Raw genomic sequence first — 195,864 nt, 5'->3', positions numbered from 1 at the left:
TACCGAAACAATCGAAACGACCGCAATCGCCGCATAAGATCAACAGACACGGATCAGCGCTGGCCGCCTCTTACACCACGCCAGTGGACGCGACCATGATCAAGGCAGGGACGAGGGGTTCGTCGCGTCGTTGCGAATCGGCCCAGACCGGCGGCGCATCGTGCATGGCCGGCATGGAGCCCGAGCACCGCAGGTCGATCGTCGCGCGGCGGCTGGACCTGGGTGGCCAGGAGACAATCGGCAGGACGGCACAGCCGCACAATCGCAGAGTCCAGCGACGACGCGTATCCGAGATTCATGGTCGCGTAGCTGGAGAGTCCGTCAGCGATCGAGATATCGGGCCACGAAAACCCCGAGGCCTAACTCGACGACAAAAAGAGCGAAAGTCGCGAGACGCAGGAGCCGCCCAGCACGAAGACCACCCAGCACGGCAAGCGCCCCAGCACGGCGAGCGCCCCAGCACGGCGAGCCCCCCAGCACAGCGAGCGCCCCAGCACAGCGAGCGCCCCAGCACAGCGAGCGCCCCAGCACAGCGAGCGCCCCAGCACAGCGAGCGCCCCAGCACAGCGAGCCCTCCAGCACGGCGAGCGTAGGCACGGAGTCGCCCCGGCGAAGGGACGCAAGGCACAAAGCCTCCGGCAACGGAGACCGCCACCCCGACGTGCACCAAATCACCGAGCGCGCAAGCAAACGACATGAGCCCGCACAAGTGACCTCCCGCAGCAGACCAGCCCCGGCGGGACCCCGGCGGCTGCGGGAGCAGCGGCCACGTCAGTCCATCTTGCTCCAGGTGGCCAGGTCTTCAGCCACGGTGCGATCGCCGTCGATGCGGACGTCGGTCAGGGGAATGCGGCGGTACAGCGTCAGGACCAGGTCGCTGGCCGTGGCCTGGACCCTGGTCACCGGGTCGCCGCTGGCCGATGGGTCGGCCTTGGCTCCGGCCGGGGAGAGGTCCAGCGTCCAGGACGGGCCCTCGATCGCCTGGAAGGCGACTCGAGCCGGACGGTGTGGCCATGGGCCGAGGGAGCCCAGCCCGACGGTGAGGAACTCGCTGACCCCGTCGACCGCGACAGCGGCCGGGAGCGGCTCGGGGCGGCCGATGGTCTCCTGGGCGTCGTAGGCGTGCACCGCCGCCTCCTGCACCTGGTGACGGGCGACCGCACCGGCGGTCAGCGGGGCACCGGAGTCGGCCCACCACGTCCAGCAGGGTGCGTCGGGGCCGGCGTCGCGCAGCGCCGCGAGCAGCAGTTCGGTGGAGGTCGCGGACCACTGCACGAGATCGCCGTGTGGCTCCCGATCACCGATCCGGTCGCGGGAGGGCGGGCCCGACTCGTCGCCGGCGGCCACCGCGGCGGCCCAGAAACGGTGGACGCCGCCCAGGTGGGCGACCAGGTCGGTGAGCGACCAGTCGGGGCAGCCGGGGACCGTGGCGGTCAGGTCCGGCGCGACGGCGACGGCGTCGCGCAACGCCGCGGACCGTGCCTCGATCAGCGCGAGGAGCTCGGGAAACGGCGGAGTCGAAGTCATGTCCAGTTTCTACCACCGGCATACGACAAAACGGCGGCACGTGTGATCACGTGCCGCCGTCAGGCGTACCTAAGAAATGGGGGTCAGACGTTTGATCACGTGCCGCCGTCAGGCGTACCTAAGAAATGGGGGTCAGACGTTGAAGCCGAGTGACCGGAGCTGGTCCCGGCCGTCGTCGGTGATCTTGTCGGGGCCCCACGGCGGCAGCCACACCCAGTTGATCCGGAAGTCGTCGACGAGACCGCCGCCGGGGCCGGTCGTCAGGGCCTGCCGGGTCTGGTCCTCGATGACGTCGGTCAGCGGGCAGGCCGCCGAGGTCAGCGTCATGTCGATGGTGACGACGTTCTCGTCGTCGACGTGGGTGCCGTAGACCAGGCCGAGGTCGACCACGTTGATGCCGAGCTCGGGGTCGACGACGTCCTTCATCGCCTCCTCGATGTCCGCGATCGACGCCTTCGGCTTGCCGGAGCCGGCAGATGCCGGAGCGGCGGCAGAAGCCGGAGCGGCGGCAGAAGCCGGAGCGGCGTCGGCGGGACCGTCGCCGGAGATCGAGTCCGAGGCCACCGCGTCGGCCGAGGCCACCGCGTCGGCCGGGGCCACGTCGGCGTCCGGCGTGGCCGACACGCTCACCGACGGCGTCTCGACCGGCTCGCCGGCCTCCGCCGCTGCGGCACGCTCCTCGGCCAGCCAGTCGGGCACCTCTTCGCCCGCGCCGGGAGCGGCGCCGGAAGCCGGGGCCGAGGCAACGGTCCGGGCGGTATCCACTGATTCAGTCATGCCTTCACCTCCGGGCTCACGCCCACGTCCACACCGGCTCGCGCCGCGGCGTCCTTGAATGCCATCCACGGCAGCAGCGCGCACTTGACCCGCGCCGGGAACTTGGCCACCCCGGCGAAGGCGATCCCGTCGCCGAGGACCTCCTCGTCGGGTTCGACCTGGCCGCGGCTCTGCATCAACTCCACGAAGGCGTGGTGGATCGCCGAAGCCGCGGCGGGGGATTTGCCCTGCACCAACTCGTACAACACCGACGCCGACGCCTGGCTGATGGAGCAGCCGAGTCCATCGTACGAAATATCGGTCAGATCGGATTTGACCCGGACGGTGATCTCGTCGCCGCACGTCGGGTTGACGTGATGCGCCTCACCGTCGAAGGGATCCCGCAGGCCACGGCCGTGCGGGTTCTTGTAGTGATCGAGGATGATCTCCTGATAGAGACCGTCGAGCATCATCAGCCGAACACCTTCCGGACCTGATCGAGGCCGCGCGCGAGGGCGTCGATCTCCGCCGTGGTCGTGTAGAGGTAGAACGACGCCCGGGTCATCGCGGGCACACTGAACCGCGAGCACACCGGCCGTGCGCAGTGGTGCCCGACACGCACCTCGACGCCGAGCGCGTCCAGGATCTGTCCCACGTCGTGCGGGTGTACCCCATCGACGCCGAACGACACCGTGCCACCGCGTCCCTCGATCGTGGCGGGGCCGAAGATCCGCACATCGGGGACCGACGAGAGCGCGTCCAGCGCGTATCGCGTGATGGCCTGCTCGTGCTCGTGGATCGCCTCCATGCCGAGCCCGGTGAGGTAGTCGACGGCCGCGCCGAGCCCGATGGCCTCCGTGATCGGCGGGGTGCCTGCCTCGAACCGTGCGGGCGGGGCAGCGAAGGTGGTGCCGCCCATGGTGACCGTCTCGATCATCGAGCCGCCGGCCAGGAACGGCGGCATCTGCGACAGCAGGTCGAACCGGCCCCAGAGGACGCCGATGCCGGTCGGGCCGAGCATCTTGTGCCCGGTGAAGGCGATCAGGTCAGCGCCGAGCGAGCCGACGGAGATGGGCAGGTGCGGCACCGACTGCGAGCAGTCCAGCATCAGCAGGGCACCCACGGCTTTGGAACGCGCGGCGATCCGGGACACGTCGTTGACCGTGCCGAGCACGTTCGACATGTGAACCAGAGAGACGATCTTGGTTCTCTCGGAAACGAGATCATCCAGTGCGGACTCGTCCAGCCGGCCGTCGTCGGTGATGCCGAACCACTTGAGCGTGGCCCCGGTCCGCTCGCACAGGAGCTGCCACGGCACCAGGTTGGAGTGGTGCTCCATCTCGGAGATCACCACCTCGTCGCCGGGCCCGAGGCGCAGCATCTGCCCGAGCGAGTACGCCGCGAGGTTGATCGCCTCGGTGGAGTTCTTGGTGAACACCACCTCGTCCGGGCTCGCCGCTCCGATGAAGGTCGCGATGCGGGCCCGGGCGCCCTCGTAGGCCTCGGTCGACTCGGTGCCGAGCGTGTGCACGGAGCGGGACACGTTGCCGTTGTACCGCTCCTGGTGCGCACGCATGACGTCGAGCACCTGAACCGGCTTCTGCGAGGTGTTGGCGCTGTCCAGGTAGACCAGCGGGTGGCCGTTGACCTCCCGCTCGAAGATCGGGAAGTCCTTACGGATCCGCTCGACGTCGAGGCTCATCAGTGACCCCTCAGGCCTTCACCAGGTACTTCTTGTAACCCTCGGCCTCGAGCTGTTCACCGAGCTCCGAGCCGCCCTCCTCGACGATCCGGCCGCCGACGAACACGTGCACGAAGTCCGGCTTGATGTAGCGCAGGATCCGGGTGTAGTGGGTGATCAGCAGGAAGCCGGTCTCACCGGTCGCACGGACCCGGTTGACGCCCTCGCTGACGACCTGCAGCGCGTCGATGTCGAGGCCGGAGTCGGTCTCGTCGAGGATCGCGATCTTCGGCTTGAGCAGCTCGAGCTGCATGATCTCGTGCCGCTTCTTCTCACCACCGGAGAAGCCCTCGTTGACGTTGCGCTGAGCGAACGCCGGGTCCATCTGCAGCTTCTCCATGGCGCCGCGCAGCTCGCCGGCCCAGGTGCGCAGCTTGGGAGCCTCACCGTCGATCGCGGTCTTCGCGGTACGCAGGAAGTTCGCGACCGACACGCCTGGGACCTCGACTGGGTACTGCATGGCCAGGAAGAGGCCGGCCCGGGCGCGCTCGTCGACGCTGAGCTCCAGGATGTCCTGGCCGTCCAGCGTCACCGAACCGCCGGTGATCTCGTACTTCGGGTGCCCGGCGATGGAGTAGGCCAGCGTCGACTTGCCGGACCCGTTCGGGCCCATGATGGCGTGCGTCTCGCCCGACTTGATGGTGAGGTCGACCCCGGCGAGGATCGGCTTCAGCTCGCCATCCGGCAGCTTCACCGAAACCTGCAGGTCGCGGATCTCCAGGGTGCTCACGGCTCTACTCCATTGCTAGGTGTCGTCGAAACGTAGATGTCGCCGTCGCGGATCTCGACGGGGTAGATCGCCACCGGGCTGAAGGCGGGCGGTCCGGAGGGTTCGCCGGTGCGCAGGTCGAAACGGGAGCCGTGCAGCCAGCATTCCAGCGTGCACCCGTCCACCTCCCCCTCGGAGAGGGCCACGGAGGCGTGGCTGCACTCGTCGCGGACGGCGTAGAACTGATCGTCGTCGGCGTGGACGATCGCGACCTCGACACCGTCGACCTCCACCTGGAGGGCGGTGCCCTTCGCGACGTCCGACGCCGGACCGACGTTCTCGAAAGTCACTACTGACCCGCCTCGGCCAGACGAGCCTCGATGGCGTCGCCGAGCCGCTCGCGCAGGGCCTCGACCGGGATCTTGTTGATCAGCTCGGCGAAGAAGCCGCGGACGACCAGCTTGCGGGCCTCCGGCTCGGGGATGCCGCGAGCCATCAGATAGAACAACTGCTCATCGTCGAAACGCCCGGTTGCGCTCGCATGCCCGGCTCCGGCGATCTCACCGGTCTCAATCTCGAGATTGGGTACGGAGTCCGCGCGCGCCCCATCCGTGAGGAGCAGGTTCCGGTTGATCTCGTACGTGTCGGTGCCGGTCGCCGCGGCCCGGATCAGCACGTCGCCGACCCAGACGGTGTGCGCCGACGAACCCTGCAGCGCGCCGCGGTAACCCACGTAGCTACGGCAGTCGGGCACGCTGTGGTCGACGAGCTGCCGGTGCTCGTGGTGCTGGCCCGAGGTCGCGAAGTAGACGCCCCACAGCTCGGCGTCGCCGCCGCGGCCCGTGTACTCCACCGAGGTGAACTGGCGGACCAGGTCACCGCCGAGGGTGACCTGCACGTGCTGGACGCGGGCGTCCCGGCCGACCCGGAACTTGACGTGCTGCGCCTGCACCGCGTCGTGGTCCCACTCGGCGAGCGTCACGAAGGTCAGCTGCGCGCTGTCGCCGATGACGACCTCGACGTTGTCGGCCAGGGTGACCGAACCGGTCTGCTCCAGCACGATCGTGGCCTTCGCGAATGCGCCCACCTTGACGTAGGTGCGCGCCGCCGCGGCGTCCCCGCCCTTGCCGACCAGCCGGATGACGACCGCCTCGGCGGGCTCGGCCTCGGGCGCCACCTCGATCAGGGTGACGCCGGCCGCCGCGCCGAACGCGAGCGCGCTGACCCGGTCGAACGGGGTCAGCACCGGCTCCACACCGTCGGCCGTCGACACCGTCACGCCGGCGGGCAGGTCGCCGTGTTCCACGGCGGGGGCCGCCCCGCTCAGCGACGTGGCGGTGACCAGGTCACGCAGCCGCTTGAGCGGGGTGAAACGCCACTCCTCCTCCAGGCCGTTCAGGGCCGGGAAGTCGGTGACGTCGAAGGAGCGCAGCACCTGCGACTTGGTGCTCGGCGGGGCGATGGCCTCGGTAGTCATTTCGTCCTTTAATTCCGCGTTTCTCAGGGGGATGGCCGGGCGCGCGGGTGATTAACCCACGGCCCCTTCCATCTGGAGCTCGATGAGGCGGTTCAGCTCCAGCGCGTACTCCATCGGGAGCTCCTTGGCGATCGGCTCGATGAAGCCGCGCACGATCATCGCCATCGCCTCGTCCTCGGTCAGGCCACGGCTCATCAGGTAGAAGAGCTGGTCCTCGCTGACCTTGGAGACGGTCGCCTCGTGTCCCATGTTGACGTCGTCCTCGCGGATGTCGACGTACGGGTACGTGTCGGACCGGGAGATCGTGTCGACCAGCAGCGCGTCGCACTTGACCGTGCTCTTCGAGCTGGACGAGCCCTCCAGGACCTGGACCAGGCCGCGGTACGACGTGCGGCCACCACCGCGGGCGATCGACTTGGAGATGATCGTCGACGAGGTGTGCGGCGCGGCGTGCACCATCTTGGCGCCGGAGTCCTGGTGCTGGCCCTCGCCGGCCATGGCGATCGAGAGCACCTCGCCCTTGGCGTGCGGGCCGGTCATGTAGACCGCGGGGTACTTCATGGTCACCTTGGAGCCGATGTTGCCGTCGATCCACTCCATGGTCGCGCCCTCTTCGCAGGTGGCGCGCTTGGTGACCAGGTTGTACACGTTGTTCGACCAGTTCTGGATGGTCGTGTACCGCACGCGGGCGTTCTTCTTCACGATGATCTCGACGACCGCGGAGTGCAGCGAGTCGGACGAGTAGATCGGCGCCGTGCAGCCCTCGACGTAGTGCACGTACGAGCCCTCGTCGGCGATGATCAGCGTTCGCTCGAACTGGCCCATGTTCTCCGTGTTGATCCGGAAGTAGGCCTGCAGCGGGATGTCGACGTGCACACCCTTCGGCACGTAGATGAAGGAGCCGCCGGACCAGGTCGCCGTGTTCAGCGCGGCGAACTTGTTGTCGCCGACCGGGATCACGGTGCCGAAGTACTCCTGGAAGATCTCCGGGTGCTCCTTGAGAGCCGTGTCGGTGTCGAGGAACAGGACACCCTGCTGCTCGAGGTCCTCACGGATCGCGTGGTAGACGACCTCGGACTCGTACTGCGCGGCCACGCCGGCGACAAGACGCTGCTTCTCCGCCTCGGGGATGCCCAGCTTGTCGTACGTCGCCTTGATGTCCTCGGGCAGGTCCTCCCAGGAAGCGGCCTGCTTCTCGGTGGAGCGCACGAAGTACTTGATGTTCTGGAAGTCGATGCCGGTCAGGTCGGCGCCCCAGTGCGGCATCGGCTTGCGGCCGAACAGCCGCAGGCCCTTGAGCCGGAGGTTGAGCATCCACTCGGGCTCGCTCTTCAGCGCGGAGATGTTGCGCACCACGGCTTCGGACAGGCCACGCTGCGCGGCGGCGCCGGCGACGTCGGCGTCGGCCCAGCCGTACTCGTACTTGCCAAGAGCGGCCAGGTGCTCTTCCTGAGTGACGATCTGGTCAGTCATGTATCTGTCCTAACCGTGTGTTCGGCGTGGTGCGTACCGCGGGTGGGGATGTGCGTGGTGCACACCCCGTCGCCGTGCGCGATGGTGGCGAGGCGCTGCACGTGGGTGCCGATGAGCCGGGAGATGACTTCGGTCTCGGCGTCGCACAGCTGAGGGAACTCGGCAGCCACGTGAGCCACCGGGCAGTGATGCTGGCACAGCTGCCCGCCGGACGCGATCGTCGAGGCGTTGGCAGCGTAGCCCTCGGCGGTCAGCACCTCGGCGAGAGCCTCCGCCCTGGCGATCGGATCAGGGTCGGCCTCGCGCAGCGCCGCCTGACAGCGCTCCTCGAGAGCCTTGACCTGAGCCGTGGCGAAGGCCGAGACGGCCTCCGGCCCGTGCTGCTGGGAGATCCAGCGCAGCGCGGCGGTCGCGATGCCGTCGTAATGATGTGGGTTGAGATCCTCGCGAGCGGCGGCGGTCAGGACGAATGCCTTTGCCGGGCGGCCACGGCCACGGGGCTTGTCACGGCGCAACTCGCGGGTCTCGACGAGACTCTCGGCGAGCATCGCGTCGAGGTGTTTGCGGATGGCGGCTGAACTCAAGCCTAGCGCGGCGCCGAGCTCCGCCGCGGTCGTGGCGCCACGCTTCAGCAGGAGCTGGACGACGCGGTCCCGGGTGCGCCCGTCGGCCGCGGCGGCCGGAGCCGTCACGCCGATCTGGATCAGCACCTCGTTTTTCACTACGCCAACGTTACGTATTTCATGTGAGCCCTGCAAACCCGGCCCCGGTGATCCACCCCACCGGCAGGCGGAGCTGGGAAAATCAAGATCAGATGCGAGCGTACGATGCGCGGGGTGAAGTCCTCCACGGTGCGCCTTGCGTCCGCTTTCCTGGCCCTGCCTCCCGTTCGGTGGTGCGGTGCTTCGCTGCGCGGGCTGGCGCTGGCCTCGGTGATCGCGAACATCGGGATCATCGTCACCGGCGCGGCGGTGCGGCTCACCAAGTCCGGCCTGGGCTGCCCCACCTGGCCGCGGTGCACCGACGACTCGTACGTCTCGACGCCCGAGATGGGGATCAACGGCGCCATCGAATTCGGCAACCGGCTGCTCACCTTCGTCCTCGTGGCGATCGCCGTGGCCTGCTTCCTCGGCGCTCTGGCCCGCCGGCGCCGCTCGCTGACCAGGCTGTCCGTCGCGGTCGCGCTCGGCATCCCCGGTCAGGGCGTCATCGGCGGCATCACGGTGCTCACCAACCTCAACCCGTGGGTGGTCGGCCTGCACTTCATCCTCTCCATCGCGCTGGTCGCCGGGGCGTACGCGTTGTGGCGCCGCGTCGACGAGGGCGACGGTGAGCCCGTCCCGCTCGTCCCCGCCCCGCTGCGCCACCTGGCATGGGTGATCACGGCGGCGAGTTTCGCGGTGATCGCGGCCGGCGTGGTGGTGACCGGCAGCGGCCCGCACTCCGGTGACCAGGGCGCCAAGCGCAACGGCCTGGACCCGGAGCAGATCTCCCAGGTGCACGCCGACCTGGTCTTCCTGCTGATCGGTCTGACCGTTGCACTGTGGTTCGCGCTGCGTGCCGTGAACGCCCCGGCCGCCGCGATCCGCGCCGCGGCCGTGTTGTTCTGGGTCGAGATGGCGCAGGGCCTGATCGGCTTCGTGCAGTACTTCACCCACCTGCCGGTGCTCCTCGTCGCCGCGCACATGCTCGGCTCCGGCCTGGTCTGGGTCGCCACCCTGTCGGTGCTGTGGTCGTTGCGCTCCCGCCCGGCCCTCCCGGCCACGACGGCCGCCACCCCTGCCGCGATCCCCGAGCCGGCCACCACGCACTGAGCCCACCCCGGCCAACCCGCAACCCGCCCCAAACAGCGTGGTGAACTACGGCTCACCCCCGGCCACAGATCACCACACACAAAGGCCGGCCAACGCCGCGTGGTGAACTACGGCTCACCCCGGGCACAGATCACCACACACAGGGTCAACCGGCACTGCGTGGTGACCTGTGGCCCGATACGAGCCGCAGGTCACCACGCAGGGGTCGAACGGTCAGATGCGGGAGAGGATGGCGTCGGCGAGCCGTGAGGCGGCGCCGGGCGCGTGCAGCAGGAAGAGCGACGGCTCGGTGAGCTCCAGCTCGATGAGCATCGGTGCCCCGTCCGGGCCGGGGATGAGGTCGACCCGGGCGTAGAGCAGCCGTTTGGCCCCGCCGGGAACGAACTCGAGCACCCGGGCCGCCAGGTCCAGCTCGGCCTCCGACGGCGTACGCGGGGTGATCTGTTCGTCGTTCATGTCGACCGGCACGTCCCCGCGGGCGGTGAGCATCGGGCCCTTACGGATGCCGTGGCTGAAGGTCAGCTCGCCGTCGGCGTCCGGGGTGCAGAGCACCGCGGTCTCCCCGGCGGTGTCCACGGCGGACAGATAGGGCTGGATCATCGCGGTGCGCCCCGAACCGGTGAGCCGCCGGACGTGAGCCGCCGCGGCCCCGGACTGCTCGGGCATCAGATAGCGGGCGGTGTCCCGGCTGCCGGCACTGACGGTCGGCTTGACCACCCATTCACCGGCGGCCGGCGGCGTCCAAGCTGCCCCAGAGCCAAGGGCACCGGAACCAAGGGCACCAGAGCCAAGGGCACCGGAACCAAGGGCACCAGAGCCAAGGGCACCGGAACCAAGGGCACCAGAGCCAAGGGCACCGGAACCAAGGGCACCAGAGCCAAGGGCACCGGAACCAAGGGCACCAGAGCCAAGGGCACCGGAACCAAGGGCACCAGAGCCAAGGGCACCGGAACCAAGGGCACCGGAACCAGCCGCACCAGAACCGACGGCGGCGGAGTCGCCCGCAATTGAGCCGAGGGAGGCGGGGCCGGCCGCGCGTGAACCCACGGCGTCAGGACCGACGAACTCCGTCGGGATGATCGGGATACCGGCCGCGGCGAGTTCGCTGAGGTAACGCTTGTCGGTGTTCCACTCCACGATGTCGGCGGGGTTGGCCAGTCTCGGAACAGACCGCGCCCACGACAGGAACCGCTCGTGGTGATTCATGTAGTCCCATGGGGACCGGATCACGGTGAGGTCGTAGACGGACCAGTCAGCCGCCGGGTCGTCCCAGCGGACCGCGTCGACGACCACCCCGCGCTCGCGCAACGCGTCGCGCAGGGGGTGGTCGTCCTCCCAGAGGTCGGGAAAACCGGCACAGGTCACCAGCGCGACGCGGGCGCTCGGGCCCATCAGCGAGCCATGCTCCGGCGCGACATCGACCGCCACAGGTCGTTGCTGGGCCGCATCTGCTCGAGGAGCTCCCGCTCCCACTCGTTCTCCACCTTCACTCCAGCGTGGTCGCACGCCTCGCGCGCGACACCGGTGTCCGGGGCGAACTGGTCGGACCACTCGCCGTCCTCTCCGACCAGGACGATGCGGGCGCCGCGCTTACCGACGTACTCGATCACCGCCTTGGCGCCGCCGTGTCCGGCGGCGAAAGACTTGATCTCGGAGGTCAGTGTCGTAACGGAACCTTCTGCCATGCTGCGCAGCCTAAGCAGTCAGCCAGGTCGCTGGGGTCACTCCGATCGGTTTTTGTGACTCCAATTACCTGCAGGTTTCAGAATTCCGCGCAATGTTATGTGCAGGTTACGCCCGAATTGACCGCTGCTATTGAATCAACTGATCGAGTGACGGACAGTGATTGACAGTGGTGACAATCCGGGCATCCTGTGCGACAGGTCAAATCAGAGCGTCAACGGCGACGGCCATGAAGACCACCGTCAGGTACGTGATGGACAGATGGAACAGCCGCATCGGCTTGACGGCCGTCCCACCACCGGCCTGACGCGCGAGCCGGATCGCCTCGAAGAGGAAGACGCCGCCCATCACGATCGCCGTCACTCCGTAGATCGGTCCGAGACCGAGCGGCCACGCGGCGAGCGAGGCGGCCACGGTGAGGACGGTGTAGAGGATGATCTCGAAGTTGACCCGCTTCATGGAGCGCACCACGGGCAGCATCGGCACGCCGGCCCGGGCGTAGTCGTCCTTGTACTTCACGGCGAGCGCATAGAAGTGCGGCATCTGCCAAAAGAAGACAATCGCAAAAAGCGCCCATGCCATCGGCGGAATCGTGTTCGTGACGGCGGCCCAGCCGATCACCACGGGAGCCGCGCCGCACACTCCACCCCAGAACGTGTTGGCCGGGGTGCGCCGCTTCAGCCAGAGCGTGTAGATGACGTCGTAGTAGAAGATGGAGAACGCCGTCAGCGCGGTGGCCAACCAGTTGGTGAGAAGCGCCATCAGCGCGACGGAGATCACAGCCAGTGTCAGACCGAAGATCAGCACGGCACGTGGCGTCATCTGATTCGCCGGCAGCGGGCGCCTCTTGGTACGCCGCATCAGTTCGTCGATGTCGCGGTCGATGTAGCAGTTGAGTGCGCTCGCGGCGCCGCCCGCCAGACCGCCGCCGACCAGCACGGCCGTGAATGTGACCGGGTCAGGCCATCCCTTGGCGGCCAGCATCATGGTCGGCACGGTGGTGACCAGGAGCAGTTCCACGATCTGCGGCTTGGTCAGGGCGAGGTACGCCCGGAACACCGCAACCCAGCTCCGCCGGCCCTCGGCGCTCGCAGGACGAGCGGGGCGCACGGCATCGCCGGGCGTCCGCCGTTGGACGGGACGCTCGGTGATCATGCTCACGGACAGCCACCTTCCGGCATCGGCTTTGCTTCGCGGCCGTAAATCGGGTGACGACCCGGCGGCCAACCCGGACAGCCTACGCGTCGCCGTCTCCGCTGCTCGGGGCACCCGGCACGGGTGCATGCGGTCACACCCGTTGAACTGGCATGTCCGCTCACAGCGTATGTGCCTAGTGCGTTCGCTGCGCATGCGTTTAGCCCGACTGGATAGGGTCAAGCCGAAAAGGGTTCCATAATTTTGCCCGAGGAGCAGAACCGACGTGGCTGCGACAGATCCCGCTCTCAACTGGTCCGACCTCGACCGCAAGGCGGTGGACACCACCCGGGTCTTGGCCATGGACGCCGTGGAGAAGGCCGGTAACGGCCACCCCGGTACGGCCATGAGCCTGGCCCCGGCCGCCTACCTGCTGTTCAACCGTGTGATGCGGCACGACCCCACGGACCCGGAATGGGCGGGCCGCGACCGCTTCGTTCTCTCCTGCGGTCACTCCAGCCTCACCCTTTACGTACAGTTGTTCCTCAATGGCTACAGCCTGTCACTCGATGACCTGAAGGCGCTGCGCCAGTGGGACTCGCTGACCCCGGGTCACCCGGAGTACGGCCACACGCCCGGTGTCGAGATCACCACCGGCCCGCTGGGCCAGGGCATCGGCAACGCGATCGGCATGGCCATGTCGGCCCGCCGTGAGCGCGGCCTGTTCGACCCGGACGCCCCCGCCGGTGAGTCGCCGTTCGACCACTACGTCTACTCGATCGCCTCGGACGGCGACATCGAGGAGGGCGTGAGCCACGAGTCGTCGGCCATCGCGTCGGTGCAGAAGCTCGGCAACCTCGTCGTGATCTACGACGACAACGAGATCTCCATCGAGGACGACACCCGGATCGCCAAGAACGAGGACGTCGGCAAGCGCTACGAGGCGTACGGCTGGCACGTCCAGACGGTCGACTGGCGCGGCTCGGACCCGTACGTCGAGGACGTCGAGGAGCTCTACGCCGCCATCCAGGCCGCCAAGGCGGTGACCGACAAGCCGTCGTTCATCGTGCTGAAGACGGTCATCGGCTGGCCGGCTCCGAAGAAGCAGAACACCGGCAAGATCCACGGCTCCGCGCTGGGCGCCGCCGAGATCACCGCCACCAAGGAGCTGCTCGGCTTCGCCGACGAGCCGTTCGCGATCGACGACGAGGTCGTCAAGCACGCGCAGCAGGTCGTCGAGCGCGGCAAGGAGGCCCGCGCGGCCTGGCAGCAGAAGTTCGACGCCTGGGCCGCCGGCAACGCCGAGGGCAAGGCCCTCTTCGACCGGCTCGCCACCCGCACCCTGCCGGAGGGCTGGCACAAGGCGCTGCCCGAGTTCGCCGCGGACGAGAAGGGCCTGGCCACCCGTGCCGCGTCCGGCAAGATCCTCGAGGCGCTCGCGCCGGTGCTCCCCGAGCTGTGGGGTGGCTCCGCCGACCTGGCGGAGAGCAACAACACCACCATGAAGGGCGAGCCGTCCTTCATCCCGACGGAGTACGCGACCAAGGAGTTCCCCGGTCACGAGTACGGCCGCACGCTGCACTTCGGCATCCGTGAGCACGGCATGGGCTCGATCCTCAACGGCATCGCGGTCCACGGCGGCACCCGGCCGTACGGCGGCACCTTCCTGGTCTTCAGTGACTACATGCGTGGTGCGGTCCGCCTGTCCGCGCTGATGAAGCTGCCGGTCGTCTTCGTGTGGACGCACGACTCGATCGGTCTCGGCGAGGACGGCCCGACGCACCAGCCGATCGAGACGCTGACCGCCCTGCGGGCGATCGTCGGCCTCGACGTGGTCCGCCCGGCCGACGCCAACGAGACCGCGTGGGCCTGGCGTGGCGCCCTGGAGCACACCGACCGCCCGACCGCGCTGGCGCTGTCCCGGCAGAACCTGCCGATCGTCGACCGCTCGAAGTACGCGTCGGCCGAGGGCACCCTCAAGGGCGGCTACATCCTCTCCGAGTCGTCCGGCGGCACCCCGAAGGTCATCCTGATCGCCAGTGGCTCCGAGGTGGCGATCGCGCTCACCGCGCAGGAGCGCCTGGAGGCCGAGGGCACCCCCACCCGGGTGGTGTCGATGCCCTGCCAGGAGTGGTTCTTCCAGCAGGACGTGGCATACCAGCAGCAGGTTCTCCCGCACGGCGTGAAGGCTCGTGTCACCGTTGAGGCGGGGATCCGGATGAGCTGGGACCGCATCCTCGGTGACGCCGGCGAGGCCGTCAGCATCGAGCACTACGGCGCCAGCGCCCCGGCGAAGGTCCTGTTCGAGCAGTTCGGGTTCACCGCTGACAACGTCGTCGCGAAGGCCCACGCGTCCCTGGCCAAGGTCGGCGAGATCACCGGCCACAAGACCGGTAACTGACTTCTAAATACTGCGTCATTCATTCAGGAGTTGAGGGAAATGACCGACAGACTGGCTGAGCTGTCCGCCCAGGGCGTGGCAGTGTGGCTCGACGACCTCTCCCGGGTACGGCTGACCAGCGGCTCGCTCGACAAGCTGCGCACCGACCAGCACGTGGTCGGCGTGACCACGAACCCGAGCATCTTCCAGAAGGCGCTCTCCGACGCCGACGCGTACGACGAGCAGCTGCGCGATCTCGCTCTCCAGGGCGTGACGGTCGAGGAGGCGGTCCGCCTCATGACCGCCAAGGACGTCCGCTGGGCGACCGACATCTTCCGTCCGGCCTACGACGCGTCCAACGGCATCGACGGGCGCGTGTCCATCGAGGTGGACCCGCGCAAGGCGCACGAGACCGAGTCCACCGTCGCCGAGGCGAAGACGCTGTGGTGGCTGGTCGACCGGCCCAACCTGTACATCAAGATCCCGGCGACGCTGGCCGGTCTGCCCGCCATCACCCAGGTGCTGGCCGCGGGCATCAGCGTCAACGTCACGCTGATCTTCTCGGTCGAGCGGTACCAGGCCGTCATGGACGCCTTCCTGGACGGCCTCGAGCAGGCGAAGGCGAACGGCCACGACCTTTCCAAGATCGGTTCGGTCGCCTCGTTCTTCGTCTCGCGCGTGGACAGCGAGGTGGACAAGCGCCTTGACAAGATCGGTTCGGACGAGGCCAAGGCACTCAAGGGCAAGGCGGCCATCGCCAACGCGCGGCTGGCGTACGAGGCGTACGCCGAGGTCTTCGGCGGCGACCGCTGGAAGGCCCTGGCCGGTGCCGGTGCCCACCCGCAGCGTCCGCTCTGGGCGTCGACCGGCACGAAGAACCCGGAGTTCCTCGACACCATCTACGTCGAGGAGCTGATCGCGCCCGGCACGGTGAACACCATGCCGGAGCCGGTGATCTTCGCCTACGAGGACCACGGGACCACCCGCGGTGACACCATCACCGGCAACTTCGCGGACGCCCACCAGGTCTTCACCGACCTCGCGGCCGTCGGCATCGACCTCACCGACGTCTTCAAGGTCCTCGAGGACGAGGGCGTCGAGAAGTTCGAGGCGAGCTGGAACGAGCTACTGGAGGGCGTCACCAAGTCCCTCAAGGCTGCTGCCTCCGGGGCGAAGAACCCCAGCGACGCTGCCTGACGAGCACTATCAGCGGCCTGTCGCGGGAGTCCCGCGACAGGCCGCTCCGTCATCAAAAAACTGGCAGGATGACAACGTGGGTAATCCGCTGCGCACCGCACAGGACCGTCGGCTTCCACGGATTCCGGAGCCCTGCGCTCTGGTGATCTTCGGGGTCACCGGTGACCTGTCCCGAAAGAAGCTCATCCCGGCCGTGTACGACCTGGCCAACCGTGGTCTGCTTCCCCCCGGCTTCGTGGTGGTGGGCTTCGCCCGCGCCGACTGGGGCGACGGCAGCTTCGAATCCCTCGCCTACGCGGCCGCCAAGAAGGGCGCCCGGACACCGTGGCGCGAGGACGTCTGGCAGCGCCTCTCCGAGCGATTCCACTTCATTCCCGGCTCGTTCGACGATGACGACGCCTTCGACAAGCTCGCGACCACGCTGGACGAGCTGAAGGAACGCAACGGCATCGCCGGCAACGCCGCCTTCTACTTCTCCATCCCGCCGGCCGCGTTCCCGCTGGTGCTCAACCAGCTCAACCGCACCGGCATGGCCGACCCCTCGAAGACCGGCGGGTGGCGCCGGGTCGTGGTGGAGAAGCCGTTCGGTCACGACTTCCAGAGCGCCGTGCAGCTCAACGAGCTGGTCGACGACGTGTTCATCCCGGAGGACGTCTTCCGGATCGACCACTACCTCGGCAAAGAGACCGTCCAGAACATCATGGCTCTGCGCTTCGCGAACAGCCTGTTCGAGCCGGTGTGGAACTCGAAGTACGTCGACAGTGTCCAGATCACGATGGCCGAGGACGTCGGCATCGGCAGCCGGGCGGCGTTCTACGACGCCTCCGGTGCGGCCCGCGACGTCCTGCAGAACCACCTTCTGCAGCTGCTCGCCATGATCGCCATGGAAGAGCCGACGAGCTTCGACCCTCAGGAAGTACGCGCGGAGAAGCTGAAAGTCCTCAAGGCGATCAGTCTCCCGCCCGACATCGCGACCGGTTCCGTCCGCGGGCAGTATCTTCCGGGCTGGGTGGCCGGTGAGCGTGCCGTGGGATACCTGGAGGAGCCGAACATCCCGGCGGACTCCACCACGGAGACGTACGCCGCCGTCCGCCTCGGCATCCAGAACCGGCGCTGGGCGGGTGTCCCGTTCTACGTGCGGGTCGGCAAGCGGATGCCCCGGCGGGTCACCGAGATCGCGATCCTCTTCAAGCGGGCGCCGCACCTGCCGTTCGACCCGGCCGACGTGGAGATGCTGGGCCACAACCAGCTGGTCGTACGCGTGCAGCCGGACGAGGGCGTGGTGCTGAAGTTCGGCTCGAAGGTACCGGGCACCTCGATGGAGGTCCGCGACATCGCGATGGACTTCCAGTACGGCGAGGCGTTCACCGAGTCCAGCCCGGAGGCGTACGAACGGCTGGTCCTCGATGTGTTGATCGGCGACCGGACACTCTTCCCGGACGCTGCCGAGATCGAGCAGTCCTGGCGGGTCATCGACCCGTTGGAGGCCGCCTGGGCGGGCAACAAACCGGAACCGTACCGGGCCGGCGAGTGGGGCCCGCGGGCCTCCGACGAGATGCTGGCGCGCGAAGGCCGTACCTGGAGGCGGGCATGATCGGGCTGTGGGACACCACCGGTAACGAGGTAGTGAAGGCCCTGGCCGCCGAGCGGCGCAGCGCCGGCGGTGTGGCCTCCGGCCTGGCCCTCACCCTGATCGCGGTGGTCGAGGAGAAGAAGGTCCGCGAGGCCGAGGCGGCCGCCACCATCGCCGCCGCGGCGCACCCCTGCCGGCTGCTCATCGTGGTGCGCTCCGACATGGAGGGCCGCAGCCGGCTGGACGCCGAGATCGTCGTGGGTGGGCGCCTCGGCCCGGCCGAGGCGGTCGTCATGCGGATGTACGGCCGTCTGGCGCTGCACGCCGAGTCGGTCGTCATGCCGCTGCTCGCCCCGGACGTCCCGGTGGTCACCTGGTGGCACGAGGAGCCTCCGAACATGATCGCCAACGACTTCCTGGGCGTCGTCTCGGAGCGCCGGATCACCGACAGCGCGCAGTCGCCGGACCCGGTGGCCGCGCTCAAGCAGCGGGCCATCGACTACGCGCCCGGCGACACCGACCTGACCTGGACCCGGATCACGCTGTGGCGTTCCCTGGTGGCCGGCGCCTTCGACAGCGCCGACGCCCGCGTCACCGGCGCGACGATCGTGGCGCCGCGGCAGGACCCCACCGCCTGGCTGATGCTGGGCTGGCTCAAGTCCCGTCTGGGCATCGAGCCGGTGCTGGAGCACACCGACCGGGCGCCGCGCCTGCACTCGGTGGAGCTGCAGTGCGAGAACGGCGACTGTGTCCGGGTCACCCGCGAGGAGGGCACGGCGCTGTTCAGCAGGACCGGCCAGGAGGACCGTTACATGCCGCTTCCGAAGCGGCCGGTCGGTGACGAGCTGGCCGAGGAGCTGCGCCGGCTGGACGCCGACCAGATCTACGCGGACGCGCTCGGCGCCATGGCCGGGCTGACCGGCCTGGACCATCGGCCGCCGCACCGGGTGCACGTCTGGAAGGATCCGGCGCTGGCCGCGATCGCCAGTTCCGCCGCCTGACCGGTCAAGTTCACCAGCAGTGTCTCACTGCTGTCTCACGGGCCGTGAGACAGCGGTGAGCCACAGCTGCCAAACAGCAACGGGGCCGTCCGCCGCACCGCGGTGGGCGGCCCCTTCATAAGGGAGAGACCAATTGAGTGAGACCGTGGTCGTGGTGGTTCCGGACGCCGACATCCTGGCGTCCACGGTGGCGGCTCGGCTCGCCATCAAGATCATCGACGCACAGGCGGTGCACGGCTCGGCGAGCGTGGTGCTGACCGGCGGCCGGGTCGCGGCGAAGGTGCTGCGCTCGGTGCGGGAACTGCCCGCCTCCGCGGCCATCGACTGGTCCCGGGTGGACCTCTGGTGGGGCGACGAGCGTTACCTGCCCTCCGGCGACCCGGACCGCAACGAGACCCAGGCACGCGAGGCCCTGCTGGACAAGCTGCCGCTGGATCCGGCCCGGGTGCATGCCATGCCCGCCTCCGACGGGCCGGACGGCGAGGACGCGATCGCGGCGGCCGCACGGTACGCCGGCGAGCTGGCCGCGGCGGCCGGTCCGGGCGCCGGACTGCCGCGCTTCGACGTGCTGATGCTCGGTGTTGGCGAGGACGGGCACGTGGCGTCGCTCTTCCCGGACCACCCGGTGCTGCGGGAGACCGGCGCGACGGCCGCGACGTTCGACAGCCCGAAGCCGCCGCCGACTCGGGTCACCCTCACGCTGTCCACCATTCAGAGCGCGGACGAGGTGTGGCTGATCGCGGCCGGGCCGGACAAGGCCGCCCCGATCGGCACGGTGCTGTCCGGTGGCGACCTGCCGGCGGCGAACGCGTCGGGCGTACAGAAAACTCTCTGGCTCTTGGATCAGGCAGCCGCCGCGAACGTGCCCACCCAGCCGTAACCCCCGCATCGTGGTGATCTGCGCCCACCGGCAAGCCGCAAGTCACCACACAAACCGCCCCCCAAACAAGCGTGGTGACCTGCGCCCACCAGCAAGCCGCAAGTCACCACACAAACCGCAAGCGTGGTGATCTGCGGCCTGGATGCACCGCAGGTCACCACGCGTGGTCAGCCACCCGGGGTCGCCTCGGGCGGCAGATCGGTCGCCTTCGTCTCCGGCCCCGAACCCGGGACCACAGCCGCCGACTTCGGCGGGGCCGACCGGGACGGCGTGTTCGCGGGCGAACCCGGGGAGGTGGCCGCCGGCTGGGGATCGGCGGTCGCGGCAGACGGTGCGGGCGGCGCGGTGGTGGACGCCGACGGCGTGACGATCGCCGGACCGCCCGGCGCCGGACCGGGATCGCGTGGGCCGGGCGACAGCGTGAAGCTCACCGCCACGGCCGCGATCACGACGCCGGCCGGCACCGGCAACCAACGCCACAGCCGCAGCGGCGGGCGAGGAGCGGCGACCGTCGGCGGGACCCCGAGACTCAGCCGCTCCTGCGTGATCTGACCGGCCCGCGCATGCAGAGCGCGCCGCAGCCTCAATTCGACCTGGTCGGTCACCGCTCCCCCAATCTCGCGCGCAGGATGGACAGCGCGCGATGCGCCGTCGACTTGACGGTGCCGCGGGAGACCCGCAGCGTGTCGGCGATCTCCCCCTCGGAGAGCTCCGACCAGTACCGCAACACCAGCACCTGGCGCTGCCGGGCGGTCAGACCACGCAGTTCCCGCAGCATCTCCCGGTCGCCCTCACCGAGCAGCGCCTCGTCCTCGGCCGCCGGAACGGCCTCCTCCGGAGGCGGCAGATAGGCCCGGGCGGTACGACGGCGGCGCAACGCGGAGCGGGCCGCGTTGGTCACCCCGGTGATCAGGTACGCGTTCGGATCCGACACCCCGCGCAGCTCCGGCCCGTGCTTCCGGTAGAGGGCGGTGAACACGTCCTGCACGATGTCCTCCGCGGTGGGCAGGTCGTCGACCATGAGCACCGCGAGCCGGACCAGGCTGAGCCGTCGGCTGTGATAGAGCTCGTTGATCGCGGGCGGCGCCGCCGGGGCACCGCCGCCGGCCCGCACACCGGCGGAGAGCCCGCGCAGCCAGGCGAACAGCGAGGGGAACGGCAGAACAGAGATCACAGGCGAAGCCCCGGGGATCGTGTGGCGGGAACGAACGGTACCTTCCGCGTCAGCGCGAGCGCGACGGCGTGACGGCCGGTTTCGCGGGCGCCTTGGTCACGGCCGGCCCCGAGCCGGGCGTGACGGCCGGCTTGGCGGGCGCCGGCGTCGCGGCGGGGCCCTTGCCCGGCTTGACGGCGGGCTTGCCGGCCGGGGAGGCAGCCGGCTTGTGGCCGGTTTCGACCGACCGGGTGGGGGCCGGGGCCGCGGTCTCCTTGATGGGTGCCCGGGTGGAGGCGGTCGGCGCGGGCCCGGCCGTCGGCTTGTTGCTGCTCGGCGTCGTGGCCGGCGCGGGCCCGGCGGTCGGCTTGTAGCTGCTCGGCGTTGTGGCGGGCGGCACCGGGGCCGGCGTGGCGTCGTCGGCGAACGCGGTCGCCGACAGGCCGCCGACGGCGACCACGGTCGCCGCGCCGAGGGTGAGGGCCAGTCCACGGGTCGAGAAACGCATCGGTACTCCTGCTCGTCGGTTCTGGTGAGCTGTCGCAGGAGTAGACGCCTGACCGGCCGGAAGGTTGGCGGTCCCGAAGTGATGCGCGACACAGCTTTAGACTTCCCGACGTGCAGCCGACGATCCGCGCCTACCGGGCCAGCGACCTCGACGCCATCTACGACATTTGCGTGCGCACCGCCGCCTCCGGTGGTGACGCGCGCGGCCGGCACAGCTCGGATCTGATGCTCGGCGACGTCTGGGCGGCGCCCTACGTGATCCGCGAGCCGGAGCACGCGCACGTGCTCGACGACGGGACGGGCGCGGCGGTCGGATACATCCTGGGCACCGCGGACACACCGGCGTTCGTCGAGTGGTACCGCGAGACGTGGCTGAGGGAGACGGCAGAACGGTTCGCGAGCGAGGACCCTCGGGACGCCGAGCTGATCGCCGTGCACAGCAACCCCGACCGGATGCTCCGGCCCGAGTTCGCCACCTACCCGGCCCACCTGCACATCGACCTGCTGCCGGACTGGCAGGGCAAGGGGCACGGCCGCGGTCTGATGGCGGCGTTCCTGGACGGGCTGCGGGCGGCCGGCGTCACGGGGGTGCATCTGGGCATGGCCGCCGAGAACAACAGCGCCTACGCGTTCTACAGGCGCCTGGGCTTCCACGACATCGACGTGCCCAACCCGGGAGCCCGGTTCGTCGGCCGGGACACCGGCCCGGTGGTCTGATCCGTCGATCGTGCGCTGACCGGCCGCCCCGCCCGGCCGGTCAGCGTCCGGGTCATTCGCCGCGGCGCTGGCGCACCTTGGCGAGCGCTTCGGCGAGGATCGCCGCGGCGTCCTCCTCGGAGCGGCGTTCCTTCACATAAGCGAGATGCGATTTGTACGGCTCGGTGCGCGACTTCCCCGGCGGGTTCGACCGGTCGAGACCGGCCGGCTGCCCGCAACGCGGACAGTCCCAGGTGTCGGGGATCGCAGCCTCGGCCGCGAACCAGATGATGCTGTCGTGATCGGCCGCGCAGAAGTAGGTCACCTGCCTGCGCGGTGCGGGCTCGCTGCGCTCGTCGGGTCGCATCGGGCTGGACCCGATCCGGCTTCCGCGAATAGCGCTGCCACTGGACACGGACGTCACTCCTGTCTCGAGGGGCCTCTCATGGGGCCGTCCGGTCTCGGCTTCGTCACGCGAGGGGCAGCACGAACCGGACAGCAGGAACAAAAAACCGCGCGACCGGAGAAACCGGCCGCGCGGCAGATTGTACGTCTACGGAGCGCCGTCAGGCGATCTGGACTTTCAGCCAGAAGCCGAGCCCGACAATGCAGGCGAACCAGATGATGCCCACGAGGACGGTGTATCGGTCGAGGTTTTTCTCCGCGACCGAGGAACCGGCCAGGCTGGAGGTCACGCCGCCACCGAACATGCTCGACATGCCGCCACCCTTGCCCCGGTGCAGCAGGATCAGCAGAGTCAGCAGGATGCTGGTGATGATCAGCAACACGATCAACGTGTAAGCGAACGCGATCGGCATCGTCGGGTTCATTCCTCTCGAAGGGCAAGCAGCGGTCCCACAATAGCGGGTGCCCGGCCGCATGATACGACCGGGCACGCACCTAATTACTCTCAGCGTCCGACGTGCTCCGGGAAACGCACGATGGCGGCGAAGCCCTCGGCGTCGAGCGCGGCGCCTCCCACCAGCGCACCGTCCACATCCGGCTTGGCCATGATCTGGGCGATGTTGTTCGCCTTGACCGATCCGCCGTACTGGATACGGACCACGTCGGCCACCTCGGCGCCGAACTTCTCCGCGAGGCGGCCACGGATCGCGCCGCAGACCTCCTGGGCGTCCTCCGGCGTCGCGGTCTTGCCGGTGCCGATCGCCCAGACCGGCTCGTACGCGATCACGATCTGCTTGAGCTGCTCGGTCTTGAGCCCCTCGAGACCGGCGTCGACCTGAGCGAGCACGTGCTCGACCTGGTTGCCGGCCTCACGGATCTCGAGACCCTCGCCGACGCAGAAGATCGGGACGAGACCGGCCTCGAAGGCGGCCTTGTTCTTCGCGTTGACGGTCGCGTCGTCCTCGGCGTGGTACTCACGGCGCTCGGAGTGGCCGACCACGACGTAGGTGCAGCCGAGCTTGGCCAGCATGCCGCCGGAGATCTCACCGGTGTAGGCGCCGGACGCGAACTTCGAGATGTCCTGCGCGCCGTACCCGATGGCGAGCTTGTCGTCCTTGATCGCGCCCTCGACGCTGCGCAGGTCGGTGAACGGCGGCAGGACCACCGTCTCGACGGCCGCGAGCTGGTCGGCGGTCAGGTTCGCGGCCAGTTTCCGGACCAGGAGAATCGCCTCGAAGTGGTTGAGGTTCATCTTCCAGTTGCCGGCGATGATCGGCTTGCGGGTCACGTCACCCATCACTTCTCCAGAGCGGCGACGCCCGGCAGCGTCTTGCCTTCGAGGTACTCCAGGGACGCGCCCCCACCGGTGGAGATGTGGCCGAACGCGGACTCGTCGAGCCCGAGGGTACGCACGGCGGCCGCGGAGTCACCGCCGCCGACGACCGAGAAGCCGTCGATCTTGGTGATGGCCTCGGCCACGCCACGGGTGCCCGCGGCGAACGGCGCCAGCTCGAACACGCCCATCGGGCCGTTCCAGAACACGGTCTTCGCACCGGCGATCGCCGACGCGAACAGTTCCGTCGACTTCGGGCCGATGTCGAGACCCAGCCGGTCGGCCGGGATCTCCGAAGCCGCGACGACATCGTGCGTGGCGTCCGCCGAGAACTCGGTGGCCGCGACGACGTCGACCGGCAGCACGATCCGGCCGTCGGCCTGCGCCAGCAGGTCGGCGCACACGGCGACCATCTCGTCTTCCAGCAGCGACTTGCCGACCTCGTGGCCCTGGGCCTTGAGGAAGGTGAAGCACATGCCACCACCGACGAGGAGCTTGTCCACCTTCGGCAGGAGCGCCTGGATGACGGCCAGCTTGTCGGAGACCTTGGAGCCGCCGAGAACGACGACGTAGGGCTGCTCCGGGCTCTCCGACACCTTGCGCAGGACCTCGACCTCCTTGAGGACGAGACCACCCGCGTAGTGCGGCAGGCGGGCCGGCACGTCGTACACCGAAGCGTGCTTGCGGTGCACGGCGCCGAACGCGTCGTCGACGTAGAAGTCGGCGAACGCGGCCAGCTGGTCCGCGAAGGTGCCACGCTCGGCGTCGTCCTTCGAGGTCTCGCCGGCGTTGAAGCGCAGGTTCTCCAGCAGGAGCACCTCGCCGTCGCCGAGCGCCTCGACCTTGGCCTGGGCGTCAGCGCCGACGGTGTCGGACGCGAAGACCACCGACGAGCCGAGCAGCTCACCGAGACGGGTCGCCACCGGGGCAAGGGTGAACTTGGGGTCCGGCGCGCCCTTCGGACGGCCCAGGTGGGACGCCACGATCACGCGGGCGCCCGCGTCACGCAGGGCGATCAGCGTCGGCAGGACCGCGCGGGCGCGGCCGTCGTCGCTGATGGTGCCCGGGTTGCTCTTGTCGAAGGGCACGTTCAGGTCGGCGCGCACGAAGACGCGCCGACCCGAGACACCCTCGGCGAGCAGGTCGTCGAGAGTCTTCAAGATCAGGCCCCGACGAGCTTGACCAGGTCGACGAGGCGGTTCGAGTAGCCCCACTCGTTGTCGTACCAGCCGACGACCTTGACCTGGTTGCCGCCGATGACCTTGGTCAGGCCGGCGTCGAAGATGCAGGAGGCCGGGTCGGTGACGATGTCGGCCGACACGATCGCGTCCTCGGTGTAGACCAGGATGCCCTTGAGCGGGCCCTCGGCGGCGGCCTTGATCGCGGCGTTGACCTCCTCGACCGTGGTGTCACGGGCGGCGGTGAAGGTCAGGTCGGTGGCCGAGCCGGTCGGGATCGGCACACGCAGCGCGAAGCCGTCCAGCTTGCCCTTGAGCTCCGGCAGCACCAGGCTGACGGCCTTGGCGGCACCGGTCGAGGTCGGCACGATGTTCAGCGCGGCGGCACGGGCGCGACGCAGGTCGCTGTGCGGGCCGTCCTGCAGGTTCTGGTCCTGGGTGTACGCGTGGATCGTGGTCATCAGACCCTTTTCGATCCCGATCGTGTCGTTCAGGACCTTCGCCATCGGGGCGAGGCAGTTGGTGGTGCAGGACGCGTTCGAGATGACGGTGTGCTTGGCGGCGTCGTACAGGCCGTCGTTCACACCCATCACGATCGTGATGTCCTCGTTCTTGGCCGGAGCCGAGATGATGACCTTCTTGGCGCCCTTGTCGACGTGCGCCTTGGCCTTGGTGGCGTCGGTGAAGAAGCCGGTCGACTCGATGACCACGTCCGCACCCAGGTCGCCCCAGGGCAGGTTGTTCGGGTCACGCTCGGCGAACGCCTTGAACGACTTGCCACCGACGCTGATCTCGTCGGCGGACGCCTTCACCTCGTGGCCGAGACGGCCCAGGATGCTGTCGTACTTCAGCAGGTGAGCCAGCGTGGCGTTGTCGGTCAGGTCGTTCACGCCGACGATCTCGATGTCGGCGCCGGAGGCAAGAACCGCCCGGAAGAAGTTACGACCGATACGGCCGAAGCCGTTGATGCCAACCCGGATGGTCACAGGTGGTCTCCTCGTTTCGGTCCGCCGGATTCTGCGACCGGCGGAGGGGTCTGCATGCCGACCGTAGGGACGGCCGACACAAGGCGTCCGGCCGCCGCACCCAAGGTGCCGATGACGGGGGGCTCGGCCGGACTGCCGGCACCGTCGCCGTCACCAGTGACACTATCCGAGTCCCCGTGCCGCCGAAGCGGCGGGGCGCGACCTGAACGTTACCTAACCGCATCACGACGGCCGCACCCTCCGACCCTCTGTCATCCCAGCCCACGAGCGGTGACGGAGGTCACGTCAGCAGGCCATCATCTCCGGTGTCACGGCCGCCTCGGTGTCCGGGATGCCGAGGTCGCGGGCCCGCTTGTCGGCCAGGGCCAGCAGCCGCCGGATCCGGCCCGCGATCGCGTCCTTGGTCAGCGGCGGGTCGGCCAGGGCGCCCAGCTCCTCCAGGGAGGCCTGACGGTGCTCCAGACGCAGCTGACCTGCCGAGGTGAGGTGGTTCGGCGCCTCCTCGGACAGGATCTCCAGCGCCCGGGTGACCCGGGCCGCGGCCGCGACCGCCGCACGGGCCGAGCGCCGCAGGTTCGCGTCGTCGAAGTTGGCCAGCCGGTTCGCGGTGGCGCGCACCTCACGGCGTACCCGCCGCTCCTCCCAGGCCAGGACGCTGGAATGCGCGCCGACCCGGGTGAGCAGCGCGGCGATCGCGTCGCCGTCCTTGATCACCACCCGGTCGACGCCACGCACCTCGCGGTCCTTGGCGGTGATGCCGATCCGGCGTGCCGCGCCGCGCAGCGCGAGAGCCGCCTCCGGACCGGGGCAGGTGATCTCCAGAGCGCTGGAGCGGCCCGGCTCGGTGAGCGAGCCGTGCGCCATGAACGCGCCGCGCCACGCCGCCACCGAGCAGCACACGTTGCCGCTCACCACGTGCTGCGGCAGGCCGCGGACCGGACGTCCGCGCACGTCGAGCAGGCCGGTCTGCCGGGCCAGCACCTCGCCGTCCTTGACGATCCGCACGATGTAATGGCTGCCCTTGCGCAGCCCGCCGGACGCCAGCACGTGAACCTCGCTCGGGTACCCGTAGACGTCGGCGATCTCCCGCCGCAACCGCCGGGCCACCGCGCCGGTGTCCAGTTCCGCCTCGACGACCACCCGGCCGGAGACGATGTGCAGCCCACCGGCGAAGCGCAGCAGAGCCGCCATCTCCGCCCGCCGGCAGCAGGGCTTGGGCACGTCGACCCGGCTCAGCTCGTCCTTGACCGCTGCCGTCATCGCCATCGTGATGTCACCTCATGCGCCGGATCTTGAAAACTGAGCCTTATTCACGACGGTGGAGACCGTCGTTTTTAACTTCGGCAACACCGGGGCGCAAGGTGGGTCGTGAACAAGCCTCAGTGTGTGCCGCACTACGTGAGTTATCAACGAGTGGCGCCCAATACTGGCACCAGGGCGGCACCCAATGACTCAGGATCATGCCGTGGGCTGCCGTCCGCAACGGCCACGGGCACCAGAACCAGTTCGGCGCCGAGTGCCTGCGCGGCCGCCCGGACCGGTTCCGGCTCGCCGACCCATTTCGCGTCGGCCAGCACGGTGTCGACCCGGAGATCCGGAAGGTACCAGTGCAGCGCAGCCAGGTGGTCGGCGGTGGAGAGCCCGGCCGTCTCCCGGTCGGGGCTGAGGTTCAGGGTGACCAGCCGGCGGGCGCCGCTCGCCACGATGGCGGCGGCCAGCTCCGGGACCAGCAGGTGCGGCAGGACGCTGGTGTACCAGCTGCCCGGCCCGAAGATCAGCCAATCGGCGTCACGCACCGCGGCGATCGCCTCGGGGCAGGCAGGCGGATTCTCCGGCACGAGGCGCAGCGAGGTGACCCGCCCGTCGGCGACGGCCACCGAGTGCTGGCCGGAGACGATGACCCGGCTGCCGTCCGGCGCCACCATGTCGGCCTCGATACCGACCGCGTGCAGCGCCATCGGCAGCACCCGGCCCCGGGCGCCGACCATCGCGGCGGCGTGGTCCAGGGCGGCGACCGGGTCGCCCAGCATCTCGATCAGCCCGAGCAGCAGCAGGTTGCCGACCGCGTGGCCGGCCAGGCTGTCCTGGCTGCGGTCGGCGCGCCGCTCGACCCGCGGCCCCCGGCCCGAAGCCATGGCCTGCGCCGGAACCGTCATCGACGCGAACCGGTGCTGCATCAGGCTCGCGGTCAGCCGGTGCGCCGGATTGTCGGCGGCCAGCGCGGCGAGGGCCTGCCGCAGGTCACCCGGTGGCAACAGGGCATCCCGCTCGACCCGCAGCCGGCCGCTGGAGCCGCCGTCGTCGCCGACCGTGACGATCGCGGTGATGTCCAGATCGAGTCCCGCGGCGCTGCGCCGCAGTGCCCGCAACGAGGCGCTCAGCCCGTGCCCGCCGCCGAAGGCGACCACCCGGATCGCCGTCACTCGCGCCCCAGGTCGCGGTGCGAGGTGTGTGCGGACAGGCGCATGTTGCTCAGCCGGGAGGTGAGCTCCTCGGCGATGGCGACGCTGCGGTGCTTGCCGCCGGTGCAGCCGATGGCGACGGTGAGATAGCGCTTGCCCTCGCGCTCGAAGCCGGGCGCGGTGGCCGCGATCAGCCCGGCGTACGTGGCGACGAAGTCGGTCGCGCCCTCCTGGCCGAGGACGTAGCTGCTCACCCCCTCCTCCAGGCCGGTGTGCTCGCGCAGCTCCGGCACCCAGAACGGGTTCGGCAGGAAACGGGCGTCCAGCACGTAGTCGGCGTCCGGCGGAAGGCCGTACTTGAAGCCGAAGGAGAGCACGGTGATCCGCAGCCGGCGGGAATCCTCCCCGCCGAACAGCTCCTCCACGCGGCGGCGCAGCTGATTCACGTTCAGGTGACTCGTGTCGATGATCACATCGGACTGCTCACGGGCCTCGGCCAGCAGCTTGCGCTCGGCCGCGATGCCGTCGGCCAGCCGCCCGTCACCCTGCAGCGGGTGCGAACGCCGGACCGACTCGAACCGGCGGATCAGCACCTCGTCGTCGGCGTCCACGAACACCACGCGCGGCGAGAAGCCCCGCTCCTTCAGCGCGCGGACGGCACCCGCCAGGTCGGTGGAGAAGGCCCGGCTGCGGACATCGAGAACCATGGCGGTACGCCGGGCGGCGCCCCCGGCAGCGAAGGCCAGCTCGGCCATCTCCAGCATCAGGGCCTGCGGCAGATTGTCGACCACGTAGAAGCCGACGTTCTCCAGCGCCCGGGCCACCGTGCTGCGCCCGCCGCCGGAGAGCCCGGTCACCACCACCAGGTCGGTCCCGGCCTCATCCGGTTCCACCACCTCGTCGGGTCCGAGGTCCGGCATCGCTTCGGTCACGCACGCCTCCCGCGCAATCACGCCCGCGCCGTTTTCGCGGACACAACATGGTAGGCCGACCGGGGGCTACCGCCCCGCCGTCTTCCCCGTCTCGGGTGAACGCAGCGCGGCGAGCACGGATTCCGCGGTCTTCAGACCGATGCCGGGCACCTCGGCGATCGCCTCCGGGGTGGCCTCGGCCAGGCGCTTCAGCGACCCGAAGTGGCGCAGCAGGGCCTTGCGACGGACCTCGCCCAGGCCGGCGACCTCGTCGAGCGCCGACTCGGTCATCCGCTTGGAGCGGCGCTGCCGGTGGAAGGTGATGGCGAACCGGTGCGCCTCGTCCCGCACGCGTTGCAGCAGGTAGAGCGCCTCCGACGTGCGCGGGAGGATCACCGGGAAGTCGTCGGCCGGCAGCCACACCTCCTCCAGGCGCTTGGCCAGCCCGCACAGCGCGACGTCGGTCACACCCATCTCGGCGAGCACCGAGGCGACGGCGTTGACCTGCGGCTGACCACCATCAACAACGATCAATTGAGGTGGGTACGCAAAACGGCGCGCCTTGCCGGTCAACGGGTCGATGCCCGGCAGTTCACCCTCCTCGGGCTGCTCCATCGCCTTGAAGCGGGCGAACCGGCGCCGCATCACCTCGCTCATCGCCGACAGGTCGTCCATGCCGCTGCCGTCCGGGTTTCCGCGGACGATGAAGCGGCGGTACTCGCTCTTACGCTCCAGCCCGTCCTCGAAGACCACCATCGAGGCGACCACGTCGGTGCCCTGGATCTGCGAGACGTCGAAGCACTCGATGCGCAGCGGCACACCCTCCATGCCCAGCGACTCGGCGATCTCCTCGAGCGCCTTGTTGCGGGTGGTCAGGTCGCCGGCGCGGCGCAGCTTGTGCCGCTGGAGCACCTCTGCGGCGTTGCGCGCCACGGTCTCCATCAGCGACTTCTTGTCGCCACGCTGCGGCACCCGCAGGCTGACCCGGCTGCCGCGGTGCCCGGAGAGCCACTCGCCCAGCGCCTCGGCGTCGTCGGGCAGCGCCGGCACCAGCAGCTCGCGGGGCACGTCGTTCTCGCCGTGCTCCTCGCCGTACATCTGGGTGCAGAAGTGATGGACCAGGTCCCCGGTACTCAGGTCCTCGACCTTCTCCACCACCCAGCCCCGCTGGCCGCGGACCCTGCCGCCACGCACGTGGAAGACCTGGACGGCGGCCTCGAGCGGGTCCTCGGCGAAGGCCACGATGTCGGCGTCGGTGCCGTCGCCGAGCACGACGGTCTGTTTCTCCAGGGCGCGGCGCAGGGCCACCAGGTCGTCACGGAGCCGGGCGGCACGCTCGAACTCCAGCTCCTCGGAGGCCTGCAGCATCTCGCGCTCGACCCGCTTGAGGAACTGGTCGGTGCGGCCGGCCATGAAGTCGCAGAACTCGTCGACGATCGCGCGGTGCTCGTCGGGGCTGACCCGGCCGACGCACGGGGCCGAGCACTTGCCGATGTCACCGAGCAGGCAGGGCCGGCCGATCTGGTGGGCCCGCTTGAAGACGCCGGCCGAGCAGGTGCGCGCCGGGAAGACCCGCAGCAACAGGTCGAGCGTCTCGCGGATGGCCCAGGCATGCGAGTAGGGCCCGAAGTAGCGGACGCCCTTGCGCTTGGCGCCCCGCATCACCTGCAGGCGGGGGAACTCCTCGTCGAGGGTGACGGCGAGGAACGGATACGACTTGTCGTCCCGGTATTTCACGTTGAAGCGCGGGTCGAACTCCTTGATCCAGGAGAACTCGAGCTGCAGCGCCTCGACCTCGGTGCCGACGGTGACCCAGTCCACGCTGCCGGCCGTGGTGACCATCTGCTGGGTGCGGGCGTGCAGCGACCAGACGTCGGCGAAGTAGGAGTTGAGCCGGTTACGCAGGCTTTTCGCCTTGCCGACATAGATCACCCGGCCGGCCGGATCGCGGAAGCGGTAGACGCCCGGGGCATCGGGGATGGTACCGGGAGCCGGACGATAACTGGACGGGTCTGGCACGGACCCAACTTTAGTGCCTGGGACTGACAGAATTGCCCGGCCGGAGGCCCGGTGCCGCCGCCACGGCCCGGGTCTCATGACCGGTGTACGGCCGTCAGGCCGAGGCCACCACGTTGTCGCCGTCCAGCTCGACCGCGGTCGCGGCCAGCGGCTGAGCGGCCGGCCCGGAGATCGGCGAGCCGTCCTCGATGGAGAAGAAGCTGCTGTGGCACCGGCACACGATCTGCTTGTTCTTGATCTCGGTGACCTTGCAGCCCTGATGCGTGCACACGTTGCTGAACGCCTTGAAGGTGCCCTCGGCGGGCTGCGTGACGACCAGCTCGTCGAGGATCACGCCGCCGCCGACCGCGACCTTGGAGGCCGCCACGAGCACCGTGCCGCCGCCACCACCGGTGTTGCCGCCACCGGTGTCACCGCCGTCGCCGGCGGCGGTGCTGCCGGCCGGGACCGGGTTGTTGTTGAAGTCGGTGCCGTTCGGGTTGGTGCCGCTGGAGTCGGTGCCGCAGGCTGCCAGGGCCGCGGCGGCGCCGATGCCCCCGGCCCCCATCAGGACGACGCGTCGTGTCGAGGCGGTGCCAGTACGGTCCTGCTGGATCTCGGCGTCGGTCCTCGGCTGCACGTCAGTCATTTGTCGCCCTCCACTACCTGTCTTCTGCCGCTGATGTCACGCGGAGTCGCCCCGGAATACGGACCTTGACCGCGATCAGTTCAAACGTGCCCAGCGGGAATTCTCCCGCTTCCTCCGTGTTCGCCCGACCCATTTGCCGGGGCGCGGGCTGACAGCGGTGCACCCGGCGACCTTAAAAGACCAACCGGGTGCGGTAGCTGTGAGTCGTCTAAGAAGTTTCTAAATCAGGCGGTGGCCTTCGCCCGGGACCGGGTGGTGGTCCGCGTCGCGTTCGCCTTGGCGGCCCGGCCGACCGCGACCGACGAACCGGCCGGATCGCCGGACAGGCCCAGCATGTGCCGCAGGAACCCGCCGGTGTGGCTCTCCGGCACCTCGGCCAGCTGCTCGGGAGTGCCGGTGGCGAGCACCAGACCACCCTTGCTGCCGCCCTCCGGGCCCATGTCGATCAGCCAGTCCGCGGTCTTGATCACGTCGAGGTTGTGTTCGATCGTGATCACCGTGTTGCCCTTGTCGACCAGACCGTTCAGCACGATCAGGAGCTTGCGGATGTCTTCGAAGTGCAGGCCGGTGGTCGGCTCGTCGAGCACGTAGACAGTCCGCCCGGTGGAGCGTTTCTGCAGCTCCGAGGCGAGTTTCACACGCTGGGCCTCACCGCCGGACAGGGTCGTCGCCGGCTGGCCCAGACGCACGTAACCGAGGCCCACGTCGACCAGGGTGCGCAGGTGCCGGTGGATCGCCGGCAGCGCCGAGAAGAACTCCGCGGCCTCCTCGATCGGCATGTTCAGCACCTCGGAGATGGTCTTGCCCTTGTAGTGCACCTCCAGGGTCTCGCGGTTGTACCGCGCGCCCTTGCACACCTCGCACGGGACGTAGACGTCCGGCAGGAAGTTCATCTCGATCTTGATGGTGCCGTCGCCCGAGCAGTTCTCGCAGCGGCCGCCCTTGACGTTGAAGGAGAACCGGCCCGGGCCGTAGCCCCGGACCTTGGCCTCGGTGGTCTCCGCGAACAGCTTGCGGACGTGATCGAAGACACCGGTGTAGGTGGCGGGGTTGGACCGCGGGGTCCGGCCGATCGGTGACTGGTCGACCCCGACGACCTTGTCCACGTGCTCCAGCCCGGTCACCTTGGTGTGCCGGCCGGGCACCTGCCGGGCGCCGTTGATCTGGTTCGCCATGACGGTGTGCAGGATGTCGTTGACCAGCGTCGACTTGCCCGAGCCACTGACGCCGGTGACCGCGATGAACTGGCCCAGCGGGAACGGCACGGTCAGGTTGCGCAGATTGTGCTCGCGGGCGCCGTGGACGACGACCTCACGGCCGGCCGTCTGCGGACGCCGGGTGGACGGCACCGGGATCGACTTGCGGCCCGACAGGTAGGCGCCGGTCGGCGACTTCTCGTTGGCCAGCAGACCCTCGACCGAACCGCTGTGCACGATGTGACCGCCGTGCTCACCGGCCCCCGGGCCGATGTCGACGATCCAGTCGGCGGTCCGGATGGTGTCCTCGTCGTGCTCCACCACGATCAGGGTGTTGCCCAGGTCGCGCAACCGCACCAGGGTCTCGATCAGCCGCCGGTTGTCGCGCTGGTGCAGGCCGATCGACGGCTCGTCCAGCACGTAGAGCACGCCGACCAGGCCGGAGCCGATCTGGGTCGCGAGGCGGATGCGCTGGGCCTCACCACCGGAGAGGGTGCCGGCGCCCCGGTCCAGTGACAGGTAGTCGAGGCCGACGTCGACCAGGAACCGCAGGCGGGCGTTGATCTCCTTGAGCACCCGCTCGGCGATCATCTTCTGCCGGTCGTCGAGCTCGATGCCGGACAGCAGCTCGGCGCAGTCGCCGACGGACAGATTGCAGACCTCGGCGATGTTCTTGCCGGCCACGGTCACGGCCAGCACCTCGGGCTTGAGCCGGGCGCCGCCGCAGACCGAGCAGGGCACGTCGCGCATGTAGCCCTCATACTTGTCGCGCGACCAGTCACTCTCGGTGTCGTTGTGCCGCCGCTCGATCCACTGCACCACACCCTCGAAGCCGGTGTAGTAGGAGCGCTCGCGGCCGTACTTGTTCCGATACCGCACGTGGACCTGGTCGTCGGCGCCGTACAGCACGATCTTCTGGATCCGGGTCGGCAGCGCCCGCCAGGGCGTGTCCAGCTTGAAGCCCTCGGCGTTGGCCAGCGCCTCGAGCAGCCGGGTGAAGTACTCCTGGGTGGTGCCGCCGGCCCACGGCTGGATCGCGCCCTGGCCGAGGCTCTTCTCCTCGTCCGGGATGATCAGCTCGGGGTCGACCTCCTTCTTCGTCCCGAGGCCGGAGCACTCGGGGCAGGCGCCGTAGGGCGCGTTGAAGGAGAAGACCCGTGGCTCCAGGTCCTCGATGGCGAGCGGGTGGTCGTTGGGGCAGGCCAGGTGCTCGGAGAAGCGGCGCTCGCGCTCCGGGTCGTCCTCCGGCAGATCGACGAAATCGAGCAGGACGATGCCGCCGGCCAGCCCGAGAGCGGCCTCGACCGAGTCGGTGAGGCGCTGCTTGCTGGACGCCTTCACGCTGAGCCGGTCGATCACCACCTCGATGGTGTGCTTCTCCTGCTTCTTCAGCTTCGGCGGCTCGGTGAGCGGGTGCACCACGCCGTTGACCCGGGCCCGGGCATAACCCTTGGCCTGGAGCTCGGCGAACAGATCGACGTACTCCCCCTTGCGGCCGCGGATCACCGGGGCCAGCACCATGAAGCGGGTGCCCTCGGGCATCGCCAGCACCCGGTCGACGATCTGCTGCGGGGTCTGCCGGCTGATCCGCTCCTTGCAGACCGGGCAGTGCGGGATGCCGGTACGCGCGAAGAGCAGTCGCAGGTAGTCGTAGACCTCGGTGATCGTGCCGACGGTGGAGCGCGGGTTGCGGTTCGTCGACTTCTGGTCGATCGACACCGCCGGGGACAGGCCCTCGATGAAGTCGACGTCGGGCTTGTCCATCTGGCCGAGGAACTGCCGCGCGTACGACGACAGCGACTCGACGTAGCGCCGCTGGCCCTCGGCGAAGATCGTGTCGAACGCGAGGCTGGACTTGCCCGAACCGGAGAGCCCGGTGAAGACGATCATGGCGTCGCGGGGCAGGTCGAGGTTGACGTCGCGCAAGTTGTGCTCACGCGCGCCACGGATAGTCAGTCGGTCGGCCACGGCCAGCCTCTCTGCCTTCTGAAGACGAGTCGCCCCGTAAGACGAGTCCGTACAAGTGTTTGAAGTCGAGCAGACACTCTAGCCACGGGGTACGACATTTTTCCGGACCACCCGCTCACTCTTACGAGTTGACTCTCCAGATCTCGACGCCACCGACGAGTTCCGGCGAGCCGAGCGCGTCCACCAGGGTCGCCCGTTGCGCGGCCACGTTGCGGTCGTCCGGAATCAGCACCACGACCGCCGCGCGCCAGTAGGCCAGGTCAGCCTTGATCCGCTCGCGGTCGGTGTCGGTCAACGCCGGACTGTATCCATACTCCCGCACACTCCAGAGCAGCTGCGAGGTGTAACGGTGTGGGGCCCGCCACGAGCCGGTGTCGTCCCAGGGCGGGTCGGCGGGACCCATGAAGTAGCCGCGCGGCGTCGCGTAGTCGAAGTTGTTCAGGGTCGCCCAGCGCTGCCCGGTCCGGCCGGTCGTCACGTCCGGCAGCGGTACCGTGACCAGCGTCCTGCCCTCCGGGACGTACTGCCGCCACAGGCCGGCGGTGATGAACTCGGGCATCGGGACGCCCTCGTTGACCGGCAACGGCTTCGGGATCAGCGGTACGAGAGCGAGCACCATGCCGATCTTGAAGCGCTTCCGGGTAAGCGCCGGGTAGTCCCGGATCCGGTCGATCGCGAACGCCAGCAGCACACCGGCGACCATGGCCGGCACCATCGCGAACCGGGTCACGCTCACCAGGTCGATCACCGGCACGTGGCTGATCAGCGCGAACGGCATCGGGATGCCGGTCTTGAAGCCGACCAGGCGCAGCTCCGGGCCGAGCGACATGACCAGCAGCACGATCCCGGCGATCGCGGTGGCCCGCATCGCCGCCGAGCGCCAGAGGATCACGATCGACACGATGATCATCACGAGGCCGAACGGCCCGAAGAACGTGTTGTCCTCGGTCGCGCTGACGCTCAGCCGCCGGGCGACCGGGCCGATCCCGGCCAGCGACTGCCGCGCGAAGGCGCCCAGCGAGGCCAGGTCGGTGACGTAGACGCTCGGTTCGAACGGCTGCCCGTGGTAGCTGCCCTTACCGAAGAACTGGATGTAGAGCGGGTAGCCGGACAGCGCCCCCGAGGTGAGAGCCGCCACACCGAGCCCGCCGGTGAACCGCTTCCACACCAGCCGGGTCTCGTCCCGCCGCATCAGGGCGTACGAGACCGCGAAGACGCCGAGCGTGAGCGCGAGGAAGAGCAGGGCCTCCTCGTTGATGAAGATCTGCAGCACGATCAGCAGGCCGAGGATCACACCGCCGCGCCACACCCGGCCGGGTTCACGCAGGCGCAGCACCTGCCACACGATGAACGGCAGCACGTAGTTGCTGACGAAGTTCAGGTGCCCGTTCGCGTGCGACACCATGGCCGGGGCGAACCCGCACCAGGCGGCGCCCACGATCGCGGCGAGCGGGGTACGGCCGAGGTGCCGGGAGAAGACCCAGTACCAGGCGAAGGCCGTACCGCCGAGCCCGAGAGTGATCACCAGCGCGGCGGTCACCCCGCCACCGAGGAAATGCGTGACCGGGGCCAGCGGCAGCGCCAGGGCGAGGATGGACGTGTTCGCCATCATGTTCACGCCGTCCGGCACGTTGAGCCGGTCCTCGTAGAACAGTGACGCGCCGTCGAAGACGACCCGCTCGGCGTGCGCGAGCATGAACAGGAAGATCCCGTGGTCGTCCCTGTTCCCGGCGAGCACCCGTCCGTTCGGATCGATCCACAGCTGGATCACCACGAACACGGCCAGGCCCAGGAAGCCCAGCGCCGTCCAGGTGTCGGTCCGGGTCCAGCGCCGCTTCGCGACCGGGCCGGGAACCGCCTCCACCACGTCGTCCGCGGTCTCCGCCGCCTGCCTACCGGTCACCTCATCCGCCGAACGCACCGGGCGAATTCTGCCAGAGCACTTCCCGCGGCCCACATGGCCGCCCGTACCGCTGCCGGCCACGCAGCAGCCCGGCACCCGCCTGGCCGGCGGGAGCGGGCAGCCACCCGCGTCCCGCACAGCCGGGGTACACGTAGCCGTACGACATCAAAAACGATGCGGGCCGGGTGGCGCCGGAGCACGCCGGACCCTCGCCAGCCTCGCGGATCGCCGCCCGCTCTCCACCTCGACCTCGCGGCGGAGTTTGCGCCAGCTGGCCAGCCGCCGGGGTGGGAGCGTCCCGTCGGCGAGGGCTGCCTGGACGGCGCAGCCCGGCTCGGTCTCGTGCCTGCAGTCGTCGAATCGGCACCGCCCGGCCAGGTCGGTGACGTCCGCGAAGGCCTTGTCGAGACCGCCCTCGGTGTCGAGCAGGCCGACGCCACGGATGCCCGGGGTGTCGATGACGGCACCGCCCTCGGGCAAAGTGATCATGTTGCGGTACGCGGTGGTGTGACGTCCCTTACCGTCGGCGTCGCGGATCGCCTGGACCGGCATCACGGTCGTGCCTGCCAGCGCGTTGGCCAGCGTCGACTTGCCGGCACCGGACCGGCCCAGCAGGGCCAGCGTGCGGCCGGGTCCGACGTACGCCCGCAGCTCGTCGAGCCCGGCGCCGCGCTGGACGCTGACCGGCAGCACCGGAACGCCCGGCGCCAGTTCGCCGATCTGACGGGCCACCGCCGCGGGATCGCTGGTGGTGTCGGTCTTGGTGAGCACGAGCAGCGGGTCGGCCCCCGACTCCCAGGCGAGCGCGAGCAGCCGCTCGACCCGGGCGTCGTCGGGCTCGGGATGGATCGGTTCGACGACGGCGACGGTGTCCATGTTGGCGGCGAGAACCTGGCCCGACGAGTCCTTGTCGGAGGTCCGCCGGATGAGCGTGGTCCGCCGGGGCAGGACCATCTCCAGAGTGGTCCGCCGGTCCGGCCAGTGGCGCAGCACCACCCAGTCACCGGAACAGGGCAGCAGGGCGGGGTCGCGGGCGGCGTCGATCATGACGGACCCGCCGAGTGTCGCCCTGGTCACCCCGGTCGCGGTCAGCACGGTGCAGACGCCGCGGTCGGCCCGGAGAACCCGGCCGGGCGCGGTGTCGGAGCGGTCCCAGCGGCTGAACAGGGATGCGAAGTGGTCGTCCCAGCCGAGCTGGGACAGGTGGTACGACATGTGAACCCTTTACGGTCTGTCGGGGACGGCGTGGCCTGCTGATCAGGCGAAGGCCCCCGGGTGAAGGGACGCGGCAAGACTGAACGGCACGGTCCTCACCTCCTCCGCGGGTTGATCGATCGTCGCGTCTGGCAACGACGGTACGACCGTCGTCCGCCCGGGCGAAAGTGAATTCCGCCGGGGGTGCTTGCGGCACCGGATAGTGTCGTTGCGTGACGATCGATCCGCTGGTGTTGATGACCGACGTGGAGGACGCCACCGAGGCGCTCCTGGTGGCCGCAGAGCCGCTGAGCGACGGCGAGATCGGTGCTCCGTCGCTGCTGCCGGGCTGGTCGGTCGGTCATGTGCTGACCCATCTGGCGCGCAACGCGGACGCCCTGACGAACCTGCTGACCTGGGCGCGGACCGGGGTGGAGACCCCGGCGTACGCGTCGCCGGAGGCCCGTGCCGCCGGGATCGAGGCCGGTGCCGGCCGCCCGGTCGCCGAGCAGCTGGCCGACCTGCGCGCGGCGCACGAGCGGTTCGCCGACGCGGCCGCGGCGATGCCGGAGGCGGCCTGGGCGACGCGGCTGCCGCTGGCCCGGTCCGCGGCGGCGGTGCCGTGGTTGCGCCTGTGCGAGATCGAGATCCACCGGGTCGACCTGGGCCGTGGTTACACGCCTGCCGACTGGCCGGACGCGTTCGCGCTGCGCCTGCTACGAGCCACGGTGAAGGACCCGCCGGCCGGTGCGCCCGGCATGGTGCTGCGCCCGTTCGGCCTGGAACACCCGCTGGTGATCGGCTCGGAGGACGGCCCGGTCATCGGCGGCCCGACCCGGTCGCTCGCGGCATGGCTGATCGGCCGGGCCGACGGCTCCGACCTGACCGTCTCCCCGGACGGGGAGCTACCCACTCCCGCGAGATGGAGATGAGCGTGCCCGAGATCCACGACCTGGGCGGCGGCCTGACCATGACGAAGGTCTCGGTCGGCCCGATGGACAACAACGCCTACCTGCTCAGTGCCGGCGGCGAGCAGCTGCTGATCGACGCCGCCAACGACGCCGGGACCCTGCTGGACCTGATCGGCGACACCGGGCTGCGGACGGTCGTGACCACCCACCGGCACGGCGACCACTGGCAGGCGCTGGCCGAGGTGGTGCGGGTCACCGGCGCCGAGTCGCTGGCCCACGCCGACGACGCTGCCGAGATCCCGGTGGTGACGCGCACGCTGCATGACGGCGACACGATCGAGGTGGGCGGGCACAGCCTCGACGTGATCCACGTGGTCGGGCACACACCCGGCTCGATCGTGCTGGCCTACCGGGGCGCCCACCTGTTCACCGGGGACAGTCTGTTCCCGGGCGGGGTCGGCAACACCCGCGGGGTGAAGGAGAACTTCGAGTCGCTCATCGGTGACGTCGAGCGCAAGCTGTTCGGCCGATTCGGCGACGACACGTGGTTCTACCCGGGCCACGGCAAGGACTCGACACTCGGCGCGGAACGCCCGCACCTGGCGGAATGGCGGGAACGCGGCTGGTGACACGAACGTGGGGAGACCGGGGCGCTGACCTCGTCCCGGTCTCCCTGCTCTACGTGCTCTGCCTGCGGGTCAGCCCCGGCCGGGCTTCGCGTTCTTGTTCACCGTGACACCCTCGGCGAACGCCACGATCTGGTCACGGCTCCAGCCCACGCCGTCCCAGACCTGAATCTCCAGGTTCATGCCGGACGGCTGCATGATGAAGAGGCTGATGCCGTCGCCCTCAGAGCCGGGCCGCTTCACGAAGAAGCCCTCCCGGTCGCCGATCATCACCTTCTCCGGCTTGCCGGGCATCTTGCCGTGCTCGTCGACCGACTGCAGCATGACGGCGACCTTGCCGACGAAGCTGTTCGGGTCCTGGTCGGCCATGCCCTCCGGTCCGACGGTCAGGGAGCCCTCGGTGACACCCTGGACCTCGTAACCGGCCGGCACCTGGGCCACCGTGAACGCGTCGGGCTGCTTGCCCTTGTAGGCGATCAGCTGGAAGGCCGGCGCCTTGGCGTCCGCGGTCGTGGTGCTGGTGACCGGCGCCTTGGCCTCGGGCGTGGTGGTGGCGGCCGGAGATCCGGAGGCGAAGGCGAAGGCCGCGGCGACGGCGGCGACCGCGAAGGCCGAGCCGGCGGCGGTCTGCATCGTACGGCGGCGGCGCAGTGCCTTCTGTCCACGGGCCAGGTCCGCGACGACCTGCTCCCGGGTCGGCTCAGCGCCCGGACCGGCGATCCGCGCCAGCCCGTCCTGAAGGTTCATCATTTCAGTTTCTCCTGCTCAGAGAGTTGCCAGGGAGGGATTGTTGCCGAGAACCGCGCGGAGCCGATCGAGCGCCCGGGCAGTCTGGCTCTTCACCGTCCCCTCGGAGCATCCGAGGGCGTCGGCGGTGTCGGCGACATCGAGGTCGTAGAAGTAGCGGAACACCAGCGCGGCCCGCATCTTCGGTGGCAGCTCCTTCAGGGCCACGCGCAGCCCGTCGGAGACATCACCGTTCACGTGTTCCGCTGCGGCCCGGTCGGGGACCTCGGCCATCGGCCGTTCGCTGCGCCGCCACCACCGCCGCCGTTCGTCGGTCAGCGCGTTCACCAGTGTCCGCCGGACGTAACCGTCCGGGTTGTCGGCACGCTGGAACGACGGCCACGCGACGTAAAGCTTCGTCAGCGTCGACTGCACCAGGTCCTCGGCCAGGTGGGCGTCACCCGCCGTGAGCAGAGTCGCGGTCCGCACCAGCGCGGCCCTCCGGCTGACCACGAACTGATGGAATTGCTCATCACGCTCGTTCTTCACACGAGCCCCTCCTTCGCTCTCACGCCTCCCTGACGACTCCCACCTCCATCCGGTTGCATGAAGTCGCTGAGCAATCCGAGATACGGCTTGAACAGGGGCGCAGCGTACTCGTCCCGCTTCGAGGTGCCCAGACCCAGCGTGACCAGGGACTGCACCATCAGTGTCGCGGCGGTCACCCCATCGACGACCGGGACGCCCAACTCGGCGGAGACGTCGTGGCAGAGCCCGGCCATCCCGGCGCAGCCGAGGACGATCACATCCGAGCCGTCCCGTTCCAGGGCCTCGCGGGCCAGGGCTGTCACTCTCGGCAGCACCGACGGGTCGGACTCCAGCTCCAGGACCGGGATCTCACAGGCGTGCACCCCTCGGCAGGCGCCGGCGGGGGCATAACGACTGGCGAGATCAAGAGCTCGTCCGGCCGTACGACCAAGGGTTGTGACCACGCTGAAACCGCGACCGACCAGCATCGCCGCATGCATCGCCGCCTCCGCGATGCCGACCACCGGTCCCGCCGCGACCTCGCGGGCGGCATCGAGCCCCGGATCACCGAAGCAGGCGACGACGTAACCGTCCGCGCCGTCCCGCTCCCCCGCGATGATCTCGGCGAGGAGGCCGGGGACCGCGAGCGCCTCGTCGTAGTGACTCTCGATGGAGGCCGGGCCCATCGCCGGGGTGACCGCCTCGACGACGACGCCCGGACCGGCTACGGCCCGGGCGTTCGCCTCGATCAGCGTGGTCATCGACGCCGTGGTGTTGGGATTGATGACCCGGATGAGCATCAGCTCTTCGCCGGCGCCGGGTGGAGGCTCTTCTTCGCCAGCGCCAGGTAGACCACGAAGCCCAGGCCGCAGCCGATGAACCAGCTGTACTGCGCCACGTCGGTGATCTTGCCGAGCACCGGGATCACGGCGACGGCCGCGCCGACCGCGGTCGCGATGATCGCGGGCGGGTTGTAGCCCTTCTTGTAGAAGTACTTCCCGGCCGGCGACATGGTGAACATCGCGTCCACGTCGACCTGCTGCCTGCGGATCAGGTAGTAGTCGGCGATCAGGACCCCGAACAGCGGCCCGATGAAGGCGCCCAGCGTCTCCAGCGTGTAGTGGATGACCTCCGGGTTGTTGTAGAGGTTCCAGGGGGTGAGCAGCACCGATCCGACCGCCGCGATCATGCCGCCGGCCCGCCACGAGATCTTCTGCGGACTGACGTTGGAGAAGTCGAACGCCGGCGAGATGAAGTTCGCCACGATGTTGATGCCGATCGTGGCGATGGTGAAGGTGAGCGCACCGAGCACGATCGCGAACGTGCTGTCGATCCGCGCGACCGTCGCCACCGGATCGGTGAGCAGCTCGCCGAAGACCGGCACGGTCAACGAAGCGGTGACGACGGTGAGGATGCTGAACATCAGGAAGTTGATCGGCAGGCCGAGGAAGTTGCCGACCTTGACGGCTTTGAACGACCTGCCGTACCGGGAGAAGTCCCCGAAGTTGAGCATCGGGCCGGAGAAGTAGGACACGACCAGGGCGATCGCGCCGAGCATCACCGGGATCGCGTCGACGCCGGTGACCGTGACCTCACCCAGGTTCAGGTCGATCGCACCCCAGCCGGCTTCCGAGATCAGGTATCCGGCCAGCAGGAACATGACCACGTAGACGGCCGGGCCGCAGAAGTCGATGAACTTGCGGATCGTCTCCATACCGGTCCAGAACACCGCCGCCTGCAGGACCCAGAGCAGGGCGTACGTGCACCAGCCGAGCAGCGGCAGGCCGAGGAACCCGTACTGCTCCACATCGGCGTAGGGCATCAGGGACGGCCACAGCTTCAGGATCACGACATCGAGGGCGGCGGAGGCCAGGTACGTCTGGATGCCGTACCACGCCACCGCGATGGCACCCCGGATGATCGCCGGCACGTTCGCCCCGAGCACCCCGAACGCCACCCGGTTGATCACCGGATAGGGCACGCCCGTCACCTGCGACGGCTTGGCGACCAGATTGCAGAAGAAGTAGACGATCGTGATACCCACGACCAGGGAGACCAGCACCTGCCAGCTGGACAGCCCGAGTGCGAACAGGCTGCCGGCCGTGACGTAGCCGCCGACGCTGTGCACGTCGGACATCCAGAACGCGAAGATGTTGTACGAGCCCCACCGCTGCTCCTTGAGCGGGGCCAGGTCCTCGTTGGTGAGCCGGGGATCGTAACTGGACTTCATGACGCCGCTACCGACCGGCATGCCGGCGGCTTCGACCAGGTCCTCGTGGTGTTTGCCGGGGGTGGTGGTCATGCGGTCACGCTAGGGAGCCGCTGTTTCACCCGGATGTGCTGAACCGTATATCTTTCTCCTCCACGAACAGCCCGGTGTGCTGCGGCAACGCCGAGATGAACCGTTGCAGCCGGGCATGGTGGCCGGCGCAGGCCCGGCCCAGCGCATCCGCGTCGCGCCGCAGGAAGGCGGCCAGCATCACGGCGTGATCGGCGTGCAGCAGTTCACGGTCCGAGCCGGTCAGGTGCGTCATCGGCCGCAGGGGTTCGGTCATGTTCCACGCCGACTCGAGCATGTTCAGCAGCCGCCGCATCCGGCACGGGTTGATCAGCGCCAGATGGAACCGCCGGCTCTCCCGGTGATAGGCCGCCCCGTCGTCACCGGTCTCGATCGCCTCGTCGAGCGCCCGCAGCGCAGCCCGGGCCAGCCGGTCGTCCTCGGCGGTCGCCCCGGCCACCGCCACCCGCAGCGCCGCCGATTCCAGGGCCTCGCGGACCAGGTAGATCTCGCCGAACTCCCGGGCCGTCATCATCGCCACCCGGTAGCCGCCGTTCGGCCGGTGATCGACCAGGCCCTCGCCGATCAGCGTCATCAGCGCCTCACGTACCGGGATCCGGCTCACCCCGAACGCGGTCGCCACCCCGTCCAGCGGTATCGCCGAACCGGGCGGGACCTCGCCGTACAGGATGATCGCCCGCAACTCGTCGACGATCGCGCTGCGCACGCTGCCGGCCGGGCGGTCGGCGAGCCGGGCGAGCAGGGCGGAACGGCGCCGCGGTCCGGACATGGCCGGACCCTAGCCCCTCGCGGTTATCGGCGCGTTTCGCGTCGTGCTGGATAGGCTGGCGTCATGCCGTTGTACCCGCACCCACACCATCAGCCGGAGTGGCAGCCACCGCATCTGCCGCCCGGTGGACCCGGCCTGCCGGGCTGGCTGGAGGAACGGCTCTTCGACCAGCGGATCGTGATGCTGCGCGGCCAGCTCACCGCGGAGACCGCCACCGGGATCGCGGCCGCCCTGCTCACCCTGGACTCGGCGGGGCCGGAGGCGATCCACCTGCACGTATCCAGTCCGGGCGGGGACCTGAGCGCCGCGCTGTCGGTGGTGGACGTGATGGACGCGCTGTCCGCGCCGGTGCATGCCCTGGTCACCGCCGAGGCGGGCGGGGCGGCGCTGGCGGTCCTGGCCGCGGCGGATCAGCGCGCGGCGTACCGGCATGCCCGTTTCAGGCTGAACGAACCGCGCGCCGCGGGGGTGACCGGGACCGCCGACGAGGTCGCGGCCGCCGCGGGGCAGCACCTGCGCGAGCTCGAGGAGGTCGTGGTCCGCCTCGCCGAGATCACCGGCAAGCCGCGGAGCCGGATCGAGGACGACCTGTCCGCAGGGCGGCGCCTGACCGCTGCCGAGGCCCTCGAGTACGGCCTGATCGGCGAGGTGGTGGCCCCGAAAAAGAACGGGCCCCGGTGAGAACCGGGGCCCGATCAGTGGTGCTTGGAGCTCAGGACGGAACCTTGACACCCATGGAGCGGGCGGTGCCGGCGACGATCTTGATCGCGGCGTCGAGGTCGTTCGCGTTGAGGTCCGGCAGCTTGCGCTCGGCGATCGCCTTGATCTGGTCGCTGCTCAGCGTGCCGACCGTGGTGGTCAGCGGGTTGGCGGCGCCGGAGTTGATGCCGAGGGTCTTCCGGATGAGGAAGCTGGTCGGCGGCGTCTTGTAGGCCAGCGTGTGGCTGCGGTCCTCGTAGACCGACACGATGACCGGGATGATCTCGCCCCGGTTCTTCGACGTGGCCTCGTCGTACTCCACCTTGACGGCGCGCATGTTGGCACCGGTCGGGCCGAGCATCTTACCGAGGTCGACCATCGCGGCGTTACCCGCCTCAAGCGCGAGGGTTACCTCATGGGTCTTCTTCTTGGGAGGCATTGGGTAAGGCTCCTTAGGGTGAGCTGCGGGCCGAGACAACGCAGCTCGCCAGCATCAACGACACACGACAACCCCGAGACCTTACTACCGCATCAACGAGAGGGTCAAAACGGCTGGTAACGGGGTCTCGGGTCCGCCGACCAGTGTAGCTCGCGACTCCGGCGGCCCTGGGACCGCCCCGGCTCAGAACCGGTCGCAGTCACACTCACGCATGTTCGCCCGGATGAGGTGGACGTACTCCGGGTTGGAGAGCTTCTTGCCGTCGAGGTAAGCCTCCTCGGTCGAGCCGAACCCCATGTTGTACGCGTCGGCCACCAGATTGAGCAGGCAGGGTGACGCGTCCGACTTGCACTTCGACGCGCTCAGGTCGTAGTTCTTCTTGAAGTACTTCTCTCCGAAGTACTTCGTCAGCCAGGCCAGGTAGTTGGCGCCCAGCATCGCGTTCTGCCTGTAGTCCTTGGAGTCGTAACTCTTCTCGAACCGCTGGTTGACGAAGTCCTGGGTGTCCGGCATGACCTGCATGAGACCGTAACCGCCGTCACAGTTGCGGATGTTCGACACCCAGCCGCTCTCGTGCCACGCCACCGCCCGGATCAGATCGGCCGGCACCTTCAGTTTCGGCGCCGAACCCGGCCAGTACACCTTCGTGGCGGCCGCGTTCAGCGCCGTCTTCGCCTTGGCCCGGGACACCGCCTTGCCGACGTACTCGGCACAGTCCGGCAGCTGCATGTTGAAGGGGTCCTCGGTCGGCGACGGTTTCGCCGTGGGCTTCTTGGTGGTGGGCTTCGGCTTCGGCTTCTCCGTCGTCGGCTCCGGGTCCGGCTCCGGCGTCGTCTCCTCGACCGTCGGCGCCACCGACACCGGCGCCTGCGCGGCCACCGTCTCCTTCTCGCCCGCTCCGGCCTGCCCGCACCCCGCCACGACCAGCAACGCTGTGACCGCGGCCACGATCCTGATGCGCCGACTCATCGATGCACACCTCCCCCATGAAGACATCGATGACCGACGCTAGCAGCAGCTAGTTGATCTTCGCTGCCCCTTCACAGGCCCCTCAAAAAGGACAGAAGAGCACAAGATTCGGGTCTTGACCCCGTGTCACGAACGGCAACGTGAGCCGGGGACAATGGACGTCATGCAGACCCGCACCGACCTACGCAACGTCGCCATCATCGCTCACGTCGACCATGGCAAAACCACCCTGGTCGACGCCATGCTGCGCCAGGGCAGCCAGTCCCACGCGCGTGGCGAGATGGCCGACCGCGTCATGGACTCCATGGACCTGGAGCGGGAAAAGGGCATCACCATTCTCGCCAAGAACACGGCGATCAGCTACCAGCCCGCCGAGGGCGAAGCCGTCACCATCAACATCATCGACACCCCCGGTCACGCCGACTTCGGCGGTGAGGTCGAGCGCGGCCTCACCATGGTCGACGGCGTCGCCCTGCTCGTCGACGCCTCCGAAGGCCCGCTGCCGCAGACCCGCTTCGTGCTCCGCAAGGCGCTGCACGCCAAGCTGCCGATCATCCTGATCATCAACAAGGTGGACCGGCCGGACGCCCGCATCAAAGAGGTCGTCGACGAGACGTACGAGCTGTTCCTCGACCTCGACGCCGACGAACACCAGATCGAGTTCCCGATCGTCTACGCCTGCGCCCGCGACGGCATCGCCTCGCTGAACCAGCCGAAGGACGGCACCGTCCCCGAGGACAGCGACTCGCTCGACGTGCTGTTCAGCACCATCCTCGACACCATCCCGGCACCGAAGTTCCACGAGGACGCGCCGCTGCAGGCGCACGTGGTCAACCTCGACGCCTCGCCGTTCCTCGGCCGCCTCGCGCTCTGCCGCGTCCACGAGGGCACCATCCGCAAGGGCCAGACCGTCGCCTGGTGCAAGACCGACGGCACCATCAGCAACGTGCGCATCTCCGAGCTGCTCGTCACCGAGGGCCTCGAGCGCAAGCCCGCCGAGAGCGCCGGCCCCGGCGACATCATCGCCCTCGCCGGAATCCCCGACATCATGATCGGTGAGACCCTCGCCGACGCGGAGAACCCGATCCCGCTCCCCCTGATCACCGTCGACGAGCCGGCCATCTCGATGGTCATCGGCACCAACACCTCGCCGCTGGTCGGCAAGGTCAAGGGCGCCAAGGTCACCGCGCGCATGGTCAAGGACCGCCTCGACAAGGAGCTCGTCGGCAACGTGTCGCTCCGCGTCCTCAACACCGACCGCCCCGACGCCTGGGAGGTCCAGGGCCGTGGTGAGCTTGCTCTCGCCATCCTGGTTGAGCAGATGCGCCGGGAGAACTACGAGCTCACCGTCGGCAAGCCCCAGGTCGTCACCCGGACCATCGACGGCAAGGTCCACGAGCCGGTCGAGCGCCTCACCATCGACGCCCCCGACGAGTACATGGGCGCCATCACCCAGCTGCTGTCCACCCGCAAGGGCCGGATGGAGGAGCTGATCAACCACGGCACCGGCTGGCTCCGCATGGAGTGGCTCGTCCCGGCACGTGGCCTGATCGGTTTCCGCACCGAGTTCCTCACCGAGACCCGCGGCACCGGCATCATGCACCACCTGTTCGAGGCCTACGAGCCGTGGTTCGGCGAGCTGCGTACCCGTCAGAACGGCTCCCTCGTCGCCGACCGGGCAGGCGCGGTCACCGGCTTCGCCATGATCAACCTGCAGGAACGCGGCCAGCTCTTCGTCGAACCGACCACCGAGGTCTACGAAGGCATGATCGTCGGCGAGAACTCCCGCGAGGACGACATGGACGTCAACATCACCAAGGAGAAGAAGCTCACCAACATGCGCGCCGCGAGCGCCGACAACACCGAGCGACTGATCCCGCCGCGCAAGCTCAGCCTCGAGCAGGCCCTCGAGTTCTGCCGCGAGGACGAATGCGTCGAGGTCACCCCGGCCGCGGTCCGCATCCGCAAGGTGGTTCTGGACGCTACGACCCGTGGTCGTGCCGCCGCCCGGCGTAAGCACCAGTAAGTTCCTTCACGTCCGGCCCGCCTCGGGTTTCCTGAGGCGGGCCGCGTTGCGTTCGGGTCGGTTTGGCGGCACCTGGCCCGCTCTGGGCGGTCAGGCTTGATCCCTCCGTGCGCCGTGTGCCGCCCCAACCTTGCGTTCCGGCGTTTTCTCCCGGTTCGCGGTCCGGTTGCGGTTTCGATCAAGACCTTTTCTGCTGTACGTCTGAAGCACGCACCCTGCCATGCCTCTTCCGGCGTGCTGTTCCCCCGTCCGGGACGAGGTACCGCCGGGGCGCACTCACTTGAAGAAGCTCGCGCACCGCCAAGCCGAGAGTGACCCGTCCAGGCCGCCTCAACCTCGCCCCCCCCCTTCTCGCTCGTTGCCGCACGCTTCACTGAGCCCACTCAGGAACGCCTCCGCCGCGTCACCTTCTCGCTCCCTGCGGTCCGCTTCACTGAGCCCGCCCAGGAACGCCTCAACCTCGCCCCCTTCTCGCTCCCTGCGGCGCGCTTCACTGAGTCTCGTCCCGCTCCGCCACGGCATCGTTCGACCCGGCCCTTGTCCGCCGCGTCGCCCCGCACCGGTCCGCGAAGCTCGGATGCGCCGCTCGCCGTGCGGCGGCAGGCGCACACGGACGGGTCCTGTGCGAGGCTGGCGTCGCCCGGGCCACTATCAGCGATCACGTATTGCCTGCGTGCGACCCTGCTGTCGCCGGCGGCCATCCGGGGCGCACGGGAAGCAGGCCGGCGGCCGGCCGGGATGCACGGGAAGCAGCAATGTGTGCGGCTGCCGACTCTCGCAGCCTGCACGGTGAGCTGGCGTGGGCCTGGCGGCAAGGTTCGGCGGAAGCGGAAAAGGCCGGGCCCGGGCGACCACTGTCGCCCGGGCCCGTGCCGGGTGGTTCTTTTGCTGCTGCTACTTGGACAGCAGCTCTCGTTTCTTGTCGCGGGAGGTCTTCGCCAAGCTGGCGACCGTGGCTATGGCCAGAGTGCCGAGGATCACCAGGAGCGATAGCCAGATCGGGATCTCCGGCGCCCAGTGGAAGCCGTGGCCGTCGTTGATGAACGACAGGCTGTTGGTGTGCAGGGCTTCGAGGACGAGCTTGACGCCGATGAAGGCGAGCACCACGGCGAGGCCGATGTTGAGGTAGACGAGGCGTTCCAGCAGGCCACCAAGGAGGAAGAACAGCTGCCGCAGACCCATCAGCGCGAAGACGTTCGCGGTGAAGACCAGGTACGGCTCCTTGGTGATGCCGAAGATCGCCGGGATGGAGTCGAGCGCGAAGATCAGGTCGGTGGTGCCGATAGCGATCATCACGATGAGCATCGGCGTGAAGAGGCGCTTGCCGGTGGCCGAGACCGTGCGGAACTTGCCGTCGCCGAACTCGGAGGAGAGCGGCAGGGCCCGCTTCGCCCAGCGGATGAGGATGTTCTCCTTGAACTCCTCGTCGTCGTCCTCGCCCTTGACCAGGGTGATCGCCGTGTAGACCAGGAACGCGCCGAAGATGTAGAAGACCCACGAGAACTGTGTGATCAGGGCGGCGCCGGCGGCGATGAAGATGCCACGCATGACGAGCGCGAGCACGATGCCGATCAGCAGCACCTTCTGTTGAAGATGCCGTGGCACGGCGAACCGGGCCATGATGATCACGAAGACGAAGAGGTTGTCGACGCTCAGCGAATACTCGGTGAGCCAGCCGGTGTAGAACTCACCGGCCGCCTGCCCACCAGCGGTGATCCAGACGCCGATACCGAAGATCACGGCGAGGCCCACGTAGAACGCGACCCACCCGCCGGCTTCCTTCATGCTGGGCTCGTGTGGCCGACGCCCGATGATGAGCAGATCGACGGCGAGAACCGCGATCAGCGCGACCAGCGTGGCGCCCCAGACCCAGGCGGAAACGTTCAATTAAGGACCTCCGGCAGACACGGGTCGTCGCTGCGCCCACCCGTGATCGGGATGAGAACAGCGACGTGCGACTGTCGGAGGTCTCTTCCGCCACGGATCTGAACCTCCGTGACCACCGGCCCCGGGTTCGCCTTGGAGGCGTTCCGTGTTGACGAGACCGGAGCGGGGGAATACTCCCCTCCCACAGGAGCCATTGTTGCGCATCCTTGGCGCGAACGGCACACCGGGAGCCGGGAAGTGGTACAGCTCGCCGCCGAAACGCCCCATCCGGGCAAACCGACATCCACCACACGTCTCGGCATACCAATTCATCGCCGTTTTCCTCAGCCTACGCCTCGACCAGCGACGATCCGCCCACTTCGGCGTCCTCGCAGCCTCTCAGGCATCCTAGTATGCTGACCATCCGGTGCGTATGGGACGCTTGCGGGCATGGTTCTCGAAGTCACGCTGATCGACGTCCTTCCCGGCCGCGAGGACGACTTCGTCGATGCCTACCAGCTGGCGCGGCCGCTGGTCGCGGGCAGCCCCGGTTGCCGCTCGGTCCGGCTCCGAAGAGGCCTGGGCTCCCCCACCCGCTTCGTGCTCCTCACCGAATGGGACAGCCCCGACGCCCACGAGCAGAACTTCCGCCGCACCGACCGCTTCGCCCAGTGGCGAGCCCTGATCGGCGGCTCGCTGGCCCAGCCCCCGCTGGCCGAATACTTCACCGACCTCCAACCCGACCGCGCCCTCTTCACCACCACCTGACCAGGCCGCACTCCCCAAACCTTCCCATAAGACCCTTCCCGGGTACGGCCAGAGCAGCCCTCAACCGAAGCCGAGCCAGCCCGACGCCCCCGGGTCGAGCAACGCCAGCCAGACGATGCCAGGCGGGGGCCGAAGCCGGCGAGGACGGACGCGAGCCAAGCCGCCCGTCAGAAGAAATCCGCACTCGAACAGCGCACCCCACTGCCAGACGACAACGCGCGTGGTGAACCGTGGTGCGCATGCGGGCACAAATCACCACACAGCCAGCAACGACAACACGCGTGGTGAACCGTGGTGCGCATGCGGGCGCTTCATCGGGCCCCGGCCAGCAATGACCACATGCGTGGTGAACCCTGGTCCGTATACGGGCGCAAATCACCACACAGCCAACAGCCACAACATGCGTGGTGAACCCTGGTCCGTATACGGGCACAAATCACCACACAACCAACAGCCACAACCCACGTGGTAAACCGTGGTGCGCATGCGGGCGCTTCGTCGGGGCCGGGCGGCAGGCTCAGGAGTCGATCGGCCGGTAACGGGCTCGATGCCCGACGCCCTTGAACCCGATACGCCGGTAGAGCGACACGGCCGGATTGTCGACGTTGACGCAGAGCCAGCCCTCGTGAAGGCCCGCGCTCGCCATCCGGCGCAACGCCTCCCGGATCAGTGCGCCGCCGAGGCCCGTCCGCCGAGCCGCCGGTACCACTCCCACCTGCTGGATCCAGTTGTCACCCACCGAGACGAACCCCGCGTCGCCGATCTCCGGAAGGGTTGCCAGGAGCGACCGCTCGGGCTGGAAGTCGTCGTCCTCGGCGGTCTCCTCGATCCACTCCGCGGCGGACGGGTCCGGGAAGCCCGGTCGTTCCCGGAAGGCTGTCGCGTACACCTGGAAGAACCGCTCCGCCGTCTCCCCGTTCCACTCGGCCACCGTGGTCCCGGCAGGCCAGGTCGGCTCGGGCGCGGGCGCGGCCGCCAGATCGATCCGCATGACCTCCTCGGCGAAGAACTGCCGCAGCCCCCGCGATTCGAACAACTTCTCGGCGTCAGCACTGAGCCCTTCGGTCTCCACCGTCACGAACCCGGCGGTGGCGCCCTCAGATTCCGCAGCCACCGCGAGCGCCGCATCGAGCAGCCGTGATCCGACCCCACTCCCCCGAACCGCCGGATCCACCAGCCCGGTGACCACCGACCCCCGCGGCCCAGGACGCACCGCGATCGCAGCCAGCAACACGCTTCCACCCGCGTCCCCCGCAGCCGGCAACGCACCCGCGGCCGCGTCCCCCGAGAAAGCACCCATGGCGGCGTTCTCGAGAGACGAACCACGGCCAGCCGCATCCCCGGAGGAGGCGGTGGACACGGCCGCGTCCCCGGAGGAGGGGCCGCCCGCGGTGGCGTCGCCGGGAGAGGAACCGGGCTCGGCCGCAGCTCCGGGAGCGGGGCCGCGCACGGTGAACGTCTTCGTGCCCGGGCGGGACCAGCGGCTCCGCACGAACCACGGCTCGACCGCCAAGGGCAGGCCGCCGTCAGCTTCCCAGCAGCGGCGCGCCAGCGTTACCAGCTCGCCCTCCTCAAGGGCAGCATCGTCGCTGATGATCTTGTGAGCCGCTGTCATGGCCGCCAGCCTAATGAGGCCGGCGGCCGCGGACGAACGCTTATTTCACCCCTGCCATGTCCATGCCACGCAGCTCCTTCTTCAGCTCGTGGATCTCGTCGCGGATCCGTGCGGCCAGCTCGAACTGCAGCTCGCGGGCCGCGCCGAGCATCTGCTCGTTGAGGTCCTGGATGAGCTGGGTGAGTTCGGCCCGGGCCATGCCGGCGCGGGCCGGTGTGGCCGCTGCCTTGCCCCTGGACCGGGTCTCCGGCACGGGCGCCTTGCCACGGGACATCTGCCGGCCGGCGCCGCCGACCATCGTGCCGCCGACGACCTCGTCGGTGTCCTCGGCCTCCCGGTAGATGTCGTCGAGGATGTCGTGGATCTTCTTGCGCAGCGCCTGCGGCTTGATGCCGTTGGCCTCGTTGTGGGCGATCTGCTTGGCGCGGCGCCGGTCGGTCTCGTCGATGGCGTCCCGCATCGACGGCGTGATCTTGTCGGCGTACATGTGGACCTCGCCGGACACGTTCCGGGCGGCCCGGCCGATGGTCTGGATGAGCGACCGGCCGCTGCGCAGGAAGCCCTCCTTGTCGGCGTCGAGGATGGCGACCAGCGATACCTCGGGCAGGTCGAGGCCCTCCCGGAGCAGGTTGATGCCGACGAGGACGTCGTAGTCGCCCTTCCGCAGCTCCTTGAGCAGCTCGACGCGGCGCAGCGTGTCGACCTCGGAGTGCAGGTAGCGCACCCGGATGCCGTTCTCCAGGAGGTAGTCGGTGAGGTCCTCGGCCATCTTCTTGGTGAGGGTGGTGACCAGGACCCGCTCGTCCTTCTCCGTGCGCACCTGGATCTCGTGCATGAGGTCGTCGATCTGGCCCTTGGTGGGCTTGACCACGACCTGCGGGTCGACCAGGCCGGTGGGGCGGATGACCTGCTCGACGAACTCGCCCTGGGCCTGCTCCATCTCCCAGTTGCCGGGGGTGGCGGAGAGGAACACCATCTGGCCGACGCGCTCCAGGAACTCGTCGAACCGCAGCGGGCGGTTGTCGGCCGCGCTGGGCAGCCGGAAGCCGTGCTCGATCAGGATCCGTTTGCGGGACGCGTCGCCCTCATACATGCCGCCGATCTGCGGGATGGTGACGTGCGACTCGTCGATGACCGTGACGAAGTCATCGGGGAAGTAGTCGAGCAGGGTGTACGCCGGCTCGCCGAAGGTGCGTCCGTCCATGTGCATCGAGTAGTTCTCGATGCCGTTGCAGAAGCCGACCTGCCGCATCATCTCGAGGTCGTAGGTGGTCCGCATCCGCAGGCGCTGGGCCTCCAGGAGCTTGCCCTGCCGCTCGAACTCGGCCAGCCGGTCGGCGAGCTCGGCCTCGATGTCGCGGGTCGCCCGCTCCATCCGCTCCGGCCCGGCGCCGTAGTGCGTGGCCGGGAAGATGATCAGCTCGTCGACCTCGCGGATCACGTCGCCGGTCAGTGGGTGCAGGTAGTAGAGCTTCTCCACCTCGTCGCCGAACATCTCGATCCGGAGGGCCAGTTCCTCATACGCCGGGATGATCTCCAAGGTGTCGCCGCGGACCCGGAACGTGCCTCGCTGGAAGGCCATGTCGTTGCGGGCGTACTGGATGTCGACGAGCTGGCGCAGCAACTTGTCGCGGCTGATCTCGTCGCCGACCTTCACCCGGACCGCCATGGCGACGTACTCCTGCGGGGTGCCGAGGCCGTAGATGGCGCTGACGGTGGCGACCACGATCGTGTCACGCCTGGTCAGCAGGGATCGGGTGGCCGAGTGGCGTAGCCGCTCCACCTCCTCGTTGACCGACGAGTCCTTCTCGATGTAGGTGTCGGTCTGGGCGATGTACGCCTCTGGCTGGTAGTAGTCGTAGTAGCTGACGAAGTATTCGACCGCGTTGTTGGGCAGCAGCTCGCGGAACTCCTTGGCGAGCTGGGCGCAGAGAGTCTTGTTGGGTGCGAGCACCAGGGCGGGCCGCTGCAGCCGCTCGATGAGCCAGGCCGTGGTGGCGCTCTTGCCGGTGCCGGTGGCGCCGAGCAGGACGGTGTGCCGATCGCCGCTGCGGACCCGCCGCTCCAGTTCGTCGATCGCGGCGGGCTGGTCACCCGCGGGCTGGTAGTCGCTGACGACCTCGAACCGGCCGTCGAGTCGTGGGATGTCGAGCGCCATGCCACCACCGTACGTCGGGGGTATGACAAGAAAGTCCGCCGCCCGTGCCGATGGTGCACATTCGGCTCGGGCGACCGGCATTGTCGGGGCTCGACGGCGGCACCTAGGCTGGTCGGGTAGGCCGCTCGCGGCGGCCGCCGGCACGGGCCCACCCGGGTCCTGCCGCACCACGGTCGATGCGCGCCGGACGCCCTGGCGAGCGCACCCGAGGTGGGTCGCCCACGACCCGGTCGCCGCGAGAGCCGTCAATCAAGAAAGACGGGCGAGAACCGCCGACCAAGGAAGACGAAGGAACACAGGCGAGAGCCGTCAATCCGCAGGTTGCCAGCCGGTCGCCTCGGCCCAGTCGTCGGCCGCGCGCGCCTCCGCCTCGAACCACGGGTCCTTCGCGACCGCGTACCCGGCCCGGTCGTCATGCTCCTCCGCCAGCCGCGCCTTCACCGCCGCGTAGGCATCCCGCGCCTCGGGGACCGCCCGCAGGTGGTCGCGCATCAGCAGCGCGAAACGCCAGCCCGGCGAACCGGCGACGCGCAGGTGCAGGTTGACCCGGTACCCCGGATCGGCGCAACCGTGCAGGCGTTTCGGCCAGGTGCCGCCGGGGATGCCGTGCGCGTTGTCCGTCCAGTCACCCGGCCGCACCGGAAAGCCCAGCTCACCGAGGCGTCCCGCGAGGCGGTCGGCCTCGTCCAGAGTCCGCACGCCGATCATCAGATCGATGATGTCCTTGGCGGGGAGACCGGGCACCGCGGTCGATCCGATGTGGTGAACGCCGACGTCCGCGCCGATCCCGTGGCGGATCCGGGCAGTCAGCCGGGCTCCGGCACGCAGCCACTCCGGGTCGGACGGCACGATACGCAATTCCGGGCCTTTCGCCACGGAACGACCCGACCGCAGATTACGTTCGAAGACGGTCAGCCGCTCGCTCCACAGCCGGTCCACCCGCGCGTGCAGGCCCTTCAGGTCGTCCTCGTTCTCCAGGACCACGTCGGCGGCGGCCCGCCGGCTCGCGTCGTCGGTCTGCGCGTCGATCCGCGCGGCGGCCTCCGCCGGCGACATGCCACGCAGGCGGGTGAGACGCTCCAGCCGCACCTCACGGTCGGCCAAGACCACGATCACCATGTGGTACGAGGAAGCGAGCCCCGCCTCGACCAGGAGCGGAACGTCGTTGACCACGATCGTGTCGTAAGCGGCCGAGCGAGTCAGTTCGGCGGTCCTCGTCCGTACCCGGGGATGAATGATCTTCTCGAGGCGCCGCCGTGCCGCCTCGTCGCCGAAGACGCGCGCACCCAGCGCCGGACGGTCGAGCTCGCCGTCCGCGGTCAGCACACCGGCCCCGAAGACCTCGACGATCTCGGCGAGCCCGTCGGTGCCGGGTGCGACCACCTCGCGGGCCAGCACGTCGGCATCGATGATCACGGCGCCGCGCTCGGCCAGGCGACGGGCGACCGCGCTCTTGCCGGCACCGATACCGCCGGTGAGACCCACTCTCAGCATGGACTGCATATTGCCAGTGCCGATCCCTCGGGCGCGCCCGGGACCGGGTGGTTTCGGGAAAGGCGAAAGGCCGCCCCGACCGGAGTCGGGACGGCCTTTCCGGGTATTACCGGCTGGCTGCCTGTCGGCAGGTCAGCTCTTGCCGCCGGCCAGCTTCTCGCGCAGAGCGGCGAGAGCCTCGTCGGTGGCCAGGGTGCCCACGGGCTCCTCGGCGGAGCGCGTCGAGGTCGACGAGCTCGTGGAGGACGAGGACGAGGACGACGAGGAGGTCACGCCACCGGCCGGAGCCGGGTTGAGCGCGGCCTCGGCGTCGGCCTCACGGGACGCCTGCACCTGCTTGGTGTGGGCCTCCCAGCGCTCGCGGGCGTCGGCGTACTGCTTCTCCCACGTCTCGCGCTGCTTGTCGAAGCCCTCGAGCCACTCACCCGTCTCGGGGTCGAAGCCCTCGGGGTAGATGTAGTTGCCCTCGGCGTCGTACGTCGCGGCCATGCCGTACAGCGTCGGGTCGAAGTGCTCCTCGCCCTCGACGAAGTTCTCGTTGGCCTGCTTGAGCGACAGCGAGATCCGGCGACGCTCGAGGTCGATGTCGATGACCTTGACGAGGACGTCCGAACCGACCTGGACGACCTGCTCGGGCAGCTCGACGTGACGCTCGGCCAGCTCGGAGATGTGCACCAGGCCCTCGATGCCGTCGTCCACGCGGACGAAGGCGCCGAACGGAACCAGCTTGGTGACCTTGCCCGGCACGATCTGGTTGATCGCGTGGGTCCGGGCGAACTGACGCCACGGGTCTTCCTGGGTCGCCTTCAGCGACAGCGAGACGCGCTCGCGGTCCAGGTCGACGTCGAGCACCTCGACCTCGACCTCCTGGCCCACCTCGACGACCTCGGACGGGTGGTCGATGTGCTTCCAGGAAAGCTCGGAGACGTGCACGAGGCCGTCAACGCCACCCAGGTCAACGAAGGCACCGAAGTTGACGATGGAGGACACGACGCCCTTGCGGACCTGGCCCTTCTGCAACTTGTTGAGGAACTCGGTGCGAACCTCGGACTGCGTCTGCTCGAGCCAGGCGCGGCGGGACAGAACCACGTTGTTGCGGTTCTTGTCCAGCTCGATGATCTTCGCCTCGAGCTCGCGGCCGACGTACGGCTGCAGGTCGCGGACGCGACGCATCTCGACCAGGGAGGCCGGGAGGAAGCCACGGAGGCCGATGTCGAGGATGAGACCACCCTTGACGACCTCGATGACCGAGCCGCGGACGACGCCGTCGTCTTCCTTGATCTTCTCGATGGTGCCCCAAGCGCGCTCGTACTGCGCACGCTTCTTCGAGAGGATCAGACGACCTTCCTTGTCCTCCTTAGTGAGGACGAGGGCTTCGATGTGGTCACCAACCGACACCACTTCCGCGGGGTCCACGTCATGCTTGATCGACAACTCGCGCGAGGGGATGACACCCTCGGTCTTGTAGCCGATGTCGAGCAGGACCTCGTCCCGATCGACCTTGACGACGGTGCCTTCGACAATGTCGCCGTCGTTGAAGTACTTGATGGTCTCGTCGATGGCCGCGAGGAATGCTTCCTCGGATCCGAGATCGTCGACGGTGACCTTGTTGGCGCTCGAGGTGGCCTCGATGCTGCTCGTCATGTGGACAGTTGCTCCGAACGGAATGGATTGGTGGTGTCTCTGCGCTCCACGGAACTGCCACCGGAAGCGGCACGAGCGAACGAGACGACCAACCCGAGAGCAGTCACATCAACGCAGTCGATCATGCCGAGACCGACGACCACGGAACCTGCTCCCTGCCGAGGCACACGATCCGCGAGCGCATCGACTAGCTTACCGTGCGCATTACCACAGGTTGCAAGCCCTCCTGAGGACCGCGGCACATTGCCGGTCGAGAACCTGCCATCATGCCCCTTATGGTCCGAATAAGGACGGTGGACACGCCTGTCGTACCGTAGTTCGGTGACTTCGTCCCACTCGTTCGAGACCTCCGCCGGCCGTGTGACCGAGTCGGAGGCACGCCGCGGCAACCGCACCTGGTGGGACCTCGACGCCGACGACTACCAGGACGAACACGGCGCCTTCCTGGGTGACGTGGACTTCGTCTGGTGTCCCGAGCGGCTTCGCGAGGCCGATGCGGGGCTGCTTGGACCCGTACAGCAGAAAAAGATTCTGGAATTGGGTGCGGGCGCCGCGGCAGCCAGCCGGTGGCTGCGGCAACAGGGCGCCGAACCGGTGGCCATGGACCTGTCGGCGGGCATGTTGCGGCACGCCCGGGAGGCCGGAGACCGGAGTGGGGTACGGATTCCGCTCGTCCAGGCCGACGCGATGGCCCTCCCCTTCCCCGCCGACACGTTCGACATCGTCTGCACGGCGTTCGGCGCCATCCCGTTCGTGGCGGACTCGGGCGCGGCGATGCGCGAGGTGGCCCGGGTGCTGCGGCCCGGTGGCAGCTGGGTGTTCTCCGTCACGCACCCGATGCGCTGGGTCTTCTGGGACGAGCCGGACGAGAGCGGGCTGCTCGCCCGCAACTCGTACTTCGACCGCACCCCCTACGTCGAACGCGACGATGACGGCACCGTCACCTACCTCGAACAGCACCGGACCCTCGGCGACCGGATCCGCGAGCTGGTGGCCGCCGGTTTCGTGCTGCGTGACCTGGTCGAGCCGGAGTGGCCCGAGGGTCATGAGCAGATCTGGGGCCAGTGGAGCCCGCTGCGGGGCCGGCTCTTCCCGGGCACCGCGATCTTCGTCTGCGACCTGCCCTCGTTTTCTCCGGTGCGTGGCGGGTAACCGCCGATCATGACCAACGCTAAGAAAAGCCTGAAAAAGGGCGACAAGGTGTCCTGGCGGAGCCACGGGGAGAACGTCCACGGAACCGTTCAGCGGAAGATCACGAAGCGGACCGAGACCGCCGGGCGGACCGTGGCCGCTTCGCCGGACGAGCCGCAGTACAAGGTCAAGAGCGACAAGACCGGGCGCGAGGCGGTGCACAAGCCGGAGTCGCTGCGTCATGGCTGACACCGACGTGTTCGCCGAGTTCCGCGACGCCGTCAACATGACCGCGGGTGAGTTGACGAAGTGGCTGGGCACCGACGAGTCGCGCGAGGTGGGCCAGAAGGCCTCGGCGGGCTCCGAGTCGGTCGGCCACGACTCCGGTCGCAAGATCGTCCAGATCCTCGGCAAGAAGAAGGCCGACCTCACCGACGCCGACGAGCGCCACATGCGCAAGGTGGTCGGCTACGTGCACCGGCACACGGCCCAGCGCCCGGACGGTGACGTCAGTGACACCCGGTGGCGGCGGTCGCTGATGAACTGGGGTCATGATCCGCTCAAGCGCTGACCCGGCCACCGGTTGCCGTCATTCATCGTTCGAGCGGCCCGGGGTGCCGGTCCAGCGCGAATGTCAGGCCTTGCCTTGGCGTCAGGTCAGGGTGGATGCCGGCTTAGCACGGGTACCGCGCTCGTTTATGGCGTCAGCTCAGGGTGGATGCCGGCTTAGCACGGGTATCGCGCTCGGCTATGGCGTCGGCTCAGCATGGATGTCGGCTCAGCATGGATGTCGGCTCAGCATGGATGTCGGCTCAGCATGGATGTCGGCTCAGCGCAGGCGTCGGCGCGGCATGCGGGTCTGCCGGCGGGACGGCTGAGACGACGGGGGTCAGGCGTCGGATGCCCGGCGGTCGGCGTCGAGCACACCGGCCAGGCGGGTCAGCTGGCCGGGGACGGCGCGGTAGTACACCCAGGTGCCGCGGCGGACGCCGTGGACCAGCCCGGCCTCGCGCAGGATGCGCAGATGGTGCGAGATCGTCGGCCCGGTGAGCGGAAAGGCCTCGCTGAGGTCACAGACACAGATCTCACCGTCGGCCGCGGAGGCGATCATCGACAGGAGGCGCAGCCGCACCGGATCACCGAGCGCCTTGAACGTGCCGGCGAGATCACCCGCCCGGTCCGAGTCCAGCGGGCCGTGCACCAGAGCCGCCACCGCGGCCGGCCCGGTCAACGTCCCGGGAGGCGCATCGTCCACCGGTTCGGGACGAACCTCAATCGACATCGATCGGCTCGGCATCGGCCCAGGGTGGCAGATCGCCGCAACCAGCGGCACCGATGCCACCCGGACGGGTTCACCAGACACCCCACCATCACCCGACCGGGGGGCCTGCCGCACACCTGCCCGACCCGGCGGGTCGTCGGCCGCGGGTTCGCCGGCCTGCCGATCACCGACTTGCCGGACGACTGACTCGTCGGTCGGTGCAGGTTGATCGAGTTACGCCGCCCTGCGGTTCGCTGTAGCGGGTTTCTCCCCTGGCTGCCCGCTGGCGGGAGGTCTCCTTCTCGGTGACCCACCTGCCGATGTGCCCCCCTCGGCCGCCTGCTCGCTGGTCTCGCGCGGAGATCTTGTCCGGACGTCGTCTCTGAGTAGATCTTGTACGTCGTTCATCGGCCTGGTGGTGGGCGGCGAGATGCGCACAAGGTCGCGGCGGGCGATGACTAATGTCCAAGATCGGCGTGGGTGCCGCCTGATTGCCGCCCTGCCCGCTGGCGTGCCCGTGTTCCCGACCGCTGGCGTGCCCGTGCGCCCGCCCCACTGGCGTGCCCGTCCGCCCGCCCGCCGTCCCGCAAGGACATGCCGACCGACCGTTGACCGGATGGCACAGACAGCGACCGGCAGACGTCGCGTCGCCGAACGGCCGTTGAGTCGACCCCGGCCAGACATCGACCGGCAGGGCGAGACGTTGCCAAGGCGGCTAGCGTGGCTAGCGTGGCTAGCGTGGCTAGCGTGGCTAGCGTGGCTAGCGTGGCTAGCGTGGCTAGCGTGGCTAGCGTGGCTAGAGAGCTTTCGCCATCGGGGTTCCCGGCCCGTCAGCCGCATCCGTCTGAGCCGCGGTGGCGCCCGGTCGGCTGATGGCCTGGCGTTACCGTCGTGAGTTCTGGGGTCGCGGGGTCGGTTACCGCCGCGGCCCGGTGCTGGACGATCAACTACGGCCGTTTTCGGAGTCGGGCTCCGGGATATCGCTGCCTCCGGCCCGGGGAAGGGTTCGCCGGGCACGGCTGGGTGATCAGGCGGTCTGGGGAAGGGTTCGCCGCCCAGGGCTGGGCGATCAACAGCCCGGGGAAGGGTTCACCTGCCACGGCCGGACGATCAACAGCCCGAGGAAGGGTTCGCCTGCCACGGCCGGACGATCAACAGCCCGAGGAAGGGTTCGCCGGGCAGTGGGCGATCAGGCGGTCTGGGGGAAGGGTTCGCCGCCCACGGCCGGGCGATCAAGCGGCCCGGGACAGGACTGTCCCCACCAGCCCCAGCCAGACCCTGACCGCGAAAGGTGTCTAGCGCGGCTGGTGCCGCTGGTGCCGCTGGCACGGCTGATGCCGCTGGTGCCGCTGGCACGGCTGATGCCGCTGGTGCCGCTGGCACGGCTGGTGCCGCTGGTCAGGCAATAACACAGGGACGGCCGCCGGGTGCGGCATGACGGGCTCCCCGCCCGGCGGGGAACGATCACCGGCCCCCGCACCGCCGAACGACCCGGCAAACGGGCGACACAGGGACCAATCACCAGCCACCGCTATCCGGGTGACAGATCGGCCCGCGAGTGACACGAAGCGCGGCTTGGCCGATAGCTCGGCAGGCGACTGGCACGGGAACTGTTGGCGGGTGCGGCGTCCGCGCGGTGACCCGACAGACCGGCGACACGAGGAACAGTCGCCGGGCCCCGCGCTGCCTGGCGACCCGAACAGACGGGTGACACGAGAAGCCGGCCACCACGCTCCCGAGAAACCCGACAGACAAGCGACACAAGAAACCCGGCCACCACGCTCCCGGGGGCGGACAACCCGGCGGACGGGCGACGTGGCGGACGGACAACCCGGCGGACGGCCGACATGGGGCAGCCGACATGGGGAACGGGCAGCGTGGCGTTGGCGGCAGGGGGCCGGACGCCGGCCGGGAAAGGCGGCGTCCGGCCGGGGCTCAGTGGTCGGCGCCGTTCCAGTCGCGGCCGGCTCCGATGGAGACCTCCAAGGGGACCGAGAGTGGGTAGGCGCCGCCCATCTCTCGGCGGACCAACTCCTCGAGGGGCTCGCGTTCGCCGGGGGCCACGTCGAAGACGAGTTCGTCGTGGACCTGCAGGAGCATGCGGGAGGCCAGGCCGGCGTCCTTGAGGGCCTCGTCGACGTGCAGCATCGCGATTTTGATGATGTCGGCGGCGGAGCCCTGGATCGGGGCGTTCAGTGCCATACGCTCGGCCATCTCGCGGCGCTGGCGGTTGTCGCTGCTCAGATCGGGCAGGTAACGCCGGCGGCCCAGGATGGTGGCCGTGTAGCCGTCCTTGCCTGCTCGCTGCACGACGGCCTGCAGGTAGTCGCGGACGCCGCCGAAACGCTCGAAATACTCCGTCATCAGCGTGCGCGCCTCCTCGGTGGAGATGCTCAGCTGGTTGGAGAGACCGAAGGCGCTCAATCCGTACGCCAGGCCGTAGTTCATGGCTTTGATCTTGCGTCGCTGGTCGGGCGTGACCTCGTCGAGGCCGACGTGGAAGACCGACGAGGCGGTGGCGGCGTGGAAGTCGGCGCCCGAGTTGAAGGCGGCGATCAGGGCGTCGTCGCCGGAGAGGTGCGCCATGATCCGCATCTCGATCTGGCTGTAGTCGGCGGTCAGCAGCTGCTCGAAGCCGGAGCCGACGACGAAGGCGCGCCGGATGCGGCGACCCTCCTCGGTGCGGATCGGGATGTTCTGCAGATTGGGGTCGGTCGACGACAGCCGGCCGGTGGCGGCCACGGTCTGGTTGAACGTGGTGTGGATGCGGCCGTCGTCGGAGACCGATTTGAGCAGGCCGTCGACGGTCGACTTCAGCTTGGCCACGTCGCGGTGGCGTAGCAGGTGGGCCAGCAGCGGGTCGCCGGTCTGCTCGAACAGGTTGGTCAGGGCGTCGGCGTCGGTGGTGTACCCGGACTTGATCTTCTTGGTCTTGGGCAGGTTGCGCTCGACGAAGAGGATCTCCTGCAGCTGCTTGGGCGAGCCCAGGTTGAATTCGCGGCCGACCACCTCGTGCGCGGCCTGCTGGGCGGACTTCACCTCGGCGGCGAAGTGCGACTCCAGCTCCGAGAGGTAGTCGGTGTCTGCGGCGATGCCGCGCTGCTCCATCTCGGCGAGGACCACCGAGAGCGGCTGCTCGACGTCGGCGAGCAGGCGCACCGACTCGCCGCCGTCGCGGGAGAGCTCGGCGGTCAGGACGTCGGCCAGGTCGAGGGTGGCCCGGGCGCGGAGCATCACGCCCTGCTCGGCGGTGTTGTCCTCGGCGTCGCCCTCGAAGGTGAAGGCGAGCTGGGCGTCCTGTGACTCCTCGACCTTGAGCTCGCGCTTGAGGTAGCGCAGGGCCAGGTCGGTCAGGTCGTAGGCGCGCTGGTCGGGCTTGGCGAGGTAGGCGGCGAGCGCGGTGTCGGTGGTGACCCCGGCCAGCTGCCAGCCGTGCGCGTGGAAGGCGAGCAGGGCCGGTTTCGCGTCGTGCAGCACCTTGGGCCGGGACGGCTCGGCGAGCCAGGCGGCGACGGCCCGCTCGTCGTCCTCGTCGAGGCCGGTCGGGTCGAACCAGGCGGCCGGGCCCCCGGAGGTCGCGACGGCGACGCCGGTGAGCCGGCCGGTGCCGCGGCCGAAGGCGCCGGTGACGGCCACGCCGACCGGGTCGGTGCCGGCGTGCTCGCGCAGCCAGGCGGCGACCCCTCCGGAGCGCAGGACGTGCCCGTCGAGGTCGAAGCCGGCCTCGGCCTCGGGCTCGACGGCGTCGAGGTACGAATACAGCCGCTCGCGGAGGATGCGGAACTCGAGCGCGTCGAAGAGCCGGTGCACGGCCTCCCGGTCCCAGCCCTGCCAGCGCACATCCTCGGGGCGCAGCGGCAGCTCCAGGTCGCAGACCAGGGCGTTGAGCTCGTAGTTGCGCATAACGTCGGCCAGGTGGGCGCGCAGGCTGTCACCGACCTTGCCCTTGATCTTGTCGACGTTCGCGATGATGCCGTCGAGGCCGCCGTACTCCTTGATCCACTTGGCAGCGGTCTTGTCGCCGACGCCGGGCACGCCGATCAGGTTGTCACTGGTCTCGCCGACCAGGGCGGCCTTGTCGCGGTACTGCTCCGGGCGTACGAAATATTTGGTCTCGATCGCGTCCGGGGTCATCCGCCATACGTCGGAGACGCCCCGCACCGGGTAGATGATCGTGGTGTGCTCACCGGCGAGCTGGAAGGCGTCCCGGTCGCCGGTGGAGATCAGCACCTCCATGCCGCCGGCGCGGGCCTGCGTGGCCAGCGTGGCGATGACGTCGTCGGCCTCGAAACCGGGTTTCTCCAGCACCGGGATGCGCAGCGCCTCCAGGACCTCCTTGATCAGGCTGACCTGGCCCTGGAACGGCTGCGGCGTCTCCGCGCGGCCCGCCTTGTAGTCCGCGTACTTCTCGGTGCGGAAAGAGTGCCGGGAGACGTCGAACGCGACCGCGATGTGCGTGGGCTTCTCGTCGCGCAGCATGTTGATGAGCATCGACGTGAAACCGAAGACGGCGTTGGTCGGCTGGCCGGTGTGTGTGCTGAAGTTCTCCACCGGCAGCGCGAAGTAGGCACGATAGGCCAGGGAGTGGCCGTCGAGCAGCAGCAGGCGGGGGGTCACGGCTTCATCGCTCACATCCCGGAACTCTAGTCGCCGGGTCTGACAATCTTGGGTACGCCGTCCGGGCCGCCGCTTCACCCGCCCAAACGTCAGACGGCTAGCGGAAAGTTACGGATAGGCAACTGTCCTGTTGCAACCGGAGCTTTGAGCTACCGCCGGGGTCTCAAGCTCATTAGGTTGCCACCATCAGCGTCATGGCAGTGGGGGCCACCCATGCACCCACCGCGCTGGACAAAGGAGAATTGATGACCCGCCGCAACTTCGCATGGCGCAGTGTCGCCGTGCTGGGTGCCGCTTGCCTTGCCCTGGGCGCGTGCTCGAACGATGGTGAAGATCCCGCCACCGGTTCCTCCTCGGCCCCCGCGGCCACGGGTGGCGACGGCGTGCTGAAGATCGGCACCCTGCTGCCGCAGACCGGCTCGCTCGCGTTCCTCGGCCCGCCGGAGTTCGCCGGTGTCGACCTGGCCGCGAAGGAGATCAACGCCGCCGGTGGCGTCCTGGGCAAGGACGTCGTGGTGAGCGACACCGACTCCGGTGACACCTCCACCGACATCGCCAGCCAGTCCGTGAACAAGCTGCTCGCGGAGAAGGTCGACGTCATCATCGGCGCCGCCTCCTCGTCGGTCTCCCTCTCCGTGATCGACAAGATCACCGGCGCGGGCGTTGTGCAGATCTCGCCGGCGAACACGTCGGACAAGTTCACCACGTACAACGACAAGGGCCTCTACTACCGGACCGCCCCGCCGGACACCCTGCAGGGCCGCGTCCTCGGTGACCTCGTGGTCGCCGACGGCAACGCCACCGTCGGCCTCCTGGTCCTCCAGGACGCCTACGGCGAGGGTCTGGCCAAGAGCGTGACCGCCGCGGTCGAGAGCGGTGGCGGCCAGGTCGTCGCCCAGGAGGTCTACGACCCGAAGGCGGCCGACTTCTCGGCTGAGATCGGCAAGATCAAGCAGGCCAACCCGGCCGCCATCGTGCTGATCGGCTTCGACGAGACCAAGAAGATCGTCCCCAAGCTGGTCGAGGCGGGCCTGACCGCGAAGACCAAGAAGTGGTACTTCGTCGACGGTAACCTGTCGAACTACGGCAAGGAGTTCCCGAACGGGACCTTCGAGGGCGCCAAGGGCACCCTGCCGGGCGCGAAGACCACCGAGGACTTCCAGAAGAAGCTGCTCGAGGTCGACCCGACCCTGAAGGACTTCTCCTACTCGGCCGAGTCCTACGACGCCACCATCCTGACCGCGCTGGCCGCTGAGGCCGCCAAGAGCGACGCTCCCGGCGACTACAGCAAGCAGCTCTCCGCGGTGACCAAGGGCGGCGAGAAGTGCACCACCTACCAGGCTTGCAAGGACGCCCTGGCGGCCGGCAAGGACATCGACTACGACGGCGTGAGCGGTCCGATCGAGTTCAACGACGCCGGTGACCCGGCCGAGGCCACCATCGGCATCTACCAGTACGGCGCCGACAACACCTACAAGAACATCAGCTACTCCACCGGCAAGATCTGATCTGACCCGGTAAGCGAGGGCCCGGCCGCTTGGCCGGGCCCTCGCCCTTTTCCGGCCACTGATCACCACACGGTGCACCGGGCCCGGCAACCCGAGGTCCACGGCCCGGAACACACCACAGATCACCACGCGGCTGTACGGGAAAGCACGGCACCGCAGCTACCCGGGGCCGGCCGGGTGGACGTGGAACGGCCCCGGAACCTGTACAGGTTCCGGGGCCGTGTCGTGGGGGCTCAGGCCTTGGCCAGCGTCCCCAGGTAGAGCTCGATGACCTTCGGGTCGTGCATCAGGTCACGGCCGGACGCGGTGTACGCGTTGCGGCCCTGGTCCAGCACGTACCCGCGGTCACAGATCTGCAGGCACCGCCGCGCGTTCTGCTCCACCATGATCACGGTGACGCCAGTGTCGTTGATCTGCTTGGTCCGGAAGAACACCTCGTCCTGCATGGCCGGCGAGAGGCCCGCCGACGGCTCGTCGAGCAGCAGGACGCTGGGCTCCATCATCAGGGCACGGCCCATCGCGACCATCTGCCGCTCACCGCCGGAGAGCGCTCCGGCCCGCTGCTTGCGCCGCGTGCCGAGGGTCGGGAACAGGCCGACCACGAAGTCGAACCGCTCCTTGAAGCGCTTCGGCCGCAGGAACGTGCCCATCTCGAGGTTCTCCTCGATGGTGAGCGTGCCGAATACGTTGTTGGTCTGCGGGACGAATCCGATCCCCTTGGCCACGAGCTTGTTGGCCTTCAGGTTGGTGATCTTCTCGCCCCGGAGGGTGACCTCGCCGGACCGGATCGTCACGAGACCGAAGAGGGACTTGAGCAGGGTCGACTTACCGGCACCGTTGGGCCCGATGATGCCGACCAGCTCGCCTTCCTTGGCGTACAGATCGCAGTTGTTGAGGATGTTGACGCCCGGAAGGTAACCGGCGATCAGATCGTCGGCACGGACCAGCGCACCCTCGGCCGCGGCCAGGTGCTCGGAGCGGTCATGGACCTCGTTGTCGGAACGGCTACTCATCAGACTTACCTCCCTCGACCTCGGCGGCCACCTCGGCGGAGTCGTGCGCGGTGCCGTCGTGGTGCGCGCCCAGGTAGGCGTCGATGACCCGCGGGTCGGCCATGACCGTGTCGGGCGTGCCCTCGGCGATCACCTGGCCCTGGCCCATCACGATCACCCAGTCGCTGATGTCACGGACCATGTCCATGTCGTGCTCGACGAAGAGAACGGTCATGCCGTCCTCCCGCAGGCTCTTGACGTGGCCGAGCAGCGACTGCGTCAGGGCCGGGTTAACACCGGCCATCGGCTCGTCGAGCATGACCATGTCGGGCTGCACCATCAGGGCCCGCGCCATCTCCAGGAGCTTGCGCTGGCCACCGGAGAGGCTGCCGGCGAAGTCCCCGCGCTTGGCGTCGAGCTTGAAGCGTACGAGAAGCTCGTCCGCTCTTTTGGTGATCTCCTCCTCCTGGCTCTTCCAGAGAGCCGGGATGAGGCCCTGCCAGAAGGACTCGCCCTTCTGACCGGTGGCGCCGAGCCGCATGTTGTCGATGACCGACAGGCGGGACAGCGCCTTGGTGAGCTGGAAGGTCCGGACCATGCCCTTGCGCGCCACCTTGTAAGGCGGCACGCCGGCCAGCGGGTCGTTGTTGAAGGTCCAGTTGCCCTCGTTCGGCTTGTCGAAGCCGGTGAGGAGGTTGAAGAACGTCGTCTTGCCGGCACCGTTCGGGCCGATCAGCGCGGTGATGGCACCGCGCTGGATCTCGATGTGGTCGACCTGCACCGCGGTGAGGCCGCCGAAGCGCCGCACCACCTTGTCGGCGACCAGGATCGGGTCCTTCTTCTTGGCGCCCGGCTCGTGCGGGACGTCCTTGAGTGCCTCCCGCGCCTTCGCCACGCCGGGCGGGACATTGGTGTCAGCGGCCATCGAGCATGACCTCCTTCTTGTCACCGAACAGGCCCTGCGGACGGAAGATCAGCAGGAGCATCAGCCCGAGGCCGACCAGGATGTACTGGACCGCACCGGCCTGGGTCTCCGTCATCAGCCACGTCGGAATGTAACCCGCGCGGATCGCCTCCGGCAGGGTGGCGTTGACGAAGGCCAGCAGGAACCAGAAGATCATCGATCCGGCCACCGGACCGAAGACGCGGGCGGCACCACCGAGGATGACGATCGCGTAGGCGTAGAACGTGAACTCGGTACCGAACGTGTCCGGCTGGACCGCGGCATTACCGAGCGCGATGACGTAACCGCCGAGGGAGCCCAGAACACCACCGAGAACAAGAGCCTGCATCTTGTACGAGACGACGTTCTTACCGAGGCTGCGGACCGCGTCCTCGTCCTCACGGATCGCCTTGATGACCCGGCCCCAGGGGCTGCGCATCGCGAAGAGCACGATGGTCACGGAGATCGCGATCAGCACCCAGCCGACCGTCATGATCCACAGCTCGCGGGCGCTGAAGCTGATCAGGTTACCGATCTCCAGCGCCGAGCCGTACGGGTTCATGGCGTAGAAGTCGTCGGAGAACGCCTGCAGGCCGTCCGAGCCGCCGGTGTACTCGCTGAAGTAGCGGAACAGCAGCCGGACGATCTCCGCGGCCGCGATGGTCACGATCGCCAGATAGTCGGCGCGCAGCCGCAGGGTCGGGACGCCGAGCAGCAGCGCCAGGACGACCGCGCTGAGCAGGCCGACGATGAGGCCGAGCCAGAAGGGCAGCCCGAAGGTGGCGACCGTCATGGCCAGGCCGTAGGCGGCGACGCCGAGGAACGCCGACTGGCCGAAGTTCAGCAGGCCGGTGTACCCGAAATGCACGTTCAGGCCGATCGCCGCCAGAGCGTACGCGATCATCTGAGCGTTGATCAGCGACTCGAGGGAGACGCCGGCAATGACTTCGAAGTTCATCAGACCTCCCTCAGCCGATCCGCTCGCGGCGGCCCAGGATGCCCTGCGGCCGGACGAGGATGATCACGATCAGCACCGCGAGGGCGCCGACATTCTTGAGCTCGGTCGGGATCCACAGGGTCGACAGCTGTGTGGCGAGACCGACGACGAGACTGCCCAGCAGCGCTCCGAAGGCGGTACCGAGACCACCCAGCGTGACCGCGGCGAAGACCAGAAGGAGCATCTGGAAGCCCATCTGGTAGCCGACGCCCTGGAAGATACCGAGCATCACGCCGCTCAGCGCGGCCAGCGCGCCACCGATGGTCCACACCAGGCGGATGATCGAGTCGACGTTGATGCCGGACGCCGCGGCGAGGGCCGGGTTGGTCGAGACCGCCCGGGTCGCCTTGCCGAGCCGGGTCATGACCAGCGCGAGCGAGACCACGATCAGGACGACGATCGCGATGGCATCCATGATCAAGTTCTTCGGGGCGACCGAGATCAGGCCCAGGTCGATACCGGGCTGGGCCACGTACTGCGAGTACTGCAGCACGGATCCGCCGAAGATGTAGAGATAGATGTAGCGGAGCACCAGCGCGAGACCGATCGAGATGATCATCATGCCGATCAGGCCGGTCCGGCGGTTACGCAGCCAGCCCCAGAAGATGCGGTCCTGGAAGTAACCGAACGCGCCACCGAGCACCACCGCGATGACCGCGGCGACCTCCAGCGGCACACCGTTGTCGACATTGAGGAACAGACAGACCACGGCGCCGAAGGTGATCAGTTCACCGTGCGCGAAGTTCGTCAGGCCCATGGTGCCGAAGATCAGCGACAGGCCCAGAGCGGCCAGCGCGATGATCAGACCGAAATGGATGCCGGTGTATATGAGGTCGAGGACCCGGCTCAACTGTGAGTTGTCGTCCTCGGGTGCCGGTGCGCCCGGGCCCGAGGAAGCGCTCGCGCCGAGCGGGAACAGCACGTTGCGCGCCGCGCCCTCGAAGACCGTCAACGTCAGACTCGTTCGCCCGGTGGTGACGACCACGCCCTGCGGCAGCGTCGCGGGGTCGAGATCGACCTTGTAGGTGCCGGCCGCCTTGAGCGGAACCACCCACTTGCCGTCCGCACCGGACTTCGCCTCACCGGCCGATGTGCCGCCCTGGTCCGACACCTTGATCACAACGCCTGCCACTGGCTGGCTCGCATTGGTCAACGTGCCCTGCAACGCTTCACCCTCGGCCAAGGCGCTCGTGGCACCGAACCCGAGGGAAGTGAAGAGGAAACCGAGAACGGCCGTGAAGATGATCACGGCTCTACGCAACGATGCTCCTTGTGTTTAGCAGCAGAAATCCCCGCTAGACGTATCGCGGAAGGACTGGCGGATCATAGCCTGCCAAGGAGCTGCGCAGCCGGTCGTAACAAAGCCGTTACGGAGGCTCAACCTTTCGTCAAGAGCCAATAAGGAACCGGTGGCACGTGACCCGTACCACCGGCTCGCTGCTCTAGGACCAAACGGACTAAACGGCAGGCGTGCCGCCCGTCGACTCCTGGAGGATGCGGTCCGCGACCTCACGCATAGTCATCCGGTTGTCCATCGCCGCGCGCTGGATCCACTTGAAGGCCTGCGGCTCGGTCATCGAGTACTTCGTCATCAGCTCGCCCTTGGCGCGCTCCACCGACTTGCGCGTCTCGAGACGCTCGGTCAGGCCCGCGACCTCGGACTCCAGCACGGCGATCTCGGAGTACCGGGAGAGGGCGATCTCGATCGCCGGCACCAGGTCGGACTTCTGGAACGGCTTCACCAGGTAGGCCATGGCACCCGCCGCACGGGCGCGTTCGACCAGGTCACGCTGGCTGAACGCGGTCAGGATCACGACCGGCGCGATCCGTCCGCCGGCGATCCGCTCGGCCGCCGCCAGGCCGTCCATGATCGGCATCTTGATGTCCAGGATCACCAGGTCGGGCTTCAGATCCTCGGCCAGCCGGACGGCGGTCTCGCCGTCGCCGGCCTCACCGACGACGTCGTAGCCCTCCTCCACGAGCATCTCGGCCAGGTCCAGCCGGATCAGGGCCTCGTCCTCGGCGATGAGCACCCGCTTGCGCTCGGCGCCACCCTGCGTGTCGGCCACGGAAACCCCTACCCCCAGAACGTCGATGTCGCGACACCCCGGTATGTGGGTGTCGCCGCCCTAAGCCTAGTAGGTAGGCTGTCGGGGTCTCATCCTGGCGTGACCAACTCACGCCGTGCTGAGGCATGCCACCCCACCTTGAGGCAAACCCGCCTTCCGGTGGTGCCGCCCCTGTATTCCAACCGGCAGAGAAGATGGTCTCAAACACCATACAGTGTGGGTTCGAATCCCACCGGGGGCACAAATCTCAACGCGGCGACCTCCTCTGACATCTGTCAATACGGTACGGCGACGCTTCCGGCACGGTGCGGCCATTCCATTCGCCGACATATTTATCGGACAAGCAATCACGCGCCGATGACGGTCGCGTTACCGCGGGAAAAGACCGCGGTAAAGCGACCCTCAATCTGAGCGAACCTCGCGCCCCGGTCTGCCCAGGGTGCTGTCATGACAGGGGACAGCATCGTCGGGAGGCTCCATGTTGTGGTCCGGTTCCGCACCCTCGGCCGTCAAACGCGGCAGCATGTGGGGCTTCCTGATGTTCACGGGAGCCGCCTGGCTGGCGATCGGCTGGACGGTGCTGCGGCTGGAGCCGACGAACGTCGCGGCGGTGGCCGGGCCGGTCGTGCTCTTCGGCGCGATCGGTGAGCTGATCCGTGCTCTGGCGGGCACCCGGACCTGGTGGATCAACGCGTTCCTCACGGTTCTCTTCGCCGTGACCGGTGCCCTGCTGATGACCGACCAGGACTCCACCCTCACCACGCCGGCCGCGCTCATCGGCTGGTACCTGATGGTGCGCGGCGCCGTCGACGTGGCCGTGGGGATCATGACGCGCGGCACCGACCGCACCTGGAACCTGCTCGTCACGATCGGCGTGCTGCAGACCGGGCTCGGATTCTTCTCGGCCAGCCCGTTCGCCCGCGCGACGGACCTGGTGCTCGTGGCCCTCGGCGCGCTGGGGGTGCTGCGGGCGGTCGCCGACCTGGTGACGGCGCTGCGGCTGCGGGAGGTGGCCGGGCCGCGCAAGGACGTGCTCGAACTGCCGCCGGAACGGGCCGCCGGGGTGACCGGCTACGCGGCGGGCCTCACCGACTACGAGGGCGCACCGTCGCGTTCACGGGCCCGGCACCGGGCCCGGCCGGGAGGTTCGACGATCACCGCGGCCGCGCCCGTGGTCGCCGGAGAGAGTTTCCACGAGCGGGTGGTCCGGACCACCGCCGACCTCGACGCGATGCTCGCCCAGGCCGGGGTCACCGGGCCCCGCGCCGGCACCGCCGTCGAGGTTCCGAAGGATCTACCCGCGGTCCCGGACACCCCGGAGGGTGTGGAGGGCGAGGTCGAGCGACGCGGCCGGTGAGAGCTTGTCCCCCGGCCCCGCCGGTGGTGGATCCGTCATCGGCCGGTCGCCAGGCCGAGAATCCCCGGCCGGCGGGGCCTCAACCGGCGCGACTCAGGCCCTGGCCTCCGATGGGCGGAGCAGTCCCTCCTGGACGGCGCTCGCGATGTGCCGGCCGTCCCGAGTGAACATCCGCCCGTTCGCCAGGCCACGGGCGCCGCTGGCGGACGGACTCGCGCTGTCGTAGAGGAACCACTCGTCGGCCCGGAACGGCCGGTGGAACCACAGTGCGTGGTCGAGGCTGGCGCCGATGACACCGCCCGGCCCCCACACCTCGCCGTGCGTGGACAGGACCGAGTCGAGCAACGACATGTCGGAGGCGTACGTCAGCGCGCACGCGTGGATCAGCGGGTCGTCGGGCAGCCGGCCGTCCAGGCGCATCCACACCCGCTGCAGCGGCTCCGCGTCGCGATCGCCGGGCGGGACCCAGCCGGGCACGCCCACGTAGCGCACGTCCACCGACCGGGGTGAGGCCTTGAACATGGCCATCCGCTCCGGATACTTGTCGGCCCAGTCCATGAAGGTGGGCACGTCCTCCGGGGCGGGCACGTCGAGCGGCGCCGGCGTGTGGTGATCCAGCCCCTCCTCGGGAATCTGGAACGACGCCGACATGAAGAAGATGGTCTTGCCGTGCTGCTTGGCGGTCGACCGCCGGACCGAGAAGGATCGCCCGTCCCGGATCTCCTCGACGTGGAAGGTGATCGGCTCGGTCGGGTCGCCCGGGCGTACGAAATAGCCGTGCAGCGAATGCACGTGCCGGCCCGGATCCACCGTGCGGCCCGCGGCGACCAGCGCCTGCCCGGCCACCTGGCCGCCGAACACGCGCTGGGCTCCTGTCTGCGGGCTCTCACCCCGGAAGGTGGCCGCGTCGACCTGCTTCAGATCGAGAAGCTCGAGAAGCTGGTCGACGGCGGCCTGTCCCTGCAGCAACGTCACGCTGCCACCTTACGGTGCGCCGCTGCGGTCCCGCCTGCTACCGCCCGGTGCGGACGGTCACACCGTCGCCGGGTCGACGAGCGTCCCCAGCTGGTGCACGCGCAGGGTGTTGGTGGAGCCGGGCGCGTTCGGCGGGGAGCCGGCCACGACGACCACGTAGTCGCCGGGCTTGGCCAGACCGAGGCCGAGCATCTTGGCGTCGACCTGCCGGAACATGTCGTCGGTGTGCTCGACGAAGTCGGTCAGGAAGGTCTCCACGCCCCAGCTCAGGGCGAGGGTGTTGCGGACCTCGGCGACCGGGGTGAACGCGTAGAGCGGCAGGTCGCAGTGCAGCCGGGAGAGACGCTTGACGGTGTCGCCGGTCTGCGAGAACGCCACCAGCGCCTTGGCACCGATGTTGCGCGCGATCTGCGAGGCCGCGACGGTCAGCGCGCCACCGTGGGTCCGCGGGTCGTGCTGCAGGCGCGGCACGCCCATGCCGCCGGCCTCGGTCGTCGTGACGATCTTGGCCATGGTGCTGACGGTGAGCACCGGGTACTTGCCGACCGAGGTCTCGCCGGACAGCATCACGGCGTCGGTGCCGTCGAGCACGGCGTTCGCCACGTCGGAGGCCTCGGCGCGGGTCGGCCGCGAGTTCTCGATCATCGAGTCGAGCATCTGGGTCGCGACGATGACCGGCTTCGCGTTCTCCCGGCACAGCTGGACGGCACGCTTCTGCACCAGCGGGACCTGGTCGAGCGGCAGCTCGACGCCGAGGTCACCGCGGGCCACCATGACGCCGTCGAAGGCCAGCACGATCGCCTCGAGGTGCTCGACCGCCTCCGGCTTCTCCACCTTGGCGATGACCGGGACCCGGCGGCCCTCCTCGTCCATGATCTTGTGGACGAGGTTGATGTCCTCGGGCGCGCGGACGAACGACAGCGCGATCAGGTCGACGCCGAGGCCGAGGGCGAACCGCAGGTCCTCCTCGTCCTTGTCGCTCAGGGCCGGGACGCTGACCGCCACGTTAGGCAGCGAGACACCCTTGTTGTTGCTGACCGGGCCACCCTCGGTGACCAGGCAGTGGATGTCCTCGCCCTCGACCTCGGTCACCTCGATGGCGACCTTGCCGTCGTCGATCAGGAGGCGGTCACCGACCTTGACCTCGTGCGGGAGCTTCTTGTAGGTGCAGGAGACGCGGTCCTTGGTGCCGAGGATCTCGTCGCTGGTGATGACGACCCGGTCGCCGGTCTCCCAGCGGTGCGGGCCGTCGGCGAACTTGCCGAGGCGGATCTTCGGGCCCTGGAGGTCGGCGAGGATGGCGACCGGGCGATCGGCCTGCTCGGCGGCGGCGCGGACCAGCTCGTACATCTCCCGGTGGTTCTCCCGGGTGTCGTGGCTGAAGTTCATCCGGGCCACGTTCATGCCCGCTTCCACCAGTCCGAGCATGCGCTCGGGTGACTTGGTGGCGGGGCCCATCGTGCAGACGATCTTTGCGCGGCGTGTCACGGCCATCAGGCTAGTCCTTCTCCTGGGGCGGCCCGGCGGCCGACCCCGGTCCTCGGCATGAACTGCGGGTGTCGACGGCGCGGTCAACCCGCGCCGTCGGCGGGGATGCGCTGCGTCGTCCGCGGGCTTCAGCGACCGCCGCTCCAGCCTAGCGGTCCCCTCACGGCGCCCGTCGGCACATGCCCCAACCCCTTCTTCTGGTACGGCTGGCGCGTACCGCCACCTGCGGATCTCCGGCAGACCGTATCCAGGTGGGTCGATGCGGAGTCCCGTTCCGGGACCGTCCGGACACGGCCGCCGGACGCCGCCACCCTCCCACCGTGCCGCACGATCAATGGCGATCGACACCCGACATTGCGTCAACGCCCCGTTCGTCAATTAACGGGCGTTTTGGTGGCACCCCGCGAAAAGCAGTGGGCCCGCCACCGTGAAAGTGACGGGCCCGCATTGCGAATGGGGTCAGACGGACAGCGGCTGCGAGTCCGAACGGACCGGCGCCGGCAGTTCCCCGGCAGCGCCCAGGTACGAGTGGATGGCGGCGGCAGCGGCCCGGCCCTCGGCGATCGCCCACACGATCAGCGACGCGCCCTTGTGCATGTCACCCGCCACGAACACGCCCTCGGCACCGGTCTGCCAGCCCTTGTCCGCGTCCAGCACGTTGCGCCGGTTGCGGGACAGCCCGAACTGGGCGAGCAGCGGCTGGTCCTCCGTACCCTCGAATCCGATCGCGAGAAGGACCAGGTCGGCGGGCAACTCGCGCTCACTGCCGGGAGTGACGCTGACCGTGCGCACGCCGTTGATCCTCTGTACCGAGACGTCGGCGATGCGGATAGCGACCAGGTTGCCGTTCCCGTCGCCGACGAACTCCTGCACGGCCACGCCGAAGACGCGCTCGCCACCCTCCTCGTGCGCGGCGTAGTTGCGCAGGATCAGCGGCCAGGTCGGCCACGGGTCCTTGACGCCGGTACGCAGCTCGGGCGGAAGGGGGTACTGGTCGAGCTGGGTGATCGACGCGGCACCCTGGCGGTGGGCCACACCGAGGCAGTCGGCCCCGGTGTCACCACCGCCGATGATGATGACGTGCTTGCCCTTGGCGTCGATCGGGGTGGTGTCGGCCAGACCCGCGACGATCCGGTTGGCCGGAACCAGGTGTTCCATGGCCAGGTGCACGCCGTTCAGGTCGCGGCCCGGCGTGTCCGGCGTGTCCCGGCCGGCCAGCGCGCCGGCGGCGAGCAGGACCGCGTCGTACCGGTCACGAAGATCGTCGGCGGTGATGTCGACGCCCACCTCGACACCGGTCTGGAACTCGACGCCCTCGGCCGACATCTGCGCGAGCCGCGCGTCGATGACGTGCTTCTCGATCTTGAAGTCGGGGATGCCGTACCGGAGCAGGCCGCCGATCCGGTCGTCGCGCTCGTAGACGGTGACCGCGTGACCGGCCCGCGCCAGCTGCTGCGCGGCGGCCAGCCCGGCCGGGCCGGAGCCGACGATCGCGACCGACTTGCCGGAGGCCGACGGCGCCGGCTGCGGCTTGACGAAGCCGAGGTCGAACGCGTGGTTCGCGATCTCCACCTCGACCTGCTTGATCGTCACCGGGTCGTCGCCGATGCCGAGCACACAGGCCGCCTCGCAGGGCGCCGGGCAGAGCCGCCCGGTGAACTCCGGGAAGTTGTTGGTGGCGTGCAGCGAGTCCGCCGCCGCCTCCCACTGCTGGGTGCGGACCAGGTCGTTCCAGTCCGGGATGCGGTTGCCCAGCGGGCAGCCGTCGTGGCAGAACGGGATGCCGCAGTCCATGCAGCGGGTCGCCTGGTCGCGGATCAGCTCCTCGCCCGCGGGCGGGTAGACCTCCTTGAAGTCCAGGATCCGCACCGGCACGGGCCGGCGCTTCGGCAGCTGCCGCTCGTAGCGGAGGAAACCGTTAGGGTCAGGCACTGGTGACTCCCATGACCGCCTCGTCCACGTTGCGACCGGCGGCTTCGGCGGTCCTGATCAGTTCCATGACGCGCTTGTAGTCGCGCGGCACCACGGCGGTGAACCGCTCGACCGCGGTGCTCCAGTCCTTGAGCAGCCGGCCCGCGACGCCCGAGTCGGTCTCCGCGTGGTGCTTCTCGATCAGCGAGCGCAGCAGGTCGCGCTCGTCGTCGGTGAGCGGGCCCAGGTCGACCAGCTCCGGGTTGACCAGCGACTGGTCCAGGTCCAGCAGGAACGCCTTGCCGCCGCTCATACCGGCCGCGAAGTTGCGCCCGGTCGGGCCGAGGACCACCACGACGCCACCGGTCATGTACTCACAGCCGTGGTCGCCGACGCCCTCGACGACGGCCGAGCCGCCCGAGTTACGGACCGCGAACCGCTCGCCGACCTTGCCGCGCAGGAAGATCTCGCCGCCGGTCGCGCCGTACAGGATGGTGTTGCCGGCGATGGTGTTGTCCTCCGCCGTGAACGGCGCGTCCTCGGCCGGGCGCACGATCAGCCGGCCGCCGGAGAGGCCCTTGCCGACGTAGTCGTTGCTGTCGCCGATCAGCCGCAGGGTGACACCGCGCGGCAGGAAGGCGCCGAACGAGTTGCCACCGGTACCGCGCAGGGTGAAGGAGATGGTGTCGTCGGGCAGGCCGTTGCCGCCGAACCGCCGGCTCACCTCGCCGCCCAGCATGGCGCCGACGCTGCGCTGGTCGTTGGTGGCGACCAGCTCCGCACGGACCGGCAGGCCGTCGGAGAGGGCCGGCTGGGCCAGCTCGATGAGCCGGTTGTCCAGCGCCTTCTCCAGACCGTGGTCCTGGGCCACGACACCGCGGCGGGCCGCACCCTCGGGCAGCTCGGGCACGTAGAGCACCGGCGACAGGTCGAGGCCCTTGGCCTTCCAGTGGTCGACGGCCTCGGTCACGTTGAGGATCTCGGCGTGGCCGATCGCCTCGTCGATGCTGCGGAAGCCCAGCTCGGCGAGGATCTCGCGGACCTCTTCGGCGAGGAACATGAAGAAGTTCTCGACGAATTCCGGCTTGCCGGTGAAGCGCTCGCGCAGCACCGGGTTCTGCGTGGCGATGCCGACCGGACAGGTGTCCAGGTGACAGACACGCATCATGATGCAGCCGGACACGATCAGCGGAGCGGTCGCGAACCCGAACTCCTCGGCGCCCAGCAGGGCGGCCACCACTACGTCGCGGCCGGTCTTGAGCTGGCCGTCGACCTGCACGGTGACCCGGTCACGCAGCTTGTTGAGCAGCAGCGTCTGCTGTGCCTCGGCCAGGCCCAGCTCCCACGGGGTGCCGGCGTGCTTGAGCGAGTTCAGCGGGGAGGCACCGGTGCCGCCGTCGTGGCCGGAGATCAGGATGACGTCGGCCTTGAGCTTGGCGACACCCGCCGCCACGGTGCCCACGCCGATCTCGCTGACCAGCTTGACGTGCACCCGCGACTGCGGGTTGACCATCTTGAGGTCGTGGACCAGCTGGGCCAGGTCCTCGATGGAGTAGATGTCGTGGTGCGGCGGCGGCGAGATGAGGCCGACGCCCGGGGTGGCGTGCCGCGTCTTGGCGATCCACGGCCACACCTTGTTGCCGGGCAGCTGGCCACCCTCGCCGGGCTTCGCGCCCTGCGCCATCTTGATCTGGAGGTCGTCGGCGTTGACCAGGTATTCGCTGGTCACACCGAACCGGCCGGAGGCGATCTGCTTGATCGCGGAACGGCGCTCCGGGTCGTACAGCCGCTCGACGTCCTCGCCGCCCTCGCCGGTGTTCGACTTGGCGCCGAGCCGGTTCATGGCGATCGCCAGGGTCTCGTGCGACTCGGCCGAGATGGAGCCGTAGCTCATCGCGCCGGTCGAGAACCGCTTCACGATCTCGGAGGCCGGCTCGACCTCGGAGATGTCGATCGCGGGGCGGTCCGACTCGAAGCGGAACAGGCCACGCAGGTGACCCGCCTCGGCGGACAACTCGTTGACCTTGCCGGTGTAGCGCTGGAAGACGTCGTACTGCTTGCTACGGGTGGCGTGCTGCAGCAGGAAGACGGTCTCCGGGTTGAACAGGTGCAGCTCACCCTCGCGGCGCCACTGGTACTCACCGCCGACCTCGAGGCGGCGGTGTGCACGCTCGGCCTTGTTCGCCGGGTACGCCTTCTCGTGCCGCGCCTTGACCTCGGCGTGGATCTCCGCGAGACCGACGCCGCCGATCCGCCCGGAGGTGCCCGCGAAGTAGCGCTGGAGCAGCTTGTTGTCCAGGCCGACGGCCTCGAACACCTGGGCGCCGCAGTACGACGAGACGGTCGAGATGCCCATCTTGGACATGATCTTCAGAACGCCCTTGCTGAGCGCCTTGATGTAGTTGCGGACCGCCTTGCGCGGCTCCACACCCACCAGCGCGCCGGTGGCGATCAGGTCCTCGGCGCTCTCGAACGCGAGGTAGGGGTTGATCGCGGCCGCGCCGAAGCCGATCAGCGTGGCGGCGTGGTGCACCTCGCGGCAGTCGCCGGTCTCGACGACCAGAGCCACCTGGGTACGGGTCTGCTCGCGCACGAGGTGCTGGTGCACGGCCGCGGTGAGCAGCAGCGACGGGATCGGCGCCAGGTCCGCGTTGGAGTCGCGGTCGGACAGCACGAGGATGCGTACGCCGTCCTCGATGGCCTCCGACACGTGGCGGCAGATCTGGGTTAGCCGGGCCTTGATGCCGGCCGCGCCGTCGCGCAGCGGGTAGAGCCCGGAGACCCGGACCGCCTTGAAGCCGGGCAGGTCGCCGTCCTCGTCGATGGAGAGGATTTTGGCGAGCTCGTCGTTGTCGATCACCGGGTACGGCATGACGATCTGCCGGCAGCTGGCCGGGCCCGGCTTGAGCAGGTTGCCCTCGGGCCCGATCGTCGCCGCCAGGCTGGTGACCAACTCCTCCCGGATGGCGTCCAGCGGCGGGTTGGTGACCTGCGCGAACAGCTGGTGGAAGTAGTCGAACAGCAGCCGCGGACGGGTGGACAGCGGCGAGATCGGGGTGTCGGTGCCCATCGAGCCGAGCGGCTCGGCACCGAGGCGCGCCATCGGCGCCACCAGGATCTTCAGCTCCTCCTCGGAGTACCCGAACACCTGCTGACGACGGGTCACCGAGTCGTGGGTGTAGATCACGTGCTCACGTGCGGGCAGATCGTTGAGCTCGATCAGGCCGGCGTGCAGCCAGTCGGCGTACGGCTCGGCGGCGGCCAGCTCGGCCTTGATCTCACCGTCGTGGACGATGCGGCCGGCCTCGGTGTCGACCAGGAACATCTTGCCGGGCTGCAGGCGGCCCTTGGCCACCACGTCGGCCGGGTCGGCGTCGATGATGCCGGCCTCGGAACCGAGCGCGACCAGGCCGTCCTTCGTGTGCCACCAGCGGCCGGGACGCAGGCCGTTGCGGTCCAGCACGGCGCCGATGACCGTGCCGTCGGTGAACGCCACGGCGGCCGGGCCGTCCCACGGCTCCATGAGGCTCGCGTGGAACCGGTAGAAGGCGCGGCGGGCCGGCTCCATCTCCGGGTCGTTCTCCCACGCCTCGGGGATCATCATGAGCACCGCGTGCGGCAGGCTGCGGCCACCCAGGTGCAGCAGCTCGAGAACCTCGTCGAAGCTCGCCGAGTCGGACGCCTCCGGCGAGTTGATCGGGAAGAGCCGCTTGATGTTGCCCGGCAGGTTCGGCGTGGCCAGCAGCGCCTCGCGCGCGGCCATCCAGTTCTTGTTGCCGCGGATCGTGTTGATCTCACCGTTGTGGGCGATCAGCCGGTACGGGTGGGCGAGCGGCCACGACGGGAAGGTGTTGGTCGAGAACCGGGAGTGCACGAGGGCGATGGCGCTGGAGACCCGCTCGTCGGACAGCTCCGGGAAGAACGCCGGGAGCTGTTCCGGGGTCAGCATGCCCTTGTAGGTCACGGTCCGCGAGGACAGCGAGGGGAAGTACGCCGCGACGCCGCGCTGCGAGGTCTCGCGCTCGGCCTGCTTGCGGATGCAGAACGCCACCCGGTCCAGCTCGAGGCCGGACAGGGCCTCACCGGCCGGGCCGGCGGGCGCGTCGACGAGCCGGTGCGCGGACAGGAACACCTGGCGGATCGTGGGCCGGGCGTCCTCGGCGGTCGCGCCCAGGTCGGACGGGTCGACCGGCACGTCGCGCCAGCCGAGCACCTCGCCGCCCTCGACGAGCACGTACTTCTCGAAGACCTTGATGGCACGGGCCGCATCGTCGGGGTCCGTGGGGAGGAACACGAGGCCGGTCGCGTATTGACCGGCGGGCGGCAGCTCGAAGCCGGCCTCGGCGCGGTAGTACTCGTCCGGAACCTGGATCATGATGCCGGCGCCGTCACCGGTGTTCTGCTCGGCGCCCCGCGCGCCCCGGTGATCGAGCCGGATCAGCGCGGACAGGCCCTTGGCCACCACATCGTGGGAGCGACGGCCGTGAATGTCGGCAATGAATGCGACACCACAGGCGTCTCGCTCCGTCTGAGGGTCATAAAGCCCCTGGGGGTGCGGATATGCCACCGGGCCTCCTGTCGTCACTGGTGTTTCATTCTGAGGTCGGGACGACGTCGGCCCTGCAAAGTCTCTTGAGTCTACGTTAAGAGCCTCTGATCTCCGCCAGATGCGGATTGATCACACCTCGCACCGTTCACGCATCGGTACGCGGACGAACTGAATAGCACAGCCGGTGCGTCGACCGGTAGTCTCGCGCGATGGCGCCAGCGGATTCCGACCTCTTCGACCGACTCGAGCGGTTCTACGACGCTTTACCCCGACCCTGGACGCGGACCGAGGAGATCGGGTCTCTCGTTCTCTTCATCCGCGAGGGAGACGGCTGGCCCTACTATGCACGGCCGATCGTGGGTTCGCACACCCCCTCAGCGGCCGACATCACAGCGGTCCGCGCCCGGCAACGCGAGCTCGGGCTGCCCGAGAGCTTCGAGTGGGTGCACGAGACCACGCCGGACCTGCTGGCGGTCGCCCGCTCGGCGGGCCTCGACGTGCTGCTCGCCCCGCTGCTCGCGCTGGACCCGGCGGCCCTCGTCCCGGACCTGCCAATGCGCGACGCGGGCGTCCGGTGGCTGGACCCGGCCCACCCGTCGTTCGCCGCGGACCTGCTCGCCGCGCGCAGCGTGGCCCGGCTCGGATTCGCCGCCCCGGCCCACCAGGCGCCGCTCGAAGCGGTCGAGAAAACGCTGGTCATCGACGGTGCCGGCCCCCACGAGCGGGATGCCTCCGAGCCGCTGAGCGCTGGAGCGGTGGAGCAGGCGCGTGACATGTTCGACAGCGGGAACTACCTGACCGCGGTGGCCGAGTCGCCAGTCGACGGCATCGTGGCCACCGCGACCAGCCAGCGGGTCGGCGACGTAGCCGAGATCGTCGGGGTCGCGACCCTGCCGTCGGCGCGTCGTCGCGGCTACGCCTCGCAGCTCACCGCCACGCTGGCCGGGCGGCTGCTGGCCGACGGCGTCAACCTGGTCTTCCTGTCCGCGGGCGACGACGACGTGGCCCGGCTCTACACCCGGGTCGGCTTCCGCCGGGCGGGCACGGCCTGCATCGGCGAGCCGGCGGCCGCGGGCCTCTGACCGCCTTCGGCGAATCCCTCACAGTTCCCACATGATGGTACGCAGTAAGGAGCTCAAGTGGTTTGGGTCCTTACCTGCCGGAGACTCCACGGCCGCCCACCACCGTTTCGAACGAGTGAACCGCAGTGTGAGATCTTCCATCCTCCGGGTCCCGCAGAATGATCATGCAACCCCCGGCCGGGTCCTACTGCTGTCTCAGGCTCGCTGAGACAGCGGCATGACCCAGCCGGGGTTCGACGCGACAGCCGGTGACCCGGCGCCTCAGCCCCGGCGGTCGCGCTGGGGCCGCATGGACCACCCTCGTCGCGCCGCACTGACGGGACGTCAATGGTGCGGTTGTGCGCGCCCACGTGCGTACCGTAAGAATTGCAGCGCCGAAATGACGCATTGCCGGAAGTGAACCGGATGGCCTTTTCCCGAAGTGCTATTCGGGTGGCGTCCAATCCGAGGACGGATCGAGGGAACGGGCCAGCATCCGCGGGCGCATGTGGTTGAGCGCGGCGTCACGGGCGCGCAGCGCGAGCCGGCCGCGGGCCTGGACCACCGCCGACATCCGCCGGTTCTGCCGGACCACGGTGGTGGTGCGCGGCCGGCGCAGGCGGCTGTAGTTCTCGACCGCCGCGTTCAGCGCGGAACCCGGCTCGGCGTCGGCGACCAGCCCGCGCAGGGTCGCCACGTCCTCGAAGGCGAGACAGGCGCCCTGGCCCAGATGGTGCGGCATGGCGTGCGCGGCATCGCCGATCAGGACCACACCGCCCGGTCCGGCCGGAAAACCGTAGGCGCGGGGCAGCGGCCGGAGCTCGCGGACGCCCTGCGGGACCAGATCCTCGGCCCGCGTGGCCTCCAGCAGCGCACCGACCGGCTCGTGCCAGCCCGCGAACCAGCGGCGCAACAGGGAAAGCTGGGTGGCGGCCGACTCCGGGCGGGGCGCGCCTGCGGCCGTGGCCACCCAGTAGACGCCACCGCGACCAGCCGCGTGATCACCGAGCGGGATCGCGACGAACCGGTAACCGGCGCCCAGTGTCTCGCCGCCGACGCAGCGGTCACCGTCGAGTCTCGGCACCCGGAAGCCGGGGATGACCGCCTGCCAGGCGGCGAAGCCGGAGCCGACGGCCACCGACTCGGGCGCGACCGAGGCACGAACACGGCTGTCGATGCCGTCGGCGCCGATCAGCAGGTCGGCCTCGATCGTGGTGCGGCCGTCGCCGACCACCGGCCGGGAGCCCGGCGTGGTCCGGATGACCGACGTGTCGAAGCCGGTACGTATCTCCACGTCACCGAGGCCGGCGACCAGGGCGTCGTAGACGTCCTCCACGTGCGCTGCCGCGGGAGACGGCCCGGCGCCGGAGCGGGCACGGGGCGCGACCAGCCACTGTCCGTCCGGTCGCCGGACGCCGCCGTCCGGCAGCGGCGACGCGATCGCCGGCCAGCCGCCGTCCGGGTCGAGGGACTGCAGGGCACGCAGGCCGTTGGGCCACAGCACGACCGCGGTCGGTGGGGCGGCGACCCGCTCGGCCCGCTCCAGGATGGTGACCCGCCAGCCGGAACGGGACAACGCGCCCGCGGCGGCCAGGCCGGCCATCCCCGCGCCCACCACCACGGCCGTACGCATGGAGGAGATCAGCTCTCGTCTTTGTCGTCGGCGTCGCCGACCGTGGCGGAGACCGACTCGTCCTTCTCCGAGGGCTTCTCCGTGGGTTTCTCGGCGGGCTTGTCCTCTGCCGGCAGGATCCCGGTCTGCTCGTACTCGTGGAACTGGGCCTCGCTCACCACCCGGTACGCGACCGGCACCTTGCGGGCGTCGCCCTTGGCGGCGGTCACGTCCACCTGCGAGACGTCGCTGTCACCCTCGGCGGACGGATCGGGCGCGGTGTCCGGGGCGTCGATCGGGACGACGTAGCCGCGCGGTCCGCGGACGACGGCGAAGTAGATCGCGGCGCCCAGGAAGATGATGATCGAGGTGAAGACGTTGAGGCGGATGCCGAAGAAGGTGTTCGCCTCGTCGACGCGCAGCATCTCGATCCACAGGCGGCCGGCGGTGTAGCCCATCACGTAGAGGGCGAAGGCACGGCCACGGCCGAACTTGAACTTGCGGTCCAGCAGCCAGACCATCGCCGCGACACCGAGATTCCAGATCAGCTCGTACGCGAAAGTCGGGTGATAGAGGTCGGGCCGGGTCACCGGCTCGCCGTCGATCATCACGGCGTGACCGGGGTTGGCCGAGTCCATCTCGTGCACTTCCAGGCCCCACGGCAGCGTGGTGACCTTGCCGTACAGCTCGTTGTTGAACCAGTTGCCCAGCCGGCCGATCGCCTGCGCGACCGGCAGCGCCGGCGCCAGGCTGTCGGCGATGATGCTCAGCGGCAGGCCGATCTGACGGGCCGCGATCAGCGCGCCGACCGCACCACCGGCGACCGCGCCCCAGATGCCGAGGCCGCCCTCCCAGATGTACAGCGCCCGGATCGGCTCACCACCGGTGCCGAAGTAGTCCTGCGGCGAGGTGATCACGTGGTAGATCCGCGCGCCGACGATGCCGAACGGCACCGCCCACACCACGATGTCGAGCGAGGTCCACGGCGCCACCCCGCGATGCCGCAGCCGCTGCTCCAGCAGAAGCGTCGCGGCGACCATGCCGAGGATGATGCAGAGCGCGTAGGCGCGGATCGGGAATCCGAGCACATGCCAGACCGACTCGGTGGGGCTGGGAATGGCGGCAATAATCACGGGTGCACACGCTACCGCTGGGAAGCCACCCTGTGATGCCCAGGGCACCGGCAAATTCGCCGATGCCCTCAGCAGTGTCTCAGCGGCGTGTGCGCACGCCGCCGGCCAGCTCGGCGCTGAGCGAGCGCAGGTTCGCCAGGCCGGTGGCGCGGTCCTCCGCCTCCAGGACACAGCGGATCAGCGCGCTGCCGACGATGACCCCGTCGGCGAACGCCGCGACCTCGGCGGCCTGCTCGCCGTTGCCGACGCCGAGGCCGACACCGACCGGGATGGCGGGGTCGACGGCGCGGATGCGGGCCACCAGGTCGGGGGCCTGCGAGGAGACGCTCTTACGGGCGCCGGTGACACCCATGAGGGCCGTCGCGTAGACGAAGCCCCGGCAGTTCTCCAGGGTCATCGCGATCCGCTCGTCGGTGGAGCTGGGCGCCACCAGGAACGTCCGGTCGATCTTGTGGGCGTCGGAGGCGGCGATCCACTCGGCCGCCTCGTCCGGGATCAGGTCGGGCGTGATCAGGCCGGTGGCCCCGGCCGCGGCCAGGTCACGGGCGAACGCGTCGACGCCGTACTTCTCGATCGGATTCCAGTAGGTCATCAGCACGACCGTGGCGCCGGCCGACGCGACCGCGTCGATGATCTTCAGGGTGTCCCGGGTACGGACGCCGTTCGCCAGGGCGATGTCGCTCGCCTTCTGGATCACCGGGCCGTCCATCACCGGATCCGAGTACGGCAGCTCGACCTCGATCACGTCGCAGCCGGCCTCGTGCATCGCGATCATCTGCTCGATGCTGTGGTCGACCGTCGGGAACCCGGCCGGCATGCAGCCGACCAGCACCGACCGATTCTCCGCCTTCGCCTTGGCGAACGTGGTCGCGATACTCACGTGTTCTCCCCCGGGACGATCGTCTCGGCCTGGTCCAGGATGCCGAAGTACGCGCCCGCCGTGTGCACGTCCTTGTCACCGCGCCCGGACAGGTTCACCACGATCGTCGGCGTCCGGCCCAGCTCCTCGCGCAGGCGCGGGGCGATCTTCGCGGCGCCGGCGAGTGCGTGCGAGCTCTCGATCGCCGGGATGATCCCCTCGGTACGGCAGAGCAGCTGGAAGGCGGCCATCGCCTCGGCGTCGGTGACCGGCTCGTAGACCGCCCGGCCGGTGTCGTGCAGCCAGGAGTGCTCCGGGCCGACACCCGGATAGTCCAGGCCGGCCGAGATCGAGTGCGACTCGATGGTCTGCCCGTCCTCGTCCTGCAGCAGATAGGTGCGGTTGCCGTGCAGCACGCCGACCGAGCCGCCGGTGATCGACGCCGCGTGACGGCCGGTCTCCACGCCGTCGCCGCCGGCCTCGAAGCCGTAGAGACGGACACCCTCGTCGGGCACGAACGCGTGGAAGATGCCGATCGCGTTCGACCCGCCGCCCACACACGCGGCCACCGCGTCGGGCAGCCGGCCGATCTGGTCCAGGCACTGGGCCCGCGCCTCGACGCCGATGCCGCCGACGAAGTCGCGCACCAGCTCCGGGAACGGGTGCGGCCCAGCCGCCGTGCCCAGCAGGTAGTGGGTGGTGTCGACGGTGGTGACCCAGTCGCGGAGCGCCTCGTTGAGGGCGTCCTTGAGGGTCCGGGAACCGTTCGTCACCGGGATCACGGTCGCGCCGAGCATCCGCATCCGGGCGACGTTGAGCGCCTGGCGCTCGGTGTCCATCTCGCCCATGTAGACCACGCACTCGAGGTCGAGCAGCGCGGCCGCCGTGGCGCTCGCGACACCGTGCTGACCGGCGCCGGTCTCGGCGATCACCCGGGGCTTGCCCATCCGCTTGGCGAGCAGCGCCTGACCCAGCACGTTGCGCACCTTGTGGGCGCCGGTGTGGTTCAGATCCTCACGCTTCAGCCAGATGTCGGCGCCGAGCCTCTCGGACAGCCGGGTCGCCCGGTAGAGCAGCGACGGCACACCCGCGTAGTTGAGCAGCAGGTCCTGGAAGCGGGCCTGGAACTCCGGGTCCTGCTTCGCCGACCGGTACGCCGCGTCCAGCTCGTCGAGGGCCTTGATCAGGGCCTCGGGCACGAACCGGCCGCCGAACCGGCCGAAGTGCCCGGCCAGGTCCGGCAGACTCGGCGCGCTCATCGAACGGGCCTCGGCGTGGCCGGGTGGTTACCGGCGTTGACCAGCTCGGCCACCGCGTCGCGCGGCGACTTCTGGGTCACCAGGCCCTCGCCCACCAGCACGGCGTCGGCACCGGCCGACGCGTACCGGATCAGATCGTGCGGGCCGCGGACGCCGGACTCGGCGATCTTCACGACGTTCTGCGGAAGGCCGGGGGCGATCCGCTCGAACACCGACCGGTCCACCTCGAGGGTGCGCAGGTCACGGGCGTTCACGCCGATGACCTTCGCGTTGGCCTCGAGTGCCCGGTCCGCCTCCTCCTCGTTGTGCACCTCGACGAGGGCGGTCATGCCCAGCGACTCGATGCGCTCCAGGAGGCCCACCAGCACGTTCTGCTCGAGCGCCGCCACGATCAGCAGCACCAGGTCGGCGCCGTGGGCGCGTGCCTCGTGCACCTGATAACTGGAGACCACGAAGTCCTTGCGCAGCACCGGGATCTTCACGGCCGCACGGACCGCCGCGAGATCGTCCAGCGAGCCGCCGAACCAGCGGCCCTCGGTCAGCACGCTGATACAGCGTGCGCCGCCGGCCGCGTACTCGCCGGCGAGCTCGGCCGGGTCGGGGATGTCGGCGAGCGTGCCCTTGGACGGGGACGACCGCTTGACCTCGGCGATCACCGCCACCCCGGGCTTGCGCAATGCCGCGTACGCGTCGATCGCGGGCGGGGCCGCCGCCGCGAGCTCACGCACCCGCTCCAGCGGCACCTGTGCCTGACGTGCCGCTACGTCCTCTCGGACGCCGGCGAGGATCTCCTCGAGAACGTTCTGCGAAGCCGCTGCGCGCGCGGATCCGCCACTGCCCGCTTCCGCCTGATCGGATGTCACCGTAATGACTCCCCTCTCCGGGTGTCTTCGGCCTGATGCTAGGAGGTCACGGGGGGTGACGACCTCCTGGGGGTATGGCGCGCCTCACGGAATGGACTGCGGCATAATGCCAGGCTGCTCATCGCCGATGTCTTGTCGCTCACATCGTGCGACCGGCCTCCTCGCCGTTGTGCTGGGCCCCCTCCACCGTTCGGCCGATACCACTTCACGTTGACACGAGCGTCACCGTGCGGAAATACGACTCCACCATCATGTGACTCGGGCAGACTTGTCCCGGCGTCCAGTACGCCGTCAGCCAGCCGGACGATGAGCGGAGTCGACCCCATGGCCACCGAGTCAACCCAGCAGATGAATTTCCTCGCCGTCTCCCGAGCCCTCGTCTCGGTGGCCGCCGAGGTCGCCACCGGGGTGCAGCGCGCCGTCGTCGGCTCCGACAACGTGCGGACGGCCCGGGACAACGCGTGGGACGCCATCCAGGCCGACCGGGCCCGCGCGGCCGCCCGTGCCGAGACGGCCCGCGCGGTCGCCGCGATGATGGCCGCCGAGCCGGCCCGCCGCCGTCGCGCCGGCACACTGACCGGCGCCGCCCGGTAACGCCACCGCCCGGTAACACCACCGCCCGGCAACGCCACCGCTCAGCGGGCTGTCGGGTCGTCCCCACGGTCCAGGGCGTCCCATAGTTCGCGGCCCTCGTCCAGCGACGCCGGGGCCGGGCGACGTTCGTACCGCGAGGACATCGCCGACCAGAGGTGACCGTGACGCGCGGCGAGCACGCCGCCCACCGCCACCGCCGCGCCGCCCAGGACGCACGCCACCGGCCACGCCGAGCCCGCGGGGCCCGCCGCCCCCGGGTCGACGCCGGCCCGGGCGAGCACCGCACCGGCCGCGACACCCGCGCCGGTCAGCGCCAGCAGCACCCCCAGCACCCGGCGGGCCACGCCGCGGGTGGCCAGCAGCGCTCCCGTCCCGGCCAGCGCGACCACGGCCAGGCCGATCAGCCACGGTTGAACGTCCGCCCCGGTCTGCTCGGTGCGCAGATCGGTCAGTCCGGGCCGCTGCTCCACCCGGACCGCCCAGACCCGGGTCGCCGCGAACAGGGCCAGTCCCGCGCCGGCCAGGCACGACGCGACGGCGGTCAGGTGGTCACGTCTCATCGGGCGGCGCGCAGGGTTTCCGCGGAGGCTATCGCGGCGAGGACGGCGGCGGCCTTGTTCCGGGTCTCCTGCTCCTCGGCGGCCGGATCGGAGTCGGCCACGATGCCGGCACCCGCGCCGACGTACGCGACGCCGTCCTTGAGGAGGGCCGTCCGGATGGCGATCGCCATGTCCATGTCGCCGGCGAAGCCGAAGTAGCCCACCGTGCCGCCGTAGAGGCCACGCCGGGTCGGCTCCAGGCTCTCGATGATCTCCATGGCCCGGACCTTGGGCGCGCCGGAGAGGGTGCCGGCCGGGAACGTCGCGGCCAGCGCGTCGAAGGCGGTCCGGTCGTCACGCAGCCGGCCGACCACCGTGGACACGATGTGCATGACGTGGCTGTACCGCTCGATCCGGGCGAATTCCGGCACCTCCACCGAGCCCGGCTCGCAGACCCGGCCCAGGTCGTTACGGCCCAGGTCGACGAGCATGACGTGCTCGGAGCGCTCCTTCGGGTCGGCCAGCAGCTCGGCCGCGAGCGCCGCGTCCTGCTCGGGGGTGGCGCCGCGCCAGCGGGTGCCGGCGATCGGGTGCAGCAGCGCGGTCCGGTTGGCGCTCACCTTGAGGTGTGCCTCCGGCGACGAGCCGACGATGTCGAAGTCGTCGAAGCGCAGCAGGTACATGTACGGGCTCGGGTTGGTGGCCCGCAGCACCCGGTAGACGTCGAGCGGGTTCGCGTCGGTGGGCCGTTCGAACCGCTGCGCCACCACGATCTGGAAGCACTCGCCGGCCCGGATGGCCTCCTTGGCCTCCTCGACCGCCTTCTGATATTCACCCGGAAGGGTTCGGCTGATCGGCTCGTCGGCGGGCCGGCGGTCCACCGTGGAGACCATCGGCGGGGTGGGCCGCGACAGCGCGGTGGTCATCGCGTCGAGCCGGCCGACCGCCTGGTGGTACGCGGCACGGCGGGCCGCGTCGTCGGCGTTCTCGTCCATCACGGCGTTGGCGACCAGCAGTGCCGAGCCCTCGTGGTGGTCGAGCACCACCAGGTCGGTGGCGAGCATCATGCCCAGCTCGGGCAGGTGCAGGTCGTCGGCGGCGGTGGAGGGCAGTTTCTCGAAGCGCCGGACCAGGTCGTAGCCGAGGTAGCCGACCATGCCGCCGGTCAGTGGCGGCAGGGTCTCGTCGAGCGTCCCGGTCAGGGCCTCGACCGTCTCGCGCAGCGCCGTCACCGGGTCGCCGCCGAGCGGCACACCCGACGGCGGCGTGCCCAGCCACGCCGCCTCGCCGTCCCGCTCGACCAGCGTCGCGGCGCTCCGGACACCGATGAAGGAGTAGCGCGACCAGGCCAGACCCTGCTCGGCGGACTCGAGCAGGAAGGTGCCCGGCCCACCGGCCAGTTTGGTGTAGACACCGACCGGGGTCTCGCCGTCGGCCAGCAGCTTGCGGGTGACCGGGACGACCCGCTTGTCGGCCGCGAGGAACCCGGCCTCGTCGGGGAAGGTGGCTCCGCTGGTCACTTCTCCTCCACGGGCAGGTCGTCGGTGAAGCACGTGTGGGTGCCGGTGTGGCAGGCCGCGCCGGTCTGCACGACGGTGACCAGCAGCGCGTCGCCGTCACAGTCCAATGAGACCCGCTTGACGTGCTGGTGGTGGCCGGAGGTGGCGCCCTTCACCCAGTACTCCCCGCGGCTGCGGGACCAGTAGGTGGCCCGGCCGGTGGTCAGCGTGCGCCGCAGCGCCTCGTCGTCCATCCAGGCGAGCATCAGGACGTCGCCGCTGCCGTGCTCCTGCACGATCGCCGCGACGAGGCCGTCGGGCGTGCGCTTGAGGCGGGCGGCGATCGCCGGGTCCAGGGAGGTCTCTACATCGGGTACGGCCACGGACGCGATTCTCCCCCATCGGTCCGGCGGGCCGTAACGACCCGCAGAGGGCCCACGATCCGGTAACCGGGGGTGTGCTCGCGATCCTTCAGCGGTACCGTCGCCCGGGAAGCGCGGTACGTGCCTGACTGCCCGGCGCCCGCCGCCCGGTGTGCGGACTGAGGCATCCCGGCGGGCGCGGCCTTGCAACGGGAGTGGTGAACGCCAGATGGAGCCGACGTCCAGCCCCGACAACACCCGGCCCTCGCACGGCCTCGCCCGCTTCTGGCAGGTGCGCCCGGAGCCCGAGGTCACGAGCACCGGTGAGGAGCCGCCGGCGACTCCGGCCGACCTGCTCAACGGCTCCCCACTGGGTACTTTCCGCAGCCGGCCGATCCCGCCACTGGCGCCGATCGCCTCGGCGGCACGCCATCCGGGCGGCGCGGCCGACCCGTTCGGACTGAACCGGGCGGCGACCCGTGGCGGCCCGCGCAGCCAGCCCGCCGCCGAGCGTCCGGTGTCCGGCCCACCCGAGGCGGAACGGCACGGCGATACTGATCACTCCGTACCTCCGGACGACGGGACGGAACCCGCTCAGGACGTAAAGTCCGAGGACGCCTACGGTGGCTTCGGCCTCGGAGGACGTACCGGGAGGTTCCTCTTCGGCGGACGGGACGGCGACGATTCCGAGGACGCGGAGTCCGAGGACGGCGCTTCCCCGGCCGGTGAGTCTCAGGTCGGTGACGAGCCGACCGACGAGGAGACGGCCGGTGCCACACCGGCGGACGAGCCCGCGGACCAGACTCCGCCGGACGCCGGCCAGGAGGCCGCCGAGGTGGCGGGACCCAGCGACGAGAACGGACGTGAGGACATGAACGGACGGGCAGGCGCGCCCGGTTACGCGCAGACCGGCGAGGCCCACCCGGACGGGACGGGCGAGCCGGTCGAGGAGTCGCCGGGGCAGGTTCCGGCCGACCCGCCGCGCGCGGCCGCCGGCTGGGCGTCCGTGCCCGGCCTCACGCAGCCGGTTCCACCGGTGTCGGCGGGTCCGGTCTCCGGTGCTCCGGTGTCACCGGCGTACCCGCCGAATCCGTACTCGGTCGCGGATTTCACCCCCGACCACCCGGCCGGCAACCTGCAGCCGGTGTCCGGCATGCCGGGCCAGGCGCCCGAGCCGGCCGACCCGGCGACTCCCGCGCCGGTCTCCCCCGCTCAGGGCCCGAGCGCTCCGGTCTCCGCGTCCGCCTCGGTGCAGATCCCGGCGACCCGGACCCCGCCGGATCTGACCATCGACCTCGGCGAGCCGGGCGAGGGCGGCGGTTACGCCGGTCTGCCGGCGGCTGCGGAGGGTGGCTACGGCTTCGCGCCGGCCGGTTACAGCCTGGGCCGCCCGACCGAGGCGTTCGGTGTGGCGTCCGTCACTCCGGCGGCTCCGCCGGCCGGTTCGGTCACGCCGCCCTCGGAGTTCCTCACCTTCCCGCCGGCGCCGCCCGCCCGGCGCGCCCGTGAGGAGATCGCCGAGGAGACGGCCGCTCCGGCGGCACGCCGCTCGGCCAGCCTGGAGGACGCGGAGCCCATCCGCCGGACCGGTCGCCGCGCCGCGGCCGCCGAGGAGACGGGCCCGGCCGACAACGCCGACGAGCCGGTGATCGGCCGCACCGTCTGGGACGAGGACGCGGCCCGGCATTTCCGTGCGGCCTGGCACGAGGTCAAGGCGGAGTTCGTCGACGACCCGGTCACCGCCCTGACCCGGGCTCACGACCTGCTCACCGACGCGGTCAACGAACTGACCGAGGTGCTGCTGGCCGAGCGGGACGAGCTGGACCCGCTGCGCGGCACCGACACCCCGGACACCGAGAGCATGCGGATGGCGATGCGCGGGTACCGGGAGTTCCTGGAGCGGATCCTCTCCCTCTAGGAACGCTCCTGGAGCGCCACAAAAGTTGTGAGCCCTGCCACCCGCGGCACCGGGTGGCAGGGCTCGAAGACGGGCTCCCACGGCCATGACGGCGGCAGAAGGTCGGCCGTGGGGGCCCGCCTCGTCGGTGTGACCTCAGGCGGCGCTGCTGTTGCAGCAGCGGCGGCAGAGGATCGGGTGGAGCAGGTGCGCCAGGTCGTGGCGGTCGGTCACCGGACGGGGGAAGGCCAGGCGGGCACTGCGCCCGCCCATCCGCACGACGAATCCGTAACGGTCCATCCGTACGACCTTGGGCTCGTCTCCCGGCCGCGCCTCTTTGCCGAGCTGGCGGCGCACGTAGTCGCTCATCTCGCTCATGTGGTGGTCGGCCAGGTCGGCGATCAGATCGAACTCGACGGCACGCAGCGGGTCCGGGGTGGCCTCGGCGTAGTCGTCCGGGTCGATCTCCACGAGCTTCTCGTTGCGCTCGTAGCGGACCTCGGCGACCTCCATCCGGTAGAGCGACTGACTCTCACCGATGTCGAGCAGATCGCCGCAGGCGTCGGTGTCGGCGTAGTCCAGCGCGGCGGCCCTGGCGTCGTCGCCCTCGAGTTTCGCGGCCCAGCCGCTGACCCAGATCCGGCCGAGCGACGGCGACGTCGCCATGGGCGGCACGTCTCGGATGTCCAGAACGAGTGCGGTGTCGTCGTTACCGTCCTGTGGGCGCAATGCCCCGGCGAGAGTACCCTCGCGTGGCACGAGCAGCAGTACCCGTCCCTGCGCGTCGGTCACGTGCCGGACCGGAGTCGGTCCCGGACGGCACGCGATGTGGGCGACGGCGGGCAGGTGACCGGCGGCGAGAGTACGCGCGATCTCGGCGGGACTGGGTTGCATGACGAGCACCTCCGGGCACCGGTTAGGCTTACCTAAGTTAGGCAAGGCTAACCGTAACAGGAGATCGCAGTTGAACAACTCCCGACCCAAGGCGAAGCTCTCGCGGGCCCTCGGAATCCCTCTGACGCGTAAGTGCGTCAAGTACTTCGAGCGCCGGCCGTTCCCGCCGGGCGTGCACGGCCGTGGCCGTCGTAAGGCCTCCGACTACCAGGTCCGTCTGCTGGAGAAGCAGCGGCTGCGCCACCAGTACAACATCAGCGAGGTCCAGATGCGGGCCGCGTACGACGCCGCCCACAAGGCCGAGGGCAAGACCGGCGAGACCATGGTCACGCTGCTCGAGCGCCGTCTGGACGCCACGGTGTTCCGCGCCGGTTTCACCCGGACCATCTACCAGGCCCGCCAGCTCGTGGTGCACGGCCACTTCACCGTGGACGGCAAGAAGGTGGACCGTCCCGGCTACAAGCTGAAGCCCGGCCAGGTCATCGAGGTCAAGGAGACCAGCCGGCAGAAGCCGCCGTTCCAGATCGCGGCGACCGGCACGCACATCGACGGCCCGACCGCGCCGTACCTCTCCACCGTCCTGGAGGAGCTGCGGACCACCGTGATCCGGGCCCCGCAGCGGTCCGAGATCCCGGTGCTGTGCGACGAGCAGATGGTCGTCGAGTACTACGCCCGATAGGCAGTTCCGGCTCTTGAATCGCTGAAATGGCGGGCCTCTCGCAGCGGTCGCATCACCGCGGCCGCTGCGAGCGACGCGCTCATCTCACCGGGGACCCCCGGTCAGCGTGTCTGTTCCAACCAGCTGGCGTAGAGCTTGGCGTAGATCGAACCCTCCTCGGCGACGAGGCGGGCATGCGGGCCGCGTTGTACGACGCGGCCCGCATCCACCACGATGACCTCGTCCGCGGACTGGGCCGTGGAGAGCCGGTGCGCGATGGCGACCGTGGTCCGGCCACGGGTCACCAGGTCCAGGGCGTACTGCAGCCGCACCTCGGTGGCCGGGTCGACCGCACTGGTCGCCTCGTCGAGCACCAGCAGATCGGGATCGGCGACGTACGCGCGTACCAGCGCCACCAGCTGCCTCTCGCCCACACTGAGCGACTCGCCACGCTCGCCCACCGCCGTCTCGAGCCCCGCCGGCAGACCGTCGAGCCAGTCCCCGAGCCCCAGCTCGGTGAAGGCCACTCGCAGCTGCTCGTCGGTGAGCGACGGCTCGGCGAAGCGGATGTTCTCGGCGATCGTCGCGTCGAACAGGAACCCGTCCTGCGGCACCATCACCACCCGCGACCGCAGGGACGAGAAACGCACCCCGGTGAGCGGCTCCCCGGACAGCAGCACCGTGCCCTCGGCGGGGTCCATGAGCCGGGTGAGCAGCTTGGCGAACGTCGTCTTGCCGCTGCCGGTCTCCCCCACCACCGCGTACTTCCTGCGGGCCTCGAGCTCCAGGTCCACGTGCGACAGCACGATCGGCCCGCCCGGATAGCGGAACGACACGTCGTCGAAGCGGACCGACAGCGGGCCGGCCGGAAGCTCGACACCCTCGTCGTCGGGGTCGGCCACGTCCGGGTCGACGTCCAGCACGTCGAGGATGCGCCGCCACCCGGCGACCGCGTTCTGCGCCTCGTTGAGCTGCTCGGTGGCGATCTGCACCGGCTGGATGAAGAGCGTCACCAGGAACAGGAACGCGGTCAGCCGGCCCACCGTGAGGTCACCGCCGGCTCCGAGCAGGACACCTGCGACCACCACTCCGGACAGTGCCAGTCCACCGCTCAGCTCACCGCTGGAGAAACTGGCGACGCTGGTGCGCATGGCCCGCTGCTGCGCCTTCCGGAGGTCGTCGATGGAGTGGTCCAGGCGCCGGCCGGTGCGCCCGGAGACCCCGAACGAACGGATCACCGTGGCGCCCACCACACTCTCCGCCACCGTGCCGAGCATCACACCGCTTCGTTCGCGGACCGTGCGATAGGCGGCGGCCAGTCGCTTCTGGAACAGCCGGATCACTCCCACCGCCGGCCCGAAAGCGAGCAGCACCACGATCGTGAGCTGCCACGAGTAGACGAACATGACGACCGTGGAGACGACCAGCTGCCCGAAGGCGAGCAGCAGCTGCACGCCGCCGGTCTGCAGGAACACCGAGATCTGGTCGACGTCACCGGTCACCCGGGACACCATGGAGCCGCGCCGCTCGGACTGCTGGTGCAGCATCGACAAATCGTGGATGTGCCGGAAGGTCCGCGAGCGGATGCCGCCCAGCGCGGTCTCGGTGACCGTGAAGAGCCGCCGGGTCATCAGATACCCGCAGAACGTCGAGACGGCCAGCGCGATCAGAGTCAGCGCCACGATCCCGAGCACCAGCCGGGTGTCCGGGCCGCCGGGCCCGTTGATGCCGTGGTCGATGCCCTGCTGCACGGCGATCGGCACGGCCACCCGGCCGGACATCTGCAGGATCGCCAGGGCGATCGTGCCGGCCAGCCCGGTACGCAGCTCGGGCGACAGGGCCAGCCCGCGCCGGAAGGTGGCAAGGGCTCCGACGTCGCTCGATGAACCTTTTTCAACCTGGCTTCGAGCCTGAAGGCTCGGGTTCGTCGTCCGGCGGCGGGTGGCCCGGGCCTCGCCACGTTGCAAAAGGTTCATTTGTCAGCCTTCTCGTACGCCGTGACCAGATCCCGGTAACCCGGCTGCGTCGCCATCAGCCCGGCGTGCGTGCCGGTGGCCACCACCCGGCCCTGATGCAGGTAGACCACCTCGTCGGCGAGCGCGATGCTGGCCCGCCGGTAGGCGACCACCAGCAGCGACGTGCCCGACTCGCGCAGCGCGCCGAGGATGGCGGCCTCCACCCGCGGGTCGACCGCGCTGGTCGCGTCGTCGAGCACCAGCAGCCGGGGCCGGCCGGCCAGCGCCCGGGCCAGCGTGAGCCGCTGCCGCTGCCCGCCGGACAGCGACGTGCCCCGCTCGCCGACCTCGGTGTCCAGCTGACCGGGCAGCCCGCCGACGAACCCGCCGGCCTGGGCCAGCCGCAGCGCCGCCCAGACCCGGTCGTCGTCGATGCCGGGCCGGTCCAGGGCCACGTTGCCGCGGATCGTGTCGTCGAAGACGAACGGGATCTGCGGGACCAGTGCGGTCGCCCCGGCCAGCTCGGGCGCCGACAGATCGGGCAGTTTCATGCCGTCCAGGGAGACCGCGCCGGACTCCGGGTCGACCAGCCGCATGGCGAGCGCCGCGATCGTGGACTTGCCGGAGCCGGTCGCGCCGACCAGGGCCACCGTCTTGCCGGCCGGGACGGTGAAGGTCACGTCGGTGAGCACGGGCGGGCCGTCGGCGTACCGGTATCCGACCCGGTCGAAGCGCAGTTCGGCGGGACCGGTGCCGGGCAGTTCACCGGAGCCGTACTCCAGGTCGCCCTCCGCGGACAGCACCGACTCGACCCGCTCCCAGCCGGCGACGCTGCGCGGCAGCTCGCCGACCACCCAGCCGATCGCCCGCACCGGGAACGCCAGCACGGTGAACAGGAACGCGACGCTGACCACCTCGGTCACCGTGATCGCGCCGGCCTGCAGCCGCCAGGTGCCGAGCAGCAGCACGGCGAGCGTGCCGACGCTGGGCAGGCTCTCCATGAGCGGGTCGAAGACACCGCGCAGCCGGCCCACCGCGACCAGCGCGTCACGCAGCTCGGAGACGAACACCCCGAACCGGCGGGACTCGTCGGCCTCCCGGCCCATCGTCTTGACCACCAGGGCGCCGTCGAAGCTCTCGTGCGCCACCGCGGCGACCTTCGCCCGCATCCGCTGGGCGTGGATCTGGCGGGGTGACATCCGGCGCGAGTAGAAGAAGTTCAGCGCGAACAGGGCCGGGAACAGCGCGACCCCGACCAGGGCCAGCACCCAGTCGGTGAGGAAGAGCGCGACCACCGCCCCGGCGATCATCACGATCGTGCCGACCGCGAACGGCAGCGGCGCGATCGGCGCGAACGCGGCCTCGACGTCGGAGCCGGCGTTGGAGAGCAGGGATCCGGTGGCGTGCCGCTGGTGCCACTCCGGCGGCAGCGACAGGTAGCGGCGAGTCACGGCGCGCCGGTATCGGGCCTGCAGGCGGAACTGCATGAACCCGGCGCCCAGCCGGCGGGCCCAGATGCTGGCGATCCGCAGCACGCTGAGTCCGAGCAGCGCGGCGACGGCGAGAGCCAGGCCGCCCGAGCCGACACGGTGCTCGGCGAAGGCGGGCACCACGACATCGCCGATGATCGCGCCCACGACGTACGAGTTCGCAATGATCAGGAATCCGAAGAAGCTGCTGCCGATCGCGCTGACGGTGAAGAGCCGTGGCTCCGTCCGGATCGCCCGGCCGAGCACCCGCAGCCCCCGTACCAGCACGTCATTGCCGGTCCTGCTGGTCACATTCCTACCTGACTGGTAAGCATTCGTCGGCACATCCGACCTTACCGGTCCATCCTTGCCCACTGCGCACCCATTTACATTGTGGCCACGATTACATCGTCATGTGTCGCTTACGATCGGCTGCATGACCAACTACGCCCGCGCCGAGCGGGAACTCCTGGCCGACCTGCTGCTGAGCGAGGGCCCGGACGCTCCGACGCTCTGCGAGGGGTGGACCACGCGCGACCTCGCGGCACACATCGTGGTCCGCGAGCGGCGGCCGGACTCGGCTGTCGGCCTCCTGATCAAGCCCCTCGCCGAGCACGGAGAGAAGGTGCGGCTGGCCCGTGCCGCGCTGCCGTACGACCAATTGATCTCTCAGCTCCGCACCCCGCCGGTGTGGAGCCCGGTGAGCAACCCGGTGGTCGACCCCCTCGCCAACACCATGGAGATGTTCATCCACCACGAGGACGTCCGCCGCGGCGGCGGCACGTGGGAGCCGCGGCAGCTCGACAGGGAGCTCGAGACCACCCTCTGGCGCAACCTGAAGCTGATCTCCCGGGCCGCCCTGAGCCGTCTGAAGATCACCGCCTCGATCGAGGCGACCGGCCTGCCCGCGATCCGCAACGGTGCCGAACCCCAGATCCGGATCATCGGCGACGTGGGCGAGATCGCCGTCTTCTTCTTCGGCCGGCAGCGCGCCGCCCGGGTGACCCTGGAGGGCGCTGCCGACGTGGCCGAGCGTCTCCGTACCGCCCGCCTCGGGGTTTGAAGACCGACCTGTCCGTCTCCCAGGGCGCCGCGCTCTCCGTCGGCGCCGTCCTGGGCACCGGGCTGATCTCCCTGCCCGCGCTCGCCGCCGACGCGGCCGGGCCCGCGTCGCTGGTCGCCTGGATCGCCCTGATCGTCCTGTCCGCGCCGCTGGCCTGGACGTTCGCCGCCCTCGGCGCCCGGTATCCGGACGGCGGCGGTGTCTCCACGTACGCCGGCATGGCGTTCGGCCCTCGGGTCTCGGCGGCGGTCGGCTGGTGCTTCTACTTCGCGGTCCCGCTCGGCGCGCCGGTCGCGGTCGGCTTCACCGGCGGGTACGTCTCCGACGTCCTCGGTGGCGGCCGGGCCACCGAGCTCGCCACCTTCGTGGTGATCGTCGGTACGGCGTACACGATGAACTGGTTCGGCCTGAAGGTGTCCGGGCGGGTCCAGGTGGTCCTCTCGGTCTCGCTCGCGGTGCTGCTGGTGGTGACCGTGATCGCCGCCCTGCCGCACGCCCGCTGGTCGAACCTGACCCCGTTCGCCCCGCACGGCTGGACCGGAGTCGGCGCGGCCGCCGCCCTGCTGGTCTGGGGTTTCGCCGGATGGGAGGCGCTGTCCTCACTCTCCGGCGAGTACCGGGACCCGCGCCGCGACGTGCCCCGGGCCACGCTGATCGCGGTCGCCGTGGTCGGTGTCCTCTACCTCGCCGTCGCCACGGTCAGCGTGCTGGCACTCGGTCCAGGGCTGGCCGGCAGCCGGGCACCGCTGGCCGACCTGCTGGCGATCGGGCTCGGCGGCCCGGTCCGGGTCATCACCGCCGTCGTGGCCGTGGTGCTGACCCTCGGCGCGGTCAACGCGTACTTCGCCGGAGCGAGCAGGCTCGGGGTCGCGCTGGCCGCCGAGAGCGCACTGCCGGCCCGGGTGTTCGGTGCGCAGCGCCGCTCGCTGACCTTCATCTTCCTGAGCAGCGTCGCGGCCGTGCTGCTGCCGATCGGCCTGCACACCGCCGCCCTGCTGGTGACCGGCTGCTTCACCCTGGTGTACGTGATCGGCACGGCGGCCGCGTTGCGCCTGCTGCCCGGTGGCGGGTCCCGCGTGGTGGCCGGGACCGCGTTCGCGGCCGTGGTCGCACTGCTCTGGCTGAACGGGCCGACTGCCCTGCTCAGCCTGGTTATCGCGGGTGGCGCTCTGGCGTACCAGGCAGCCCGGCGGCGTCCAGTCCCGCTCGATCGATGAAGGCGCCCGCGCCGACGGGGGCGGTGCAGGCGTACGCCCCGGCGACCACCGCCTGATCGAGGCACTCGTCGTCACCCGAACCGGACAGCCAGGCGCTCAGGAACGCGGCCGCGAACGCGTCCCCGGCCCCGTTGGTGTCGACGATCGGCGCGCCCGGATCGACCGCGTCCCGGTGGGTGACCCCGTCGCGGGTGTGGAGGTCGGCGCCCTCCCCGCCGTTGGTGACGACGACCCTGGTCGCCACGCCGTCGGCGAGGATCCGCCCGGCGGCTCCGGCGGCCAGCTGCACCCCGCTGACGAAGACGACGTCCGCGCCGAGCGCGAAGTCGAGGTGGTGCGGGTTGTCGCCGTCCCAGTCGTGCAGGTCGGTGGAGACGGTGAGACCGGCCGCCCGCAGCTCCGGGATGAGGTGGCGGGCCCAGTCGATGATCGTGACGTGGACGTGCCGGATCCCGTCGGGCAGCGGCCGGTGGTACTTCTCGGGCAGGCGGTATCCCGGAACGTCGCGTCCGTCGTACAGCGACAGCCGCCGGCCGTCCGGGCTCATCAGGTTGACCGCCCGGCGGGTACCCGCCGGGGCCGGCGCTGCCCGCAGGCCGATACCCCATCCCTCGAACGCGGCACGCACCCGGCGACCCGGTTCGTCGTCACCCACCGTGTCGATCACCGTGACCCGCTCACCGAGCGCATGCAACGCGAGCGCCACGCAGGTGCCGGTGTGGGAGACGTGATCCTCGATGGGGCCCTGCGGCCGTGCCGAGTCGGCGGCGAGCACCGGCAGGTCCGCCACGGGCACCACGGTGTCGATACCGGTACCGCCGATCACCAGGAACGTCATGTCCACAACGTAATGCGGCATCAGCACAGGCCTGGACCCGGCACTCCGGCTGGCTAGGATGGAAACGTTCAGCTCTAGCCGTGGTGCCGAACACACATTACCCTTCGGTAACACTCCGGTTACTTACCCCCCGTTGATGGTTTAAGGCGGCGCCCCATATGGCTCTCCAGGTTCCCTACCGGTCGATCCCGGACATGCTCTTCCAACGCGTGGCGAAGACCCCGGACGCCAAGGCGCTCGCCGGGCCGAACGCTGACGACAGCGGACCGGCCTGGCTGACGTGGCGCCAGGTCGGCGAACGCACCCGGGCCATCGGCGCCGGCCTGCGTGAGCTGGGCATCGGCCTGGAGGACCGGGTCGCGATCCTGTCCAACACCCGCCTCGAGTGGATCCTGGTCGACCTGGGAATCAACGTGGCCGGTGCGGCCGCGACCACGGTCTACCCGACCACCGAGCCCGAGGACACGTCGTTCATCGTGTCCGACTCCGGTTCCAAGATCCTGATCGCCGAGAACGCGAAGCAGGCGCTCAAGATCGCCGGCGCCGAGACCGCGGTGACCAAGGTCGTGCTGATCGACGGCCCGGCCGACTCCGGCGCCACGCCGCCGCAGATCACCCTGGCCGAGCTGGAGCAGCTCGGCGCCGCGGCGCTGACCCGCGAGCCCGGCCTGATCGACGACGTGCTGGCCCAGATCGGCCCGGACAACGTCGCCACCCTGATCTACACCTCCGGCACCACCGGCCGCCCCAAGGGCGTCGAGCTGCTGCACAAGGGCTGGACCTGGGAGGGCGTGGCACAGCAGGACCTCGGCCTGTTCTCGCCCGACGACCTGCACTACCTGTGGCTGCCGATGTCGCACGCGTTCGGCAAGACGCTGCTCTGCGGCATCCTGCACGTGGGCGTGCCGACCTACGTCGACGGCCGCGTCGACAAGCTGATCGACCTGCTCGCGGTGATCAAGCCGAGCCTGATGTGCGCCCCGCCCCGCATCTACGAGAAGGTCTACAACAAGACCGTCACGAGCGGCCTCTCCGGCAGCGGCCTCAAGCCCAAGATCTTCAGCTGGGCGGTCGCAACCGGCAAGAAGCGGGTGGCGCTGCAGCAGGCCGGCAAGCCGATCCCGGCCGGCCTCGCGTTCCAGTACTCGATCGCCGAGAAGCTGGTCTTCTCCAAGCTCCAGGCGAAGCTCGGCGGCAACATCAAGGTGCTGGTCAGCGGCTCGGCAGCGCTCAGCCGCGACATCTCCGAGTTCTTCGCCGCCGCGAACCTGCAGATTCTCGAGGGCTACGGCATGACCGAGGCCTGCGCCGCGAACTTCGTCAACCGGCGCGGCAAGCTCAAGATCGGCACGGTCGGCCAGCCGCTCGGCGACCTCGAGGTCCGCATCGACAGCGACGGCGAGGTCCTGATGAAGGGCCCGCCCGTCATGCGGGGCTACCACAACCTGCCCGAGGCCACCGCGGAGGCGTTCACCGAGGACGGCTTCCTGCGCACCGGCGACATCGGTGAGCTTGACGCCGACGGCTACCTGAAGATCACCGACCGGAAGAAGGATCTGGTCAAGACCTCGGGCGGCAAGTTCATCGCCCCGTCGGCGATCGAGGGCTCGTTCAAGGCGGTCTGCCCGTACACCTCGCAGGCGGTCGTCATCGGCCAGAACCGCAACTTCGTCACCATGCTGATCGCCCTCGACGAGGAAGCCATCAAGACGTGGGCGGCGACCGGTCCGCTGGCGGGCAAGAGCTACGACGAGATCGTCGCGGCGCCCGAGACGCACGCGCTGGTCGAGGGCTACATCAAGGAGCTCAACGCCAAGCTGAACCGCTGGGAGACCGTCAAGAAGTTCGCGATCCTCCCCCGCGACCTCAGCATCGAGGCCGGCGAGGTGACCCCCTCGATGAAGATCAAGCGCCGCAGCGTCGAGACCAACTTCGCGTCGCAGATCGACAAGATGTACGAGGGCAGCCTCGCCCAGATCTGACCCATTGCGTGCTCGAGGCCGGCGGACCACTCACGGTCCGCCGGCCTCGTTCTTTCTCCTTCTCCGGTACGGCTACGGGCCCCACAACCGCACCTTTCACGAACCGGGGCCACGGACGCGACGCGGGCGGCCCGGAACGGCCCCAAGGCGCCTCACGGGCGTAGCCTCCCGTCCCCGGCTGCGCCGTACCGCCGCCTCCGTCCCATAGTGCCGTCGTCCAGATCTTGTGAGATTCGGGTCGAGGATGGCGGCCGAACCTCACAAGTTCTGTCGCATTGATGGGCGGCGGCAGAGGTGGGAAACCATTCCCACCCGGGCGGCGATCGCACAAGATCAACCTAAGCGGCAACGCCTGCACAAGATCAGCAAGACCAGGCAGCAGAAGCGGGAACGGACGCGCCTGGAAGGCAGAGCCGTCGACGAGCGACGACCCGGCCAACCCACCACCCGCCCGGCCAGGAGCCCGCCGGACCGTACCCCGGGGCGGGTCGTGAGGCGACTCAGCCACGGCGCGGCCCGCCGGAGACCCTGCTCCCGGAAGCTCTCTAGGCTGGGCCGATGAGTGACGTCGCGCGATCAAGAGAACAGCGCAAGGCCGACACCCTGGCGCGGCTGGCGGCGCCTGTGCTCGACGCCTGGGTCGCCACCGACGGCCCGTACCTGGTCCCGCTGACGCTGGCCTGGTTCGAGGAGCGCCTCATCGCGGCCACCGACGGCGCCTCACCCACCGCGAAGAGCCTGATCAGCACCGGCAGGGCCCGCATCGGCATCGGCCCCACCCGCGACGTGATCATGATCGACGCGGTCCTGGAACGCCGGCTTCCGGTCGGGGAGGCGCACGAGGTCGGGGAGGCCTACGCCGCCCAGAACGACTGGGATCCCCGCACGGCCGGCCCCGACTACGTCTTCCTGGTCCTCCGCCCGACCCGGATCCAGGCCTGGCGTGAGGCGAACGAGATCCCCGGCCGGACCCTGATGCGAGACAGCACCTGGCTTCCTTGACTGCGTGGTGAACCGCGGCTCGCCAGTGGGCACAGATCACCACGCACAAGCGGGACACGACACACGTGGTGAACTACGGCTCACCCGTGGGCGCAGATCACCACGCGGGAGTGGGGGTCAGGTGATGACCACCGGGGTACGCCAGGTGGGGCGGGCCGCGTGGTCCAGGTCGTGACGGACCGAGGCGATACGGCGGACGGCCTCGGCGAGATCGTCGGCGGGCAGCGTGAACGGCAGGCGCAGGAAGCGCTCCAGCGTGCCGTCGAGCCCGAACCGCGGCCCGGGCGCCAGCCGCACCCCCACGTCCTCGGCGGCGCGCGACAGTGCGCTGGAGATCGGCCCGTCGAGTTCGGCCCACAGGGTGACACCCCCGCGCGGCACGACGAGACGCCACTCCGGCAACTGTGAACGCAGGGCGGCGACCAGGGTGTCACGCCGGAACCGCAGCTGGGCACGGCGGGCGGAGACGATCTCGTCGGCGATCCTGAGCAGGTGTACGGCCACCAGCTGCTCCAGCACGGGACTGGCCATGTCGACACCGACCCGGATGGCGGCGAGCCGCTGCACGAGCGGAGCGGACGCGCGCACCCAGCCGATCCGCAGTCCACCCCAGTAAGCCTTGCTCATGCCGCCGATCGACGTGACCCGGGAGTGCCGGTCGAAGACGGCGACGGGTGGCGGCATCGCGGGGTCGTCGAGCGGCAGGTCCACGAAGGACTCGTCGACGATCAGGTCGGTGCCGGCCGAGTGTGCCGTCGCCACGAGCCGTTCGCGCAGCTCGGTGGGCATGAGGTGGCCGGTCGGATTGTGGAACTCGGGAATCACGTACGTCATCCGGGGTTTGGTCTGACGCAGTGCCCCGAGGAGCATCTCGCCGTCCCACCCGGCTTCGATGTCGAGGCCGTGGGTGCTGATCCGGGCGCGGCGGGCGGCGAGCGCGGCGAGCGCGTTGGGATAGGTGGGCGTCTCGACGAGAACCGTCGCGCCGACCGGCACGGACAGGCGTAGCACCAGGTCGAGAGCCTGCTGGGTGCCGCTCGTGATGAGGATCTGCTCGGGTGAGGTCGGCACGCCGCGGGTGGTGTAGGCCTCGGCGACGGCGGCGCGCAGCTCGGGCAGGCCGGTCGGGTGGTAACCGGCGCTGCCGAGGTATCGGGGCAGGTCGTCGGCGGCGGCGCGGGCGGCCGGGACGAGTTCGACCGGCGCGGCCGAGGCCGCACAGCCGAGGTCGATCATGTCGAGGTCGTCGTCGGGCGTCCACAGACCGGAGGACGCGACCCGGTGCCCGTTGGGCAGGGTGGTCCAGCTGCCGGCGCCGCGGCGGCTGGCGAGGTGGCCGGTCTCGCGGAGGGCGCGATAGGCGGCGGACACGGTGGTGCGGCTGATGGCGAGGGCTTCGGCGAGCTCGCGTTCAGCGGGCAGTCGTACGCCGAGGGCGAGCCGCCCGTCGGAGAGCAGACCGCGGACCGCTCCGGCGAGCGCGGCATAGTCGGGGCTGCGCCGCCGGCCCGGCAACGAATGCCACCGACCCAGGAGCCGGGCCAATTGGTCTCCACGAACCGACGTAGTCATAGCCACCTCCACTGAATTGGCACTTTAGCATTGGCGGATTGGCATCAAGAGTGGCTGTTATGAACCTGTACCGTCGCCTCCCCCAGCTCTTCGCGGGGCTTGTGCTCTACGGCGTCAGCACCGCGCTGATGATCGAGTCGGGTCTCGGGCTCAACCCGTGGGACGTCTTCCACCAGGGACTCTCCGAGGTGACCGGGATCCGCTTCGGGTGGATCGTGCTGCTCGTGGGCGTACCCGTCCTTCTGCTCTGGATTCCGTTGCGTCAGCGGCCGGGATTCGGGACGGTGGCCAATCTGGTGGTGGTGGGTTTCGCGGCGGACGTCTCGCTGGCACTGCTGCCGACCGGTGAGGCGGTGCCGGCCCGGGTCGGCCTGCTGGTGTCCGGGATCCTGCTCAACGGCTTCGCGACCGGTCTCTACCTGGGCAGCCGGATGGGTCCAGGACCGCGCGACGGACTGATGACCGGTCTGGCCGCACGGTTCCCGAAGGTGTCGTTGCGGGTGATCCGGACCGGGATCGAACTGACCGTTCTGGGAGCCGGCTTCCTGCTGGGTGGGACGGTCGGTGTCGGCACGATCGCGTACGCGCTGGCGATCGGGCCGCTCGTGCACCTGTTCCTTCCGAAGCTCTTGGTCCCCCAATCGGTCCCCAGTGATCTTCCGATTCCCGGTGACACCACCGAAGCTGTCGGCCCCGCAACCGGCCCCCAGTGATCTTCCGGACACATTCGCTTCCCGGTGACGTCACCGCACGGCATCATTGCGGCATGGGGGCCGGTGGCTGGAACTGGAACGACGCATGGATCTTCGTCTCCGCGGTCATCGCCGAGCGCCTGGAACGCGACCGGGCACTGCACGCCGCGTTGCCGGTGACCGGCGCGGCCCTGGCCGACGTGCTGGCCGCGGCCGATTTCCTGCACCACAGCGTGCCGAGCCGGGAAGAGCTGGAGACCTCGGTGCGCCGTCTCGCCGGTGCCGGGCTGATCATCGCGGAGGACGACCTGATCCGTGTCGCCCCGCCCGGTGAGCAGCTCTGGCGGACGCGGCCGTTCAGCGGCCTGTCATCCGCGGTGATGACGTTGCAGACACAGCTGAACCGGCTGGCCGAGCCGGGCGAGGCGGACTGGTCGCTGGACGATCAGGCCTACAACGCGGCGGTACGCGAATACAGCCTGAGACTGGCCGACGGCCGCTGAGAGCCGTCAGCGAACCGGGTTGCCCGCCGAGCGCAGGCTCTCCTTGACCTCGCCGATGGTGAGGTCGCCGAAGTGGAAGACGCTGGCCGCCAGCACCGCGTCGGCACCGGCCTCGACCGCGGGCGCGAAGTGCTCGACCGCACCGGCGCCGCCGCTGGCGATCACCGGGATGTCGACGACGGCCCGCACCGCCCGGATGAGCGGCAGGTCGAACCCGGCCTTGGTCCCGTCGGCGTCCATCGAGTTGAGCAGGATCTCCCCGGCACCGAGCTCGGCCACCCGCGCCGCCCACTCGACCGCGTCGAGATCCGCGCTGCGCCGCCCGCCGTGCGTGGTGACCTCCCAGCCGCTGGGCTGTTCGGCCGACCGGCGCACGTCCAGCGAGAGGACCAGCACCTGGTTGCCGAACCGCTCGGCGATCTCTCTGATCAGCTCCGGCCGGGCGATGGCCGCGGTGTTCACACCAACCTTGTCGGCACCGGCCCGCAGCAGCACGTCCACATTCTCCGGGGAGCGGACGCCGCCGCCGACGGTGAGCGGGATGAACACCGTCTCGGCGGTCCGGCGCACCACGTCGAGCATGGTGCCGCGGTCGTCGGAGGAGGCGGTCACGTCCAGGAAGGTCAGCTCGTCGGCACCGGCCGCGTCGTACGCGGAGGCCAGCTCCACCGGGTCGCCGGCGTCGCGCAGGTCGACGAAGTTGACGCCCTTCACCACCCGTCCGGCGTCCACGTCCAGGCAGGGAATCACACGAACCGCGACCGTCATGCCCCCACCCTAGCCAGCTCCTTCGTGGCCACCGGGCGGGCCCTGACCAATCCCAGGAGCACGCCGCCGACCACGAGGACACCGCCGGCCACCTCGATCGCTTGCACCGGCTCGCCGAGGAACACAGCGGCCGACGCGATGCCGAAGAACGGGACGAGCATCGAGAAGGGCGCGACGGTCGCCGCACCGTATTTCTTGAGCAGGAAGCCCCAGGCGGCGAACCCGGCGAGCGTGGAGATCAGCGCGATGTAGAGCAGCGACAGCACCGCCCGGGTGTCGATCGCGCGCAGGGCGGCGAGGTCGGCCGCCGGGCCGTCGAAGATCAGGGTGAGCACGACGAGCGGGCCGGTCGCCACGGCGCTGACCCAGACCATGAACCGCAGCGTGTCCGGCGGGGACGCCTTGCGGGTGGCGACGTTGGACAGCCCCCAGGCCGCGGCGGCGCCGACGACCAGCACGAAGGCGGGCAGCGGTGCGGTCGTGCGGGTCGCCACGAGGATCAGGCCGGCAACCGCGACGGCAAGACCGGCCAGCTGTACGGGACGCGGCCGCTCGCGGAGCAGCAGCACCGCGAAGATCATCGTGAAGATCGCCTGACTCTGCAGGACGAGAGAGCTCAGCCCGGCCGGCATGCCCGCCTCCATGCCGATGAAGAGCAGGCTGAACTTGGTGACCGCGAGGACCAGCGCGACCGTGATCACCCAGCGCCACGCCACCTGTGGGCGGCCGACGAGCAGCAGGGCGGGGAACGCGGCAAGCGCGAACCGGAGAGCCGAGAAGAGCAGGGGCGGGAAGGCGTCCAGGCCGACGTGGATGACGACGAAGTTGAAGCCCCAGACGGCCGCCACGGCGACCGCCAGAGCCAGGTCACGAGCTCTCATGGATCCAGCCTCGCGCTGCTGGACCGTTAAGCACCAGCAAAATAACCTACATCGAGGATGTAGCATCGCTACATGATTGACCTGGGCAGGCTGCGTGCGCTGCACGCGGTGGCGAGTTACGGCACGGTCCTGGCCGCGGGCGAGGCCCTGCGCTGCACCCCGTCCGCGGTCTCCCAGCAGCTGACCAAACTGGAGCGGGAGACCGGCAGCACGCTGGTGGAGAAGGACGGCCGGAGGCTACGCCTCACCGAGGCCGGCCGCATCCTCGCCGACCACGCCGAACGGGTGCTGACCAGCCTGCAGGAGGCCGAGACCGCGCTCGCCGCCCACCGCGACACGGTCACCGGGCGGCTCACCGTCTCCACCTTCGCGACCGCGTGCCGGGCCCTGCTGCCGCACGCGCTGCGGAAGCTGACCGACGCCCATCCGGGACTCGGCATCAGCGTGCTCGAGGTCAATCCACACGAGGGCGTGGAGCTGCTCCGCCGGGGGCACGTCGACCTGGCCGTCCTGGACGACTGGCCCGAGGTGGCGCTCCGCTATCCCGAGGGGATAACGAAAGTCACACTCGGCGAGGACCATGCCGACCTCATCGTGCCGGCCGACCACCGTCTTCGTGGCAAGGCGACGCTGGAGGACGCCCGGCACGAGCGCTGGATCGGCGTCCGAGCCGGTGACGTCTGCTACGAGTATCTGATCCGCAGCCTGCCCGGGGTGATCCCGGACTTTCAGGTCGGCGAGTTCGAGACCCAGCTGACCCTGATCGCGGCCGGACTCGGCGTCGGCCTCATTCCCCGGCTGGCCCGTGCGGAGCTGCCGCCGGGCACGCGAGCCGTCCGGGTCGATCCGATCCCCACCCGCCGAGTCGTGCTCGCCTGGCGTGACTCGGCGGCGGCCCGGCCCGCGATCCGGGCCGCCGAACAGGCACTACGTGAGGCCTGGAAGATCAACCGAGAACGGCAAGAGCTTCTCGTACGGTGAACGCGCCCGCATAGAGCGCCTTGCCCGCGATCACGCCCTCGACCCCGACCGGCTCCAGTGTCGCCAGGGCGCGCAGGTCGTCGAGCGTGGAGACGCCACCGCTCGCGATGATCGGCTTGTCGGTGGCGGCGCACACCTCACGCAGCAGGTCCAGGTTCGGGCCGCGCATGGTGCCGTCCTTGGTGATGTCGGTGACGACATAACGGGAGGCGCCCGCCTTGTCGAGCCGGGCCAGCACCTCGTACAGGTCGCCGCCGTCACGGGTCCAGCCCCGCGCGGACAGGGTGCGGCCGCGCACGTCCAGGCCGATCGCGACGCGGTCGCCGTACTCACCGCAGATCCGGTCGCACCACTCCGGGTCCTCCAGGGCGGCGGTGCCGATGTTGACCCGCTGGGCGCCGGTCGACAGCGCCCGGGTCAGCGACTCGTCGTCACGGATGCCACCGGACAGCTCCACCTTCACGTCGAGGCGCCGGACCACGTCGGCGAGCAGCTCCGCGTTCGATCCGCGGCCGAACGCGGCGTCCAGGTCGACCAGGTGGATCCACTCGGCGCCGTCGTTCTGCCAGGCCAGAGCGGCCTCGAGCGGGTCGCCGTACGCGGTCTCGGAACCGGCGGCGCCCTGAACCAGGCGGACGGCCTGGCCGTCGGCGACGTCGACGGCGGGCAGCAGTTGCAGGGTCATGTTTCTCCTGAATCGAAGCTAGGCGCGGCGGCCGAGCACCACGACGACGAGGGCCGGCACGGCGAGAACGAGCATGGCGGTGAGGATGATGCGCAGTGGCAGGTCCGGGATGAGCGTCCAGACCGCGACGACGGCCAGCAGCGTGACGACGACAATGCCGATCCGCTGGCGCCGGGTGCGGTGATAGAGACGGCCGTCCCGCCCGAAACGCGGCTTCAGGCGGCGCAGGAGGGACTCCCGGCGCTCCCGGCGGGCGACCCGCCGGGCCCGCACGGCCTTCTCCTGTTCCAGAACGGCGAGCCGCTCGGCCCGGCGTTTCGCGCGTTCCTTGCTCAAAGCGTCGCGACCCAGTTGCTGAGCAGGGCGAACCCCGCGTCCGCCGACTTCTCCGGGTGGAACTGCGCGGCGCTGAGCGGACCCGCCTCGACCACGGCCGCGAACGGCAGGTCATGGTTCGCGGTGGTCACCAGGGCGTTCTTCAGAAGATCAAGATCTTGGGCGGCGTACGAGTGGACGAAGTAGAACCGGGTGTCCGGAGTGAGTCCACCCAGCAGCCGGGACCCGGACGGCACCTCGACGGTGTTCCAGCCCATGTGCGGGATCCGCTCGGCGGAGAGTTTCGTGACCGAACCCGGCAGCAGGCCGAGCCCCTTGGTCTCCACCCCGTGCTCCACGCCCGACTCGAAGAGGATCTGCATCCCGACACAGATCCCGATGACCGGCCGCCCGGCCGCCACACGCTCGGCGATGACCGGACCGGCGTTCAGCGCCTCGATCCCGGCCATGCACGCCGCGTACGCCCCGACACCCGGCACCACCAGGCCGTCCGCCTCGGCGGCAGCCGCGAGGTCGCTGGTGACGGTCACGTCCGCACCGGTCCTGGCCACCGCCCGCTCCGCCGACCGCAGGTTGCCCGAGCCGTAGTCGAGGATGACGACGTTCATCAGGCCTCCCCCGGCCACCAGGCGAACCCGCCTGCCGCCGCCAGCACCGCGAGCACCGCCGTGATGCCGACGCTGAACTTCGTCGCGTCCGACTTGACCAGCTGGATCACGCCGCCGAGCAGGATGCCGGCCAGCGCGAACAACGCCAGGGAGATCACAGGACCCCCTTGGTGGACGGCAGCGCACCGGCATTGCGCGGGTCGATCTCGACGGCCTCGCGCAGCGCCCGGGAGAACGCCTTGAACTGGGCCTCCACCACGTGGTGCGCGTCCGGGTGCCCGCCGGGACGGCTGGCCCGCAGCACGTCCACGTGCAGGGTCACCTTGGCGGCGTGACCGAACGCCTCGAAGATGTGCCGGGTCATGCTGGTCGCGTAGACGGGACCGATGTACGGCACGAGCAGCGGCTCGTCGTGCACCACGTACGCCCGGCCGGACAGGTCGACGGCCGCGCGGACCAGCACCTCGTCCATCGGGATCGTCGCGGAGCCGTACCGCCGGATGCCCCTCTTGTCCCCGAGGGCCTGCGCGAACGCCTCGCCGAGCGCGATCGCGGTGTCCTCGATGGTGTGGTGCGAGTCGATCTCCAGATCGCCCTCGGTCCGCACGGTGAGGTCGAACCCGCCGTGCTTGGCGAGCTGGTTGAGCATGTGGTCGTAGAAGCCGACCCCGGTGTGCAGGTCACCCTTGCCGGTGCCGTCGAGATCGATCTCGACGAGCACCTTGGTCTCGTTGGTGACGCGGTCAATGCGGCCCACACGGCTCACAGCAAGATCTCCTCGGCGGCGTTCAGGAAAGCGGTGGTCTCGGATTCGGTGCCGGCGGTGACCCGCAGCCAGCCCGCCAGGCCGACGTCGCGGATGAGGACGCCCCGGTCGAGGAACGCCTGCCAGGCGGCCTTCTGGTCGTCGCCGGTGCGGAACAGCACGAAGTTGGCGTCGCTGTCGGCCACCGCGACACCCCGCCCGCGCAGGGTGCCGACGATCCGGTCGCGCTGCACCTTGATCTGCTCGACCGTGGCCAGTAGCGCGGCGCTCTGCGAAACGGCGGCCCGCGCGGCGGCCTGGGTCAGCGCGCTCAGGTGGTACGGCAGGCGGACCAGTTGCACCGCGTCGACCACGGCCGGATCGGCGGCGAAGTAGCCGAGGCGGCCGCCGGCAAAACCGAACGCCTTGCTCATCGTCCGGGTCACCACCAGGCGTGGGTGGCCGGGCAGCAGCTCGATCGCGCTGCGGGTGCCCGTCCGGGCGTACTCGAAATAGGCCTCGTCGACCAGCACCATGCCCCGCGCCGCACCGAGGACCGCGTCGATCACCGCCGGGTCGAGAGCGGTGCCGGTCGGGTTGTTCGGCGAGCAGAGGAAGACCAGGTCGGGATCGTGCCGGTGGATCTCGGCGACCGCCGCGTCGGCCCGCAGCCCGAAGTCGGGGTCACGCAGCGCGCCGATCCAGCGGGTACCGGTGCCGGCCGCGAGCAGCGGGTGCATCGAGTAGGACGGTCCGAAGCCGAGCGCCGTCCGCCCCGGGCCGCCGAACGCCTGGAGCAGTTGCTGCTGCACCTCGTTGGACCCGTTGGCCGCCCACACGCTCTCGAAGCCCAGGCCGTGACCGAGGTAGGAGGCCAGATCGGTCCGCAGGCCGACCGCGTCCCGATCGGGGTAGCGGTTGAGGTCGGCCAGCTCGGCGTCGAGCCGCTTGCGCATCTCCTCGATCACCGGCTGCGGGACCGCGAAGGCGTGCTCGTTGGTGTTCAGCCGGACCGCGACGTCGAGCTGCGGAGCGCCGTACGGCGTCTGGCCCCGCAGATCGTCCCGGATGGGCAGATCGTCGATCGTCGTCATTGGAGTCCCCGTCCAACCGCCCCGCCCGCCGCCCGAAAATCGGACTGAAAGCGAACCTGAACTGCGTCACCGTGCGCGGGCAGGTCCTCGGCGTTCGCCAGCGCCACCACGTGGCCCGCGACGTCGCGCAGCGCGTCCTCGGTGTACTCCACGACGTGGATGCCGCGCAGGAACGACTGCACCGACAACCCGGACGAGTGCCGGGCGCACCCGGCGGTCGGCAGCACGTGGTTGGACCCGGCCGCGTAGTCACCCAGCGACACCGGCGCCCACGCGCCCACGAAGATCGCGCCCGCGTTGCGGACCCGCATGGCCCACTCGCGCGCGTCGCGGGTCTGGATCTCCAGGTGCTCGGCCGCATACTCGTCGACCACGCGGAGGCCCTGCTCCAGGTCGTCGACCAGGACCACACCGGACTGCTCGCCGGTCAGCGACGTGCGTACCCGCTCGGTGTGTTTGGTGGTCCGGACCTGCTTCTCCAGCTCCGCCTCGACCGCGTCGGCGAGCTCGGCCGACGGCGTGACCAGCACGCTCGCGGCCAGCGGGTCGTGCTCGGCCTGGCTGATCAGGTCGGCCGCGACGTGCCGCGGGTCGGCCGTGTCGTCGGCCAGGATGGCGATCTCGGTCGGCCCGGCCTCGGCGTCGATCCCGACACGGCCCTGCAGGAGCCGCTTGGCCGCGGTCACCCAGATGTTGCCGGGTCCCGTGATCACGTCGACCGGCTCACACCGATCGCCCTCGTCCGCCCCGTCGGATCCGTAGCCCAGCATCGCGATCGCCTGCGCGCCACCGACGGCGTAGACCTCGGTGACCCCGAGCAGGGCGCACGCGGCGAGCACCCGCGAGTCGGGCAGGCCGTCGTTGGACGCCTGCGGCGGCGACGCCACCACTAGGCCCTCGACGCCGGCCTCCTGGGCGGGCACCACGTTCATCACCACGGTCGACGGGTAGACCGCCAGACCGCCCGGCACGTAGAGGCCGACCCGGCGAACCGGAACCCAGCGCTCGGTGACCGTGCCGCCGTCGACCACCTGGGTGGTCACGTCGGTGCGGCGCTGGTCCGCGTGCACCTTGCGGGCCCGCTTGATCACCTCGAGCAGCGCGGCGCGCACGTCGTCCTCGAGCGCCGACTCGGCCGCGGCGATGGCCTCGGCAGGCACGCGCAGGCGCTCCAGGGTGACGCCGTCGAACTTCTCGGTCGCCTCCCGGATCGCGCTGAAGCCATGCTCATGGACCGCCTCGACGACCGGGCGAATACTCTCGACGGCCACGGAGACGTCGAGCTGGGCACGGGGCAGCAGTCCGCGAGGGTCCCGGTGGGAGCCGCGCAGGTCGATCCGATTCAGCACCCGACCAGTCTATGCGGCCGCCCAACCGGGTTTCGGAGGTGAGTGGCCGGCCCAGGCGTTGGGATGCGGCGGGTTGACCATGGTCGTGGGCCGACTAGGCTGAGAGCGTGAGCGATCGGCTGCCGGTCTTCCCGCTGAGCACGGTGCTCTTCCCCGGTCTCGTGCTGCCCCTGCACATCTTCGAGGAGCGTTATCGCACCCTCGTGCGTGAGCTGGTGGCCAAGTCGGAGGGGACACCGCACGAGTTCGGCGTGGTCACCTTCAGGCATGGCAGTGAGGTCGCGCCCGAGCCCGGTGAGGACGGCGCCGCCCCCACGCCCCCGGTCGGTGCGGCCGACCTCTACGAGGTGGGCTGCACGGCCGAGCTGAGGCATGTCACCGAGCTGCCCGACGGCCGCTTCGACATCATGACCGTCGGCCGCCGCCGGTTCTCGGTGGTCAGCGTCGAGCAGGGCGCCGAGCCGTACCTCACGGCCGAGGTCCGCTGGCTGCCCGACGACGAGGAACCGAGCGCGGCGTCGCAGCTGCTGGCCCCGCGGGTGCTGACGGCCTTCCGCGCCTACCTCGAACTGCTGCGTCCCAACAGCGAGGTCCTCGAGCAGGTGCCCGACGATCCCACCGTCCTGTCCCACCTGATCGCGGCGACCGCCCAGCTCACCGTCGAGGAACGCCAGATGCTGCTGGCCATGCCGGACACGGCGGCCCGCCTCCGCGCCGAGTTGCGGCTGCTCAACCGTGAGGCCGGGTTGCTGGCCCGGGTCCGTGCCGTCCCGGTCCCGCTCTCCGATCTGGCCCGTCCGGCCAGCCCCAACTGACGCTGCGCCGTTTCCTCCCCGGCCGCGTTCCACAGTCCTGGCCGCCTTCCCCGACGCGGGGAACCTTCGCCACGGCGGGCTGCCTCCCCGCGTCGGGCCACTTTCCCGCGTCGGGCTACCTTCCCGCGTCGGGCCGCCTCCTCGCGTCGGCTGCCTTCTCACCGCCTTCGCCGCGTGGTGACCTACGCCCACATACGCGCCACGAACCACCACACACGCCGCCCGGCTCGGCAACGTGGTGACCTGCGCCCACCCACACCACAGACCACCACACACGCCGCCCAGCTCGGCAACGTGGTGACCTGCGCCCACCCACACCACAGACCACCACACACGCCGCCCGGCTCGGCAACGTGGTGACCTGCGCCCATATGTGCACCGCCGATCACCACGCGAGCGGGAGGGGAGCCTGCGGACGTTCCTCTGGTGCTTGAAATGGCGTGTGAACGCAGCCCCAGCGCGACCGTCGGGGCTGGGTTGTCACTCCCGGGCTACGCGTCCCCGCCGAGCCGGGTTCCTTGACCGGCCGGCCCCTCCCGCGGCGGCGTCTCGAGCACCGCTCCGCCCTCCCCCGCTCCGGCAGGCGGGGTACGGGGTTCGGCACCAGCAGGCGGCTCGTACGAATCGGCACCGACAGGCGGCGAGGACGGGCGAGCACCGGCAGGCGACACATACGAATCGGCACCGGCAGGCGGCACGTACGGCCCGGCACCGGCAGGCGGCACGTACGGGCCAGTGCCTGCAGGTGGTGCGTACCGGTCGGCGCCGGCGGGTGGCGCGTAGTCGGCGGGTGGGTAAGGCACGGCCGGGTCCGTGGTGTACGGCGGGTATCCGTAGTTGGCCCCATAACCCGGATGCGCGCCCGGATGGTCGAGGTCCGGGTCGTTGGACCAGCCGGCGAGCAGGGTCAGCACGATCGCCGCGATGAACGCCGGCACCAGTTTCGGCCCGAGCGACTGCAGCTCCGGCGGCGCCAGATAGGTCGCGCCCTGCGCCGCGGTCTCCCGCCAGTGGTCGTAGGCGTCGCGCCCGAGCCACTCGCCGACCGCCGGGGCGACCCAGCGACCGGCCACGAAGGCGCCGCCCACGACGCCGAACAGCAGGTACGGCCCGCGGTCGCGGCGCAGCACGAGCCATGAACCGACCGTCACGATCAGGCCGAACCCGAGGCCGAGCAGGGTGAACCAGCCGTCGGCGGCGATGTACTGCTCGGGCGAGGGGTCGGTGACCAGCACCCCGGCGTCGCCCCCGTTGATCACTGGCACGGCCGGCGCGAGCCACGCCCAGAGCAGGCCGAGGAGCACGCCTAGCACGATGATCGCCACGGCGGCACCGGCCCCGGCGGCGAGCGAGCGCCGCCACGGGCGGGGCGGGCCCTCCATCCGGAGCCACTGCCGCCAGTCGGTGACCGAGCCGAGCGGGCCCGGCGCGACGGGCACACCCGGTTCGGGTCCCTCCGGAGGCTGGGACGGGCCGGCCGGCTGCTCAGTCGGGTACGCCACCCTTTGATCCTTCCAGATCGGCCGGGACGTCAGGCGACGGCGGAGGGGCCGAGGATCATCTTGAGGTCGGCGCGCAGGGCCGGTGTCGCCGCGACCCGGACTCCGCCGAGCCGCATGACCGTGGTCCGGCTGCCGTTCTGCAGATGGACGTGCACCTCGGTGTCGCCCGGGTGGCTCACCAGGATCTCCTTGAGCTCGTCGACCAGCGGCGGGGTGCACCGGGTGATCGGCATCGTCAGGGTGACCGGCTTGCTGTCCGGGTTGTGGGTGATGTCGGGCATGGACATGTCCATCGCCATGATCCGGGCGGCGCCGTCACGACGCTCGATCCGGCCCTTGACGACCACGATGGCGTCCTCGGCGATGTACTGCCCGACCAGTTCGTACGTGTTGGGGAAGAACAGCGCCTCCACGCCGCCTGCCAGGTCCTCCAGGGTGGCCGAGGCCCACGACCTGCCCTGCTTGGTGATCCGCCGCTGGACGCCGGTGAGGATGCCCGCGAGTGTGACGACCTGGCCGTCCGGGACCGAGCCCTCCTCGTTGAGCGCCGCGATGCTGGTGTCGGCCGCGTTCGCGAGCATCATCTCGAGGCCGGCGAGCGGGTGATCGGACACGTAGAGCCCGAGCATCTCCCGCTCGAAGGCCAGCTTGTCGCGCTTGTCCCACTCGGCGGTGGCGATCGGCGGCATGGTGACGCCGGCCGAGCCGCCGCCGGCGTCGTCGCCGAACGCCCCGAACAGGTCGAACTGGCCGGCCGCCTCGTTGCGCTTGACGTCCGCGTACGCGTCGATGGCCTCGGCGTGCACGGCCAGCAGGCCCTTGCGGCTGTGCCCCATCGAGTCGAACGCGCCCGCCTTGATCAGCGACTCGATCGTCCTCTTGTTGCAGGCCACCGCGTCGACCTTGGACAGGAAGTCGTAGAAGTCGGCGTACTCGGATTTCTCCTTGCGGCAGCGGACGATCGCCTCGACCACGTTGCCGCCGACGTTGCGGACCGCGCCCAGACCGAACCGGATGTCCTTGCCGACAGGGGTGAACGGCCCGGCCGACTGGTTCACGTCCGGTGGCAGCACCTGGATGCCCATGCGGCGGCACTCCGCCAGGTACATGGCCATCTTGTCCTTGTCGTCGCCGACGCTGGTCAGCAGACCGGCCATGTACTCGGCCGGGTAGTGCGCCTTCAGGTAGGCGGTCCAGAAGGAGACCAGGCCGTACGCGGCGGAGTGCGCCTTGTTGAACGCGTAGCCGGCGAACGGCACCAGCACGTCCCACACCGCTTGGATGGCCTCGTCGGAGTAGCCGTGCTCGCGGCAGCCGTCCCGGAACGGAACGAACTCCTTATCGAGGATCTCCTTCTTCTTCTTACCCATGGCGCGGCGGAGCAGGTCGGCCTGGCCGAGGCTGTAGCCGGCGAGGATCTGCGCGGCGCGCTGCACCTGCTCCTGGTAGACGATCAGGCCGTACGTGGGCTCGAGGATCTCGCGCAGCGGCTCCTCCAGCTCAGGATGGATCGGGGTGATCTCCTGGAGCTTGTTCTTACGAAGCGCGTAGTTGGTGTGCGAGTCGACGCCCATCGGGCCGGGACGGTACAGCGCCAGGACGGCGGAGATGTCCTCGAAGTTGTCCGGCTTCATCAGGCGCAGCAGCGAACGCATCGGCCCGCCGTCGAGCTGGAACACGCCCAGCGTGTCGCCGCGGGCCAGCAACTCGTACGCCTTCGGGTCGTCCAGCGGGAGTTTCAGCAGGTCGAGCTTCTGACCGTGGTTGAGCTCGACGTTCCGGTTGGCGTCGTCGAGGATGGTCAGGTTGCGCAGGCCGAGGAAGTCCATCTTCAGCAGGCCGAGCGTCTCGCACGTCGGATAGTCGAACTGCGTGATGATCACGCCGTCGCTGGCCCGGCGCATGAGCGGGATGTGGTCGATGATCGGCTCGGCGGACATGATGACGCCGGCGGCGTGCACACCGGTCTGCCGGATCAGGCCCTCGATGCCGCGCGCGGTGTCGATGACCTTCTTGACGTCGGGGTCGGTCTCGTAGAGCCCGCGGACCTCGCCGGCCTCGTTGTACCGCTTGTCCTCCTTGTTGAAGATGCCGCCGAGGGTGATGCCCTTGCCCATGACGTCCGGCGGCATCGCCTTGGTGATCTTGTCGCCGACCGCGAACGGGTAACCCAGCACCCGGGCCGAGTCCTTGATGGCGGCCTTGGCCTTGATCGTGCCGAACGTGGCGATCTGGGCGACCTTGTCCTCGCCCCATTTCTCGGTCACGTAGCGGATCACCTCGGCCCGCCGCCGGTCGTCGAAGTCGATGTCGACATCGGGCATCGAGACACGCTCGGGGTTCAGGAACCGCTCGAAGATCAGGCCGTGCGGGAGGGGGTCGAGGTCGGTGATGCCCATGGCGTACGCGATCAGCGAACCCGCCGCCGAGCCACGGCCCGGTCCCACCGCGATGCCGTTGTCCTTGGCCCACTGGATGAAGTCGGCGACCACGAGGAAGTACGCCGGGAAGCCCATCGAGATGATGACGCCCAGCTCGTAGTCGGCCTGCTTGACGTGGGACTCCGGGATGCCGTCCGGGAAGCGCTTGCGCAACCCCTCGAAGGCCATGTGCCGGAAGTACTCCTCCTCGGTGAAGCCGTCCGGGATCGGGAACCGCGGCATCAGGTTCTTGAAGGTGAACATCCCCTCGGTGTCCACCTTCTCGGCCACCAGCAGGGTGTTGCGGCAACCCTCCTGCCAGGCCTCTGAGGAGTCGACGGCGCGCATCTGATCGGCCGACTTCACGAAGTAGCCGGAACCGTCGAAGCGGAACCGGTTGGGGTCGGCCACGTTGCTGCCGGTCTGCACGCACAGGAGCACGTCGTGCGCCGCAGACTGCTCCTCGTGCACGTAGTGCGAGTCGTTGGTGACCAGCGGCGGGATGTTGAGCTTCTTGCCGATCTCCAGCAGGCCGTCGCGGACCCGCCGCTCGATCGACAGGCCGTGATCCATGATCTCCAGGAAGTAGTGCTCCTTGCCGAGCGCCTCCTGGTACTTCGCGGCGGACTTCAGCGCCTCGTCGAAGTGACCCAGCCGCAGCCGGGTCTGCACGATGCCGGACGGGCAGCCGGTGGTGCCCATGATGCCCTCGGCGTGCTCCGCGATGATGTCGAAGTCCATGCGCGGGTACTTACCGAGCTGGCCCTCCATGGAGCCGCGTGAGTTGAGCCGGAAGAGGTTCTTCAGACCGACCGCGTTGCGCGCCCACATGGTCATGTGCGTATACGCACCGTTACCGGAGACGTCGTCCGATTTCTGCTCCGGCCGACCCCACTTGATGCGCTTCTTGTCCAGCCGGGACTCCGGCGCGACATAGGCCTCGACGCCGATGACCGGGGTCACACCGGCGGCTTTTGCCTGCGTGTAGAAGTCGTAGGCGCCGTGCATGTTGCCGTGGTCGGTGATCGCCGCGGCCGGCATGCCGAGCCGCTTCGCCTCCGCGAGAAGTTCCTTGATCCGGGCCGCCCCGTCGAGCATTGAATACTCTGTGTGCACATGCAGGTGCACAAACGAGTCAGACACCCGGAACCCCCTCTTCCAAATGACAGCGCAGAGAAGCCTAGCCCCGGCGTACGACAGAACCTACTCCGCGAAGGGCTCCAACATCACCGACGCCGCGCGGAGCCAGGCCTGCCTCGTCTCCTGCTGCAGGTCGCCGTACTCGATCGAGGAACCGACCTCGAGAGCCGGGTCGTAGGGCACCACGGCGACCGCCCTGGTCCGGGTCGCGAAGTGCCGCTTGAAGTCCTCCAGCAGCGGCAGATTGCCCGGCGACGGGCACGAGATAAGCGTCACGGCGTTGGCCACCATGTCGCCCTGCCCGCCCTCCTCCAGAACGTCGAGCATCCAGTCGGCGGTGAAGGCGGCGTCCTCCCGGGGGACCGTGGTGATCACCAGCTGGTCGGCCGACCGCATCACGGTCTGCCAGTTGACGCTCTCCACGTTGTTGCCGGTGTCGACGCAGATCACGTCGTGGGTCCGCCGGAGCAGGTCCATCACCCGGCGCACGGTGCCCTGGTCGAGGCGCTGGGCGAACCGTGGGTTCTCCTCGCCGGCCAGGACGTCGTAGGAGCCGTCGGAGGCGTGCCGCAGGTAGGCGTCCAGTTCCTGGAGCAGGGCGTCACCGTGCAGGCTCTCGATCCGCATCAGATCCGCCAGCAGGTGCTTTATGGTCCGCGCGTGCCGGGCGCTGCCGGCCCGAAGGCCGAGAGTGCCGCGCAGCTCGTTGTCGTCCCAGGCGAGCACACCGCGGCCGCGGACGCTGCCGATGGTGGCCGCGGCCAGCACGGTCGCGGTGGTCTTGTGCACGCCGCCCTTGGGATTGGCGAAGGCCAGCACCCGTGGCTTGCCGAGCTTGCGCCGCATGATCGAGACGGCGCGGTCCATGCCGTCCTCGGAGCGCGTCTGCCGCCACTCGATCCGGGCGGCCGCCGGGGCCGGGGAGACCGGCGCGGCGGCGCGGCCGGGAGCCGGCTGCGGCGACGGTGCCGGCATCTGTGGCTGGGCCGGCGCGGGGGCCTGCGGGTACGCCTGCGGGGGTGCGTAGGCCTGAGCGGGCTGGGCGTAACCGTTCGGAGCCGGTGGGGCGTAACCGTTGGCGGGCTGCGTGTACCCATACGCCGACGGCGGCTGCTGGGCCGGCGGCACGGGCGGGGATTGCTGCGCCGGCTGCTGCGGCTGCGATCGCGGCGTCGGCTCGAAGAAGCTGTGCTGCTCGGGCTCGCGCCGGCCCTGCCAGCGCGGATCGAGCGGGTTGATCGGCCGTTGCGGAACAGCGGGACGCTGCGGCTCGGCCGGTTGACGCTCGAAGGCGCCCGGCTGCTGAGGCGCCTGCCGCGGGTCGAGCGGATTGACCGGACGGCCCACCGACGCCGAGCCACGGGTCGGCAGCTGCTGGCCCCACTGCTGTTGCTGCTGCTGCGTCTCCGGCTGCTTGGGCGCCTCTTCCGGCTCCTCGCTGCGGCCGGCGTGCCGGGCACGGTCGAGCAGCGCCCGCCAGCGCGGGGCTGGTTCCGCAGGCCGGCCCCAGCCGGTCTCGGTCCCGTCCACGGCTCGTCCTTTCTGCGCCTACCCGGCATCATTCACGGCGATGGTGTCGCTCGCCCCTGACAGGCTACGGATGAGACCCTATTCGGGCCACCGACCGACCGCCCATCCCCCGGTCGTTCTTGATCACACGACCACGTCCCGGAAAACCTAACGGCCGGGTTCTCCACCGGATGCCCCCGGAGACCCGCCCCTTCCCTCATGAGCTGGACTCGCATCCGCTGCCGAGGGTACGGCACCCGAACCCTCGGAAGGGAATACGGCGGACGACGGTGTCGGAGCTGAAATGTCTGGTGAGGCAGATGTCACATCTACCTCGATCGACGACGGTAACGGGGGCGGGGTGGCCGGGGCAACGCTCACCGGCATGGATGGCACGGCGGACGGCTCCGGCGACACCACGTCCACCTCCTCCGGCAGCGGCGGGCGGAACTCGGTGCGATCCAGCTGCCGCACCTCCGGTGCCGGATCCACCACCCGCACCCAGGGCCGGGCCGAGATCCCGTCGAGCACGGCCGGCGTGGCCCGGACGACCGCGGCGAACACGCAGTCACAGCCGGCCCGGTACGACGCGGCCTCCTCGCCGGCCACCCGCGCCGCACTCTCGTACGCCGCCCGCAGCCGTACCTCGTTGCGCCCCTCACCGGTCAGCGCCCCGCTCAGCCGCTGATAGTCGGCGCGCTCCCGGTCGCGGGCCTGCGCCGCGTGCAGCATGCCCGTGGTGACGTCGCCGGGCAGCACCACCACCGGGATCCGCACCACCGGGGTCCGGGTCTCCTCCAGGGGCACCCGCGTGTAGACCTGGGCCACCTGGGCGCCCGCGAGCATCGCGGGCAGGCCGTCGGCGGCCGTGTACCGCTTGAAGGCGACCAGCGCCCACGTCTCGCCACCGACCGGGGCCGACGGGCCGGTGAGCCGGGCGAGCTCGTCCCGGGAGGACCTCAGATAGCCGGCGACCGACTGGCCCTCCACGACACCCACCCGGAGCACGTCGCCGGCCTCGTCATCGGCCGGGAGCTCCCGATCGGCCCAGAGGACCACCAGAACCAGGGCGACGATAGCGGCCAGCGCCACTCCGGCCATGACCTGCAACCGGAGCGCGGCGCCCCCGAACCCGACGAGGACTGCCCGCATACGAGGAGCGGGGCCCACGTGTACTCCCGACGGTCAGCCGGCGTCCTGAAGGACGTCCAGCGCGTATTTCAGGTCGTCAGGGTAATCGCTGACGAACCGCACCTCCTCATACGTCCGGGGGTGGACGAACGCCAGCTCCCGTGCGTGCAGCCACTGCCGGCCGAGCTTCAGCCGGGCGGCGAGGGTGGGGTCGGCACCGTACGCCGTGTCGCCCACGCACGGGTGCCGCATCGCCGACATGTGCACCCGGATCTGGTGCGTCCGGCCGGTCTCCAGCCGTACGTCGACCAGGCTGGCCGACCGGAACGCCTCGAGCGTGTCGTAGTGGGTGACGCTCGGCTTCCCGTCGGACATGACCGCGAACTTCCAATCGGCGGTCGGGTGCCTGTCGATCGGCGCGTCGATGGTGCCCCGCAGCGGGTCCAGGTGTCCCTGGACCACCGCGTGGTACCGCTTCTCCACCTCGCGTTCCTTGAAGGCCCGCTTCAGGAAGGAGTACGCCTGCTCGCTCTTGGCCACCACCATGAGGCCGGTGGTGCCCACGTCGAGCCGGTGCACGACGCCCTGCCGCTCGGCGGCGCCGCTGGTGGCGACGTTCTGCCCCATGGCGGCCAGACCGCCGATCACGGTGGGGCCGGTCCAGCCGGGGCTCGGGTGCGCGGCGACGCCGACCGGCTTGTCGACCACCACGATGTCGTCGTCGCTGTAGATGATGCCGAGACCGTGCACCGGCTCGGCGACCACGGCCGGGGCGGCGACCGGCGACGGCAGGGTCACCTCGAGCCAGGAACCGGCCGCGACCTTCTCCGACTTGGGCCGGGGAATGCCGTCGACCAGCGCGTCACCCGACTCGACGAGGGTGGCCGCCGCGGTCCGGGACAGGCCGAACAGCCGCGAGACGGCCTGGTCCAGCCGCATCCCGTCGAGCCCGTCCGGCACCGGCAGGGATCGCTGTCCGCTCACGCTGTACTTCCCTCTTCGGTCGTCTGGCCGGCCGCGTCGGCCTTCTTCTTCTCGCTCACCAGACGGGTGCCGTCCCGCTGACGACCGGTCAGCTCGAGCGCCACGGCCAGGCAGACCCCGACCGTGAGGCAGCTGTCCGCGATGTTGAAGACGGCGAACTTCTCGCCGTACGGCGCGAACACGCTGATCATGTCGACCACGTGACCGTGGAACGGCCCCGGCGCACGGAACAGCCGGTCGCCCAGGTTGCCCAGGGCACCACCCAGCACCAGTCCCAGCGAGAGCGCCCACGGCACCGACCGCAGCCGGGTCGCCAGCCACACGATCACGCCGACCACCACGAGGGTGATCACCGGGAAGATGAAGGTGTAGTCACTGCCGAAGCTGAACGCCGCTCCGCTGTTGCGCAGCAGCGACAGATAGACCAGACCACCGAGGATCCGGACCGGCTCGCCGGGATCCAGATTCTCGGTGGAGAGGTGCTTGACCCACTGGTCGACCGCCACGGCGATGACCGCGGTCGCGGCCAGGACGGCCACCGCACGGGTGGTGAACCCCCGCGTGGCCTGTTCGTCGGCGTTCAGCGTCGTTCCTCCAACTGCTTGCAAGAGACACAGAGAGTGGCGGAGGGGAACGCAGCCAGCCGTTCGACCGGGATCTGGGTGCCGCACCGCTCACACCAACCGTAGTTGCCCTGCCCGAGACGATCGATCGCGCGTTCGACCTGTGTGATCCGCTCGAGCAGGTTGTTGGCCAGCGTGATCTCCTGCTCCCGCTCGAACGTCTTGGTGCCGGTGTCGGCCTGGTCGTCCCCGGCCGAGTCGGCCAGCCGCTCGCGCTGCAGCTCGGTGATCTCACTGAGCGACTGATCGTACTCGGCCTGCAACTCGTCGAGCCGCGCGACCAGCGCCTGCCGGATCTGCTCGGTCTCCGCCTCACTCCGGGTCCGCTCGGCGGCGGCTCCAGTCGTATCGGGCCGGGTCTCCGTTGCCTTGGCCATCGTCGCTCCCTCGGCCGCCGTGCGGCGGCGATCAGCGGTCTGCGGAACCGGGCGGCCGATTCGCCGGGCCGCGCCGTTCCCTGGTCTGTCCCCGTGGTGTCCGGGCCCCGTGGGCGCCCGGGTCCGGCGGGCGGCCTCGTTCGCCGCCGTAGATCTTCCCCTACCTGCACAAACGGCGCGGCTGGAAAACAGCCGCGCACTCCGGAGGGTGGCAAGAATACGGAACGTGAAGTAGCCGGACAACCCGCCATCACTCACCAGAAAGGACAAACGGCACCAAAATGCTCGGACACTCATGGAATTGCCAGCTTTGAACCCGAAGTGACCGAGTGACCACTATCCGTCGTCGCGAAGCTCGGTGAGCCGGCTCTCCCAAACACTCTCCGGGGCCGTCACGGTGAAGACCTTGTCCCGGCTGGTCGCGCCGAGCCGCAGCGAGACCTCGGCCGGCCGCACCCCCAGCGCGGCGGCGAGCGCCCGGCGCACCGCCTCGGTCGCCTTGCCGTCCACCGCGGGCGCACCCACCGCGACGATCAGGGCCGGACCGTGCGGGCCGTCGTAGCGACCGCCCACCCGGGTCCGGCCGGCGCCCGGGCGCACCCGGACCGGCACGGAGACTCCGGGAACCCGCGAACTCACCGCTGCTGCGCGACCGCCGCGACCAGCCGGTCGACCGGCCGGCACAGGCCGCACGGACTGAACCCGAGCTCGACCGCCTCATTGGCGGGCAGCGGCTCGGTCAGCCGGCCGACCAGGTGCGGGCAGTCGGCCATGTGGTAGCGGGGCCGCCCGTCGACCACCAGCACCTCGGTGTCGAAGCGCGCGACCATCACGGCGTCAGCGGGACGCACCGACTGCGGCAGGGGTTCGTCGTCCGGATCGTCATCATCCGGGTCGGCGAACTCGTCGGCCGGCTCGGGCGTCTCGGCAGCGGCCGCGGCGGGCCGCCAGGCGTGTTCATCGGCACCGTCGTCCGCGGACAGCCCGGCGGATCGGGAAGCGGAATCATCCGCCGAGTCAGAATCGGCATAGTCTGCGCCGACCGGCACCGAGGACCCTCCACGGTCACCCAGACGGGTGGAGGTGTCTCGTGCCCCGGCCGCGCGGGCCTCGTCCACGTCGGCCGCCGAGGGCCGTCCGGCGGGTTCCTCGTAGTGGACGGATTCGCCTGCGGTGGGTGCCGGCGCGGAGGCAGAATCTTCGGCGAAGGCGGGAGCGGGGGCCACCGGCTCGTCGAAATCAGGGTCGTGCCCGGCGCGACGATCGGGCCGGCCCACCCGGACGTGCGCCGCCTCGGACGTCTCCGCCGCACGACGGGCGGCGGCCTGACGGGTGCCGATGACCAGAGCGACCGCGGCCAGCAGGCTGACCACGATCGAGGTTATGAGAAGACTGCTCGAGCCGTTGACCAGGCCCAACGCGAGAAACAGAACCGCGACGGGGATGAGCAGGAGACTAGCAACGATCATGGCTCATCCTCGTCGCGGTGCGGTGGGCCGGGGTCAGCGGCCCGATTCGATGGAGTTGGTGCGGCCACCGCTGTAGGAGCCGGCGAGACCGGCCGCGGCCAGGCCACCGGAACCACCGACGGCGCGGCCCGAGTCGGCCCGCGTCAGCTCGGCCTCGAGGCCCTGACCACGACCGTCCAGGTCACGCAGCTGGCTCTCCAGGTAGGCCTTGAGGCGAGTGCGGTACTCCCGCTCGAACTGCTTCAGCTCCTCGATGTGCTTCTGCAGCGCGGTCCGCTTCGCGTCCAGGCCGCCCATGGCCTCCTGGTGGCGCTGGCGGGCGTCGCGCTCGAGGGCGTCGGCCTTGGCCCGCGCCTCACGGGTGACCTCCTCCGCCTTGGAGCGGGCGTCGGAGAGAAGCTTGTCGGCCTCACGGCGCGCGTCGGCGACGTGGTCGTCGGCGGTGCGCTGGGCCATCATCAGGACGCGCAGGGCCTGCTGCTCGCCGTCCGCACCGCTCGCGGCAGCGCCGGGGCCGGGGCCCTGAGCGCGGACCTGCTCCAGCTCGGCCTGCATCTGACGGGCCGCCTGCTCGGCCGCCGTCTTGTCCCGCTGCACGCGGTCCAGCTGCGCTTTCAGGTCGTTGAGCTCGGCCGCGAGCCGGGGGTCGGCACTCGGGCCGGCCGGTGCGCCACCACGACCGCCGCGCTCCACCTGCGCACGCAGCTCGTTGTTCTCCTCGATGAGACGGGCAAGCTCGCGCTCCACCTCGTCAAGGAAGGCGTCGACCTCCTCCTCGTCATACCCCCGCTTGCCGATCGGGGGCTTCTTGAAGGCGACGTTATGAACGTCGGCCGGGGTCAGCGGCATCGAAACTCCTCGGGTCAGTCGCGGCCGCGGTTGGGGCTGCTGTCTAGCTGTAGTTCACGATCAATCTTGCGAGTACCACGTCCATGAGCACGAACAGGATAACCAGCAGCACGATGGAAGCCAGGTCCAAACTCACGTTACCAATGCGCAGCGGTGGGATCACACGCCTCAACGCCTTGAGGGGCGGATCCGTGACGCTCCACACGGTCTCGAGTGCGGCCGACGCGCCCCGGCTCGGCTGCCAGCGCCGTCCGTACTGGAGCACCGCACTCAGCACGAACCTGGCCAGCAGCACGATGAAGAAGAGGTAGAGCGATATGTAGAGAATCTGGAGCACGATCGACAGCACGTCAGGTGGATCCCTCGTTCGGGTCAATCAAATCCGGGTCTCAGGTCAGCCTCGGGGTCACGATCGCCGGGCGGCCACCGCCCGGAACCGATCGACTGCGAGGTCCGATCAGCCCTGGGTGAAGAAGCCGCCTTCAGCGATCTTGGCCTTGTCCTCCGCGGTGACCTGGACATTCGCCGGAGAGAGCAGGAAGACCCGGTTGGTGACGCGCTCGATCGTACCCCGGAGGCCGAAAGCCAGCCCGGCGGCGAAGTCGACCAGGCGCCGGGCGTCCGACTCGTCCATCTCGGTGAGATTGATGATCACTGGCACACCGTCGCGGAAGTGCTCGCCGATCGTCCGCGCCTCCCGGTACGTGGTCGGGTGCAGCGTGGTGATCTGGTACCGCTGCTCCTCCTCGGCCGGCCGCTGGTGCACCGGCTGCGGGTGGGCCACCGGCTGGGGCTTGAGCGCGAGGTTCTCACGGGTGGAGTAGGTCAGCGCCGCGGACTGCTCGGGCGCCGGCGCGGGCCGGGTGATGGAGCGGACGCTCGCCCGATCGAGACGCTCGCTCTCCTCCCGGTCCAGGTCGGCGCGGGCGGCGATCCGCTCACGCTCGCGGCGCTCGGTGCGCGCCCGCGGGACGGTGCGCTCCTCCTCGTCGTCGTCCTCGGCGAACTCGTCCGAGTAACGGTCACTGGAGTAGCGGTCCCGGTCACGATCGCGGTCACGATCACGATCCCGGTCGCGTTCACGCGAACGGTAGGAACTCTCCCGGTAAGCGCGGTCGTCGTACCCGCGGTCGTCGTCCTCCTCGACGAGGCCGAGCCAGACGCCCGCCTTGCGAAATGCGCCGCCGCTCATGCCACCCCTCCCGACCGAGAGTCCATGCCCCCACCTCCGTCCGCTGTGCGGCGCGCGCCCCCTCGGCGTGCCGCGTCCCCCCTTACGAGCCGGAGGATCGGATCCGAATCGGACCTCGACCCAACGTCCCGTTACGACGCCGCGTCGTCCAATGCGAGACCCGTGCCGGTTCGTCGCGTTGAACAACACCTGTGTAGTTTGCTGCCCGCCGCAAGGCTACCGCAGCGAGTTTCGCATCCCGAGTAAAGAAGTACCGATCCGTACGTGTGTCGCCCCGTGCAGAATCGCGGCCTCGAGGTCGCCGCTCATACCCGCCGAGACGGTCGTCGAACCGGGGTGGCGGGAGGCCATCTCACCAGCGATGACGGCCAGCCGGGCGAAAGCCTGGCCGGGGTCCTCGCCGAGCGGCGCCACCGCCATCAGCCCACCCAGCCGCAGCCCCGGCGACGACACCACTGCGTCAGATACCCGCCAGAGATCATCACCGGTCACGCCCCCACGCGCCGGGTCGCCGTCGAGGCTCAGCTGGATGAGGACCTCGAGCGGCACCTCACGATCCGCCGCGGCCCGGCCCAGCGCCTCGGCCAGGCGCACCGAGTCCACCGACTCCACCACGTCGGCGTACGCGACGACCGATCTCGCCTTGTTGCGCTGCACCCGGCCGACGAAGTGCCAGCGCAGGCCCACTCCGCCGCCGCGCACCGCCTCCACCTTGCCGGAGGCCTCCTGATCGCGGTTCTCGCCCACGTCGGTGACGCCGAGCCCGGCGAGCAACAGGACGTCGCTCGCCGGGTAGGTCTTGGTCACCGCGGTGAGGGTCACCGCGTCCGGTGGCCTTCCGGCCGCCAGGCAGGCACGCGCGATGCGCTCCCGCACCCGTTCGAGAGAGGCGGCGAGCTCGGCGCGCCGTCCGGTGCCGGTCAAATTTCAACCTTTTTCGGGGGTACGGGAGAAAGCGTCACGAGCCGTTCTTGAGGAAGTCCGGCACGTCGACGTCGTCGAAGAGCACCCGGCTGCGCGGCGGCGGGGTGGTCGTCGACGGGGGCGGGGCGACCGGCGTGGCCGGGACCGGGGGCAGGTGGCTCCCGGTCGACGGCGCCGGCACCTTGCGGGCCGGCTCGGACGGCCGGTAGGCGGGCGCACCCGCGTCGAAGCCGGCCGCGATCACGGTGACCCGCACCTCGTCACCGAGAGCGTCGTCGATGACCGCACCGAAGATGATGTTCGCGTCCGGGTGGGCCGCATCGGTCACCAGCTGCGCCGCGTCGTTGATCTCGAAGAGGCCGAGGTCCGAGCCGCCGGCGATGGAGAGCAGCACGCCGCGGGCGCCGTCCATGCTCTGCTCCAGCAGCGGGCTGGAGATCGCCTTCTCGGCGGCCTCGACCGCGCGGTTGTCGCCACGGGCGCTGCCGATGCCCATGAGGGCGCTGCCGGCGTTGCTCATGACGCTCTTCACGTCAGCGAAGTCCAGGTTGATCAGACCCGGCGTGGTGATCAGGTCGGTGATGCCCTGGACGCCGGAGAGCAGCACCTGGTCGGCCTGACGGAACGCGTCCATCATGCTGATGCCGCGGTCGCCGAGCGCGAGCAGCCGGTCGTTCGGGATCACGATCAGGGTGTCGCACTGGTTGCGCAGCTCGTCGATGCCGGCCTCGGCCTGCACCTGGCGCCGCTTGCCCTCGAAGTTGAACGGTCGCGTCACCACGCCGATCGTGAGGGCGCCCAGCTTGCGCGCGATGTTGGCGACCACGGGCGCGCCGCCGGTGCCGGTACCGCCGCCCTCGCCACAGGTGACGAAGACCATGTCGGCGCCCTTGAGCACCTCTTCGATCTCGTCCCGGTGGTCCTCGGCGGCGTTCTTGCCGACCTCGGGCTGGGCGCCGGCGCCCAGGCCACGGGTGAGTTCCCGGCCGACGTCCAGCTTGACGTCGGCGTCGCTCATCAACAATGCCTGGGCATCGGTGTTGATCGCGATGAACTCCACACCCTTGAGCCCAACTTCGATCATGCGGTTGACAGCGTTCACGCCGCCACCGCCGATGCCGACGACCTTGATGACCGCGAGGTAGTTGTGCGGAGGTGTCATCGGGCTCAGCCTTCCCTTCCGGGGTTGGCGGATGTCGACGGCCCCTGCGGTCCCGGGAACCGCACTTCGACATCCGCTGTCCTACAAGGGAGGGCGAGGAAACCCTCACCCTCTACTAGAGGTTCAGAGTTATGTCAACCAGTCGAACCTCTCGACGCAACGTATGCGGACATGCCGCCGCAACCAAAGACCCCGGGCGGCGTGTCGCGAGCGCTTAGGAGGTGAGTATCCGACTCACCCGTAACCTTGAACCTTTTATTGCGTTCATCACGCTTTGTCCGATTAACCGCATGGTCAGCGAATGGTCACCACTTTCACAGCGCTCACATCGATCTCGTCGCCCTTCTGCTTGAGCAGCACGGTCGCGACGGTGCTCTTGCGTTCGCTCTTGGTGTCGTCACCCCAGATGACCACGCGCCCCTTGCGCAACTCGAGGCGGATCTGCACCGGTGAGGGCACCGAGATGGCCACCAGCTGATCGCGCAGTTCCTCGCTGAGCGCGGCCAGCACGGTCAGGGCCGAGCCGGTGTTCCCGTCGCCGGCGCCCGGGGTGGCGAGCCGGGCCAGCGGCAGCCCTTCCGGCACAGTGGCCACCGCCCGGAACGGCACGCCCTCGTCGTCGATCAGCAGGAACCGGTCCTGCGCGGGCACCGCGGCCACCGCGGTGCGCTCCACGACCTCGACCACCACGGCCGACGGCCAGCTGCGCCGGACCAGCACACGGTCCACAGCCGGCAGGCCGCGGACCCGCGCGCCGACACCGTCCAGATCGACGCGTGCGAGCGGCCTGAGCGGCTCCACGGCCGCGGCGGAGCGGATCTCGTCCGCGGTCAGGGTGACGGCGCCGACCACCCGGACGTCACGGACCCCGAAGACCGAGGTGCCGTAGACCACCCAGGCCAGCCCGCCCGCGACCAGCAGCACACCGGCACCGATCAGCCAGGGCATGGCGGCACGCAGACGCCGCTGCCGGGCCCGGGCCATGAAACGCCGGGCCGACGGCGGTACGGCGTCCGTGTCGGCCCGGACCAGCCGCCAGTTGCGCGTGCCCCCGCCGGCCACCGGCGTCAGCCCACCAGGTCCGGGCGGTGGTCGGCCTCGGCCAGAGCGGACAGCAGCTCGTCGCCCATCAGCGAGATCGGCGGGGCGCCCATCGTCACCACCACGTCACCGGGACGGCTGCGCCGGACCACCTCGGCCGGCACGTCCTCCCAGTCCGGCACGAAGACCTTGCGGTCGGCGGGCAGGTCGATCGCGGCGGTCAGCGACCGGCCGCCCTCCCCCGGACCTCGGGTCTCCCCCGGACCGAAGACCTCCATGCAGATCACCTCGTCGGCGACCGCCAGGCCCTCGGCCAGGTCGGCCTCCAGGTCACGGGTCCGGTAGACGCGGTACGGCTGGAAGACCACCAGCAGGCGCCCGTCCCCGGCCACCTCGCGCAGCGTGCGCAGCGCCGCCTTGACCGAGGTCGGGTGGTAGGCGTACTCGTCGTACACCCGGACGCCGGCGGCGATGCCCTTGCGCTCGAAGCGGCGCCGCACCCCCGGGAAGGACTCCAGGGCCTCGGTCACCTTGGTGAGCTCGACGCCCAGCTTCAATGCGGTCAGCACGGTGGCCGCGCTGTTCAGCGCGTTGTGGGCGCCGGGCAGCGCCAGCTTGATCTCGCCGAGCGGCTGCCCGTGCAGCTCCGCCCGGTAACGTACGCCGCTCGCCGAGGAGACGATGTCGAAGATCCGCAGGTCAGAGCCGGGCGACTCGCCGTACGTGTAGAAGGTCTTGCCCTGGGATTTCAAGCCCTCGACGAGTTCCTCGGTGCCCGGACCGTCCGCGCAGGTCACCACGAACCCGTCGGACAGACCGCCGAACTCGAGGAACCCGGCCTTCAGCGTCTCCAGGTCGCCCCAGTTGTTGAGGTGGTCGCCCTCGATGTTGGTGATGATCGCGACGTGCGGCCGATAGATCAGGAACGTCCGGTCGTGCTCGTCGGCCTCGGCCACGAAGTGCGGACCGGTGCCGTGGTGCCCGTTCGACCCGGCGGCCGACATCTCACCGCCGATCACGAACGACGGATCCTGCCCGGCGTGCTGAAGGATCACCGTCATGATCGAGGTGGTGGTGGTCTTGCCGTGGGTGCCGGCCACCGCAATCGTCTTCCGGTCCGTCATGGCCGCGGCCAGCGCCTCCGAGCGGTGCAGCACGCGCAGCCCGCGGCGGCGCGCCTCCACCATCTCCGGGTGGTCCTGCGGGATCGCGGTCGAGTAGACCACCGTGTCCACGCCGTCGAGGTTGGACGCCTCATGCGCCATGTGGATGGTGCCGCCGAGCGCGCGCAGGGCGGCCAGGGCCGGCCACTCGCGCAGCTCGCTACCGGAGACCGGCACACCCCGGGTGAGCAGGAGCCGGGCCAGGCCGGCCATGCCGACCCCACCGATCCCGATCAGGTGCACACTGCCCAGGTCCTCGGCGGTCATCTCACCGGCCGGCGTCAGCTCCGCCGTGTTCACAGTTCCACTCCCTCGATAAAGCTCACTCAGCTCACCGCTTCGAGAACGAAGCGCAGCAATTGCTCGTCACCGTCACGACGGCCGTACCGGGCCGCGGCACTGCCCATCGCGGCGAGCCGCTGCCGGTCCCTGGCCAGCGGGATGATGTTGTTCTCGATCCACTCCGGCGTCAGCTCGCTGTTGTCGACGAGCATGCCGCCCCCGGACTCGACCACGGGCAGCGCGTTGCGGCGCTGCTCCTGGTTGCTGAACGGGTACGGCACGTAGATCGCCGGCATGCCGAGCGCGGTCGTCTCGGCCACCGTGATCGCCCCGCCGCGGCAGAGCATCAGGTCGGCGGCAGCGTAGCCGAGCTGCATGTCGGACAGGTAGGGCACCACCACATAGGGGACCGGAAGATCCTTCGGCACGTCGAACGGGTCGTTGCGCCCGCCCTGCACGTGCAGCACCTGGATGCCGGCGTGCGCGAGCCGCTTGGCCGCCGCGGCCACCGCCAGGTTGATCGTGCGGGCGCCCGAAGATCCGCCGGAGACGAACAGCACCGGCAGGTCCGGGCGCAGCCCGAAGTGGTAGAGCGCCTGCGGGCGCAGCGCGGGCCGGTCCATCTGGGTGATCCCGGTGCGTAGTGGCACGCCGACCAGCCGGGCGTTGCGCAGTGCCTCGGCCTGCTCCAGCTGGTGCGGGAAGCCGACGGCGACCCGCTTGGTGAACTTCATGCCCATCCGGTTCGCGACGCCGGCCGGCACGTTCACCTCGTGGATCACGATCGGCATCTCACGGCGCCACGCGGCCAGGTAGGCCGGCACCGACACGTACCCGCCGAAGCCGACGACCACCTCGGCCTGCACCTCGTCGATGATCTCGCCGGCCGCGTGCGCGGACTTGTACATCCGGTCCGGCGTGCGCAGCAGATCGAGGTTGAGCGTCCGGGGAAGCTGGAAGGCCGGAATGACCCTCAGGTCGTAACCGGCCGCCGGGATCAGCTCGTTCTCCATGCCCTTGGGGCTGCCCAGGGTGGTGATCCGGATGTCCGGGAAGTGGCGTCGCAGCGCGTCGGCGAAGGCGAGCAGCGGATAGATGTGACCGCCGGTGCCTCCTCCGGCGAGCACGACCGACCGCAGCGGACCCATCACCGTCTCCTTCCCTCCCCCACGCCCGCGGGCGGCTTGGCACCGGACGCCTTCTTCGGGGCACCGGCACGCTGTTCACCCGGCCGCCGCGGCGGGGGGAGCGGCGGCAGCGGGGCCCAGACTAGCCGTACCCATCGAGGCGTCGGACGGGCGTTCAGGGCTCGCGACGCCTCGGGCTCCGCGCGGGCGAACGACGCCAGGATGCCGACCGCCGCCATGGTCACCACAAGGGCGGTGCCACCAGCGGAGATGAACGGCAACGGCAGGCCCGTGATGGGCAGCAGACCGACCACGCCGCCCATGTTGATCACGGCCTGCGCGACCAGCCAGGTGGTGATCGCGGTGGCGGCGAGACGACGGAACGGGTCGCCGACCCGGCGGGCGATCCGGAAGCCGGTGTACGCCAGCACCGAGAGCAGAGCCAGCACCACGCTGCAGCCGACCACCCCGAGTTCCTCGGCGACGATCGCGAAGATGAAGTCGTTACCGGCCTCCGGCACCCAGCCCCACTTCAGGGCGCTCTCCCCCAGGCCGACGCCGAACCAGCCGCCCTCGAAGATCGCCGAGCGGCCCTGGATCAACTGATAGCAGTACTCACCGGCCGGGCTGGAGGTGTCGCACTGCTCCAGCGGTTCCAGGAAGGAGGTCAGACGGCGCCATCGGTAGTTCTCCGCCTCGGCCGCACCGGAACCCGCGCCGCGGGAGGCGGCCGCGATCAGCAGGCCGACACCGGCCAGGCCCAGCACGCCCAGCGCGCCGAACACCCGCAGCCGGACACCGGCCGCCCAGAGCAGGCCGACGATCAGCGCCAGCAGCACCAGCATGGTGCCCAGGTCGTTGTACCCGACCAGGATGAAGAGCAGGCCGACGACTGGGAAGAGCGGCATGGCCAGCTCACGCCAGTGACCCAGGTTCGGCCCCTTGCGGGCGATCATGTCGGCGCCCCAGAGCACGATGCCGAGCTTGGCCAGCTCGCCGGGCTGGATGCTGAACGACCCGATCAACAACCAGTTCAGATCGGCCGCGATCGGGCCGATGTGCGGGTCCTTCGGGTCGAGCACATCGATCGAGGCGAGACCGCTGATCGTGGCCAGCAGGGTGAGCAGCACGATCGCGACACCCAGCACGACCTTGCTGATGGCTCGCAGGGTCACCGCGGGCAGCCGTTGGAAGATCCAGAACGCGACCAGGCCGAGCAGCGCGTACACGGCCTGGCTGCTGATCTCGGTGAAGGCGTTTCCGGTCTTCGCGTAGGCCTTCACGCTGGTGGCCGAGAAGACCATGGTCAGCCCGATCATCAGCAGCAGGCCGCAGCTGGCGATCAACAGGTAGTACGACGACAGGGGTCTGGCCAGCAGCCCGTGCACCGCGGGCAGGAGCTGCCGGCTCAGTGACGGGCGGGCCATTTGAGAACGGTCGTCCGCCATACCCCCATCATCGTCCGATGTCCACACATGGACGCACACCGTCGATGGCGTGTCGCATCCGCAATTGTCATGTACGCCACGGGCCGGCGGACACATCCGGTCCGCCGGCCCCACGGAGAAACTTCCCGTGCGGATCAGCGCATGCGGTGGTTACGACCCGACCGATCCGGCACAGAGGTCCATGAATGTCGCCTCACCGGACGTCCGTTCATGGGGTACCCGGAGGACCGGGCGGTCCTTCAGGGCCGGGAGGACCGGACGGACCCTCAGGGCCGGGAGGACCGGACGGACCCTCAGGACCCGGAGAACCGGACGGACCCTCAGGACCCGGAGAACCGGACGGACCCTCGGGACCCGGAGAACCGGGAGGACCGGACGGACCTTCAGGACCCGGAGAACCGGGAGGACCGGACGGGCCCTCAGGACCTGGAGAACCGGACGGACCTGGAGAGCCCGACGGACCTGGAGGACCGGACGGACCTGGAGAACCCGACGGACCGGGAGGACCGGACGGACCCGGCGCACCCATCTGCCCGGGTGCGCCCTGGGCCCCCACGCTTCCCGCTGGGCCGGACGGGCCCGCGGGCCCGGCCGAGCCCGCGGGCCCGGCGGAACCCGCAGGTCCAGCGGAACCCGCAGGTCCAGCGGAACCCGCCGGTCCCGGCATGCCTCGCGGACCTTCAGAACCCTCGGGTCCTGCCGGGCCGGCAGCACCGGCAGGGCCGGCAGGGCCGGCCACACCTCTGGCCCCGGTGGCACCCTTCGGACCGATCTCGTCCCATTCAATGAGTCGCTCCCCCGAAGGGCAGCGGGTCGTGCTGAGAGGCACCCAGCGCATCGCGCCGGTCTGCCGGTTGATGCAGGCTCTGATGTCGGCCGGTACGGCGACCGGAGCGGGCGGCACCACGGCCGACGCACCGGTGTTCGCGTTGGCCAGGCCCGCGCCGGACGCCACGGTTGCGGTCGCCAGGGCGATGCCCACGGCTCCGGCCGAGGCGAGTAGGACACGTGTCCTCATTGCTGTTCCATCCTCTGCGGTTGCAAGTCCGAGGACCGGTGGCCGCGGTCGCCCCCCGTCCCGCGCCCGACCATCGGGCGAGCAAGGGGTTCACGACTGACGCAGGTAGGACAACGTGCAGCGCGGCCGGGTCATCTCGGCGAAGCACGATCCGACGGGATCGTCACAGTCCGACCACAGCCTAAGAAGGGACCGGCGCCTCACGGGGCGGATTGGCCGTACCGGCGGATTCCGGAAGGCATCCGGCCTCATGCACGAGGGGGTTGCGGCCCGCCGGCCGCAACCCCCTCGGTGACTCGCGGGCCGGGATCAGCCCATGACCGCCAGGTGCTCGCTGTAGAACAGGCCCAGACCGATCGCGGCGCAGATGCCCGCGATGATCCAGAACCGGACCACGATGTTGACCTCGCTCCATCCGGCCAGCTCGAAGTGGTGCTGCAACGGTGACATCCGGAAGACCCGCTTGCCGGTGGTCTTGAACGAGATGATCTGGATGACCACGGACATCGTGATGATCACGAAGAGGCCGCCGATGATGACCGAGAGCAGCGTGGTCCGGGTGGCCACGGCGAGTCCGCCGATCAGGCCGCCCAGCGCCAGCGCGCCGGTGTCGCCCATGAAGATCCGGGCCGGGTTCGTGTTCCACCAGAGGAAGCCGACACAGGCCGCGGCCGCGGCCGCCGCGATCATCGCGATCTCCAGTGGGTCCCGGACCTGATAACAGTGCAGCGCGGTCGACGAGCCGGGGTCACCGACGTAGTCGTTGTCACCGCACCAGTGCCGGTACTGCCAGAAGCCGATCAGCGAGTAGGCGCCGAGGACCAGGATCGACGCGCCGGTGGCGAGACCGTCGAGGCCGTCGGTGAGGTTCACGCCGTTCGACATCGCCATGATCACGAAGACGAACACCATGACCGAGCCGACCTTGCCGACGTCCAGCCAGCTCACGTCGCGGATGAACGAGATCTTCTCGCTGGCCACGGTCTGGCCGTTGGTGCTCGGGAAGTACAGCGCGGCGATACCGAACACGGTGCCGATCACCAGCTGTCCGAGGAGCTTGCCCTTGGCGCTGAGACCGTCCGAGTTGCGCTTGCGCACCTTGAGGAAGTCATCCATGAAGCCGACCGCGCCGCAGAACACGAAGAGACCGAGCAGGACCAGCGCGGTCATGGTCGGCTTCTCCTGGGCGATCTGCCGCTCCGGGAGGGTGGTCAGCGCCAGGTGCCCGGCGGCGTACGCGAACAGGGTGGCGAGGATGAACGCCACGCCGCCCATCGTGGGGGTGCCCCGCTTGCCCAGGTGGGTCTGCGGGCCGATGGTCCGGATCGGCTGGCCGGCCTTAAGCGCCGAGAAGACCCGGATCGCGAGGGGCGTACCGAAGAGCGAGATGAGAAAGGCGACCGCGGCCGCGACGATGACTGCCCTCACGTGGGCTGAACCTCCTCGGGGTGCCGCAGCCAGTCGGCGACATCCCATGTGCGGTAGCGGGAACCCTTGACCAGCACGACGTCGTCGGCGCGCAGGTCCGCTTGCAGAATCTCGATCGCGGCGGCCTGGTCTGCGGCGAGGAGCCCCGTACCCCGCCACCCGTCCACTCCGGCCGCGCCGTCCAGGATCGGACCCGCCTTGCCGGTCACCGCGATCAGCCGGTCCACGCCCAGCTCGGCGGCGAGCCGGCCGACCTCAGCGTGTCCGGACACCTCGTGCTCACCGAGCTCGGCCATGAAGCCGAGGACGGCGGTGGTGCGTCTGCCCTCACCCATCGCGGCCAGCGCCCGCAGGGCGGCCGAGGTCGAGGACGGATTGGCGTTGTACGAGTCGTCGACGACCGTGACGCCGTCGGGCCGGGTGAAGACGTCCATCCGGCGCTCGGAGGCGATGCCGACCTCGCCGAGTGCGACGACCAGCTCCTCGAAGGTCATCCCGGCCGCCAGCGCCACGGCACCGGCGGCGAGGGTGTTCGCGACCTGGTGCTCGCCGGCCACGGCGAGCCGGACGACGCCGGTCCGGGAACCGTCGGAGAGGGTGTACGACGCACGACCGGCCGCGTCGAGCGTGACGTCCGAGGCGGTGAGCGACCCGGTCGACCCGACCAGGACCACGGAGGCGGAGGTACGCGACGCCATGGCGGCCACCAGCGGGTCGTCCGCGTTCAGGACCGCGACACCGGACGACGGCAGCGCCTCGACCAGCTCGCCCTTGGCCAGCGCCGTACCCTCCATCGAGCCGAACTCGCCGATGTGGGCCGCGCCGATGTTGAGCACCACGCCGATCGACGGGCGGGCGATCCCGGTCAGGTAGCTGATGTGCCCGACGCCGCGGGCGCCCATCTCCAGCACCAGGAACCGGGTCTCGGCGCTCGCCTGCAGCACCGTGTACGGGAAGCCGAGCTCGTTGTTGAGCGAGCCGGGCAGCGCCACCGTGGGCCCGAGACGCGACAGCAGCTGCCCGATGTAGTCCTTGGTGGTGGTCTTGCCGGAGGAACCGGTCAGACCGATCACGGTGAGCTTGTCGAGCCGCGACACCACGGCCCGGGCCAGCGCGGCCAGGGCGCCCCGCGGGTCCTCGACGACGACGCCGGGCACGCCGGTGTCCCGCGAGCCCAGCACGGCCGCCGCACCCGCCTGCGCCGCGACGCCCGCGTAGTCGTGACCGTCGGCCTTCTCACCGGTGAAGGCCACGAACAGGCCGCCCGGCCCGATCTTGCGGGAGTCGTACTCGGCGGGTCCGGTCACGATCACCGACGGGTCGCCGACGACGGTGCCGCCGGTGATCGAGGCGATCTCGGCCACGGAGAGCGGGATCATGCGCGGGCCTCCAGAGCGGCGGCGAGCTCGATACGGTCGTCGAACGGCAGCACCTCGCCGTTCACCTCCTGGCCCTGTTCGTTGCCCTTGCCGAGCACCGCGATCACGTCACCGGCCGCGGCCAGACGGACCGCCTCGACGATCGCGGCGCCACGGCCGGCCACCTCGATGACCTTGGCGGGTGTGGCGGCCTCCTCGGCTCCCCGGCGCAGCCCCGTGCGTACGAAGGAAGGGTCTTCGGTCCTGGGGTTGTCGTCGGTGATGATCACCAGGTCGGCACCCTGCGCCGCGGCCTCGCCCATCAGTGGCCGTTTGCCCTGGTCCCGATCACCGCCGGCGCCTATCACGCAGATCAGCCGGCCGCCGCGCGTCGTGGCCAGGCCGCGCAGGGCCGCGAGCGCGGCGACGATCGCGTTGGGCTTGTGGGCGTAGTCGACGACGCCGAGGACGTCACCGGGCGCCCGCACCAGCTCCAGCCGGCCGGGTACGCCACGACAGGCGGCGATGCCCTCACCGGCCGTCCGGGCGTCGACGCCCGCGGCGACCAGCAGGGCCAGCGCGAGAAGCGCGTTCGCGACGTTGTGCAGGCCGGGCAGAGCCACCCCGGTCTCCACCGTCACACCGCCCGGGCCGTGCGCGGTGAACCGCTGACCGAATTCGGCCGGCCGGACGTCGGAGGCCCACCAGGTCGCCGCCCGGTCGCCGGCCGCCGAGTAGGTGACCGTCGACGGCTTGAGCAGCGGCCGCAGCGCCGGGTCGTCGAGATTGATCACCTCGGCGGCCGAGCGGCCGTCGAAGAGCCGGGCCTTGGCCTCGAAGTAGTCCTCGGTCGTCGGGTGGAAGTCGAGGTGGTCCTGACCGAAATTGGTGTAGCCGCCGGCCGCGAAGCGGATGCCGTCGGCCCTGCCCATCACCAGCGCGTGGCTGGAGACCTCCATGACCACCGCCTCGACGCCGCGCTCGACGCCGGTGGCGAGGATCGCCTGCAGATCGGTGGCCTCCGGGGTGGTCCGCACGCTCTTGACCACCAGCTCACCGAGCCGGGTCTCCACCGTGCCGACCAGGCCGGTGACCCGCCCGGCGGCCCGCAGACCGGCCTCGACCAGGTACGACGTCGAGGTCTTCCCGGCCGTGCCGGTGATGCCGATCATGGTCAGCCGTCGCGACGGCTCGCCGTAGATCGCCGCCGACGCCGCCCCGAGCACCGCCCGGGGATGGTCGGCCACCAGCACCGGCAGCCCCGCGGCGACCGCCGCGGCAACGCCGGCCGGATCGGTCAGCACGGCCACCGCGCCGGAGCGGGCGGCATCGGCGACGAACTCCGCGCCGTGCCGGTTCGCGCCGGGCAGGGCCGCGTAAAGGTCACCCGGACGCACCTCCCGGCTACTGTGCGTGACGCCGGTGACCGGGACGTCACCGCCGGTCAAAGCTGCCGGTAGCAGCTCCGCGAGCCGCCCCAACAGGCACGGCGCGACGGTCTCGGGACGTGGAATGCCGGACACGGCGTCAGACCCTACCCCGTCCCTGAGGGCTTGCTGTCAACGCCATGCGGCCCGCGTCATTCCTTGATCTTGAAGGTTGGCGGCTTGCTACCGGCCGGTGGCACATGGTTATGCAGCAGGACGTAGGACATCATGTCGCTGAACGCCGGAGCGGCCACGTCGCCACCACCGCCGCTGCTGACGTCCATCGATACCGCGATCACGTACCGGGGGTTCTCCGCCGGGGCCATGCCGATGAACGAACTGGCGTTGTGGCTGGTGTACTGGCCGTCGATGAGCAGCTTGCCGGTGCCGGTCTTGCCCGCCACCCGGTAACCGGTGACCCGCGCGGCCCGTCCGGTGCCGCTGTCGGTCGCGACCACGGCCTCCATCATGTAACGCAGCTGCCGCGACGTCTCGACGTCCAGGACCCGGTGCGTCGACGACGCCGGCGCCGGGGTGACCTTGCCGTCCTCACCGGAGATCGTCGCCTTGATCAGCCGCGGCTGGACGTAGACGCCGTCGTTCGCGATCGCGCCATACCCGGCGGCCATCTGGATCAGCGTGGCCGAGACACTGTGGCCGATCGGCACCGAGCCGTACGACGACCCGCTCCAGTCCTCCGGAGCCAGCAGCGCGCCGTCGACCTCGGCCGGAGCGCCCTCACCGGTGGCCTTGCCCAGTCCGAACTTCTGCTGGTACTCGTACACCTTCTCCTTGCCGAGCCGGTCGGCGAGGATGATCGTGCCGACGTTCGACGAGTGCGCGAGCAAGCCCGGCAGGGTCATCCGGGTGCCCTTCACCTCCGGATGGGTGTCCTCGAACGTCGTGTCGCCCTTCTTGATCGCCGGACTGATCTCGATCAGCTCGTCCGGCTTGACCAGCCCCTCCTGCAGGGCGGCGCCGAAGATGAACGCCTTGTGGCTGGAGCCCGGGTCGGTGACCACGCTGCTCGGCATGTCGATCCGCTTGGCGCCGTCGACCGCGTCGGGCTTCGCGGCGTTGTACGACGGGTAGCTCGCCTGGGCCAGCACCTCGCCGGTACGGATGTCGAGCACCACGGCGCCGCCGACCGTCGCGTTCTTCTTCTTGCCGGCCGCGTCCAGCACCCGCTGCACCTGGAACTGCAGGTCCTGGTCGATGGTGAGCTGAAGCGAGTTGCCCGGCCGGGCCGGGGTGTCCTGCTGGAACCCACCGGGGATCGGCGCGTTCAGGTTGCCGGCGCCGCGCTCGAAGACGCGCTTGCCGTCCGTACCGTGCAGCAGGTCGTCGTAGCGGGCCTCGAGCCCTTCCAGGCCACGCCCCTCGACACCGGTGAAGCCGATCAGGTTGGACGCGAGATCACCCTGCACGTCCCGGCGCGCGTCGGTCGCGGTGTAGATGCCGGGCAGCCCCAGCGCGTCGACCCGCTCGGCGTCCGTGATGTCCACACCACGCGCCAGATAGCGGAACCTGGACCACTTGCCGCCGAGCAACTGCTTGCGCTGCATACCGGCGTACAACTCGGTGCGGGAGACGCCGAGCAGCCGCGCCAGCTTCTCGGCCGTACCGGGCAGGTCCTTCTGCAGACCCGGGTCCTCCGGGTCGGCGTAGACGTACCGAGCCTCCACGCTGTGCGCCAGCACGTTGCCGTTGCGGTCCAGGATGCTGCCACGCGGCGCCGGCAGCTTCACGCTGCTCAGCCGGTCCTCCCGCAGCTCCAGCAGGCTCGCGGCCTCCTCCGGGGAGGTGGCCACCTGCAGGACCACCAGGCGTACGCCGATGGTGATGAAGAGCGACAGGGCCAGGACCGTGCCGAGCCGCAGACGCCGGGTACTGTTCGCGAGCTTCGGAGGTTCGCTCTCGACCGGGCGACGGGTCGCGGTCCGTCGTGGTCCTTCTTTTTCCTTGGACCTTTCTCGGGTACGGGGACGCTCGCCGTCCCTGGTCCGGGTCGTGCCTGAGCTCGTGCGCTCCCGCGGCGTGCGGCGCTCCGGCTCCCGTGTCCGGCTCTGCTCCCGCGCCTTCACCTGCTCGCGGGGCTTCTCCTTCTCGCGGGGCTTCGTCTGCTCGCGGGGCTTCTCCTTCTCGCGGGGCTTCGTCTGCTCGCGGGGCTTCGACTCCTCGCGCTGCGCGGGCGGCTCCACGTTGCGCCCGCGGGCCCGTGCGCGCTGTCCGCTCTCGCCGCCGTCGAGCACCTGCAGCGCCGGACGGAACGGGTCGGCGTTGCGGCCGGTGTTGCGCGGCAACCGGCCGCGCTCGGCCACGGTACGGCCGCGCGGTGTGTACGCACGTGCCTCGCCGATGCTGGAACGGCCACGGCGGCCCTCGCGCGGGTCGTCGACCGGCTCCTCGCCCGGCAGGTCACGTGACGAACCGCGCCGGGGCGATGTGCCCCGGCGCGGTTCGTCGTCATCGGATCGCGGCGACATCGCGGGCTACCGCTCGGCCGCGGTGGACGGTGCACCCGTCTCGCGCAGCCCGTCGTCGGCGGTCGGAGCAGTCGGGCCACGGCCGGGCGCCGGCGGGCGGACGATGTCGCCGTTCGGCAGCCAGATCACCGCGGGCTCGTCGGCCTGGACCAGGCCGAGCCGGCGTGCGGCGGCGTGCAGGTTGCCCGGGCCGGACAGCTCGTAGATCTGCCGGTCCAGCTCCTGCTGACGCTTGTCGAGGGTGGTCTTCTCCTTGCGGAGGGCGTCGAGCCGGAAGGACTGCTCCATGGTCTTCGTGTTGATCAGCAGGATACCGACCACACCGACCAGGACCACGGCGATGATCGCCGCGGCGAAAGTGGCCCGCGGCGCGCGGACCGGCAGCGGTGGCGCCACCCAGAGCCGCGGACGGCCCGGCATCGGCGGCGTGTCGCCACTCACCTCGATCGACAGCGCGGTGGCGCCGTCGACCGGAGCGGTCGTGTCCGCGGCCTTACGGCTCCGCATCCCTGACCGGGCGGTCGCCTCCGGACCCTTCTCGCCCCGCATCCCTGATCGGCGCGTGTCGCCCCGCTCGGAACGGCGTGCCCCCCGGACGCCGTCACCCTTGGTCTCGGCATCGCGGCTCACCCGGCGCGTGTCGCGCGGCTGCGCCGCCCGGCCCCCCGGCCGCGGCGCTTCGGATCGCTCGCTCATGCTCGTCCCTCCCCCTCTACATTCGCCCCGGGGCGTATCCGCCCTCGTCCCCCGCGCGTTGTAGACATTCGGGGCCGCTCGCGGCCGGCTCCGAACGTCTCCTCGAACTTCCTGGCCTGCTCCTGCTCGTCGATCCGTTCCACCGCCCGCAGCTTCACCGAGGCCGCCCTCGGGTTCGCCGCCACCTCCGCCTCGCTGGGCGGCTCGGACCCACGGGTCAGTAGCCTCAGACTGGGACCGGTCCCGGGCAGCTCGACCGGCAGGTCGACCGGCCCGGTACTACGCGACCTCGCGGTGAGTTCGCGCTTGACGATCCTGTCCTCCAACGATTGATAACTCATCACTACAAGACGCCCCTTGGGCGCCAACGCGTCCAAAGCCGCCGGAACCGCTCCTTCGAGCGCCTCCAGCTCGCCGTTGACCTCAATGCGTAGTGCCTGAAACGTCCTTTTTGCGGGATTTCCACCCGTTCGCCGCGCGGCGGCCGGTATCGCGTCCTTCACGAGATCGGCCAGCCGGGCCGTGGAGGTGATCCGCGCCTTTGCCCGCTCCCGCACGATCGACGAGACGATCCGCGGGGCGAACTTCTCCTCGCCGTACTGCCGCAAAACGCGAACAAGATCACCCGGCTCGTAGCCGTTCACGATCTCCTCGGCCGTCACACCACGGGACTGGTCCATCCGCATGTCGAGCCGGGCGTCCTGGGCGTACGCGAACCCGCGATCCGCCTCGTCCAGCTGCAACGAGGAGACACCGAGGTCGAAGAGCCCACTGTGGATCGCCGGGATCCCCAGCTCCTCGAGAACCCGCGGCAACTCGTCGTAGACGGCGTGGACCAGGTGGGTCCGATCGCCGAACCGGATCAGCCGGTGCCGGGAATGCGCCAGCGCCTCGGTGTCCCGATCGAGTCCGATGAGGACCACGTCCGGGAACCGTTCGAGAACCGCCTCGGCGTGACCGCCCAGACCGAGCGTGAAGTCGACGTGCACGGCGCCCGGCAACTCGAGGGCGGGAGCCATCAACTCGAGGCAGCGCTCGAGCAGCACCGGCACATGCGTGCCCCGCGGCTCCCCCATGTCGACCCCCATTGCCGTACCAGCTCGCGTCTCACTCGTTTGCTACCTGTGCTGTCCGGCCCGGTCGTCCTTCCGTACCGCCAGATCCCCATCCGCTCTCATGTCCCGGGCCGGCGAACCGGCCCCGGACACGCGCCTGGCGCCGGGGAAGAGGCGCCAGGAGCGGGAGCGGCTGGAGATCTCGCAGTACGGCAGTAGTGACGTCGTCCGGGCCGAACCAGCGGCCACCGAGTGCCACGCCCTACAGCCCGCCGGGCAGCACCCCCTCCTCGATGTCGGCGAATTCCTGCTCACTCGCCGAGAGGTAGTCATCCCACGCCTGCTTGTCCCAGATCTCGACCCGGGTGCTCGCGCCGATGACCACGAGATCACGACCAAGGCTGGCATACTCCCGCAAATGGGCAGGAATAGTCACCCGGCCCTGCTTGTCGGGAACCTCGTCGTGCGCGCTCGCGAAGAACACCCGGCCGTAGGCCCGAGCCGCCTTGTTGGTGACCGGCGCCTCGCGCAGCTGACCGGCGATGCGCTGGAACTCCGGCATCGGGAACACATACAGACAGCGCTCCTGCCCCTTGGTGATCACGACACCTCCCGCCAGCTCATCACGGAACTTCGCCGGGAGGATCAGCCGGCCCTTCTCGTCGAGGCGCGGAGTGTGCGTGCCGAGGAACATCGGCCCCCACCCCTTTGCCGTGGCGCCCGCTCCATCGCGGAGGGAGTGGACCGCCTGTCAACTCGGGCCGGCAGGTCCGGCGTCGCTCCTCCGCCCTGCCACTGCGCCCCACTCTACTCCACTTCCCTCCACCTGCAACCCAAAAGCGAACGCTCACGGGCCGTTCTCCCGCACGTAATCCCAGTTCACAGGCGGTGGAGCGAAGTGGGCCTGGTGACCATGATCAACAGCGTCCGGTTTCCGACATCGAGGCCTCCCGGTCGAAAACACCCCGCCGAAATGTTCACCGACGTCCCGATTGCGCCCTCCGTGGAGCGAAGTGGAGGCTTCCGGGGAGGAAAGTGGGGTGCGTGATCGGTTCCCGCGGCACCCCTGTTCCACTTCGTTCCGTCACCACCGATCCACATCGCCCGGTCCTCGCCCTCCACTTCGCTCACCCCTCCGACTCCCCGAACACCCTCCGGCCGTCCCGCGACCACCCGCCGCCCGCGCTATCCCCGTATCACCGACGGTGAAGCAGCACTAGACGCCCTTTCGCGGTCAGGGTGCGAGCCCGCCGGTCGTGTCTCGGCCGCGGAATCCAGCTGCCGAAGGGCGGCAGCGGGATTCTCAGGCTGAGTGGAAATGCGCCGCCTGACGCGGTCTCGGGAGAGCGGTGTTGCGGAGGATGTTGCGGTGGGCCGGTGTTGCGGCGGGGCCGATGCTGGGGTGGGCCGTTGCTGCGGCGGGGCGGCGTTGCTGCAGTGGAGCCGATGCTGCGGCGGGGCGGCGTTGCTGCAGCGGAGCCGATGCTGCGGCGGGGCGGCGTTGCTGCAGCGGAGCCGTTGCTGCGGCGGGGCGGCGTTGCTGCAGTGGAGCCGATGCTGCGGCGGGGCGGCGTTGCTGCAGCGGAGCCGATGCTGCGGCGGAGCGGCGTTGCGGTGGGCGGTGTTGCGGCGGTGGGGTCACACGGAGCTGCTGCGTGCGACTCTGACGTCGCGGTGGCGACGGTGGGCGTCCACGGCTTCGCTTTGTGGGATCGGGTCGTCGTTGCCGGCGACGTCAGGAGCACACGCGAGGCCCGGGTGTGTGTTCCGCTGTTGCGGGCGGGTGGCCGCGATACACGGAACCGTCCGTCGTGGTCGTTGGACGACCCGGGGTGCCGTGGGGCCCGCGAGCGGACGGGCGGGGTGGCGAAGTGAGGCTGCATGAGGGCGCCGCTGTCGGGCCCAGCACGACCGTCCGCGCCCTGTGGCCGCCGAAGTGCTGGAGCCCTGAGCTCCAAAGATGTCTAGACACCTTTACGGTCAGGGTCTGAGTCTGGTGGGGATAGCCCCGTCCCAGGCCACCTGATCGCCCAGCCGTGGCCGGCGAACCCTTCCCCAAACCGCCTGATCGCCCAGCCGTGGCAGGCGAACCCTTCCCCGGGCTGTTGATCACCCAGCCGTGCCCGGCCAACCCTTCCCCAAAAGGCCCGATCGCCCAGCCGTAGCAGGCGAACCCTTCCCCAGGCTGTTGATCACCCAGCCGTGCCCGGCCAACCCTTCCCCAAACCGCCCGATCGCCCAGCCGTAGCAGGCGAACCCATTACCGGGCCGGAAGCAGCGATATCCCGGAGCCCGGCTCCGAAAACGGCCGTAGTCGATCGTCCAGCACCCGGCCGCGGCGGTAACCGACCCCCGCGACCAAGGAGCCCACGACGGTAACGCCAGGCCATCAGCCGCCCGAGCGCCACCACGGCCCAGACGGATGCGGCTGACGGGCCGGGAACCCCGACGGCGAAAGCTCTCTGGACAGCCGGACCCTGTCCCCGACCAGCCGTGAGCGGGTGGGCCGGACAAACAGCCGTCCGGCCGATGCAGCGGAAAACCAGCCGGGCACACCGACGCGGGAGGAGGACAACCCGCGGGCAACCCCAGCGGAAGGACCTGTACGGCGGAGTTGGCCGGCGAGCGGGCCAGCACGATCCAGCCACGCGGGCCGGTGCAACAGAGGACCAGCCGGGAGGGCCGCCGTAGCGGGAGGACCGGCCGCGGCGGCGGGAGTGGAGAACCAGTCGGACGCCGAGAACCGGCCGCATAGCCAGCCTCACGGGACACAAGATCACGTCAGACGGATACGAATGACCAAGATCAGCAGACGCGTGGACCGCGCGATCACGCAACCCGCGCAGGTGAACAAAGGCACCGGCGCCGAAAACACCCGAGAGACGGGTCCGGACATGGCAGACGCCCGTGGGGTGTGGCCCTGGACCGGGCCTACCCCACGGACGTCACTGCTATTCCTTACTTACTACTGCCGCTGCGCGACTCACTACTGCCGCTGCGCGACGGGACCTAACTTCCGCCGCTGCGCGACGGAAGCCAGACGACACTCATCACATCACCGCGCGGCGCAGGTCAGGCGACAGGTCGTCCCCAGCCTCTGCCGCTACGCGACAGGGCTCAGGCATCCAGACGGAACCGACCCACTGCCGCTGCGGCACGGATCAGGCGACCAGCCGGCGTACCACGTAGTTCTTGTTCCAGATCTTGTGCTTGCCGACCCGGGCTCCGGTGTGGGGCGAGTCGTAGACGTACCCGTTACCGGCGTAGATGCCGGCGTGGTACCCGTACGACCCGTTCCGGAAGATGATCAGGTCGCCGACCTTCTTGTTGCTCTTGGCGACAGCCTTGCCGTACTTCTGCTGCGAGTTCGCCTTGTGCGGCAGGCTCTTGCCGGCCGCCTTCTTGTAGACGTACTTGGTGAAGCCCGAGCAGTCGAACCGCTTCGGCCCGGAGGCGCCGTACTTGTACAGCGCGCCCTTGTGCTTCTTGGCCTCGGCGAGCACCTTGGCGCCGCTCGCCTTGACGTTGACCTTGACCTTGCCGGTGACCCGCTGGTTGTAGCCGGTGCCGGTGAAGACGGTGCGGAGCCAGACGCTGGACGTCGGCTTGACGGCCAGGGTGACCGCGCCACTGCGGACGGTCTCGGTGTCCCAGGTGCGCCAGGCGCCGTTCTGCCAGGCCTGGAGGCGGACCGTGCCCTTGGCGACCTTGCCGGAGGACGGGTCGATGACCTTGGCGGTGACCTTGAGGGTGGAGCCCCAGGGAAGGTTCCGGGTACTGGTCGTCGCGGCCAGCTGGGGGGTGATCACCGGAGCCGCAGCGGCGGCGACCGGGCTGGCGACCACGGCTGCGGTGGCCGAGGCGGCTGCCGCGGGTGAGGCGGCGATCAACTGCCCGGCGCAGAGGCAGAGACCCAGGGACAGAGCGACGGTACCGGTGCCGACGGAAGCGCGACGGCGCCGGTGCGAGGTGTGCTCGTGCACGGTAGAGAGATCCCTCCGGCACGCCTGCGAGGTTAGCTGTCGGGTTCGGGCGGGAAGGCATGCCCGGCCGCGGGTGGGCGGCTTCACCCCAAGGTCCTCCCGATCACGGCGCCGAAGCGACGTTGCGCCACCGAATCGACGATGCGCCGCCACAGACGACGCGCCACCGAGGCAGCACGGGAGAGACCGGTAATGGGTCCCCCGTCCCCACCCCCGAATGCCTTGATTGGTCTGGCTAAGTGCGGTGTCGCACCGTCCGGCCCGGGGTGGGGCTCGGCGTGAACCGGATCGGTACGGCCGGCGAGCGGGTGCCGCCAGCGAATCTTTCGTACCCGAGTCCCGCCATGATCGTCAGCGCGGTTGATGTCACGCTCCGTGATTGGCACAGTTGTCGGTGTCCAGTTTGTTATCTCCGCGAGACAAATGCCGCTACTCAATGCAGTCAGTAGATAACTTTACGTGGAGGGTTACGGGTGAACCAGAACACATAATTAGTCCAGCCACGACCGTGGCACACGTCCGAAAAGCCCGGACCGGGGAAAACGCTCGACTGACCGTGATCTTGACGGTCTGGCAACGCGACGTAATGTTCGAGTCCGGTACCCTCGGCGGCGTGACGGACGGGAAGATGCCTCTCATCGCCAAGGTCGCGACCTCCGTGTCGAAGACCGCCGCGGCGCTCTCCAGGGCCGCGGGACGCGGCGACGGTTCGGTGATCGGTGGCTGGATCGGCCTCAAGATCGACCCGGACCTCCTGACCCACCTCGCGTCCGGCCGGGCGGTTGCCCTGGTCTCCGGCACGAACGGAAAGACCACCACGACGCGTCTCACCGCGGCCGCGGTCGGCGTGCTCGGCCGGGTCGCCACCAACTCGTTCGGCGCCAACATGCCGACCGGCCACACCTCGGCGCTGGCGAAGGAGGGACACACCCCCTTCGCGGTCCTCGAGGTCGACGAGCACTACCTCCCCGAGGTGATCGACGCCACCCGTCCCAAGGTGGTGGCGCTGCTCAATCTCTCCCGCGACCAGCTCGACCGGGCCAAGGAGGTGGCGATGATGGCGCAGCTGTGGAAGACCAAGCTCGCCGGCCACCCCGAGATCAAGGTCGTCGCCAACTCGGACGACCCGATGGTCGTCTGGGCCGCGTCCGGCAGCCCGCAGACCACCTGGTTCAGCGCCGGCCAGCGCTGGCTGGACGACTCGTTCGTCTGCCCGGAGAGCGGCCACCCCATCGAGCGCGCCCAGGGTGACTGGTGGTGCACCGGCTGCCCGCTGCGCCGGCCACGCCCGCAGTGGGTGGTCGAGGACGAGGGCGTGATCGACCCCCGCGGTGACTGGCACCTGGTGAAACTGCAACTCCCCGGCAGGGTGAACATCGGCAACGCGGCCACCGCGCTGGCCGTCGCCGCCGAGTTCGGGGTCCGCCCGATCGAGGCGCTCCCCCGGCTCAACCGGGTCGCCTCGATCGCCGGCCGCTACGCCCAGGTCGACCGTGACGGTCGCAACATCCGCTTGTTGCTGGCGAAGAACCCGGCAAGCTGGCTGGAGGCGTTCGACATGGCCGACCAGGCGCCCACACTGCTCTCCATCAACGCTCGGGACCCTGATGGCCTCGACACGTCGTGGCTCTACGACGTCGATTTCTCGCCGTTGCGCGACCGACCGGTGCTGATCACCGGCGACCGTGCGTACGACCTGGCCGTCCGGCTCCAGGTGAACCAGGTGCCGTTCCGGCACGTACAGAGTTTCGACGAGGCGCTCCGTTCGGTACCCCCCGGACGCCTCGAAGTGATCGCCAACTACACGGCGTTCCAGGACATCAGAGCGGAGTTGGACCGTGTCAACTGAGGCCCTGCGGATCGTGTGGATCTACCCCGATCTGCTCTCGACCTACGGCGACCGCGGCAACCTGCTCATCCTCGCCCGTCGCGCCGCCGACCGGGGCATCCCGGCGGAGACCTACGAGGTGCGCTCCGACCAGCGGATGCCGCACACCGCCGACATCTACCTGATCGGTGGCGGCGAGGACGGCCCGCAGTCTCTCGCGGCGCAGCGCCTGATCGCCGACGGCGGCCTGCACCAGGCGGTCGCCCAGGGCGCCGCGGTGCTCGCCATCTGCGCGGGTTACCAGTTGATGGGTCACTCGTTCTTTGCCAAGGGGGCCAAGTGCCCCGGGCTGGGACTGCTCGACATCACCTCGGACCGCGGTGAGACCCGGGCGGTCGGCGAGCTGCGCGGCGACATCGACCCGCGGCTCGGCCTGCCGGCGCTGACCGGGTTCGAGAACCACGGTGGACGTACCCATCTGGGCGCGCACGCCGCACCGCTCGCCCGGGTGACCGCCGGAATCGGCAACGACGGCCAGACCGAAGGGGCCTGGGCAGGCAAGATCCTCGGCACCTACTCGCACGGCCCGGCGCTCGCCCGCAACCCGGCGATAGCCGATCTGCTACTGCGTTGGGCAACCGGCGCGGATAGGCTTTCCCCGCTCGACGACACCTGGGCCGACCGGCTCCGCAACGAACGGCTCGCCGCCGCGAGCCCAGCGTGAACTGCACGACCTTGTCCTGAACCGACGACAGTTGGGGCGGTAGGCCTGCATGACGACCGACAACCTGACCGCCCCAGCGGGCGTTGACCCCGCGGACTCTCAGGCAGTCGTCCCCGCTGCCGGCTGGAAGCGCCGCGCCATCCGTTTCGGCCTCCTCACGGCGGGGGTGGGCGCGCTCGCGGGCATCGCGGCGCTCCTCCCGCTCCGGGAGATCGCCGACACGCTGTCGGCGATGGGACCCAGTGCTGTCTTCGCGGTCGCGGTCCTCGGCGGCATGCTGCTGTCGGTGCTCGTGCCTCGTACGCTCATCACCATGACCTGCGGCGCCCTGCTCGGCGCCGTGACCGGTGGCGCCGCCGCCCTGGCCGCCGCGGTGATCGCCGCGGTCGCCACGTACTACGCGGGCCGCTGGGCCGGGCGGGGCGCTCTGCAGGCCCGCGCCGGCAGCCGCCTGGCACGCCTCGACGGCTGGCTCAACCGCCGGGGCCTGGCCGCGGTGCTTCTGGTCCGCTTCCTGCCCCTCGCGCCGTTCGGCCTGGTCGGCTACGCCTACGGCACCACCAGCGTCTGCCGCAAGCGCTACCTGCTCGGCACCACGATCGCCGCCATCCCATCCACGGTCACCTACGCCATCATCGGCGCGGCGGTCGCCGCCCCCGGCGACATGAACTTCCTGACCCTGGCCCCGGCGGCGTTCAGCTTCGTGCTCTCCACCGCGATCATCCTCCGCTGGCGTCACACCGCCCGCCGGGACGCGGCAACCCCCATCCCGGCCTGATCAACCCCAAAGATCAACACCCTCCTGTCGTACGCCCAAAGCGCGCTACACCCACGCAATGACCCACACCCCGCACCACACCCGCGCACTCCGCCCGGCACCCCGCACCCCGCGCACCGCACCCCGCACCACACCCGCGCACTCCGCCCGGCACCCCGCACCCCGCGCACCGCACCCCGCACTCCGCCCATGCCCGCACCCGCGCTCCGCACCCCGCGCTCCGCCCGTGCCCGCACCCGCGCTCCGCACCCCGCGCTCCGCACCCCGCGCTCCGCCCGTGCCCGCACCCGCGCTCCGCACCCGCGCTCCGCCGGCACCCGCACTCCGCACCCCGCGCTCCGCCCGTGCCCGCACTCGCGCTCCGCCCCGCGCCCGCACCTCGCCCCGCACTGCGCCCGCGCTCCGCCCGCGTCCCGCACTCCGCGGGAGATGAACGGGCCGGTTCCATCGACCCGTCCGACACGGGCACCTAGGCGCGGACAGCATGCCTCAGCGCAATCGCCACCCAACCCACAGATCTTGTGAGGTTGCGCCGCCTGCTCAACCCAAACTCCACAAGATCAGCACCAGGCGGCGGCACCCACCGACAAGCAGCGACCCAACCCACAGATCTTGTGAGGTTCCGGCGGCACAGAGGGCCAAACCCCACAAGATCAACGGCGGCGGGCGCGCAACAGCGACAGTCACACGACAGCGGGGCGACGACCACGCGGATCGACAGACACGCGGCGGCAGCTGGCGCGCGGCAACGGCAACTGACACGCGGCAGCAGGCACGGCCGCAGCGACGGCCACGCGGATCGACAGGCACGCAGCACCACCAGGCCAGCAGCAGGTACGCGGCAACGGCAGCTCGCACGCGGCGGCGGGCGCGCAACAGCGACAGTCACACGACAGCGGGGCGACGACCACGCGGATCGACAGACACGCGGCGGCAGCTGGCGCGCGGCAAACGGCAACTGACACGCGGCAGCAGGCACGGCCGCAGCGACGGCCACGCGGATCGACAGGCACGCAGCACCACCAGGCCAGCAGCAGGTACGCGGCAACGGCAGCTCGCACGCGGCGGCGGCCACGCGGCTGACAGCCTTGCGGATCGACAGGCACGCAGCGGCGATAGGCACGCAGCGGCAGCAGGCGCGCGAGCCAGACAGGCGGACGCGAGCCAGACAGGCGGAGGCGGGCCAGGCAGGTCGGCGGGCGGGCCAGACAGGTCGGCGGGCGGGCCAGACAGGTCGGCGGGCGGGGCTGGGCGTAGGGCGTCGGGTAAGGCGGCGCGGGGTCAGCGGGTGAGTGCCGCCAGGTCGGTGAAGTAGGCGGGGTAGGTCTTCGCCACACAGCCCGGGTCGACGATCTCGATGCCGGGGGCGCGCAGACCGATCAGGGACAGGCTCATCGCCATCCGGTGGTCCTCGTAGGTGGCGAACCGGGTCGGCCTCGGCCCGCCCGGGTGGATCGTGAAGCCGTCGGCGTCCTCGACCGCGTCGATGCCGGCCCTGCGCAACTCGGTGACGACGGCGCCGACCCGGTCGGTCTCCTTGCCGCGGATGAAGCCGATGCCGCGGACCCGGGTCGGCGAGTCGGCGAAGACGGCCACCGCGGCCAGCGTCTGCGCGGTATCCGAGATGTCGGCCATGTCGACGTCGACTCCCTGGAGGCTGCCGGTGCCACGGACGGTCAGCGAGTCCGCGGTGCGGGTCACCGAGGCACCCATCCGTTCCAGGACGTCGGCGAACCGTACATCCCCTTGAAGGCTCTCGGTGCCCAGACCGGAGACCGTGACCCTGCCGCCGGTGATGGCCGCCGCACCGAGGAAGTAGGACGCCGCGCTGGCGTCCGGCTCGATCGCGTAGCCGGTGGCCCGGTAGCCGCCGGACGCGACGGTGAGGCCGTCGACGGTCACCCCGAAGGCCGCCATGACCGCCTTGGTCATCTCCACATAGGGCACCGAGACCAGCGGCGACGTGAGCGAGACGTCGAGGCCGCGTGCCATCAGCGGACCGGCCATCAGGAGTCCGGAGAGGAACTGGCTGGAGATGTGGCCGCTGACCTGGACCGGACCGCCGTGCGCGGGACCGTGCACGGCCGCGGGCAGGAAGCCGGGCGCACCGAGTTCCTCCACCTCGGCACCGATCTGCCGCAGCGCGTCGAGGACCGGCCCGAACGGCCGCGCCCGCAGCTGCTCGGTGCCGTCCACGACGGTCCGCCCGGCGAGCAGCGCGGCCGCGGGCAGGAGGAACCGTGAGGTGGTGCCGGACTGACGGGCGTCGATCGTGCCGGCGCCACCGGTGACGGCCGGGTCGATGCCGGTGACCGTGACGGTGTGGTGTTCCTCGTCGAGGGCGACGGTCGCGCCGAGCGCGGCGATCGCACCCATCATGGCGCGGGTGTCGTCGGCGAAGAGCGCGCCGGTCAGCGTGGAGGTGCCGGGGGCGAGGGCGGCGCAGAGCAGCGCCCGGTTGGTGATGCTCTTGGAGCCTGGTGGCCGGACGGTCGCGTCGACGGGTGCGGTGAGCGGTTCGACGGACAGCACGTCAGGCATGCCCCCATCCAAGCAGGTGAACGGCCCGCCCCCGGACTCGAGAGCGGGCCGTACCAATACGTGGTCAGACGACGACGCTGACCAGGCGTCCCTTCACCACGATGACCTTCTTCGGCTCCTTGCCGGCCAGTGCCTCGGCGACGGCGGCCAGCGCGGCCGCGCGGACCTCGTCCTCGCCGGTCTCCGGGGAGACCTCGACCCGGCCGCGGACCTTGCCGTTGACCTGCACCGGGTAGGTGATGGCGTCGGCGACCAGCTGGGCCGGGTCGGCGACCGGGAACTCGGTGTACGCCAGCGAGCCCTCGTGTCCCAGCTTGGCCCACAGTTCCTCGGCCATGTGCGGCGCGAACGGCGAGGTCATCAGGACCAGCGGCTCGATCGCCTCACGGGACACCGTGCCCAGCGGGGTCAGCGTGTTCGTCAGCTCGATCAGCTTGGCGATCGCGGTGTTGAACCGCAGCTCCTCCATGTCCTCGCGGACCCCGGCGATGATCCGGTGCAGAACCTTGCGGGTCTTCGGGTCCAGCGGCTCGTCGGAGACACGGACGGCGCCGGTCTCCTCGTCGACCACCAGACGCCAGGCACGCTGCAGGAAGCGCTGCGATCCGACGACGGCGCGGGTCTCCCAGGGGCGGGAGACGTCCAGCGGGCCCATCGCCATCTCGTACACCCGGAACGTGTCGGCGCCGTACTGCTCGCACATCTCGTCGGGGGTGACGACGTTCTTCAGCGACTTGCCCATCTTGCCGTAGCTGCGGGCGACCTCGACGTCGCCGTGGAAGTACTTGCCGTCGCGCTCGACGACCTCCTCGGCCGGCACGTAGAAGCCACGGGCGTCCTGGTACGCGTACGCCTGGATGTAGCCCTGGTTGAACAGCTTCTTGAAGGGCTCGAACGACGAGACGTGGCCCAGGTCGAACAGCACCTTGTGCCAGAAACGGGCGTACAGCAGGTGCAGCACGGCGTGCTCGACGCCACCGACGTACAGGTCGACACCACCGGCGTCGCCCTCGGAACGGGGGCCCATCCAGTAGGCCTCGTTCTCCGGGTCGACCAGGGACTTCTCGTTCTTCGGGTCCAGGTAGCGCAGCTCGTACCAGCAGGAACCGGCCCACTGGGGCATGGTGTTGGTCTCGCGGGTGTACGTCTTCAGGCCGTCACCCAGGTCCAGCTCGACCTGGACCCAGTCCTTCTTGCGCGACAGCGGGGTCTCCGGCTCGGAGTTCGCGTCGTCCGGGTCGAAGGTGCGCGGCGAGAAGTCGTCGACGTCCGGCAGCACGACCGGCAGCATCGACTCGGGCAGCGCGATCGGCAGGCCGGTCTCGTCGTAGACGATCGGGAACGGCTCGCCCCAGTAGCGCTGGCGGCTGAACAGCCAGTCCCGCAGGCGGTAGGTGGTCGCCCCGGTGCCCTTGCCGTTCGCCTCCAGCCACTCGATCATCGCGGCCTTGGCCTCGGCGACGCCCTTGCCGTCCAGCCACTCGCTGTTGATCGCCGGTCCGTCGCCGGTGAAAGCCCCTTCAAAACCTTCAGGAGCCTCTACGGTACGGATGATCGGCAGCTCGAAGACCTCGGCGAACGCCCAGTCGCGCTCGTCCTGGCCGGGAACCGCCATGATCGCGCCGGTGCCGTAGCCGGCCAGCACGTAGTCGGCGATGAAGACCGGGATCCGCGCGCCGTTGACCGGGTTGACCGCGAACGCACCAGTGAAGACGCCCGTCTTGACCTTGCCGTCGGCGGTCCGCTCCTCCTCGGTCTTCGCGGCGGCCTCGCGGCGGTAGTTCTCCACCGCCTCGGCCGGGGTCGCGGCACCGCCGGTCCAGACCGTGTGGGTGCCGTCCGGCCAGGCGGCCGGGACGATCCGCTCGACCAGCTCGTGCTCGGGCGCCAGCACCATGTAGGTGGCGCCGAACAGGGTGTCCGGGCGGGTGGTGAACACCTTGATCACACCGTCCGAGCCGTCGACCGGGAAGTCGACGTGGGCACCGCGCGACCGGCCGATCCAGTTGCGCTGCATCAGCTTGACCGGGTCCGGCCAGTCCAGCGCGTCCAGGTCCTCGACCAGGCGATCGCCGTACGCCGTGATCCGCATCATCCACTGCTTCAGGCTGCGCTGGAAGACCGGGAAGTTACCGCGCTCGGACCTGCCGTCCGGGGTGACCTCCTCGTTGGCCAGCACGGTGCCCAGGCCGGGGCACCAGTTGACCGGCGCCTCGGAGACGTACGCCAGGCGGTGGTCGTCGATCAGCTTCCGCTTCTCGACGGCGGACAGACCGGCCCACTCAGAACCACGAGCGCCTGACTCGTACGAATCGATCAGCTCTTGAATGGGTCGTGCCTTGTTGACCGCCGGGTCGAACCAGGAGTTGAAGATCTGCAGGAAGATCCACTGGGTCCAGCGGTAGTACTCGGGGTCGGTCGTCGAGAAGGAACGGCGTTCGTCGTACGCCAGTCCCAGTCTCTTCAGCTGCTGCTTGTAGCGCTCGACGTTCGCCGCGGTGGTGACCGCAGGGTGGGTGCCGGTCTGCACCGCGTACTGCTCGGCGGGCAGGCCGAACGCGTCGAAGCCCATCGGGTGCAGCACGTTGTAGCCGGCCTGCCGCTTGTAGCGGGTGTAGCAGTCGGTGCCGATGTAGCCCAGCGGGTGCCCGACGTGCAGGCCGGCGCCGGACGGGTACGGGAACATGTCCTGGACGTGCAGTTTGGGGGCACCCGCGCGGGGGTGCTCGGGATCGGCCAGCTCACCGGCCGGATTGGGCGCGTAGAACGTCCCGTTCGCGTCCCAGAAGTCCTGCCAGCGCTGCTCGATCTCACCGGCCAGCGCCGCTGTGTACCGGAAGGGCGGGGTCTCGGTCTCGCTCATCTCCACCATCTCGTCTCGTCTTCAATGATCGGGAGGCTCCGAAGGGCACAAAAAAGCCCCTCGCACAGGAGGGGTTGCCGTGCCTGGTCCGCGATCGGTCAGCGGATCAGCACGGCCGGCTAAGGAGCAGAACGAACCGAGCCATGCGTGCATGGTACTCCTCGTCCGTCACGGACGGCGACCGGTATGGCGGGCGCGTGACATACTCCCGGCTGTCCACAGGCGACCGGCCTGGGATGGCGGAAGGTCACGTTCGTCCGAATCCCCCCTCATCAGGCCTTTCGGCGTTGCGCGCGGACGGGGCTAACCTGTGGGGACGGGTGGCGAGCGCCGGAGGCCCACGGCCGCTGGGCGCCCGCGACCTTACGGTGCCCTTGACGGTGGGTGATCTCCGCCCTACGGGGGTAGACACGTTATGGAGGAGGCCCGTGACAACGCCGACCTGGGGCGAGCCGTCAGGCCCGCTGACGAGCGCCGAGTTCCGCGCCGCTGCGCAAGCCATCATGGCCAACATCGAACAGGTCATCGAGGGCAAGAGCGCGACGGTGCGACTGGCTCTCGCGGTCCTGATCGCCGAGGGCCACCTGCTGATCGAGGACGTGCCGGGCGTCGGCAAGACGAAACTGGCCAAGGCGCTCGCCCGCTCGATCGACTGCTCGGTGCGGCGCATCCAGTTCACCCCCGACCTGCTGCCCAGCGACGTGACCGGTGTCAGCGTCTACAACCAGGAGACGCGCGACTTCGAGTTCAAGCCGGGCGCCGTCTTCGCCAACCTGGTGGTCGGCGACGAGATCAACCGGGCGTCACCGAAGACCCAGTCCGCCCTCCTGGAGTGCATGGAGGAGCGGCAGGTCACGGTCGACGGCACCACCTATGAGCTGCAGGCGCCGTTCATGGTGGTCGCGACGCAGAACCCGATCGAGATGGAGGGCACCTACCCCCTCCCCGAGGCGCAGCGCGACCGGTTCACCGCCCGTATCGCCATGGGTTACCCGGACCCCCGCGCCGAGCTGGCCATGCTCAGCGGGCACGGCGACCACGACCCGCTCAACGACCTGCGCGCCGTCGCTGACGCGGCCATGGTCCGCCGGCTGATCGAGACCGCCCGCGCGGTACACGCCGCCGACGCCGTCCAGCAGTACGCGATCGCCCTGGTCACCGCGACCCGGGAGGCTCCGGAGATCCGGCTCGGCGCATCGCCCCGGTCCACCCTGCAGCTGATCCGCACGGCGAAGGCGGTGGCCGCGCTCGAGGGCCGCGACTACGTGCTCCCCGACGACCTGCAGGCGCTCGCCGTGCCGGTCCTGGCGCACCGCATCATCCCGACCTCGGACGCCCAGCTGAACCGGCGGACGACGGACGCGATCGTGTCGGAGATCGTGCACCGGCTGCCCCTGCCGCACGCCCGCAATCCCTACGACACCCGCGACGGCCGCGCCTCCTACGAGTCCCGGGGGCGGTGAGCATGCGGGAGGCGCTGCGGGGACTCACCACGCGCGGCCGCTCGTTCCTGGCCGCGGCGGTCGCCGCCGCGGTCTCCGCGCTCATCCTCGGCGAGAGCGACCTGCTACGGGTGGCGGTTCTACTGGCCGTCCTCCCGCTGCTGGCCGCCTGGTATGTCGGCCGGAGCCGCTACAAGCTGGCGTGCACCCGCTCGCTGGAGCCGGGCCGGGCACCGGTCGGATCCAGCGCGCGGGTCATCCTGCGCCTGCAGAACCTGTCCCGGCTGCCCACCGGCACGATGCTCCTGGAGGACCGTCTGCCGTATGCGCTGGGCAGCCGTCCCCGGGTCGTACTGGAGCGGCTCGGAGCCCACCAGGCCAGCTCGGTGGCGTACACGGTGCGCGCCGACGTCCGCGGGCGCTACCCGATCGGCCCGCTGATGGTCCGGCTCACCGACCCGTTCGGGCTGTGCGAGCTGACCCGCTCCTTCCCGAGCGTGGACCGGCTGACCGTGATTCCGCAGGTGTTCCCGCTGCCGCGGGTGCGTCTGGCCGGGGAGTACGCCGGCACCGGCGAGAGCCGGGCGCGGTCGGTGGCGGTGCACGGCGAGGACGACGCGGCCACCCGCGAGTACCGCCGCGGCGACGACCTGCGCCGGGTGCACTGGCGCTCGACTGCCCGGACCGGTGAGCTGATGGTGCGCCGCGAGGAGCAGCCCTGGGAGAGCCGGGCCACGGTCGTGCTCGACACCCGGTCCTACGCCCACCGCGGCGAGGGGCCGACCGCCAGCTTCGAGTGGGCCGTCTCGGCGGCCGCCAGCATCGCGGTCCACCTGCGCGAGTCGGGTTACAAGGTTCGCATGGTGACCGGCTCGGGCACCGACATCGACGCCTCCGAGGGCGGCGGCGAGGGCCTGATCCTGGACACCCTGGCGGACGTGAAGGCCGACCAGGACAGTGACGTCTCGGTGCTCATCGAGCACGTCCGGCGGCGTAACGACGGCGGCCTGGTGATCGGCCTGTTCGGGGCCCTCACGGTGGCCGAGGCGGAGATGCTCAGCGGTCTGCGCGGCAACGGCGCGACCTGCATCGGCTTCGCCATCGACACCGGCACCTGGGCACCGGCGTCGTCCGGCACCGAAGCCGAACGCGAGCACGCGGCCGCTGCCCTCGCCCTGGTCCGGGCGGGCTGGCGGTCGGTGCCGGTGTCGCACGGCGAGACACTCGCGGCACTCTGGCCCAGCGTGGCCCGTGGATCGCAGGGTTTCGCCTACCGCGCCGCGATGGCGGAGACCGTCAGCGGGGTGATCCGATGACCGGCCGCCGCCGTCTCGGCCTGGTGGCCGCCGCGGCCACCCTCCTGGCCGCCGCGCCGCTGTCGGCGATCTTCGAGTCCTGGACCTGGATCGCGCAGTGCGTTCTGACCGTGGCCCTGATCGAGGGCGCCGCAATGGCCACCCGGACCTTCCGGTTCCCCACGTGGGCGCAGGCCCTGAGCATGACTCTGGCCCTGGTCCTGGCGCTGACCTGGCTCTTCCCCAGCGGTAAAGAGATCATCATCCCGACGCCGGACACGCTCTCGCACTTCGCGGATCTGGTCCGGCAGGCCGGTGAGGACACCCGGTCGTACGGCGTGCCCGTACCCGACCGGGACGGCCTGCTCTTCGTGGCGGTCCTCGGTGTCGGCTCGGTCGTCATCGTGGTCGACCTGCTCACCGCGGTGTTCCGCCGGCCGGCGCTGGCCGGTCTGCCGATGCTGGCGATCTACTCGATCCCGGTCGCGGTCTACCTGGACAGCGTCCCGGCGATCCCGTTCGTGATCGGCGCCGCGGGCTTCCTGTGGCTGCTCGTCGCCGACAACGTCGACCGGGTGCGGCGCTTCGGGCGCCGGTTCACCGGAGACGGCCGCGACGTGGACGTCTGGGAACCCTCCCCGCTGGCAGCGGCCGGCCGCCGGATCGGCGTGGTCGGCGTGCTGGTCGCGGTGGTGGTCCCGCTCGGCGTGCCGACGGTGACCGGCGGTCTGCTCACCCAGCTCACCCAGAGCAACAGCGGGCCGGGCGGCAATTCGGGCACCGGCACCGGGCGGATCAACCTGTTCGCCTCGCTCAGCGGCCAGCTCAACCAGAATGCCACGGTGCCCCTGCTCAAGGTCACCACCGACGAGCCTGAGCCGTTCTACCTGCGGTTCGCGATCGCCGACGTGCTGACCGAGAACGGCTTCGGCCACGAGGCGCCCCGGGGCCGCGCGCTGGCGCTCGGGCTGCCCGACCCACGGCGGGCGGCGGCCACCCGGAACGCCGACTACACCGAGTACCGCGCCGAGTTGGAGATCACCAAGGACCTCCAGCAGAACATGGCGCCGGTGTACACGTACCCGACCGTGGTCGACGGGCTCGAGGGCCCGTGGGCGTACGACGAGAAGCAGCAGGTCCTCTACTCGAACCGGTTCACCACGCGCGATCAGAAGTACACCTTCACGTACATGCGGGCGAAGTACAGCCCGAGGCTGCTTCAGCAGGCCGCGCCGCTGCCCGCGGACGACCCGCTGCGGGCCGCCTACACCGCGACCCCCGGCGACGCCACCGTCGACGCCACGGTCAAGCGGCTGATCACCGGCAAGAGCAGCGATTACGACAAGGTCCGGGCGATCTACAACTGGTTCTCCAAGGACAACGGTTTCCGCTACAGCCTGTCCGCCACGACCACCGGGAAAGCGTCGGAGATCGCCGAGTTCCTGACCAACAAGGCCGGATACTGCCAGCAGTACGCGGCGGCGATGGCGTGGATGGTCCGGGCGGCCGGCGTCCCGGCACGGGTGGCGTTCGGCTTCACCCGCGGGTCCCAGACCGGGCCGGGCACGTACTCGATCACCAACCGCAACGCCCACGCCTGGACCGAGGTCTACTTCCAGGGCTTCGGCTGGGTGCCGTTCGACGCCACCCCGAGCACCGGGGTGACCGGCTCCGCCCGAGGAGCGTCGAACTGGGCGCCCGACGTCGACCGTCCCGCCCCGACCGCCTCCGCCTCCGCGGACACCGGCGAGCCGGGCCCGGACTCGTCGGCCGACCCGGGCGCGGCCAACGGGGAGAACCGCGCGAACGCCGACGGCGGCCCCGACGCCGACACCGGCACGGTCACCGAGCAGACCGACTGGACGGCCCTGTGGATCGCCGCTGGAGTCGCCCTGATCCTCGCGTTGCTGCTGATCCCGGCCCTGCGCCGGGTGCTGGTCCGCAAACGCAGGCACGCCGCGACGGCACCGGCCGCACCAACCGTCCTGGCCGCCGAGGGCGCCACCGACCTCACCGTCACCGCCGAGTCCGGCCAGGCCCGGGAGGACGCACACGCCGCCTGGGACGAACTGATCGACTCGATGATCGACTTCCGAGTCCCGGTGGACCCGACCGAGACACCACGGATCACCACCCAGCGCCTGATCCGTGACCTGTCTCTCGACGGCGAGCCGGCCGACGCCGCGACCCTGCTGGGTACGGCCGAGGAGCGTGCCCGCTACGCCCGCACGCCCCTGCAGGGCGCCGAACTGACCGCCGCGCTGCGCCGGATCCGTTCCGGAATGTCCGCGGCGGCCTCCGCCCGGACCAGGCTCCGCGCCGCGCTGCTGCCACCATCGGTGCTTCTCAGCTGGCGGTTGGGCCTGGCCGAGTGGTCCACCCGTACAGCGGAACGCCTGACCGGGATCCGCGAGTCCCTGACCCGCTTCAACCCACGCCGGCTCCTGTCCCGTTCCCGCTGAGCCGGTCCGACCACGAAAGGCGCCGTCCTCCGGGGCGGCGCCTTTCGTTTCCCCTCACACCACCCAGCCGACAAGCCTCCGAACAGCCCCGTGCCACACCGCTACCTGCCGCGCCGACACCTGACTGGCGCGATCGTTCAGGACCGCGACCCGGGCGGCCGCTTCTTGGGCAGCGCCTCAAAACCCACCAGCGCAGCACCCGAGCCGACGCCCAGCACCCGCACGCCGGGTCCAAGACGTAGAGGTCCGCCTCCCGGTTGCGCGGTGACCTACGGTGCGTATACGGGCGCGGGTCACCGCGCAATCGAGAACGACGGCCCGCGTGGCGATCCGCGGCGCGGGATCACCGCGCAATCAAGAACGACGGCCCGCGTGGCGATCCGCGGCGCGGGTCACCGCGCAATCAAGAACGACGGCCCGCGTGGCGATCCGCGGCGCAAATACGGGCGCAGAACACCATACAACCAGAAGCGACAACCCGCGTGGCGATCCGCGGCGCACATACGGGCGCAGATCACCACGCAGTCGAGAACGACGGTCCGCGTCGCGATCGCGGCGCGGATAAACGCAAGTAACCACGCAACGGACGTAGCAACGCCCGAAAGGCAACAGTCGAGCGGCCAATAGCATCCAGATCCACAAATTCGCCCTACCTGATCTCGTGCCGGCCTTGGCTCCGAGATCTTGCGCCGCCCTCACCGTCCTGACGGCATTGAATGCCCAACACCGGCAGCCGCTGTGGACCTTGGATGCTGGTCAGTGCTGGGGGGATTCGCTCAAGATCGTGGTGGGGCGCGGGCGGCGACGGTGACCAAGATCGGCCATCCGGCCCGTCGCCGACCAGAGACCCTGACCGCGAGAGGTCGCCATGGCGCAGTGCCGGTGGGCCGCAGGTTCCGATCCGACTCCGGTCACCATGCATGCCGTGGGCACCGGAGCGCCTGGCGCAGGGCCGAGCCGCGTCCGCATCCCCACAAGGCCGCCAGCGTGGTGACTTGCGGCCCCATCACACCCCCACATCATCAGGCCGGGAGGCCGGGAGGCCGGGAGGCCGGGAGGCCGGGAGGCCGGGAGGCCGGGAGGCCGGGAGGCCGGGAGGCCGGGAGACCGGGAGACCGGGAGACCGGGAGACCGGGAGACCGGGAGACCGGGAGACCGGGAGACCGGGAGACCGGGAGACCGGGAGACCGGGAGACCGGGAGACCGGGAGACCGGGAGACCGGGAGACCGGGAGACCGGGAGACCGGGAGACCGGGGCCGAGGAACCCGACCAGCGGTAGAACGCCCCTCGCAGCAGGGCGCGCAGGGGCGCACGACGACGGCGGCCGAGGGGCGGCCGCCGTTCGTCGGGAGCCGGCTTCGTCGGCCGGCTCGGGGTGGGTCAGCGATGGCCCTCCGGGCGCTGACGCCAGCGGTCCTCAAGGCGTTCGAGGAAGCCGCCGCTCTTGCGGCTGCCGCCCTGGCGGGTGCGCCGGGACGCGGTGCCGCCGACGGATTTCAGGTCGGGCGCCTGGGTGCGGCGGCGCGACTGCATCGCGAAGGCCGCCGATCCGAGCATCACGACGAATCCGGCGACGCCGAGCGGCGTGTTCTGGCTGACGGCTCCGTAGACGAGGAGAGCCAGGCCAAGGATGATCACGAACGCGGCGACGAGGAACCGGCGCCGTGCGTGGAAACGCGGGTCGCTGGCCCGCACAGCCGAGGCGAACTTGGGGTCCTCGGCAAGCGACCGCTCGATCTGATCGAACAGCCGCTGCTCGTGCTCCGAGAGCGGCACGGCATTCCTCCCCGGGCGCATGTCCGGCCCCGTGCTGGGGTCGGGGTGGTGCAGGTGTCATTGCGGGGCAGCCGTCGGCTGCCTTATCACGCAAGTCTACGAGCGGCTTGGCGGGTCGGAAAGCGGGACGACCGCCGAGTGCGGGTGATTTTCCGTGTCCGGAAGATCGGTTCGTCCCAAAAGACCGATCACCCAGCCGCACAAAGCGTCCGTCACCGCAGCATGTGGCCCTGATCACGGCCCGTGAGCTGCCTCAACACATGATCCGGAGAGAGGACGCCGGGAGGCGGGTAAATCGACTGACGCAAATAGATCTTATCGGACGATCAACAACGGTACGGTCATCTCGGCCGCCGTGAACGACCCGTGGTAGGCGATCAGCTGAGCGGCGCGCCCGGGTTCCCGGTCGCTGGCGACCACGACCGCCCGGCCCTGGCAGAACACGACCACGTCACCGATCCTGCCGGCGTGCGCGGGCGGTACCGGGCCGTACCATCCCTCGCCGATCGCCTCGTCCCGGCGCAGCACCCGGGCGTCGGGGCCGAGCACCTCCCGCCAGGTCGCGATCACATCGTCCACCGCACCGTCGGCGACGTGCAGATAGCGCAACCGCGGTTCGCCGGCCACGCCGTCCAGGCCGTCGGCCAGCGGGCCGGTGGACAGGTCGTAGCGGTCCTCGACCGGCACGTTGAGCTGGCCGTGGTCGGCGATCACCAGCACGGCGGCTCCCGGCGGCAGTTCGTGGGCGAGCCGGTCCAGGATGAGATCGACCCCGCGGGCCGCCTCCTCCCAGGCGGGGGATCCCACCCCGTCCTCGTGGCCGGCCTTGTCGAGGTCGGGGTGGTAGCCGTAGACCAGGCCGGGCCCGGCACGCAGGGCGGCCAGCATCCCTTCGGCGACCGCCGGCCCGTCGTCGGCCACGTGGTAGTTGCCGCCCCGGTTGGCGGCCACGCTCAGGCCGGTGCCCCTGTAGAGGGAGCGGCTGACCACGGTGACCGCGACGCCGGCCGCCGCGGCGGTCTCCAGGACGGTCGGCCTCGGCTGCCAGACGTACGGATCCGGGTCGTCACCCCAGTGGATGTGGTTGAGCGTCCGCCCGTCCGGCCGCTGGACGGTGAAACCGAGGACGCCGTGTGCTCCCGGCGGCGTCCCGGTGCCGATGGTGACCAGGCTGACCGGGGTGGTGGACGGGAATCCCGCGGTCAGGGTCGAGCCCGGGAGCGAGGCCAGCACCGGCGCGAACGGAGCGGCGAGCGGTATCTGATACGCCCCGAGGCCGTCCACCAGCAGCACCCCGACCCGGTCCACCCCGTCCAGTGGAACGCCGAGACCGAGCACGTCGGCAAACCCCGGCACCCCGAGGACGGCGCAGACGCTGGGCAGCAGATCGGCCAGACTCCCCGTGCCGTAGGCGGGCGCCACCCGGCGGAACGCCTCCGCCGGCAGCCCGTCACCGGGCAGGGGCCCCGGAGCCCATCCGGTGTAGGCCGAGCCGGAGCCTGCGGCCCGCCCGGACGAGATGGTCATGACGAGCCGTCACGCCCGGCCGGACGGCGGGCGAACAGGTGCAGCTGGGACGCGACGTCCCGGAACGGCGCCCGGCTGCTGAGTTCCAGTTCGAGTTCGAGGACCGCCTGCGGGTCCTCCTCGAGCACCGCCGCCGGCAGGAGATCGGCGATCACACGTACGCCATGGGTCTGTTCGACCTCGAGCCCCGCGTCGGTGAGCAGTTCGGTGGCCCCCGCCGCGTCGTAGCGGCGAAGCAGCGTGTCACGCGGCCCGGACCGGCCCGCCGGGTCGGTGACCAGCGACGCCGCCGCCTTGAGGTGGCCGTTGACGGCCCGGCCGAGAACCGCCGCGGCCCGGCCCGCCACCAGCAGGCTGACCGCGCCGCCCGGGCACAGCGCCCCCGCGATCGCGGCGACCACCTTGACCGGCTCGTCGACGACCTCGAGCACCGAATGGCAGAGGATGAGGTCGGCGCTACCCGGCGCGACCAGGGACGCCAGCGCGTCGCCGTCGCCCTGCACGGCCCGGACCCGGTCGGCGACGCCCGCGTCGGCGGCACGGCGGGTCAGTGCGGCGAGTGCGTCGGGGCTCGCGTCGATCACCGTGACGGTGTGGCCACCCTCGGCGAGCGGCACCGCGAACCCGCCGGTCCCGCCGCCGACGTCGAGCACGGTCAGCTCACGGCCGGCCTGCCGGTCGAGCTCGCGCCGGATGACGGCCCACACCGCGGCGGTGCGTGCCGTGACGTGCGGGCGGCCGGTACGCGCAGAAGTCTCCACGCCAGCAGCCTAGCGGCGGCACCTATCTAAAAGTCGAAGAGGACACCGGTGGCGCGGTTCATCTCGCAGCTGTTGCCGTACGTCTGCTGCCACCGCACCGTCCGGCCCTGCCACGTTCCCTTGATCCGCGCGGTGACCGGCTGGTAGAGCAGGATGCAGAGCGAGTCGCCGCCCTTGAGCTTGGACGGGTTGCCGTCGGCGCCGCGCAGGGTGGCGCAGGCCTGAATCGCCTTCGGATGGCCGCCGCCGGTCGGATCGCAGGTCAGCTTCGCCTGTTTGTCCTGATAGGTGAACGTGAGGCTGGCGCCGCTCCCGGCGTGTGCCGGCCCGGGCTGGCCGGTGAGCACGGCGAGCGCCGCGGCGAGACCGATCATCGTTCGGATCATGATGCACCCCCCGGATGACTTTCGCAGTGCATCATACGCCGCTATAGGTGCGAATCACCGGAAATCGCGCGAGGTCGACGCGACCGGCGGCGACACCGCGTCGAGCCGGTCCGCGATCAGGTTGAGCACCCCCTCCACCTTCTCCAGGCGGCCGCGCACCAGCAGCGCCGTACTCGTGCGGGCCACCCGCCGGTAGCGCAGCCACAACCCCGGCGAGCAGGTCACGTTCAGCATCCCGGTCTCGTCCTCCAGGTTCACGAACGTCACCCCGCCCGCGGTCGCCGGCCGCTGCCGGTGCGTGACGATCCCGCCGACCCGCACCCGGGTGCCGCCCTCCACCTCGGCCAGTGCCGCGATCGGCAGCGCACCGGCCCGCGCCAGTTCGTCGCGCAGGAACCGCGCCGGATGTGTCTCCGGCGACAACCCGGTCGCCCACACGTCCGCGACCAGCACGTCCACATCGCTCATGCCGGGCAGGGTCGGCGCCTCGACGCCGGTCACCGTCCCCGGAAGGCGGTCCGGCTTGTCCTGGGCGGCCGCTCCCGCGGCCCACAACGCCTCCCGGCGTGACAACCCGAAACCCGCGAAGGCGTCGGCGGTGGCGAGGGCCTCCAGATGGCCGGCGGAGCATCCGGTACGCCGCGCGAGATCCGTCATCGACCGGTAGGGGCCATGGGCTCGCCGTTCCTGCTCGATCCGCTCGGCGAGTTCGGCGCCGATCGTACGGACGCGGGAGAGGCCCTGCCGGACAGCCGGACCACCGAGCCCCCACGCGTGCGGAGGCTCCCCCGGCCCGTTCCTGGCCTGGCTCCCCGGCGTGCTCTCCAGCGTCGCCGCCGCGTCACTGAGGTTGATGTCCGGCCGCCGCACCTCGACGCCGTGCCGGCGCGCGTCGTCGACCAGCGTCTGCGGCGAGTAGAAGCCCATCGGCTGCGCGTTGAGCAGGGCCGCGCAGAACGCCGCCGGGTGATACCGCTTCAGCCAGGCGCTCGCGTAGACGAGATAGGCGAAGCTCATGGCGTGGCTCTCCGGGAAGCCGTAGCTGGCGAACGCCGACAACTTCACGAAAAGGTCGTCGGCGAGCGCACCGCTGATCCCGTTCGCGGCCATTCCCTCGTACAGCCGCGTCTTGATCCTCTGCATTTTCTCTATCGATCTCTTGGCGCCCATCGCACGCCGCAGCTGATCCGCCTCGGCCGGGTCGAAGCCGGCGACATCGATCGCGAGCTGCATCAACTGCTCCTGGAAGAGCGGCACCCCGAGCGTCTTGGCCAGGGCGTTCCTCATCAGCGGATGCGGCACGTCCGGTTTCTCGAGACCATTCTTTCTTCTGATGTACGGGTGAACCGAGCCGCCCTGGATCGGGCCGGGCCGGATCAGCGCCACCTCGATGACCAGGTCATAGAACTCACCCGGCTTGAGGCGGGGCAGCGTCGCCATCTGCGCTCGGCTTTCCACCTGGAACACCCCGACCGAGTCGGCCCGGCACAGCATCGCGTAGACCTCGGGATCGTCGAGCGGCATCGTGCCGATGTCGAGCGTGTCCTCGATCATGTCGTACGCGTAGTGCAGCGCCGACAGCATGCCGAGCCCGAGCAGGTCGAACTTGACCAGGTCGACGGCGGCGCAGTCGTCCTTGTCCCACTGCAGGACCGTGCGGCCCGGCATCCGGCCCCACTCCACCGGGCAGACCTCGATGATCGGGCGGTCGCAGATGACCATGCCGCCGGAGTGGATGCCCAGATGGCGGGGGAAGTTCTGGACCTCGTTGGCGAAGTCCACCACGTGTTGCGGAATGTCGCTGTCGGCGGAGGCAACGTCGCCCCAGCGGTCGATCTGCTTGCTCCACGCGTCCTGCTGGCCCGGGGAGAACCCGAACGCCCGCGCCATGTCCCGCACCGCCGACCGGGGACGGTAGGAGATCACGTTCGCGACCTGGGCGGTGTGCTCCCGGCCGTACTTGCCGTAGACGTGCTGGATGACCTCCTCGCGCCGGTCCGACTCGATGTCGACGTCGATGTCCGGCGGGCCGTCGCGTTCCGGGGTGAGGAACCGTTCGAAGAGCAGCCGGTGCTTCACCGCGTCGACGTTGGTGATCCGCAACGCGTAACAGACCGCCGAATTGGCCGCCGAACCACGGCCCTGGCAGTAGATGTCGCTGTCCCGGCAGAACCGGACGATGTCGTACACGACCAGGAAGTAGCCGGGGAAGCCCAGCTCCTCGATCATGCGGAGCTCGTATTCCAGCTGTTCATAGGCCTTCGGCTGGTCCCGGTAACGCTCCCCCGCGCCCCGCATGGTCAGCTCGCGCAGCCAGCTCATCTCGGTGTGCCCCGGTGGAACCGGGTAGTCCGGCAGCCTCGGCGCGACCAGATTCAGGTCGAAGGCCAGGTCACCTCCGTACATGGCGGCGTTCTCCACGGCACCCGGATAGGCGGCGAAGCGGCGGGCCATCTCGTCACCGCTGCGCAGGTGGGCGGTGCCGGCCGCGGGCAGCCAGCCGTCCATCTCGTCCAGGCTGCGCCGGGCCCGGACCGCGGACAGGGCGGTCGCCAGACGGCGGCGCGACGGAACCGCGTAGTGCACGTTGCCGGTGGCCACCACCTCCAGCCGGCGGCTGCGGGCCAGCTCCGACAGGGCGTCATTGCGGTCGTCGTCGTAGGGGTCGCCGTGATCGGTGAGCTCGACGGCCACATTCGGGGCGCCGAAATTCGAGATCAGACGATCCAGCTCGTACGCCGCGCGCTGCACCCCTCCGGTGGCCAGTGCCAGCGGGACCGTGCCCTTGCGGCAGCCGGTCAGCACCAGGACGTGGTCGCACAGCAGCTCGGCCACCTGCTCCAGGCTGCCGTAGACGGGACGGCCCTTCTCCCCGCCCCGCAGCTGCGCCTCGGAGATCACCCGGGCCAGCCGGGCGTACCCCTCGTGACCGTGCGCGAGTGCCAGCAGGTGCGGGCCCTCCGGGTCGGGCTCGCCGCTGCGCGGGCGGGTCAGGCCCAGCGACAGCTCGGCGCCGAAGATCGTGGGCAGTTTCAGCTCCCGGGCCGCCTGGGAGAACCGGACCACCCCGTAGAGGCCGTCATGATCGGTGACCGCCAGGCCGGTCAGACCCAGCCGCGCCGCCTCCTCGGCCAGCTCGTCCGGATGGCTGGCCCCGTCGAGGAAGCTGAAGTTGGTGTGGCAGTGCAGTTCGGCGTACCTGGTCCGGCTCTCCGCCCGGATCAGGTTCGGCGCCGCGCGGTACGGCTCCCGCTTGCGCGACCACGCCGGCGAGTCGCCGCCGTCGCCGTCCACCGCGAGCGGGTCCACCACCCGGCCGGAGAGTGCCCCCTCCAGCCGTGACCAGGGAACATCCGGATTGTTGAACCCCATCACGTACCCCCTCGGTCATGCCGGTCAGTCATAGAACGCCTCCACCAGCCAGTGGCCGCCGGTCAGGGAGAGCAGCAGGGCCCGCCCGTCCGCCAGCAGCATCTGGAACCGGGCCCGGCGGCGTGCCTCACCCGGCGCCCACCAGCGCTCGTCCACCGGCCACGGCCCGGCCCAGCCGGTGATCGCCACCGGCTCGCGGCGGTCGATCCGCAAGAAGGCCGGTGTTCCGGTCATCTCCAGCCGGGCGGTCACCCCCACCGGGGCGCCGGACCCGTCGAACACCGCGGCCGGCAGTGGATGGGCCGGCACCACGGCCGGCGACGGCTTCGGCAGCCGCCCCGGCCAGGGTGGCAGCGGAGCCGGCCGGGCCGTCCGCCGCCGTTTCCGGGCCGGGCTCACCCGGATCATCGTGAAACCCTCCCGGTCACCGCTCGTGACCTGCGCGTTCATTCCCGGCAGCAGCAGCGGGACCGTCTCCGTCCCGGGAATCGGCTCCACGCGCTCCGCGGACGGCCGCTCCGGCTCCCGCTCGTCACCCCACGGCACCAGGCGTACCTGATCGTCCGCCGACCGCCCGCCACCGAGCACCGGCGTCAGCACCGCCTCCGGCCCGAGCAGGCCCTGCACCCGGCTGAACGCCCGATGCGCCCGTTCCCGGCCGTCCCCGGCCTCGCCCCACAACCCGGCCTGCAGACCCGAATGGGCCAGCACCCCGTCCGGTACCAGGCGCAACCGCACCAGCCCCGCCGTCGGCTGCGTCATCCGCCCGCGCCGCGCCCCGGTCAGCCAGCCGTCCAGCTGCCACCGCACCCGCTCGGCGATCGCCGCGGAGTTCAGCATCCCGTCGTGCCGCCACACCCGGAACAGTTCCTGCCCGTCCGCGGTCACCGCCTCGATCCCGAGCCGGGTGCACGCCAGCCCGTGCGCCGCGAGCCGCTCATGCAGCCGCTCGGCCAGCACCCGTCCGGCGAAGGCGGCCACGTCCACCCGGTCCAGAACCTCGTCATAGGTCTCCTCCACCGCCAGGTCCGGCGGCGGCTTGCGCACCGCGAGCGGCCGGCTGTCCCCGCCACGGGCCAGCCGGTGCGCCAGCGCCCCCTCGAACCCGAACCTGGTCAGCACGTCCCCCGGAGGCAGGGCGGCGAAGTCGCCGAGGGTCACCACACCGAGACGCTTCAGCAGATCCGTCAGAACAGGTTCTTCAAGAGCCTCTATCGGTACGGACGACAGGAACCCCCGGCTCTGCCCGGCCTCCACGACCCGCCCGGTGCGGGCGGCGATCCCGGCGGCGAACACTCCGTCCGCGATCCCGATCTGGCACTCCACCGCACAGGCCAGCGCCACCTGCTCGACGATCCGCTCCGCCGCGACCTCCTCGCCGCCGAAGTACCGGGCCGGTCCCCGCACCGCGGCCGCACACACGCCCGGCCGGAGCACCTCGACCCCCGCCACGACCTCCTCGACCGCCGCCACCACCGGCTCGAAGGCGCGGGCGTCCCTCCCCGGATCGTGCTCGACCACCACCAGATGCGGACAGCGCCCCTGCGCCTCCCGCCGCCGCAGCCCCCGCCGCACCCCTTCCCGCCGGGCCGCGTCCGAACACGCCAGAACCCGGTTCCCGAAGAACACCGCGACAGGCTCCGAGGCCATCACCCCCGCCACGATCTCCGCCGCGACGACCGGCCAGTCCGGACACCAGACCAGCAACGTACGGACCGCCGCCTCCATCACGCCTCCCACCCGTTCCGCGGCGGGCAGGCGCCCGATGTCGTGCCCGTGCCCGTGCCCATGGCCGTGACCGTGCCCGTGGTCTGCTCGCCCTGGCCCGCCCCTCTCCGGGCCGAGGACCCGCCGACACTCCGCAGCGGCCCGGGCTCCCCCACCCCGTCGTCCTCGAGACCCGCAGGCGGCGGCGCGGCAGGCCCCTCACCGGGACGCGCATGCGGCAGCGCGGCAAGGCCGTCGGGTCGCACCTCATCGCGACCCTCATGCGGCAGCCCGGCAAGACCCTCAGGCCGCACCTCATCAGGACCCTCATGCGGCAGCCCGGCAAGACCCTCAGGCCGCACCTCATCAGGACCCTCATGCGGCAGCCCGGCAAGACCCTCAGGCCGCACCTCATCAGGACCCTCATGCGGCAGCCCGGCAAGGCCCTCAGGCCGCACCTCATCGGGACGTGGTGGGGCTGCGGGAATGCCGATGGAACGGGTCGAGACCCCGGGCATCCACATGGTGACCTGCCGGGGGCGGGCGGCGGCACCACGTCCCTGAGCGAGAACGGTGACCTCCCGCCGGCGCAGCCGCCCCCGTCCGTCACCGAGCCCTTCCCACCGGCCGTCACCGACCCGCAGGGTCACGTCAGCCCCGGCCCAGTCCCCGAACGGCACGAGCAGACTCCCCCGCTGCCGCGCCCGAGCCGCCAGCCGGCTGATGATCGAGGACGACACCGGCCCGGGAACCGCCGCGACCACGATGTCCACCCCGTCGATCAGGGCGGCGACCACGGTGGGCCAGTCCGGCCCCGGCGCCGGAACGAGCGCGAGCCGCTCCAGCACGATCCCGCTCTCAGCAGCCGCAAGCGTCCCCAGAGCCGGCATCCCGACCACAGCACACCAGGCCCCACCCCGCGACGCGGCGGCGAGCAGCGCCAGCAGAAGCGACGTACTTCCCCCCGCCGCCGTCCCCGCCCCGGCGGCCAGGCCGGAAGCAGCAGCCACGCTCAGACCACCGGCTCTCCCCGAACGAGCCGCCGCCCTCGAACCAGCTATGCCGGACTCCGCCACGCTCCCCGAACCGGCAGCTACGCCAGGCTCCGCCGCCCTCCCACCGCCAGCGGCCGTCCTCGGACCGGCAGCTGCACCAGGCCCCACCACGGGTCCCGGACCAGCGGCCGTCCCCGGACCAGCGGCCGTCCCCGGACCAGCGGCCATCTCCGGACCAGCGGCCATCCCCCGGGCCGGCTGACGCCCACCGGCCGACGGAAGGAAGCCCACCGGTTGTTGTGAGGCAATCGGCAGTTGCGAACCAGCAGGCAGGTGAGAGCTGGACGGGAAATGAGAGCTGGACGACCGGCCGGATCCGCTCGAGACGGCACTCGAGACGGCAACGGTTCCGCCGCGGCGCAAACCGCCTCCCGGCAGCAGCCCGCTCAGCTCGGCAGCCACCGGCAGTATCCGGTCCACGCCCGATTCATCGGTTCCGGTAGCCGTCCGGACCAGTCCCGCGAGGGCGTTCGCACCACTGATCATGCGCCCTGCCACGTCATGCCCCGCTCTGTTGCTCCCCGTCACGCACCACCGAACGGCAACCCCCGTCACGCGGTCAGACTCCTGCCGGCACCACCACACAACCGGCCCACCGGTGACGAACCGATACGAGCCGGCCGCCGTGCTGATGCCCGAGCCCGGCCCACCGTCGACGCCGTCCAGTCCCCCTGCCGATCCGGCACTTCCGAACCGACCAGGTCACCCGAACCACCACCGCCGTGAGCACCGCCCACACCGCACGGCTACCGCAAACCCACCCCTCCCGACCGGGCAAATCCCCGTCTCAGAGCACGTCCCGACCCGCATGGCCCAACCCCGGTCCCCGCCAGACCCAAGCCCGGCAAACTCCTGAGCCCGCCAAGCCCGCCCAGCCCGCCCAGCCCGCCCAGCCGTGCCGGCCCTGCGGCTGGCCGGAGCCCGAACCCGGCAAGGCCCCGAGGCCCGAGCCCGGCAAGGCCCGGGCCCTGCACCGAACCCACGAGGCCAAGCCCCGAAGGAAGCGCAACCCTGCGAGACGGAAAGCACCGAATCGGGAAAGACCGCCCGTCAAAGGACCCGAACGCCATCTCAATGAAGGGCTCGAGGACCCGTGAGAAGCCGAGACCGGTCAGCACTCTCCCAAATCAGGAGAACGATCCACCCGAAGCCGGCAAAAGGCCCACGCCCTAACCGCCGGGACCACTCGGAGACGGACGCACGACCGGAGAATCGGGCCCACGCACTCCCCGCGAAGACAAGCGGACGACCAGAACCCCGGGTCCGGCCGCCCCACCCGAGGGCGGACACACGACTGGAACACGGGCACCACCGGCAGACAGCCGCGAGACCGGAACACCGGCACCACTGGTAGGCGGCCGCGCGACCGGAACACCGGCACCACCCGCTGGTGGGCCGCCAACCGGAACACCGGGTCCGCGCGAGGACAACCGGACGACCAGAACACCGGGCCCGCCCACCCCGCGCGAGGATGGGTGGACGACCGGGATGCCGGGGCCGCTCATGCGGCCAGCGGTGGCTGGTAGGACAGGCCGAGGGACGACTCCACCACGGTCACGAACTGTTCGGCCGCGCGGAGCAGGTCGTCGGCCTCGCGGGCGGTCACCACGTGTGGGATGCCGGCCTCCGCGGCCGCGCGCTTGCTGGCTCCGAGGGCGAAATAGCCGGCCCAGTCACTGAACTCCGGCGCCACCAGAACCAGCAGTGACCACGCGCTGGTCGCTTTCGCCCGGCGGTTCGAAGTGGATGGCCGGGCCCGGGCGGCGAGCAGAGCCGCGGCCGCGCGCAGAGCGGCGAGGTGTGCCGTCGCGTATCGCAGGCCGTCGGGTGAGGTGTTCGCCGCCTCGGTCAGGCCCTGCCGGGCGATCGACAGCAGCTGAGAGGGAGTCCGGTGGGGCAGCATGTGCGCCGGAACCGTGGGCGCCTCCGCCCGTGAGCCGCCGACTGCCTGCATCGGGACACGAGCAGGACCACCGCCGGGAACGGAACCGCGATCGGGACCGCCGGCCTGGGCCGGAACAGGAACCGGACCGGTGGTAGAGGCCGGGACGCGTGCAGGGCCGGCGGCAGCCGCCGTGAGGCCCGGGGCCGTGGTGCTCGCCATCGTCGTTTCTCCTCGCTTGTTCCGCATCCGACGTTGGTGGGTCGAACCGATCGCTGCGGAGGAAGACGCAGCATGCCGCACCGGCAAGGCCGGAACCGGGGCTCCAACGGGCGGCCGGAGCCCCGGTGGACGACCCGCGGGGGTCGCCCGACGGCAAGCCGGCCAGGTGCGAAGCTTCCCCACACCACACCCGGCCGGCACCGCCGGCGGGTCCGTCGCCCGCCACCGGGGGTCGGGGGCAGCGAGCGACGGCCTGCCTTGAACGAGGCCCGGACCCGCGAATGCCCGGACCACGCGTGCGGCACTTCGCGGGCGCCGCACCCGGGAAGCGAGCCGCGAAACACGCTCCCGGAGCCGAACGAACACCTTTCGAACATCCGTTCTAACTACCGCAGAGACTAACACCCCCCTACGACAAAACCGCAACCTTCGACGCGCCGCGCCACCACCTTTTTCGAACGGATGATCGACGACACACGTCACAGTCCACCGATCAGCCAAACCCTTCCGGCAGATACCCCCGGGGGGTATGTTGGCCGCAGACAGGATCGAAGGGAGGCACCCCATGACCGGAAACACGCCGTGGCGGACGGCCGTTCAGGCGACACTGCACTGCCTCACCGGCTGCGCCATCGGTGAGGTGCTCGGCATGGTGATCGGCACCGCGCTGGGCTGGTCCGCCGGTCCCACCGTGGTGCTCGCGGTCGCGCTGGCGTTCGTCTTCGGTTACGCGCTGACCATGCGCCCGCTGCGGCGGTCGGGCATCGACTTCCGTACCGCGTTGAAGCTCGCCCTGGCCGCCGACACCGTGTCGATCACCGTCATGGAGATCATCGACAACGCGGTGATGCTGGCCGTGCCGGGCGCCATGGAGGCCGGCCTGACCAACTGGGTGTTCTGGGCCTCGCTCGCCTTCGCCCTGGCGGTGGCATTCGTGCTGACCGTGCCGGTGAACCGCTGGCTGATCAGCCGGGGCAGGGGGCACGCGGTGATGCACCGGCACCACGCCCACTGAGTGACGTGCGGGCGGCCGGGTGATGCCCGGCCGCCCGCGTCGCCGACGGTTACCGCATCGCCTGCATCACGGCGATCTCCGCCCGCTGATCGGCGACGATCTTCGAGGCGAGGGCCTTGGCCTCGGGGTCGACGCCGCCGTCGATCTCACCCTGGGCCATCGTGATCGCACCCGCGTGGTGGTCGATCATCATGGTCAGGAACAGCTCGTCGAACGCCGGCCCGCTGGAGGCGGCCAGTTTCGCCATCTGCTCCTCGGACATCATGCCCGGCATCGTGGCGTGCTCAGCACCGTGACCAGCGGTTTCCGGGGCAGGTTGCCCCCACTCGGCGAGAAAGCCAGTCATCGTGGCAATCTCCGGCCCCTGCGCCGCCGAGATCTTGGCGGCCAGCTCCTTGACCTCCGTGCCGGCACGCTCGGGCGCCAGTGTGGACATCTCTACCGCCTGCTGGTGATGCACCACCATGTGCTGCGCGAACGCCACGTCGGTCTCGTTGAAGACAGCCCCGGAGGCGGCGGGCGAGACGGGCGTGGAGCCGGTCCCGGAGGAGTGCCCGGAGCCGTGGCCACCACCGCAGCCCGAGGCGGCAAAGGTAAGGATCAGAGCGCCGCCCACCAGGGCACGACGCGACATCGTTCGGATCATCAAGATCAAAATCTCTCTGGGTGTACGGAAAAAGCGGGCGAAAGCCTCCCGCTATAAACGCAGCACCGACACGGAGGCGAGCCGCAACCCGACACCGAACGCCCGCCGCGAGGCTCGCGACGCCCGGTCGCCGACGCACGCTCCGCGAGCCCCCGCGCACGCACCGTTCCGCCCGCGCACCCGAAGCAGCAGAAGCCACCCCGGCATCAGTACCGCGGTCAGCCCGGCGAGCACCGCCAGGCAGACGTTCCACATGCCCCCGTCATGCCCACCGGACCCACCACCACCCGCCCCCGGACACCCGTGCCCACCACAGGAGCCCTCCCCCGAAGGACCACCCGAGACCGCACCGCCCCGAACCTCCCCCACCACGCCAGACAGCCCACCTGAGGGCCATCCGGCATGCACGTGCCCCGCCACATCAGACAGCCCACCCGGGTCCCGTCCGGCATCCACGTGCCCCGCCACGCCAGACAGCCCACCCGGGTCCCGTCCGGCATGCGCATCCCCCGCCACGCCAGACAGCTCACCCGGGTCCCGTCCGGCATGCACATCCCCCGCCACGCCAGACGGCCCACCGAAGGCCGGCCCAGCATGCAGTTCGCGCGCCACTTCAGGCAGGCCGCCCGGGGCCCGCCAGGCATGCACATCCCCCGCCACGCCACGCAGGCCGCCGGAGGGCCGCCCGGCATACGCATCCCTCGTCCCGCCGGGCAGGCCGCCGGAGGGCCGCCCGGCATGCGGGTCCTCCGCCGCACCCGGGAGATGCGCGGAGCGGGCCGCGTGCAGAACCGACGAGAGCGATCCGTGCCCGAGCGTGTGCATCGAGGCGAGACCGATCACGGTGCAGGCAAGCAGCAGCCACCAGGCCGCCCGGCGCGACACCGCACCACCCACCTTGATCCACACACCCGCCACCGTACCCACACCACCCCGCCCGACCCACTCGCCGCAGCCCATCCCCGCCCTCACCCCTCACCCCTCACCCCTCACCCCTCAGCCGATCTTGTGAACTTGCGCCGCCAGCTCAACCCAAAGCCCACAAGATCTGCCACGGGACCGGTGACCCCCGCCGATCTTGTGAACTTGCGCCGTCACAGCAGCCCGAAAGCCACAAGATCGACAAGCGGCAAGATCGCGGGCGACAAACGGCGGGCAACAAGGACGGCGGCGACGAGCGGCGGGCAGCGAACAGCAGACGGCAGGCGGCAGACGGCACGCGATGAACGGCAGGCGACGGGCAGCAAGGGCGGCGGACGGCAACGACGGGCGACGGGCGGCAGGCGGCGGACGGCAGGCAGCGAACGGCAGGCGGCGGACGGCAGGCAGCGAACGGCAGGCGACGGGCGGCAGGCAGCGAACGGCAGGCGGCGGACGGCAGGCGGCGGGCGGGGCGGTCAGAAAGGGGGTGGGCGGGGACGATCGTGAATACGATGAGGGCATGGCGACGGTCGTGGTTACCGGAGGTAGTTCGGGTGTGGGGCTGGCTGCCGCTGAGCAGTTCGCCGCCCGTGGGGACGATGTGGTCCTGGTCGGGCGGGATCCCGGGCGGCTCGCGGCAGCGGCGGCCGCGGTGAGGGTGGCCGGTGGCGGGCGTGAGCCGGTGGCCTTCCGCGCCGACTTCGAGCGGCTCGACGACGTTCGTACGCTGGCCGGGGAACTTCTTGCCGCCTGCCCGCGGATCGATGTGCTGGCGAACAACGCCGGTGGCATGGCCGAAGGTTTCCGGCGGACCGTGGACGGGTTCGAGGCGACGATGCAGAGCAACCATCTGGCGCCGTTCCTGCTCACGAGCCTGTTGCGGGAGCGGCTGAGCGGCTCCCGCGTGGTGAACACCGCCTCCCGCGCGCACCACCGGGGACGCCCCGACCCGGGTGCGCTGGCCGGGGATCCGGAACGGTTCAACGCGTGGCAGGCGTATGGGGCGGGCAAGTCGGCGAACATCCTGTTCGCCGCGGAGGCGGCCCGCCGGTGGCCGGATGTGTTCAGCGTGTCCTTCCACCCGGGTGTGGTGCGGACGAACTTCGGCGCCGACAGGGTGACCCGGTTCTTCTACCGGTTCGCGCCGTTCCTGGTGACCCCGGAGAAGGCCGGCGCGCTGCTGGTCTGGCTGAGCACCGCGCCGGAGGCCGAGCTGGTGAACGGCGGCTACTACGTCGGGCACCGGCTGACCGGCACGGCCGCTCACGCCGCCGACCCGGAACTCGCCGCCCGGCTGTGGGAGGCCAGCGCGGCGGCGACACGGCCCGCGGCGGAGTAGGACACGGCCCGCGGCGGCGACACGGCCCGCCGCGGAGTAGGACACGGCCGGCAGCGGCGACACGGCCCGCCGCGGAGTAAGACACGGCCCGCGGCGGCGACACAGCCCGCGGCGGAGTAGGACACGGCCGGCAGCAGAATGAGCGGATGCACAACCATCCGAATGTGATCGCGGTACGGGACGCGCTGACGGCGGCCGGCTCGGACGCCGCCGAGATCGTCATCCTCGACGAGGCCGTGCACACCGCGCCCGCCGCGGCCGCCGCCCTGAACATCGAGGTCGGCCAGATCGCCAACTCGCTGATCTTCGACGCGGACGGCGAGCCGCTGCTGGTGCTGACGTCGGGCGCGCACCGGGTCGACACGGTGAAGGTGGCCGCCGCCCTGGGTGTGACGAAACTGCGCCGGGCCACACCGGAGTTCGTGCGACTGCACACCGGCCAGGCGATCGGCGGGGTCGCTCCGCTGGGGCATCCGAAGCCGGTGCGAACCCTGGTGGACGTGGATCTGGAGAAGTTCCCGGTGGTGTGGGCGGCCGCCGGCGTACCCCAGTCGATCTTCCCCATCACGTATGCCGAGCTGGTCCGCGTCACGGCCGGAACCCCGGCGGAGGTGGCGTGAGAGCCGCTGAGCGGTAACGTGGCGCGATGTCCGACGATCAGGTCAGCCTGCATGTCTGGCGGGTTCCGCGCCGCGCCGTCGGCTCCGCCATGCTGCGGATGGCCTTCGCGCGCCGGCATCTGTCAGCGGTCAGGTTCGGCAAATTCATGGGTACGGGCACCGGCTCCACCTTCGGCCCCGGTGACACGGATCTGACCCGCTGGGCCGCGATCACGGTGAGCGACGAGCCGGTTCGGTTCCCGGTGTGGGACGCGATCGCCGAGCGGCAGGCCCGGGTCGATCTGGAGCCGCTGGTGAGCCGGGGTTCGTGGTCGGGTCACAGCCCGTTCCGCCCGACCGGCGGCAAGACGGACGGCATGGTGGTGGCGCTGACCAGAGCCCGGCTGCGTCCGACGCGGGCGCTGCGGTTCTGGCGGGCGATCGGGCCGGTGGCCCGGGAGGTCGCGGACGCGCCGGGGCTGCTGGCCCGGTTCGGGGTGGGTGAGGCGCCGATCGGCTGGCAGGGGACGGTCAGCGTGTGGCGGAGCACGGCGGATCTGACCACGTTCGCGTACCGTCAGCCGGAGCATCGCGCGGTGATCGCCCGCACGCCCGCCGACGGCTGGTACGCGGAGGAGCTGTTCGCCCGTTTCGCAGTGCGCGAGATCGTCGGGGACCGGACGGTGCTGGGCTGGATCAACGAGATGGCCGACGAGGAGCTGACGGAGCGATGAGGCTCGTAGCGTGGCAACCGGACGATCTGCTGCGCCGGCTCGACGACGTGGTGGCCGTCTACGGCGAGGCGATGGGCTACCGCAAGGAGCTGTTGCAGACGCGCCGCGGCTACATCGGCTCACACGTGCGGCGGCCGGGGTTCCGGGCGGTGGCGACGCTGACCGCGGAGGGCAGGCTGGCCGGCTTCGGGTACGGCTACACGTCCGCGGCCGGTCAGTGGTGGCACGACCAGGTGCGGTCGGCGCTGGACGAGCCGTCCCGCGGATACTGGCTGAGCAGCTGTTTCGAGGTCGTCGAGCTGCACGTGCGCCCGGTGGCGCAGGGTCACGGGGTGGGTGCGCGGCAGTTGCGGGCGCTGCTGGCGATGGCCGACGGCGAGCGGGTACTGCTGTCCACTCCGGAGGCTGACGAGCTCCAGTCCCGGGCCTGGCGGCTGTACCGGCGTTTCGGGTTCACCGATGTGCTGCGCAACTTCATGTTCCCGGGTGACGAACGGGCGTTCGCGATCCTGGGCCGGGAGCTTCCGCTGGCGGAGCGGCCGGCCGAGGGTGCTCCGGGAATGGTCGGCGGCTGACTCCTTGCGCGCGGTTCCCTGGTTTCTGCTGGGCGGGCTGGTTCTCGCCCAGATCTGTTATCCGCTGACCGAGGGCGGGGTACGGGCCGGTCTCACCGTGGCGACGGTGCTGATCGGGGTGGTGCTGTCGGTGTCGCACGCGCTGCTGCGCCGGGGTCCGCGTGCGGCGGTCGCGCTGGTGGGCACGGCGATGCTGGGCGGGTTCGCGGTGGAGGCGGTCGGTGTGGCGACCGGTTTCCCGTTCGGCACCTACGACTATTCGGGTCAGCTGGGGCCGAAACTGCTGGGCGTACCGCTGATCATTCCGCTGGCGTGGACCTGGATGGCGTGGCCGGCCTGGCTGGCAGCGGGGCGGGTGACCCGGAGCCGGCCGGTGCGGATCGCGGTGGCGGCCGCCGGGCTGGCCGCGTGGGATCTGTTCCTCGATCCGCAGATGGTCGCGGAGGGGTATTGGCGCTGGCACGATCCGGTTCCGGCGCTGCCGGGGGTGCCGGGGATCCCGATCGGCAACTATCTGGGCTGGCTGGGTTTCGCGGTCGTGCTGATGACGGCGTTGTCAGCGGCGGCCGGGCGGGTCGCGTCGGCTCCGGCGGACTCGGACGCACCGATGCTGGCGCTCTGGCTGTGGACGTACTTCTCCTCGGTGCTCGCGCACGCCGTCTTCCTGAACCTGCCGGGCTCGGCGGTATGGGGCGGGGTCCTGATGGGCGTCGCGGTCCTGCCGCTGGTGTGGCGGCTCCGGGCGGCAGCCTCCGCCCCCGCAGAGCACGCCACGGAGAACAGTCCATGAGCGGCTGGCTCGTCCTGATCCCGCTGGTGCTGCTCACGGGGCACACCGTGGTGAACGCGCTGCTGTTGCGCCGGCCGCGCCGGGGCGCCTCGGCGACCGAGCGGGTGGCGGTGCTGCTGCCGCTGCGTGACGAGGCGGGCCGGGTCACGCCGTGCCTGGAGTCGCTGCTGGCCCAGCGTGGTGTCCCGGATCTGCGGATCCACGTCCTCGACGACGGGTCTGCCGACGACACCGCGGCCGTGGTCCGGGCGGTCGCGGCCGGTGACCCGCGGGTGCGGCTGCTGACCGGCGGCCCGCTGCCGGACGGCTGGCTCGGCAAACCGAATGCCTGCCGGCAGCTCGCCGACGACGCCGGGGACGCGGAGGTGCTGGTCTTCGTCGACGCGGACGTGGTGCTGGCGCCGGACGCGGTGGCCGGTGCGGTGACGCTGCTGCGGGAGAGCCGGGTGACACTGCTCTCGCCGTATCCGAAGATCGTCGGCTCAGGGCGTCTGGTGCAACCACTGCTGCAGTGGTCGTGGCTGACTTTTCTGCCGCTGCGAGGCATGGAACGCTCGCCGCGCCCGTCGCTGGCCGCCGCGGGAGGCCAGTGGCTGGTGGTGGACGCGGCCGGTTACCGGCGGGCCGGTGGGCACGCCGCGGTCCGCGACGACATCCTGGAGGACATCGGGCTGGCCCGCGCGGTCAAGCGGTCCGGCGGGCGGATCGCCCTCGCCGACGGTTCGCGCCTGGCGACCTGCCACATGTATTCGACCTGGCGGGAGCTGGCGGACGGCTACGGCAAATCCCTCTGGGCGTCGTTCGGGTCGGCGTCCGGCGCGGCCGCCGCCGTGGTCCTGCTTCTTCTGTTGTACGCCGTGCCGCCGCTGTTCCTGTTCGGTGCCCACCCGGCCGTGGCCGCCGCCGGATACCTGCTCGGGGTGGCCGGCCGCCTGGTCAGTGCCGCCGCCACCGGAGGCCGGATGTTCCCGGACGCGTTCGCGCACCCGGTCTCGGTCGTCCTGTTCGCCTGGCTGGTGGCCCGCTCGTTCCACCGGCGCCATCATGATCGGCTGTCATGGCGCGGCCGCCCCGTCTGAACCCGGCTGGACAGAATCGGCGCTTGTCGCCCGTACCGGAGGAAAGGTCTTGATCTTGCCGTGAGTGACATCGTGGTCGTCGGGGCGGGCGTGGGTGGGCTGGCCGCCGCCGTCCGCCTGGCCGCCGCCGGGCATCGGGTGACCGTGCACGAGCGCGCCGCGGAGGTGGGCGGGAAGCTGGCGGTGTACGAACGGGACGGCTACCGCTTCGACACCGGCCCGAGCCTGCTCACGTTGCCGCAGGTCTTCGACGAGCTGGAGCTGGGGTTGCGCCCGGAGCCGCTGGATCCGGTGGTGCGGCACGTCTTCCCGGACGGTGTGGTGCTCGACTCGTCGCCGGATCACGCGGTGTTCCTCGATCGGATCGGCGCCGCGCTCGGCCCGGAAGCGGCGGCGGACTGGGACCGCTTCTGGCGGCGGGCCGCGCGGATCTGGCACGCGTCCTGGGAGTCGGTGCTGCAGCGGCCGGTGTCGGTGGCGTCGCTGGCCCGGCTCTCGTGGCGGGTGGGTGATCTCGCGGCGATCGCGCCGGGCCGGTCGCTGCGCGGTCTGGGCCGCCGCTACCTGCGCGATCCGCGGCTGCGGATGCTGCTGGACCGCTATGCGACCTACACCGGCACCGATCCCCGGCGCGCACCGGCCGCGCTCGCGGCGATCCCCTACGCCGAACTGACTCACGGCGGCTGGTACCTGCCGGGTGGTCTGGGCACCCTCGCCGCGGCGCTTCGCGCGCGGTGCGATCTTCTGGGCGTACGGATGGAGCTCTCGTCCGAGGTCGAGTCGATCGAGGCCGATTCCGGGGTACGCGGGGTGCGGCTGGCGTCGGGCCGTTTCGTGCCGGCCGACGTGGTGGTGGCCAATGTGGACGCCGTCACCCTCTATCGCGACCTGCTGCCGAGCCCGGGCCGGCTGACCGGGCTCGCCGATCGCAGCCTGGGCGGGTTCGTGCTGCTGCTCGGGGTGCGCGGCGAGACCCCGGAGCTGGCGCATCACACGGTCTTCTTCCCGCGCCGCTACGACGCCGAGTTCGACGCGATCTTCCCCCGGCCCGGCCGCCGGGCCCGGCCGGTCGACGACCCGGCGGTGTTCGTCACCCGGGCCGCCGATCCGGCGGTGCGGCCGGACGGGCGGGAGGCGTGGTTCGTGCTGGTCAACACTCCACGCCACGGCACCGCGATGTCCGCTGTGGACTGGCGGCGGCCGGGGCTCGCGGACGCGTACGCCCGCCATGTCCTTGATGTTCTGGCCCGTCGCGGTCTGGACGTGCGCGACCGGCTGGAGTTCGCCGAGACCCGCACGCCGGCGGATCTGGCCGAGGCGACCGGCGCCCCGGGCGGGGCGATCTACGGCACCGCCGGTGGCCTGCTGCGACCCGGCAACCGCGGCCCGGTCGACGGGTTGTTCCTGGTCGGCGGATCGGTGCATCCGGGCGGAGGGCTGCCGATGGTGACCCTGTCCGCCCGGATCGTCGCCGATCAGATCGGTCCGGCCTGATCCGCTTCGTCAGGACGTGGACCGGGCCGCCAGGAAGGCCCTGGCCATCGCGGAGGCCAGGTCGGCGGGGTTGCGTGCCGCGATCGCCTGTCCGCCGGTGGCCTTCGCCATGTCCTGCAACGCCTTCATGTTGGCGTCCGGGCCGTAACCGACGGCGATGACCGGGACCGGCCGCCCCGGATCCGACGCCGCCCCGAGCCGCTGCAGGAACTGCTGGTTGGTCATCGCGAACTTGGTGCCGCCGTCGGCGCCGTCGGTGAGCACCACGACCACCGTCGAGCGGCCGGGCTGGACCTGCTTGCGCATGTCCGCGATGCCGTCGAGCACGGTCTGGTACAGCGGGGTGCCGGCGTTCTGCTGTGGACGGTATCCGGCGATCGCCGCGCCCAGAGCCTCGCGCCGGAGCTTGCCGCCGACCGCCGCGGTGATCGGCCCGAACGGCACCACCTCGGTGTGCGCGGTGTCGCTCGTCGCGCTGGAACCGAAGTACCACATCCCGATCGTGGTCTCCGGGTTGAACAGCTCGGCCGCGCTGGCCCCGGACTCGCGCAGCAGCGACGCCTTGGTGGCCGCGCCCGCGCCGATCTTCTCGTTCATCGAGCCCGAGTTGTCGATCAGCAGCAGCACCTGGAAAGCCACGGTCTGGAATCCCGCCCACTGCCGTGCGGTGCCGAGCAGCGCCTTGCCGGAGTCGGGCAGGCGGATGCCGCCGGCCGTCGGTTCGGTACGGAAACCGGCCTCCGCCAGGGCCTGCTTGCTGATCGCGGCGCGCAGCTGCTCGGCCAGCCGGGTCTTGACGCCCTTACGTACCGCGAACGGGTAGTCGGCCGAGATCTGCCCGTCGACCGGCACCGAGGACGTCAGGGGAATCCGGTAGCCGCCCTTCTGATAGGCGGTGACCTGCTGCTCGATCACCGGGAAGACGCCGACCGAGAAGGAGGCGTCGGCGGCGTCGGTCTGCCGGGACATCTCGGTGAGCAGGGCGGCAGGGTCGGCGGCCGCGTCGGTGAGCCGGCTGCGCAGGGTGAGGGCACGCAGCTGGGCGATACCCGGGTCCTTCGTGGTCAGTGCGGTCGCCGCGTGCACGCCGTGGACGCTGAGCAGGCCGGTCGTGGTGATCAGCGGGTCGGTCATGGTGACGACCGGCACCCGTTCCTCGGTCACCGCCTTGATCAGGCCGGTCCAGGACGTCTTGCCGTCCGACGAGAACTGGGGGGCGAGCGCCTGCGGCGCGCCCAGCACGATCGGTGACCAGGCGAGGGTGGCGCCGGACGTCTGGTAGACCTGCTTGGAGTCGGCCGCGATCCGCAGCCAGACGCTGGACGACGGCACCCACGCGTCCGGCTGTTCCTTGGCGGCGACGGTGACGCCGGGTTCCTCGGCCCGCACCACGATCGCCGAGCAGCGCTGGCCGACCGGCTTGAGGGACGCTGCGGCCGCGCTGATCACCGGCTCGATCTCGGGCGCCACGGCCACGGTCAGCTCGGGATCCGGGCAGGGGGTGACGCTGGGCTTCTCGGAGGACGCCGGGGCCGCGCTGGGCTGGGCGGCCGGCTCGCCGGTCCCGTTGCTCATCAGTCGCCACGCGACGCCACCCGCGACCAGCAGAACCGTGATGACCAGGGCCGCGGCGAGCAGGACGCGGCCGCGCGACTGAGGCTGGTCGTTCCATTCGCCGTGGTCGGGCGCGGGCAACTGCCTTGGCCACTCGTTGTCGGACATGCCACCTAGCCCCGTCGTTGAGGTCGGTACCGATGCCAGCCGGATAGTAGTCCGGCATTCATGTCCTGCAATGGTTCAGTAAGTAAAGCGGCACATCATGCAAGCATCCGCGGTTCGGCGAGCGCGATCACTATCAGTTCACCGTCCTCACTGAGGCCGGCGGGCTCCCTGCCCCACCCTCCATAGAGCTCCTCCACCCGGAAACCCGCAGTTCGCAGCGAGTCACGCAGAGTGTCCTCGTCCCGCAACCGGTGCGCGGCCGTACTGGTCAGCTCAAGACCATCCGGGAACAGATAGTGATGGACGACCGAGACCGTGCCCCGCTCCTTCTCCAGATCGCTCTCCGTCCAGGCCCGCACCACCGAACCGTCGGCGAGCACGACGGGCCGCTCGGTGGCCGCCCGGTTCCAGTCCTGCCACGGGCGGGCCGCCGGGTCGCGGGTGTTCAGGATCAACCGGCCGTCGGCGGTGAGGCTGTCGCGCAGCGCGTGCAGGGCCCCAGACCACTCGTCGTCGGTGACCATCAGTTCGGCCACATGCCCGGTCAGGAAGGCGGCATCGAACGCGCGGGGCGGCAGCGTCTCGAACGACCCCTCGATCCAGCGGACGCCGTCAGCGCCGGGCTTGCGCCGGGCGGCGTCGAGGACGGCCCGTGCCGGGTCGACGGCGGTCACCTCATGGCCGGCCACGGCCATGGCGATCGCCAGACGGCCGGTGCCGCAGCCCAGATCGAGGACACGGGGTGTCACGCGGTCGGCGAGGACCCGCATGAAGAAGTCGTCCTCCCAGCCCCAGAGGTGTTCAGCGTCGTAGACCTCGACCAGCCGGGGATCCCGGTACTCGCCATGCCACACACCCGGAGCCTAGACGCGCGCCCATACGCTTGACTACCCGATGTGGACGGTTGCCGCGCAGTGCTCGATCACCACTTCACGGAGCGCCGTCGCGGCGTGTGACATGACGGCTCCCCGGCGATGGGCCAGCGCGATCGTGCGCCGCATTCCGGGCGGCGCGAGCGGTGTGGCCCGCAGCAGCGGCCGGTTGGTCAGCACCATGCTCGGCACGAGCGCCACCCCCAGCCCCGCCTCGACGAAGGCCAGCACGGCGTCCATCTCGCCGCCCTCGACGGCGAACTTCGGCGTGAATCCGGCCCGTTCACAGGCCTGGAGGGTGACGTCGCGGATGTCGTAGCCGTCGCGGAACATCACCATCGGGGTGTGCCGCAGCTCCACCAGGTCGAGCTGGCGGGCCACGGTCGGTGGCGGCCCGGACGCGACCGAGGCGACCACGAGGCTCTCCCGCAGCAGCTCGGTGGTCTCCAGCGCCGGGTCCACACCGTGCTCGGGCTGCACGATCAGGGCCAGGTCGAGCGAGTGCGCGAGCAGGTCGGCGATCATGTCCTGGGAGCTGCCCTCGGTGACGTGCAGCGAGATGCCGGGATGCTCGGCGCGGTACGCCCGGAGCACGCCGGGCACCAGCGAGGAGCAGAGACTCGGGGTGGCGCCGAGGCGTACGTCCCCGCGCCGGAGGCCGATGATGTCGGCGACCGCGTCCTTGGCGGCGTCGGCGTCCGCGATCATGCGTTGCGCCAGCGGGAGCAGGGTTTCCCCGGCTACCGTGAGGGTCACGCCACCGCGGATGCGCTCGAAGAGCGGCGCGCCGAGTGACGTTTCGAGGGTGTGAATCTGCTTACTCAGCGTTGGTTGCGAGACGCCCAATTCGTCCGCCGCTTGGGTGAAATGTCGCGTCTCTGCCACCGCTACGAAGTACCGGAGTTGTTGCAGCTGCACCTTAATAGCCTACAGCTATGGAGATGGGCCCCAGCATGCATTAGACGAATGGCCAGAGTCTTTCTACCGTTCAGCTTGTGGCGGTAGACACTCCTATTCCGAAGACGACCAACGCGGCGGGTGCGACGGCACGCCCCACGCCGCGGAAGTCGGTCCGGCCTTCATCGGTCATCCTCAAACTGGTCATGGCGGCAAGCGGCGCGCTGCTGGTCCTGTTCCTCTTCGCGCACGCGGCGGGCAACCTCAAGATCTTCGTGGGCCTGCCGGACTTCGACCACTACGCGGAATGGTTGCGGGAGCTCGGCACGCCCCTGCTGCCGCACGCCTGGTTCCTCTGGATCCAGCGGGTCGGCCTGCTGGTCGCGATCGGCCTGCACATCTGGGCCGCGACCGCGCTGACCATCCGTGCCAAGAAGGCGCGCCCGGTCAAGTACGCGCACCGGCCGAAGGTCCAGGGCAGCTACGCCGCGCGCACCATGCGCTGGGGCGGCGTGATCATCGTGCTGTTCGTGATCTACCACATCCTCGACCTGACGACCGGTCACCTGAACCCCGAGGGCGGCGACTCCAACCCGTCGGCCCGTGTGGTCGCGGACTTCGCCCCCGAGCGCTGGTACGTGACGCTCTTCTACGTCGTCGCCGTGGTCGCCGTCGGCTTCCACCTGCGGCACGGCATCTGGAGCGCGTTCCGCACGCTGGGCCAGCAGACCACCAAGGGTGAGCGCCGGGCCCAGGCCATCGCGCTGACCCTGTCGGTGCTGCTGGTCGCGATGTACCTCTCGGTTCCCGTCGCGGTGCTGACCGGATTGGTGGGTTGATCATGACTGCTAACGACTTCTGGGCCGAGGGCGAACCCGTCTTCGACAAGGCCGCCCCGGACGGGCCGGTCGAGACCCGCTGGGAACGGCGCAAGTTCTCCGCCAAGCTGGTCAACCCGGCCAACCGCCGCAAGCTGACCGTCATCGTGGTGGGCACCGGCCTGGCCGGCGGCTCGGCCGCGGCGACCCTGGCCGAGGCCGGGTACCGGGTCAAGTCGTACTGCTACCAGGACAGCCCGCGCCGCGCGCACTCGATCGCCGCGCAGGGTGGCATCAACGCCGCGAAGAACTATCGCAACGACGGCGACTCCGTGTACCGGCTCTTCTACGACACGGTCAAGGGCGGCGACTTCCGCGCCCGCGAGTCGAACGTCTACCGGCTCGCCCAGGTCAGCGTGAACATCATCGACCAGTGCGTGGCCCAGGGCGTCCCGTTCGCCCGTGAGTACGGCGGCCTGCTCGACAACCGCTCGTTCGGCGGCACCCAGGTCTCCCGGACGTTCTACGCCCGGGGCCAGACGGGCCAGCAGCTGCTGCTCGGCGCGTACCAGGCCCTCGAGCGCCAGATCGGCCTCGGCAACGTCGAGATGAACGCCCGGCACGAGATGCTCGAGCTGATCATCGTCGACGGCAAGGCCCGCGGCATCGTGGTCCGCGACATGGTCACCGGCGAGATCACCACCGAGTTCGCCGACGCGGTCGTGCTGGCCTCCGGCGGGTACGGCAACGTGTTCTTCCTGTCGACGAACGCCAAGGGCTGCAACGTCACGGCCTCGTGGCGGGCGCACCGCAAGGGCGCGCTCTTCGCGAACCCCTGCTACACGCAGATCCACCCGACCTGCATCCCGGAGTCCGGCTCGCACCAGTCGAAGCTGACCCTGATGTCGGAGTCGCTGCGTAACGACGGCCGGGTCTGGGTGCCGAAGAACGCCGCGGACTGTCAGAAGCCGGCCGGGGAGATCGCCGAGGAGGACCGCGACTACTACCTGGAGCGGATCTACCCGTCGTTCGGCAACCTGGTGCCCCGTGACATCGCGTCGCGGGCCGCCAAGAACGTCTGCGACGAGGGCCGCGGTGTCGGTCCCGGCGGCCTCGGCGTCTACCTCGACTTCGCCGACGCGATCAACCGGCTGGGCCGCAAGGCCGTCGAGGCCAAGTACGGCAACCTCTTCGAGATGTACGAGCGGATCACGGGCGAGGACCCGTACGAGACGCCGATGCGCATCTACCCCGCCGTGCACTACACGATGGGCGGCCTCTGGGTCGACTACGACCTGCAGTCGACGGTCCCCGGCCTGTTCGTGGTGGGCGAGGCGAACTTCTCCGACCACGGCGCGAACCGGCTCGGCGCGTCCGCGCTGATGCAGGGCCTGGCCGACGGCTACTTCGTGCTGCCGAACACGATCAGCAACTACCTTGCGTCCGGGCCGTTCCCCGCGGTGAAGGCGACCGACGCTCCGGTCGTGGAAGCCCGCAAGCAGGTCGAGGACCGGATCGAGAAGTTCCTGTCGATCGACGGCGACCGCACCGTGGACTCGTTCCACCGCGAGCTCGGCCAGATCATGTGGGAGTACTGCGGCATGGAGCGGACCGAGGAGGGCCTCACCAAGGCCATCGGCCTGATCCGGGCGCTCAAGGAGGAGTTCTGGACCCGGGTGAAGGTGCCGGGCAAGGGCGAGGAGCTCAACCAGAACCTGGAGAAGGCCGGCCGGGTCGCCGACTTCATCGAGCTGGGCGAGCTCATGTGCATCGACGCGCTGCACCGGCGCGAGTCGTGCGGCGGCCACTTCCGGGCCGAGTCGCAGACCCCGGACGGTGAGGCGATGCGCCACGACGACGAGTTCAGCTACGCCGCGGCGTGGGAGTACTTCGGCGCCGACGGCAAGCCGGTCCTGCACAAGGAGGACCTCAACTTCGAGTACGTCCACCCGAGCACGCGGAGCTACAAGTAATGGACATCAAGGTCAGGGTGTGGCGTCAGGCCGGTCCGTCGACGGGCGGCAAGATGGTCACCTACGACGTGAAGGGCATCTCCCCCGACGCGTCGTTCCTCGAGATGATCGACGTCCTCAACGAGACGCTGATCCTCTCGGGTGACGACCCGATCGCGTTCGACCACGATTGCCGTGAGGGCATCTGCGGCGCGTGCAGCATGGTCATCAACGGTGTGGCGCACGGCCCCGAGAAGGCCACCACCACCTGCCAGCTGCACATGCGGAAGTTCTCCGACGGCGACGTGATCGATGTCGAGCCGTGGCGCGCCGCCGCCTTCCCGGTCATCAAGGACCTGGTCGTCGACCGCACCGCGTTCGACAAGATCATCCAGGCCGGCGGCTACATCACCGCCCCCACCGGCACCGCGCCGGACGCCCACGCCACGCCGGTGCCGAAGAAGGACGCGGACGCCGCGTTCGAGGCGGCCACCTGCATCGGCTGCGGCGCCTGCGTGGCGGCCTGCCCGAACGGCTCGTCGATGCTGTTCACCGCCGCGAAGATCGCGCATCTCGGCCTGATGCCCCAGGGCCAGCCCGAGCGTGACAGCCGCGTCATCGACATGCTGCAGGCGCAGGACGACGCAGGCTTCGGCGGCTGCACCAACGCCGGCGAGTGCACCACGGTCTGCCCCAAGGGCATCCCGCTGAGCCTCATCGGCCGCCTCAACAGCGACTACCGCAAGGCGATCACCAAGCGCTGATCGGTTTCAGTCTCCGCGGTGTCGGGCACAACGGTGTGCCCGATGCCCGGACAGCTTCGGATGCCCGGCACAACGGCGTGCCGGGCATCCGTTTTTCCGCCCGGCTTCAGCGGGCGGCGCCGCCCAGGCCCTGGTGCAGGAACGTCGTCACGCTCTCGATCATCTCGTGCTCGCCCACGGACGGGCCCGCGAACCAGCCGGCCGCCAGGGCCGAGAGCGTCGTGGTGAAGAACGACGCCGCGACCAGTGGGTCGGCCGGCAGGTCGAGGCCGGCGAGATGTCCGGCGATGTGGTGCAGGTCCGGTTCGAGCATCTCCCGGCTGCGCCGCGCGAACTCCTCATCGACGATCGCGGCCTGCTGCAGCGCCGACATGACCGCCCGGTGCCGGCCGTAGAAGCTCCAGAACACGGTGACGTGCCAGCGGACCGCCGCCCGGTCCCGGAAGTCGTCCGGGTGGCCGCTCAGCTCGGAGCTCGCGTCCGCCTCGGCCAGCAGGTCGGCGAGCAGCACCTCGAGCAGCCGCTCCTTGCTCGCGAAGTGCTTGTAGAACGACCCGGTCGCCCGCCCCGCCTCGGCCGTGATGTCGGTGATCTTGGTGTTGAGGTAGCCGGTCCGCTCGAACACACGGATCGCCGCCGCCTTCAGTTCCGCCTCGGTCTGCGCCGCCTGCTGCTTGCGCGTGCCCATCACCACTTGACGGAGGTTACCAGCGCCCTTACGGTGAATTCATGTTCACTGAATCGAGATTCACCATAATCGTCGGCGCCGGTCCGACCGGCCTGACCCTCGCCCGCCAGCTCGACCGGCACGGCGTGCCCTACCGGATCGTGGAGCGGTCGCCGAAGCTGTTCGACGGGTCACGCGGCAAGGGCCTGCAGCCGCGCACGCTCGAGGTCCTCGACGACCTCGGGCTGATCTCACGGTTCCTGGACGCCGGTGGCGACTACCCCGCACTGCTGGCCCATCTGCCGGATGGTGGCACCCACGAGTTCCGCCTCGACGAGCCGCACGATCCGGCGCCGTCCGTGCCGTACCCGAACATGTTGATGGTTCCTCAGTGGCGGACCTCCGAACTCCTCGCCGAAGGAATCCCGGTCGAGCTCGGCACCGGGGTCACCGGCCTCACCCAGCTCGACGGCGGCGTGCGGGTCACGCTCGACAGCGGCGAGATCGTCGACGCGCGGTACGTCGTGGGCGCCGACGGCGGCCGCAGCACTGTCCGCAAGCTGCTCGGCATCGGCTTCGAGGGCGAGACCCACGAGGAGGAGCGGCTGTTCATCGCCGACGTGCGCCTGACCGGTCTCGATCGTGACCACTGGCACGTGTGGCCCGGCCCGGAAAGAACGTTCCGTCTTGGGCTGTGCCCGCTTCCGGGCACCGACTGGTTCCAGCTCACCGCACCGCCGTCCCCGCTCTCCCCCGCCGAGCTGGTGGCCGCCGCCGACCCGTCGATCACCGTCACCGAAGTGGGCTGGACGTCCGAATTCCGGGCCAACATCCGGATGGCGTCCCGCTTCCGCACCGGAAACGTCTTCCTCGCCGGGGATGCCGCCCACGTGCACTCACCGGCCGGCGGGCAAGGGCTGAACACCGGCATCCAGGATGCCTACAACCTCGGCTGGAAGATCGCGACCGGCAGCTCCGCGGTCCTCGACACCTACGAGGAGGAGCGCCTGCCGGTGGCCGCGTCCGTCCTGGGCATAAGCACGCGCCTGCACCGGCGCCACGTCGACGGCGACGAGGACGCCATGCGCCGGGACGATCCCGCGCTCCGGCAGCTCTCCCTCCACTACCGGGGCACGACGCTGGCAGCCGAGCATCGGACAGATCCGGGAGCGGTACGGGCCGGCGACCGCGCCCCGGACGCGCCACTCCCCCACGGCCGGGTCTTCGACCTGCTGCGGGGTGCGCACGCCACGCTGCTGGCATTCGGCTGGACCGGGCCGCTGCCCGAGCTTCCCGTGCCGGCCCACCATGTCACCGAGGCGGCGGAAATCTACGACACCACCGGGCCGACCCTCGTCCTGGTCCGTCCCGACAACTACATCGGCTGCGTCACCCGTGACCCGGCCGACGTCCTCGCGTACCTCCGGCGGCAGAATCTTTGAGTCCTCCGGCGACGGGTACTACCGCCTCTGACAGCTTGGCGGCGATGCCCGCAGGGAATAGTTGAGTCGTAGTGACTCATTTCTGAGTCTCCGCAGCCTTCCGCAGCCGGTCCACGGCCGCGCGCTGCGGGCCGGGGAGAGCCGGCACCTCGGGGGCGGCCAGGTCGGTCAGGACCGCGGTGACCAGATCGTGGAGGGCGCCGGCCGGGGCGTCGGGGGCGGCTGCGAGCGTCTCCCGCACCAGAGCGGCGCGCTGGAAACGGCTGTCCCAACGTCGGTCCGCACCGATCCTGCGGTGCAGTTCAACGGCACATTTGCGCAAATCAGAGGCGCTTCGGCCGTACGCCTGATCGAGCTCTGCCCGACGCGGCAGCGAGTCGCGCTCCGCCGCCCGGGCCAGGCGGAGGCGCCGCTGTTCCGCCGCCTGCCGACTGCCGAGACCGAGAGCCGCCGCGATCTCCGGCCAGGTCGCGCCGGAGCGGCGGGCCCGATCGATCAGCTCCAGTTCCTCGGCGTCGAGTTCGGCTCGCCGGACCCGGATGCCACGCAGATCGTGCAGCTCGGCCACGTTTCCACTCGCTCCCGAAATGTCAACTTCGCGTTGACACTAGCAGCTCAATGCCGTCCAGCAGCCTGGCGAGCCCGGCATCGAAGGCGCCGTCCTCCGTCTCCACCTTGAACAGCCCGTCGGCGATCACCGTCGCGAGTGCCGGAAAGCGGTCCGCAGTGACCAGGGCGCTGATGATCTCACCGAACCCGTCGGCCGAGCCTTCGGATCCGGCGGAGCGCGTGGCGTCACCGGGCACACCGGAACCGCCGGACAGCAGGACCGCGAAGATCTGCGCCTCGCCACGCACGTAGTACAGCGTGGCCATCACCGCCTGGAACCGCTCCCGGCTGTTGAGCGGAGTGCCGTCGAAAGCGGACAGTCCACGGTCGAGCCAGGCGAGCTGGCCCGGCTCCAGCGGCGGGCGGCCGGCCGAGGCCTGCAGGATCCACGGATGGCGGTAGTAGACCGCCTGTAGCGCCCGCGCCCAGGTGTGCAGGCCGGCACGCCAGCCGGCGGGTAGCTCCGGCGGCTCTCCGGGAGCAGCGTCCTGCATGAAGACCAGTAACTCGTCCTTGTCTGCCACGTGCCGGTAGAGCGACATGGGCGCACTGCCGAGCCGCTCGGCGAGCCGGGCCATGGAGAGTGCGAGCAGGCCGTCCCGGTCCGCGATCTCGATCGCGGCGGCGACGATCCGTTCCAGACTCAGCGCCGGCTGCGGTCCGCGAGTGCGTCGCTCTTCGAGACCCCAGAGGACCTTGAGCGTACGGGGAATGTCGTTCGGCACGGTCTCATCCTAGGGGCTTTCGCCTTTACTGCGTATGCCATACGCTCGATGCGTATCTCATACGCAGTTAGGAGCATGACATGACCCGATGGTGGCAACGTCCGTGGATCATCCCGCTGGCGGCGGTCTCAGTGATCTTCGTGGCGTACTCGATCCCGCCGTACCTGAGCTTCGACCCCGCACAATCCCGCGTGCCGCAGTCACCGGAGCTCGGAGTCGCCCACTTCTGGCTGCTCGTGCCACACGTCCTCTTCGGGAGCGTGGCCCTGCTCACCGCCGTCCTGCAGATCTGGCCGTGGTTCCGGCGCAGACACCCGGTGGCGCATCGCCGGACCGGCCGTGTCTACGTGTTCGGCGGCGTCCTGCCGGCCGGGATCGCTGCCCTGACCATCGGATCGCTGTCCCCGTTCGGCCCCGCGACCAGGGCCAGCAGCGTGCTCCTCGCCGTCGTCTGGCTCTACGTCACGTGGAAGGGCTGGCGCGCCGCCCGGAACCGCCGGTTCGGCGAACACCGCCGCTGGATGATCCGCAGCTTCGCCCTCACCGCCTCGATCATCACCAACCGCATCTGGGGCGCGATCTTCGTCATCGGACTGCAGCCGCAGCTCGAGACCACCTTCCACGGCGACGAAGGGCTGCTCGCCTGGGTGGCCTCCGCCGCAACCGCCTGGCTCGGCTGGACCATCCCCTTGCTGGCCGCCGAATGGTGGCTGGAACGCGACCGCAACCGCCGCCCCATCACCCGCCCGGCCGCCGACCCCGCCGCCACCCGAACCCCAGCCCCCGCCGCCCCATGATCGCGTCCGCCGCACCCCACCCCCTCGTGCGACCAGTCACCGGTCCG

The 195,864-nt window shown here is 70.2% G+C and carries 163 protein-coding genes, 1 tRNA gene, 1 pseudogene and 1 riboswitch; of the genes and pseudogenes, 49 read left to right on the top strand and 116 right to left on the bottom strand.

Going from position 1 to position 195,864, the window contains the following annotated elements; translation table 11 throughout:
- Nucleotides 1-771: 771 nt before the first annotated feature.
- The 9 genes from CLV67_RS11095 to CLV67_RS11055 all read right to left on the bottom strand — a co-directional run bounded on the left by CLV67_RS11095 (nt 772) and on the right by CLV67_RS11055 (nt 8,405).
- Nucleotides 772-1,527, bottom strand: coding sequence for a maleylpyruvate isomerase family mycothiol-dependent enzyme (locus tag CLV67_RS11095; protein ID WP_106317081.1), 756 nt, complete (start codon nt 1,525-1,527; stop codon nt 772-774).
- 132 nt (nt 1,528-1,659) lie between these two features.
- Complete coding sequence (locus CLV67_RS11090; RefSeq protein ID WP_373873205.1) at nt 1,660-2,076, bottom strand: metal-sulfur cluster assembly factor; 417 nt, start codon at nt 2,074-2,076, stop codon at nt 1,660-1,662.
- A 224-nt stretch (nt 2,077-2,300) separates the two neighbouring features.
- On the bottom strand, nt 2,301-2,756 hold the full coding sequence (gene sufU, locus CLV67_RS11085) for a Fe-S cluster assembly sulfur transfer protein SufU (RefSeq protein ID WP_106317080.1): 456 nt from the start codon (nt 2,754-2,756) through the stop codon (nt 2,301-2,303).
- Nucleotides 2,756-3,985: a cysteine desulfurase gene (locus CLV67_RS11080; RefSeq protein ID WP_106317079.1), complete on the bottom strand. Its 1,230-nt coding sequence runs from the start codon at nt 3,983-3,985 to the stop codon at nt 2,756-2,758. The genes sufU and CLV67_RS11080 overlap by 1 nt, the downstream gene beginning before the upstream one ends.
- A gap of 10 nt (nt 3,986-3,995) precedes the next feature.
- Nucleotides 3,996-4,754 (bottom strand): Fe-S cluster assembly ATPase SufC, encoded by a 759-nt coding sequence (gene sufC / locus CLV67_RS11075; RefSeq protein WP_106317078.1) that lies wholly within the window; start codon nt 4,752-4,754, stop codon nt 3,996-3,998.
- A complete protein-coding gene (locus CLV67_RS11070) occupies nt 4,751-5,083 on the bottom strand; it encodes a Rieske (2Fe-2S) protein (RefSeq protein WP_106317077.1) in 333 nt (110 codons plus the stop codon). The genes sufC and CLV67_RS11070 overlap by 4 nt, the downstream gene beginning before the upstream one ends.
- Nucleotides 5,083-6,210, bottom strand: a complete 1,128-nt coding sequence (gene sufD, locus CLV67_RS11065; RefSeq protein WP_106317076.1) for a Fe-S cluster assembly protein SufD — start codon at nt 6,208-6,210, stop codon at nt 5,083-5,085. Before sufD ends, CLV67_RS11070 begins: the two co-directional genes overlap by 1 nt.
- Before the next feature lie 51 nt (nt 6,211-6,261).
- Nucleotides 6,262-7,683: a Fe-S cluster assembly protein SufB gene (sufB, locus tag CLV67_RS11060; protein ID WP_106317075.1), complete on the bottom strand. Its 1,422-nt coding sequence runs from the start codon at nt 7,681-7,683 to the stop codon at nt 6,262-6,264.
- A complete protein-coding gene (locus tag CLV67_RS11055) occupies nt 7,680-8,405 on the bottom strand; it encodes a helix-turn-helix transcriptional regulator (RefSeq protein WP_106317074.1) in 726 nt (241 codons plus the stop codon). The genes sufB and CLV67_RS11055 overlap by 4 nt, the downstream gene beginning before the upstream one ends.
- Before the next feature lie 150 nt (nt 8,406-8,555).
- Here CLV67_RS11055 and CLV67_RS11050 point away from each other — a divergent pair, with 150 nt between their 5' ends.
- Complete coding sequence (locus CLV67_RS11050) at nt 8,556-9,497, top strand: COX15/CtaA family protein (RefSeq protein ID WP_373873204.1); 942 nt, start codon at nt 8,556-8,558, stop codon at nt 9,495-9,497.
- A 213-nt stretch (nt 9,498-9,710) separates the two neighbouring features.
- On the opposite strand, the gene CLV67_RS53255 is transcribed toward CLV67_RS11050, so the two are convergent.
- From CLV67_RS53255 to CLV67_RS11025, 3 genes are all read right to left on the bottom strand, one after another.
- Nucleotides 9,711-10,925 carry a TrbL/VirB6 family protein gene (locus CLV67_RS53255; RefSeq protein ID WP_249037942.1) on the bottom strand — a complete coding sequence of 405 codons (1,215 nt, stop codon included), beginning with the start codon at nt 10,923-10,925 and terminating at the stop codon, nt 9,711-9,713.
- Nucleotides 10,889-11,182 carry a hypothetical protein gene (locus CLV67_RS11030; protein WP_106317072.1) on the bottom strand — a complete coding sequence of 98 codons (294 nt, stop codon included), beginning with the start codon at nt 11,180-11,182 and terminating at the stop codon, nt 10,889-10,891. Before CLV67_RS11030 ends, CLV67_RS53255 begins: the two co-directional genes overlap by 37 nt.
- A 199-nt stretch (nt 11,183-11,381) precedes the next feature.
- Entirely contained in the window at nt 11,382-12,341 is a 960-nt protein-coding gene (locus CLV67_RS11025; RefSeq protein WP_373873203.1) for a heme o synthase, read from the bottom strand.
- Nucleotides 12,342-12,600: 259 nt separating this feature from the next.
- On the opposite strand from CLV67_RS11025, the gene tkt reads away from it, so the two are divergent.
- The 5 genes from tkt (at nt 12,601) to pgl (ending at nt 19,345) form a co-directional block, all read left to right on the top strand.
- Nucleotides 12,601-14,715, top strand: a complete 2,115-nt coding sequence (tkt, locus tag CLV67_RS11020) for a transketolase (protein WP_106317070.1) — start codon at nt 12,601-12,603, stop codon at nt 14,713-14,715.
- A 39-nt stretch (nt 14,716-14,754) separates the two neighbouring features.
- A complete protein-coding gene (tal, locus tag CLV67_RS11015) occupies nt 14,755-15,891 on the top strand; it encodes a transaldolase (RefSeq protein WP_106317069.1) in 1,137 nt (378 codons plus the stop codon).
- A gap of 76 nt (nt 15,892-15,967) precedes the next feature.
- Nucleotides 15,968-17,485 carry a glucose-6-phosphate dehydrogenase gene (zwf, locus tag CLV67_RS11010; protein WP_106317068.1) on the top strand — a complete coding sequence of 506 codons (1,518 nt, stop codon included), beginning with the start codon at nt 15,968-15,970 and terminating at the stop codon, nt 17,483-17,485.
- Nucleotides 17,482-18,465, top strand: coding sequence for a glucose-6-phosphate dehydrogenase assembly protein OpcA (locus CLV67_RS11005; RefSeq protein ID WP_106317067.1), 984 nt, complete (start codon nt 17,482-17,484; stop codon nt 18,463-18,465). The genes zwf and CLV67_RS11005 overlap by 4 nt, the downstream gene beginning before the upstream one ends.
- 133 nt (nt 18,466-18,598) lie before the next feature.
- Nucleotides 18,599-19,345 (top strand): 6-phosphogluconolactonase, encoded by a 747-nt coding sequence (pgl, locus tag CLV67_RS11000; RefSeq protein WP_106317066.1) that lies wholly within the window; start codon nt 18,599-18,601, stop codon nt 19,343-19,345.
- 167 nt (nt 19,346-19,512) lie between these two features.
- Here pgl and CLV67_RS51005 read toward each other — a convergent pair whose 3' ends face one another.
- The 3 genes from CLV67_RS51005 to CLV67_RS10985 are packed head-to-tail and all read right to left on the bottom strand — an operon-like array spanning nt 19,513 to nt 21,006.
- Nucleotides 19,513-19,950, bottom strand: coding sequence for a hypothetical protein (locus CLV67_RS51005; RefSeq protein ID WP_146169048.1), 438 nt, complete (start codon nt 19,948-19,950; stop codon nt 19,513-19,515).
- Nucleotides 19,947-20,519: an RNA polymerase sigma factor gene (locus tag CLV67_RS10990; RefSeq protein WP_239166802.1), complete on the bottom strand. Its 573-nt coding sequence runs from the start codon at nt 20,517-20,519 to the stop codon at nt 19,947-19,949. The genes CLV67_RS51005 and CLV67_RS10990 overlap by 4 nt, the downstream gene beginning before the upstream one ends.
- 49 nt (nt 20,520-20,568) lie before the next feature.
- Entirely contained in the window at nt 20,569-21,006 is a 438-nt protein-coding gene (locus CLV67_RS10985) for a hypothetical protein (protein WP_106317063.1), read from the bottom strand.
- Nucleotides 21,007-21,116: 110 nt separating this feature from the next.
- Between CLV67_RS10985 and CLV67_RS10980 the strand changes: the two genes are divergently transcribed.
- Nucleotides 21,117-21,722 carry a GNAT family N-acetyltransferase gene (locus CLV67_RS10980; protein ID WP_106317062.1) on the top strand — a complete coding sequence of 202 codons (606 nt, stop codon included), beginning with the start codon at nt 21,117-21,119 and terminating at the stop codon, nt 21,720-21,722.
- A gap of 52 nt (nt 21,723-21,774) precedes the next feature.
- On the opposite strand, the gene CLV67_RS10975 is transcribed toward CLV67_RS10980, so the two are convergent.
- The 13 genes from CLV67_RS10975 to rsgA all read right to left on the bottom strand — a co-directional run bounded on the left by CLV67_RS10975 (nt 21,775) and on the right by rsgA (nt 37,845).
- Entirely contained in the window at nt 21,775-22,116 is a 342-nt protein-coding gene (locus tag CLV67_RS10975) for an RNA polymerase-binding protein RbpA (RefSeq protein ID WP_106317190.1), read from the bottom strand.
- A gap of 151 nt (nt 22,117-22,267) precedes the next feature.
- Nucleotides 22,268-22,519, bottom strand: coding sequence for a preprotein translocase subunit SecG (secG, locus tag CLV67_RS10970; RefSeq protein WP_043521518.1), 252 nt, complete (start codon nt 22,517-22,519; stop codon nt 22,268-22,270).
- 92 nt (nt 22,520-22,611) lie between these two features.
- Nucleotides 22,612-23,403 (bottom strand): triose-phosphate isomerase, encoded by a 792-nt coding sequence (tpiA, locus tag CLV67_RS10965; RefSeq protein ID WP_106317061.1) that lies wholly within the window; start codon nt 23,401-23,403, stop codon nt 22,612-22,614.
- Nucleotides 23,403-24,605 (bottom strand): phosphoglycerate kinase, encoded by a 1,203-nt coding sequence (locus CLV67_RS10960; RefSeq protein WP_203737635.1) that lies wholly within the window; start codon nt 24,603-24,605, stop codon nt 23,403-23,405. The genes tpiA and CLV67_RS10960 overlap by 1 nt, the downstream gene beginning before the upstream one ends.
- A complete protein-coding gene (gene gap / locus CLV67_RS10955) occupies nt 24,602-25,603 on the bottom strand; it encodes a type I glyceraldehyde-3-phosphate dehydrogenase (protein WP_093610437.1) in 1,002 nt (333 codons plus the stop codon). The genes CLV67_RS10960 and gap overlap by 4 nt, the downstream gene beginning before the upstream one ends.
- 285 nt (nt 25,604-25,888) lie before the next feature.
- A complete protein-coding gene (whiA, locus tag CLV67_RS10950; RefSeq protein WP_106317059.1) occupies nt 25,889-26,869 on the bottom strand; it encodes a DNA-binding protein WhiA in 981 nt (326 codons plus the stop codon).
- 140 nt (nt 26,870-27,009) lie between these two features.
- Nucleotides 27,010-28,026: a gluconeogenesis factor YvcK family protein gene (locus CLV67_RS10945; protein WP_106317058.1), complete on the bottom strand. Its 1,017-nt coding sequence runs from the start codon at nt 28,024-28,026 to the stop codon at nt 27,010-27,012.
- The gene (rapZ, locus tag CLV67_RS10940) at nt 28,023-28,925 is read right to left on the bottom strand and encodes an RNase adapter RapZ (protein WP_106317188.1); all 903 of its coding nucleotides are present in this window, start codon (nt 28,923-28,925) and stop codon (nt 28,023-28,025) included. The genes CLV67_RS10945 and rapZ overlap by 4 nt, the downstream gene beginning before the upstream one ends.
- A 78-nt stretch (nt 28,926-29,003) precedes the next feature.
- Nucleotides 29,004-30,935 (bottom strand): excinuclease ABC subunit UvrC, encoded by a 1,932-nt coding sequence (gene uvrC / locus CLV67_RS10935; protein ID WP_106317057.1) that lies wholly within the window; start codon nt 30,933-30,935, stop codon nt 29,004-29,006.
- A gap of 94 nt (nt 30,936-31,029) precedes the next feature.
- Complete coding sequence (locus CLV67_RS10930; protein ID WP_106317056.1) at nt 31,030-31,563, bottom strand: Rieske (2Fe-2S) protein; 534 nt, start codon at nt 31,561-31,563, stop codon at nt 31,030-31,032.
- 224 nt (nt 31,564-31,787) lie between these two features.
- Nucleotides 31,788-34,727: an excinuclease ABC subunit UvrA gene (uvrA, locus tag CLV67_RS10925; protein WP_106317055.1), complete on the bottom strand. Its 2,940-nt coding sequence runs from the start codon at nt 34,725-34,727 to the stop codon at nt 31,788-31,790.
- Nucleotides 34,728-34,848: 121 nt separating this feature from the next.
- Entirely contained in the window at nt 34,849-36,648 is a 1,800-nt protein-coding gene (locus CLV67_RS10920; RefSeq protein ID WP_239166801.1) for a glycosyltransferase family 87 protein, read from the bottom strand.
- A gap of 147 nt (nt 36,649-36,795) precedes the next feature.
- The gene (gene rsgA, locus CLV67_RS10915; protein ID WP_106317053.1) at nt 36,796-37,845 is read right to left on the bottom strand and encodes a ribosome small subunit-dependent GTPase A; all 1,050 of its coding nucleotides are present in this window, start codon (nt 37,843-37,845) and stop codon (nt 36,796-36,798) included.
- A 212-nt stretch (nt 37,846-38,057) separates the two neighbouring features.
- On the opposite strand from rsgA, the gene CLV67_RS10910 reads away from it, so the two are divergent.
- Together CLV67_RS10910 and CLV67_RS10905 are read left to right on the top strand one after the other, a co-directional pair.
- The gene (locus CLV67_RS10910; protein ID WP_106317052.1) at nt 38,058-38,756 is read left to right on the top strand and encodes a maleylpyruvate isomerase family mycothiol-dependent enzyme; all 699 of its coding nucleotides are present in this window, start codon (nt 38,058-38,060) and stop codon (nt 38,754-38,756) included.
- A 38-nt stretch (nt 38,757-38,794) separates the two neighbouring features.
- Nucleotides 38,795-39,364 carry an MBL fold metallo-hydrolase gene (locus CLV67_RS10905; protein ID WP_373873202.1) on the top strand — a complete coding sequence of 190 codons (570 nt, stop codon included), beginning with the start codon at nt 38,795-38,797 and terminating at the stop codon, nt 39,362-39,364.
- A gap of 69 nt (nt 39,365-39,433) precedes the next feature.
- On the opposite strand, the gene CLV67_RS10900 is transcribed toward CLV67_RS10905, so the two are convergent.
- Genes CLV67_RS10900 through CLV67_RS10880 form a run of 5 tightly spaced genes read right to left on the bottom strand, consistent with a single transcriptional unit; the run spans nt 39,434 to nt 43,683 of the window.
- A complete protein-coding gene (locus CLV67_RS10900) occupies nt 39,434-40,111 on the bottom strand; it encodes a hypothetical protein (protein WP_106317050.1) in 678 nt (225 codons plus the stop codon).
- Between the two features lie 15 nt (nt 40,112-40,126).
- Nucleotides 40,127-40,636 carry a SigE family RNA polymerase sigma factor gene (locus CLV67_RS10895; protein ID WP_106317049.1) on the bottom strand — a complete coding sequence of 170 codons (510 nt, stop codon included), beginning with the start codon at nt 40,634-40,636 and terminating at the stop codon, nt 40,127-40,129.
- Complete coding sequence (locus tag CLV67_RS10890; protein WP_106317048.1) at nt 40,633-41,415, bottom strand: aspartate/glutamate racemase family protein; 783 nt, start codon at nt 41,413-41,415, stop codon at nt 40,633-40,635. Before CLV67_RS10890 ends, CLV67_RS10895 begins: the two co-directional genes overlap by 4 nt.
- The gene (locus CLV67_RS10885) at nt 41,415-42,917 is read right to left on the bottom strand and encodes an NCS1 family nucleobase:cation symporter-1 (RefSeq protein WP_106317047.1); all 1,503 of its coding nucleotides are present in this window, start codon (nt 42,915-42,917) and stop codon (nt 41,415-41,417) included. Before CLV67_RS10885 ends, CLV67_RS10890 begins: the two co-directional genes overlap by 1 nt.
- A gap of 25 nt (nt 42,918-42,942) precedes the next feature.
- Nucleotides 42,943-43,683 carry a GntR family transcriptional regulator gene (locus tag CLV67_RS10880; RefSeq protein WP_106317046.1) on the bottom strand — a complete coding sequence of 247 codons (741 nt, stop codon included), beginning with the start codon at nt 43,681-43,683 and terminating at the stop codon, nt 42,943-42,945.
- A 63-nt stretch (nt 43,684-43,746) separates the two neighbouring features.
- Between CLV67_RS10880 and CLV67_RS10875 the strand changes: the two genes are divergently transcribed.
- On the top strand, nt 43,747-44,364 hold the full coding sequence (locus CLV67_RS10875; protein WP_106317045.1) for an ATP-dependent Clp protease proteolytic subunit: 618 nt from the start codon (nt 43,747-43,749) through the stop codon (nt 44,362-44,364).
- A gap of 31 nt (nt 44,365-44,395) precedes the next feature.
- On the opposite strand, the gene CLV67_RS10870 is transcribed toward CLV67_RS10875, so the two are convergent.
- A complete protein-coding gene (locus CLV67_RS10870; protein ID WP_106317044.1) occupies nt 44,396-44,821 on the bottom strand; it encodes an uL11 family ribosomal protein in 426 nt (141 codons plus the stop codon).
- A 183-nt stretch (nt 44,822-45,004) separates the two neighbouring features.
- Entirely contained in the window at nt 45,005-45,790 is a 786-nt protein-coding gene (locus CLV67_RS10865) for a transglycosylase SLT domain-containing protein (protein ID WP_106317043.1), read from the bottom strand.
- 163 nt (nt 45,791-45,953) lie between these two features.
- Here CLV67_RS10865 and typA point away from each other — a divergent pair, with 163 nt between their 5' ends.
- The gene (typA, locus tag CLV67_RS10860; protein ID WP_106317186.1) at nt 45,954-47,816 is read left to right on the top strand and encodes a translational GTPase TypA; all 1,863 of its coding nucleotides are present in this window, start codon (nt 45,954-45,956) and stop codon (nt 47,814-47,816) included.
- 894 nt (nt 47,817-48,710) lie between these two features.
- Here typA and CLV67_RS10855 read toward each other — a convergent pair.
- Complete coding sequence (locus CLV67_RS10855; protein WP_106317042.1) at nt 48,711-49,703, bottom strand: TerC family protein; 993 nt, start codon at nt 49,701-49,703, stop codon at nt 48,711-48,713.
- A gap of 429 nt (nt 49,704-50,132) precedes the next feature.
- Here CLV67_RS10855 and CLV67_RS10850 point away from each other — a divergent pair, with 429 nt between their 5' ends.
- Nucleotides 50,133-50,450 (top strand): antibiotic biosynthesis monooxygenase family protein, encoded by a 318-nt coding sequence (locus CLV67_RS10850; protein ID WP_106317041.1) that lies wholly within the window; start codon nt 50,133-50,135, stop codon nt 50,448-50,450.
- 517 nt (nt 50,451-50,967) lie between these two features.
- Here the strand turns inward: CLV67_RS10850 and CLV67_RS10845 are convergent.
- The 4 genes from CLV67_RS10845 to rpsA form a co-directional block, all read right to left on the bottom strand.
- Nucleotides 50,968-52,065 (bottom strand): GNAT family N-acetyltransferase, encoded by a 1,098-nt coding sequence (locus CLV67_RS10845; RefSeq protein ID WP_106317040.1) that lies wholly within the window; start codon nt 52,063-52,065, stop codon nt 50,968-50,970.
- A gap of 40 nt (nt 52,066-52,105) precedes the next feature.
- Nucleotides 52,106-54,223: an excinuclease ABC subunit UvrB gene (gene uvrB / locus CLV67_RS10840; RefSeq protein ID WP_106317039.1), complete on the bottom strand. Its 2,118-nt coding sequence runs from the start codon at nt 54,221-54,223 to the stop codon at nt 52,106-52,108.
- A gap of 309 nt (nt 54,224-54,532) precedes the next feature.
- Entirely contained in the window at nt 54,533-55,717 is a 1,185-nt protein-coding gene (gene coaE, locus CLV67_RS10835; protein WP_106317184.1) for a dephospho-CoA kinase, read from the bottom strand.
- A 132-nt stretch (nt 55,718-55,849) separates the two neighbouring features.
- Nucleotides 55,850-57,361, bottom strand: a complete 1,512-nt coding sequence (gene rpsA, locus CLV67_RS10830; RefSeq protein ID WP_106317038.1) for a 30S ribosomal protein S1 — start codon at nt 57,359-57,361, stop codon at nt 55,850-55,852.
- A 360-nt stretch (nt 57,362-57,721) separates the two neighbouring features.
- On the opposite strand from rpsA, the gene CLV67_RS10825 reads away from it, so the two are divergent.
- Genes CLV67_RS10825 through CLV67_RS10815 form a run of 3 tightly spaced genes read left to right on the top strand, consistent with a single transcriptional unit; the run spans nt 57,722 to nt 59,063 of the window.
- Nucleotides 57,722-58,513 (top strand): class I SAM-dependent methyltransferase, encoded by a 792-nt coding sequence (locus CLV67_RS10825; RefSeq protein WP_373873201.1) that lies wholly within the window; start codon nt 57,722-57,724, stop codon nt 58,511-58,513.
- Between the two features lie 9 nt (nt 58,514-58,522).
- On the top strand, nt 58,523-58,741 hold the full coding sequence (locus tag CLV67_RS10820) for a hypervirulence associated TUDOR domain-containing protein (protein ID WP_106317036.1): 219 nt from the start codon (nt 58,523-58,525) through the stop codon (nt 58,739-58,741).
- On the top strand, nt 58,734-59,063 hold the full coding sequence (locus tag CLV67_RS10815) for a DUF3140 domain-containing protein (RefSeq protein ID WP_106317035.1): 330 nt from the start codon (nt 58,734-58,736) through the stop codon (nt 59,061-59,063). Before CLV67_RS10820 ends, CLV67_RS10815 begins: the two co-directional genes overlap by 8 nt.
- 318 nt (nt 59,064-59,381) lie before the next feature.
- On the opposite strand, the gene CLV67_RS10810 is transcribed toward CLV67_RS10815, so the two are convergent.
- Together CLV67_RS10810 and polA are read right to left on the bottom strand one after the other, a co-directional pair.
- Nucleotides 59,382-59,774: an ArsR/SmtB family transcription factor gene (locus tag CLV67_RS10810; protein WP_106317182.1), complete on the bottom strand. Its 393-nt coding sequence runs from the start codon at nt 59,772-59,774 to the stop codon at nt 59,382-59,384.
- Nucleotides 59,775-61,688: 1,914 nt separating this feature from the next.
- Entirely contained in the window at nt 61,689-64,385 is a 2,697-nt protein-coding gene (gene polA, locus CLV67_RS10800; RefSeq protein WP_106317033.1) for a DNA polymerase I, read from the bottom strand.
- A gap of 230 nt (nt 64,386-64,615) precedes the next feature.
- Here polA and CLV67_RS10795 point away from each other — a divergent pair, with 230 nt between their 5' ends.
- Nucleotides 64,616-65,878 (top strand): ABC transporter substrate-binding protein, encoded by a 1,263-nt coding sequence (locus CLV67_RS10795; protein ID WP_106317032.1) that lies wholly within the window; start codon nt 64,616-64,618, stop codon nt 65,876-65,878.
- 233 nt (nt 65,879-66,111) lie between these two features.
- Here the strand turns inward: CLV67_RS10795 and CLV67_RS10790 are convergent, their stop codons facing one another.
- The 5 genes from CLV67_RS10790 to CLV67_RS10770 form a co-directional block, all read right to left on the bottom strand.
- Nucleotides 66,112-66,891 carry an ABC transporter ATP-binding protein gene (locus CLV67_RS10790; protein WP_106317031.1) on the bottom strand — a complete coding sequence of 260 codons (780 nt, stop codon included), beginning with the start codon at nt 66,889-66,891 and terminating at the stop codon, nt 66,112-66,114.
- Nucleotides 66,884-67,795, bottom strand: coding sequence for an ABC transporter ATP-binding protein (locus CLV67_RS10785; protein WP_106317030.1), 912 nt, complete (start codon nt 67,793-67,795; stop codon nt 66,884-66,886). The genes CLV67_RS10790 and CLV67_RS10785 overlap by 8 nt, the downstream gene beginning before the upstream one ends.
- Complete coding sequence (locus tag CLV67_RS10780) at nt 67,785-68,771, bottom strand: branched-chain amino acid ABC transporter permease (RefSeq protein ID WP_106317029.1); 987 nt, start codon at nt 68,769-68,771, stop codon at nt 67,785-67,787. The genes CLV67_RS10785 and CLV67_RS10780 overlap by 11 nt, the downstream gene beginning before the upstream one ends.
- 10 nt (nt 68,772-68,781) lie before the next feature.
- A complete protein-coding gene (locus CLV67_RS10775; protein ID WP_239166795.1) occupies nt 68,782-70,071 on the bottom strand; it encodes a branched-chain amino acid ABC transporter permease in 1,290 nt (429 codons plus the stop codon).
- 196 nt (nt 70,072-70,267) lie between these two features.
- Complete coding sequence (locus CLV67_RS10770) at nt 70,268-70,879, bottom strand: ANTAR domain-containing response regulator (protein WP_106317027.1); 612 nt, start codon at nt 70,877-70,879, stop codon at nt 70,268-70,270.
- A 167-nt stretch (nt 70,880-71,046) separates the two neighbouring features.
- On the opposite strand from CLV67_RS10770, the gene CLV67_RS10765 reads away from it, so the two are divergent.
- Nucleotides 71,047-71,120 (top strand) — tRNA-Leu (locus CLV67_RS10765).
- 237 nt (nt 71,121-71,357) lie between these two features.
- Entirely contained in the window at nt 71,358-72,236 is an 879-nt protein-coding gene (locus CLV67_RS10760) for a DUF308 domain-containing protein (protein ID WP_239166794.1), read from the top strand.
- Between the two features lie 93 nt (nt 72,237-72,329).
- Here CLV67_RS10760 and CLV67_RS10755 read toward each other — a convergent pair whose 3' ends face one another.
- The 4 genes from CLV67_RS10755 to gltB all read right to left on the bottom strand — a co-directional run bounded on the left by CLV67_RS10755 (nt 72,330) and on the right by gltB (nt 81,195).
- Complete coding sequence (locus CLV67_RS10755; RefSeq protein WP_106317178.1) at nt 72,330-73,205, bottom strand: acyl-CoA thioesterase; 876 nt, start codon at nt 73,203-73,205, stop codon at nt 72,330-72,332.
- Nucleotides 73,206-73,268: 63 nt separating this feature from the next.
- Nucleotides 73,269-74,705: a pyruvate kinase gene (gene pyk / locus CLV67_RS10750; protein ID WP_106317026.1), complete on the bottom strand. Its 1,437-nt coding sequence runs from the start codon at nt 74,703-74,705 to the stop codon at nt 73,269-73,271.
- 453 nt (nt 74,706-75,158) lie between these two features.
- Nucleotides 75,159-76,631 carry a glutamate synthase subunit beta gene (locus tag CLV67_RS10745; protein WP_106317025.1) on the bottom strand — a complete coding sequence of 491 codons (1,473 nt, stop codon included), beginning with the start codon at nt 76,629-76,631 and terminating at the stop codon, nt 75,159-75,161.
- On the bottom strand, nt 76,624-81,195 hold the full coding sequence (gene gltB / locus CLV67_RS10740; protein ID WP_106317024.1) for a glutamate synthase large subunit: 4,572 nt from the start codon (nt 81,193-81,195) through the stop codon (nt 76,624-76,626). The genes CLV67_RS10745 and gltB overlap by 8 nt, the downstream gene beginning before the upstream one ends.
- A gap of 173 nt (nt 81,196-81,368) precedes the next feature.
- Between gltB and CLV67_RS10735 the strand changes: the two genes are divergently transcribed.
- Entirely contained in the window at nt 81,369-82,241 is an 873-nt protein-coding gene (locus CLV67_RS10735) for a GNAT family N-acetyltransferase (RefSeq protein ID WP_106317023.1), read from the top strand.
- 424 nt (nt 82,242-82,665) lie between these two features.
- Here CLV67_RS10735 and CLV67_RS10730 read toward each other — a convergent pair whose 3' ends face one another.
- From CLV67_RS10730 to trpC, 5 genes are all read right to left on the bottom strand, one after another.
- A complete protein-coding gene (locus CLV67_RS10730; RefSeq protein WP_106317022.1) occupies nt 82,666-83,853 on the bottom strand; it encodes an FAD-dependent oxidoreductase in 1,188 nt (395 codons plus the stop codon).
- Between the two features lie 8 nt (nt 83,854-83,861).
- A complete protein-coding gene (gene lgt / locus CLV67_RS10725) occupies nt 83,862-84,965 on the bottom strand; it encodes a prolipoprotein diacylglyceryl transferase (RefSeq protein ID WP_106317021.1) in 1,104 nt (367 codons plus the stop codon).
- 79 nt (nt 84,966-85,044) lie between these two features.
- On the bottom strand, nt 85,045-85,845 hold the full coding sequence (gene trpA, locus CLV67_RS10720; protein ID WP_106317020.1) for a tryptophan synthase subunit alpha: 801 nt from the start codon (nt 85,843-85,845) through the stop codon (nt 85,045-85,047).
- Nucleotides 85,842-87,083 carry a tryptophan synthase subunit beta gene (gene trpB, locus CLV67_RS10715; protein WP_106317019.1) on the bottom strand — a complete coding sequence of 414 codons (1,242 nt, stop codon included), beginning with the start codon at nt 87,081-87,083 and terminating at the stop codon, nt 85,842-85,844. Before trpB ends, trpA begins: the two co-directional genes overlap by 4 nt.
- On the bottom strand, nt 87,080-87,871 hold the full coding sequence (gene trpC / locus CLV67_RS10710; protein WP_239166798.1) for an indole-3-glycerol phosphate synthase TrpC: 792 nt from the start codon (nt 87,869-87,871) through the stop codon (nt 87,080-87,082). The genes trpB and trpC overlap by 4 nt, the downstream gene beginning before the upstream one ends.
- A 399-nt stretch (nt 87,872-88,270) precedes the next feature.
- On the opposite strand from trpC, the gene CLV67_RS10705 reads away from it, so the two are divergent.
- Nucleotides 88,271-88,540 carry a hypothetical protein gene (locus CLV67_RS10705; RefSeq protein ID WP_106317017.1) on the top strand — a complete coding sequence of 90 codons (270 nt, stop codon included), beginning with the start codon at nt 88,271-88,273 and terminating at the stop codon, nt 88,538-88,540.
- Between the two features lie 41 nt (nt 88,541-88,581).
- On the opposite strand, the gene CLV67_RS10700 is transcribed toward CLV67_RS10705, so the two are convergent.
- From CLV67_RS10700 to hisI, 3 genes are read right to left on the bottom strand one after another with little or no spacing between them, the layout of a single operon-like run.
- Nucleotides 88,582-89,100: a Trp biosynthesis-associated membrane protein gene (locus CLV67_RS10700; protein WP_106317016.1), complete on the bottom strand. Its 519-nt coding sequence runs from the start codon at nt 89,098-89,100 to the stop codon at nt 88,582-88,584.
- Nucleotides 89,097-90,599 carry an anthranilate synthase component I gene (locus CLV67_RS10695; RefSeq protein ID WP_106317015.1) on the bottom strand — a complete coding sequence of 501 codons (1,503 nt, stop codon included), beginning with the start codon at nt 90,597-90,599 and terminating at the stop codon, nt 89,097-89,099. Before CLV67_RS10695 ends, CLV67_RS10700 begins: the two co-directional genes overlap by 4 nt.
- Nucleotides 90,596-90,961: a phosphoribosyl-AMP cyclohydrolase gene (gene hisI / locus CLV67_RS10690; RefSeq protein WP_106317014.1), complete on the bottom strand. Its 366-nt coding sequence runs from the start codon at nt 90,959-90,961 to the stop codon at nt 90,596-90,598. Before hisI ends, CLV67_RS10695 begins: the two co-directional genes overlap by 4 nt.
- Before the next feature lie 208 nt (nt 90,962-91,169).
- Here hisI and CLV67_RS10685 point away from each other — a divergent pair, with 208 nt between their 5' ends.
- Nucleotides 91,170-92,858, top strand: coding sequence for a hypothetical protein (locus CLV67_RS10685; RefSeq protein ID WP_106317013.1), 1,689 nt, complete (start codon nt 91,170-91,172; stop codon nt 92,856-92,858).
- 135 nt (nt 92,859-92,993) lie between these two features.
- Here CLV67_RS10685 and CLV67_RS10680 read toward each other — a convergent pair whose 3' ends face one another.
- Nucleotides 92,994-93,731 carry a DUF2470 domain-containing protein gene (locus CLV67_RS10680; protein WP_106317012.1) on the bottom strand — a complete coding sequence of 246 codons (738 nt, stop codon included), beginning with the start codon at nt 93,729-93,731 and terminating at the stop codon, nt 92,994-92,996.
- A gap of 70 nt (nt 93,732-93,801) precedes the next feature.
- Here CLV67_RS10680 and rpsD point away from each other — a divergent pair, with 70 nt between their 5' ends.
- A complete protein-coding gene (gene rpsD / locus CLV67_RS10675; protein WP_106317011.1) occupies nt 93,802-94,410 on the top strand; it encodes a 30S ribosomal protein S4 in 609 nt (202 codons plus the stop codon).
- 101 nt (nt 94,411-94,511) lie between these two features.
- Here the strand turns inward: rpsD and CLV67_RS10670 are convergent, their stop codons facing one another.
- Both CLV67_RS10670 and CLV67_RS10665 read right to left on the bottom strand, forming a co-directional pair.
- Complete coding sequence (locus CLV67_RS10670; protein WP_106317010.1) at nt 94,512-96,365, bottom strand: ABC transporter ATP-binding protein; 1,854 nt, start codon at nt 96,363-96,365, stop codon at nt 94,512-94,514.
- Nucleotides 96,362-98,125, bottom strand: coding sequence for an ABC transporter ATP-binding protein (locus tag CLV67_RS10665; protein ID WP_373873200.1), 1,764 nt, complete (start codon nt 98,123-98,125; stop codon nt 96,362-96,364). The genes CLV67_RS10670 and CLV67_RS10665 overlap by 4 nt, the downstream gene beginning before the upstream one ends.
- A gap of 124 nt (nt 98,126-98,249) precedes the next feature.
- On the opposite strand from CLV67_RS10665, the gene CLV67_RS10660 reads away from it, so the two are divergent.
- Entirely contained in the window at nt 98,250-98,876 is a 627-nt protein-coding gene (locus CLV67_RS10660; protein WP_106317009.1) for a TIGR03085 family metal-binding protein, read from the top strand.
- Nucleotides 98,873-100,093, top strand: coding sequence for an APC family permease (locus CLV67_RS10655; RefSeq protein WP_106317008.1), 1,221 nt, complete (start codon nt 98,873-98,875; stop codon nt 100,091-100,093). Before CLV67_RS10660 ends, CLV67_RS10655 begins: the two co-directional genes overlap by 4 nt.
- Here CLV67_RS10655 and CLV67_RS10650 read toward each other — a convergent pair.
- Nucleotides 100,029-100,931, bottom strand: a complete 903-nt coding sequence (locus CLV67_RS10650; RefSeq protein ID WP_106317007.1) for a carbohydrate kinase family protein — start codon at nt 100,929-100,931, stop codon at nt 100,029-100,031. The genes CLV67_RS10655 and CLV67_RS10650 overlap by 65 nt on opposite strands.
- 158 nt (nt 100,932-101,089) lie before the next feature.
- Between CLV67_RS10650 and CLV67_RS10645 the strand changes: the two genes are divergently transcribed.
- Nucleotides 101,090-102,913, top strand: coding sequence for an AMP-dependent synthetase/ligase (locus tag CLV67_RS10645; RefSeq protein ID WP_106317006.1), 1,824 nt, complete (start codon nt 101,090-101,092; stop codon nt 102,911-102,913).
- Nucleotides 102,914-103,471: 558 nt separating this feature from the next.
- Nucleotides 103,472-103,915, top strand: coding sequence for a hypothetical protein (locus CLV67_RS10640; protein ID WP_106317005.1), 444 nt, complete (start codon nt 103,472-103,474; stop codon nt 103,913-103,915).
- Between the two features lie 117 nt (nt 103,916-104,032).
- Here the strand turns inward: CLV67_RS10640 and yczR are convergent, their stop codons facing one another.
- A complete protein-coding gene (gene yczR, locus CLV67_RS10635; RefSeq protein ID WP_106317004.1) occupies nt 104,033-105,487 on the bottom strand; it encodes a MocR-like transcription factor YczR in 1,455 nt (484 codons plus the stop codon).
- Between the two features lie 59 nt (nt 105,488-105,546).
- Here yczR and yczE point away from each other — a divergent pair, with 59 nt between their 5' ends.
- Nucleotides 105,547-106,200, top strand: a complete 654-nt coding sequence (gene yczE, locus CLV67_RS10630; protein WP_106317003.1) for a membrane protein YczE — start codon at nt 105,547-105,549, stop codon at nt 106,198-106,200.
- Between the two features lie 53 nt (nt 106,201-106,253).
- Nucleotides 106,254-106,682, top strand: a complete 429-nt coding sequence (locus tag CLV67_RS10625; protein WP_106317002.1) for a hypothetical protein — start codon at nt 106,254-106,256, stop codon at nt 106,680-106,682.
- A gap of 6 nt (nt 106,683-106,688) precedes the next feature.
- On the opposite strand, the gene hisF is transcribed toward CLV67_RS10625, so the two are convergent.
- On the bottom strand, nt 106,689-107,450 hold the full coding sequence (gene hisF / locus CLV67_RS10620) for an imidazole glycerol phosphate synthase subunit HisF (protein ID WP_106317001.1): 762 nt from the start codon (nt 107,448-107,450) through the stop codon (nt 106,689-106,691).
- On the bottom strand, nt 107,447-108,331 hold the full coding sequence (locus CLV67_RS10615; protein WP_106317000.1) for an EamA family transporter: 885 nt from the start codon (nt 108,329-108,331) through the stop codon (nt 107,447-107,449). Before CLV67_RS10615 ends, hisF begins: the two co-directional genes overlap by 4 nt.
- Before the next feature lie 72 nt (nt 108,332-108,403).
- Here CLV67_RS10615 and CLV67_RS10610 point away from each other — a divergent pair, with 72 nt between their 5' ends.
- Nucleotides 108,404-109,312, top strand: a complete 909-nt coding sequence (locus CLV67_RS10610; RefSeq protein WP_106316999.1) for a LysR family transcriptional regulator — start codon at nt 108,404-108,406, stop codon at nt 109,310-109,312.
- On the opposite strand, the gene priA is transcribed toward CLV67_RS10610, so the two are convergent.
- Genes priA through hisD form a run of 7 tightly spaced genes read right to left on the bottom strand, consistent with a single transcriptional unit; the run spans nt 109,278 to nt 114,129 of the window.
- On the bottom strand, nt 109,278-109,997 hold the full coding sequence (gene priA / locus CLV67_RS10605; RefSeq protein ID WP_106316998.1) for a bifunctional 1-(5-phosphoribosyl)-5-((5-phosphoribosylamino)methylideneamino)imidazole-4-carboxamide isomerase/phosphoribosylanthranilate isomerase PriA: 720 nt from the start codon (nt 109,995-109,997) through the stop codon (nt 109,278-109,280). The two genes, CLV67_RS10610 and priA, sit on opposite strands and share 35 nt — an antisense overlap.
- Nucleotides 109,998-110,015: 18 nt before the next feature.
- Entirely contained in the window at nt 110,016-110,333 is a 318-nt protein-coding gene (locus CLV67_RS10600; protein WP_106316997.1) for a hypothetical protein, read from the bottom strand.
- Nucleotides 110,330-110,944, bottom strand: coding sequence for an imidazole glycerol phosphate synthase subunit HisH (hisH, locus tag CLV67_RS10595; RefSeq protein ID WP_106317174.1), 615 nt, complete (start codon nt 110,942-110,944; stop codon nt 110,330-110,332). Before hisH ends, CLV67_RS10600 begins: the two co-directional genes overlap by 4 nt.
- Nucleotides 110,941-111,099 (bottom strand): hypothetical protein, encoded by a 159-nt coding sequence (locus tag CLV67_RS51790; RefSeq protein ID WP_170153802.1) that lies wholly within the window; start codon nt 111,097-111,099, stop codon nt 110,941-110,943. The genes hisH and CLV67_RS51790 overlap by 4 nt, the downstream gene beginning before the upstream one ends.
- Nucleotides 111,096-111,707: an imidazoleglycerol-phosphate dehydratase HisB gene (gene hisB / locus CLV67_RS10590; protein ID WP_106316996.1), complete on the bottom strand. Its 612-nt coding sequence runs from the start codon at nt 111,705-111,707 to the stop codon at nt 111,096-111,098. The genes CLV67_RS51790 and hisB overlap by 4 nt, the downstream gene beginning before the upstream one ends.
- Complete coding sequence (locus CLV67_RS10585) at nt 111,704-112,780, bottom strand: histidinol-phosphate transaminase (protein ID WP_106316995.1); 1,077 nt, start codon at nt 112,778-112,780, stop codon at nt 111,704-111,706. Before CLV67_RS10585 ends, hisB begins: the two co-directional genes overlap by 4 nt.
- A complete protein-coding gene (hisD, locus tag CLV67_RS10580) occupies nt 112,777-114,129 on the bottom strand; it encodes a histidinol dehydrogenase (RefSeq protein WP_106316994.1) in 1,353 nt (450 codons plus the stop codon). The genes CLV67_RS10585 and hisD overlap by 4 nt, the downstream gene beginning before the upstream one ends.
- Nucleotides 114,130-114,236: 107 nt before the next feature.
- Between hisD and CLV67_RS10575 the strand changes: the two genes are divergently transcribed.
- Nucleotides 114,237-114,944 (top strand): LON peptidase substrate-binding domain-containing protein, encoded by a 708-nt coding sequence (locus tag CLV67_RS10575; protein WP_106316993.1) that lies wholly within the window; start codon nt 114,237-114,239, stop codon nt 114,942-114,944.
- A gap of 491 nt (nt 114,945-115,435) precedes the next feature.
- On the opposite strand, the gene CLV67_RS52630 is transcribed toward CLV67_RS10575, so the two are convergent.
- The 26 genes from CLV67_RS52630 to CLV67_RS10440 all read right to left on the bottom strand — a co-directional run bounded on the left by CLV67_RS52630 (nt 115,436) and on the right by CLV67_RS10440 (nt 148,738).
- Nucleotides 115,436-116,446 carry a hypothetical protein gene (locus tag CLV67_RS52630; protein ID WP_203737628.1) on the bottom strand — a complete coding sequence of 337 codons (1,011 nt, stop codon included), beginning with the start codon at nt 116,444-116,446 and terminating at the stop codon, nt 115,436-115,438.
- Nucleotides 116,447-116,475: 29 nt separating this feature from the next.
- The gene (gene dnaE, locus CLV67_RS10565) at nt 116,476-120,009 is read right to left on the bottom strand and encodes a DNA polymerase III subunit alpha (RefSeq protein ID WP_106316992.1); all 3,534 of its coding nucleotides are present in this window, start codon (nt 120,007-120,009) and stop codon (nt 116,476-116,478) included.
- A gap of 60 nt (nt 120,010-120,069) precedes the next feature.
- Nucleotides 120,070-121,536: a MinD/ParA family ATP-binding protein gene (locus CLV67_RS10560; RefSeq protein ID WP_106316991.1), complete on the bottom strand. Its 1,467-nt coding sequence runs from the start codon at nt 121,534-121,536 to the stop codon at nt 120,070-120,072.
- A gap of 147 nt (nt 121,537-121,683) precedes the next feature.
- The gene (locus CLV67_RS10555) at nt 121,684-122,667 is read right to left on the bottom strand and encodes a hypothetical protein (RefSeq protein ID WP_239166793.1); all 984 of its coding nucleotides are present in this window, start codon (nt 122,665-122,667) and stop codon (nt 121,684-121,686) included.
- A 33-nt stretch (nt 122,668-122,700) separates the two neighbouring features.
- Nucleotides 122,701-123,585: an RluA family pseudouridine synthase gene (locus tag CLV67_RS10550; RefSeq protein WP_239166797.1), complete on the bottom strand. Its 885-nt coding sequence runs from the start codon at nt 123,583-123,585 to the stop codon at nt 122,701-122,703.
- Nucleotides 123,586-123,626: 41 nt separating this feature from the next.
- The gene (lspA, locus tag CLV67_RS10545) at nt 123,627-124,214 is read right to left on the bottom strand and encodes a signal peptidase II (protein ID WP_239166796.1); all 588 of its coding nucleotides are present in this window, start codon (nt 124,212-124,214) and stop codon (nt 123,627-123,629) included.
- The gene (locus CLV67_RS10540; protein ID WP_106316987.1) at nt 124,211-124,630 is read right to left on the bottom strand and encodes a TraR/DksA family transcriptional regulator; all 420 of its coding nucleotides are present in this window, start codon (nt 124,628-124,630) and stop codon (nt 124,211-124,213) included. The genes lspA and CLV67_RS10540 overlap by 4 nt, the downstream gene beginning before the upstream one ends.
- Before the next feature lie 336 nt (nt 124,631-124,966).
- Entirely contained in the window at nt 124,967-125,269 is a 303-nt protein-coding gene (locus CLV67_RS10535) for a DUF167 domain-containing protein (protein WP_106316986.1), read from the bottom strand.
- Entirely contained in the window at nt 125,266-126,099 is an 834-nt protein-coding gene (locus CLV67_RS10530; protein ID WP_106316985.1) for a hypothetical protein, read from the bottom strand. The genes CLV67_RS10535 and CLV67_RS10530 overlap by 4 nt, the downstream gene beginning before the upstream one ends.
- A 33-nt stretch (nt 126,100-126,132) precedes the next feature.
- Nucleotides 126,133-126,948: a DivIVA domain-containing protein gene (locus tag CLV67_RS10525; RefSeq protein ID WP_106316984.1), complete on the bottom strand. Its 816-nt coding sequence runs from the start codon at nt 126,946-126,948 to the stop codon at nt 126,133-126,135.
- A gap of 43 nt (nt 126,949-126,991) precedes the next feature.
- Nucleotides 126,992-127,297, bottom strand: a complete 306-nt coding sequence (locus CLV67_RS10520) for a YggT family protein (RefSeq protein ID WP_106316983.1) — start codon at nt 127,295-127,297, stop codon at nt 126,992-126,994.
- A gap of 108 nt (nt 127,298-127,405) precedes the next feature.
- Complete coding sequence (locus tag CLV67_RS10515) at nt 127,406-128,140, bottom strand: cell division protein SepF (RefSeq protein ID WP_106316982.1); 735 nt, start codon at nt 128,138-128,140, stop codon at nt 127,406-127,408.
- A gap of 216 nt (nt 128,141-128,356) precedes the next feature.
- A complete protein-coding gene (locus CLV67_RS10510) occupies nt 128,357-129,064 on the bottom strand; it encodes a YggS family pyridoxal phosphate-dependent enzyme (RefSeq protein WP_106316981.1) in 708 nt (235 codons plus the stop codon).
- Nucleotides 129,065-129,098: 34 nt separating this feature from the next.
- Nucleotides 129,099-130,226 carry a cell division protein FtsZ gene (ftsZ, locus tag CLV67_RS10505; RefSeq protein WP_106316980.1) on the bottom strand — a complete coding sequence of 376 codons (1,128 nt, stop codon included), beginning with the start codon at nt 130,224-130,226 and terminating at the stop codon, nt 129,099-129,101.
- A gap of 294 nt (nt 130,227-130,520) precedes the next feature.
- Nucleotides 130,521-131,288 carry a cell division protein FtsQ/DivIB gene (locus CLV67_RS10500; RefSeq protein ID WP_239166792.1) on the bottom strand — a complete coding sequence of 256 codons (768 nt, stop codon included), beginning with the start codon at nt 131,286-131,288 and terminating at the stop codon, nt 130,521-130,523.
- 5 nt (nt 131,289-131,293) lie between these two features.
- A complete protein-coding gene (gene murC / locus CLV67_RS10495; protein WP_203737630.1) occupies nt 131,294-132,697 on the bottom strand; it encodes a UDP-N-acetylmuramate--L-alanine ligase in 1,404 nt (467 codons plus the stop codon).
- A 59-nt stretch (nt 132,698-132,756) separates the two neighbouring features.
- Nucleotides 132,757-133,860, bottom strand: coding sequence for an undecaprenyldiphospho-muramoylpentapeptide beta-N-acetylglucosaminyltransferase (gene murG, locus CLV67_RS10490; protein WP_106316978.1), 1,104 nt, complete (start codon nt 133,858-133,860; stop codon nt 132,757-132,759).
- On the bottom strand, nt 133,860-135,266 hold the full coding sequence (locus tag CLV67_RS10485; RefSeq protein WP_373873199.1) for an FtsW/RodA/SpoVE family cell cycle protein: 1,407 nt from the start codon (nt 135,264-135,266) through the stop codon (nt 133,860-133,862). Before CLV67_RS10485 ends, murG begins: the two co-directional genes overlap by 1 nt.
- Nucleotides 135,267-136,614: 1,348 nt before the next feature.
- Nucleotides 136,615-137,733, bottom strand: coding sequence for a phospho-N-acetylmuramoyl-pentapeptide-transferase (mraY, locus tag CLV67_RS10475; RefSeq protein ID WP_106316975.1), 1,119 nt, complete (start codon nt 137,731-137,733; stop codon nt 136,615-136,617).
- Nucleotides 137,730-139,112, bottom strand: coding sequence for a UDP-N-acetylmuramoyl-tripeptide--D-alanyl-D-alanine ligase (locus CLV67_RS10470; RefSeq protein WP_106316974.1), 1,383 nt, complete (start codon nt 139,110-139,112; stop codon nt 137,730-137,732). The genes mraY and CLV67_RS10470 overlap by 4 nt, the downstream gene beginning before the upstream one ends.
- Nucleotides 139,109-140,614 (bottom strand): UDP-N-acetylmuramoyl-L-alanyl-D-glutamate--2,6-diaminopimelate ligase, encoded by a 1,506-nt coding sequence (locus CLV67_RS10465; protein ID WP_106316973.1) that lies wholly within the window; start codon nt 140,612-140,614, stop codon nt 139,109-139,111. Before CLV67_RS10465 ends, CLV67_RS10470 begins: the two co-directional genes overlap by 4 nt.
- A gap of 56 nt (nt 140,615-140,670) precedes the next feature.
- Complete coding sequence (locus CLV67_RS10460; RefSeq protein ID WP_106316972.1) at nt 140,671-143,004, bottom strand: penicillin-binding transpeptidase domain-containing protein; 2,334 nt, start codon at nt 143,002-143,004, stop codon at nt 140,671-140,673.
- 6 nt (nt 143,005-143,010) lie between these two features.
- Nucleotides 143,011-143,700 carry a cell division protein FtsL gene (gene ftsL, locus CLV67_RS10455; RefSeq protein WP_146169046.1) on the bottom strand — a complete coding sequence of 230 codons (690 nt, stop codon included), beginning with the start codon at nt 143,698-143,700 and terminating at the stop codon, nt 143,011-143,013.
- Nucleotides 143,697-144,788 (bottom strand): 16S rRNA (cytosine(1402)-N(4))-methyltransferase RsmH, encoded by a 1,092-nt coding sequence (gene rsmH / locus CLV67_RS10450; RefSeq protein WP_106316970.1) that lies wholly within the window; start codon nt 144,786-144,788, stop codon nt 143,697-143,699. Before rsmH ends, ftsL begins: the two co-directional genes overlap by 4 nt.
- A gap of 229 nt (nt 144,789-145,017) precedes the next feature.
- Nucleotides 145,018-145,449: a division/cell wall cluster transcriptional repressor MraZ gene (gene mraZ, locus CLV67_RS10445; RefSeq protein ID WP_106316969.1), complete on the bottom strand. Its 432-nt coding sequence runs from the start codon at nt 145,447-145,449 to the stop codon at nt 145,018-145,020.
- A gap of 2,467 nt (nt 145,450-147,916) precedes the next feature.
- Entirely contained in the window at nt 147,917-148,738 is an 822-nt protein-coding gene (locus CLV67_RS10440; protein ID WP_170153800.1) for a C40 family peptidase, read from the bottom strand.
- A 6-nt stretch (nt 148,739-148,744) separates the two neighbouring features.
- A riboswitch (cyclic di-AMP (ydaO/yuaA leader) is annotated at nt 148,745-148,870 on the bottom strand.
- A 496-nt stretch (nt 148,871-149,366) separates the two neighbouring features.
- Here CLV67_RS10440 and CLV67_RS10435 point away from each other — a divergent pair.
- From CLV67_RS10435 to CLV67_RS10425, 3 genes are read left to right on the top strand one after another with little or no spacing between them, the layout of a single operon-like run.
- Nucleotides 149,367-150,587, top strand: a complete 1,221-nt coding sequence (locus CLV67_RS10435; protein ID WP_106317168.1) for a MurT ligase domain-containing protein — start codon at nt 149,367-149,369, stop codon at nt 150,585-150,587.
- Nucleotides 150,577-151,290, top strand: coding sequence for a type 1 glutamine amidotransferase (locus CLV67_RS10430; RefSeq protein ID WP_106316968.1), 714 nt, complete (start codon nt 150,577-150,579; stop codon nt 151,288-151,290). The genes CLV67_RS10435 and CLV67_RS10430 overlap by 11 nt, the downstream gene beginning before the upstream one ends.
- A 49-nt stretch (nt 151,291-151,339) precedes the next feature.
- Nucleotides 151,340-152,068, top strand: a complete 729-nt coding sequence (locus tag CLV67_RS10425; RefSeq protein ID WP_106316967.1) for a TVP38/TMEM64 family protein — start codon at nt 151,340-151,342, stop codon at nt 152,066-152,068.
- 1,281 nt (nt 152,069-153,349) lie between these two features.
- Here CLV67_RS10425 and aroA read toward each other — a convergent pair.
- Entirely contained in the window at nt 153,350-154,609 is a 1,260-nt protein-coding gene (gene aroA, locus CLV67_RS10420; protein WP_106316966.1) for a 3-phosphoshikimate 1-carboxyvinyltransferase, read from the bottom strand.
- 64 nt (nt 154,610-154,673) lie between these two features.
- Nucleotides 154,674-157,481: a leucine--tRNA ligase gene (gene leuS / locus CLV67_RS10415; protein ID WP_203737924.1), complete on the bottom strand. Its 2,808-nt coding sequence runs from the start codon at nt 157,479-157,481 to the stop codon at nt 154,674-154,676.
- A 419-nt stretch (nt 157,482-157,900) separates the two neighbouring features.
- Between leuS and CLV67_RS10410 the strand changes: the two genes are divergently transcribed.
- The 3 genes from CLV67_RS10410 to CLV67_RS10400 are packed head-to-tail and all read left to right on the top strand — an operon-like array spanning nt 157,901 to nt 162,671.
- Nucleotides 157,901-158,935 (top strand): AAA family ATPase, encoded by a 1,035-nt coding sequence (locus CLV67_RS10410; RefSeq protein WP_106316965.1) that lies wholly within the window; start codon nt 157,901-157,903, stop codon nt 158,933-158,935.
- A gap of 2 nt (nt 158,936-158,937) precedes the next feature.
- Nucleotides 158,938-160,230, top strand: coding sequence for a DUF58 domain-containing protein (locus CLV67_RS10405; RefSeq protein ID WP_106316964.1), 1,293 nt, complete (start codon nt 158,938-158,940; stop codon nt 160,228-160,230).
- Nucleotides 160,227-162,671, top strand: a complete 2,445-nt coding sequence (locus tag CLV67_RS10400) for a transglutaminase TgpA family protein (RefSeq protein ID WP_106316963.1) — start codon at nt 160,227-160,229, stop codon at nt 162,669-162,671. The genes CLV67_RS10405 and CLV67_RS10400 overlap by 4 nt, the downstream gene beginning before the upstream one ends.
- A gap of 1,381 nt (nt 162,672-164,052) precedes the next feature.
- Here CLV67_RS10400 and CLV67_RS10395 read toward each other — a convergent pair.
- From CLV67_RS10395 to CLV67_RS10360, 8 genes and pseudogenes are all read right to left on the bottom strand, one after another.
- Nucleotides 164,053-164,448 carry a DUF3040 domain-containing protein gene (locus tag CLV67_RS10395; RefSeq protein WP_106316962.1) on the bottom strand — a complete coding sequence of 132 codons (396 nt, stop codon included), beginning with the start codon at nt 164,446-164,448 and terminating at the stop codon, nt 164,053-164,055.
- Between the two features lie 315 nt (nt 164,449-164,763).
- Nucleotides 164,764-165,975, bottom strand: coding sequence for an alkaline phosphatase family protein (locus CLV67_RS10390; RefSeq protein WP_106316961.1), 1,212 nt, complete (start codon nt 165,973-165,975; stop codon nt 164,764-164,766).
- Entirely contained in the window at nt 165,972-166,736 is a 765-nt protein-coding gene (locus CLV67_RS10385; RefSeq protein WP_106316960.1) for a methyltransferase domain-containing protein, read from the bottom strand. The genes CLV67_RS10390 and CLV67_RS10385 overlap by 4 nt, the downstream gene beginning before the upstream one ends.
- Before the next feature lie 26 nt (nt 166,737-166,762).
- Nucleotides 166,763-167,122, bottom strand: coding sequence for an SSI family serine proteinase inhibitor (locus tag CLV67_RS10380; RefSeq protein ID WP_106316959.1), 360 nt, complete (start codon nt 167,120-167,122; stop codon nt 166,763-166,765).
- 54 nt (nt 167,123-167,176) lie between these two features.
- A complete protein-coding gene (locus CLV67_RS10375) occupies nt 167,177-170,494 on the bottom strand; it encodes an error-prone DNA polymerase (RefSeq protein WP_106316958.1) in 3,318 nt (1,105 codons plus the stop codon).
- Between the two features lie 24 nt (nt 170,495-170,518).
- Nucleotides 170,519-172,222 carry a DNA polymerase Y family protein gene (locus tag CLV67_RS10370; RefSeq protein ID WP_106316957.1) on the bottom strand — a complete coding sequence of 568 codons (1,704 nt, stop codon included), beginning with the start codon at nt 172,220-172,222 and terminating at the stop codon, nt 170,519-170,521.
- A gap of 487 nt (nt 172,223-172,709) precedes the next feature.
- A pseudogene (locus CLV67_RS54710) lies at nt 172,710-173,163 on the bottom strand (hypothetical protein); the annotation flags it as partial.
- A gap of 1,594 nt (nt 173,164-174,757) precedes the next feature.
- A complete protein-coding gene (locus tag CLV67_RS10360; RefSeq protein ID WP_106316956.1) occupies nt 174,758-175,210 on the bottom strand; it encodes an SAV_6107 family HEPN domain-containing protein in 453 nt (150 codons plus the stop codon).
- Nucleotides 175,211-175,925: 715 nt separating this feature from the next.
- On the opposite strand from CLV67_RS10360, the gene CLV67_RS10355 reads away from it, so the two are divergent.
- Nucleotides 175,926-176,375: a DUF4396 domain-containing protein gene (locus CLV67_RS10355; protein ID WP_106316955.1), complete on the top strand. Its 450-nt coding sequence runs from the start codon at nt 175,926-175,928 to the stop codon at nt 176,373-176,375.
- Nucleotides 176,376-176,424: 49 nt separating this feature from the next.
- Here CLV67_RS10355 and CLV67_RS10350 read toward each other — a convergent pair whose 3' ends face one another.
- Nucleotides 176,425-176,859, bottom strand: coding sequence for a DUF305 domain-containing protein (locus tag CLV67_RS10350; RefSeq protein WP_239166278.1), 435 nt, complete (start codon nt 176,857-176,859; stop codon nt 176,425-176,427).
- 1,603 nt (nt 176,860-178,462) lie between these two features.
- On the opposite strand from CLV67_RS10350, the gene CLV67_RS10340 reads away from it, so the two are divergent.
- The 7 genes from CLV67_RS10340 to CLV67_RS10310 all read left to right on the top strand — a co-directional run bounded on the left by CLV67_RS10340 (nt 178,463) and on the right by CLV67_RS10310 (nt 184,552).
- Nucleotides 178,463-179,281, top strand: a complete 819-nt coding sequence (locus tag CLV67_RS10340) for an SDR family NAD(P)-dependent oxidoreductase (RefSeq protein WP_106316953.1) — start codon at nt 178,463-178,465, stop codon at nt 179,279-179,281.
- A gap of 146 nt (nt 179,282-179,427) precedes the next feature.
- Nucleotides 179,428-179,901, top strand: a complete 474-nt coding sequence (locus CLV67_RS10335) for a YbaK/EbsC family protein (RefSeq protein WP_106316952.1) — start codon at nt 179,428-179,430, stop codon at nt 179,899-179,901.
- Between the two features lie 26 nt (nt 179,902-179,927).
- Complete coding sequence (locus tag CLV67_RS10330; RefSeq protein WP_106316951.1) at nt 179,928-180,614, top strand: monooxygenase; 687 nt, start codon at nt 179,928-179,930, stop codon at nt 180,612-180,614.
- Complete coding sequence (locus CLV67_RS10325) at nt 180,611-181,189, top strand: GNAT family N-acetyltransferase (protein ID WP_106316950.1); 579 nt, start codon at nt 180,611-180,613, stop codon at nt 181,187-181,189. Before CLV67_RS10330 ends, CLV67_RS10325 begins: the two co-directional genes overlap by 4 nt.
- 4 nt (nt 181,190-181,193) lie before the next feature.
- Nucleotides 181,194-181,979 carry a carotenoid biosynthesis protein gene (locus tag CLV67_RS10320; protein WP_239166277.1) on the top strand — a complete coding sequence of 262 codons (786 nt, stop codon included), beginning with the start codon at nt 181,194-181,196 and terminating at the stop codon, nt 181,977-181,979.
- Nucleotides 181,976-183,058 carry a glycosyltransferase family 2 protein gene (locus CLV67_RS10315; RefSeq protein ID WP_106316948.1) on the top strand — a complete coding sequence of 361 codons (1,083 nt, stop codon included), beginning with the start codon at nt 181,976-181,978 and terminating at the stop codon, nt 183,056-183,058. The genes CLV67_RS10320 and CLV67_RS10315 overlap by 4 nt, the downstream gene beginning before the upstream one ends.
- Before the next feature lie 60 nt (nt 183,059-183,118).
- On the top strand, nt 183,119-184,552 hold the full coding sequence (locus CLV67_RS10310; protein WP_106316947.1) for a phytoene desaturase family protein: 1,434 nt from the start codon (nt 183,119-183,121) through the stop codon (nt 184,550-184,552).
- Between the two features lie 9 nt (nt 184,553-184,561).
- On the opposite strand, the gene CLV67_RS10305 is transcribed toward CLV67_RS10310, so the two are convergent.
- The 3 genes from CLV67_RS10305 to CLV67_RS10295 all read right to left on the bottom strand — a co-directional run bounded on the left by CLV67_RS10305 (nt 184,562) and on the right by CLV67_RS10295 (nt 188,070).
- A complete protein-coding gene (locus tag CLV67_RS10305) occupies nt 184,562-186,274 on the bottom strand; it encodes a substrate-binding domain-containing protein (RefSeq protein ID WP_106316946.1) in 1,713 nt (570 codons plus the stop codon).
- 95 nt (nt 186,275-186,369) lie between these two features.
- Nucleotides 186,370-187,128 (bottom strand): class I SAM-dependent methyltransferase, encoded by a 759-nt coding sequence (locus tag CLV67_RS10300; RefSeq protein ID WP_106316945.1) that lies wholly within the window; start codon nt 187,126-187,128, stop codon nt 186,370-186,372.
- 33 nt (nt 187,129-187,161) lie between these two features.
- The gene (locus CLV67_RS10295; RefSeq protein ID WP_106316944.1) at nt 187,162-188,070 is read right to left on the bottom strand and encodes a LysR family transcriptional regulator; all 909 of its coding nucleotides are present in this window, start codon (nt 188,068-188,070) and stop codon (nt 187,162-187,164) included.
- Nucleotides 188,071-188,234: 164 nt separating this feature from the next.
- Here CLV67_RS10295 and CLV67_RS10290 point away from each other — a divergent pair, with 164 nt between their 5' ends.
- From CLV67_RS10290 to CLV67_RS10280, 3 genes are read left to right on the top strand one after another with little or no spacing between them, the layout of a single operon-like run.
- Complete coding sequence (locus CLV67_RS10290; protein WP_275414901.1) at nt 188,235-188,882, top strand: succinate dehydrogenase cytochrome b subunit; 648 nt, start codon at nt 188,235-188,237, stop codon at nt 188,880-188,882.
- A gap of 2 nt (nt 188,883-188,884) precedes the next feature.
- A complete protein-coding gene (locus CLV67_RS10285) occupies nt 188,885-190,834 on the top strand; it encodes a fumarate reductase/succinate dehydrogenase flavoprotein subunit (RefSeq protein ID WP_106316942.1) in 1,950 nt (649 codons plus the stop codon).
- Nucleotides 190,834-191,577: a succinate dehydrogenase/fumarate reductase iron-sulfur subunit gene (locus tag CLV67_RS10280; protein ID WP_106316941.1), complete on the top strand. Its 744-nt coding sequence runs from the start codon at nt 190,834-190,836 to the stop codon at nt 191,575-191,577. The genes CLV67_RS10285 and CLV67_RS10280 overlap by 1 nt, the downstream gene beginning before the upstream one ends.
- A gap of 106 nt (nt 191,578-191,683) precedes the next feature.
- Here CLV67_RS10280 and CLV67_RS10275 read toward each other — a convergent pair whose 3' ends face one another.
- Nucleotides 191,684-192,265, bottom strand: a complete 582-nt coding sequence (locus CLV67_RS10275; RefSeq protein WP_239166282.1) for a TetR/AcrR family transcriptional regulator — start codon at nt 192,263-192,265, stop codon at nt 191,684-191,686.
- Between the two features lie 41 nt (nt 192,266-192,306).
- On the opposite strand from CLV67_RS10275, the gene CLV67_RS10270 reads away from it, so the two are divergent.
- Nucleotides 192,307-193,686, top strand: coding sequence for an FAD-dependent monooxygenase (locus CLV67_RS10270; protein WP_106316939.1), 1,380 nt, complete (start codon nt 192,307-192,309; stop codon nt 193,684-193,686).
- Between the two features lie 76 nt (nt 193,687-193,762).
- Here the strand turns inward: CLV67_RS10270 and CLV67_RS10265 are convergent, their stop codons facing one another.
- A complete protein-coding gene (locus CLV67_RS10265; RefSeq protein ID WP_106316938.1) occupies nt 193,763-194,254 on the bottom strand; it encodes a hypothetical protein in 492 nt (163 codons plus the stop codon).
- 22 nt (nt 194,255-194,276) lie between these two features.
- Nucleotides 194,277-195,020, bottom strand: a complete 744-nt coding sequence (locus CLV67_RS10260) for a TetR/AcrR family transcriptional regulator (protein WP_106316937.1) — start codon at nt 195,018-195,020, stop codon at nt 194,277-194,279.
- Nucleotides 195,021-195,100: 80 nt separating this feature from the next.
- On the opposite strand from CLV67_RS10260, the gene CLV67_RS10255 reads away from it, so the two are divergent.
- Nucleotides 195,101-195,817 carry a DUF2306 domain-containing protein gene (locus CLV67_RS10255; protein ID WP_106316936.1) on the top strand — a complete coding sequence of 239 codons (717 nt, stop codon included), beginning with the start codon at nt 195,101-195,103 and terminating at the stop codon, nt 195,815-195,817.
- Nucleotides 195,818-195,864 lie beyond the last annotated feature (47 nt).

It is taken from the genome of Actinoplanes italicus (assembly GCF_003001815.1).
GTDB classification, from domain to species: domain Bacteria; phylum Actinomycetota; class Actinomycetes; order Mycobacteriales; family Micromonosporaceae; genus Actinoplanes; species Actinoplanes italicus.
This window is presented reverse-complemented; position numbering and strand designations above follow the sequence as displayed.

What these genes read in the sequence shown, in the direction of transcription:
- rsmH (WP_106316970.1), bottom strand. Translation starts at nt 144,788, where the DNA reads ATGGGGGTCGACATGGGGGAGCCGCGGGGCACGCATGTGCCGGTGCTG.
- murG (WP_106316978.1), bottom strand. Translation starts at nt 133,860, where the DNA reads ATGGGTCCGCTGCGGTCGGTCGTGCTCGCCGGAGGAGGCACCGGCGGT.
- secG (WP_043521518.1), bottom strand. Translation starts at nt 22,519, where the DNA reads ATGCCGATCGCGTTCGCTTACACGTTGATCGTGTTGCTGATCATCACC.
- CLV67_RS10370 (WP_106316957.1), bottom strand. Translation starts at nt 172,222, where the DNA reads ATGGAGGCGGCGGTCCGTACGTTGCTGGTCTGGTGTCCGGACTGGCCG.
- CLV67_RS10680 (WP_106317012.1), bottom strand. Translation starts at nt 93,731, where the DNA reads ATGCAACCCAGTCCCGCCGAGATCGCGCGTACTCTCGCCGCCGGTCAC.
- CLV67_RS10425 (WP_106316967.1), top strand. Translation starts at nt 151,340, where the DNA reads ATGACGACCGACAACCTGACCGCCCCAGCGGGCGTTGACCCCGCGGAC.
- CLV67_RS10315 (WP_106316948.1), top strand. Translation starts at nt 181,976, where the DNA reads ATGAGCGGCTGGCTCGTCCTGATCCCGCTGGTGCTGCTCACGGGGCAC.
- CLV67_RS10670 (WP_106317010.1), bottom strand. Translation starts at nt 96,365, where the DNA reads ATGAACCTTTTGCAACGTGGCGAGGCCCGGGCCACCCGCCGCCGGACG.
- CLV67_RS10460 (WP_106316972.1), bottom strand. Translation starts at nt 143,004, where the DNA reads ATGTCGCCGCGATCCGATGACGACGAACCGCGCCGGGGCACATCGCCC.
- CLV67_RS10875 (WP_106317045.1), top strand. Translation starts at nt 43,747, where the DNA reads ATGCCGTTGTACCCGCACCCACACCATCAGCCGGAGTGGCAGCCACCG.
- CLV67_RS10790 (WP_106317031.1), bottom strand. Translation starts at nt 66,891, where the DNA reads ATGAGTAGCCGTTCCGACAACGAGGTCCATGACCGCTCCGAGCACCTG.
- CLV67_RS10760 (WP_239166794.1), top strand. Translation starts at nt 71,358, where the DNA reads ATGTTGTGGTCCGGTTCCGCACCCTCGGCCGTCAAACGCGGCAGCATG.
- CLV67_RS10330 (WP_106316951.1), top strand. Translation starts at nt 179,928, where the DNA reads ATGTCCGACGATCAGGTCAGCCTGCATGTCTGGCGGGTTCCGCGCCGC.
- CLV67_RS10705 (WP_106317017.1), top strand. Translation starts at nt 88,271, where the DNA reads ATGGCCACCGAGTCAACCCAGCAGATGAATTTCCTCGCCGTCTCCCGA.
- CLV67_RS10340 (WP_106316953.1), top strand. Translation starts at nt 178,463, where the DNA reads ATGGCGACGGTCGTGGTTACCGGAGGTAGTTCGGGTGTGGGGCTGGCT.
- CLV67_RS10795 (WP_106317032.1), top strand. Translation starts at nt 64,616, where the DNA reads ATGACCCGCCGCAACTTCGCATGGCGCAGTGTCGCCGTGCTGGGTGCC.
- tal (WP_106317069.1), top strand. Translation starts at nt 14,755, where the DNA reads ATGACCGACAGACTGGCTGAGCTGTCCGCCCAGGGCGTGGCAGTGTGG.
- CLV67_RS10285 (WP_106316942.1), top strand. Translation starts at nt 188,885, where the DNA reads ATGACTGCTAACGACTTCTGGGCCGAGGGCGAACCCGTCTTCGACAAG.
- CLV67_RS10390 (WP_106316961.1), bottom strand. Translation starts at nt 165,975, where the DNA reads ATGACCATCTCGTCCGGGCGGGCCGCAGGCTCCGGCTCGGCCTACACC.
- CLV67_RS10530 (WP_106316985.1), bottom strand. Translation starts at nt 126,099, where the DNA reads ATGATCGTTGCTAGTCTCCTGCTCATCCCCGTCGCGGTTCTGTTTCTC.
- CLV67_RS10700 (WP_106317016.1), bottom strand. Translation starts at nt 89,100, where the DNA reads ATGAGACGTGACCACCTGACCGCCGTCGCGTCGTGCCTGGCCGGCGCG.
- CLV67_RS10625 (WP_106317002.1), top strand. Translation starts at nt 106,254, where the DNA reads ATGGGGGCCGGTGGCTGGAACTGGAACGACGCATGGATCTTCGTCTCC.
- sufD (WP_106317076.1), bottom strand. Translation starts at nt 6,210, where the DNA reads ATGACTACCGAGGCCATCGCCCCGCCGAGCACCAAGTCGCAGGTGCTG.
- rpsA (WP_106317038.1), bottom strand. Translation starts at nt 57,361, where the DNA reads ATGACGAGCAGCATCGAGGCCACCTCGAGCGCCAACAAGGTCACCGTC.
- CLV67_RS10470 (WP_106316974.1), bottom strand. Translation starts at nt 139,112, where the DNA reads ATGATCCCGCTCTCCGTGGCCGAGATCGCCTCGATCACCGGCGGCACC.
- CLV67_RS11005 (WP_106317067.1), top strand. Translation starts at nt 17,482, where the DNA reads ATGATCGGGCTGTGGGACACCACCGGTAACGAGGTAGTGAAGGCCCTG.
- hisF (WP_106317001.1), bottom strand. Translation starts at nt 107,450, where the DNA reads ATGACGGTCGCGGTTCGTGTGATTCCCTGCCTGGACGTGGACGCCGGA.
- CLV67_RS10615 (WP_106317000.1), bottom strand. Translation starts at nt 108,331, where the DNA reads ATGAGAGCTCGTGACCTGGCTCTGGCGGTCGCCGTGGCGGCCGTCTGG.
- CLV67_RS10850 (WP_106317041.1), top strand. Translation starts at nt 50,133, where the DNA reads ATGGTTCTCGAAGTCACGCTGATCGACGTCCTTCCCGGCCGCGAGGAC.
- CLV67_RS10780 (WP_106317029.1), bottom strand. Translation starts at nt 68,771, where the DNA reads ATGAACTTCGAAGTCATTGCCGGCGTCTCCCTCGAGTCGCTGATCAAC.
- CLV67_RS10870 (WP_106317044.1), bottom strand. Translation starts at nt 44,821, where the DNA reads ATGCCTCCCAAGAAGAAGACCCATGAGGTAACCCTCGCGCTTGAGGCG.
- CLV67_RS10810 (WP_106317182.1), bottom strand. Translation starts at nt 59,774, where the DNA reads ATGTCGATTGAGGTTCGTCCCGAACCGGTGGACGATGCGCCTCCCGGG.
- CLV67_RS10685 (WP_106317013.1), top strand. Translation starts at nt 91,170, where the DNA reads ATGGAGCCGACGTCCAGCCCCGACAACACCCGGCCCTCGCACGGCCTC.
- ftsL (WP_146169046.1), bottom strand. Translation starts at nt 143,700, where the DNA reads ATGAGCGAGCGATCCGAAGCGCCGCGGCCGGGGGGCCGGGCGGCGCAG.
- CLV67_RS10880 (WP_106317046.1), bottom strand. Translation starts at nt 43,683, where the DNA reads ATGTCCGGACCGCGGCGCCGTTCCGCCCTGCTCGCCCGGCTCGCCGAC.
- CLV67_RS10255 (WP_106316936.1), top strand. Translation starts at nt 195,101, where the DNA reads ATGACCCGATGGTGGCAACGTCCGTGGATCATCCCGCTGGCGGCGGTC.
- priA (WP_106316998.1), bottom strand. Translation starts at nt 109,997, where the DNA reads ATGACCCTGCAACTGCTGCCCGCCGTCGACGTCGCCGACGGCCAGGCC.
- CLV67_RS10785 (WP_106317030.1), bottom strand. Translation starts at nt 67,795, where the DNA reads ATGGCCGCTGACACCAATGTCCCGCCCGGCGTGGCGAAGGCGCGGGAG.
- mraZ (WP_106316969.1), bottom strand. Translation starts at nt 145,449, where the DNA reads ATGTTCCTCGGCACGCACACTCCGCGCCTCGACGAGAAGGGCCGGCTG.
- typA (WP_106317186.1), top strand. Translation starts at nt 45,954, where the DNA reads ATGCAGACCCGCACCGACCTACGCAACGTCGCCATCATCGCTCACGTC.
- CLV67_RS10885 (WP_106317047.1), bottom strand. Translation starts at nt 42,917, where the DNA reads ATGACCACCACCCCCGGCAAACACCACGAGGACCTGGTCGAAGCCGCC.
- CLV67_RS10400 (WP_106316963.1), top strand. Translation starts at nt 160,227, where the DNA reads ATGACCGGCCGCCGCCGTCTCGGCCTGGTGGCCGCCGCGGCCACCCTC.
- trpB (WP_106317019.1), bottom strand. Translation starts at nt 87,083, where the DNA reads ATGAGCGCGCCGAGTCTGCCGGACCTGGCCGGGCACTTCGGCCGGTTC.
- CLV67_RS10585 (WP_106316995.1), bottom strand. Translation starts at nt 112,780, where the DNA reads ATGACGACGATCGACGATCTGCCCATCCGGGACGATCTGCGGGGCCAG.
- CLV67_RS10985 (WP_106317063.1), bottom strand. Translation starts at nt 21,006, where the DNA reads ATGCGTTTCTCGACCCGTGGACTGGCCCTCACCCTCGGCGCGGCGACC.
- CLV67_RS10645 (WP_106317006.1), top strand. Translation starts at nt 101,090, where the DNA reads ATGGCTCTCCAGGTTCCCTACCGGTCGATCCCGGACATGCTCTTCCAA.
- tpiA (WP_106317061.1), bottom strand. Translation starts at nt 23,403, where the DNA reads ATGGGTGACGTGACCCGCAAGCCGATCATCGCCGGCAACTGGAAGATG.
- CLV67_RS10540 (WP_106316987.1), bottom strand. Translation starts at nt 124,630, where the DNA reads ATGGCCAAGGCAACGGAGACCCGGCCCGATACGACTGGAGCCGCCGCC.
- CLV67_RS10380 (WP_106316959.1), bottom strand. Translation starts at nt 167,122, where the DNA reads ATGATCCGAACGATGATCGGTCTCGCCGCGGCGCTCGCCGTGCTCACC.
- CLV67_RS10660 (WP_106317009.1), top strand. Translation starts at nt 98,250, where the DNA reads ATGACCAACTACGCCCGCGCCGAGCGGGAACTCCTGGCCGACCTGCTG.
- CLV67_RS10845 (WP_106317040.1), bottom strand. Translation starts at nt 52,065, where the DNA reads ATGACAGCGGCTCACAAGATCATCAGCGACGATGCTGCCCTTGAGGAG.
- CLV67_RS10735 (WP_106317023.1), top strand. Translation starts at nt 81,369, where the DNA reads ATGGCGCCAGCGGATTCCGACCTCTTCGACCGACTCGAGCGGTTCTAC.
- CLV67_RS10305 (WP_106316946.1), bottom strand. Translation starts at nt 186,274, where the DNA reads ATGTCCGACAACGAGTGGCCAAGGCAGTTGCCCGCGCCCGACCACGGC.
- coaE (WP_106317184.1), bottom strand. Translation starts at nt 55,717, where the DNA reads ATGCTGAGAGTGGGTCTCACCGGCGGTATCGGTGCCGGCAAGAGCGCG.
- CLV67_RS10525 (WP_106316984.1), bottom strand. Translation starts at nt 126,948, where the DNA reads ATGCCGCTGACCCCGGCCGACGTTCATAACGTCGCCTTCAAGAAGCCC.
- CLV67_RS10360 (WP_106316956.1), bottom strand. Translation starts at nt 175,210, where the DNA reads ATGCAGGCAGTCGGCGGCTCACGGGCGGAGGCGCCCACGGTTCCGGCG.
- CLV67_RS10485 (WP_373873199.1), bottom strand. Translation starts at nt 135,266, where the DNA reads ATGGCCCGCCCGTCACTGAGCCGGCAGCTCCTGCCCGCGGTGCACGGG.
- CLV67_RS10865 (WP_106317043.1), bottom strand. Translation starts at nt 45,790, where the DNA reads ATGAGTCGGCGCATCAGGATCGTGGCCGCGGTCACAGCGTTGCTGGTC.
- CLV67_RS10335 (WP_106316952.1), top strand. Translation starts at nt 179,428, where the DNA reads ATGCACAACCATCCGAATGTGATCGCGGTACGGGACGCGCTGACGGCG.
- whiA (WP_106317059.1), bottom strand. Translation starts at nt 26,869, where the DNA reads ATGGCGATGACGGCAGCGGTCAAGGACGAGCTGAGCCGGGTCGACGTG.
- uvrB (WP_106317039.1), bottom strand. Translation starts at nt 54,223, where the DNA reads ATGGCGCTCGACATCCCACGACTCGACGGCCGGTTCGAGGTCGTCAGC.
- CLV67_RS10555 (WP_239166793.1), bottom strand. Translation starts at nt 122,667, where the DNA reads ATGCGGGCAGTCCTCGTCGGGTTCGGGGGCGCCGCGCTCCGGTTGCAG.
- CLV67_RS11080 (WP_106317079.1), bottom strand. Translation starts at nt 3,985, where the DNA reads ATGAGCCTCGACGTCGAGCGGATCCGTAAGGACTTCCCGATCTTCGAG.
- CLV67_RS10650 (WP_106317007.1), bottom strand. Translation starts at nt 100,931, where the DNA reads ATGACGTTCCTGGTGATCGGCGGTACCGGTATCGACACCGTGGTGCCC.
- leuS (WP_203737924.1), bottom strand. Translation starts at nt 157,481, where the DNA reads ATGGTGGAGATGAGCGAGACCGAGACCCCGCCCTTCCGGTACACAGCG.
- rapZ (WP_106317188.1), bottom strand. Translation starts at nt 28,925, where the DNA reads ATGCCGGACCTCGGACCCGACGAGGTGGTGGAACCGGATGAGGCCGGG.
- CLV67_RS10550 (WP_239166797.1), bottom strand. Translation starts at nt 123,585, where the DNA reads ATGCGGCTGGACCAGGCCGTCTCGCGGCTGTTCGGCCTGTCCCGGACC.
- CLV67_RS10820 (WP_106317036.1), top strand. Translation starts at nt 58,523, where the DNA reads ATGACCAACGCTAAGAAAAGCCTGAAAAAGGGCGACAAGGTGTCCTGG.
- CLV67_RS10815 (WP_106317035.1), top strand. Translation starts at nt 58,734, where the DNA reads ATGGCTGACACCGACGTGTTCGCCGAGTTCCGCGACGCCGTCAACATG.
- CLV67_RS10610 (WP_106316999.1), top strand. Translation starts at nt 108,404, where the DNA reads ATGATTGACCTGGGCAGGCTGCGTGCGCTGCACGCGGTGGCGAGTTAC.
- murC (WP_203737630.1), bottom strand. Translation starts at nt 132,697, where the DNA reads ATGACCGCCGAGGACCTGGGCAGTGTGCACCTGATCGGGATCGGTGGG.
- CLV67_RS10270 (WP_106316939.1), top strand. Translation starts at nt 192,307, where the DNA reads ATGTTCACTGAATCGAGATTCACCATAATCGTCGGCGCCGGTCCGACC.
- pyk (WP_106317026.1), bottom strand. Translation starts at nt 74,705, where the DNA reads ATGGCCGTGACACGCCGCGCAAAGATCGTCTGCACGATGGGCCCCGCC.
- CLV67_RS11095 (WP_106317081.1), bottom strand. Translation starts at nt 1,527, where the DNA reads ATGACTTCGACTCCGCCGTTTCCCGAGCTCCTCGCGCTGATCGAGGCA.
- sufB (WP_106317075.1), bottom strand. Translation starts at nt 7,683, where the DNA reads ATGACTGACCAGATCGTCACTCAGGAAGAGCACCTGGCCGCTCTTGGC.
- CLV67_RS10515 (WP_106316982.1), bottom strand. Translation starts at nt 128,140, where the DNA reads ATGAGCGGCGGCGCATTTCGCAAGGCGGGCGTCTGGCTCGGCCTCGTC.
- yczR (WP_106317004.1), bottom strand. Translation starts at nt 105,487, where the DNA reads ATGACTACGTCGGTTCGTGGAGACCAATTGGCCCGGCTCCTGGGTCGG.
- aroA (WP_106316966.1), bottom strand. Translation starts at nt 154,609, where the DNA reads ATGCCTGACGTGCTGTCCGTCGAACCGCTCACCGCACCCGTCGACGCG.
- CLV67_RS10325 (WP_106316950.1), top strand. Translation starts at nt 180,611, where the DNA reads ATGAGGCTCGTAGCGTGGCAACCGGACGATCTGCTGCGCCGGCTCGAC.
- CLV67_RS10640 (WP_106317005.1), top strand. Translation starts at nt 103,472, where the DNA reads ATGAGTGACGTCGCGCGATCAAGAGAACAGCGCAAGGCCGACACCCTG.
- CLV67_RS10405 (WP_106316964.1), top strand. Translation starts at nt 158,938, where the DNA reads ATGCGGGAGGCGCTGCGGGGACTCACCACGCGCGGCCGCTCGTTCCTG.
- CLV67_RS10375 (WP_106316958.1), bottom strand. Translation starts at nt 170,494, where the DNA reads ATGGGGTTCAACAATCCGGATGTTCCCTGGTCACGGCTGGAGGGGGCA.
- CLV67_RS10275 (WP_239166282.1), bottom strand. Translation starts at nt 192,265, where the DNA reads ATGGGCACGCGCAAGCAGCAGGCGGCGCAGACCGAGGCGGAACTGAAG.
- CLV67_RS10280 (WP_106316941.1), top strand. Translation starts at nt 190,834, where the DNA reads ATGGACATCAAGGTCAGGGTGTGGCGTCAGGCCGGTCCGTCGACGGGC.
- ftsZ (WP_106316980.1), bottom strand. Translation starts at nt 130,226, where the DNA reads ATGACACCTCCGCACAACTACCTCGCGGTCATCAAGGTCGTCGGCATC.
- CLV67_RS10905 (WP_373873202.1), top strand. Translation starts at nt 38,795, where the DNA reads ATGACGAAGGTCTCGGTCGGCCCGATGGACAACAACGCCTACCTGCTC.
- yczE (WP_106317003.1), top strand. Translation starts at nt 105,547, where the DNA reads ATGAACCTGTACCGTCGCCTCCCCCAGCTCTTCGCGGGGCTTGTGCTC.
- CLV67_RS10930 (WP_106317056.1), bottom strand. Translation starts at nt 31,563, where the DNA reads ATGACTGACGTGCAGCCGAGGACCGACGCCGAGATCCAGCAGGACCGT.
- CLV67_RS10890 (WP_106317048.1), bottom strand. Translation starts at nt 41,415, where the DNA reads ATGCTCATCCGGGTCATCAATCCCAACACCACGGCGTCGATGACCACG.
- CLV67_RS10900 (WP_106317050.1), bottom strand. Translation starts at nt 40,111, where the DNA reads ATGATGAACCTTCAGGACGGGCTGGCGCGGATCGCCGGTCCGGGCGCT.
- CLV67_RS10355 (WP_106316955.1), top strand. Translation starts at nt 175,926, where the DNA reads ATGACCGGAAACACGCCGTGGCGGACGGCCGTTCAGGCGACACTGCAC.
- sufU (WP_106317080.1), bottom strand. Translation starts at nt 2,756, where the DNA reads ATGATGCTCGACGGTCTCTATCAGGAGATCATCCTCGATCACTACAAG.
- rsgA (WP_106317053.1), bottom strand. Translation starts at nt 37,845, where the DNA reads ATGTCGTACCACCTGTCCCAGCTCGGCTGGGACGACCACTTCGCATCC.
- CLV67_RS10435 (WP_106317168.1), top strand. Translation starts at nt 149,367, where the DNA reads ATGCCTCTCATCGCCAAGGTCGCGACCTCCGTGTCGAAGACCGCCGCG.
- CLV67_RS10730 (WP_106317022.1), bottom strand. Translation starts at nt 83,853, where the DNA reads ATGCGTACGGCCGTGGTGGTGGGCGCGGGGATGGCCGGCCTGGCCGCC.
- CLV67_RS11030 (WP_106317072.1), bottom strand. Translation starts at nt 11,182, where the DNA reads ATGGCAGAAGGTTCCGTTACGACACTGACCTCCGAGATCAAGTCTTTC.